Annotated in this window: 195 protein-coding genes, 6 tRNA genes, 4 rRNA genes and 2 pseudogenes (2 of these 207 only partly in view); 172 read left to right on the forward strand and 35 right to left on the reverse strand. The window is 51.6% G+C overall.

The annotated features are described in order from the left end of the window. The 4 genes from AB1I67_RS09395 to AB1I67_RS09410 all read left to right on the forward strand — a co-directional run. Positions 1-204: ribosomal RNA gene (locus AB1I67_RS09395) — 23S ribosomal RNA — on the forward strand; it begins 2685 nt to the left of the window's first position. 165 nt (positions 205-369) lie between these two features. Next, a tRNA-Gly gene (locus AB1I67_RS09400) sits at positions 370-442 on the forward strand. 23 nt (positions 443-465) lie between these two features. Beyond that, a tRNA-Thr gene (locus AB1I67_RS09405) sits at positions 466-538 on the forward strand. A 150-nt stretch (positions 539-688) separates the two neighbouring features. Further along, on the forward strand, positions 689-2026 hold the full coding sequence (locus tag AB1I67_RS09410) for a hemolysin family protein (RefSeq protein WP_367029617.1): 1338 nt from the start codon (positions 689-691) through the stop codon (positions 2024-2026). A gap of 142 nt (positions 2027-2168) precedes the next feature. Here AB1I67_RS09410 and AB1I67_RS09415 read toward each other — a convergent pair whose 3' ends face one another. Together AB1I67_RS09415 and AB1I67_RS09420 are read right to left on the reverse strand one after the other, a co-directional pair. Further along, entirely contained in the window at positions 2169-2930 is a 762-nt protein-coding gene (locus tag AB1I67_RS09415; RefSeq protein WP_367032593.1) for a sulfite exporter TauE/SafE family protein, read from the reverse strand. After that, on the reverse strand, positions 2927-3400 hold the full coding sequence (locus AB1I67_RS09420) for a MarR family winged helix-turn-helix transcriptional regulator (RefSeq protein WP_367029618.1): 474 nt from the start codon (positions 3398-3400) through the stop codon (positions 2927-2929). The genes AB1I67_RS09415 and AB1I67_RS09420 overlap by 4 nt, the downstream gene beginning before the upstream one ends. Before the next feature lie 131 nt (positions 3401-3531). On the opposite strand from AB1I67_RS09420, the gene AB1I67_RS09425 reads away from it, so the two are divergent. The 7 genes from AB1I67_RS09425 to AB1I67_RS09455 all read left to right on the forward strand — a co-directional run bounded on the left by AB1I67_RS09425 (position 3532) and on the right by AB1I67_RS09455 (position 10424). After that, the gene (locus AB1I67_RS09425; RefSeq protein WP_367029619.1) at positions 3532-4050 is read left to right on the forward strand and encodes a GNAT family N-acetyltransferase; all 519 of its coding nucleotides are present in this window, start codon (positions 3532-3534) and stop codon (positions 4048-4050) included. Between the two features lie 12 nt (positions 4051-4062). Continuing rightward, positions 4063-4665: a YdcF family protein gene (locus tag AB1I67_RS09430; protein ID WP_367029620.1), complete on the forward strand. Its 603-nt coding sequence runs from the start codon at positions 4063-4065 to the stop codon at positions 4663-4665. 432 nt (positions 4666-5097) lie between these two features. Next, positions 5098-6629: ribosomal RNA gene (locus AB1I67_RS09435) — 16S ribosomal RNA — on the forward strand. 60 nt (positions 6630-6689) lie between these two features. Next, positions 6690-6807, forward strand: a 5S ribosomal RNA gene (gene rrf / locus AB1I67_RS09440). A gap of 5 nt (positions 6808-6812) precedes the next feature. After that, positions 6813-6885, forward strand: a tRNA-Ala gene (locus tag AB1I67_RS09445). A 389-nt stretch (positions 6886-7274) separates the two neighbouring features. Then, positions 7275-10163 (forward strand): 23S ribosomal RNA (locus tag AB1I67_RS09450). The 16S, 23S and 5S rRNA genes sit together here with 2 tRNA genes alongside, the layout of an rRNA operon. Positions 10164-10351: 188 nt before the next feature. Then, positions 10352-10424: transfer RNA gene (locus tag AB1I67_RS09455), tRNA-Gly, on the forward strand. Positions 10425-10706: 282 nt separating this feature from the next. Here AB1I67_RS09455 and msrB read toward each other — a convergent pair. Further along, positions 10707-11639: a peptide-methionine (R)-S-oxide reductase MsrB gene (gene msrB, locus AB1I67_RS09460; RefSeq protein WP_367029621.1), complete on the reverse strand. Its 933-nt coding sequence runs from the start codon at positions 11637-11639 to the stop codon at positions 10707-10709. Between the two features lie 1395 nt (positions 11640-13034). Next, on the reverse strand, positions 13035-14198 hold the full coding sequence (locus AB1I67_RS09465; protein WP_367029622.1) for a hypothetical protein: 1164 nt from the start codon (positions 14196-14198) through the stop codon (positions 13035-13037). Between the two features lie 490 nt (positions 14199-14688). Here AB1I67_RS09465 and AB1I67_RS09470 point away from each other — a divergent pair, with 490 nt between their 5' ends. The 3 genes from AB1I67_RS09470 to AB1I67_RS09480 all read left to right on the forward strand — a co-directional run bounded on the left by AB1I67_RS09470 (position 14689) and on the right by AB1I67_RS09480 (position 17124). Beyond that, the gene (locus tag AB1I67_RS09470) at positions 14689-15780 is read left to right on the forward strand and encodes an MBL fold metallo-hydrolase (protein WP_367029623.1); all 1092 of its coding nucleotides are present in this window, start codon (positions 14689-14691) and stop codon (positions 15778-15780) included. A gap of 105 nt (positions 15781-15885) precedes the next feature. Continuing rightward, positions 15886-16266 (forward strand): VOC family protein, encoded by a 381-nt coding sequence (locus AB1I67_RS09475; protein WP_367032594.1) that lies wholly within the window; start codon positions 15886-15888, stop codon positions 16264-16266. Between the two features lie 108 nt (positions 16267-16374). After that, a complete protein-coding gene (locus tag AB1I67_RS09480) occupies positions 16375-17124 on the forward strand; it encodes a CAP domain-containing protein (RefSeq protein WP_367029624.1) in 750 nt (249 codons plus the stop codon). A 144-nt stretch (positions 17125-17268) separates the two neighbouring features. Here AB1I67_RS09480 and AB1I67_RS09485 read toward each other — a convergent pair whose 3' ends face one another. Both AB1I67_RS09485 and AB1I67_RS09490 read right to left on the reverse strand, forming a co-directional pair. Further along, positions 17269-17979: a flotillin domain-containing protein gene (locus AB1I67_RS09485; protein WP_367029625.1), complete on the reverse strand. Its 711-nt coding sequence runs from the start codon at positions 17977-17979 to the stop codon at positions 17269-17271. After that, positions 17885-18808 (reverse strand): flotillin family protein, encoded by a 924-nt coding sequence (locus AB1I67_RS09490; RefSeq protein ID WP_367029626.1) that lies wholly within the window; start codon positions 18806-18808, stop codon positions 17885-17887. Before AB1I67_RS09490 ends, AB1I67_RS09485 begins: the two co-directional genes overlap by 95 nt. Positions 18809-19466: 658 nt before the next feature. On the opposite strand from AB1I67_RS09490, the gene AB1I67_RS09495 reads away from it, so the two are divergent. The 15 genes from AB1I67_RS09495 to AB1I67_RS09565 all read left to right on the forward strand — a co-directional run bounded on the left by AB1I67_RS09495 (position 19467) and on the right by AB1I67_RS09565 (position 35570). Next, positions 19467-20732: an L-serine ammonia-lyase, iron-sulfur-dependent, subunit alpha gene (locus AB1I67_RS09495; protein WP_367029627.1), complete on the forward strand. Its 1266-nt coding sequence runs from the start codon at positions 19467-19469 to the stop codon at positions 20730-20732. 40 nt (positions 20733-20772) lie between these two features. Then, positions 20773-21963 carry an ABC transporter substrate-binding protein gene (locus AB1I67_RS09500; protein WP_367029628.1) on the forward strand — a complete coding sequence of 397 codons (1191 nt, stop codon included), beginning with the start codon at positions 20773-20775 and terminating at the stop codon, positions 21961-21963. 57 nt (positions 21964-22020) lie between these two features. Next, on the forward strand, positions 22021-22896 hold the full coding sequence (locus tag AB1I67_RS09505) for a branched-chain amino acid ABC transporter permease (RefSeq protein WP_367029629.1): 876 nt from the start codon (positions 22021-22023) through the stop codon (positions 22894-22896). Positions 22897-22899: 3 nt separating this feature from the next. Beyond that, a complete protein-coding gene (locus AB1I67_RS09510) occupies positions 22900-23949 on the forward strand; it encodes a branched-chain amino acid ABC transporter permease (protein WP_367029630.1) in 1050 nt (349 codons plus the stop codon). Next, the gene (locus AB1I67_RS09515) at positions 23942-24727 is read left to right on the forward strand and encodes an ABC transporter ATP-binding protein (RefSeq protein ID WP_367029631.1); all 786 of its coding nucleotides are present in this window, start codon (positions 23942-23944) and stop codon (positions 24725-24727) included. The genes AB1I67_RS09510 and AB1I67_RS09515 overlap by 8 nt, the downstream gene beginning before the upstream one ends. After that, positions 24714-25421, forward strand: coding sequence for an ABC transporter ATP-binding protein (locus AB1I67_RS09520; protein WP_367029632.1), 708 nt, complete (start codon positions 24714-24716; stop codon positions 25419-25421). The genes AB1I67_RS09515 and AB1I67_RS09520 overlap by 14 nt, the downstream gene beginning before the upstream one ends. Positions 25422-25435: 14 nt before the next feature. Then, positions 25436-26422 (forward strand): dihydroxyacetone kinase subunit DhaK, encoded by a 987-nt coding sequence (gene dhaK / locus AB1I67_RS09525; protein ID WP_367029633.1) that lies wholly within the window; start codon positions 25436-25438, stop codon positions 26420-26422. Between the two features lie 12 nt (positions 26423-26434). After that, complete coding sequence (gene dhaL, locus AB1I67_RS09530) at positions 26435-27079, forward strand: dihydroxyacetone kinase subunit DhaL (RefSeq protein ID WP_367029634.1); 645 nt, start codon at positions 26435-26437, stop codon at positions 27077-27079. Positions 27080-27106: 27 nt separating this feature from the next. Then, positions 27107-27586 carry an L-2-amino-thiazoline-4-carboxylic acid hydrolase gene (locus AB1I67_RS09535; protein WP_367029635.1) on the forward strand — a complete coding sequence of 160 codons (480 nt, stop codon included), beginning with the start codon at positions 27107-27109 and terminating at the stop codon, positions 27584-27586. Between the two features lie 84 nt (positions 27587-27670). Next, the gene (locus AB1I67_RS09540) at positions 27671-29407 is read left to right on the forward strand and encodes a GAF domain-containing protein (RefSeq protein WP_367029636.1); all 1737 of its coding nucleotides are present in this window, start codon (positions 27671-27673) and stop codon (positions 29405-29407) included. 36 nt (positions 29408-29443) lie between these two features. Continuing rightward, positions 29444-30307, forward strand: coding sequence for a peroxide stress protein YaaA (yaaA, locus tag AB1I67_RS09545; protein WP_367029637.1), 864 nt, complete (start codon positions 29444-29446; stop codon positions 30305-30307). Between the two features lie 227 nt (positions 30308-30534). After that, the gene (locus AB1I67_RS09550) at positions 30535-31896 is read left to right on the forward strand and encodes a sodium-dependent transporter (RefSeq protein WP_367029638.1); all 1362 of its coding nucleotides are present in this window, start codon (positions 30535-30537) and stop codon (positions 31894-31896) included. A 45-nt stretch (positions 31897-31941) separates the two neighbouring features. Further along, positions 31942-32772 carry a purine-nucleoside phosphorylase gene (locus AB1I67_RS09555; protein WP_367029639.1) on the forward strand — a complete coding sequence of 277 codons (831 nt, stop codon included), beginning with the start codon at positions 31942-31944 and terminating at the stop codon, positions 32770-32772. Positions 32773-32849: 77 nt separating this feature from the next. After that, on the forward strand, positions 32850-34226 hold the full coding sequence (locus tag AB1I67_RS09560; protein ID WP_367029640.1) for a sodium-dependent transporter: 1377 nt from the start codon (positions 32850-32852) through the stop codon (positions 34224-34226). 66 nt (positions 34227-34292) lie between these two features. Further along, the gene (locus AB1I67_RS09565; protein ID WP_367029641.1) at positions 34293-35570 is read left to right on the forward strand and encodes an alkyl/aryl-sulfatase; all 1278 of its coding nucleotides are present in this window, start codon (positions 34293-34295) and stop codon (positions 35568-35570) included. Positions 35571-35830: 260 nt separating this feature from the next. Here the strand turns inward: AB1I67_RS09565 and AB1I67_RS09570 are convergent, their stop codons facing one another. Both AB1I67_RS09570 and AB1I67_RS09575 read right to left on the reverse strand, forming a co-directional pair. Further along, positions 35831-36517, reverse strand: a complete 687-nt coding sequence (locus tag AB1I67_RS09570) for a flavodoxin (protein ID WP_367029642.1) — start codon at positions 36515-36517, stop codon at positions 35831-35833. A gap of 45 nt (positions 36518-36562) precedes the next feature. Further along, on the reverse strand, positions 36563-37039 hold the full coding sequence (locus AB1I67_RS09575; RefSeq protein WP_367029643.1) for a flavodoxin: 477 nt from the start codon (positions 37037-37039) through the stop codon (positions 36563-36565). 142 nt (positions 37040-37181) lie between these two features. Between AB1I67_RS09575 and AB1I67_RS09580 the strand changes: the two genes are divergently transcribed. The 21 genes from AB1I67_RS09580 to AB1I67_RS09680 all read left to right on the forward strand — a co-directional run bounded on the left by AB1I67_RS09580 (position 37182) and on the right by AB1I67_RS09680 (position 64456). After that, complete coding sequence (locus tag AB1I67_RS09580) at positions 37182-37646, forward strand: MerR family transcriptional regulator (RefSeq protein WP_367029644.1); 465 nt, start codon at positions 37182-37184, stop codon at positions 37644-37646. A gap of 48 nt (positions 37647-37694) precedes the next feature. Further along, positions 37695-39644, forward strand: coding sequence for a sigma 54-interacting transcriptional regulator (locus AB1I67_RS09585; protein WP_367029645.1), 1950 nt, complete (start codon positions 37695-37697; stop codon positions 39642-39644). Between the two features lie 261 nt (positions 39645-39905). Next, on the forward strand, positions 39906-40877 hold the full coding sequence (locus AB1I67_RS09590; protein ID WP_367029646.1) for a glycyl-radical enzyme activating protein: 972 nt from the start codon (positions 39906-39908) through the stop codon (positions 40875-40877). 36 nt (positions 40878-40913) lie between these two features. Further along, entirely contained in the window at positions 40914-43439 is a 2526-nt protein-coding gene (locus AB1I67_RS09595) for a pyruvate formate lyase family protein (RefSeq protein WP_367029647.1), read from the forward strand. A gap of 26 nt (positions 43440-43465) precedes the next feature. Further along, positions 43466-44623, forward strand: coding sequence for an iron-containing alcohol dehydrogenase (locus AB1I67_RS09600; RefSeq protein WP_367029648.1), 1158 nt, complete (start codon positions 43466-43468; stop codon positions 44621-44623). 352 nt (positions 44624-44975) lie between these two features. After that, a complete protein-coding gene (gene pfkB / locus AB1I67_RS09605) occupies positions 44976-45878 on the forward strand; it encodes a 1-phosphofructokinase (protein WP_367029649.1) in 903 nt (300 codons plus the stop codon). Positions 45879-45890: 12 nt separating this feature from the next. Then, positions 45891-47975 (forward strand): fructose-specific PTS transporter subunit EIIC, encoded by a 2085-nt coding sequence (locus tag AB1I67_RS09610; protein ID WP_367029650.1) that lies wholly within the window; start codon positions 45891-45893, stop codon positions 47973-47975. 9 nt (positions 47976-47984) lie between these two features. Then, positions 47985-48638, forward strand: a complete 654-nt coding sequence (locus AB1I67_RS09615; protein ID WP_367029651.1) for an HAD family hydrolase — start codon at positions 47985-47987, stop codon at positions 48636-48638. Between the two features lie 1035 nt (positions 48639-49673). Further along, positions 49674-50279, forward strand: coding sequence for a helix-turn-helix transcriptional regulator (locus AB1I67_RS09620; protein WP_367029652.1), 606 nt, complete (start codon positions 49674-49676; stop codon positions 50277-50279). 109 nt (positions 50280-50388) lie between these two features. Then, positions 50389-51060 carry a phosphatase PAP2 family protein gene (locus AB1I67_RS09625; protein ID WP_367029653.1) on the forward strand — a complete coding sequence of 224 codons (672 nt, stop codon included), beginning with the start codon at positions 50389-50391 and terminating at the stop codon, positions 51058-51060. Between the two features lie 388 nt (positions 51061-51448). Then, a complete protein-coding gene (locus AB1I67_RS09630; protein ID WP_367029654.1) occupies positions 51449-52393 on the forward strand; it encodes a transporter substrate-binding domain-containing protein in 945 nt (314 codons plus the stop codon). Between the two features lie 37 nt (positions 52394-52430). Beyond that, positions 52431-53216: an amino acid ABC transporter permease gene (locus AB1I67_RS09635; RefSeq protein WP_367029655.1), complete on the forward strand. Its 786-nt coding sequence runs from the start codon at positions 52431-52433 to the stop codon at positions 53214-53216. Between the two features lies 1 nt (position 53217). Then, on the forward strand, positions 53218-53976 hold the full coding sequence (locus tag AB1I67_RS09640) for an amino acid ABC transporter ATP-binding protein (protein WP_367032595.1): 759 nt from the start codon (positions 53218-53220) through the stop codon (positions 53974-53976). Between the two features lie 213 nt (positions 53977-54189). Continuing rightward, on the forward strand, positions 54190-55632 hold the full coding sequence (locus tag AB1I67_RS09645) for an amidohydrolase (protein WP_367029656.1): 1443 nt from the start codon (positions 54190-54192) through the stop codon (positions 55630-55632). 177 nt (positions 55633-55809) lie between these two features. Then, positions 55810-57744, forward strand: a complete 1935-nt coding sequence (gene ftsH / locus AB1I67_RS09650; RefSeq protein WP_367029657.1) for an ATP-dependent zinc metalloprotease FtsH — start codon at positions 55810-55812, stop codon at positions 57742-57744. A 159-nt stretch (positions 57745-57903) separates the two neighbouring features. Continuing rightward, positions 57904-58293 carry a transcriptional repressor gene (locus tag AB1I67_RS09655; protein WP_367029658.1) on the forward strand — a complete coding sequence of 130 codons (390 nt, stop codon included), beginning with the start codon at positions 57904-57906 and terminating at the stop codon, positions 58291-58293. A gap of 84 nt (positions 58294-58377) precedes the next feature. Then, positions 58378-58941 (forward strand): 6-carboxytetrahydropterin synthase, encoded by a 564-nt coding sequence (locus tag AB1I67_RS09660; RefSeq protein ID WP_367029659.1) that lies wholly within the window; start codon positions 58378-58380, stop codon positions 58939-58941. Between the two features lie 209 nt (positions 58942-59150). Further along, complete coding sequence (locus tag AB1I67_RS09665) at positions 59151-60536, forward strand: sodium-dependent transporter (RefSeq protein WP_367029660.1); 1386 nt, start codon at positions 59151-59153, stop codon at positions 60534-60536. Positions 60537-60688: 152 nt separating this feature from the next. Further along, complete coding sequence (gene uvrA / locus AB1I67_RS09670; protein WP_367029661.1) at positions 60689-63520, forward strand: excinuclease ABC subunit UvrA; 2832 nt, start codon at positions 60689-60691, stop codon at positions 63518-63520. Positions 63521-63809: 289 nt separating this feature from the next. Next, complete coding sequence (locus AB1I67_RS09675; protein ID WP_367029662.1) at positions 63810-64163, forward strand: type II toxin-antitoxin system RelE/ParE family toxin; 354 nt, start codon at positions 63810-63812, stop codon at positions 64161-64163. Beyond that, positions 64160-64456: a helix-turn-helix transcriptional regulator gene (locus AB1I67_RS09680; RefSeq protein WP_367029663.1), complete on the forward strand. Its 297-nt coding sequence runs from the start codon at positions 64160-64162 to the stop codon at positions 64454-64456. Before AB1I67_RS09675 ends, AB1I67_RS09680 begins: the two co-directional genes overlap by 4 nt. A gap of 56 nt (positions 64457-64512) precedes the next feature. Here AB1I67_RS09680 and AB1I67_RS09685 read toward each other — a convergent pair whose 3' ends face one another. Both AB1I67_RS09685 and AB1I67_RS09690 read right to left on the reverse strand, forming a co-directional pair. Beyond that, the gene (locus AB1I67_RS09685; protein ID WP_367029664.1) at positions 64513-65166 is read right to left on the reverse strand and encodes an HAD family phosphatase; all 654 of its coding nucleotides are present in this window, start codon (positions 65164-65166) and stop codon (positions 64513-64515) included. Positions 65167-65309: 143 nt separating this feature from the next. Next, positions 65310-65381: transfer RNA gene (locus tag AB1I67_RS09690), tRNA-Arg, on the reverse strand. A gap of 109 nt (positions 65382-65490) precedes the next feature. Here AB1I67_RS09690 and AB1I67_RS09695 point away from each other — a divergent pair. The 10 genes from AB1I67_RS09695 (at position 65491) to AB1I67_RS09740 (ending at position 77314) form a co-directional block, all read left to right on the forward strand. Next, positions 65491-66510 (forward strand): hypothetical protein, encoded by a 1020-nt coding sequence (locus AB1I67_RS09695; RefSeq protein WP_367029665.1) that lies wholly within the window; start codon positions 65491-65493, stop codon positions 66508-66510. A gap of 31 nt (positions 66511-66541) precedes the next feature. Continuing rightward, positions 66542-67618, forward strand: a complete 1077-nt coding sequence (gene queA / locus AB1I67_RS09700; protein WP_367032597.1) for a tRNA preQ1(34) S-adenosylmethionine ribosyltransferase-isomerase QueA — start codon at positions 66542-66544, stop codon at positions 67616-67618. Between the two features lie 31 nt (positions 67619-67649). Next, positions 67650-68393 carry a hypothetical protein gene (locus AB1I67_RS09705; RefSeq protein WP_367029666.1) on the forward strand — a complete coding sequence of 248 codons (744 nt, stop codon included), beginning with the start codon at positions 67650-67652 and terminating at the stop codon, positions 68391-68393. 18 nt (positions 68394-68411) lie between these two features. Then, positions 68412-69182 (forward strand): pseudouridine synthase, encoded by a 771-nt coding sequence (locus AB1I67_RS09710; protein WP_367029667.1) that lies wholly within the window; start codon positions 68412-68414, stop codon positions 69180-69182. Positions 69183-69260: 78 nt separating this feature from the next. Further along, entirely contained in the window at positions 69261-71246 is a 1986-nt protein-coding gene (gene ligA / locus AB1I67_RS09715) for an NAD-dependent DNA ligase LigA (RefSeq protein ID WP_367029668.1), read from the forward strand. Then, on the forward strand, positions 71236-72153 hold the full coding sequence (gene metA / locus AB1I67_RS09720; RefSeq protein ID WP_367029669.1) for a homoserine O-succinyltransferase: 918 nt from the start codon (positions 71236-71238) through the stop codon (positions 72151-72153). Before ligA ends, metA begins: the two co-directional genes overlap by 11 nt. 154 nt (positions 72154-72307) lie before the next feature. Then, positions 72308-72952 carry a TetR/AcrR family transcriptional regulator gene (locus tag AB1I67_RS09725; protein ID WP_367029670.1) on the forward strand — a complete coding sequence of 215 codons (645 nt, stop codon included), beginning with the start codon at positions 72308-72310 and terminating at the stop codon, positions 72950-72952. Further along, on the forward strand, positions 72949-74244 hold the full coding sequence (locus tag AB1I67_RS09730) for an MFS transporter (protein WP_367029671.1): 1296 nt from the start codon (positions 72949-72951) through the stop codon (positions 74242-74244). The genes AB1I67_RS09725 and AB1I67_RS09730 overlap by 4 nt, the downstream gene beginning before the upstream one ends. Further along, entirely contained in the window at positions 74234-76552 is a 2319-nt protein-coding gene (locus AB1I67_RS09735) for an FtsX-like permease family protein (RefSeq protein WP_367029672.1), read from the forward strand. Before AB1I67_RS09730 ends, AB1I67_RS09735 begins: the two co-directional genes overlap by 11 nt. 3 nt (positions 76553-76555) lie before the next feature. Beyond that, on the forward strand, positions 76556-77314 hold the full coding sequence (locus tag AB1I67_RS09740; protein ID WP_367029673.1) for an ABC transporter ATP-binding protein: 759 nt from the start codon (positions 76556-76558) through the stop codon (positions 77312-77314). Here the strand turns inward: AB1I67_RS09740 and AB1I67_RS09745 are convergent. The 5 genes from AB1I67_RS09745 to AB1I67_RS09765 all read right to left on the reverse strand — a co-directional run bounded on the left by AB1I67_RS09745 (position 77311) and on the right by AB1I67_RS09765 (position 81936). Next, positions 77311-77868, reverse strand: coding sequence for a DUF1062 domain-containing protein (locus AB1I67_RS09745; RefSeq protein ID WP_367029674.1), 558 nt, complete (start codon positions 77866-77868; stop codon positions 77311-77313). The two genes, AB1I67_RS09740 and AB1I67_RS09745, sit on opposite strands and share 4 nt — an antisense overlap. Before the next feature lie 127 nt (positions 77869-77995). After that, on the reverse strand, positions 77996-78319 hold the full coding sequence (locus tag AB1I67_RS09750; protein ID WP_367029675.1) for a CD3324 family protein: 324 nt from the start codon (positions 78317-78319) through the stop codon (positions 77996-77998). 282 nt (positions 78320-78601) lie between these two features. After that, positions 78602-79477 carry a DUF4397 domain-containing protein gene (locus AB1I67_RS09755; RefSeq protein WP_367029676.1) on the reverse strand — a complete coding sequence of 292 codons (876 nt, stop codon included), beginning with the start codon at positions 79475-79477 and terminating at the stop codon, positions 78602-78604. A 78-nt stretch (positions 79478-79555) separates the two neighbouring features. Then, entirely contained in the window at positions 79556-80764 is a 1209-nt protein-coding gene (locus AB1I67_RS09760) for a GGDEF domain-containing protein (protein ID WP_367029677.1), read from the reverse strand. Further along, complete coding sequence (locus AB1I67_RS09765; RefSeq protein WP_367029678.1) at positions 80761-81936, reverse strand: GGDEF domain-containing protein; 1176 nt, start codon at positions 81934-81936, stop codon at positions 80761-80763. The genes AB1I67_RS09760 and AB1I67_RS09765 overlap by 4 nt, the downstream gene beginning before the upstream one ends. A gap of 177 nt (positions 81937-82113) precedes the next feature. On the opposite strand from AB1I67_RS09765, the gene AB1I67_RS09770 reads away from it, so the two are divergent. The 10 genes from AB1I67_RS09770 to AB1I67_RS09815 all read left to right on the forward strand — a co-directional run bounded on the left by AB1I67_RS09770 (position 82114) and on the right by AB1I67_RS09815 (position 92054). Continuing rightward, positions 82114-82794 (forward strand): GntR family transcriptional regulator, encoded by a 681-nt coding sequence (locus AB1I67_RS09770; RefSeq protein WP_367029679.1) that lies wholly within the window; start codon positions 82114-82116, stop codon positions 82792-82794. Positions 82795-82823: 29 nt separating this feature from the next. Then, entirely contained in the window at positions 82824-84005 is a 1182-nt protein-coding gene (locus tag AB1I67_RS09775; protein ID WP_367029680.1) for a mandelate racemase/muconate lactonizing enzyme family protein, read from the forward strand. Positions 84006-84017: 12 nt separating this feature from the next. Next, positions 84018-85361, forward strand: coding sequence for an APC family permease (locus AB1I67_RS09780; RefSeq protein ID WP_367029681.1), 1344 nt, complete (start codon positions 84018-84020; stop codon positions 85359-85361). A 176-nt stretch (positions 85362-85537) separates the two neighbouring features. Beyond that, the gene (locus tag AB1I67_RS09785) at positions 85538-86149 is read left to right on the forward strand and encodes a Maf family protein (RefSeq protein ID WP_367029682.1); all 612 of its coding nucleotides are present in this window, start codon (positions 85538-85540) and stop codon (positions 86147-86149) included. Further along, complete coding sequence (locus tag AB1I67_RS09790) at positions 86136-86588, forward strand: DUF2975 domain-containing protein (protein ID WP_367029683.1); 453 nt, start codon at positions 86136-86138, stop codon at positions 86586-86588. Before AB1I67_RS09785 ends, AB1I67_RS09790 begins: the two co-directional genes overlap by 14 nt. A 12-nt stretch (positions 86589-86600) precedes the next feature. Further along, a complete protein-coding gene (locus tag AB1I67_RS09795; RefSeq protein ID WP_367029684.1) occupies positions 86601-86816 on the forward strand; it encodes a helix-turn-helix transcriptional regulator in 216 nt (71 codons plus the stop codon). A gap of 147 nt (positions 86817-86963) precedes the next feature. Then, entirely contained in the window at positions 86964-88265 is a 1302-nt protein-coding gene (locus tag AB1I67_RS09800) for a DUF6688 family protein (protein ID WP_367029685.1), read from the forward strand. A 72-nt stretch (positions 88266-88337) separates the two neighbouring features. Then, the gene (locus tag AB1I67_RS09805; RefSeq protein WP_367029686.1) at positions 88338-90173 is read left to right on the forward strand and encodes a DUF4173 domain-containing protein; all 1836 of its coding nucleotides are present in this window, start codon (positions 88338-88340) and stop codon (positions 90171-90173) included. A 96-nt stretch (positions 90174-90269) separates the two neighbouring features. Further along, positions 90270-91433: a cyclopropane-fatty-acyl-phospholipid synthase family protein gene (locus AB1I67_RS09810; protein WP_367029687.1), complete on the forward strand. Its 1164-nt coding sequence runs from the start codon at positions 90270-90272 to the stop codon at positions 91431-91433. A gap of 114 nt (positions 91434-91547) precedes the next feature. Next, positions 91548-92054 carry a hypothetical protein gene (locus AB1I67_RS09815; RefSeq protein WP_367029688.1) on the forward strand — a complete coding sequence of 169 codons (507 nt, stop codon included), beginning with the start codon at positions 91548-91550 and terminating at the stop codon, positions 92052-92054. Here AB1I67_RS09815 and AB1I67_RS09820 read toward each other — a convergent pair. Beyond that, positions 92048-93475 (reverse strand): GntR family transcriptional regulator, encoded by a 1428-nt coding sequence (locus AB1I67_RS09820; RefSeq protein ID WP_367029689.1) that lies wholly within the window; start codon positions 93473-93475, stop codon positions 92048-92050. The genes AB1I67_RS09815 and AB1I67_RS09820 overlap by 7 nt on opposite strands. A 164-nt stretch (positions 93476-93639) precedes the next feature. Between AB1I67_RS09820 and AB1I67_RS09825 the strand changes: the two genes are divergently transcribed. After that, entirely contained in the window at positions 93640-95685 is a 2046-nt protein-coding gene (locus tag AB1I67_RS09825; protein ID WP_367029690.1) for a response regulator, read from the forward strand. Positions 95686-95708: 23 nt separating this feature from the next. Here AB1I67_RS09825 and AB1I67_RS09830 read toward each other — a convergent pair whose 3' ends face one another. Then, positions 95709-97304, reverse strand: coding sequence for a polysaccharide biosynthesis protein (locus AB1I67_RS09830; protein WP_367029691.1), 1596 nt, complete (start codon positions 97302-97304; stop codon positions 95709-95711). A gap of 352 nt (positions 97305-97656) precedes the next feature. Here AB1I67_RS09830 and AB1I67_RS09835 point away from each other — a divergent pair, with 352 nt between their 5' ends. The 26 genes from AB1I67_RS09835 to AB1I67_RS09960 all read left to right on the forward strand — a co-directional run bounded on the left by AB1I67_RS09835 (position 97657) and on the right by AB1I67_RS09960 (position 125091). Then, the gene (locus AB1I67_RS09835; protein ID WP_367029692.1) at positions 97657-98178 is read left to right on the forward strand and encodes a TRAP transporter small permease; all 522 of its coding nucleotides are present in this window, start codon (positions 97657-97659) and stop codon (positions 98176-98178) included. 3 nt (positions 98179-98181) lie between these two features. Further along, positions 98182-99474 (forward strand): TRAP transporter large permease, encoded by a 1293-nt coding sequence (locus AB1I67_RS09840; RefSeq protein ID WP_367029693.1) that lies wholly within the window; start codon positions 98182-98184, stop codon positions 99472-99474. 90 nt (positions 99475-99564) lie between these two features. Then, positions 99565-100278 carry a FadR/GntR family transcriptional regulator gene (locus AB1I67_RS09845; RefSeq protein WP_367029694.1) on the forward strand — a complete coding sequence of 238 codons (714 nt, stop codon included), beginning with the start codon at positions 99565-99567 and terminating at the stop codon, positions 100276-100278. 316 nt (positions 100279-100594) lie between these two features. Then, positions 100595-101743, forward strand: a complete 1149-nt coding sequence (gene dgoD, locus AB1I67_RS09850; protein ID WP_367029695.1) for a galactonate dehydratase — start codon at positions 100595-100597, stop codon at positions 101741-101743. Between the two features lie 30 nt (positions 101744-101773). Then, positions 101774-102271: a TRAP transporter small permease gene (locus tag AB1I67_RS09855; RefSeq protein WP_367029696.1), complete on the forward strand. Its 498-nt coding sequence runs from the start codon at positions 101774-101776 to the stop codon at positions 102269-102271. Next, positions 102268-103542, forward strand: a complete 1275-nt coding sequence (locus tag AB1I67_RS09860) for a TRAP transporter large permease (RefSeq protein WP_367029697.1) — start codon at positions 102268-102270, stop codon at positions 103540-103542. Before AB1I67_RS09855 ends, AB1I67_RS09860 begins: the two co-directional genes overlap by 4 nt. 42 nt (positions 103543-103584) lie before the next feature. After that, a complete protein-coding gene (locus AB1I67_RS09865) occupies positions 103585-104688 on the forward strand; it encodes a DctP family TRAP transporter solute-binding subunit (protein ID WP_367029698.1) in 1104 nt (367 codons plus the stop codon). Between the two features lie 16 nt (positions 104689-104704). Beyond that, the gene (locus tag AB1I67_RS09870) at positions 104705-105487 is read left to right on the forward strand and encodes an aldolase/citrate lyase family protein (RefSeq protein ID WP_367029699.1); all 783 of its coding nucleotides are present in this window, start codon (positions 104705-104707) and stop codon (positions 105485-105487) included. 215 nt (positions 105488-105702) lie between these two features. Beyond that, a complete protein-coding gene (gene nifS, locus AB1I67_RS09875) occupies positions 105703-106890 on the forward strand; it encodes a cysteine desulfurase NifS (RefSeq protein ID WP_367029700.1) in 1188 nt (395 codons plus the stop codon). A gap of 117 nt (positions 106891-107007) precedes the next feature. Then, positions 107008-107451 (forward strand): Fe-S cluster assembly scaffold protein NifU, encoded by a 444-nt coding sequence (nifU, locus tag AB1I67_RS09880; RefSeq protein ID WP_367029701.1) that lies wholly within the window; start codon positions 107008-107010, stop codon positions 107449-107451. Next, a complete protein-coding gene (mnmA, locus tag AB1I67_RS09885; protein ID WP_367032598.1) occupies positions 107445-108530 on the forward strand; it encodes a tRNA 2-thiouridine(34) synthase MnmA in 1086 nt (361 codons plus the stop codon). The genes nifU and mnmA overlap by 7 nt, the downstream gene beginning before the upstream one ends. Further along, positions 108527-109789, forward strand: coding sequence for an N-acetylmuramoyl-L-alanine amidase (locus AB1I67_RS09890; RefSeq protein WP_367029702.1), 1263 nt, complete (start codon positions 108527-108529; stop codon positions 109787-109789). The genes mnmA and AB1I67_RS09890 overlap by 4 nt, the downstream gene beginning before the upstream one ends. Before the next feature lie 460 nt (positions 109790-110249). Next, a tRNA-Ser gene (locus tag AB1I67_RS09895) sits at positions 110250-110339 on the forward strand. Positions 110340-110788: 449 nt separating this feature from the next. Then, complete coding sequence (locus tag AB1I67_RS09900) at positions 110789-111910, forward strand: C45 family peptidase (RefSeq protein ID WP_367029703.1); 1122 nt, start codon at positions 110789-110791, stop codon at positions 111908-111910. A gap of 17 nt (positions 111911-111927) precedes the next feature. After that, positions 111928-112803, forward strand: a complete 876-nt coding sequence (locus AB1I67_RS09905) for an AraC family transcriptional regulator (RefSeq protein WP_367029704.1) — start codon at positions 111928-111930, stop codon at positions 112801-112803. A gap of 193 nt (positions 112804-112996) precedes the next feature. Next, positions 112997-113983, forward strand: a complete 987-nt coding sequence (locus tag AB1I67_RS09910) for a diaminopimelate dehydrogenase (RefSeq protein ID WP_367029705.1) — start codon at positions 112997-112999, stop codon at positions 113981-113983. A 24-nt stretch (positions 113984-114007) separates the two neighbouring features. Then, positions 114008-114790 carry an HAD family hydrolase gene (locus tag AB1I67_RS09915; RefSeq protein WP_367029706.1) on the forward strand — a complete coding sequence of 261 codons (783 nt, stop codon included), beginning with the start codon at positions 114008-114010 and terminating at the stop codon, positions 114788-114790. A gap of 45 nt (positions 114791-114835) precedes the next feature. Next, entirely contained in the window at positions 114836-114991 is a 156-nt protein-coding gene (locus AB1I67_RS09920; protein ID WP_367029707.1) for a hypothetical protein, read from the forward strand. A 25-nt stretch (positions 114992-115016) separates the two neighbouring features. Next, on the forward strand, positions 115017-116216 hold the full coding sequence (locus AB1I67_RS09925) for an exonuclease SbcCD subunit D (RefSeq protein ID WP_367029708.1): 1200 nt from the start codon (positions 115017-115019) through the stop codon (positions 116214-116216). After that, positions 116213-118576, forward strand: coding sequence for an SMC family ATPase (locus tag AB1I67_RS09930; protein WP_367029709.1), 2364 nt, complete (start codon positions 116213-116215; stop codon positions 118574-118576). The genes AB1I67_RS09925 and AB1I67_RS09930 overlap by 4 nt, the downstream gene beginning before the upstream one ends. Before the next feature lie 47 nt (positions 118577-118623). After that, a complete protein-coding gene (locus AB1I67_RS09935) occupies positions 118624-119475 on the forward strand; it encodes a peptidylprolyl isomerase (RefSeq protein ID WP_367029710.1) in 852 nt (283 codons plus the stop codon). A 1-nt stretch (position 119476) separates the two neighbouring features. Next, on the forward strand, positions 119477-119602 hold the full coding sequence (locus tag AB1I67_RS09940; RefSeq protein WP_367029711.1) for a hypothetical protein: 126 nt from the start codon (positions 119477-119479) through the stop codon (positions 119600-119602). Between the two features lie 26 nt (positions 119603-119628). Beyond that, positions 119629-120126, forward strand: a complete 498-nt coding sequence (locus tag AB1I67_RS09945) for a DUF5721 family protein (RefSeq protein ID WP_367029712.1) — start codon at positions 119629-119631, stop codon at positions 120124-120126. Positions 120127-120306: 180 nt separating this feature from the next. Beyond that, on the forward strand, positions 120307-122307 hold the full coding sequence (gene htpG, locus AB1I67_RS09950; RefSeq protein ID WP_367029713.1) for a molecular chaperone HtpG: 2001 nt from the start codon (positions 120307-120309) through the stop codon (positions 122305-122307). Between the two features lie 473 nt (positions 122308-122780). Beyond that, on the forward strand, positions 122781-123626 hold the full coding sequence (locus tag AB1I67_RS09955) for a DegV family protein (RefSeq protein WP_367029714.1): 846 nt from the start codon (positions 122781-122783) through the stop codon (positions 123624-123626). Positions 123627-123798: 172 nt separating this feature from the next. Next, a complete protein-coding gene (locus tag AB1I67_RS09960; protein ID WP_367029715.1) occupies positions 123799-125091 on the forward strand; it encodes a CapA family protein in 1293 nt (430 codons plus the stop codon). Between the two features lie 13 nt (positions 125092-125104). On the opposite strand, the gene AB1I67_RS09965 is transcribed toward AB1I67_RS09960, so the two are convergent. Then, positions 125105-126070 (reverse strand): TIGR01212 family radical SAM protein, encoded by a 966-nt coding sequence (locus tag AB1I67_RS09965; protein ID WP_367029716.1) that lies wholly within the window; start codon positions 126068-126070, stop codon positions 125105-125107. Between the two features lie 489 nt (positions 126071-126559). On the opposite strand from AB1I67_RS09965, the gene AB1I67_RS09970 reads away from it, so the two are divergent. From AB1I67_RS09970 to AB1I67_RS09990, 5 genes are all read left to right on the forward strand, one after another. Further along, positions 126560-127849 carry a galactokinase family protein gene (locus AB1I67_RS09970; protein WP_367029717.1) on the forward strand — a complete coding sequence of 430 codons (1290 nt, stop codon included), beginning with the start codon at positions 126560-126562 and terminating at the stop codon, positions 127847-127849. A gap of 59 nt (positions 127850-127908) precedes the next feature. Then, positions 127909-129537 carry a metallophosphoesterase gene (locus tag AB1I67_RS09975; protein ID WP_367029718.1) on the forward strand — a complete coding sequence of 543 codons (1629 nt, stop codon included), beginning with the start codon at positions 127909-127911 and terminating at the stop codon, positions 129535-129537. A gap of 4 nt (positions 129538-129541) precedes the next feature. Continuing rightward, the gene (locus AB1I67_RS09980) at positions 129542-130258 is read left to right on the forward strand and encodes a gamma-glutamyl-gamma-aminobutyrate hydrolase family protein (protein ID WP_367029719.1); all 717 of its coding nucleotides are present in this window, start codon (positions 129542-129544) and stop codon (positions 130256-130258) included. Between the two features lie 188 nt (positions 130259-130446). Then, entirely contained in the window at positions 130447-132702 is a 2256-nt protein-coding gene (locus AB1I67_RS09985) for a glycogen/starch/alpha-glucan phosphorylase (RefSeq protein ID WP_367029720.1), read from the forward strand. Between the two features lie 322 nt (positions 132703-133024). Continuing rightward, positions 133025-134038, forward strand: a complete 1014-nt coding sequence (locus tag AB1I67_RS09990; RefSeq protein ID WP_367029721.1) for a hypothetical protein — start codon at positions 133025-133027, stop codon at positions 134036-134038. 113 nt (positions 134039-134151) lie between these two features. Here the strand turns inward: AB1I67_RS09990 and AB1I67_RS09995 are convergent, their stop codons facing one another. Continuing rightward, the gene (locus tag AB1I67_RS09995; protein WP_367029722.1) at positions 134152-135603 is read right to left on the reverse strand and encodes a permease prefix domain 1-containing protein; all 1452 of its coding nucleotides are present in this window, start codon (positions 135601-135603) and stop codon (positions 134152-134154) included. Continuing rightward, on the reverse strand, positions 135596-135928 hold the full coding sequence (locus AB1I67_RS10000; RefSeq protein WP_367029723.1) for a helix-turn-helix transcriptional regulator: 333 nt from the start codon (positions 135926-135928) through the stop codon (positions 135596-135598). Before AB1I67_RS10000 ends, AB1I67_RS09995 begins: the two co-directional genes overlap by 8 nt. A gap of 249 nt (positions 135929-136177) precedes the next feature. Here AB1I67_RS10000 and AB1I67_RS10005 point away from each other — a divergent pair, with 249 nt between their 5' ends. From AB1I67_RS10005 to AB1I67_RS10025, 5 genes are all read left to right on the forward strand, one after another. Next, positions 136178-137071, forward strand: coding sequence for a CPBP family intramembrane glutamic endopeptidase (locus AB1I67_RS10005; protein WP_367029724.1), 894 nt, complete (start codon positions 136178-136180; stop codon positions 137069-137071). 65 nt (positions 137072-137136) lie between these two features. Further along, complete coding sequence (locus AB1I67_RS10010; protein WP_367029725.1) at positions 137137-137661, forward strand: sigma-70 family RNA polymerase sigma factor; 525 nt, start codon at positions 137137-137139, stop codon at positions 137659-137661. Then, entirely contained in the window at positions 137661-138725 is a 1065-nt protein-coding gene (locus AB1I67_RS10015; protein ID WP_367029726.1) for a hypothetical protein, read from the forward strand. The genes AB1I67_RS10010 and AB1I67_RS10015 overlap by 1 nt, the downstream gene beginning before the upstream one ends. Positions 138726-138727: 2 nt before the next feature. Then, positions 138728-140416 carry a von Willebrand factor type A domain-containing protein gene (locus tag AB1I67_RS10020; RefSeq protein WP_367029727.1) on the forward strand — a complete coding sequence of 563 codons (1689 nt, stop codon included), beginning with the start codon at positions 138728-138730 and terminating at the stop codon, positions 140414-140416. A 346-nt stretch (positions 140417-140762) separates the two neighbouring features. After that, positions 140763-141632 carry a YitT family protein gene (locus tag AB1I67_RS10025; protein ID WP_367029728.1) on the forward strand — a complete coding sequence of 290 codons (870 nt, stop codon included), beginning with the start codon at positions 140763-140765 and terminating at the stop codon, positions 141630-141632. Here AB1I67_RS10025 and AB1I67_RS10030 read toward each other — a convergent pair. After that, on the reverse strand, positions 141629-142873 hold the full coding sequence (locus tag AB1I67_RS10030; RefSeq protein ID WP_367029729.1) for an AraC family transcriptional regulator: 1245 nt from the start codon (positions 142871-142873) through the stop codon (positions 141629-141631). The two genes, AB1I67_RS10025 and AB1I67_RS10030, sit on opposite strands and share 4 nt — an antisense overlap. A gap of 158 nt (positions 142874-143031) precedes the next feature. Next, positions 143032-144987 carry a flavocytochrome c gene (locus AB1I67_RS10035; RefSeq protein WP_367029730.1) on the reverse strand — a complete coding sequence of 652 codons (1956 nt, stop codon included), beginning with the start codon at positions 144985-144987 and terminating at the stop codon, positions 143032-143034. Positions 144988-145185: 198 nt separating this feature from the next. On the opposite strand from AB1I67_RS10035, the gene AB1I67_RS10040 reads away from it, so the two are divergent. Then, complete coding sequence (locus tag AB1I67_RS10040) at positions 145186-146019, forward strand: ABC transporter permease (RefSeq protein WP_367029731.1); 834 nt, start codon at positions 145186-145188, stop codon at positions 146017-146019. Between the two features lie 129 nt (positions 146020-146148). Beyond that, positions 146149-147678, forward strand: a complete 1530-nt coding sequence (locus AB1I67_RS10045; RefSeq protein WP_367029732.1) for a phage tail tip lysozyme — start codon at positions 146149-146151, stop codon at positions 147676-147678. Between the two features lie 8 nt (positions 147679-147686). Here the strand turns inward: AB1I67_RS10045 and AB1I67_RS10050 are convergent, their stop codons facing one another. Next, positions 147687-148988 carry an FAD-dependent oxidoreductase gene (locus AB1I67_RS10050; protein ID WP_367029733.1) on the reverse strand — a complete coding sequence of 434 codons (1302 nt, stop codon included), beginning with the start codon at positions 148986-148988 and terminating at the stop codon, positions 147687-147689. Between the two features lie 326 nt (positions 148989-149314). On the opposite strand from AB1I67_RS10050, the gene AB1I67_RS10055 reads away from it, so the two are divergent. From AB1I67_RS10055 to AB1I67_RS10065, 3 genes are read left to right on the forward strand one after another with little or no spacing between them, the layout of a single operon-like run. Next, positions 149315-150421: an alanine racemase gene (locus tag AB1I67_RS10055; RefSeq protein ID WP_367029734.1), complete on the forward strand. Its 1107-nt coding sequence runs from the start codon at positions 149315-149317 to the stop codon at positions 150419-150421. 20 nt (positions 150422-150441) lie between these two features. Further along, a complete protein-coding gene (locus tag AB1I67_RS10060; protein WP_367029735.1) occupies positions 150442-151788 on the forward strand; it encodes an amidohydrolase in 1347 nt (448 codons plus the stop codon). A 9-nt stretch (positions 151789-151797) separates the two neighbouring features. Further along, positions 151798-152181: a RidA family protein gene (locus AB1I67_RS10065; protein ID WP_367029736.1), complete on the forward strand. Its 384-nt coding sequence runs from the start codon at positions 151798-151800 to the stop codon at positions 152179-152181. A 6-nt stretch (positions 152182-152187) separates the two neighbouring features. On the opposite strand, the gene AB1I67_RS10070 is transcribed toward AB1I67_RS10065, so the two are convergent. Then, complete coding sequence (locus AB1I67_RS10070) at positions 152188-153120, reverse strand: LysR family transcriptional regulator (RefSeq protein ID WP_367029737.1); 933 nt, start codon at positions 153118-153120, stop codon at positions 152188-152190. A gap of 204 nt (positions 153121-153324) precedes the next feature. On the opposite strand from AB1I67_RS10070, the gene AB1I67_RS10075 reads away from it, so the two are divergent. The 5 genes from AB1I67_RS10075 (at position 153325) to AB1I67_RS10095 (ending at position 161007) form a co-directional block, all read left to right on the forward strand. Beyond that, positions 153325-154404, forward strand: coding sequence for a mandelate racemase/muconate lactonizing enzyme family protein (locus AB1I67_RS10075; protein ID WP_367029738.1), 1080 nt, complete (start codon positions 153325-153327; stop codon positions 154402-154404). A gap of 29 nt (positions 154405-154433) precedes the next feature. After that, positions 154434-155831, forward strand: coding sequence for a Na+/H+ antiporter NhaC family protein (locus AB1I67_RS10080; protein WP_367029739.1), 1398 nt, complete (start codon positions 154434-154436; stop codon positions 155829-155831). A gap of 87 nt (positions 155832-155918) precedes the next feature. Next, a complete protein-coding gene (locus AB1I67_RS10085) occupies positions 155919-156569 on the forward strand; it encodes a PAS domain-containing protein (RefSeq protein WP_367029740.1) in 651 nt (216 codons plus the stop codon). A 173-nt stretch (positions 156570-156742) separates the two neighbouring features. Continuing rightward, the gene (locus AB1I67_RS10090; protein WP_367029741.1) at positions 156743-158479 is read left to right on the forward strand and encodes a bifunctional diguanylate cyclase/phosphodiesterase; all 1737 of its coding nucleotides are present in this window, start codon (positions 156743-156745) and stop codon (positions 158477-158479) included. Next, positions 158476-161007, forward strand: coding sequence for a PAS domain-containing protein (locus tag AB1I67_RS10095; protein WP_367029742.1), 2532 nt, complete (start codon positions 158476-158478; stop codon positions 161005-161007). Before AB1I67_RS10090 ends, AB1I67_RS10095 begins: the two co-directional genes overlap by 4 nt. A gap of 63 nt (positions 161008-161070) precedes the next feature. Here the strand turns inward: AB1I67_RS10095 and AB1I67_RS10100 are convergent, their stop codons facing one another. After that, positions 161071-161832 (reverse strand): ATP-binding cassette domain-containing protein, encoded by a 762-nt coding sequence (locus tag AB1I67_RS10100; RefSeq protein WP_367029743.1) that lies wholly within the window; start codon positions 161830-161832, stop codon positions 161071-161073. Positions 161833-162006: 174 nt separating this feature from the next. Here AB1I67_RS10100 and AB1I67_RS10105 point away from each other — a divergent pair, with 174 nt between their 5' ends. Continuing rightward, positions 162007-163014: an MBL fold metallo-hydrolase gene (locus tag AB1I67_RS10105; RefSeq protein WP_367029744.1), complete on the forward strand. Its 1008-nt coding sequence runs from the start codon at positions 162007-162009 to the stop codon at positions 163012-163014. A 39-nt stretch (positions 163015-163053) separates the two neighbouring features. On the opposite strand, the gene AB1I67_RS10110 is transcribed toward AB1I67_RS10105, so the two are convergent. After that, a complete protein-coding gene (locus AB1I67_RS10110) occupies positions 163054-164001 on the reverse strand; it encodes a LysR family transcriptional regulator (RefSeq protein ID WP_367029745.1) in 948 nt (315 codons plus the stop codon). Between the two features lie 249 nt (positions 164002-164250). Between AB1I67_RS10110 and AB1I67_RS10115 the strand changes: the two genes are divergently transcribed. The 18 genes from AB1I67_RS10115 to AB1I67_RS10200 all read left to right on the forward strand — a co-directional run bounded on the left by AB1I67_RS10115 (position 164251) and on the right by AB1I67_RS10200 (position 182827). After that, the gene (locus AB1I67_RS10115; RefSeq protein ID WP_367029746.1) at positions 164251-165699 is read left to right on the forward strand and encodes an MmgE/PrpD family protein; all 1449 of its coding nucleotides are present in this window, start codon (positions 164251-164253) and stop codon (positions 165697-165699) included. Next, positions 165665-166921: an aconitase/3-isopropylmalate dehydratase large subunit family protein gene (locus AB1I67_RS10120; protein WP_367029747.1), complete on the forward strand. Its 1257-nt coding sequence runs from the start codon at positions 165665-165667 to the stop codon at positions 166919-166921. The genes AB1I67_RS10115 and AB1I67_RS10120 overlap by 35 nt, the downstream gene beginning before the upstream one ends. Before the next feature lie 22 nt (positions 166922-166943). Then, complete coding sequence (locus AB1I67_RS10125; protein WP_367029748.1) at positions 166944-167450, forward strand: 3-isopropylmalate dehydratase; 507 nt, start codon at positions 166944-166946, stop codon at positions 167448-167450. 56 nt (positions 167451-167506) lie between these two features. Then, positions 167507-168889, forward strand: a complete 1383-nt coding sequence (locus AB1I67_RS10130) for an MmgE/PrpD family protein (RefSeq protein WP_367029749.1) — start codon at positions 167507-167509, stop codon at positions 168887-168889. A gap of 33 nt (positions 168890-168922) precedes the next feature. Then, positions 168923-170098, forward strand: a complete 1176-nt coding sequence (locus tag AB1I67_RS10135; RefSeq protein WP_367029750.1) for a MalY/PatB family protein — start codon at positions 168923-168925, stop codon at positions 170096-170098. Between the two features lie 14 nt (positions 170099-170112). Beyond that, positions 170113-171201: a tripartite tricarboxylate transporter substrate binding protein gene (locus AB1I67_RS10140; RefSeq protein WP_367029751.1), complete on the forward strand. Its 1089-nt coding sequence runs from the start codon at positions 170113-170115 to the stop codon at positions 171199-171201. 17 nt (positions 171202-171218) lie between these two features. Continuing rightward, on the forward strand, positions 171219-171650 hold the full coding sequence (locus tag AB1I67_RS10145; protein WP_367029752.1) for a tripartite tricarboxylate transporter TctB family protein: 432 nt from the start codon (positions 171219-171221) through the stop codon (positions 171648-171650). A 16-nt stretch (positions 171651-171666) separates the two neighbouring features. Beyond that, positions 171667-173205: a tripartite tricarboxylate transporter permease gene (locus tag AB1I67_RS10150; RefSeq protein WP_367029753.1), complete on the forward strand. Its 1539-nt coding sequence runs from the start codon at positions 171667-171669 to the stop codon at positions 173203-173205. A 189-nt stretch (positions 173206-173394) separates the two neighbouring features. Continuing rightward, a complete protein-coding gene (gene rimP / locus AB1I67_RS10155) occupies positions 173395-173862 on the forward strand; it encodes a ribosome maturation factor RimP (RefSeq protein WP_367029754.1) in 468 nt (155 codons plus the stop codon). A 44-nt stretch (positions 173863-173906) separates the two neighbouring features. Next, on the forward strand, positions 173907-175058 hold the full coding sequence (gene nusA, locus AB1I67_RS10160) for a transcription termination factor NusA (RefSeq protein ID WP_367029755.1): 1152 nt from the start codon (positions 173907-173909) through the stop codon (positions 175056-175058). 43 nt (positions 175059-175101) lie between these two features. Beyond that, entirely contained in the window at positions 175102-175377 is a 276-nt protein-coding gene (locus AB1I67_RS10165; RefSeq protein ID WP_367029756.1) for a YlxR family protein, read from the forward strand. Next, positions 175367-175702, forward strand: a complete 336-nt coding sequence (locus AB1I67_RS10170) for a ribosomal L7Ae/L30e/S12e/Gadd45 family protein (RefSeq protein ID WP_367029757.1) — start codon at positions 175367-175369, stop codon at positions 175700-175702. Before AB1I67_RS10165 ends, AB1I67_RS10170 begins: the two co-directional genes overlap by 11 nt. Further along, positions 175683-178931 (forward strand): translation initiation factor IF-2, encoded by a 3249-nt coding sequence (infB, locus tag AB1I67_RS10175; RefSeq protein ID WP_367029758.1) that lies wholly within the window; start codon positions 175683-175685, stop codon positions 178929-178931. Before AB1I67_RS10170 ends, infB begins: the two co-directional genes overlap by 20 nt. A 70-nt stretch (positions 178932-179001) precedes the next feature. Continuing rightward, positions 179002-179367, forward strand: a complete 366-nt coding sequence (rbfA, locus tag AB1I67_RS10180) for a 30S ribosome-binding factor RbfA (RefSeq protein WP_367029759.1) — start codon at positions 179002-179004, stop codon at positions 179365-179367. A 27-nt stretch (positions 179368-179394) separates the two neighbouring features. Beyond that, positions 179395-180357, forward strand: coding sequence for a bifunctional oligoribonuclease/PAP phosphatase NrnA (locus AB1I67_RS10185; RefSeq protein ID WP_367029760.1), 963 nt, complete (start codon positions 179395-179397; stop codon positions 180355-180357). Then, a complete protein-coding gene (gene truB, locus AB1I67_RS10190) occupies positions 180357-181361 on the forward strand; it encodes a tRNA pseudouridine(55) synthase TruB (RefSeq protein WP_367032600.1) in 1005 nt (334 codons plus the stop codon). The genes AB1I67_RS10185 and truB overlap by 1 nt, the downstream gene beginning before the upstream one ends. 2 nt (positions 181362-181363) lie before the next feature. Beyond that, the gene (gene ribF / locus AB1I67_RS10195; protein ID WP_367029761.1) at positions 181364-182299 is read left to right on the forward strand and encodes a riboflavin biosynthesis protein RibF; all 936 of its coding nucleotides are present in this window, start codon (positions 181364-181366) and stop codon (positions 182297-182299) included. Positions 182300-182347: 48 nt separating this feature from the next. After that, positions 182348-182827 (forward strand): YbaK/EbsC family protein, encoded by a 480-nt coding sequence (locus AB1I67_RS10200; protein ID WP_367029762.1) that lies wholly within the window; start codon positions 182348-182350, stop codon positions 182825-182827. A gap of 75 nt (positions 182828-182902) precedes the next feature. Here AB1I67_RS10200 and AB1I67_RS10205 read toward each other — a convergent pair whose 3' ends face one another. Then, on the reverse strand, positions 182903-183610 hold the full coding sequence (locus AB1I67_RS10205) for a LysR family transcriptional regulator substrate-binding protein (protein ID WP_367029763.1): 708 nt from the start codon (positions 183608-183610) through the stop codon (positions 182903-182905). 166 nt (positions 183611-183776) lie between these two features. Beyond that, positions 183777-185255 carry a DUF1846 domain-containing protein gene (locus AB1I67_RS10210; protein WP_367029764.1) on the reverse strand — a complete coding sequence of 493 codons (1479 nt, stop codon included), beginning with the start codon at positions 185253-185255 and terminating at the stop codon, positions 183777-183779. Between the two features lie 256 nt (positions 185256-185511). Here AB1I67_RS10210 and AB1I67_RS10215 point away from each other — a divergent pair, with 256 nt between their 5' ends. After that, complete coding sequence (locus AB1I67_RS10215) at positions 185512-186882, forward strand: putative glycoside hydrolase (RefSeq protein ID WP_367029765.1); 1371 nt, start codon at positions 185512-185514, stop codon at positions 186880-186882. A gap of 105 nt (positions 186883-186987) precedes the next feature. Here the strand turns inward: AB1I67_RS10215 and AB1I67_RS10220 are convergent, their stop codons facing one another. Continuing rightward, the gene (locus tag AB1I67_RS10220; RefSeq protein ID WP_367032683.1) at positions 186988-187563 is read right to left on the reverse strand and encodes a hypothetical protein; all 576 of its coding nucleotides are present in this window, start codon (positions 187561-187563) and stop codon (positions 186988-186990) included. Next, on the reverse strand, positions 187490-188449 hold the full coding sequence (locus tag AB1I67_RS10225) for an SLC13 family permease (protein ID WP_367029766.1): 960 nt from the start codon (positions 188447-188449) through the stop codon (positions 187490-187492). The genes AB1I67_RS10220 and AB1I67_RS10225 overlap by 74 nt, the downstream gene beginning before the upstream one ends. Before the next feature lie 180 nt (positions 188450-188629). On the opposite strand from AB1I67_RS10225, the gene AB1I67_RS10230 reads away from it, so the two are divergent. The 17 genes and pseudogenes from AB1I67_RS10230 to AB1I67_RS10310 all read left to right on the forward strand — a co-directional run bounded on the left by AB1I67_RS10230 (position 188630) and on the right by AB1I67_RS10310 (position 207884). Then, a complete protein-coding gene (locus tag AB1I67_RS10230; RefSeq protein ID WP_367029767.1) occupies positions 188630-189310 on the forward strand; it encodes a Crp/Fnr family transcriptional regulator in 681 nt (226 codons plus the stop codon). 90 nt (positions 189311-189400) lie between these two features. Next, positions 189401-190000 (forward strand): DUF1653 domain-containing protein, encoded by a 600-nt coding sequence (locus tag AB1I67_RS10235; protein ID WP_367029768.1) that lies wholly within the window; start codon positions 189401-189403, stop codon positions 189998-190000. Positions 190001-190010: 10 nt separating this feature from the next. After that, positions 190011-191930: an excinuclease ABC subunit UvrC gene (gene uvrC / locus AB1I67_RS10240; RefSeq protein ID WP_367029769.1), complete on the forward strand. Its 1920-nt coding sequence runs from the start codon at positions 190011-190013 to the stop codon at positions 191928-191930. 339 nt (positions 191931-192269) lie between these two features. Continuing rightward, positions 192270-193199: an HPr(Ser) kinase/phosphatase gene (hprK, locus tag AB1I67_RS10245; protein WP_367032601.1), complete on the forward strand. Its 930-nt coding sequence runs from the start codon at positions 192270-192272 to the stop codon at positions 193197-193199. A gap of 71 nt (positions 193200-193270) precedes the next feature. Continuing rightward, complete coding sequence (gene murB, locus AB1I67_RS10250) at positions 193271-194179, forward strand: UDP-N-acetylmuramate dehydrogenase (protein ID WP_367029770.1); 909 nt, start codon at positions 193271-193273, stop codon at positions 194177-194179. Between the two features lie 31 nt (positions 194180-194210). Then, entirely contained in the window at positions 194211-195089 is an 879-nt protein-coding gene (rapZ, locus tag AB1I67_RS10255; protein WP_367029771.1) for an RNase adapter RapZ, read from the forward strand. A gap of 1 nt (position 195090) precedes the next feature. Further along, entirely contained in the window at positions 195091-196056 is a 966-nt protein-coding gene (whiA, locus tag AB1I67_RS10260; protein ID WP_367029772.1) for a DNA-binding protein WhiA, read from the forward strand. A 30-nt stretch (positions 196057-196086) separates the two neighbouring features. Continuing rightward, the gene (locus AB1I67_RS10265) at positions 196087-196344 is read left to right on the forward strand and encodes an HPr family phosphocarrier protein (protein ID WP_367029773.1); all 258 of its coding nucleotides are present in this window, start codon (positions 196087-196089) and stop codon (positions 196342-196344) included. A gap of 200 nt (positions 196345-196544) precedes the next feature. Further along, entirely contained in the window at positions 196545-200012 is a 3468-nt protein-coding gene (locus AB1I67_RS10270; protein ID WP_367029774.1) for a DNA polymerase III subunit alpha, read from the forward strand. A 91-nt stretch (positions 200013-200103) separates the two neighbouring features. Beyond that, positions 200104-201078 (forward strand): 6-phosphofructokinase, encoded by a 975-nt coding sequence (gene pfkA, locus AB1I67_RS10275; protein WP_367029775.1) that lies wholly within the window; start codon positions 200104-200106, stop codon positions 201076-201078. A gap of 147 nt (positions 201079-201225) precedes the next feature. Continuing rightward, on the forward strand, positions 201226-201576 hold the full coding sequence (locus AB1I67_RS10280; RefSeq protein WP_367029776.1) for a DUF6145 family protein: 351 nt from the start codon (positions 201226-201228) through the stop codon (positions 201574-201576). Continuing rightward, a pseudogene (gene dusB, locus AB1I67_RS10285) lies at positions 201573-202564 on the forward strand (tRNA dihydrouridine synthase DusB). The gene AB1I67_RS10280 and the pseudogene dusB overlap by 4 nt, the downstream one beginning before the upstream one ends. 227 nt (positions 202565-202791) lie before the next feature. After that, entirely contained in the window at positions 202792-203274 is a 483-nt protein-coding gene (greA, locus tag AB1I67_RS10290; RefSeq protein ID WP_367029777.1) for a transcription elongation factor GreA, read from the forward strand. A gap of 55 nt (positions 203275-203329) precedes the next feature. Continuing rightward, positions 203330-205303 carry a lysine--tRNA ligase gene (gene lysS / locus AB1I67_RS10295; RefSeq protein ID WP_367029778.1) on the forward strand — a complete coding sequence of 658 codons (1974 nt, stop codon included), beginning with the start codon at positions 203330-203332 and terminating at the stop codon, positions 205301-205303. A 109-nt stretch (positions 205304-205412) separates the two neighbouring features. Further along, the gene (locus AB1I67_RS10300; protein ID WP_367029779.1) at positions 205413-206537 is read left to right on the forward strand and encodes an ATP-grasp domain-containing protein; all 1125 of its coding nucleotides are present in this window, start codon (positions 205413-205415) and stop codon (positions 206535-206537) included. A gap of 63 nt (positions 206538-206600) precedes the next feature. Then, entirely contained in the window at positions 206601-207179 is a 579-nt protein-coding gene (locus AB1I67_RS10305) for a TetR/AcrR family transcriptional regulator (protein ID WP_367029780.1), read from the forward strand. 69 nt (positions 207180-207248) lie between these two features. Next, entirely contained in the window at positions 207249-207884 is a 636-nt protein-coding gene (locus AB1I67_RS10310; protein WP_367029781.1) for an L-2-amino-thiazoline-4-carboxylic acid hydrolase, read from the forward strand. 87 nt (positions 207885-207971) lie between these two features. Here AB1I67_RS10310 and AB1I67_RS10315 read toward each other — a convergent pair whose 3' ends face one another. Together AB1I67_RS10315 and AB1I67_RS10320 are read right to left on the reverse strand one after the other, a co-directional pair. Next, positions 207972-208931 carry a DUF305 domain-containing protein gene (locus AB1I67_RS10315; RefSeq protein ID WP_367029782.1) on the reverse strand — a complete coding sequence of 320 codons (960 nt, stop codon included), beginning with the start codon at positions 208929-208931 and terminating at the stop codon, positions 207972-207974. A gap of 324 nt (positions 208932-209255) precedes the next feature. Continuing rightward, positions 209256-209804: a helix-turn-helix domain-containing protein gene (locus tag AB1I67_RS10320; RefSeq protein ID WP_367029783.1), complete on the reverse strand. Its 549-nt coding sequence runs from the start codon at positions 209802-209804 to the stop codon at positions 209256-209258. Between the two features lie 367 nt (positions 209805-210171). On the opposite strand from AB1I67_RS10320, the gene AB1I67_RS10325 reads away from it, so the two are divergent. From AB1I67_RS10325 to AB1I67_RS10340, 4 genes are all read left to right on the forward strand, one after another. Continuing rightward, positions 210172-211365 (forward strand): MalY/PatB family protein, encoded by a 1194-nt coding sequence (locus AB1I67_RS10325; protein ID WP_367029784.1) that lies wholly within the window; start codon positions 210172-210174, stop codon positions 211363-211365. Between the two features lie 25 nt (positions 211366-211390). After that, entirely contained in the window at positions 211391-212635 is a 1245-nt protein-coding gene (locus AB1I67_RS10330; protein WP_367029785.1) for a dicarboxylate/amino acid:cation symporter, read from the forward strand. A 189-nt stretch (positions 212636-212824) separates the two neighbouring features. Next, positions 212825-214153 carry a Na+/H+ antiporter NhaC family protein gene (locus AB1I67_RS10335; RefSeq protein ID WP_367029786.1) on the forward strand — a complete coding sequence of 443 codons (1329 nt, stop codon included), beginning with the start codon at positions 212825-212827 and terminating at the stop codon, positions 214151-214153. Between the two features lie 30 nt (positions 214154-214183). Continuing rightward, entirely contained in the window at positions 214184-215293 is a 1110-nt protein-coding gene (locus tag AB1I67_RS10340) for an acyltransferase family protein (RefSeq protein ID WP_367029787.1), read from the forward strand. Here the strand turns inward: AB1I67_RS10340 and AB1I67_RS10345 are convergent. Further along, a complete protein-coding gene (locus AB1I67_RS10345; RefSeq protein ID WP_367029788.1) occupies positions 215283-216158 on the reverse strand; it encodes a LysR family transcriptional regulator in 876 nt (291 codons plus the stop codon). The two genes, AB1I67_RS10340 and AB1I67_RS10345, sit on opposite strands and share 11 nt — an antisense overlap. A 186-nt stretch (positions 216159-216344) precedes the next feature. Between AB1I67_RS10345 and AB1I67_RS10350 the strand changes: the two genes are divergently transcribed. Continuing rightward, positions 216345-217403, forward strand: a complete 1059-nt coding sequence (locus AB1I67_RS10350; protein WP_367029789.1) for an NCS2 family permease — start codon at positions 216345-216347, stop codon at positions 217401-217403. A gap of 14 nt (positions 217404-217417) precedes the next feature. After that, a complete protein-coding gene (locus AB1I67_RS10355) occupies positions 217418-217984 on the forward strand; it encodes a phosphoribosyltransferase family protein (RefSeq protein WP_367029790.1) in 567 nt (188 codons plus the stop codon). Here the strand turns inward: AB1I67_RS10355 and AB1I67_RS10360 are convergent. Together AB1I67_RS10360 and AB1I67_RS10365 are read right to left on the reverse strand one after the other, a co-directional pair. Further along, complete coding sequence (locus AB1I67_RS10360) at positions 217979-219310, reverse strand: HAMP domain-containing sensor histidine kinase (protein ID WP_367029791.1); 1332 nt, start codon at positions 219308-219310, stop codon at positions 217979-217981. The two genes, AB1I67_RS10355 and AB1I67_RS10360, sit on opposite strands and share 6 nt — an antisense overlap. A gap of 4 nt (positions 219311-219314) precedes the next feature. Then, a complete protein-coding gene (locus AB1I67_RS10365; RefSeq protein ID WP_367029792.1) occupies positions 219315-220004 on the reverse strand; it encodes a response regulator transcription factor in 690 nt (229 codons plus the stop codon). Between the two features lie 156 nt (positions 220005-220160). On the opposite strand from AB1I67_RS10365, the gene AB1I67_RS10370 reads away from it, so the two are divergent. From AB1I67_RS10370 to AB1I67_RS10425, 12 genes and pseudogenes are all read left to right on the forward strand, one after another. Continuing rightward, positions 220161-222413, forward strand: coding sequence for a hypothetical protein (locus AB1I67_RS10370; RefSeq protein ID WP_367029793.1), 2253 nt, complete (start codon positions 220161-220163; stop codon positions 222411-222413). Between the two features lie 28 nt (positions 222414-222441). Then, positions 222442-223242, forward strand: a complete 801-nt coding sequence (locus AB1I67_RS10375; protein WP_367032603.1) for a sugar ABC transporter permease — start codon at positions 222442-222444, stop codon at positions 223240-223242. After that, positions 223239-224084 carry a carbohydrate ABC transporter permease gene (locus AB1I67_RS10380; protein ID WP_367029794.1) on the forward strand — a complete coding sequence of 282 codons (846 nt, stop codon included), beginning with the start codon at positions 223239-223241 and terminating at the stop codon, positions 224082-224084. The genes AB1I67_RS10375 and AB1I67_RS10380 overlap by 4 nt, the downstream gene beginning before the upstream one ends. Then, a complete protein-coding gene (locus AB1I67_RS10385) occupies positions 224085-225806 on the forward strand; it encodes a hypothetical protein (RefSeq protein WP_367029795.1) in 1722 nt (573 codons plus the stop codon). It begins immediately after the preceding gene. A gap of 2 nt (positions 225807-225808) precedes the next feature. Further along, positions 225809-226450, forward strand: a complete 642-nt coding sequence (locus AB1I67_RS10390; protein WP_367029796.1) for a hypothetical protein — start codon at positions 225809-225811, stop codon at positions 226448-226450. A 76-nt stretch (positions 226451-226526) separates the two neighbouring features. Then, a pseudogene (locus AB1I67_RS10395) lies at positions 226527-226655 on the forward strand (LacI family DNA-binding transcriptional regulator); the annotation flags it as partial. A 12-nt stretch (positions 226656-226667) separates the two neighbouring features. Further along, positions 226668-227498, forward strand: a complete 831-nt coding sequence (locus tag AB1I67_RS10400) for a trehalose repressor (RefSeq protein ID WP_367032604.1) — start codon at positions 226668-226670, stop codon at positions 227496-227498. 308 nt (positions 227499-227806) lie between these two features. Further along, a complete protein-coding gene (locus AB1I67_RS10405) occupies positions 227807-228238 on the forward strand; it encodes a TetR/AcrR family transcriptional regulator (protein WP_367029797.1) in 432 nt (143 codons plus the stop codon). 24 nt (positions 228239-228262) lie between these two features. Then, positions 228263-229054 (forward strand): class I SAM-dependent methyltransferase, encoded by a 792-nt coding sequence (locus AB1I67_RS10410; protein ID WP_367029798.1) that lies wholly within the window; start codon positions 228263-228265, stop codon positions 229052-229054. A 96-nt stretch (positions 229055-229150) separates the two neighbouring features. Continuing rightward, positions 229151-229504, forward strand: coding sequence for a hypothetical protein (locus AB1I67_RS10415; RefSeq protein WP_367029799.1), 354 nt, complete (start codon positions 229151-229153; stop codon positions 229502-229504). A 108-nt stretch (positions 229505-229612) separates the two neighbouring features. Beyond that, positions 229613-230107, forward strand: a complete 495-nt coding sequence (locus tag AB1I67_RS10420; protein ID WP_367029800.1) for a sigma-70 family RNA polymerase sigma factor — start codon at positions 229613-229615, stop codon at positions 230105-230107. After that, a protein-coding gene (locus AB1I67_RS10425) for a hypothetical protein (RefSeq protein ID WP_367029801.1) crosses the window boundary here: on the forward strand, positions 230088-230686 show its 5' portion. 286 nt of this gene lie beyond the right edge of the window; the window shows 599 of its 885 coding nt (coding positions 1-599); its start codon is at positions 230088-230090; the stop codon falls past the right edge of the window. The genes AB1I67_RS10420 and AB1I67_RS10425 overlap by 20 nt, the downstream gene beginning before the upstream one ends.

Here is a 230686-nt window from a genome sequence, read left to right on the forward strand (position 1 = left end):
GGTTGGGTATCAAACCCATGGCCGGGTAGCCAAGTCGGGAAGGGATAAACGCTGAAGGCATCTAAGCGTGAAGCCCCCCTCAAGATGAGATATCCCATACGCAAGTAGTAAGACCCCTTGAAGACGACGAGGTAGATAGGGCAGAGGTGGAAGTGCAGTAATGTATGGAGCTGACTGTCACTAATAGGTCGAGGGCTTGACCAAGTTGGTTTAGGAGAGAAACAGAAAACGGATGGATTCAATATGTGGTTTTGAAGGTATATGCAGGCATTGAGTACTTAGTGAGGTATGCCGAACTTAGTGTGAAAGCCCACCTGCGAAACGAGCGCGTTCTATGCGCGACATTGAGCATGGTGTTACCTTATATAAGCGCGAGTGGCTCAGTTGGTGGAGTACGACCTTGCCAAGGTCGGGGTCGCGGGTTCGAGTCCCGTCTCGCGCTCTCTACAACAAAATATTGTATATGCTGCTGTGGCTCAGTCGGTAGAGCGTCGCATTGGTAGTGCGGAGGTCACGGGTCCGATTCCCGTCAGCAGCTCTGAAGAATTCCTTGAGAAATCAAGGGATTTTTTAGTTTATAAAGAACAGTTTATAATCTTTATGAAAAATTCACCTGACATTCTGGTGATCTATATGTATAATATCTATCAAAGCCAAAAATAAAAACATAATGGAGGAATCAAACACTATGGAATCTGACCCAGAAGCGGCCAATATAATATTCCAGATCACAATTTTAATTATCTTAACACTTATCAATGCATTCTTTGCAGGCTCAGAGATGGCAGTTGTATCGGTCAATAAAAACAAGATACATCGTCTCGCAGAGCAGGGCAATAAAAACGCAGCGCTTATTGAGCGGCTGATGGAGGATTCTACAGTCTTTCTGTCAACCATTCAGGTTGCGATCACACTGGCAGGATTTTTTTCCAGTGCATCGGCAGCAACCGGGATTGCCCAGGTATTGGCAGTCCGAATGGCTGAGTGGAAAGTGCCATATAGCCAGACACTGGCAGGTATTGTGGTAACGCTGATCCTGGCGTACTTTAATCTGGTATTCGGCGAGCTGATACCAAAGCGTATAGCGCTTCAGAAAGCACAGAGCTTCAGCCTGTTCTGTGTACGCCCTATTTATTATATCTCCCGTATTATGAATCCATTTATAAAATTGCTGTCCTTATCTACCAGTGGAGTTTTAAAGCTCATTGGAATGCACAATGAGAACCTGGAGACCGATGTGTCCGAGGAAGAGATCAAATCTATGCTGGAAACAGGGAGTGAGACAGGCGTATTTAACGACATTGAAAAAAAGATGATCACATCCATTTTTTCTTTTGATGATAAACGGGCTAAGGAAGTGATGGTACCGCGGCAGGATATGGTTGCGATTGATATCAACGACCCATTAGAAGATTATATCGATGATATTTTACAGACCATGCATTCTAAAATACCTGTGTATGAGGGCGATATTGATAATATCATTGGCATCCTGTCGGTAAAAGCCCTGACTATTGAGGCGAGAAAGCAGTCTTTTGACAATCTGGATATCCGTTCGCTTTTAATGCCGCCTTATTTTGTGCCGGAAAACAGAAGGACGGATGGTCTGTTTAAAGAAATGCAGAAGAATAAGATCAAACTGGCTGTGCTGATCGATGAATATGGCGGTGTTTCAGGCATGGTGACTTTGGAGGATCTGATCGAGGAAATTGTAGGTGATATTCATGAGGAGTATGAGGTGGTAGAACCTGAGATCCTGGAGCTGGAGCCTCATAAGGTATATCGTGTGTCCGGCAGCATTTCCCGATACGATCTGAAGGAGGAAATGCATCTGCGCCTGGACAGCTCCTGTGATACATTGTCCGGTTATCTTGTGGAACGGCTGGGACATATTCCTGTCCAGGATGAGCTGCCTCTCACGATTACAACGGAGGAGGCGGATTATGAGATTGAGAGCATGGATGAGCGTGTGATCCGTCATGTAAAGATGACATTGAAGGAAACGCGGAAAGAAAATACGGAATAAAAATTCTTATTTTGTTTCATTTCATTTGATGGTATAATGAATACCGGAAGAGAAAGGCGTTTTATGAAATATAAAAGCAGGGGAAGTATCCATGTTGGACTTCCCCTGTTTGTGATATGCTGGCTTGATCCTGTTTTCAAGGTTAATGCACGCACAGGATTGCGATGCCAAGGATACTTAAAACAGTACCGGTGGCGCGGTTCAATACGATGGGAGCGGCTTTGTTGGCGAAAAGAGCAGCGATCTGTGCCCACAAGAGCGTACTGCCGACGCAGTAGACGAGGGCAGTCATATCTGGCATTCCACCGATGAAAAAGTGGCTCAGAGCTCCGGTGAGGGCGGTAAAGGTCATGATAAATACGCTGGTTCCTACGGCTGTTTTTAGTTCATATCCCAATATGCTGGTCAGCAGAAGAAGCATCATCATACCGCCGCCTGCGCCGACAAAACCGCATATAAATCCAACTGCAGTGCCGCAGAGGATGGACTGGAGCACGCGTTTTTTCATTGGAATGGCTTCCATATTGCTCTTGGTTGTCATGACAGGCCGCACAATAAACTTGATGCCCAGGAGCAGAGTCATGAATGTGGAGAAACCGCCCATGGTGCTTCCCGGAAGCAGGCTGGAGACATAGCTTCCCACTAAAGTAAATAAAAGTACAAAGGCCATCATCACAAGTCCATTTTTAATATCAAGATTGTCGTTCTTTTTGTAGGTGTAAGCGGAAGCTGCACTGGCAAGCACATCACTGGCAAGAGCAATACCGATTGCCTGATAAGGTTCCATATGAAGAAAAGCGATCAGCATGGGACTGATAACTGCGGCAGCGCTCATGCCGGCAAAGCCGGTTCCCAGCCCTGCGCCAATACCGGCTACGAAACAAACAAGAAATTTATACATTATTTCATCCCTCCATTCGATATTGGATCGATTCCTTTTTTATACTGATGGATCGCAGTGATGACATTGGTATCCATCTGTTCTAAAAGACTGCGCAGCAGCTGGTACTCATCTTTAGAAATATTGCGCAACATCAGGGAAAATTCCCTTTTTTGACACTGACGAAGGAGTGAGACAGCATCTGCTTTTTCAGCGGTGAGACTCAGCCTCTGGACTTTCCGGCTATCGGGATCCGTCAATACGGAAAGATAACCTTTTTGCCTTAAAGAATCTATTGCTGTGGAGACATTAGACTTGGCAAAGCCCCTGTAGGCGACAATGTCGCGTGCGGTATTACATTCCGGTGAATTGTACAGGAAAAGTAAAATATCAATCTCCAACTGCGAAAGCTTCAGTTCTGCGGCTACATCCTCGTAAACAAGTCCGTGGAATTGCCGATAATGATTGATCCATGCAAGGATTGGATAATTCATAATAATTGCCCTTTCATTAAAGTTATAAATAGAACGGTTATAATTATAACAATATTTAAGAAAAAAAACAAGTAAAATATTGTTTGCTTTAATGGATGTGTATTTTTTTAACAAATATCAGGAGGAAGAAAATGATCTTAGAAACAGAACGGCTGTACTTACGGGAACTGGAACAGTCTGATTATGAGGCGCTCTGCAAGATTTTGCAGGATGAAGAAGTAATGTATGCCTATGAGCATGCTTTTGATGCAGGAGAAGTCCAGGCATGGTTGGACAGGCAGATAAAACGGTATCATGATTATGGTTATGGATTGTGGGCCGTGATCCTGAAAGATCGTGGTGAATTGATCGGTCAGTGTGGCCTTACCATGCAGGAGTGCAACAATGGAGAAATCCTGGAGGTGGGTTATCTTTTTCAAAAGGCATACTGGCATAAGGGATATGCCACGGAAGCGGCCATTGCCTGTAAAGAATACGCGTTCCAGACATTGAAAGCGGATGTGGTTGCGTCGATCATACGGGATAATAATATCCCTTCGCAGAAGGTAGCCAGGAGAAATGGGATGAGCCTGGTGGATCAGTTTGTAAAGCATTATTACGGTATGGATATGCTCCATTATGTTTTTGTGGTGAGGCGGAGCCAGGAGTGAGGCAGTGCATAAATGAGAGAGAAAAAGGATAGCCATATAAAGTATACAATAAGGGTGATATTTGCTACAGTTTTGCTTGATATACTGATAAATGCAATCAGTATCTGGAATTATGCAATGGTAGATGAAAAACGTGAAGCAGATGTTTGTATTGTTCTTGGAGCAGGTACTTCTGCGGGTAAAGTTTCTCCTGTATTTGAGGAACGTCTCCGCCATGGAATCTGGCTGTATCAGAATGGATATGTCAGAAAATTGATTTTGACGGGTGGTTATGGCGCAGGCAATTCCTATTCGGATTCGTATACGGCAAAATTGTATGTAAAAGCGCAGGGAGTGCCCGAGGCGGATATTTTGATTGAAGAAAAATCGTCCATTACGCAGGAGAACATTTATTATGCGAAGGAGATAATGGAGCAAATAAATGCAGAGACTGCAATATTGGTAAGTGATCCGTTGCATATGAAACGAGCTATGCTGATGGCAAAAGACTTCGGGCTAGAAGTGTTCAGTTCGCCAACTCCTACAAGCCGATATGTCGGAATGAAAAGTAAATTCAAATTTTTAAAGAGAGAAATATTTTTTTACATTGGTTATAAAATATATCGGTTATTGTAGCTGTTAAAGTGATTTAAATATAAGAAAGCTGGATAAAATGATGGTACAAGGAACTTCTGCAGAATTATGTTTTAAAATAAAAAATAAAAAACAGTTGACAATTCTGCGCAGGTTTGGTATTATAAATCTCGCCGCTGAAAACGGTGAAGAAAAACCTTGAAAAAGGTTGAAAAAAATAAAAAAAGTTGTTGACAGATTCGACACGATATGATATCCTTTAGAGGTTGTCGCCGAAAACGGAAACAACGAAAACGAACCTTGAAAATAGAAGATTGAACAGTGTTTAAAACCCTGAAAATTCTAATGAAAAGCGTCCTGGTTGGACAGCTTTGAAATGAGATTTCAGAACAAAAACAAACCAAACAACAGTAGAACGGTTTAATGATTAGCTAGCAAGTTAATCTTGAAACCTGGACACAAACGAACAAACTAAAATTTGAGAGTTTGATCCTGGCTCAGGATGAACGCTGGCGGCGTGCTTAACACATGCAAGTCGAGCGAAGCGATCAAGATGAAGTTTTCGGATGGATTCTCGATTGACTGAGCGGCGGACGGGTGAGTAACGCGTGGGTAACCTGCCTCATACAGGGGGATAACAGTTAGAAATGACTGCTAATACCGCATAAGCGCACAGTGCCGCATGGTACGGTGTGAAAAACTCCGGTGGTATGAGATGGACCCGCGTCTGATTAGCTGGTTGGTGGGGTAACGGCCTACCAAGGCGACGATCAGTAGCCGACCTGAGAGGGTGACCGGCCACATTGGGACTGAGACACGGCCCAAACTCCTACGGGAGGCAGCAGTGGGGAATATTGCACAATGGGGGAAACCCTGATGCAGCAACGCCGCGTGAGTGAAGAAGTATTTCGGTATGTAAAGCTCTATCAGCAGGGAAGAAAATGACGGTACCTGACTAAGAAGCCCCGGCTAACTACGTGCCAGCAGCCGCGGTAATACGTAGGGGGCAAGCGTTATCCGGATTTACTGGGTGTAAAGGGAGCGTAGACGGCGAGACAAGTCTGAAGTGAAAGCCCGGGGCTCAACCCCGCGGACTGCTTTGGAAACTGCCTTGCTGGAGTGTCGGAGAGGTAAGTGGAATTCCTAGTGTAGCGGTGAAATGCGTAGATATTAGGAGGAACACCAGTGGCGAAGGCGGCTTACTGGACGATAACTGACGTTGAGGCTCGAAAGCGTGGGGAGCAAACAGGATTAGATACCCTGGTAGTCCACGCCGTAAACGATGAATGCTAGGTGTTGGGGAGCAAAGCTCCTCGGTGCCGCCGCAAACGCATTAAGCATTCCACCTGGGGAGTACGTTCGCAAGAATGAAACTCAAAGGAATTGACGGGGACCCGCACAAGCGGTGGAGCATGTGGTTTAATTCGAAGCAACGCGAAGAACCTTACCAAGTCTTGACATCCTCTTGACCGACGAGTAACGTCGTCTTCCCTTCGGGGCAAGAGAGACAGGTGGTGCATGGTTGTCGTCAGCTCGTGTCGTGAGATGTTGGGTTAAGTCCCGCAACGAGCGCAACCCTTATCCTTAGTAGCCATCATTAAGTTGGGCACTCTAGGGAGACTGCCAGGGATAACCTGGAGGAAGGTGGGGATGACGTCAAATCATCATGCCCCTTATGATTTGGGCTACACACGTGCTACAATGGCGTAAACAAAGAGAAGCGAGACCGCGAGGTGGAGCAAATCTCAGAAATAACGTCTCAGTTCGGATTGTAGTCTGCAACTCGACTACATGAAGCTGGAATCGCTAGTAATCGCGAATCAGAATGTCGCGGTGAATACGTTCCCGGGTCTTGTACACACCGCCCGTCACACCATGGGAGTCGATAACGCCCGAAGTCAGTGACCCAACCTTATAGGAGGGAGCTGCCGAAGGCGGGATTGATAACTGGGGTGAAGTCGTAACAAGGTAGCCGTATCGGAAGGTGCGGCTGGATCACCTCCTTTCTAAGGAAGAAGAAGTAAGGGTTTTACACACTGTTGAGTCTTTTATAAGGTTCAGATATTTCCGGTGCTGATGCGCCCGGGGGTCACACTCGTTCCCATCCCGAACACGACAGTTAAGCCCCAGGCGGCCGATGGTACTATATTGGAAACGATATGGGAGAGTAGGTGGGTGCCGGATTATGTGGGGGTGTAGCTCAGTTGGGAGAGCACCTGCCTTGCAAGCAGGGGGTCAAGAGTTCGAATCTCTCCATCTCCACTCGCGTAAGCTACGAAGCGCACCTTAAGCCCGTTGGGCTTTCGGTCACGGCGTTTCACGCCTATGCAGCCAGCTGAAAAACTGCTTATGGAAGCAAGCTTCCAACACAGTTTCCCATCTGTCTGCGCACGCTTCTGATTGCTGCGCGCATGTACCTTGAAAACTGCATATTGAATTATATCTAGATAATGAGTTTGAAGGATCAGTAATGATCTGGAGGACGAAATATCAAGACATCCGAGGTGTTACATCGCGAGATGTAACCAATAAAAAAACTGTAACTCGTTGGGAGATGACACTTTTGGTGGAATCGAACAACAACCTAAGACCAGAGATTCAACGCTATGAATCTTAGACAGATACCCGCACCCGCAGGTAGAAGTCGAATTGGTCAAGCTATAAAGAGCGCAGGGTGGATGCCTTGGCACTAAGAGCCGATGAAAGACGTGATAAGCTGCGATAAGTTTCGGGGAGGAGCAAATATCCTTTGATCCGGAAATTTCTGAATGGGGAAACCTGGCTGAGCAAACCTCAGTCGTCGTATGGTGAATACATAGCCATACGTCGGGAACCGCCTGAACTGAAACATCTAAGTAGGGCGAGGAAAAGAAAGAAAACTCGATTTCCAGAGTAGCGGCGAGCGAAATGGAAGGAGCCTAAACCAGAGCGCGTGCGTTCTGGGGTTATGGACTGCAATAAGTGAGCTGATTTGTTAGTGGAATGGTCTGGGAAGTCCAACCACAGGGGGTGAAAGTCCCGTACACGAAAGCAATAGGCAGCGAGCAGGATCCAAAGTACCGCGAGACACGAGAAACCTTGCGGGAAGTCGGGGGGACCACCCCCCAAGGCTAAATACTCCTTAGTGACCGATAGCGCATAGTACTGTGAAGGAAAGGTGAAAAGGACCCCGGGAGGGGAGTGAAAGAGAACCTGAAACCCTGTGTTTACAAGCTGTGGAACCACGTTAAAGGTGGAACCGCGTACTTTTTGTAGAACGGTCCGGCGAGTTACCTGTACTGGCAAGGTTAAGCACTAAAGGTGCGGAGCCGAAGGGAAACCAAGTCTTAATAGGGCCAAAGTCAGTATGGGTAGACCCGAAACCGGGTGATCTATCCATGTCCAGGTTGAAGTCACCGTAAAAGGTGATGGAGGACCGAACGCACATCCGTTGAAAAGGGTGGCGATGAGGTGTGGATAGGGGAGAAATTCCAATCGAACCCGGAGATAGCTGGTTCTCCTCGAAATAGCTTTAGGGCTAGCCTCGTATTAGTCTGCTGGAGGTAGAGCACTGAATTTCCTAGGGGGCGTCAAAGCTTACCAAAGAATATCAAACTCCGAATGCCAGCCAGATGATGTACGGGAGTCAGACGGCACGAGATAAGTTGGGTCGTCAAAAGGGAAAGAGCCCAGACCTACAGCTAAGGTCCCAAAGTGTGTGTTAAGTGGAAAAGGATGTGGGATTTCAAAGACAACTAGGATGTTGGCTCAGAAGCAGCCACACATTCAAAGAGTGCGTAATAGCTCACTAGTCGAGAGGTCCTGCGCCGAAAATGTCCGGGGCTGAAACACAACACCGAAGCTTAGGATTCATACTTAGTATGAGTGGTAGAGGAGCATTCTTAGAGGAATGAAGCAGTACCGTAAGGAGCTGTGGACTTTTAAGAAGAGAGAATGCCGGAATGAGTAGCGAGATGGAGGTGGGAATCCTCCAGGCCGAATATCTAAGGTTTCCAGAGTAAAGCTGATCTGCTCTGGGTAAGTCGGGGCCTAAGGCGAGGTCGAAAGACGTAGTCGATGGACAACAGGTTGAGATTCCTGTACCGCATATCATCAGAACTGTGGGGACACAGAACCGAATCCAAACCCGGGAATGAAAAGACCGGGGCAAGCACAGGACCAGTATGGCTGGCAAAACCGCCATGCAATGGGAGGGTGTGATGCGTACCGAACAAAAGTAGGGAAGTTGGAGTAGGGGCTGTCAAGAAAAGCCGCTATTGTGTGATATGTGCCCGTACCGTAAACCGACACAGGTGGATGAGGAGAGAATCCTAAGGCCGGCGGGAGAAGCATTGTTAAGGAACTCGGCAAAATGACCCCGTAACTTCGGGAGAAGGGGTGCCAGAGAGATCTGGCCGCAGAGAATAGGCTCAAGCAACTGTTTAGCAAAAACACAGGTCTATGCAAAACCGAAAGGTGAGGTATATGGGCTGACGCCTGCCCGGTGCTGGAAGGTTAAGAGGAGAGGTTAGCGCAAGCGAAGCTTTGAATTTAAGCCCCAGTAAACGGCGGCCGTAACTATAACGGTCCTAAGGTAGCGAAATTCCTTGTCGGGTAAGTTCCGACCCGCACGAAAGGCGTAATGATTTGAGCGCTGTCTCGACAATGCACCCGGTGAAATTGAAATACCAGTGAAGATGCTGGTTACCTGCGCCAGGACGGAAAGACCCCATGGAGCTTTACTCCAGCTTGATACTGGGATTCGGTCATGCATGTACAGGATAGGTGGGAGGCAATGAAGGAAGGACGCCAGTCTTTCCAGAGCCGCTGTTGGGATACCACCCTTGTGTGACTGGGTTTCTAACCTGCACCCGTGACCCGGGTGGGGGACAATGTCAGGTGGGGAGTTTGACTGGGGCGGTCGCCTCCGAAAGGGTATCGGAGGCGCTCAAAGGTTCCCTCAGAATGGTTGGAAACCATTCGCAGAGTGCAAAGGCATAAGGGAGCTTGACTGCGAGACCGACGGGTCGAGCAGGTAGGAAACTAGGACTTAGTGATCCGGTGGTATAAAGTGGGATTGCCATCGCTCAACGGATAAAAGCTACCCTGGGGATAACAGGCTTATCACTCCCAAGAGTTCACATCGACGGAGTGGTTTGGCACCTCGATGTCGGCTCATCGCATCCTGGGGCTGAAGTAGGTCCCAAGGGTTGGGCTGTTCGCCCATTAAAGCGGTACGCGAGCTGGGTTCAGAACGTCGTGAGACAGTTCGGTCCCTATCCGGCGTGGGCGTAGGATATTTGAGAGGAGCTGTCCTTAGTACGAGAGGACCGGGATGGACTGACCTCTGGTGTACCGGTTGGGTATCAAACCCATGGCCGGGTAGCCAAGTCGGGAAGGGATAAACGCTGAAGGCATCTAAGCGTGAAGCCCCCCTCAAGATGAGATATCCCATACGCAAGTAGTAAGACCCCTTGAAGACGACGAGGTAGATAGGGCAGAGGTGGAAGTGCGGTAACGTATGGAGCTGACTGTCACTAATAGGTCGAGGGCTTGACCAAGTTGGTTTAGGAAAGAGAAACAGAAAACGGATGATTCAATATGTGGTTTTGAAGGTATATGCAGGCATTGAGCATGGTGTTGCCTGGCATTGAACACTTAGTGAGGTATGCCGAACTTAGTGTGAAAGCCCACCTGCGAAACGAGCGCGTTCTATGCGCGACATTGAGCATGGTGTTACCTTATATAAGCGCGAGTGGCTCAGTTGGTGGAGTACGACCTTGCCAAGGTCGGGGTCGCGGGTTCGAGTCCCGTCTCGCGCTCTTATTAATGGCTGGAATTTCCTTGATTTTCAAGGGGTTTCAGCCTTTTGTATTTTCTATAAATTGAAGACAGTTGAAGACAGTGTTTCTTTTGCATATTTTAAGAAATGCTGGGAGAGTTCACCTCCTGCCTCATGCCCTTTATTTTTTAAGTCGTGCGGGTTTCCTATTTTGAAAGCCCGCTATTTGTTTACATAACTATAACTGCCGGAAGTACGCTATTATCCAGTTATTTAGGGGGAAGAGCGGGGGTTGGTAATGCTTGAGCATTTGACTTTTGGGTCAAAGCAGATGCAAATAGTTCTCATATCCTTCTGCGGGCATCTGATTCTTTGGAATAAATCTCAGAGCAGCGCTGTTAATACAATAGCGGAGTCCGCCTCTGTCAGAAGGGCCATCCTCAAACACATGTCCCAGGTGAGCATTGCTTTTACTGCCTCTTACCTCAGTCCGATGCATCCCATAACTAGTATCGGTTTTTTCTTTGATAGAGTCAGAGTTTATAGGTCTGGAAAAACTTGGCCACCCACAGCCGGATTCAAACTTGTCCGTAGATACAAACAAAGGCTCGCCAGATATGATATCCACATAAATACCTTCTCTGAATTCTTTATAATATTCATTCTGGAATGGCGGCTCGGTAGCATTTTCCTGAGTCACCCTGAACTGTATATCGGTTAACTGATCCTTTAATGGATTGTGTGCTTTTTCAGAAAAGGGTCTTCTAGCCCGCTCAAATGATATGGTAGGGATATGGCAATATCCGTCGGGATGATGGTCCAGATAGCGTTGATGATATTCCTCTGCAGTGGAATAATTATGGAGCGGCAGTGATTCTATCACAACCTTCTTATTATACCGTTCCTGTAATTCTTCAAGAGCCTCCTGTATCACTTCTAAATCTTCCGACTGTGTATAATAGATCCCTGTACGATATTGTTCTCCTCTATCATTTCCCTGCCTGTTGAGTGAAGTGGGGTCGATGACTTCAAAAAATCTTTCGAGCAATTGTTTTAATGTGATCAGGTCATTATCGTATACAACTTTAACTGCCTCTGCATGTCCGGTATTGTCGCGGCATACCTGTTCATAGGATGGATTTTTTGTTTTACCATTTGCGTAGCCTGTCTCTGTTTCCAGAACACCGGGGATCAGGGACAGATATTTTTCCACGCCCCAGAAGCATCCACCAGCAAGAACTATTGTATTGCTCATATGTGTTACCTCCTTAAATGGTTTTATTTTAATAGCATTGCATTGATAATCTGTATTTATTCCACATAAATTATAGTATTCAAGCAGCTAAATCGCAGTTAATATGTTATCATCATTAGAGATAACATTTTTAGCGGCGATTCCATGGCCTTGCCAAGTCCTTCCACAAAATGATTTAGTATACCTCTATTGGATGAAAAGAGCTGTCATTTCTTCCATATTCCACCTCCTGTGTTTTAAGTATAAACCACGACACGGTGTCAAAGTCAAGCAGAAAATCTATGCCCTGTTGTTGAATTTTTGATAAGCAGTAATGATAAAGTAGTGGTTTGAACACTTCAACACTGATATTTATATGGAATTTCTCAATGACATAAGTCAATACCATTTTCACTGACTGTAAACATTTCTGCAAAAGCCACATTCAAAGCAATCAAAAATGAGGTGAGAGGGCCGAAAATGAACTCTCCAATCGCTATAAGAATGTCTTTCGGATTGTACTTCAAAGTCTTGTTTTACTATACATTGTAATACCTACTAAAAAAATTAACACCTGAAAGCATCGAAATGCCATTCAGGTATTAATTATTCAGGTATATTGAAAATGTCAACAGCGTGGATTGGCAAATTGACAGAAAAAGAGTATACGTAGTCAAAATAAATTTTTGACGGCTTTAATACACCTTCTTCTAATCCAGACGATACTGTCGGTTTTGGAGTTTCACTAAATCAGCACTTTTGCGCCCACGGACTTTATCGCTGCTCGGGAATTGCACCCTGTCTTGAAGACATTTTTGATATTCAGTTGTTATTTCTTGTCAATTACGAAAAAACTATGTCGCAACCTCCTCAGATATGGTTAAAATTCAGGGTGGGATGAGTTCGCCACTCTGAATAATTAGAGTATTTAAAATGTTGCATTCGTGTAAAACCACTGAATGCAGACAGAAGTTCTTGCGCCGCCCTGTGAAGCAAATGTGTTTATCTGGCACATCGACCATAGGTTAGTAGCTGGGTCACGCTGCCTGATACGCATCCAATGCATTTCCTGAGAGTTACTGTAGACTGTGTCATCCACCACAACTGCTGTGGAAATGGTGGTATTGTTAAACGTCTGTGATTCGATGGATGCTCCATCATAAATACTGGTGCGTCTTATATCTGCCAGGACCGGTGCGGAGGTATCTGCTGCACGTACAGAGAGCCGTATCGATGCGGCAGATGTATACTGCGCTACTAAAATAAGTTTTCCGACAGGTACATTCACGGAGCTGCCTGACGTAGAGAGGTTTGCATTATAGTACTCAATATTGCCTTTCAAATTGGGACTGACTATTTCCTGGTCATGTGTTTTAAAGCTAATTTTATAGCTGGTTGGCGTGTTTTCTGTTTCAGTTATAGTCGGAGCAGGCCCGGTAACTCCTTGTGCGCCAGTAGGTCCGGTAGGCCCGATCTCTCCCTGAGCGCCAGTAGGCCCAGTAGGTCCGATCTCTCCCTGAGCACCAGTAGGCCCAGTAGGTCCGATCTCTCCCTGAGAGCCGGTAGACCCGGCAGGTCCGATCTCTCCCTGAGCGCCAGTAGGCCCAGTAGGTCCGATCTCTCCTTGAGCGCCGATAGGCCCGGTAGGCCCAATTTCCCCCTGAGCGCCAGTGGGTCCGGTAGGCCCGATTTCTCCCTGAGCACCAGTAGGTCCGACAGCACCAACATCTCCCTGAGCGCCGGTGGGTCCGGTAGGCCCGATCTCTCCCTGAGCGCCAGTGGGTCCGGTAGGCCCGATCTCTCCCTGAGAGCCAGTAGGCCCGGTAGGTCCGCTCTCTCCCTGAGCGCCAGTGGGTCCGGTAGGCCCGATCTCCCCCTGAGAGCCAGTAGACCCGGTAGGTCCGATCTCCCCCTGAGAGCCGGTAGACCCGGCAGGTCCGATCTCTCCCTGAGAGCCGGTAGACCCGGCAGGTCCGATCTCTCCCTGAGCACCAGTAGGCCCAGTAGGTCCGATCTCTCCTTGAGCGCCGATAGGCCCGGTAGGCCCAATTTCCCCCTGAGCGCCAGTGGGTCCGGTAGGCCCGATTTCCCCCTGAGCGCCAGTAGGCCCGGTAGGTCCGGAGGCACCAACATCTCCCTGAGCGCCGGTAGGCCCGGTAGGTCCGATCTCTCCCTGAGCACCGGTAGGCCCGGTAGGTCCGGCTTCTCCTTGTTCCCCGGTTGCTCCCATTGGTCCGATAGCGCCTTCCGGTCCAGGCTCGCCCCGGCATCCTTTTTCTCCCTGTGCTCCTTGTGGCCCTGTAACACCCTGAATCCCCTGTTCGCCGGCGGGTCCCTGTTCACCGATCGGTCCCCGCTCGCCCATATCACCCATATCGCCTTTTGGACCGGCAGGTCCCTGCAGCCCCATGTCTCCTTTGGGGCCGATCGGGCCGCGGTCCCCTTTAGGTCCAACTGGTCCCGGATTTCCCCGGACACCCTGAGTCCCTGGATCTCCAGGATCGCCTTTTGGACCTGCATCGCCCCGAATTCCCTGAAGGCCTCTTGGCCCGGCGGGACCAGCCATTCCTCTGGGGCCAATCGGACCAGGGCATCCCGGATCTCCTTTCGGTCCCTGAGGCCCGGCTATGCCCCGCTCTCCTCTGGGGCCTTGCGGCCCGATCGGACCAGGCGGACCTTCATAGCCTATAACATTTCCGTAGTCACCATAGCATGCGTCACATGCGTCTCCACAATTATTTCCTCTGTTAATGGAATTATATCTGCATCCGTTCACTGTCATATTCCTCCTGATTGACATGGCAATTGATAGTATTGCCATGCTACTAATCTTATTCAATATCAAAAACATTGAATCGCCTCACGATGTTATAGGTTATTGTATTCCCTGTCCAAGAGCAATGTTACCTTGTACGATTATTGATGCAAATCAAGGATGCAATGCTCTGTTTAGAGCAGTCATGATTTGTAACACGCTGTTCTTGGGAAGCTTGACAAGATTCCGGAAAAACAGTAAGGTTAAAGGTATACGGCAGCAAGCCAAGACATGGTTGACGGGATTGGAGATAAGATGATAAACAGGACATTATGTGCGGGACGGATTATTGAGGTTCTACCGGGAATCTATCGGATTCCGGTGCCGCTGGCCGGCAATCCGCTTAAGGAGCTGAACAGCTATGTGATAAAGGGAAACGGGAAGGGAGGCGGAGCCAAAAATCTTCTGATCGATACCGGGTTTCGTACAGAGGAATGTAGGACTACCATATTGGACGGGCTTAAAGAACTCGGAATTCATATGGAGGAGACGGATATCCTTCTGACCCATCTCCACGCGGATCATTCGGGAAATGCTGCCGATCTGATCTGTGACGGGAACCGGGTGTACATGGGAGAGACCGATATAAAATGCCTGTTAGGCAGTCGGCTGGAAGGGAGTGGGCGGAAGCCACACGCGGGTCAGTGGGAAGTGACGGACAGCCATAGTTTCGGTACACTTCACCGCCTGCGTATGGAACGTTACAGGCAGAACGGCATATCAAATGCGATGTTGGAAGAGATGAGCAGATCCACGCCTTCCCGAACCATGGCCGCGGATCCGATGTTTTCAGATTATACGCCGCTCAAGGAAGGGGATCGGATCCATGTGGGAGATTATCAGCTCAATACGATCTCTGTGCCCGGACATACTCCTGGTCAGCTGTGCTTTGAAATTGAGGGGACGGGAGCTATGATCCTGGGAGATCATGTACTGTTCGATATTACGCCGAATATTACGGATTGGGCCGGTGTGGAGGACTCCCTGGGCGATTATCTGGATAGCTTAAAAAAGATAGACAAATATGATGTAATGATCCCGCTGCCGGGACACAGGGCAGCAGGGGATTTTCACGGCAGGATCAAGGCGATATCAGAACATCACCAGAGGAGGCTTGACGAGTGCAGACAGATCATCCGGGAACTGGGACGGGAGAAGGGAAAGGCACGGCTTTATGATATCACCGGGCGGATGAAGTGGAAGATCCGGGCTGACGGCTGGGACAACTTTCCGCCTGCCCAGCGCTGGTTTGCGCTGGGGGAATGCCTTGCGCACATTGATTATTTGAAGCGGCAGGGACAGATTGGGGAGCACTGGGACGGAGGATCTGTCTGGTATGAGGCCTGATTGTGGAGTTGGAGCATGGCCTGAGTATGAGGCTGGATTATGGAGCTGGGGCATGGGGCTGAATAACGGCCCTAAAAATAGGAACAAGAAAGGCGGTGCGTTATAATTAAACTTGATAAAATTCATCATATTGCGATCATCGTGTCTGACTATGAGCGGTCCAGGGATTTTTATGTGAATAAACTGGGCTTTGAGGTCATTCGGGAAAATTACCGGGCGGATCGGGATGATTACAAATTGGATCTTAAGCTGGGAGACTGCGAGCTTGAGATATTTGGTATGAAAAACAGCCCGGCCAGGCCCAGTTATCCGGAGGCTTGCGGCCTGCGCCACCTGGCGTTTCGGGTGGACCGTATAGAGGACACAGTAAGGGAACTAAAGCTGCTGGGGATTGAGGTTGAGCCAATACGGATCGATGAATTTACCGGTCGGAAAATGACCTTTTTCGGGGACCCGGACGGGCTTCCATTAGAGCTGCACGAGTAACGCCGGAATAGGATTTCCAGTCCTTTCCTGTAGAATTTCCTGTATTTGTATGATATTATACTTTTGTAACAGAAATGTAATATTTGCGTAACAAAAGGAGGCAATACCATGAAGAAAACTATGATACAGGGACTTACAGCAGCGGCGGCTTTTGCCATGCTGGCGGCACAGCCAATGACGGCAATGGCGGCTACTTTGGGATATACGAGTGCGGGAAATGGTCAGTATAAGATCATTACCGGCGGAAAGCAGAATGTTGATATCAAAGAGCTGCTGGGGAATCTGAACGCAGACTGCGATATTCCGGGCGTTATCATTTCCGGAGGCAGCATTCAGGGCGGCAATTTCCCGGGGATCAATATTCCGGGCAGCAATGTACCGGACAACAGCCTGCCGACCCCGGAGTTCCCGACCCCGGATGGACCGGAAACCCCGGACCAGCCCAATCTTCCGGATGACGGTAATCAGGGCGGTACAAGCCAGGATGCATGGCTTAGCCAGATTGTTGACCTGGTGAATGCAGAGCGTGCCAAAGCAGGAGTGGCAGCCCTCTCTGTACATAATGGAGCAGCGAAGGCGGCTAAGGTGCGTGCGGAGGAGACCTCCCGCTCTTTCTCCCATACGAGACCGAACGGAAAAGACTTTTCCACCGCGCTGAAAGAGGCAGGGGTATCCTACAGCAGCGCAGGCGAGAACATCGCTTATGGGCAGAGATCTCCGCAGGCGGTTATGGATCAGTGGATGAACAGCGCGGGACATCGTGCAAACATTCTGAATCCTAACTTTACTGCAATTGGTGTCGGTCATTATGAGAGTTCCAATGGGACAAACTACTGGACACAGTTGTTTATCCGGTAATGAACTACTGAGAGTGTGTGATAATTGGGCTGGAAATGCGGATAAGTGCTTTACCAGCGTGAAAAGCTAAGAAAAAATGGCCGGTTGCAGGTTTTGATTCTGCAGCCGGTCATTTTATGTACCGGAATATCAGGTTTCGGAATATCAGGTTCTGGCGTTGTCGGCCGACTCGGGTTTACCGCCGGGAAGGCCGGTGATGTTGAGATTGTGATTTACTTTTGCGTCATAGGTCTGGGCTTTTAAGATCTCACGGAAGTCAATGCCGGTAGCTTCGGACATGGTGTCAAAGACCTGGTGCATGACCGTTGCGGTGTTGCCGGAGATCTGGCTGATGCCGGAGCCGTCCGCGCCGCTTCCTCCGCCGTAGATGTTCACCTTATCAATGGTGGACAGCGGTTTTGCGATCTCGGCAGCCATCTGCGGCATGATGTCAACCAGCATTTCCATGATGGCAGCATTGTTGTACTTGGCGTAAGCATCCGCTTTCTTCTCCATACCTTCCGCTTCTGCAAGGGCTTTCGCCTGGATGGCGGCTGCCTCAGCTTCACCTTTTGCCTGGATACCGGCTGCCTCCTGCTCTGCAGCATAGCGGCTGGCCTCCGCTCTGGCTTTCATGGCAGCTGCCTCAGCTTCAGCTTTCGCTCTCATGGCCTCTGCCTCTTTCTCCTGTTCATATTTCTTTGCCTCTGCTTCTCTCTGGCGTTTGGCCAGGGTAGCGGCGGCTTCCTGCTCAACCTTGTAACGCTCAGCATCAGCCTTCTTATTGATCTCTGCTTCCAGGGCCTGCTGCTGGATGGCAACTTCCTGCTTGCGCAGTTCGGCCTCGCGCTCCGCCTTGGCGATCTGGGCGTTCACGGTCGTGATCTGGATGGTCTTCTGCTGTTCCTGCTTCTGGATCTCGTAAGCGGCGTCTGCTTCTGCCCGCTTGGTATCGGCAGTTTTCTGCAGCTTCTGACTTCTTGATGGCAAGCTCATTGTTCCTTAGGGCGATCTCCGTCTCTGAAATGACGCGGGCATCGTTGGAGGATTTGTCTGCCTCCGCCTGTGCGATGGCGATATCCCGGTCCGCCTGGGCCTTGGCGATGGCGGCGTCCTTTTTGATCCGGGAGGTATTGTCCGCACCTAAGTCCTTGATCAGGCCGTTCTCATCGGTCACGTTCTGGATGTTGCAGGACAGGATCTCGATTCCCAGTTTATCCATGTCCTTGGAGGCTTTGGACATCACCTGGTCGGAGAAGGAATCCCGGTCGGTATTGATCTCTTTTAAGGAGAGGGTACCGATGATCTCACGCATGTTACCCTGCAGGGAATCCTGAAGATCCATAGTGATGTCGATGGCTTTCTTGTTTAAGAAGTTCTTTGCCGCCAGCTTGATCCCTTCCGGAGTCGGGGAGATCCTGACCTTTGCGACAGCGTCCACATTGACGTTGATAAAGTCATTGGTGGGCACGGATTGTTCTGTCTTGATATCCACCGTCATCTGCCCCAGATACAGGCGGTCCATACGCTCGAAGAACGGCACCCGGATCCCGGCGCGTCCGATAAGGATCTTGGAGTCCTTCTTCAGGCCGGAAATGATATAAGCCTGATCCGGCGGGGCTTTTACATACCCGCAGGCGAAGATCAGGATGATAAATAATACAACAGCAGCTATGCCAATGGTAGGAAATAAAAAGTCAAGCATAATGACTCCTTTCGTGATAAATATTCTGAATATAATATATTTTACAACGAATTGTATTACTTTGCAATCTCTTTTGTTAAAAAGTAAACAGCTTTAAGAGAAGCGTAAGAGAACGGAAAGAATTGTTAAATTTCCGATAGTACGCTTTTTGCTGTGGACCAGATTGTAATCTGATATATTGAAAAAATACGGTAAAAGAAAACTTTGGAGAAAGTCGATGCAGATATCCTGTACGCAGAAACTATCTCAAAATGCAGTGTGTTTTGGGCATTATGAGGATGTCAATGGAATCGATTACTGTGCCCAGTTGTCTGTCCGGTAAGAAGGATACGTAAAAAGAAAGTACAACGAACAGCAGTCGTCACGAAGGCGGATCAAAGATCTGCCGGAGGGCGGCTCTTTTTTGAATAAAATGTGAAAACAAGATTTTGTGATGGAAAAATAGAGAGTGTATCAAAATGAGACGTTGTCCTGTAAAAAATATCTAAAATAGATAAAATAATGTTAATAATGTACAAAATATATAATAAATACGACTAAAAATGAATAAAATAGGACATATTGCACAAAAACAAATTGCGTAGCACCATATTTGATGGTATACTATGTTCATGAGAAATTTAAGAATCTTAGCAGTAATTTAGCGGACAGGAGGAATATGCAGAATACGACAGAAACGCAGTTTATAAAAATTCTGGAGGCTGAACTTGTGAAAGCGCTTGGATGTACAGAGCCGATCGCGATTGCCTATGCGGGAGCGGTGGCGCGGGATTGCCTGGGTTCGGTACCGGAGGAGATGACGGTAAGCTGCAGCGGCAACATAATAAAGAATGCGAAAGCGGTTGTGGTTCCCATGACCCGTGGATTGAAAGGAATCGAAGCTGCCGCTATAGCGGGGGCGGTTGGCGGGGATGCCCGGAAAGGGCTGGAGGTTTTGACCGGAGTGACCGACGAGAATGTTTGCCAGATGACCCGGCTTCTGGAAAAGAAAATGTGCAGGGTGCAGCTTCTGGATACAGAGGAAAAACTCCACATCATCCTGGTGGCGAAGCAAGGAGATGACAGGGTGGAAGTAGAATTGATGAGGACCCATCTTGGAGTTATCCGGATTGAAAAAAACAGACAGGTTCTCTGGTCAGAAAAACCCAAAGAGGATGCAGGCGGGGTGGATTATTCCTGTTTAAATATGGATTCCATTTTTACATTTGCAACGGAAGTTCCCATTGGACAGGTTGAAGACCTGATGCGGGAACAGATATTATGTAATACCAGCATTGCACAGGCGGGGCTTTCCGGACATTACGGCGCAGAGGTGGGAAAGACGCTTTTGGAAGTATATGGAACGGATGTCTGGGTGAGGGCGAAGGCGGTGACGGCTGCCGGATCGGATGCGAGGATGAATGGCTGCGAGCTTCCTGTGGTGATCAATTCAGGCAGCGGCAACCAGGGGATGACGGTATCGCTGCCGGTGATCGAATATGCCGCCAGTTTAAAATGCAGCGAAGAACAGCTCTGCCGGGCGCTGGTGATGAGCAATCTCATTGCCATCTATCTGAAGTACCAGATCGGAAGGCTGTCTGCCTACTGCGGAGTGGTGACGGCGGCAGCCGGAGCAGGCGCCGGGATCACATATCTGATGGGTGGCAGCCGGCAGCAGATCGAGAAGACAGTTTTAAATACGCTTGCGGACACATCGGGGATTGTCTGTGACGGCGCCAGCGCATCCTGTGCGGCAAAGATAGCGACCAGTGTGGACGCGGCGGTTATGTCCAGCTATCTGTCCATGAATGGACATGCATTTTTACCGGGAGAGGGAATTGTAAAAGACAACCTTCAGAAAACGGTGGATGGAGTAATAACACTTGCAAAGGAGGGTATGAAGAAAACGGATGAAGTGATATTGGAAATCATGATACAGGATTAAAGGGTTTACTGAACAAAAACGGAAAGGATGGAAACGAAAGATGAAGAAAAGAATGATGAGTTGTGTATTGGCGGCGGTTATGGCGGCAGGATGTTTGGCAGGCTGCGGATCAGGCGGCGGACAGGCTGCGGAGACCGGAACAAAAACAGAACAGACGGCAGAGAAAGAGTCAGGCTCGAAAGAGGGGGCCGTGAAGATCGCAGTTGCCGGACCCATGACCGGAGACAACTCCGAATACGGGATCGGGTTCTACAATGCGGCAGAGCTGATGGCATCTCAGTGGAATGAAAAAGGCGGAGTGCTGGGAAGACAGATCGAGATCGTACAGTATGATGACAAGAATACCTCGGAGGAGGCCACAACCATCGCGCAGAAGATCGTATCGGACGGTGATATCAGCGGTGTGATCGGACATTTTGCATCGGGTGTCTGTATGACGGCGGCTCCGATTTACGAGGAAAACAAGATTGTTGAGATTTCTCCCTCATCTTCCCATCCGGACTACTCCCAGATCGGCGAGTATATTTTCCGGAACAATACAATTATCTCCAAAGAAGGAGCAGCTTCTGTGGACATTGCGGTCAACGATCTGGGAAAGAAAAACATCGGGATCATTTCAATCATGACGGACTGGGGAACCAATACTTCGGTTATCATCAAGGACCTGATTGAGGGCCTGGACGACCCGGATGTGAAGGTGGTTGCCCATGAGGAAGTGATGGAAGGCTCGGATGACTACACTCCGGCTATCACAAAGCTGAATGAAGCGGGCGCGGACGTTGTGATCTGCTGCGGAATGTACAATCTGGTGGCTCCGGTAGCAAAACAGTATAAAAATATTAACCCGGATATTGCCATCGTAGGTTTTTCAAATGCATACAGCCAGCAGCTGATTGAGCTTGGCGGCGAGGCGGTAGAGGATGTCTGCTTCCCGGTTATCTTTTTCTCTGAGTCAGATGATCCGGATGTAAAGGCTTATGTTGATAAGTTTACCGAGGTATACGGAAGTTCACCGTCGGCTCTGACTTCTCAGGCATATGATTCTGTTGGAATGCTCCTGACTGCGATCAAGGAAGCGGGCTCCACGGATTCTACGGCGATCAAGGACAAGCTGTATGAGATTGAATACAAAGGTGTTACAGGAGATACCAAGTTCGATTCACAGGGAGATGTGGATAAAGAGTTTACGAAAGTTACCATCAAGGACGGTAAATTCGTAAAAATGAACTAGTATAACAGACAGGGCGGCGGGGGAACTTCCCCCTCTGCTCTGCGGAAAGGTGACTACATGATTGCTCAACAGATATTTAATGGCCTTGCATTGGGAATGAGCTATGCGCTCATTGCAGTAGGGTATTCCCTCGTGTTTGGAATCCTGAGGCTGGTCAATTTTTCACACGGCGCTGTTTACGCGTTTGGTGCACAGATGGCGCTTGTATTTATCAGCATTAAATTTGGCATCATACCGAGTCTGCTGCTGAGTATCCTGCTGACAGGCGTGCTGGGAGTCGTGATAGACAAGATGGCTCTGGAACCTCTCAGAAAAAAGAAATCCATTCCGATTGCCTCTCTGATCACAACGATCGGAATCTCCAATATTGTGACCAATCTTCTTATTGCAATATTCGGAAGTGAGAAGCGTGCGTTCCCCTCCCTGTTTCATTTTGGAAATGTGCAGATCGGGAATATCGTGATCTCCTCTACACAGATTGGAATGTGCGTGGTTTCTCTGGTATTGATGCTGGTCCTGGTCGGGATTGTATTCTGCACGAAGACGGGGCTTGCAATGAGGGCATCAGAGCAAAATCCCAAAGCTGCAAATTTAATGGGAATCAATGTGAACCTTGTTATTTCCATCACGTTTTTCCTGAGCGGCGTCTCGGCGGCGATCGCCGGTTCCCTTGTGGGCAGCTACTATCAGATCGTATATCCCAATATGGGATTTATGGCGGGACTTAAAGCCTTTGCGGCGGCAGTTCTGGGCGGAATCGGAAGCCTGCCGGGGGCGATCGTCGGGGGACTTATCGTGGGGATCTCCGAGTCGATGGCGGCCACCATGCTGGGGTCAACCTATCGGGACTCGATGGCTTTTATCATCCTGATTCTTGTTTTGATTGTAAGACCAAACGGGCTATTCGGAAAGAAAGGGATTACAAAGGTATAGAATATGGCAGATAGACAGAATGAAAAACACAGCTATTTATATCAGTTTGAATATTTTATGGTAAAAAACCGGAAGTTTTTGCTGATTGCCCTTGCGCTTATTGTGTGCCTGCTTCCGAAGCTCAATAATAACCAGTATTTTCTGACGGTGCTGGTGAAGATGGCGGTGTATGCCATGTTCGGATTGGGACTGAATATCCTGACGGGCTATACGGGGCTTGTTTCGCTTGGACATGCCGGGTTTGTGGCGGTTGGCGCTTATACGGCTTCTCTCTGTGCGGTCAAGCTGGGATGGGGATTTTTCCCTTCCTTTCTTTTAGGTATGCTGGTGGCCGGTGTGGTTGGCATACTTTTGGGGCTGCCAACCCTGAGACTTACGGGAACGTATCTTTCGATCGTCACACTGGGCTTTGGCGAGATCATCAAGATGATCACCATGAACTGGTCCTCCGTGACCAACGGGACCCTGGGAGTAAAAAACATTCCCAAACCGGAGTTGTTTGGAATAAAACTCACAATCGCAAACCACGGACTGTATTACCTGGTTGCGGTGATGCTGTTGGTTTGTACGCTGTTCTGCATCGTACTGGTGAAATCCAGGACGGGAAGGGCTCTGCAGGCGATCAAGGGAGATGAGCTGGCCAGCGTGATGATGGGGATCAACACGACCTATTATAAAATCCTGGCGTTTGTTATCTCCGCCTGTATCTGCGCGGCTGCAGGAGCCTTATATGCCACACTGATCGGATACATAGATCCCAACACCTTTAACTTCGATGTATCCACCATGATCCTGTCGATCGTGATACTTGGAGGAATGGGGACGATCCGGGGCATGTTCCTCGGCGCGGTGATCCTGATTGGATTGCCGGAGGTTTCCCGGTTCCTGATGTCATACCGGTTTGTACTTTACGGAGTGATCCTGGTGGTAATGATGCGGTTCCGTCCCCAGGGACTCCTGGGCTGGAAATCCCAGATGCCCTACAAGCTGTCCAGGAATGTTGAGATGCAGCTGAAAACGATGAGTACAGAGGAGGCAGGAATCAATGGCTGAGAAAGGATATTTATCTGTACGTGGAATACGCAAACAGTTTGGCGGTATCGTGGCGGTTGACCAGGTCAGCTTTGATGTCAACCGGGGTGAGGTTGTTTCTATCATCGGGCCCAACGGAGCGGGGAAGACAACAGTGTTTAATATGCTGACCGGTGTTTACCAGGTGGATGAAGGAACCATTACGTTTAACGGAGCGGAGATCCAGAACCAGAGGCCGCAGAACATTGTCAAGGCGGGAATGTCCAGGACATTCCAGAATATCCGCCTGTTCCCGGATATGCGGGTGATCGAAAATGTGCTTGTGGGCGCACATATAAAGACCTCCTACTCCCTGGTCGATTCTATTTTCCGAACCGGCAGGTTCCGGAAGGAGGAGGACGAAAAGGTCCTGCAGGCGATCCGGCTTCTGAGGTCTGTGGGACTGGAGGAGAGAAAGGATGACTATGCGTCCAACCTGCCCTACGGCGACCAGAGAAAGCTGGAGATTGCCAGGGCCATAGCCACGGGCGCCCAGTTGATCCTGCTGGACGAACCGGCTGCCGGCATGAATCCAAAAGAGTCGGAGGAGCTGATGCTGTTTATCCGCTCGTTAAAGCAGCAGGGATACACAATCCTGCTGATCGAGCACGATATGAGCGTTGTCATGAACATTTCGGACCGCATCTATGTGCTGGATCATGGAAAACCGATCGCGCAGGGCGTTCCGTCTGAAATCGCGAACAATGAACGGGTTATTGAGGCTTATCTGGGAGGTGTGCATACGGATGCTGAAGATTAACAATTTGAATACATACTATGGTCCGATACACGCGCTCAAAGGTGTGAATCTGGAGATCAAACAGGGCGAGATCGTTTCCCTCATAGGCAGCAACGGAGCAGGCAAGTCAACGCTGTTAAACACCATCGTCGGTTTGGCGAGATCCTCGGAGGGAAGCGTGGAGTTTATGGGAAAGGATATTACGAACCCGTACTCCCATATGATGACCAGAATGGGAATCAGCATTTCACCAGAGGGGCGGGAGGTTTTTCCGGCGCTGACTGTGGAGGAGAACTTAAGGCTTGGTGCATATACGGTGAGCGACAAACAGCAGATCGCGGACAGCTACGAGCGCGTTTACCACATTTTCCCCAGGCTGAAAGAGCGTGTGAAGCAGACGGCCGGCACACTTTCCGGCGGGGAGCAGCAGATGCTGGCGATCGGCAGGGCGCTTATGTGCAATCCGAAATTACTCCTGTTGGACGAGCCGTCCCTGGGACTGGCGCCCAACTTTGTATTGATGATTTTTGATTTGATACAGGCCATAAACCTGCAGGGCGTGACCATTCTTTTGATCGAGCAGAATGCCAATATGGCTTTGAAAACCTCCAACCGCGCTTATGTGCTGGAAAACGGCAGGATTGCCATGTCCGGCAATGCAGAAGAGATTGCAAATGACCCGAGAGTTAAGAAAGCATATCTGGGTCTGGGATAGAAAAGGAGAGCAGAATGAAGAAGATAATCAACAAACCGATGGATGTGGTGTCGGAATCCCTTCAGGGGATGGAGCTGGCGCATCCGGAACTGGAGTATACGCCGGGAGCGGAGGTGATCTCCAGAAGAGAAAAGGGAGACAAGGTAGCGGTCATTTCCGGAGGAGGCGCCGGGCATGAGCCTGCACACGCGGGCTATGTGGGAAAAGGAATGCTGGATGCCGCCGTGGCAGGCAATGTATTCTCATCTCCAAGTCCGGACCGGATCGGCGCGGCCATCGAGAAAATGGATGCAGGGAAAGGCGTGCTGCTGGTTATTAAGAACTATTCGGGGGATATCATGAATTTCGGCATGGCTGCCGACCTGGCGGAAGCGGAAGATGTTGAGGTGGAGAGCGTTGTGGTGAAAGACGATGTGGCTGTCCCGGACAGCACCTATTCCACAGGGAGACGCGGGATCGCAGGAACGGTGTTCGTACATAAGATCGCCGGAGCGATGGCTGAGCGGGGCGGAAGCCTTAAGGAGGTCAAAGCGGCGGCAGAGAAAGCCATAGCCAATATCCGCAGCATGGGGATGGCGATGACCCCGTGCACACTACCGGCAGTGGGAAAGCCGGGATTTGTCTTGGGCGATGATGAGATCGAGATCGGAATGGGCATCCATGGGGAGCCGGGAGTAGAGCGGACCAATATCAAGAGCGCAAAAGAAGTGGCGGAGATTCTTCTGGAAAAAATATTAGCCGATTATGATTACAGCGGATCAGAGGCGGCTGTCCTGGTCAATGGCCTTGGCGGTACGCCGCTGATGGAACTGTACATCCTGAATATGGAGATACAGAAATTATTGAAAGAAAAAAATATCTGCGCCTACAAGACACTGGTGGGCAACTATATGACAGCAATCGATATGACGGGGTGTTCCCTCACATTGATGAAGCTGGATGACGAATTGAAGACATTGTTAGATGAACCGTGCGATACCCCGGCATGGAAAATGAACTGAGGAGGCCATACGATGGGATTTGAACTTACGAGCAGAGATTATGCGGAATATATCCGCCGTGCATACAGCCTGATTCACGAAAATGGGGAATATGTCACAGAACTGGATTCGGCAACCGGTGACGGAGACCACTGGTCCAATATCAATATGGGATTTGAAAAGCTGGTGGAGCGGTCGGAGGAGCTGGCAAAACTGCCGGTAAGTGATGCGCTGAAAGAGATTGGAAAAACCATGATGGCAGTGATCGGGGGTTCCTCCGGAGTCCTGTACGGCTCTGCGTATCTGGCGGCGGCAAAGGCGGTTAAGGGCAGGGAGACACTGGACGGGCAGGGCGTCTGCGATGTTCTGGAAGCCATGCTGAACGCGATCATGTCCCGGGGACAGGCCCAGGAAGGGTGGAAAACCATGATCGACAGCCTTGCACCGGCGGTCAAGGCGTATAAGGCGGCGCTTGCGGAGGGAAAAGACGAAAAAGAGATCTGCGGGTTAGTAAAGCGTGCAGCCATCGACGGAGCTGAAAACACAAAAAATATGGAAGCGGTCAGGGGAAGGGCGACTTACCAGGCCAATAAAGGCCTGGGTCACTTAGACCCGGGGGCAGTGACCATGTCTTACCAGATCAGCACGCTGATGGATTGTATAGAAGAAAAATTATAATTATTTCATTTAAAGGAGGTACAGGGAATGTACAGCAACACACCAGAGGACAGAGGGCAGCATATCAAAGATTTGAGGGATGCGATCGAACACCGCGCAACATGGTTCTACTACATGTTTACGGAGGCAAAGAAACGGGGGCTGGACAGTGAGTTTGCACATGAGGCGATTAAAAAATGCGGCAATTTCCACGGGGAGACAAAGTACACGCAGACCAGCGATTTAAAGGCGTTTGAAAAAGAGTTTGCCACTGAGAATGTGAAGAACATCTTCCAGATGGATACCTGCTGCACGGACAGCCAGATGGATGTCACCTTCCATTACTGCCCGCTGGTAGCGGCATGGAGAAAGCTGACTGATGATGAGGAACTGATCGCTGAGATGTGTGAGATCGCGATGGACGGTGACAGAGGAATCTGCGCACAGTTTAAGGATTTCAATTTCCACCTGGGAAAGACAATCGCAAAGGGCGATGACATCTGCGAAGTGACATTTAAGAAAAATTAAGCAGCTTTGAATCTTAGCCAAAGAGGGACACTGTCAATGTGCAGTATCCCTTTTTGGCGTATCTGCTGTGGAAGGAGCGGGATTATGGATACCAGTCTGCTTGGATTGATCAGGAATTACACCAACCATCTGGCAAAGATACTGTCGGATACTCTGGATACGGACATTCTTATCATAGATACAAATATGCACATTGTGGGAAGTGCGTTTAAATATCTGAACCTCTATACGGATATTCATTTTGGGACGCTGATCTCCACGATCATCCTGGAGAACCGGAATCTGATCGTAGAGGATAAAAGCAGGATGCAGGGCTGCCGCAAATGCAGCCAGTTCAGGGAGTGCAAAATGAGCAGCTTTGTCGGTGTGCCCATACGATATGAGAATCAGGTGATTGGCGCGCTGGCGCTGATCCTGACGCGGCACCGGGCCAGGTTTATGTTTGAGAGTCTGGATTCTACGGTTTCATTCCTGGAGAATTTTGCGGATTTGCTTGCCAACAAAATTGAAAATGAGACGAGGACCATAGGTCTGGAGAACCGGCTGAAGGAAGTCGAAAATATTATGGACAAGATGCTGGAAGCGGTGGTTTATACGGATTATTACGGGAATATCGTCCATGTAAACCAGAGGTTCTGCGATGTTCTGCACTATGACAGAAGGCTGGATAGTGGAAATATACGTGAAATATTTCCGTATCAGATTATCCAGGACTATTTTTTGAACTATAAGGATCTCAGCAATGAGCGCCTGACGTTTGAGCAGGACGGACAATTTTTCCATGGGGTAGTATCCAGCGCCAAAATCTATCTCAGTGCGGCGGAGTTCGGAACGCTGTTCTATTTCCGGCCCCAGTCAGACTTTGTCAAGCGCATTAATATATCGGAGCAGGGCTCTCTGGTGACATTTGAGTGGATGCAGCAGTATTTTCCACAGGAGGAATTAAAACGAATCGAGGAGAAAGCCGGGGAGAGCAAAAATCTGCTGATCCAGGGTATGGATGTGGAGCTGGGCCTGCTGCTTGCAAAGGCGATCTTTAACAGCTCGGAGCGGAACCTGCATGACCTGTATGTGATCTATGCAGACAACCTGTACCGGGAGCTGCTGCGCATCTACATGCTGGATGAATACGGCATTCTGCGGAACGCAGACAATTCAACAGTGGTGGTCGTGCAGCCGGAACGGCTTCCGCTCTATATCCAGCGGAAGCTGGCTGAGTTTATGAAGACCGGAAAAGTAAAATTTGCCAAATATACCGTGCGGTCCAATGTGCGTTTTCTGTTCTGCACGGACGCGGAGTTGGAGCCGCTGGTGGAAAGCCATATGTTTTCCATGGAGCTGTACTGTCAGCTTGGAGGAAACCGAATCAGTTTTGAACGCTTCTCCCAGGACAGCGCTCTTTTTCACAAATATGTGCTGTCTGGATTTGATTTTTACAAAAAGATCTACCGGAATAAAAATGTGGAGTTCTCCGGGGAGGCGGTAAAGTATCTGCGGCAGAGATATGAGGAGCTGGGGATGCATTTTGTGGAGACGCTTCTGGAAAAAACGGCGGCAGAGTGCACCGGGAAAGTGACGTGCAGAGAACTGGAACCGATTGTGAGCCACTGCCGGGAGGGGAAAGACTTCTGTGATCTGGAACAGACTGCGAAGGGACAGATACAGGAAATGCTGAGAAAGGGATACCCGAAAAGCCAGATAGCCGATACGCTGGGGATCTCACGGGCCACCCTGTACAGGAGAATCCGGGAATACAGCGAGGACAGCCATAAGGAAGACAGCGGCAAAGCCGGTTGCGGTCAGGACGGGATTTCGATATAATGGTAGACAGTACAGTGGAGAAAAGAGGAGGAGACTATGCTGCGTATTATCATTTCCCCGGCTAAAAAAATGAATGTGGCTGACGATTATCCGGTGGAGGCATCTGTGCCGCGTTTTTTGGAGATGTCAGAGGCGCTTAGGGATTATCTGCGCGGGTTGGATTATGGGACGCTGAAGGAGATCTGGAAATGCAATGACAAGATTGCCGGACTGAACTGGGAGCGCCTCCGGGATATGGACCTGCAAAGGAGGCTGACGCCGGCTGTGTTCGCTTATGAGGGAATCCAGTACCAGAGCATGGCGCCGGGAGTACTGGAACGGAGTGCGCTTGACTATATTGGAGAACATCTCTATATTTTGTCGGGATTTTACGGGATTCTGCGGGCATTTGACGGTGTGGTGCCATACCGTCTGGAGATGCAGGCCCGGCTGGCCTGGGAGCAGGAGAGCGGAGCTGTGAGCAGTCTGTATGATTACTGGGGTGACAGATTGTACCGGGCGCTTGCAGCGTGTCCGGAGATGGACGGAAGCGGGGCGGCGGGGCAGCAGGCAGGCGGAAACGGGATCACTGTTGTGAACCTGGCTTCAAAGGAATATAGCCGGGCGGTGGAGCCGTGGCTGACGCCGGAGGTGCGGTACATAACCTGTGTGTTTGGCGAGATTGAGGCTGGGAAAGGGATTGTGCGCGGGAGCGAAGCGGAACAACAGGGCGGAGCCGGGGATATGCAGAGGGTAAAGGTCAAGGCGACCGCGGCGAAGATGGCACGCGGCGCCATGGTGCGGTTCATGGCGGAAAACCAGGTGCGTGAGCCGGAGCAGCTGAAGGCCTTTGACCGGATGGGATACCGGTATCTGGAGCATTTGTCCGATGACAAAACCTATGTATTCGGGACGGAATAAAATGGGGGATGACAGGGGCGGCAGCCCGCCGTCTGACCGTCTGCCGGCTCCGGAGAATTTCAGGAGAAATTCGCCATTTGCTTGACGGAACAGCGGAATAACGGTTATACTAAAAAATACGGCAATTGCACGGGGCGGAAGCCGCAGTCTGCGGTCTCCGCCCTGTGTTGCGGCGGATATAAAACAGAGCTAATACATTACAGAAAGAAATTTGGGGGAAACCATTTATGGAAGTACGAGAGCAATTCAAATCACGGCTGGGATTTATCCTGATCTCCGCAGGCTGTGCCATCGGCATCGGCAATGTGTGGAGATTTCCCTATGTGGTGGGCAACTACGGCGGAGGGATCTTTGTATTTTTTTACCTGATCTTTCTGATAACGATGGGCGTGCCCATACTGTCCATGGAATTTGCGGTAGGACGGGCCAGCAAAAAGAGCACGATCCTGTCCTATAAGGTGCTGGAGAAGCCGGGGCAGAAGTGGCATATCCACGGCTATGTGGCCTGGGCGGGCAATTTCCTTTTAATGATGTTTTATACCACGGTGGCAGGCTGGATGCTCGCCTATCTGGTGAAGTTTGCGAAAGGTGATTTTGCGGGACTTGACCAGGCGGCCATTGAAGGGGCGTTTGACGGTCTTTTGGCGAGACCGGCGGAGCTTGGCATATGGATGGTGATCGTGGTGGTCACCGGCTTTATCGTCTGCTCGGTGGGCCTTCAGAAAGGCGTGGAGAGACTGACCAAGGGTATGATGATCGGGCTATTGGGTCTGATCCTGGTGTTGGCGGTCAACAGCTTGCTGCTTCCGGGCGGCATGGAGGGGGTCAGATTCTACCTGCTGCCGGACTTTGGGAAGATGAAGGAGATCGGCGTTGCCAATGTGATCGTGGCGGCGATGAACCAGGCGTTCTTTACCCTGAGCGTGGGTCAGGGCTCCATGGAGATATTCGGGAGCTATATGGACCGGAAGCATTCTCTGATGGGCGAGTCTCTTCAGATCGCCATGCTGGATACTTTTGTGGCGGTGGTCGCAGGGTTGATCATTTTCCCGGCCTGCTTTTCCTTCGGGGTGAATCCGGGCAGCGGGCCGAAGCTGATCTTTATCACTCTGCCCAACGTATTCCGGGAGATGGCTGGGGGACGGATCTGGGGGACCCTGTTCTTCCTGTTTATGACGTTTGCGGCCTTTTCCACGATCCTGGCGGTGTTTGAGAACCTGATGGCCTGCTGTATGGAGCAGCTTGGATGGAACCGGAAACGGACGGCGCTTGTCAATGGCATCCTGATGATCCTTGCATCTCTTCCCTGTGTCCTGGGCTTCAGCCTGCTTTCCGGGTTCCAGCCTCTGGGGGCGGGGAGCACGGTGCTGGATCTGGAGGATTATATTGTCAGCAACCTGCTGCTGCCGGGCGGATCTCTGGTGTATCTGCTGTTCTGTGTGAGCCGTTATGGCTGGGGATTCAAGTCTTACCAGCAGGAGGCAAACTTCGGCGCGGGCGTGAAGGTGGCAAACTGGATGCGGGGATATTTCACTTACGTCCTTCCGGTGCTGGTGGCGTTTATCTTAATCTGGGGATTGATAAAATAGAGTTTAGCAGGTAATATAGAGGTATTGCTGAAAGGAGAAAGCTGTATGACAAAAGCATATGAGAGATTGATGGACTGTTATCAGTGTTTTAAAGAGAAGATCGACTTTACGCCGAAGGTGGCGCTGATCCTTGGCTCGGGGCTGGGGGATTATGCGGATAGTATCCGGATCGAGGCTACACTGGATTATCATGATATCAAAGGATTTCCGGTATCTACGGTCAGCGGTCACAAGGGCCGTTTTGTGTTCGGGTACGTGAATGACGTGCCGGTGGTCATCATGCAGGGAAGAGTGCATTATTATGAGGGGTACGCCATGGAGGACGTGGTGCTGCCGACCCGGCTGATGAAGATGATGGGGGCGGAGATTCTGTTCCTGACCAATGCGGCAGGTGGAGTGAATTTTGATTTCCAGGCAGGTGATTTTATGATGATCACGGACCAGATATCGAACTTTGTGCCGTCACCGCTCATCGGGCCGAATATTGAAGAGCTGGGCGAACGGTTCTGTGACATGAGTGAGATCTATAATAAGGAGCTGTGCGGTATTCTGCGCGGGACTGCGGCGGATCTGGGGATCTCCCTTAAGGAGGGAACTTATATCCAGCTCACCGGGCCGAATTTTGAGTCTCCAAAGGAAGTGAAGATGTGCCGGATCCTGGGAGCGGATGCGGTTGGCATGAGTACGGCCTGCGAGGCGATCGCGGCAAATCATATGGGCATGAAGATCTGCGGTATTTCCTGTATCTCCAATCTGGGCTGCGGGATGACCGACCAGCCTCTGAGCCACGAAGAAGTGAAGGAGACGGCGGACCGGGTTGCACCGCTGTTTAAGAAATTGATCACGGAGGCTGTGACCCGGATGGGAAGCTGCTGAGGAGTGAGAGGCTGACCGGATATGAGAAAGCTAAGCCGGCGGAAATGCCGGAAATAATTATGTGGGGGTAGGTACCAATGAAACAAAGAGAAACTTTTAAATCAAGGCTGGGCTTTTTGCTGCTTTCGGCGGGCTGCGCCATCGGCATCGGCAATGTCTGGAGGTTCCCGTATGTGGTGGGAGCCAATGGCGGCGGGTTCTTCGTGCTGTTCTATCTGCTGTTCCTTGCCATTATGGGCGTGCCGGTGCTTTCCATGGAATTTGCTGTGGGGCGCGCCAGCAAAAAGAGCCCGGTAAAGGCATACCAGGAACTGGAGCGTCCGGGACAGAAATGGCATCTGCACGGATATGTGGCGCTGTTTGGAAACTATATGCTGATGATGTTCTATACTACGGTGGCGGGCTGGATGCTGTACTATTTTTACAGCTTTTTTACCGGAAGATTTACCGGACAGACGACGGAAGGCGTGGCGGCTGCGTTCGGTGAGATGTTAGCCAGCCCGGGAATCAATGTGTTCTGGATGGTGCTTGTGGTCATAGTGGGTATCTTTATCTGCTCTATGGGACTCCAGAAAGGTGTGGAGCGGATCACCAAATGGATGATGATCGGCCTGTTGTCCCTGATGGTGATCCTGGCAGTCCACGGAGCGTTCCTGGAGGGCGGCACCGAGGGCCTGAAGTTCTATCTGCTGCCGGACATCGGCAAGATGAAAGAAGTGGGCATAGGAAATGTGATCGTGGCGGCCATGAACCAGTCCTTCTTTACCTTAAGCCTGGGTATCGGAGCCATGGCGATCTTTGGCAGCTATCTGGGCAGGGACAATACCCTGCTGGGTGAGGCGGTCAATGTGGCGGTACTGGATACGTTTGTGGCGATCACCGCGGGACTTATCATCTTCCCGGCGTGTTTTGCATTTGGGGTGAGCCCGGACAGCGGGCCGAGCCTGATCTTTATCACCCTGCCGAACGTATTTATCTCCATGCCGGGCGGAAGAGTATGGGGAAGCCTGTTCTTCCTGTTCATGTCTTTTGCGGCTTTCTCCACAGTGATCGCGGTGTTTGAGAATATCCTGGCCTGTGATATGGAGCTGTTTGAGATCGACCGGAAAAAGTCGGCGTGGCTGAATCTGGGGCTGATCATCCTGCTGTCCCTGCCCTGTGCTCTGGGCTTTAATCTTCTTGCGGGCTTTGAGCCGCTGGGAGCGGGAAGCGCGGTGCTGGATCTGGAAGATTTTATCGTCAGCAACCTGCTGCTGCCGTTGGGATCTTTGATCTATCTGCTGTTTGCTACCTGGAAGAGCGGCTGGGGCTTTGAAAAGTATCAGGCGGAGGCCAATCAGGGGGCAGGCCTTAAGGTGCCGTCCTGGATCCGTTTTTATGTGAAATACATTCTTCCGATCATGATCCTTGGATTGTTCCTGGAAGGGATCTGGTCAAAGTTTTTTGCGCATTGATGATCTGGAAATGATGGGAGAGCAGTCGTTTTAGGAAATTATTATGTAGGATTGGGAGGTTTAACAATGCTGGTTCAAGGTGGGGGAAGGATTCTAAAAGAGTTTACGGAGCGGAATTATCAGGAGAATTTTCTGGAGGTGGTTCCCGGGATCTGGCATATTGCCAGTGTGGGGCACAGCAATGTGATCGTGATCGAGGGGGAGAACGGGGTGATCCTGGTGGATACCCTGGATACGTTGGAGCGCGGTCAGCGGGTGCTTGATTTTATCCGGGAGAGGATTGGAAAAGAGGTTAAGACCATTATCTATACCCATGGACACCCGGATCACAGGGGCGGCGCGGGGGCATTTACCGGCAGCGAGCCGGAGATCATTGCCTTTGAGCCGAAGACGCCGGTGCTTGCGCGGACAAGGGAGCTGATGGATGTCCAGAACCTGCGGGGAGCCCGCCAGTTTGGTTACGGGCTTACGGATGAGGAGAATATCTCCCAGGGGATCGGGCGCAGGGAGGGCATGGTGTATGGAGAGCACCGGGCCTTTGTACCGCCCACTACCCTCTATGCCCAGGACCGGGTGGAGCGGGTGATCGACGGCGTGGCTCTGGAACTGGTGCGCGTGCCGGGTGAGACGGACGACCAGATCCTGGTGTGGCTGCCGGAGAAGAAGGTGCTCTGCTGCGGGGACAATTATTATGGATGTTTCCCGAACCTCTATGCGATCCGGGGAAGCCAGTACCGTGATATTGCCATGTGGCTGGACAGCCTGGAGACCCTTCGGTCCTATCCGGCGGAGTATCTGCTGCCGGGACATACGGCTCCGATCTATGGCAATGAAAAGATCCGGGAAGTCCTGGGGAATTTTAAGGACGCTATTGAGTACATATTGTCTGAGACGTTAAAGGGCATGAATGAAGGGAAGAGCTGTGACCGGCTGGCAGCGGAAATCCGGCTTCCGAAGCAGTATGCGGACCTGCCTTATCTGGGGGAGCATTACGGCTGTGTGGAGTGGACGGTGCGGGCGATCTATATGGCTTATCTTGGATGGTTTGACGGGAATCCTACGAGCCTGCATCCTCTTGAACCGAAGGTGCGGGCAGAGAAAGAGATCGGTCTGATGGGCGGAGCGGCAGCGGTTTTGGAGGCTGCGGGAAAGGCATTTGCAGGGGAAGAGTACCAGTGGTGCCTGGAGCTTTGTGATATGCTGATGGAATGCGGCGGAGAAATTGGTAAGGAGGCCGGACGTTTGAAGGCGGACGGGATGATGAAGCTGGCGGAGTATGAGACCAGTGCCAATGGGCGGCATTATTATATCTGCTGCGCGAAGGAACTGCTGGCCGGGGAGTAAGGCTGTGGAGGGCTAAGGATCCCCCGGTACGGCAGTAAAAAGTTTCTGTGTCTTCCTGTCTTCGACAGAACAGGGCCGGAGTCATGTGGCTATCGGACAGCGCATAGTGCGCGCAGTCCGCTATCCGCACGACTCCGGCCCTGCTCTGTCTGCGAACGGAAGGACACTTGGAAAGCTTTTTACTGCCGTACCGGGGGATTCTTAGCCCGGCGACGGTACTGGCGGGAGCAGAGAGGGGGATGTGATTTAATTTATTTGATTTATTGGTGCTCGGCGAGCCAGGAGGTTATCTCGTCGTCTGATGTGCTGCCGCTGAATCTTTGGCCGGGAAGCCAGGTGCCGCTGCCTGCCTGTTTGGCAAGGTGATCGCTGCTTTGTCCGATTCCGCTGCCGCCGGAGGTGCAGAAGGGGATGATGGTTATGCCGTTAAAATCATGGGTTTCTACAAAGGTGCTCATGATGCGCGGCGCGTCTCCCCACCAGATCGGATATCCGAGATAGAGGGTTGTGTATCCCTCCAGGGACAGGGGATCACTGCTGATCTGCGGGCGGGAATCCGGGTCGTTCATCTCGCTTGTGGCACGGCTCTGACTGTCGCTGTAGTTTAAATCTGCTTTGGAATAATGCTCTGCGGGGAGGATCTCATATTGATCGGCTCCGGTAAGGGCAGCGATCTTTTCCGCAATGCTTTTGGTTGTGCCGGTCGCGGAGAAGTATGCAACTAAGGTATCTTTTTTGGCGGGTTCCGTGCTTATGGGTTGTGTTGTTTCAGGCACCGCTGTTGCTTGTGCTGCCCAAGACGGCTCTACGGCGTTTGCTGAAGCGGCTTGTGTCTGCTGTGCGGAAGGGCCTTCGCCTGCTAAGGCTTTGGCGTTCTGACAGGCTGTGGCTCCCAGGGTGATGCAGGCGGCAGTGATTAAGACCACGATCTTACTGATATGTTTCATGGTGTTTCCTCCAGTCATGGTTTGTGTTAATGGGGGATATGGTGGTTACAGCCACTTGGAGGCCCAGGCTGCAAGTTCTTTGCCGGATGGGTTGGCACCAAACCGTTTGCCGTCGGCTACGTCTGCGCCGGGCGCCAGCGACTGCATGTTCCTGCCGGAACTGCCGATGGGGCTGCCGCCGGAGGTGGCGAAAGGCACGACGGTCTTTTGGCTTAGATCATATGCTTCCATAAAGGTGTCGATGATGGAAGGCTCTCTGTACCACCACACCGGGAAGCCTACAAACACCACATCGTACTGGTCCATATCCTCCACCCTGGTACGGATACCTGGACGGCAGCTTTTGTCATTCATCTCTACGGAACTGCGGCTTTTGCTGTCCTGCCAGTCAAGGTCGGCGTCTGTATAGGGAATCTCCGGCTCAATCTCAAATAAATCTGCGCCGATCTCTGCGGCCAGTGTTTTCGCCAGCTTTCGGGTCACTCCACTTGCACTGAAATACGTGACTAATGCTTTTTTCATTGAAAAATCCTCCTTATGTTTTCATTGACTTTCATAGTTCTGTCTACTACAATGAGTGTAAGTTGATAATACTACTTAAAGTTAACTTTAAGTCAATAGGTGTTTGTGAAAATTTTGGAAATTATTTTGGGAGGAGATTATTATGCTGTATACAGTTGGCGAGATGGCAAAGGTCATGGGGCTTCCGGCCTCTACGCTCCGTTATTACGATCAGGAAGGCATCCTTCCTTTTGTGGAGCGTTCCAATGGAGGAATCCGCATGTTTGCTGATAAGGATTATGAATGGCTGAAGGTGATTGAATGTCTGAAGAAATCTGGCCTGTCGATTAAAGAGATCAGGGCTTATATGGATATGGTAAGCCGCGGCGACGATTCTCTTGGGGAACGGCTGGAGTTGTTCCGATCCCGTAGAGAAGCAGTGCAGAGACAGATGGAGGAGATGATGGCGACGCTTAAGATCCTGGAATTTAAATGCTGGTATTATGAGGAGGCCATAAAGGATGGGACCGAGGCGCGGGTCAGCTCGCTGCCGATCGAGGGGCTTCCGGAGCAATTTCAGGGTGTCAGGAAAGAGATGAGGATTGCCTGCAAAAATGAAACCGCATAGGCGGGGTGCTTATGATAAGAATAAAACATACGAAAGGACCATTCCATTATGATAGCCTGTGTCGATGACAAAAAATATCAGGAAATGAAAAATTACCGCAGGACTTTTTTAGAATCCGGAAATATTGATCCTCATGTCAGGTCTTTTGTGGCTGAGTCCTGGAAACGCTGCCAGCAGTATGACGTCTCAGAATCCTACACAGTCCAAAAGCTTTCGGGTGGGGAGCGTGACAGGCTTTTAAAAGAAAACCATGCTTTTATCAAAGCGGCTCATCCGGTTATGCAGAAACTCGTCAGCCTGACCGAAGGGACGCAGTATGTCATCACGCTCCACAACCGGGAGGGATGGATCCTGGATTATCTTTTTGCCGGGGATAATCCGGTGTTTTCCGCGCGCGGGTTCGACGTCGGCACCCTATGGTCCGACGCGACCATCGGCACCTGCAGTTCCTACTTAAGTACGCTTCACGATACGGAGATCCAGTTGATCGGGCATGAGCATTACAATGAGCGGATGCAGGAAATGGTCGGCACCGCCGCCCCGATCCACGGCTGCGACGGAATTGTGATCGGCTGTATCAACATGTGCGGGCATTACTCCAACGGGAATATCCACACGCTGGGGCTGGTCAAGATGGCAGCCCTGCTGATCGAATCAACCGCTGCATATACCCGTTTGTCCCATGTGGCAAGTGATACATTCGACATTCTTCCGGAAGGTATCGTGGTGCTGGATGAGAGCTTCCGCGTGCAGCAGGTTACCCTTCAGGCTGCCGCCGTCTTAAAGATGTCCCAGAAGGCTGTCCGCTCCCTGGATTTTAGAAGGCTGTTTCCAAAAGAAGATTTTTCAGCCCCTTTTTCTTATCCGGAATATGAGCTTTCCCTGCCTGATGGACATCAGCTCACCTGCAATGTCCAGGTAACGCCGGTCTTCTCTGAATTGCACCTGCGTGAAACCGTCATCATTTTCCGCGAGAGCAGGCGGGTCAACCGCTATACCAGCCGGATGAGCGGCAACCGGGCAAGCTATCATTTTGAAGATATTATCACGCAGGATGACAGGATGCTGGCGCAGATCGATATGATGCGGGATATTGCTGATACGGACTGCTGCGTTTTGATCGAGGGAGAGAGCGGTACCGGAAAGGAACTGTTTGCCCATTCCCTGCACAATGAGAGCAGCCGCAGAAACGGCCCCTTTATCGCTGTGAACTGTGCGTCTCTGCCGCGGAGCCTTGTGGAGAGTGAATTGTTCGGTTATGAAAAAGGGGCGTTTACAGGGGCGCGCAGCGAGGGGAGCCCTGGAAAGTTTGAACTGGCAGACGGCGGAACTATTTTTTTGGACGAGGTGGGCGAGCTGCCGTTGGAGATCCAGGCTACTCTGCTGCGGGTGCTGGACAATCACAAGGTGATCCGGATCGGGGGAAGGACGGAGAAGAACCTGGATGTAAGGGTGATCGCGGCCACCAACCGCAATCTCTATCAGGAAGTGCAAAACGGCAACTTCCGAAGCGACCTTTTCTTCCGCATCAATGTACTCCAATTTGACATCCCGCCCCTGCGGGAGCGCGGGGCCGACATCCCGCTTCTGGCACATACATTTTTAGACCAGATCAATGAAAAGGGGGATTCCAGGAGAAAGGAACTGTCTTTGCAGTTTCTTGACCGTATCGCCCGTTACCAATGGCCCGGCAATGTCAGGGAACTTCAAAATACGGTGGTACGCGCATATTATGCATGCAAAGGGACCGTGATCACGGATGATGAGCTGCCGGGCAATATTAAGGACGCTGTATTTATAAATCCCGCGGCGCGGGAGGAGCGGGCTGTCCGTTCTGCACCGGATTTCACCGGGATCCTGGCGGATGCTGAAAAACAGGCGGTGACGGATGCCTTAAAAAGCAGCGGCGGTGATGTCGCGAAAGCGGGAGAACTTTTAGGGATCAGCAAAGCAACCGTCTATCGCCGTATGAAGAAATACGGGATTAGCCTGAGATAGATTTTCTCATATTTGATAAATACTGATACAAATATATCGTTAATGATTCTATAACGTTCTGCAAATGCGGCCGGGGGGATTTTTTTCTCCAGCCGCATTTGTTTTCTTACAAATATTTTTATTACTTCTCACCAAACACTTCCCGGATAATCTGGTACTTTTTTATAAAAAGACAGCTCCTGCCTTTATTGTGAAAATTTTGGCACAGAACTTGCTCTTATTTTTAGTGTGCGATAACACAAAAGGAATAGGAGGTTTGATATGGTTTTGAATGACGATACCGGACTGGTCATCAACGTCCAGCGGTTCACGATCCATGACGGACCGGGGATCCGCACGGAAATTTTCCTGAAAGGCTGTCCCCTGCGATGCCGCTGGTGCAGCAATCCGGAAAGCTATGAAAAATTCCCTCAGGTCGGAATCTATGAAAACCAGTGCATCGGCGTCACAAAATGCGGCCTGTGCCTGCAGGCATGTCCTTTGGCTGATCAGGGGGCGCTGGTGGTGGAGGACGACCGGGTCATACGGATCGACCGCTCTGTCTGCACCAATTGCCTGAAATGCCAGGATGCCTGTCCCGGCAGGGCCATGAAGCTCTGGGGGGATGTCATGACTGTAGATGACTGCATGAAGATCATCCTGGGCGACCGGATCTATTACGAGCGATCCGGGGGCGGGGTGACCTTGTCCGGAGGCGAGCCTTTGCTGCAAAAAGAGTTCTGTAAAAATGTACTGGGAAGATGCCGGGAGGAAGGTATCCATACCTGTCTGGAGACCGCCTTATATGTGGATCCCGGGACGGTTGACGAAATACTGCCTTTTACAGATCTGATCCTGACGGATTTAAAACATGTGGACAGCCGCGTTCACAGGGAACATACCGGTGTGGGCAATGAAAGGATACTTGGGAATTTAAAAAAGCTGTCGGTTTCCCGCGTCCCTTATATTCTCCGCATACCAGTCATTCCCGGTTTCAATGACAGCACAGGCGACATGGATGCCATGGGGGATTTTATCCTGCATGAGCTGAACAATACCGCCCTTCAGGTCCAGATCCTCCGGTTCCGCCCGATGGGCGATGAGAAGCGGGCGTCACTGGGAATGGACAATCCCATGGACGGGGTTCAGCCGGACCGTGCGGAGTTTGAGGCAAGGATCAAAGCTTATGTGTCCCATTTTACAGAGCGGGGTATCCCGGCGGCAGCCGGAAGCACTACGAAGACGAAGCAGTAAATTTATAAAAATTATTATATAAGGAGGAACCATCATATGCAAAAGTACACAACAACAGCCTGCGGATGCGATGCCGTCGACGAGCATTACGGCGTTGGCTACACAGAGAACAGAAAGGAATTATCTCCGTATCCGAGAATCAACCGGCTGCGCAAGGAGCATTTCAGCCAGAAGACAAGGCTGGATTCCCAAAGAATCCTGTATTACACAGAAATGTTCAAAAAATATGAAGGCGCATCTGCGCTGATCAAAAACGCCCGGGCGTTGGAGCACTGCCTGCTGAACTTCTCCCTGCAGTACTGCGAGGATGAGCTTCTGCTCGGCGATACCGGAGGCGGAAACTGGACGGCTCAGGTCTATCCGGAATTCTCCCTGGAATGGTTGTGTGATGAGCTGCGTGAACACAATCTGGGGGACCGGGTGAACTGCAAGGCCTATCACTCCGACCAGGTCAAGGAGGATATCTTGAGCTGCGAATCCTTCTGGAAAGGCCGGAATGTGAGAGACAAAGTAGAGGCAAGGCTTTCTGCCGAAGAGCTGAAGGGCAGCCAGCTGGGGAAGGGCGTTTTCTTCACAACGCTGTATCTGAGCCAGGGAATCGGGCACCATACGCCGGACTTCAACTACGCGCTCTGCTGCGGCTTCGGAGGCATCAAGAAAAACGTCCGCAGACAGCTTGACAAACTGGATCTGACCACGAGAGAGGGCCTGGAAAAGAGAGAGTTTTATAACGCGCAGCTGATCGTTTTGGAGGCGGCCTCCCGGTACTGCCAAAGATATGCTCAGTATGCAAAGGGACTGGCGGAACAACAGGCTGATCCTCGGCTTAAATCGGAGCTGCTCCGGATGAGCGCCAACTGTGAGCATATTGCCGAGGAGCCTCCCCGCGACCTGTGGGAAGCCCTCCAGCTGTTCCATTTCATCCATCAGATCGTGCTGATCGAATCCAGCGGGCATTCCGTTTCCTTCGGGCGGGTTGATCAGGTATTCCACCCGTTCTACAAGCGGGATTTAGACAGCGGAAGATTCACGAAGGAATTTATGCAGGAGCTGCTGGAGGCATTCTGGATCAAATCCTGCAAGATGGTAAAGATCACCGACACCATCCGGATCCCGGAAATGAAGGCTTCCGAGCGCACCTGGGGAGGCACCGCCCTGGTCCTTGGGGGCGTGGACCAGTTTGGAAATGATGCCACCAACGATCTGACGTTCATGTTTTTAGACTGCATTGCCCACACCAGGCTTGACGCGCCCTGGCCAATGCTCCGCTGGCACGATAAGATGCCGGAGGAGTTAAAGATCAAGGCAGCGGAAGTGATCCGGAGCGGAAACGGACACCCGAAGCTTTTTAACGACCGGGTTGCCATCGAAACCATGCGCAATAAAGGAAGATCGCTGGCGGAGGCGCGGGATTACACCATCGTTGGGTGTGTGGAGCCGGATTCTGCCGGATATGAATACGGCTGGCATGATTCCAGCTATTTCAATCTGGTAAAGGTGTTTGAACTGGCGATCAATAACGGCAGATGTATAAACTGCTCTGAGCGCTGCCCCAGATATAAGGTCTGTGGGGGCGCGGGAAAACAGCTTGGAATTCCAACGGGGACCCTGGCTGATTTTAAGACCTTTGATGAACTGAAACAGGCATTCCGCAGGCAGTTGAAGTACTGGGTTGACCAGATGGTGATGAACCTTGAAACCATCGACCTGGCACATCAGGAGGTCAAGCCGCTTCCCTATCTTTCCTGTTTTATCAATGACTGCACGCAAAAAGGCCAGGATGTAAGCTGCGGCGGAGCGCGGTACAACGGTTCCGGCCCTCAGGGCGTGGGGATCGGCACGGTCGGCGACAGCTTGAGCGTACTGAAACAGTTGATCTTTGAGGAAAACAAGGCGACAGGCGAGGAATTCCTTGACGCGCTCAAAGCCAACTGGGAAGGGCATGAGGTTCTCTATACGCTTGTCAACAGTGAAAAAGTCCATCACTACGGCAATGATGACGATTATGCAGATGAAATGGCTCAGTTTGTGTTCAACTCCTATTGTGAGGAAGTGGAGGACCGGATCACCGCCCACGGCGGCACCTATACGCCCGGCGTTTACTCGGTAACCCTGAACATTCCGTTTGGGATGATGACCGGAGCAACTCCTGACGGACGGAAGGCGACCGAGCCGGTTTCCGACAATATCGGGCCGGTACATACGGTTTCCGGTTCTCATGACAGGCTTGGCCCCACCGCCCTGACCAATTCGGTCGCCAAGTTTGACCATGCCAGAGCTACCAACGGCACATTGCTGAACATCAAGTTTGGGACAGAGACCATGTCCGGGGAAACCGGGCGGCAGAATTTTATTGATTTCATTGATTCTTATATGGCAGGCAATACCATGCATGTCCAGGTCATGACCATTGACCGGGAGACGATGATAGAGGCTCAGAAAAACCCGCAGGATTACGCGGACCTTCTGGTCCGGGTATCCGGGTACAGCGCCTACTTTGTGGATCTGGGCGTCAACCTGCAGAATGACCTGATTGCCAGGACGGAACAGTCTTTTGAATAACTATTTAAATGAAAGGAAGAAAACTTATGCAATTTCAATTTACCGCACCGAAGATCGTCTGCGCACCGGGCGCTTCCCGGAATATAGCCGGCCTGCTGCAGGCGGCAGGATGCAGCCGTATCCTCTGCATCTATGATAAAGGGGTCAAGTCAGCCGGTATTGTGGCGCCGGTTATTGAGGCAATAAAGGAAAAAGGAATCGAGGTCTGGGAATTTGATGAAGTGATGCCGGATCCGCCTGTGGCGGTCGTTGAAAAGGCAGTTCAGGCGGCGCGCGGTTCCGGCGCAGATGGGATCGTGTCCATCGGAGGAGGAAGCACGCTGGACACCGCAAAGCTGGCGGCGGCCCTGGCGGCCAATCCCGGTCCGGTCTCGGATTATTATGTCAGGGATTCCATTGTTAATCCGCCCCTGCCGCATTTTGCCATTCCGACCACATCAGGGACCGGGAGCGAAGTGACTCCCGCTGCGGTGGTGAGCGACCCGGAGCTGGGACGCAAAGTCACCCTGGTCGATTCTAAGCTCGTGCCGCTTTACGCCATTCTGGATCCATTGCTTACGCTTGGCCTGCCGGGGCATATTACGGCGGCAACCGGAATGGACGCCTTATCTCATGCGGTGGAGAGCATGACCAGCATCCGCCACAATCCCATGACCGATGGGATCGCGCTCGCGGCGATCCGTCTGATCGCCAGATATCTGCCGGACTGCGTAAAGAACGGAGAGGATGAATATGCACGGGCCCAGATGATGACCGCCTCTACTATGGCGGGCATGGCCTTTGGCAATACCTGCGCCCATGTGGGCCATGCGTTTGCCCATGCTATGGGGGCAAAATGGCATATTCCTCATGGAACGGCCTGTGCGCTGGCCCTTCCCTTTGCGGTCCAAAACTGTAAGGAGATCGCCTGTGGGCAGATCGCTGATATCAGCAGGGCAGTGGGGCTGGAAGGCGGAGGCAGTTCCCCGCAGGAACAGGCAGACAAACTGGCAGGCTGGATTATGGGATTCTCATCCTCCATCGGTATTCCCAGTTTGAAGAAGTTGGGAATCAACCCTGAAGATCTCGAGGATATCACTCGGATGACGCTGGAAGAAAAACCGCTGATCCTGCTCTCCGGCGTTTTAGTCACCCCGGAAGACTGCCGGGCTTACTATCAGACTCTTTTTATGCAGGAGGGCTGACCGGCGGCCCGATCCTGTTTGGCGGGGCCATGATCCATAGACTTATGCATAGACTTATGACAGGCAGATGCTTTTACGCACCTGCCTGTTTTTTTGTGCTGCCATACAGGATCACCAGGACGGATGCTTATATTTGAATCCGGAAAATCATAATTTGGGGACAATTGGGAATGCTAGGAGCAGAAGGAAGCTGACATTTTGACCAAAAACAGGTGCGCTTTCTTAGATGATATGCTGAAAATGAGCATGAAACGGAATTTTATGGAAAATGATATTGACGAAATGATGGAATCATATTATGATATAGCCATAACATGAAATTAAATTTCACAACAACAAGGAGAGATGAAGTATGATTTACACAGTAACATTTAATCCGGCGTTGGATTATGTAGTGAGAGTAGATCAATTCACTCTGGGAGCGGTGAACCGGACGGTGCAGGAACATATCTTCTATGGGGGCAAAGGCATCAACGTATCGGCAGTTCTCGCGAATCTTGGATTTGCAAACACGGCGCTCGGGTTTGTGGCAGGATTCACCGGGGAAGAGATTGAGCGGGGGGCAAAGACCCTGGGATTCGACAGTGATTTCATTCACGTGAAAAAGGGCATGTCCCGGATCAATGTGAAGCTGAAGGCGGAGGATGAGACGGAGATCAACGGCATCGGGCCGGAGATCCTGGCGGAGGATGTACAGGAGCTGTTTGGAAAGCTGGACCGGCTGGAGCAGGGGGATGTGCTGGTGCTGTCGGGAAGTATCCCCTCCTCTATAAGCGATACCATTTATGAGGAGATCATGGAACGGCTGGACGGCAGAGGGATCCGCATCGTGGTGGACGCCACAAAGGAGCTGCTTTTAAATGTGCTCCAGTACCATCCGTTTCTGATCAAGCCCAACAACCATGAGTTGGGGGAAATGTTTGGTACCGTGTTAAAGACGGAGGAGGAGATCGTGCATTATGCGAAGGTCCTCCAGGAGCGGGGAGCGGTCAACGTACTGATCTCCATGGCGGGAGACGGGGCGATCCTGATCGCTGAAAACGGTGAGATCTATAAGAGAAAACCGCCGAAGGGCGTTGTGAAGAATTCTGTGGGAGCCGGTGATTCCATGGTTGCGGGATTTGTCGCAGGATATTTAAAGTCCGGGGACTATGAGGAAGCCCTGAAGCTGGGAACAGCGGCAGGAAGCGCCAGCGCTTTTTCCGACGGGCTGGCATCGGGCGAAGCGATCACGGCATTGTATGAAAAAATCTGATGGAGGGCTGAGATGAAGATAACAGAGCTTTTGAAAAAGGAAAGTATTGAGCTTGGCGTGAAGGCGGCGGATAAGGAAGCCGCCATAGACCGTCTGGTGTCCCTGATGGAAAAGGGCGGCAGGCTGAATGACCGGGCAGGCTATAAGGAGGGAATCCTGGCAAGGGAGAGCCTTGGCAGTACGGCGGTCGGGGACGGCATCGCCATACCCCATGCAAAGGTAGCGGCTGTGAAGGAGCCGGGGCTTGCGGCCATCACCGTGCCGGACGGCGTGGATTATGAGGCTTTTGACGGTTCTGCGGCAAACTTGATCTTCATGATCGCTGCGCCGGACGGGGAGGCGGACACCCATTTGGAGGCCCTTGCAAAGCTGTCCACCCTGCTGATGAATCCGGGATTTAAGGATGCGCTGGTCGCTGCGAAGTCAAAAGAGGAATTTATGAAGATCATCGACGACGCGGAGCGGGCACGTTACGAGAAGAAGGAAGCTGCGGATGGCGCGGGCAGCAATGCAGCAGATGCAGCAGGCGCAGGCAGCAGCGCGGCGGGAGCAGGCAGCACTACAGCGAGCGCAGGCGGCAGTGCGGCAGGTGCAGGCGGCAGTGCGGCAGGAGCAGGCGGCAGCGCAGCAACAGCAGCAGGCGGTGCATCGGGTTACCGGGTGCTGGCAGTGACAGCCTGTCCCACAGGGATTGCACATACCTTCATGGCCGCGGAGAATCTGGAGAATACAGGGAAGAAGCTGAACGTTCCTTTAAAGGCAGAGACCAACGGTTCCGCCGGAGCGGACAATGTATTGACGGCAGCGGAGATCGAAGCTGCGGAGTGCATTATCATTGCGGCGGATAAGAATGTGGAGATGGCCCGGTTTAACGGCAAGCCGGTCATCCAGGTTCCGGTCTCCGAGGGGATCCACCACGCGGAGGATCTGATCAAACGCGCTGTGAGCGGTGAAGTCCCGGTCTATCATCATGCAGGTTCCGGCGATGGGGCGGGAAGCAGCTCAAGGAGCGGTGCCGCAGGTGGCAGCGGTGCGGGCGCTTCCGATGGGATTGGAAGGACCATTTACAAACATCTGATGAACGGTGTTTCCCATATGCTGCCGTTTGTGATCGGCGGCGGTATCCTGATCGCGCTGGCATTTTTATTTGATAATTATGAGATCGATCCGTCCAACTTTGGTAAGAACACGCCGCTGGCAGCGTATTTAAAGACCATCGGTGAGCAGGCGTTCGGAATGATGCTCCCGGTATTGGCCGGATATATTGCCATGAGCATTGCGGACCGTCCCGGTCTGGCGGCTGGTTTCGTAGGCGGCCTGATCGCGAAGATGGGCGCGACCTTTGCAAACCCGGCGGGCGGCGATGTGAACGCCGGATTCCTGGGGGCTCTGTTTGCAGGCTTTGTAGGCGGTTATATTATCCTGGGCTTGAAGCGGTTGTTCAGCAAGCTGCCCAAATCCTTGGAAGGCATCAAGCCGGTGCTTCTATATCCGGTGATCGGTATCTTCCTGACAGCTGTGGTAACGACCTTTATCAATCCTTATATGGGTATGATCAACGACGGTCTGACCGGTCTGTTAAACAGCATGGGCGGCACCAGCCGCGTAGTGCTTGGCATGGTAGTGGCAGGAATGATGTCCGTGGATATGGGCGGCCCGGTGAACAAGGCGGCTTATGTGTTTGGTACGGCGCAGCTTGCAGAGGGCAACTTCGAGGTGATGGCTGCCGTTATGGCGGGCGGCATGGTCCCGCCGCTGGCGATCGCGCTGTGCTCCACCTTCTTTAAAAAGAAATTCACGGAGAAAGAGCGCCAGTCCGGCCTTGTAAACTATATCATGGGATTTTCCTTTATCTCCGAAGGAGCAATCCCCTTTGCAGCTCAGGACCCGCTGCGTGTGATCCCTTCCTGCGTTGTCGGTTCCGCTCTGGCGGGCGGCCTGTCCATGTTCCTGGGCTGCACCCTGCGGGCGCCTCACGGCGGTATCTTCGTGCTGCCGACGATTGGAAATCCGCTTGGATATCTGGCTGCTGTCTTGATTGGTTCGGCAGTTGGTTGTATAATATTAGCAGCACTTAAGAAAAACGTGGAAGAATAGGAGATTATTATGATACGATGCTGCATATTTGATCTGGACGGGACCCTTTTAAATACGCTGGAGGCCCTGAACTACACTGTGAACCTGGTCATGGAACATTTCGGCTACGGCCCGGTGGACGAGGCCCATATGAAAAAGTTTGTGGGAGACGGTTACAAGATGCTCCTGGAACGGGCGCTGAAGTTCAGCGGCGACGAGGATCTGGTACATTTCGAGGAGAGCCAGGGCGTGTACATGGAGCAGTTCGCAAAGCATTCCATGCACAACGTAAGGCCCTATGACGGGATTCCGGAGCTTTTAAAAGGGTTAAAGGATCGCGGGATCAAAATTGCAGTATTGTCCAACAAGCCTCATAAGCAGACGGTAGAGAATATTGATACAGTTTTTGGCAAAGGTTATTTTGATTTTGTGGCCGGGGAGCGGCCGGATATCCCGAGAAAACCGGACCCGGCGGGCGTGCATCAGATCCTTGAGGAGTTTGGAGCCAAGCCGGAGGAATGCCTGTACTTCGGAGACACCAACACCGACATGAAGACCGGTCTTGGCGCAGGCGTGACCACGGTCGGCGTGACCTGGGGCTTCCGGGACCGGGAGGAACTGGAGAGCTATCATCCGCAGTATGTGATCGATGAGGCGAGGGAAGTATTTGAAAAGATAATCTAAATTGATTTTATGTATTTCAAGAAAAAAGAGGGGAGTCGGACAGACATTTAAAGAATGTTTGTCCGGCTCTGCTTTTTGGGTCAGTCATAGAGAATAGAAGGAAAAAAGCGTTGTTTTGCGCTGCATGATAGATGTACGAAAAGATTAAATAACTTTGATATGGTTTGATGCAGATATCCAGATTATTTATGGTATAACCGGTCTTTTCGTAGGCAGTAGGAAAATACTCCAGTGACTTTAACGCTTTTTTGATTTTGTTTGAAAAATTGTCTACATAGACATGATACTTAAAAGTAGTCAGAATGTAGTGATGGTTTTCATTAATGTCCAGAAGGGCATTTTTAGATATGAGAACCATGTATTTTTTTGGATTGTTCATAAATATTATATATTGTCAATCTCCTTCCATGCTTCTTCGATGGTATAAACCTCGCCACGTTGTATACTTCTGAAGCCTTTTTCCAGCTCTTCACACAAAGAAAGGGCTTCGTCACGTTCCCAGCCTTTTTATTGATTTGAAAGACGGAAATCTTCTTATAAGCCCTCATAAGTGTTTAAGGCACCATGAGAAAATGGCATAAAATCAAGGTTTTCCGCATATCGTCATGTATCTTGCTGTATCTCCGTACCAGGTGGTTTTGTAAGACCGGGCACCATTTGGGCACCTAGAACCTGTGTAGGATATTGTTTGAAAATCTCTTCCTTTCCATTCCGTTCCCATTTTTCAGAATGATTTTTAGATTAGCAAGCATAGGAAGAGGGTACCCTTTTCCTAAATTCTTTTTGCTGGGAAGTATCCCAAACCCTGCTTGTGTTTTCGCAAATGGTTATCCACTGTGAGACTTATCAAGAGAAGAGGAAAAGCAGAGGGGAATGTGGTGCGATAGAAGCCATAAAGCAATGCTCATGTGCGGTAAAGTAACACACAAGAATTTTATAGACAGCAACCCCTAGTCCCTAATTTGAGAGACCAGCTATAAAAAGTTGTATCCATATGGTAAAATAAAAACAAAAACATCAAGGTGGTAAACGCTTATGGAAATTCATGAAAAGCTGCAAGAACTTAGGAAACAAAAAAAATTAACACAAGAAGAACTTTCTGAAATACTGTTTGTTTCACGAACAGCCATTTCAAAATGGGAATCAGGGCGTGGTTATCCAAGTATTGACTCCTTAAAAGCAATTGCAGAATTTTTCGGGGTAACAATAGATGAACTGTTATCCAATAGAGAACTGATTTGTATTGCAGAAAAAGATAGTCACGAAAAAACACAGCATATGCGTGATTTAGTATTTGGCTTGATTGATTGCTCTGTTGGAATGTTGTTTTTTATCCCTCTTTATGGACAGCAAGGGGGCGAGATAATTCGTCAAGTATCTTTGCTATCGTTACAGGAAACATCATTGTTCATAAAAGCCACATATTTTGCAATCATTTTATTAACAGTTGCTTGTGGCATTGCTACATTAGCTTTGCAAAATTATTCCAGCATTATTTGGATAAAAACAAAGACTGTCTTATCTATGATATTGACTACCATTAGCGTTGTTATCTTTATTGCAAGCCTTCAACCTTATGTAGCCTTTTTTACATTTGTTTTGTTGATTATCAAGGGAGCTTTGCTGCTAAAACGCCCATGACACCAACCGTACCAATGATGTGACGATCAAATTATTACGTTTTTTTCACTCCAAAGTTAAAGTGTGATTAGGCAAGAGCCAAATACATTAATAACAAAGGAGCAAAGAAATGAAAGAAGAAAAGAAAAAAATTCAGAACAATTTTATTGTAGCTGCCGGACTGTTGGTTTTGTTCATTCTCTACACAGTGGCGATTATGTTTGTTGATGTGCAACCAATCGGCCCACAGGGTTCATCTGTCGGTTTTGCGGAAGTCAATCAATATTTTCATACGCTGTTTGGTGTGAATATGCTGCTATATAGTATAACGGACTGGTTGAGCATTGCTGTACTGTTTATCATGTTCGGATTTGCAATGTTAGGTCTTGTGCAACTTATAAAAAGAAAAAGTCTGTTTCGTGTAGATAGCAGTATTTTGGTATTAGGCGGTTTTTATGTGCTTGTATTTTTGGCATATCTCTTTTTTGAGTTTTTTGTTGTAAATTACAGGCCTGTTTTGATTGAAGGTGTTTTGGAATCCTCTTATCCGTCCTCTACAACAATGCTTATGATGTGCATTATGCCTACGGCTATTATGCAATTTCATTACTTGATTTCAAGCAAAAAATTAAGGAATATAGTAAATGCTTTTTGCGGTATCTATGCAAGTTTTATGGTCATTGGGCGGGTTTTATCTGGTGTGCATTGGTTTACTGATATTGTAGGTGGAATATTGCTTAGTGCAACACTTGTTATGTTGTACTATTCCACAAATCAGTTAGTAAATAGTAAAGCCAGCTGAGCAGGTCAACGGTCAAAATGAACGGGCTGCGCTCGCAGTTGACAGCCCCACCTGTCCTTACTGGTAGGCAATCAAGGGGCGACAGCAAGGACTGCTGCCGCCCTCTATATATCATAGAAAAACGTTACGCAGTAGAAGTTGATTAAGTTGCTATCTGCAAGGTTTTGCAGACACAGAACAGGGGGATAAGGGTTTTATACTCATCCCCCTCGCCAGTTACTTTTTGCCTGCCCCCAATGTTTTTTTATGCATTTCCTGCTTTTTTCTAAACTTTCCACTTGATTAATTCCGAAAAACGTTTATAATGTATATTTGTCAACAGAGTTTTTTATATTTATGCATAATATTCATTTTTAATGAATAAATGCAGTATGAGGAGGATTCAATTATGAAGAAGAAATTTTTAGCACTGACCCTGTCAGCATGTATGGTAGCTTCCCTGGCAGCCTGTGGCGGAAGCAAACCGGCGGAGACCACCGCTGCAACTGAGAAAGCAACCGAGGCAACTACCGCAGCAGGCGCTGAGGCAGGAAGCGAAGCAGAGAGCACAGAAGCGGCTGAGGCAGCGGCTGAGATCACCACAGTGGAAGCAGGCAAGCTGACTGTAGCCACCAGCCCGGACTTTGCTCCCTATGAGTTCTACGCGATCGGCGAGGACGGGACTCCGCAGCTGGCAGGTTTTGATATGGCTCTGGCCCAGTATATCGCAGATTATCTGAATCTGGAGCTGGAGGTTGTTACTGTAGATTTCGACGGCGTTCTGACCGAGCTGCAGACCAAGTCTGTGGATCTGGGCATGGCAGGCCTTTCCCCGGACCCGAAGCGTGAGGGGATCATGGACTTCTCCGACATCTATTACATGGGCGGACAGTCTCTGGTGACTGTAAAGGCAAACGCAGACAAATATAAATCTTTTGACGATACCAACAAACCGGAAGTTTCCGTGGGCGCTCAGACCGGTTCTATCCAGCTTGACCTGGCAAACACCAACAGCCCGGATGCAGATATCATTTCCCTGCCGAAGGTGACCGATATCATCTCTGAACTGCTGGCTGGCAAGATGGAAGTAGCTTACATCGAGACCGATGTGGCCAAGAGCTACCAGAAGAATTACCCGGAGCTGGAGATCATCATGGACGTACCGTATGAGCAGGAAGGTTCCTCCATCGGCGTATGCAAGGACAATGCAGGACTGCTGGCAGGCGTCAATGAGGCGATCGCTGCTGCAAAGGCAGACGGCAGCCTGGAGAAATTCATTGCCGACGCCAATGAGCAGGCATCCGGTGAGAAGTATGAAGGTCTGTTAGATGAGCAGGGAAATGTGCAGCAGTAAGACCCTGCGCTGAGTTTCCCTACGAAAGGAGCACCCTATGAGTCAATTCATTCAAATGGACAATTTTTCCAAGATCGCGCCCTACGCCAAGCTGTTCCAGCAGGGCATGATCGTTACGGTGCTGCTTGCGCTGTTCACGGTCCTGATCGGATTCTGTCTGGCGCTGGCGCTGGCGCTGATGCGGATGTCTAACGTCCGCCCGTTCCGCGCCCTTGGCATCGACAAGGACGGACACCTGAGGGAAAAAGGATTCCTGGCGCTGGTCAGCCGTTTTAACCCGCTGTCGTTTCTGGCAACGGCATATGTGGAGATCCTGCGGTCCACGCCTGTGATCGTGCAGGTATTCATCATATATTACGGCGTGTTCAGCATCGTACAGCTTCCGAATTTTCAGATGTTCGGCTTTATCAAGTTCAACCGCTTCTTCCCTGGCGTGGTGGCCCTGGGTATGAACTCCGGCGCGTATCTCTGTGAGATCATCCGCTCCGGTATCCAGTCCATCGACGGCGGGCAGACGGAGGCGGCGCGCTCCCTGGGACTTTCCCAGTGGCAGAACCTGCGCTATATCATTCTGCCGCAGGCGCTGAAGAACATCCTGCCGGCCATTGCCAATGAATTTGTGGTCATTATCAAGGAATCCGCTATCACCTACACCATTGGTGTGCAGGACATCATGTCTGCGGTGAATGCGGTCAAGGGTGCAACTTTCGTTATCATTGAACCTTTGCTGGTGGCAACGGCGATCTATTTCTGCCTGTGCTTCCCGACTTCCAAGATCATCGCATATTTTGAGAGGAGGATGAGCCGTGGCGACAAACGATAGCATGATCCAGGTAAGGGATCTTAAAAAGCATTATAAGTCAGGTACCATCAAGGCTTTGGACGGTGTGACCGTGGATATCAACAAAGGGGATGTGATGGCGGTCATCGGGCCGTCCGGTTCCGGCAAGTCCACGTTCCTGCGCAGCTTAAACCTGTTGGAGGAGCCTACGGGAGGCGCTATTATTTTCAACGGTGTGGACATCACGAAAATGAAATACACCGATGAAAACGGGCGCGTTGTGAAGGTGGATATCGACAGCCTGCGCCAGAAGATGGGCATGGTGTTCCAGCACTTTAACCTGTTCCCCCATATGACGATCCTGGATAATATGACTCTTGCGCCGATCAAGGTAAAGGGCATGGACCGGGCCGCGGCGGAGAAAAAAGCCCTGGAGCTTTTGGACCGTGTGGGTCTTAAGGACCGCGCGGGCGCATATCCGATCCAGCTTTCCGGCGGACAGAAGCAGCGTGTTGCGATCGTGCGCGCGCTTGCCATGGAGCCGGAGGTGATGCTGTTTGACGAGCCGACGTCCGCTCTGGATCCGGAGATGGTCGGCGAGGTTTTAGATGTTATGAAGGAGCTTGCCTTAGAAGGCATGACCATGGTGGTAGTCACCCACGAGATGGGCTTTGCCCGCGAGGTAGGCAACCGGGTGCTGTTTATGGCGGATGGGATGCTTGTGGAGGAAGGGACTCCCGAGGATATCTTTGACCATCCGAAGAACCCGAGACTGCAGGATTTCCTGGCAAAGGTTCTGTAAGCTGGCGCAAATGACGAAGCCTGAAGATGATTTCAGCCGATATCAAAGGGGACAAAAGACTTTTTGCCCCCAACATTATAAAATATGCAGGAGCGGAACTTGTTTTCCGGTCCTGCATTGTAATATCTGCCCGGTTTGTTATGGGTTGGAGGGCGGAGCGATGCCGGTGACGGACATTCACCGGCAAGAAGCAGAAAAGGAGGAAGGTAAGATATGAAACAGGAAAAACAGCGTGCGGTGGAGGCCATTAACGCGAAGGCCGGATTGATCCATGATGTGGCGGACCAGGTGTGGGACTTTGCGGAGCTTTCCCTTCAGGAAGAGAAATCTGCGGCACTGTATTGTGAGGTTCTGGAAAAAGAGGGATTTACGGTGGAGCGCGGGATCTGCAATATTGACACCGCATTTTCGGGAAGCTTCGGAAGCGGACGCCCGGTGATCGGCATTCTGGCGGAGTATGACGCGCTGTCAGGGCTGTCTCAGGAGGGCGGCCTCCTGGAACAGAAGGAGCGTGTTGCGGGCGGCTGCGGTCATGGCTGCGGTCACAATCTGCTGGGAGCAGGCGCATTTGCGGCGGCGCTTGGTATCAAGGCGTATCTGGAGGAGACCGGGCGGCAGGGGACCGTGGTGCTGTACGGATGTCCGGGAGAGGAAGGCGGAGCAGCCAAGGCATTTATGGCAAGAGAAGGCTTATGGAAGGGTCTGGATGCCGCACTGACCTGGCATCCGGAGGATGTAAATGAGGTGGCCACCGGTTCCACAAATTCTTGTATCCAGGTGCAGTATAAGTTTTCCGGGATTGCCTCCCATGCGGCGGGGGCGCCGGAGAAGGGGCGCAGCGCGCTGGATGCGGTGGAGCTGATGAATATCGGCGTGCAGTTCCTGCGGGAGCATATGAGCGATAAGGCCAGGGTCCACTATGCTATCACCGATGCGGGCGGGCGCAGCGCAAACGTGGTGCAGCCAAGGGCCAGCGTGCTCTATATGGTCCGTTCCAACCATGTGGCGGAGGCGGTGGAGCTTCAGGCACGGGTAGACCGGATCGCGGAGGGCGCGGCGCTGATGACCGACACCACTTTTGAGCGGCAGTTTATCGACGGCCTGTCGGATACGGTCAGCAACTTTGCCCTGGAGCAGATCCTGTATGACAATTATAAAGAGCTGGGCGTCCCGTCCTACACGGAGGCGGAGCATACATACGCGGATCAGCTGGCGGCAACCTATGCGGGCAGCGACAAGGTCCCGGGGGTTGCGGCTGCCAACGATGATAAGCTGCGGGATGAAGTCATCCGGATGCGTGAGGAAAATGGACATGCGATGAATGCGTTTCTGGCTCCGCTGTATCAGGGAGAGGCATTTACGGCTGGTTCCACGGATGTGGGCGATGTGAGCTGGCAGACGCCGACAGCGCAGATCCATGTGGCGGCATGGCCCAACGGCTGTCCGGGACACAGCTGGCAGAATGTTTCCTGCGACCGCACGGACATCGGTCACAAGGCGGCTGTCCATGCAGGTAAGGTGCTGGCGGCGGCGGCGATCGACCTGATCGACCAGCCGGAGCTGCTTTTAAAGGCGCGTGCGGAGTTTGATAAACGGACGGCGGCAGGGTATGTCTGCCCGATCCCGGCGGATGCGGTGCCGGTGGTCCCGGATTGATTTTCTTGAATTCAGAATATTCGGGAATTTAAGGAATTTATAAAATTTAGAAAGATTTTAGGAGGGCGAGGGTTTAAAAACCTTCGCTCTTGTTGTATACTTAAAGTTATCTGAAACTGGGTATATTTGAAATAAGAACATTTCTGATACTGAAGAAAAGATAGAAGGAGATTAAATATGGGTGTGAAAGACGAAGAACCAAAACGACCGCCGAAAAAGCTGTTGTATTATTATGGAATTATTTTATTGATCACAGTGCTGCTCAATGCACTGGTGCTGCCGAAGATTGCGGAGAAAGCGGTTGTGAAGGTTTCTTATGACAGCTTTTTAGAGATGGTGGACCAGGGCAAAGTGGAAGGCGTGGTGCGCGGGGATGACCAGATGCAGTTCTGGCTGAAGGGTTCCCTGACGGAGGAAGGAAGGCTGAAGCCGGGCGAGGTCATCTATAAGACCGGTCTGTGGCCAGATGAGAAGCTGACAGACCGTCTTCTGGAGCGCGGCGTGACTTTCGAGAGCCAGATCCCTACAAAGGCGACGCCTTTGCAGAATTTCATTTTTAACTGGGTGCTGCCGATCATCATGTTTGTGGTGTTGGGCCAGCTCCTCAGCCGAATGATGATGAAGCGGATGGGCGGCGCAGGCAATGCCATGACCTTTGGCAAGTCCAATGCGAAGATCTATGCAGAATCGGAGACCGGGAAGACCTTTGCTGATGTGGCAGGCCAGGAGGAAGCCAAGGAAGCGCTGAAAGAGATTGTGGACTTCCTGCACAACCCTCAGAAATATGCCGATATCGGGGCGACCCTGCCGAAGGGCGCGCTCCTTGTGGGACCTCCTGGTACCGGTAAGACCCTGCTGGCAAAAGCAGTGGCGGGTGAGGCGCATGTGCCGTTTTTCTCTATTTCCGGCTCGGAATTTGTGGAGATGTTCGTGGGCATGGGCGCGGCGAAGGTGCGCGATTTATTTAAGCAGGCCAATGAGAAGGCGCCGTGTATTGTCTTTATCGATGAGATTGATACGATCGGTAAGAAGCGTGACGGCAGCGGTTTCTCCGGCAATGACGAGCGGGAACAGACATTGAACCAGCTCCTGGCTGAGATGGATGGATTTGACGGCAAGAAGGGTGTTGTGATCCTGGCAGCCACCAACCGTCCCGATTCTCTGGATAAAGCTCTGTTACGTCCAGGCCGATTTGACCGCCGTATCCCGGTGGAGCTTCCGGATCTGAAGGGGCGTATTGCAATCCTGAAGGTACATGCCAAAATGGTAAAGCTTTCTGATGATGTGGATTTTGATGCGCTTGGACGCGCTACTTCAGGAGCGAGCGGCGCAGAACTGGCAAATATCATCAATGAGGGCGCGCTGCGTGCGGTGCGCCAGGGCCGTGTCACGGTAACGCAGGCGGATCTGGAGGAGAGTGTTGAGGTAGTTATCGCCGGATACCAGAGGAAGGATGCAGGCGTTTCCGTCAATGAGAAGCGGATCGTCGCATTCCATGAGGTGGGCCATGCGCTGGTGGCAGCATGCCAGACGGACAGCGCTCCGGTGCATAAGATCACGATCATCCCGCGTACCTCCGGCGCTTTGGGTTATACCATGCAGGTGGAGGAAGGGGAACGCTTCCTGATGAGCAAGGAGGAAGCCCTCAACAAGATCGCCACCTTTACCGGCGGGCGGGCTGCGGAGGAGTTCATGTTTGGCTCTATTACCACAGGCGCGGCCAATGACATCGAGCAGGCGACCAAGATTGCCAGGGCCATGGTGACCCGGTACGGCATGTCCGACCAGTTCGGCATGGTGGCGCTTGAGACAGTGACCAACCAATATCTGGGCGGCGACACTTCTATGGTGTGTTCTCCGGAGACGGCGCGGCTGGTGGATGAGGAAGTCATCCGCATCGTGAAGGAGCAGTATGCGAAAGCCATGAAGATCCTGAAGGCGAATGCCGGGAAGCTCAATGAGATTTCTGCGTATCTGCTGGAGCGGGAGACTATCACGGGAGAAGAATTTATGGAGATCCTGAAGCAGGGGACGGAAGCTGGAGCGGAGCAGGAGGACCCGGAGGAAGACCACCGGACAGTTCAAGTGCAGGAAACAGGGCAGGAACAGTAGGAAACGTATCGCAATTATTATGGAGAGCCTCGCCACCTTCGTGGTATGAGGCTCTTTTTTTGAACAGAATTTTATTGCGCAGGATTATCTGTTGACAAAGTGCACAATGTGTGATAAAGTCTTAAATAGGACATAGTACTAATAAGGAGATGTTTCAAAATGAAGCGAAACACCATTCAGTCCTCTCTGGTTTTAGAGACCGTGAGGAAATTACAGTGCCATGCCACTGCGGACGAGGTATACAGTGAGATCATCAAAACATACCCGACCATCAGCAGGGGGACCGTTTACCGGAATCTCCAGCGGCTGTGTGAGACGGGAGAGATACGGAAAAGGGAGATCCCTGACGGGGCTGACCGTTTCGATCATCTCTGCGACGATCATTATCACATTCGATGTGTGAAGTGTGGACGCGTGTTTGATGTAGACATGGAATACATACCGAATCTGGAGCAGTCGGTCAGAGATGCCCACGGATTTTCATTTACCGGACATGATATTGTTTTTAAAGGCATTTGCCCGGAATGTAAAAGAAACATGCAGGTTTAAGGACTGCGAGCCGGAGGACATGATCAGGTGCGCATACGGGAGCATAGAAACACCCCGTAAATATAAATACGAAGGAGAACAGGTATGAGAAGTATTACAACATTGGATCTGCAATATGCACACAGATTTTTCGGCTTCAAGGGTGAGGCTCAGTATTTGCACGGACATACAGGGATATTGACGATTGAAGTGGAGGATTCTGTGGAACCCGGCGTCAATATGGTATTTCCCTGCAACGAGATTCAGAAGACTGCATGGGAGGTACTGAAAAATTTTGACCATGCGCTGATTCTGAGGGAAGACGACCCGCTGCTGCCGGCGATCCTCGATGTGTACGAGAAGCAGGGGATCAAGGACGGAGCGCCGCACAACCAGATGAAGGGACCGGCTTTTAAAACTGAGCTTGCTACCGCATATCCCGACTGCCGGCTGGTGGTGACAAAAGAAACGATGACAGTGGAAGGCATGATCAAGATTGTTTATGATCTGCTCAAGGACAAGCTGAACATCGCGAAGATTACCTTTTCAAGCGGGGTCAACGCTGCGTCAGCAGAGTTTGAGACCAGAAACAACATCGACCGCTGCCCGTTATGCGGGATCGCGTTAAATGAAAATGGCGTTTGCCCGAAATGCGGATATAAGAAGTAAAACGGACTGGCTGTCACAGGCGCTGGATTTATCAGCCTGTGGCAGCTTTTTTGCTGCCTTTTATTTGGAGAAACTCTTTACTTTAAATCCTTTCTACGGTAATATAGACAAGGCCGGAAAATGTGTTCCGGGCCAATACTGCGATGTTGGGGCCAAAGGTCTTTTGGCCCGGGTATCATACTATATTTAACAGGAAAAGGAAGACTGACATGAAACATAACAGAGGACAGTGGATCAGCAATCTGGGGTTTGTCCTGGCGACGGCAGGCTCCGCCATCGGACTGGGGAATATCTGGAAGTTCCCGGGGAAGGTTGGGCTTTATGGCGGAGGAGCTTTTATATTAACTTATATTCTGATCGTGATCCTGATCGGCCTGCCGATCATGCTTGCAGAGTTTGCGATCGGGCGTGCCGCCCAGAGGAATGTGGTAGGTGCGTTTCACGTGCTGAACCGGAAATGGTCGTTTGTGGGAGGGATTGGGATCCTGAATCTGTTTGTCATCATGTCCTACTACTGCGTAGTGGGCGGATGGGTGCTGAAATATGTGATCGCTTATCTGACAGATGCAGATTTTTATACGGGAACCGTCACGTATCAGGAATATTTTTCGGGATTTATATCAAAGCCGGTGGAGCCGCTCGTTTGGGGACTGGTTTTTCTGATCCTCTGTATCGTAATTATCGTAAAAGGGGTGTCGGATGGGATTGAGAAGGTCAGTAAAAAGCTGATGCCGCTGTTCTTTGTGCTTCTGATCGCCTGTGTGGTGCGGTCTTTTACACTCCCGGGTGCAAAGGAAGGCATTTCTTTTATGTTCCGGGTGGACTGGAGCAGTTTTAATACGGATACGCTGGTAGGCGCGCTGGGACAGGCGTTTTTCTCGATCTCAGTGGGTATGGGGATCCTGGTGACGTATGGTTCCTATGCGGCGAAGGAAGGCGGTATGATAAAAAGCGCCATGTGGATCTGCGGGTTGGATACCCTGGCAGCCCTGCTGTCCGCTTCCGCCATTATCCCAATGGTGATCCTGACGCTGGGACAGGATGGGCTGACTATGGGCGGCGGCTTTGCATTCATGGCTCTGCCCAATGTTTTTGACAGCCTGCCAGGAGGCCGCATCTTCGGGCTGATCTTTTTTATCCTGCTGTTTTTGGCAGCTCTGACCAGTGCGCTGAGCGTGCTGGAGACTTGTGTGGCGTTTATGATCGAGGAATGGAATATGTCCCGGCGCAGGGCTACGGTGATCTTTTCCATTCCCATGGCGGTTTTGAGCATCGGGTATTCCCTGTCTCAGAGCGCGGCCAGGAATATCAACCTGCCCTGGTTTGACTTATCCTCGGGTATCCAGATGCTGCCCATGAATGCGGTCATGGAGAAATTCACGGATAATCTGATGATCCCGCTGGGGGCCTTGGGATTCTGCCTTTTTGTGGGCTGGTCCTGGGGGACGGAAAAAGCATGGAAAGAGATCTGCCCGGATGGGAACGTACCGGCTTTTTTCCGTCATGCATGGTCCTTTATCATACGGTTCCTGGCTCCGGCTGTGATCCTGATGATCCTTTATTTCACTCTGGGTAAGGGACAGGGGCTTTCATAGAGGGAATAATTATAGGAATAATTATATCGAACAAATGTTTGCAAAAGCTGCCGGATTGTGATAGAATATACCTGTCTATCATAAAAGGAATAAGGCAGCCTGTTTTCAGGCACCTTATGGACAGGACGGATTTACAGAAAGGTTTGGGAACCATGGCGAAGCAATATATTAAGATACGAGGTGCCAATGAGCACAATTTAAAGGATATTTCCCTGGATATCCCGCGCAACGAGCTGGTCGTACTGACGGGCTTAAGCGGGTCGGGCAAATCCTCGCTGGCGTTTGATACGATTTATGCTGAAGGACAGAGGCGGTATATGGAATCCCTCTCCTCCTATGCGAGACAGTTCCTGGGTCAGATGGAGAAGCCGGATGTGGAGAGCATCGAAGGGCTGTCTCCTGCGATCTCCATTGACCAGAAGTCTACCAACCGGAACCCCCGTTCCACCGTGGGGACCGTGACGGAGATCTATGACTATATGCGTCTTCTCTATGCGCGTATCGGTATTCCCCATTGCCCCAAGTGCGGCAGGGAGATCAAGAAGCAGACCATCGATCAGATGGTGGATCAGATCATGTCGCTGCCGGAGCGGACGAAGCTGCAGCTTCTGGCTCCCGTAGTACGCGGGCGCAAGGGCGAGCATGTGAAGCTTTTGGATCAGGCCCGGCGCAGCGGCTATGTGCGGGTGCGGATCGACGGGAATCTATACGAGCTCTCTGAGGAGATCAAGCTGGAGAAGAATATCAAGCACAATATTGAGATCGTTGTAGACCGGCTTGTGGTGAAGGAGGGCATTGAAAAGCGCCTGACCGATTCTATCGAGACGGTGATGAGCTTATCCGATGGGCTGATGATCGTGGATGTGATCGACGGGGAGCCGATCAATTTCAGCATGAGTTTTGCCTGTCCGGACTGTGGGATCAGTATCGAGGAGGTGGAGCCGAGAAGCTTCTCCTTCAACAATCCGTTTGGAGCCTGCCCGGAGTGCTTCGGCCTGGGTTATAAGATGGAATTTGACGAGGATCTTATGATACCGGACAAGTCCTTAAGCATCTCAAAGGGAGCCATTACCGTGATGGGGTGGCAGTCCTGTGCAGACAAGGGGAGCTTTACCAATGCGATCCTGGTGGCTTTGGCGAAGGAGTACCATTTTGATCTGGACACACCGTTTGAGGACTATCCCCAGGAGGTCCACGATGTCCTGATCCATGGGACCAATGGGAAGGAGATCAAGGTACACTATAAGGGGCAGCGCGGCGAAGGCGTGTACGATGTGGCGTTTGAGGGGCTTCTTAAAAATGTGGAGCGGCGTTACCGGGAGACCTTCTCGGAGGCGTCCAAGGCAGAGTATGAGACCTTTATGCGTATCACTCCCTGTAAGGTATGTAAGGGGCAGCGGCTGAAGCCCAGTTCCCTGGCGGTGACCGTGGGCGGTATCAATATCTATGAAGCTACGGAGATGTCCATCGTAAAGTTCCGGGAGTTCCTGGAGCATATGGAACTGACCCCGATGCAGCTTTCTATAGGCGCGCAGATCTTGAAGGAGATCAAGGCGCGGCTGGATTTCCTGCTGAACGTGGGATTGGAATACTTATCCCTGTCCCGGGCGACGGGAACCCTGTCAGGCGGAGAGGCGCAGCGTATCCGCCTTGCAACCCAGATCGGTTCCGGTCTGGTGGGCGTGGCTTATATTCTGGATGAACCCAGCATCGGCCTGCACCAGAGAGACAACGACAAACTGCTGGCGACCCTGACCCATCTGAGGGATCTTGGGAACACAGTGCTGGTGGTGGAGCATGATGAGGATACCATGCGTGCCGCAGACTGTATCGTAGATATCGGGCCTGGAGCCGGGGAACACGGCGGAGAGGTGGTTGCAGTCGGCACCGCAGAGGAGATCATGAAGTGTGAGAAGTCCATCACAGGGGCTTATTTGAGCGGTCGGATCCAGATCCCGGTTCCGAAGGAGCGCCGCAAGGCCACCGGTTATCTGACTGTGCGCGGTGCGGCGGAGAACAACTTAAAGAATCTTGACGTGTCATTTCCTCTGGGAGTGATGACCTGTGTGACGGGGGTTTCCGGCTCCGGCAAAAGCTCCCTGGTGAACGAGATCCTTTACAAGTCCCTGGCGCGGAAGCTGAACCGTGCACGGACGATCCCCGGCAAGTATAAGAAGCTGGAAGGGGTAGAGCAGCTTGACAAGGTGATCGACATCGACCAGTCGCCGATCGGGCGGACGCCAAGGTCCAATCCTGCAACCTATACCGGCGTGTTTGATATGATCCGTGATTTATTCGCGTCCACAGCGGATGCCAAGGCCAAGGGCTACAATAAAGGCCGCTTCAGCTTTAACGTAAAGGGCGGACGCTGCGAGGCGTGCAGCGGAGACGGTATCATCAAGATCGAGATGCACTTTTTGCCGGATGTATATGTGCCCTGTGAGGTCTGCGGCGGAAAGCGGTACAACCGGGAGACGCTGGAGGTCAAGTACAAGGGCAAGAGCATATACGACGTGCTGAATATGACGGTGGAGGAAGCGCTCAAGTTCTTTGAGAACATTCCGTCGATTTACCGGAAGATAGCTACGCTTTATGATGTGGGACTTTCCTATATCCGTCTGGGTCAGCCATCCACGGAGCTGTCCGGCGGTGAGGCACAGAGGATCAAGCTGGCGACGGAGCTGAGCCGTCGTGGGACTGGCAAGACCATCTATATCCTGGATGAGCCGACCACGGGACTGCATTTTGCGGATGTGCACAAGCTGGTGGAGATCCTGCGGAGGCTTTCCGACGGAGGCAATACGGTGGTGGTGATCGAACACAACCTGGATGTGATCAAGTCAGCCGATTATATTATTGATATTGGACCGGAAGGCGGAGACCGGGGCGGTACAGTGATTGCCCAGGGTACGCCGGAGGAAGTGGCAGAGAATCCTGCGTCCTATACGGGACAGTATATCAAGCGGTATCTGAAGCAGCAGTGAGAAATAAGGGAATATTAGTAAGATAAAAATCGCCCGCAGGCTCTCATCATCAGACTGAGAGCTTGCGGGCGATTTTTATCTTGTACTTACTGTTTATTTGTGTTATCCTGTGTTCACAGCGGTTTTCTTAACCGTTATTTATCTTTGTGTGATCAGAATTCTGGTGTTTCACCGGTATTCAAGAGAGTGTATGTGCAGGAGTGTATGTGCAGCAGAAAATATAATTGACAATATGGAGTATATTACATATAATCAATATAGGATATATTCCATGTCGGAGGGAGGTATTATGCAGTTTGATGTGGAATTTTACCGAAAACAGAATGGGGAATGTCCTATTCAGGATTTTTTGGATCACCTTAGCCATAAAATCCGGGCAAAAGTATTGAGGGATTTGGAACTGTTGGAAATGCGGGGGAACGAACTCAGGGAACCACAGTCAAAACAGCTGGGGTGTGGGATTTTTGAGCTGAGGAGCATATATGGTACCGATATTTCGAGAGTGTTATATTTTTTTGCGGAAGGAAGAAAAATAGTACTTACGAATGGATTTATAAAAAAGACCATAAAAATTCCAGGAAAAGAACTAAAGCTGGCAAAAGAATATCGTAAGGACTATCTAAAAAGAGGGGGAGGCAAATGAGCGATTTTAGAGAATATCTGAACGAACAGTTAAAAGATCCGGAGTTTCAGCGAGAGTATGAAGCATTAGAACCGGAGTATCAACTGATCAATGCGATTCTAGATGCAAGGAAAAGCCGGAATATGACTCAGAAGCAGCTGGCAGAGCGGACAGGGCTTTCGCAAGGAGATATCAGCAAGCTTGAGAATGGTAATACAAACCCTACGATCAAGCTTTTACACCGCATTGCAGAGGGTTTGGAAATGACACTGCATTTTGAATTTGTGCCAAAGGAAGTGATGAAAAGAAAGTAGAATCTTGAATTTCTGCATTTTGCAGTGGGAACCGGATCGCCCGCAGGCTCTCATCATCAGACTGAGAGCTTGCGGGCGATTTCAAGTACTTCGTTTAAGCTTTCCATGCGGTAGTCAGCCAGGGACTGATCGAAATGGAACCGATGGTCGATGAGTGCGGCGATCTTCATGCCTGCGCGGGATGCGGCAGTTACACCGAAGGTGGAATCCTCAATGGCAAGACACTGGTCTTCCGGAATTCCCAACTGCGCGGCTGTATAGTGATAGATCTCCGGATCCGGCTTACTGCGCTTGAACTGTGCGCCGGTGACTACGACTTCAAAGCAGGAGCGGATCTCATTCTCCCGCAGCACACGTTCAATGATATCGATGCCGGTGGAGGAGGCCAGGGCAAGACGCAGCCCCATTTTCTTAAGTTCTTCCAGGAGTCCTGGAATCTCAGGCCGGAAGATCTTTCTGTAGTCCATCTCGGAATACACGTCGCGGCTGTCGCGGAATTCGTCCCGGAGCTCCTCCCAGGTCTGTCCGTTGTGGATCGCGCGCGCCATACAGCTCCATGCGTCCTTTCTGGAGGACCCGACCATGCCGTATAAGTCCTTCAATACCACGTCCGGATTCTTTGTCCGGGCAAATTCCAGGTCCTTTTCCAAATATACCGGTTCGCTGTCAATGATGACGCCGTCCATATCAAAAATTACTGCTTTTATCATATAAGGGATTCTCCTTTGTTTTCTCGTGCTGTTCTAAGCAGGGACAAACTCTATTCTAATATAAGTGGTGGGGAGTTGGCAAGAACAATTCAGCGGGATGCTGTGAAAAAGAAGGGAAAATGCTTTTCAGGGCAATAAAAGAATGCGTCTGAGAGGAATCGAACCTCCGCACGCGGCTCCGGAGGCCACTGCTCTATCCACTGAGCTACAGACGCATCTTCATTATCATACTATATTTTTTTTGAATTTGCAAGGGGTATTTATTGCTTTTTTGGTTATGTTTTGTTATGATTAGATGCAGATGGTTTCAGGGAGGACAAAATCATGAAACAGAACAGAAGACCACAGCGCAAGGGACGGATGAACGAGGAGCAGAGAAGACTCCTTCCAGTCGTCATCATTCCGCTGATCGTAATTATACTTATGATCATTATCGTGGTTGCAGACCACAGTAAAGATAAGAAGGCTACAGAGCCATCCGCTCCGACCGGGACAGTTTCTGAGAATCCGGAGCAGGAGACCATGGAGACTGCGGAGGGAGAGAACTCTGGGAATGAGGAAACGTCTCCAGAGGAAACTACCGTTCCGGCAGAGTCCGAACCGACGGATGAGTTTGAGACCGATACGTTAAAGCGTGACAGTGTGCCGGAGATCCGGGATCTGATGAAGACTTACTTTAAAGCCCGTTCAGACGCAGATGCGGAGACCATGAACCAGCTGTATGGCATTGGCGAGGTGTCGGAGACAGATCTTGAGGCACAGAAGACCCGGATGCGCAGCAATTCCAAGTATGTGGAAGGGTTTGAGAACATTGCTACTTACGTAATGAACGGTACCACGGGGGATGCGTGGCTGGTATATGCCATTGCAGACATCCGGTTCCACTCCGTCAAGACCACGGCCCCCATGATCATGTGGTGTTATGTGAAGAAAGATGCAGAAGGCAATTACCAGATCCTGGACAATGCCTCCCTTTCGGAAAATGTACAGCAGTTTATCGACGTGGCAAACCACTCTGAGGGCGTGCGCCGCCTTGCTTCCAATATCAATGTGAAGCTGAAAGAGGCGCTGGCTGCGGATGCGGACTTAAACTCCGTCTATGGCGTGCTGAGGGACGGTTCTCCAGTATGGCAGGATGGCGATGAGGAGCCGGAGGTCATTATCGACGGAGGTTCCGGTTCTTCCGGGGAGACGGCGGCAGACGGAGAAACAGCAGGGAATGAATCCTCAGCAGATGGGGGAAATGCTGCGGGCAGTGAAGCGGCGCCGGAAGCCGGGACTTTAGCGAGTCCGGAGACAGCTGCTGCAAATGCCGGCGAAGCGCAGGTACAGATAGTGCAATAACATGGAAAGCAGGAAGTAACAGATGGAAACCATGAATGTAAAGGATTTTTATTTTGATCTGCCCCAGGAGCTGATCGCCCAGGACCCGCTGGAGGACCGCTCAGCGTCAAGGCTGCTGGTACTGGATAAAAAGACTGGAGAGATTGAGCACAGGGGTTTTAAGGATATCATGGAGTATTTAAGGCCGGGAGACTGCCTGGTGATCAATGACACCAAGGTGATCCCTGCGCGGCTGTTTGGCGTGAAGGAAGATACCCAGGCCAAGATCGAGGTGCTTCTACTGAAGCGGAAAGAGAATGATATTTGGGAGACTCTGGTAAAGCCAGGAAAGAAGTGCAGACCGGGGACGGTCATCGTCTTCGGAGAGGGGCTTTTGAAGGGGACTGTCCTGGATGTGGTGGACGAGGGAAACCGTCTGATCCAGTTTTCCTATGAGGGGATTTTTGAGGAGATCTTAGATCAGCTGGGGCAGATGCCTCTGCCGCCCTACATTACCCATCAGCTGAAGGACAAGAACCGTTACCAGACTGTCTATGCAAAGCATGAGGGATCGGCGGCGGCGCCCACGGCAGGTCTGCATTTTACGAAGGAGCTGCTGGCACAGATCGAGGATATGGGAGTGAAGATCGCCCATGTGACCCTGCATGTGGGACTTGGGACCTTCCGCCCGGTCAAGGTGGAGAACGTGCTGGACCATCACATGCATTCGGAGTTTTATATTGTTGAGGAGTCCGAGGCAAAGAAGGTAAATGACACAAAGGCGGCGGGCGGCCGTGTGGTCTGTGTCGGGACAACCAGCTGCAGGACTATTGAGTCTGCGGCGGGGGAGGACGGCAGGCTGAAGGCGGGAAGCGGATGGACGGAGATCTTTATTTATCCAGGATATCAGTTCAAGCTGCTGGACTGCCTGATCACCAACTTCCATCTGCCGGAATCCACGCTGGTGATGCTGGTATCAGCGCTGGCGGGACGGGAGCATGTGCTTCACGCTTATGAAGAAGCGATCAAAGAGCGTTACCGTTTTTTCAGTTTTGGGGATGCATGTTTCATTACGGACCTGGCCGGTGATGTGCCGGAAAATGTCGGCCGCTGCGGGGAAACACGATAGGATATCGTTTGCATAAGCCGGAGGTCAGTATATGAAGACTGTAAGTATTATATTATGGGTTCTGCTAGCTATCCTGGTTGCCGGCGGGCTGATTCTGGCGGTTTGGATCCGTCGGGCAGCCCGCCGGTTTTCAAGAGCTGCTTTTGGCGTGGATTCTTTGAAAGAGGGGCTGGAGAGCCAGAAGGAACTGTTGGAATCCACACCCAAATCAGTTTCAGGCATGACCAGGATCTATCTTCCTCAGATACAGGAGGATTTTCCGGAATTTTCTTTCCCGGAATTTGTGAGCCGGTCGGAGAACCAGCTGAAGGCCTGTCTGATGGCGGTAGATCAACAGAGACTTATGCTGCCGGACGAATGCTCCGGGGATTTGAGAAAACAGATTGCACTCTGGATTGAGGATAACAGACAGCAGGGGATTCGGGAGCAGTTTCAGAACATCATCATTCATCAGACCGAGATCACCACTTACAAAAAGACAGAAGGAAGCTGTCTGCTGGTGCTGCAGTCGGCGCTGGAATACCGTCACGCCATATTGAAAACCGGCGAGAATCCCCCGGAACTGGAGCGGGTACAGACACGCTATAACCAGGAGTGGATGTATGTGCAGGATGTGGACAAGCTGGAGGAGAATACCACGGCCGTCGGCGTTTGTTGTCCAAATTGCGGTGCGCCGGTAAAAACACTTGGACAGAAGGCATGCGAATATTGCCATGCGGCATTGGAACCGGTCAATATACGGGTGTGGGCGTTGAACCGGATTCGGGAAGTATAGGAAAGAGAGGGACAGGCCATGGAGCCGATGCGTTTGAATAAATATCTCAGTGAACAGGGCGTATGCTCCCGGCGGGAGGCGGATCGTCTGATCGAGGCAGGGAAGGTTACCATAGATGGGAGAAAGGCAGAGATGGGCGAGAAGGTCACAGGCCAGGAGCGGATTGTTTGTGATGGAAAGCCGGTGGGCCGGTCTGCGGGAGGTAAGAAGGCCAGGCCGGTGCTTCTGGCAGTCAACAAGCCCCGGGGCATCGTCTGTACCACCTCGGACAAGGATCGGGCGCCCAACGTGGTGGATTTGATCCAGTATCCAGCCAGGGTCTATCCGGTTGGCAGGCTTGACAAGGATTCAGAAGGACTGCTCTTGATGACCAATCAGGGGGAGCTTGCCAATGAGATCATGCATGCGGGCAATCTTCATGAGAAAGAGTATCTTGTGACGGTAGACCAGCCGTTCAACGCCGCATTTATCAAAAAAATGCAGGAGGGTGTGGAACTCAAGGAGCTGGGCGTGACCACCAGGCCATGCAGGGTGGAAGCGACAGGCCCAAAATCCTTCCGCATTATCCTGACACAGGGTTTGAACCGTCAGATCCGCAGAATGTGCGAGGAACTGGGATACCATGTGGTGACATTGAAACGGGTCCGTATTATGAACATCCTTCTGGGCAAACTGAATACAGGAGATTTCCGGCGTGTGACGCCGAAGGAACTGGAGGAACTGGAATATCAGCTGGCCTGTGCCCGGGAGCTTCGGGAGGAAGCACGTGAGTCGGACTTGGAAGATTAGGACGGCCCCGGAAGAGTGAGGCCGGGCGCGGGCGCACCGGCGGGAGTTTGGGAAATAAGACGGAGAGGTACAAAAAATATGGAACGAAATCAGGATGCAAAGCTTCAGCGGATGAAGGAACTGACGGCAGTACTCCTGGCGGCTGCAAAGACCTACTATCAGGAGAGCCGGGAGATCATGAGCAATTTCGAGTATGACCGGCTGTACGATGAACTGCTGGAACTGGAGAAGGAGACCGGCGTGGTGCTGGCAGGCAGCCCCACCCAGAAGGTTGGCTATGAGATATTGAGCGAGCTTCCCAAGGAAGCCCACGAGACGCCCATGCTGTCCCTGGACAAGACAAAGGATGTGGCTGCGCTGCAGGAATGGCTGGGCGGCCAGAAAGCGATCCTGTCCTGGAAGCTGGACGGTCTGACGATCGTACTGACCTATGAAAACGGGGAGCTGACGAAGGCAGTTACACGGGGCAACGGCGAGATCGGCGAGGTTATCACCAATAACGCCAGGGTGTTTGCCAACATTCCGTTAAAGATCGCTTACCAGGGGCAGCTGATCCTGCGGGGCGAGGCAGTGATCAAATACTCCGATTTCAAGCGCATCAATGAAGAGATCGAGGATGTGGATGCCAAGTATAAGAATCCCAGGAACCTGTGCAGCGGCTCGGTGCGCCAGCTCAACAACCAGATCACAGCTCAGCGAAATGTCAATTTTGAAGCGTTTATGCTGGTGAAAGCAGATGACGTGGATTTCCACAATTCGCGCAGGGAGCAGTTTGAGTGGCTAAAGTCACAGGGCTTTGACACGGTAGATTACCGGATGGTGGATCAAGATACCCTGCCCCAGGCGGTGGAGGAATTTGCACGGGAGATCGGGGATTACGATATCCCGTCGGACGGGCTGGTGCTCTTACTGGAGGACATTGCTTACGGGGAATCCCTGGGCCGGACGGCCAAATTCCCGCGCAATTCGATTGCGTTTAAATGGGCGGATGAGATACGTGAGACCCACCTCCAGGAGATTGAATGGAGTGCGTCGAGGACCGGCCTGATCAATCCGGTGGCGATCTTTGAACCGGTGGAGCTGGAGGGTACGACCGTGAGCCGTGCCAGCGTCCACAATTTGAGTATTATGGAGGCGCTGGAGCTGGGAGAAGGGGATGCCATCACAGTCTATAAGGCCAACATGATCATCCCGCAGATTGCGGAGAACTTAACCAGGAGCGGAACCATCAGGATCCCGAAGATCTGCCCGGTGTGCGGCGGAGAGACGGAGATCCGTCAGGTGAATGATGTAAGGTCATTGTACTGTACAAATCCCGATTGCCAGGCGAAGAAGATCAAGAGCTTTGCCCTGCTGGTGAGCCGGGACGCGCTGAACATAGACGGTTTGTCTGAGGCGACTCTGGAAAAGTTTATCGCTGCGGGGTTTATCCACAGCTATGCGGATATCTTTCATCTGGACCGACACCAGGAAGCCATCATCAGTATGGAGGGCTTTGGGCAGAAATCCTATGATAATCTGATCGCGGCGGTGGAGAAGGCGTCCCAGACCACGATGCCACGCTTTGTCTATGGACTTGGCATCACTGGGATCGGTCTTGCCAACGCCAAGATGCTGTGCAGGAAATTCCATTCGGATTTTGAGCGCATGAGGAGTGCACCGAAGGAAGAGCTGATCGAGGTGGACGGGATCGGGGAAGTGCTTGCGGATGCATGGACTGCATATTTCAACTCGGATACCAATAACAGGATTGTGGATGAACTGCTGGCAGAGCTTACCTTTGCCCAGGAGCCGGAAGCCGCGGAGGTCGCAGTATTTGAAGGGATGACTTTTGTGATCACCGGGTCTGTGGAGCATTTTGCCAACAGGAAGGCGCTGCAGGAAGCCATTGAGAGCCGGGGCGGCAAGGCGACCGGGTCCGTGACCTCAAAGACCACCTATCTGATCAACAACGATACTACGTCCAATTCGTCTAAAAATAAAAAAGCAAAAGAACTGGGGATCCCGATCATTTCGGAGCTGGATTTCCTGGATATGATGGGAGAGAGCGAACATGCCGATTAAAGTACAAAACGATCTGCCCGCAAGGGCCATCCTGGAGTCGGAGAATATATTTGTGATGGACGAGAACCGGGCTATGAGCCAGGATATCCGTCCGCTGCAGATCCTGATCCTGAATCTGATGCCGATCAAGGAGGACACGGAGACGCAGCTTCTGCGGGCGCTCTCCAATACCCCTCTTCAGGTGGACTGTACCTTTTTGATGCTTTCCACCCATACGTCCAAGAATACGTCGGCAAGCCATCTGAACAAATTTTATGTGACCTTTGAGGAGATCCGCAGGCAGAAGTTCGATGGAATGATCATCACCGGTGCGCCGGTGGAGAATCTGGAATATGAGGACGTGAATTACTGGGATGAGTTAAAGACGATCATGGAATGGAGCAAAAAGCATGTCCATTCCACCTTACATATCTGCTGGGGAGCGCAGGCGGGGCTTTATTATCACTATGGGATACCCAAATATCAGCGGAAAACCAAGCTTTCCGGTATCTACCAGCACAGGGTCCTGGACAGGAAGGTCCCACTGGTGCGAAGCATGGACGACTATATCATGGCGCCCCATTCCCGCTACACAGAGGTGCGCAGGGAAGATATCGAAAAGCACCCGGAGCTGATGATCGTGGCGGAGTCAAAAGAGGCGGGCGTGTTCCTGGTCCTCAACCGGGATGGCAGCCAGGTGTTTGTCCAGGGACATCCGGAGTACGACCGGATGACGCTGAACAATGAGTACCACCGAGATGTGAACAAGGGCCTTCACCCGGAGCTGCCGTGCAATTATTATGAGGACAATGATCCGTTCAACGTGCCGGTGCTCTCCTGGAGGAATATGTCCAACACGCTGTATGCAAACTGGCTCAATTTCTACGTATACCAGACTACGCCTTACCAGTGGGACGATGAGGCCTGAAAGTTCTGACTATTAATTAAGAGAAATGTGTACTAAAGGTGTTATAGGCCAAATATGGCTTATAATACCTTTATTTTTATTCTCTTGACAGATAAGAAAATAAGTGGTATCCTAAATAATAGACCGACGGTCGGTCTATGAAAGGAGCCTTACTATGAGGATCGTAAAGGAAGCAGATGTCCGGAAGAATGAAATATTAGATGCAGCGGGGATTTTGTTTGCGGAAAAAGGATATGACAATACAAGCGTCGCAGATATTATGAATGCTGTGGGTATCGCAAAGGGGACCCTCTATCATCATTTCAAGTCAAAAGAAGATATTATGGATGCGATGATCAAACGTCAAACCGATGACATTTTTTCAAATGCGAAAAAAGCAGCAGAGGATAAAAGTATTCCTGTGAAGGAGAGGATCATCCAGACCATTTTAGCGCTTCGTGTAGACCGGGCGCAGGTGGAAGGACAAAGGATGATGGAGCAGCTGCACAGGCCCCAGAATACACTTATGCATGAGAAGACAAAAAAGATTATTTTTGAGGGCGTTCCGCCAATCCTGTCCGGCATCGTAATGGAAGGGGTTGAACAGGGGATTTTTCAAACAAGGTATCCTCTGGAGTGCATGGAGATGGCATTGTGTTATTTGGATGTGATGCTGGATGACGACATATTCGAGCTGACCCGGGAGCAGGGGCAGCATAAGATCCAGGCTTTTATTTATCATCTGGAAAGGCTTCTCGGGGTAGAGGAAGGGGAATTTGCTTCTTTTGAAAAAGCATTTGCAGGAAGGCAGGGGGAATGAACGATCATACAGAAAAATCTTTTGGGAAATTTATGCTGCTCTGGTCCGGCGATTTGATCTCAGCGATCGGAAGCGGCCTGACTTCCTTTGGCCTGGGCGTTTATATCTTTCAGCAGACAGGAAAGGTTTCGTTTATGGCGCTTGTAACATTGCTTGCTTTTCTGCCTTCCCTTCTGCTGGGACCCATAGCGGGAGTGCTGGCTGACCGGTATGACCGCAGGCTTTTGATGGTCTTGGGGGACAGTCTTTCCGCGGTGGGCCTGCTCTTCATTCTGGCGGGCCTGATGCAGAGGAGCGCGCAGCTGTGGCAGATCTGCGTGGGTGTGGCCATCAGCTCTGTGTTCGCGTCGCTTTTAGAGCCAGCTTATAAAGCTACCATTACAGATCTGCTGGATCCGGAACAGTACAGCAGGGCCAGCGGCCTTGTACAGATCGCCGGTTCCGCCAAATATCTGATCTCACCCGTTCTGGCAGGCTTTCTGCTCACCATTTCCGATATCCGGCTCCTGCTCCTCCTTGATATCTGCACTTTCTTTGTAACGGTTGCTACAACGCTGGTTGTGAAAAAAGGTCTTCAGAGCAGGAAAGTGGAAAAAGGACATTCTCTTTTTGCCGATCTGAAGATTGGCTGGGATGCTTTGACCGGTAAAAAGGGAATTCTCACTCTGGTGGTCATGGGCGCACTTATCACCTTTTGCCTGGGGGTGATACAGACGCTTGCCTCCCCGATGGTCTTAAGCTTTTCGGACAGCGCCACCCTGGGGACGCTGATGACGGTTATGACCCTGGGAATGCTGCTGTCCAGTATCATACTCGGCGGGACCGGCATCAAAAAAGGTTATGCCGGGCTTCTCTCCCTCTCCCTTTTCGGGGCCGGCGTATTCATGGCTTTATTCGGACTGCGGGAGGATGTTGTATTTATCGGCGCATCCGGCTTTCTTTTTTTCGCTATGCTGCCGATTGCCAATGCCAGTCTTGATTATCTGCTCCGTACCAATATTGAAAACCGCTTACAGGGACGCGCCTGGGGCCTGATCGGCCTGATCTCACAGCTTGGATATGTGGCGGCCTATGCGGTCTCCGGTCTGTTGGCGGATTATGTGTTCACACCTCTGCTTCTCGAGGGCGGCGCGCTTTCAGAAAGCGCAGGAGAGATCCTTGGCACAGGACCGGGGCGGGGCATCGGCCTGTTGGTTATCCTGGCGGGACTGCTGCTCTGCGCCACTTCGGGTATTTTGCTCTGTATGAAGTCCATCCGCAATCTGGAAAACGGAGGCGTATATGAATCGTAAATTGATATGGAAAGATCTTGTAAGGAGCAAAGCAGTTTCGTTGATCACAATCCTTTTCATTTCCGTGGCAGCGATGCTTCTGTCACTTGCGGCTATCCTCACTGTAAACCTGTTTGGTGCGGTTGAGCGGCTCATGACAGATGCAAAAACACCTCATTTTATGCAGATGCATACAGGGGCGATCGACATGGCCAGTCTTGAAGCATTTGCAGACGGCAACAGCAATGTGGAGGATTTCCAGGTGCTTTCTTTTCTGAATCTGGAAAATACGGATATCATTCTTGGCGGGAATATGCTAACGGACAGCGTGCAGGACAATGGTGTCTGCACCCAAAGCGAAACGTTCGACCTTCTGCTTGATTTGGAGTATCAGCCTGTGAAACCACAACGCGGCGAGGTATATGTACCCGTCTGCTATTGGAAGGATGGGATCGTAAATATGGGCGATCAGGCTTCCCTGTGCGGCAGAACCTTTCTTGTGGCAGGATTTTTTCTGGATTCTCAAATGAATTCCACCCTTGCATCTTCCAAACGGTTTGTGATAAGTGAAGAAGATTATTCCATGCTTGCACCTCTCGGAAATGTGGAATACTTAATTGAATTTCGTTTGCATGACTTGTCGGGGCTGAGCGCTTTCGAGACTGATTACAGCGCTGCCGGCCTGCCTGCAAACGGTCCTGTACTCACATGGCCGTTGTTTCGGATGATCAGCGCGATTTCAGATGGCGTTATGATTGCAATCCTTATCTTAATGGGACTTCTTGTGATCCTTGTTGCGCTGCTCTGTGTCCGCTTTACGCTCCTGGCGAAAATTGAGGATGATTACCGTGAGATCGGAGTTATGAAGGCGATCGGAATGCGAAGCTCTGATATCCGGAGGATATATCTGGCAATCTATGCAGCCACGGCTGCTGTTGGAAGCGTCGTCGGATTTCTCCTTTCACTTCTGTTAAAGGACGCGCTGCTGGAGGATATCCGGCTGAATTTAGGCGTCGGCGGGAATCGTGTCCCGGCCTTGCTGCTGGGAGGCGCTTTCGCAGGGATCGTATTTTTACTGGTGGTGCTGTGTGTGAATGGGAGCCTGCGGCGCTTTCGCAGTATATCTGCTGTGCAGGCAATCCAGTTTGGCGCGCAGGCAGACTCCGCACACAGCTCCAGGATAGTCAGGCTGGCTGGGAACCGTGTCTTTTCTACCAATTTTATTCTTGGGCTGAAAGATGTCCTGGCGAGAAAGCGCCTCTATATTACGATGCTGGCGGTGGTTATCCTGGCAAGTTTTATAATGATTGTGCCGCAGAATCTGTACTATACCATTTCCGGAGATGATTTTGTCACATACATTGGAGTTGGCAAATGCGATCTTCGTATGGACATCCAGCAGACCGGACAAATCGGCGAAAAAACAGCGGATATTGGCCGCTACATGGAGAAGGACCCTGAGATCGCCAACTATGTCCTGCTTGTTTCAAAGATCTTCCCGGTCAGACTGGACGATGGCAAAATCGAAAACCTCAAGGTGGAGCTTGGCGATCATACGGTATTTCCACTGCAATATGCAGAAGGCCGCCTGCCTCTTGGGGAAGATGAGATCGCCTTATCAGCCATCTATGCGGGCGAAGTGGAAAAGAGTGTGGGGGAACAGATCACGCTTCTGACCTCCACAGGGGAAAAACAGATGACAGTATGCGGGATTTATTCTGACATCACCAATGGAGGAAAGACAGCCAAAGCAGTTTTTACGGATACCGCTGCAGAGCCGGTATGGAGTCTGGTATGCGCGGACCTGACGGGCGAGGGCAGGTTGTCTGACAAAATTGATGAGTATACAACTCATTTTTCCTACGCAAAAGTTTCGAGTATAGACGAGTACATGGCGCAAACCTTTGGGGGAACACTTGGAACGGTTCTGGCAGCGTCACGGATTGCAGGCTTCGTTTCAGCAGTCATTGTATTATTGGTAACATCATTGTTTGTGAAGCTGCTGACGGCAAAAGACCAGTATTCCATTGCTGTGCTGCGGGCCGTTGGATTTACCGCCGCGGACATTCAGAGGCAGTATGCATGGCGTGTGTTTTTGATACTGTCAGCAGGGATATTTTTGGGAACGATACTGGCTGGGACCCTGGGAGAGACACTGTCCGCTGCCGCTGTCTCCTCATTGGGAGCAGCCACATTCCGCTTTACGGTCAATCCACGATCCACTTATTTATTTTCCCCGCTGATCCTGGTGTGCGTAGGCCTGCTTGCGGCCATATGGGGGACCCTTCATGCAGGCGACGTGAAATTATGCCAATCCATAAAGGAGTAAACGATGAAACAATTATTATCCGGTAAGAAGATCATAAAATCCTTCGGTGTGGGAGAAGAAAAACACAGGGTTTTAAATGAGGTGTCCGTCACAATTGGATGTGGTGAGTTTGTATCTGTCATGGGGCCGTCCGGTTCAGGAAAGTCCACGCTGCTTTATGCCCTTAGCGGTATGGACGATATTGACAGCGGGGAGGTGATTTTTGAGGGCCGGAATCTGTCTGATCTGTCAGACGATGCCTTGTCAGATCTTCGCAGAAGCAGAATGGGTTTTGTTTTCCAACAGCCAACCCTGTTAAAAAACCTCAATATTTTAGACAATATTATTTTGCCGCAGACACGGGACCACCACAAAAACGTAAAGCAGCTGGCTCAGAAAGCCAGGCTGCTGATGCGGCAGATGGGGATTGAGGATCTGGAGGAGCGGGATATCACCCAGGTTTCCGGCGGACAGCTCCAGCGGGCGGGTATCTGCCGCGCCTTAATGAGTGAACCGGAGATTGTGTTTGGCGATGAGCCCACCGGGGCGTTGAATACAAAAACTGCAAAAGAGATTATGGAACTTTTTACAAGGATCAACGAAGATGGTATCGCAATTCTTCTGGTCACACACGATCCCAATATAGCCGCCAGGACAGAGCGGGTATTGTTTTTGTGTGATGGGGAGATCGTTGACGAGTGCAGATTATCAAAGCTTACGGGAGGAGATTTTGATAAAAGAGTAAGCGAAATTACAAAAAGAATGCAGAATATCGGTATTTAATTTGAAAAAACAAGGGTTATTCCGTTTTTAAGTCTGCATTTGCGCAGATCGGCTTCCGGGATACTCTTGATTTTTCTATCATCGATCAGACGCGAATAGTCTTTTTGTGATAACTGCAGTTTTTCTCTTACAATAGAAGCCACTTTCAAATTAGAAAAATATCTGCTTTTTATTTCAAGTGTCACAGCCTCGTTGAGAGAAAAGTCTTCTCCAGTGATCGTATAATGAGGAAGGCCTGTTTCTGCACCGTTTTTCTGCAGCAGATCAGAATCCATCGCAAATTGTTCAATTAGAGCCTCGTCATTTTTATGAAAAGCCTCTAACACTTCGGGCTTTAAGGATTGAGGTGAAATGCGCGAATATAAAGCTGCATTCCAGGTAGTATTACAGCACGAACATTTGTATATCAGCCAAATATCCAGCGCCTTCTTTTGTGCATTGATACGGAATTGTCCCGAGCAGATAAATTCTCTTTTTTCTCTGCATTTTTTGCAGTAACGGAACACAGGCAATTCGGAAAGGTATTGTACCTCCCACACGATTTTTTTCAGCATACGGTTGCTCCTTTCTTTTACAGGAGAATTGTAACATCATAATATGAGGAGCCCAACCTAATACTCTTTTCATAAACAAACATAAGAAATGAGCTGGTATAGTCTTGCCAACCATACCAGCTCACCGCTACTTATTATGTTCTTTTTTTAACTGCCCGATAATCCGCTGAATACTTTTCAAAGACAGAAAATATTGATCAGCCAAAGATTCCATACGTTGCCCGGCGAGGTATTCTGCATAGATACACTCATTCCGGATACGCAATTCTTGACGTGTTGAAGTGGTTGCTCCCCAGTTTTTTTTGTTATCTGCAACCCTGGGAATATATAAGAACTCCCCGTCAATATATTCCTGAACCTTTAATAATAATTCTTGAGGCAGAACTTGTGTTGCTTTTTTATAGCCCATTTTGCGCTCCTTAGTTGTTTTTACAGGAACAGCAAGGCTCATTCACAACACTTATTTAATTTTGAAAGTTGCGACAGCCTTGCTTACGCAACAATAACGATGGGATTAAGCATAAAATCAAAGCCTCCTTCTTTTGGTTTCATGTCTTTTTTATTATAGTTGCCCTTCCCGGTATTGTCAATTTTAGAAAATGAGAATAAATATCAGCAGTAAATGCTCCTGTTGGCTGTGTCAAAAAGTTGGCGCCCGGCAGAGATATTCTAAAATATTTCTGCCGGGCGCCATACTTTGTATTGCAGGGAAATAGAAGCTTTGCCAATTATATTAGTTTCTCCGGTCCTCAACCAGTAACGTCTGGATCGTATCAGGGGAAGGATTCCAGTTCAGCACATAAGCCGTATAGATACGACCGCGATTGAGTGTTACCGGGGTTGTGACGAGTGTGGTTTCCGGCCGGGCGGACCGGGAGACGTTCAGTGTGTATCTGCCTGCCACGAAAGGACTGAAGCTGGTTGCATTTTTAAAATTAACAGCATTAAAGTACACATTTCCTATGGAGGCATTGACCGGACCGCTGTAATAGGCCAGGTTGCATACGCGGAAGCAGGATGAGTTAAAGCTGGTAGGACATGCGGTGTCTTCGATCATAGTCAGATCCAGGCCGCTTGGGGCATTGATGATTGCCACGGTAGCCATGCCGTCGCCGACATACATGGATTTGCGGAGATAAGTATATCCGTTGGCGCCTCTCACTGTAAATACATGGTAGCCCTGAGAGATCTGACGGTACCGGGTGATCTCAGGGAACCGGAGCCCCATGCTGACCGTCTGGCCGTCGATGAGTACGGTAAATGCGTTATAGCCGGTAGCTGCATTCAGCAGCCGGATCCCGCCGCGGACCCACTGGTTGTTGTTGCAGAACAGGCAGGGGACCACTGGAGAAGGCGTAGGGATAAACGGAGGTATGATCGGATATACCGGAGGCATAACGGAAAAGTCCGGATCGACCGGATAGTCCGGAGGCATAACGGAAAAGTCCGGATCAACCGGCTCCGACGGAGGCATGACGGAAAAATCAGGATCGATCATGTCACCGGTTGGGGGGATAATAATATCCATATCTGGTACGGAAAAGTCCGGGTCAACCGGCTCATCTGGTATCTGGGCAGCAGTCAGCGGTAAAGCAGAAAATTCATTCATTAAGATAGCCTCATACTGGGTTCTTTATAAATGATATATGCGCCGAAACTGACCGGTGTGTAGGAAAATTCACACTTTTTAAGACCGGGCCATGGTTTCATAATGTTTTAGTTTATGCTGATACATCCGGCTGTCGGCTGTTTCAATCAGGCTCTTATAATCTGTGCAGTCCCCATGAACGACACCATAGCTGATCGACCGGCTGCCCGGCGCCGGTTCAGCCTGGAGCAGTTCATTGGCGCGGATGAGCAGGTCCGTAAGCTCTTTTTCATTTAAGGTGTTGCTCAGCAGGACAAATTCATCTCCCCCATAACGGAACAGGTCTATTTTAAGCCCGTTAGAGAGGTTGGTAAGGATCCGGGATACGTCGATCAGGTAATGATCCCCCTGTAAATGGCCATATTGGTCGTTTGTAGTCTTTAATCCGTTCACATCGATAAAGGCGAGCGTAATATGGCTTCCGTAACCGGCATATTCCTTCAGACGTTTTTCCAACAGCTGGCGGTTCTTTAAGCCGGTCAGCATGTCGGTATAGGCCAGCTCCCACAGCTTGTTGATGTCCTGTTTGTCCTGGATCAGCTTATTGCGGATCTCATACTGCTTATCCATATAATATTGGAGGGATGCAACACGGAATGAATAAACAATCGTGATGATCAGGACAATAATGGAAAACAGGGCAGATTTAATCCCCCACATCTTGATCCCGGTCTCGTTGCCGGACTGGGAGTAAGCCAGGAGCTGGATCATCAGGAACAGGTATATGAAAACTTCCGTCCATGTATAGAAAAGAAGGCTTTTCCGGTAGTGGAGCAGCCGTCCCAGCTTTGCGGATAAGTGGATATACCGCAGGACATACAGAAGCAGGGCCATGACCAGGAACCCTATAAGGATCGGATACATTTTTAAAGAGGGCCTGACATTGTCAAAAGCCCGAAGCGGCATGTTGAGTATCAGCGAAGCAAGGCTGCGGAAAAACACATTGACTGCCAGCCCCATGATGATGCAGAACAGGGATAATGCATAGGATACAAGGTAATCAAAAGAGAAAACAAGGCGGATCTCCAGCCCAAGGAGGATTAAAAATACAAACCAGTTGACCACAAGGGGCAGTTCTAAATAACTGGCGGTCACGAACCAGAAATATACAATAAAAAAGCATGCAAACCGGGATTTGTAAGATATGGCGCCTGTTTTTATTTCAGCTGAAAATTTGAAAAATTCATTGCTGAACAAATAATAGGAAACCCCTGTCAAAATGATCTGCATCAGACTTGTTCTGTTCATCTGTTATCACACCGCTTTCTGTTCTTGTCAGCATACATCCGCTGATCTGCCGTAATGATGTAGTTGTCAACTGATTCTTCGCCGTGGGAGATCCCGTAACTGAAGGAGATCTTTTCCTTGTCATCTTCAGGTTCCAGCAGCTTCAGCTGTAGATCCTTGATCCAGGTATCGATATGGCTTATCTCGCCATCCTGGAAAACCAGCAGGAATTCATCGCCTCCTAACCTTGCCAGCCGTCCTTTCCCCGCCATGGCATGCACACAGGTATCGGCAAAGCGTTTCAGCATCAGGTCGCCGAAGGTATGGCCGTAGTGGTCGTTGATCCGTTTCAGTCCGTCAAGATCTATAAATACACAGGTCATCTGATGGCCCTGCTGGATATTTTCAGCCATTATGGAGCAGATTTCCCTCCGGTTATATGTATTGGTGAGGGAGTCGAAGCCGCTCAGTTTTTCCAGCGAAATCTTTTCAAAATACTGCTGTGCGATCAGGACCTGGCTTTCTTCATATTCCCGCCGCATATCCTGGCTTTTGGCAAAGACATGGTTGTAATTCAGAAAGTTAAACATCAGGATCAGAATGAGGAGATCCCCGCTTACCAGGAGCAGGTAACTGATCATGGAAGGCTGGTACAGATGCAGGATCGCGGCATCCAATACGTGATAGATGGAGCAGATAAAAAGAAAGCATGTGTAGATCATCACTTTGGATTTATCATAATCCACTCTCCACAAAGATTCCGGATAGTAGTACAGGATCAGGGCGCCTACAGCATTGAACAGGGTGAAAACGGCTGTCAGGATAATACACAGCATGGTTCTGTCCTGGATCAAATTGCTCATGTCAAACCCTAAAAGCCCCAGGATGCCGGTTATCGTCATCAGCATCGACGTGTAGAAGAGAAAGATGATCATTGTAAAATTATTCATCATCAGCCGGTGGCTGGGGTAGGGGATTACCATGAGAAGCAGCAATAGAAACAGACCCAACAGAAACAGCGGCATCGGGACCGCAGACCATACGCCGAAAAGGATCCATGCATTGCGGAGTATGGCGCACACCGCATGATAAAAAGTGTACTTTTTATCCAGTACACTCAGTGTCAGAATCATCTTATTTAACAAATATTCCGCAAAGCAGCACATAATCAGAAGCAGGGCAAATAATACCATGGATGCTACCTCCGTATAGAAATCACATGTTGCTTATATTCTAGCACGCTTTGGGGGAAAGGACAAATGGATTTGTGGGATGTCAGAAATTACAGAAATTGAGGATTGACAAAAGAGTAGATCTGTCGTATAGTTTAGTTGTCATACAACTGACATATAACAAAAGGAGGTGCAGACATGGCATTAAAAGCATTGGATAAGCAGAGTGTACCAGAACAGATTTTTGAAATGTTAAAGAATGAGATCATCGTCGGCGAATATACAGTCGGAGATAAGCTCCCGTCTGAGACGGAGTTATGCAGGACATTGAATGCGAGCCGTGTGTCTGTGCGCACTGCGCTCCACAAGCTGTCGGTCCTGGGCGTGATCGAAACACGGCTTGGGGATGGAAACTATGTAAAAGAGTTTGATTTTAAGGAATACATTGACAATGTGGGGGAATTGATCATAGAGGACAGCGATGTCACTGATATGGCTGAGTACCGCACGGAGACTGAGTATATATGCGCTTTGCTGGCTATGGAGCGGGCGTCTGCAGAGGAGCTTAAAGAGCTCTATGAGCTCGGGGCCCATGTGGATCAGACATTCCAGCACAAGAACCTTTCGGAGAACATCGCGTCAGATCTGAAGTTTCATTATAAGCTGTGCAGGCTGTCCGGGAACAAGATCTTCCGGCTGGGCTATCAGGCCTTCGGCGCCCGTATGTATTCAGGCGCAGCGCTGCACTTGAGGAGAAAACACCAGATGGAACAGGAGCTTTTCACAGGCCAGTCCCATACGAAGATTGTCCAGTCGATCATGGACAAGGATAAAGTTTTATGCAGGCAGCTGATCGAGGAGCATTTCCGCGTATCCTGAGGTGTGAAAAAAACAAAAGGAGGAAGGTAATGAAAGTAACTGGTATTGAGATTTTGAAACTGAGGATCCCGGAAGGGACCCAGATCCGTCCTGTGATATGCAGGATCCATACGGATGCGGGGATCTACGGACTGGGTGAGGCGTCTGTGGCGATTGTCACAGGAGCATACGCGGCAGCAGAGATGATAAAAGATCTGTCCAGATTTATCATCGGTGCGGACCCACTGCAGCATGATCTGCTGTGGGAGCGGATGTTCAAGCAGTCGTTCTGGGGAAAAGGAAACGGAGCGGTGGTGATGGCGGCGATCAGCGCGATTGATACTGCCCTATGGGATATCAAAGGCAAGTATTACCAGGCGCCCGTTTATGAGCTTTTGGGAGGCAGGCACCGGGACAAGCTGCGGGCATATGCCAGCCAGCTGCAGTTCGGATGGGGACGCCAGGAGATGGAGTCCCTGGGAAAACCGGAGGATTATGCGGAGTCCTGCAAAAGGGCGGTGGAGGAAGGCTATACTGCGGTGAAGGCAGATGTCCTCCAGTTTGATGAAGATGGACGAAGGATGCCGTACTCAGAGCTTGTAGGAAGCCTGTCCAGGAAAACCATGGTCCTGGCAGAAAAACGGCTGGCGGCCATACGGGATGCGGCAGGAGATGATGTGGACATCATTTTGGAGAACCATGCCAATACGGATGCCAGCACGGCGATCCAGCTGGGACGGCTGGCAGAGGCTTACGATGTCCTGTTTTATGAGGAACCCACCCTTCCGCTCAATCCATCGGTTTCTAAAAAAGTGGCGGAGAAGGTCTCGATCCCGCTGGCAACAGGAGAGCGTACATATACCCGCTGGGGTTTCCTTCCGCTTCTGGAATCCGGAGTCATTTCCGTCATACAGCCGGATATCGGCAACTGCGGAGGCGTGACAGAGTGCAGGAAGATCTGTGATATGGCGCATATTTATGATGTGAGTGTGCAGACCCATGTCTGCTCCAGTCCGCTGAACCTGGCAGTATCCCTGCATCTGGAAGCGGCGATCCCGAACTTTATGATCCACGAGCATCATATGACCAGCACTTTAAAATCCGTTGCGGACCAGTTTGTACATGATTATCAGCCAGTGAACGGTTATTTTGAGATTCCGGACGCCCCTGGGTTTGGGCAGGACCTCTCAGAACAGGCGGAGGCAGAGGCACAGATTGAAGTGATAAAATAATTGGGGGGAATTATGGAACAGAAGAAAGGTTTGGGATTGTGGGCGCTGGTGGCTCTGGCGCTCGGTACAGTCGTAGGAGCTGGAGTGGTCACACTGACAGGACAGGCGATCGCAGTTACAGGTAAATCCGCATGGCTTGCTTATCTGGTTGCGACGGCAGCAGGATTTTTGATGATCGTACCTTACGCGCTGCTGGGAAACTGCATGATCCCCAAAGGCGGGAATTATACGATCACGGCGACACTGCTGGGCGACCGGTGGGGTGGTTTCATCGGGATCTCCGCAGTGCTGATCATTTTTAATATGGGGTTGTTCGGCAGTGGTTTCGGACAGTATGTCAATGTGCTGTTTCCTGCTGTCTCCGTAAAGACGGCGGCGCTGGCGGGCATTACATTTTTCTTTCTGCTGAACCTTACGGGCGTGCAGAAAATGGCAAAGGTGCAGAATCTGCTCTCTGTAATCCTGTTTGTGGGGCTGGGGCTTTTTATCCTGCTGGGGATCACCAAGACATCCGGTAAACCGATGGACTTTGCAGCGCCGGATTTTTTTACAAATGGAGCCGGCGGGTTTGGGGCGGCAGTGATGCTGCTGGTCGCTTCCACGGTAGGGCATAAGAACATCATCAATTTTACCAGTGAAGCACAAAATCCCAAGAGGGATGTACCGAAGGCGCTGGCAATCACATCCGCGATCATTTTGGTACTGTATATCGGGATCGCGTTTGTCAACAGCGGAGTGCTTCCGGTAGAGCAGGTTGCAGGCAAGCCGCTGACAGAGGTGGCAAAGGTGATCATGCCGGGAGCGCTGTACTATCTTTTCATCATCGGCGGCCCGCTGGCGTCCTTGAGCACCACCATAAACAGCGCATTTGCGATCATGTCCACGCCGATCAAGCAGGCGGCCCGCGACGGGTGGTTTCCGGAAAAGATCGCGGCGGTCAACAAAAACGGTATTCCCTATATTATCTATATCCTGGTTTACCTTGTGGGAATCCTGCCGATCCTGTTAAATCTCAGCATTAAGGTGATCACCAGCAATGTTGTGCTGATCGTCTCCATCAATGAGCTGATCGTGTTCCTGGCGATCTGCCGTCTGCCGAAGATGTTGCCGGAGGCATGGGAAAAACGTTATTATAAGGTGAAGGAGCCGGTATTCTACATTGGTGTGGGGCTGGCAATCCTGCTGCGCGGGGTGTTTATCGCGCTGTCCCTTAAGAATCTGACACCGGTGCTGGCGGCGACTACACTTGGACTGTTTGTGATATTCTTTATCTATGCGACGGCTCTTGTGAAAGCAAAGAAAGTGAATGTTAAAAAAAGCTATGAAATAGAATCGAATTCAAACCTTGGCGGGTGATCTTCCGAATATCCTGCGGCATATGCCGCAGGATTTCCTATTTCATAGCAAGATTATTATAGCAGATTAATCACACTGCAACAAGAGCATAAAATAAGAGAAAAATCTGCTCATGGATTGAAATGCGGGGAATTGTAGGGTAGAATGGAACAAATAACGGAAGTGAGGAATAGATCATGTTTGAAAACGGCGGGATTATCCTGGCATCGGCTTCTCCGCGCAGGAAGGAGCTGCTGCGCCAGGTAGGGATTGTGGCGGTTGTAGAGCCAAGCCATGTGGAGGAGAAGATCACCAGCACAGCGCCGGACCAGGTTGTGATGGAGCTGTCGAGGCAGAAGGCGGAGGATGTGGCTGCCCGGCATAAGGGAGAACCGGTGGTAGTGATCGGCTCCGATACGGTGGTGGCAGTGGACGGTCAGATCCTTGGGAAGCCGAAGGATGCGGCGGATGCGGTACACATGATCAGCATGTTAGCGGGCAGGAGCCACCAGGTATATACCGGAGTGACGCTGATCGCCTGCGGAGCCAATGGGCAGCCTGTGTGGGAATCTCGCCGGGTCACGTTTGCGGAAAAGACGGATGTCTACGTCTATCCCATGACCCTGCGGCAGATCGAAGCCTATGTGTCAACCGGAGAGCCGATGGACAAGGCCGGGGCTTATGGCATCCAGGGGATGTTTGCCGCTTATGTAAAAGGGATTTCCGGGGATTATAATAATGTGGTGGGCCTGCCGGTGGGGCGGGTGTGCCGGGAGCTGATGGAGGGATTTGGCTATGAAATGGAGTAAGGACAACAGTATTCTTTTATCCAAGATCTGCGTCTGGGTATTTGCGGCAGGGGCATTACTGTGTGCGGCAATGCTGCCGTCAGCACTGGATGGGATCGTGATGCGCCGGGGGATGGAAGTACGGACAGGGAGCACCCTTGCCATGGCGAGCTTTTATTCTCTGATGGTCCCAACCGCCGTTGCGCTCTGGAGCCTGTACCGGCTTCTGCGCAATATCAGCCGCGAGCAGGTGTTCGTAGAGGCCAATGTCCGCTGTCTCCGAGTGCTGTCCTGGGCCTGTTATCTGGCGGCGTCCATCTGCCTTCTGTCGGCCGCTTACTATATTCCGTTTCTGTTTGTAGCCCTTATGGCCGGGTTCATGGGGCTGATTCTCCGCGTGGTGAAGAACGTGTTTGCCGAGGCGGTGGCGCTGAAGCAGGAGAATGACTACACCATATAAGGAGGGACTGCCATGATAATGGTCAATCTGGATGTGATGATGGCAAAGCGCAAGATCGGAGCCGGGGAACTGGCGGAGCGCGTGGGGATCACCCCTGCCAATTTATCCATCCTGAAGAATAATAAGGCAAAGGCCATCCGGTTTTCCACGCTGGAGGCAATCTGCCGGGAGCTGGACTGCCAGCCATCGGATATATTGGAGTACAGGGCCGAGGAACGTCAGTTGTAAATATTACGAAATTCTGAATATCAACATAAATATATCGAAAAACAATAAAAACATATTGCAAAACAGATGCCTCCGTGGTATTCTGAGAAAAAGGCGGCGCAGGGGGCCTGCACGCCGGATCTTCAGAATATGCAGGAGGTTTTTTGTATGAAAAAAATGTGGGGCAGGATGAAAAAGTACCCGAACCTGTGGGCTTTTGCAGGATGCATTATGTTGGGAGTCCTGACGGCAATGGTATGGATCGTACTGACGGAGTGTTGGAGGATCATGGTTTCGTATGGAGCGCGGGAGGCGATCAGAATGGCCGATTTCTGGTTATATATGGGAGCGGCAGGGTTCTGGGGAGCATTTGCAGGAATTTTCCTGATCCATCCCCTGTCGCTGACCATTTTCAATATGGCGCTCCTGTTTCGGAAGGGAACGCCGTCTCTCCGAAAGAAAGAACGGAATACAGAGATCATCACGATCCTGCTGGGGGTATGCTATACCTTCCTCTACGACGCGGCCTTTAACGGCTATACGAGCGGCATCCAGTTCCGTTCTGACTGGCAGGAGGTTCTGTACAGGGGACAGCTGCATACCCCGGTCTGGACGGAGGCGGCCCTGACTGTGATCGTGCTCTCCTGCGTGGGTATCGCGGGATACCTGCTGCTGAAGCTTAAGGATATCAACCGGATGCCTCCGCTTTTGACGGTCCTTGGGATCTCATCGGTCTATATCGGAATCCTGATGTGTGTGCTGTGGACGGTGCAGGTGTCAGGAGAAGAGTGGCTGTTTGGGCTCTTCCCACTAAACTGCATTCTGATCGGTGCTAAGACAGTGCGGCGCACGGTGGAGACGTGGCGGGAACATGCAGAGAATCGGGAAAATGTATATCAGAACGGTTTTTTAGGAGAGATCAATCGCTGGCTCCTGGACTCAGCCCACTGGCCCGCAGCGGCCTTTGTCCTGATGCTCCCGCTCCTGGGGACGATGATCGGGATCCTGGTATTGTTTGGGCAGCGGCCGGACAGCGTGATTCGTGCCTGGACGGAAACCAGCGACTGGAGCCTGTCACAGCGCACTGCGCCGCCCAGTGTTTCCTATGATGAGCATTATCTCTGTACAGTAGCGGCACAGGGACATCCCGGCGTTGTGAAACCGATCCGATCCGGCATACGGCATGGACATCAGGTGACAGTCAACCGTCAGCTCTGTATCGCCAATGCCTTTGAGCAGGTGCTTGAGGAGCGGGCTGCGTGGCTGCATGGCCCTGTACGCCGGTTCTATGACCGGTATGGATTCCCGGTGGCGAGGCTGATCCGATCAGAGTATGCGGCTGATATTGTCTATTATGTGATGAAACCATTAGAGTGGCTGTTCCTGGCAGTCCTTTACCTGGTGGATGAAAAGCCGGAGAACCGGATCGCAGTCCAGTATCCCCATGCGCCTGTGCCGGTAGGAAGATGAGAGATGGGGCTGGAAAAATGGAAGTGAACCTGCAGGAATTTGCAGGAATAAAAAATGCAGGAGGAGCAGGAAATGACGGAAACAGGATCAGGTATGCATAATGCTACAGGAAATGAAGGAGGAGCTTCGGGTAGCGGATACTGGCTGCCGGCTGAAACAGAAGGGGGTGGAGAAATAGACGGCGGCATGAACGCTGTCGGGCCGGAGATAACCGGAGCAGGAGGGCCTGCGGAAGATACCGCTGTGGCGGATGCCGGACCGGAATGTATCGCAGTCCAGGTGCAGAAGGACAGACAGAAAAAGCCGCCGCTTCCAGCAGGAAGGGCAGACAAATGGGCGGCAGTCTGGATGTTTTTAGTGGCATATATGGCAGTGGAATGGTTCTGGATCGGAACCAATCATGCTTATTACGGACTGGGTGTATTTCTCTATACCATGGTTTATGGGCTGACCGTGCTGACGTATGTGGTGAAGTCGGGGCACAGGCTGAAAGCGGAAGGGATCTTCTGGTTTGCGGTGATGGGATTGTGCGGGTTTTCCTATGTGTGGGTTTACAATCACTCCCTGATGATGTTTTTGGCGCTGTTTCTCAGGCTGGTGAGCCTTTATTTTACAGCGGTCGTACTGGAAGTGCTGATTGGTGGTAAAACGGGTGATTATTTCATTGTTGATTCGTACCTGTTTCTGGTGCTGGTACCTTTTAAGAACTTTTCGGCGCAGATGCAGGTCATCAGGCAGAGACTGAAAAAACTCACGCTGGCAAAGGAGATCCTGTATGGCCTGACCGGGTGTCTGGCGGCGATTCCCCTGCTGGCGGTGATCATTGGACTGCTCAGCGGTGCGGATGATAATTTTGCCGATATCCTTTCAAATGGTTTCTGGTATCTGCTGGAGCGGTGGGGGCATTTTTTGTGGACAGGCGTCCTGGCGGTCCCGGTCAGCGCCTATCTCTATGGACAGATGTACGGCTGTGCGAAAAAGCGGGGAACAGATGCAGTGACGGCTGAGAAGGTGAAGAAAGATTTAAAGACTCTGGCGGTTGTGCCGATGGCAGGAATGATACCGGCGCTGGTCAGTGCAGTGATCCTGTACCTGCTCTTTATCGGGCTTCAGGGCAGTTATTATCTGGATGCGCTGCGCGGGGTGCTGCCGGAAGGGTTTACTTACTCGGAGTATGCGAGACAGGGATTTTTTGAGCTGGTGGCGTTAAGCGTCCTCAATCTGGGCATCATCTGCCTGGCGTATCTTCTGTACCGGCGGAAAGCGGCAGGGAAAAAGGCGGATTTAGCCGGCGGCTTTTTAAAATATTACACGGTGGTGATCAGCGTCCTCACGCTGTTTTTGATCGCCACGGCAATGACGAAAATGTACCTGTATATCCAGGCCTACGGCCTTACGCCGCTGCGGGTGATTCCCAGTGTGTTCATGGCATTCCTGGCGATGGTCTTCCTTTTGACGGCGGCGTCCCGGTTTGTGCGGGTCCCGGTCATGCGGATCAGCGTATGTGTGTTTGCGGCGGGCTTTACGGTCATGGCGCTGTGCGGAATGGATGGGAGGATCGCTTCCTATAATCTGAACCGCTGGCAGAAAGGGACCCTGGATGCAGTCCCGGAAGAAACCCTGGTGCGCGGACACCTTGCCAGCGTGCCTCCGGTCTATGAGGTCTGGAAAAACGGCGATGACATGACGAAGCTCCGGATGGAACTGGTCGCAGACTCGATCTACTGCGATTATATTTCCATCTATGATGGAACCGGCGGGTTCTTTTATCTGAACCGGGAACGGAGCGGGGCGGTGGCGGCACTGCGGGAGATGGAAGAAAGCTTCCGGCAGCGGGGACTGGATATGGAAGCGCGCTGGAAGGTGCGGATGGAGTTTGAGACACTGGAGAATCCGAGCCGGCGGTAGATGGTTTCAGGCTGGTTTAAGACGGATAAAAACCGTCAATACTGTCATGGAAGATCATGAGTGAAATGATCATATCTAAGAAATGAGGATGACAGTATGAGCGGAAAACCATTTATCAGTGAATATTTAAAGGACTTGATCCCGGTCGCATTTGAACTGGAAACAGCGGATGAATTTCATGTGGTCGGGACGGGACCGGTTCAGTTCCGGGTAAAACTGAACCGGGAACTGCCCAAGCGGGAGCTGATGCGCAGCACTTCCCTGGCGCTGGGAGAAGCATATATGCGCGGGGATATAGAACTGGACAAAGACCTGTTTGAGGTCCTGGATCTGTTTATGGGAGAGATGGGGAAGTTTAAGACCAACCGGCGGGCGCTCCACAGCCTGCTCCACACATCCATGAGTATCCGGAACCAGAAGAAGGAAGTGACCTCCCACTATGATATCGGCAACGATTTTTATAAGCTGTGGCTGGATGAGACCATGAGCTATTCCTGCGGGTATTTCAAAAATGAGGAAAGTACGCTGTTTGAGGCCCAGGTGGGGAAGGTGGATCATATTTTAGACAAATTATGCCTGGAAAAGGACATGACACTGCTTGATATTGGATGTGGGTGGGGATTTTTGCTCAAACGGGCAGTGAAGCGCTACGGTGTAAAAGGGGTGGGGATCACCCTGAGCGAGGAGCAGTACAAGAAGGTTTGTGAGGAGATCAAAGAGGAGCATCTGGAAGATAAGATGGAGGTGCGCCTGATGGACTACCGGGAACTGGAAAAGAGCGGATACCAGTTTGACCGGGTGGTCAGTGTCGGGATGCTGGAGCACGTAGGGAGGGGGAACTATGAATGTTTCCTGGAAAACGCCGAGAGCGTTATGAAGCCGGGAGGGCTGTTCCTTCTGCATTATATCAGTGCACAGCAGGAGCACTCGGGAGATCCCTGGATCCGCCGCTATATCTTCCCGGGCGGAGTGATCCCCAGCCTGCGGGAGATCATCGAGCTTCTGCCGGAATACGGATTCTATACGCTGGATGTGGAAAGCCTGCGCAGGCATTACACGAAGACCCTGCTGTGCTGGAGGAAGAATTTTCTCCGCAGCAGGGAGGAGATCGCAAAGACCTATGGCGAGGAGTTTACACGTATGTGGGAGTTGTACCTGGCATCCTGTGCGGCAACCTTCCACAATGGGATCATCGACCTGCATCAGATCCTGATGTCAAAAGGGATCAACAACAGCCTGCCGATGACGCGGGTAGTGTGACTGAATGTGGCTATGGGGCCGGGACTTTTGGTCTTCACAGAATTTTTAGAAAATATCCATTGATTTCACAGGGCCAGGTGCCTATAATAACTGTATCGGACAGTTGGAAAATATATGGAAAGTGAGATTGAGGATATGAAGGATACAGCAGATAACTGCAGGAGAAAACGGAGGTTCGCGGGAGCAGTGCTTGCTTTAATCCTGGCGGCTGCCGGGGCGCAGACGGCCTTTGCCGGACAGTGGGAAGCCCAGGAGGATGGAGGCTTTAAGTATCAGGAAGACGGCGCCTATCTGACAGAGTGGCACCAGATCGACGGGATCTGGTACTATTTTGACCCGGATACAGGAGCCTGGGCGGAGCAGCCGGAGCTGACCCAGACTGCCGCCTGCCATCTGCTGGAAAACGCCGTGAACCGGGCCGGATGGTATCAGAACGAAGCCTTTCCTGTGCATTACCGGGTAGACAGCACGGCAGCGCGAAAGATGACCATATCCGTGCTGCTGGAGACAGCGCCCGATCAGGTCACCAGCACACTGGGGACCTTTGAGATCGACCGGAGGAATGGGACGGCGAAGGAGCTGTCCACGAAGATCATTCTGGATCTTTATGCTTATCAGTGACCGTCAAAAGGGCCGGGGCCAGAGGGGAGGAACAGCATTGCTGCTTCCTCGATCCCAATGGAAACGGCTTTTTTTTGTGAGGACAGGAAGGTGGTGGTTAAAGCCTGTTCCAGAGCAGCGCCAAACTGCAGAGAATCTCCCCGGTCCAGGCTGTTTGCCAGCAGGTCTGCATGATGACCAAGGTTGAGCGGTGGTTCAATGCAGGACAATGTCTGGCCCCAGATAAGCAGATCCAGCAGTTTTTCATAGATTCTTCTGAGGGCGGACAGACCGGCAGCGCTGATCAGTGTCATCAGGCAGACACCGATCGCCACGCCATACTGTCCTGTGCTCTGCGCGACGCGGATTTCTTCGATGGCGTGTTCTCTGCTTTCCTGACTGATGATCGGAAAGGCAGTACTGATCAGGGGGCGGCAGATGACAGTCAGGATATGAAGCGACTCCAGATACAGCATAATATTTTTTCTGACAGCAGGATTTTCCCATTTGATCACCTTAAAGGACTGTTCCGGTGAGAGCACCTTTGTCCCGACTCCGTTGACAGACTCTGTAACGCCAAGATCATTGAGCAGGGCAATGGAACGCCTCATAGTGATCGTCGGTATGGAGAACTCTTCTGCCAGGGCCCGGGCGGACGGCAGGAATGTATGGCTGGTGTATTCCCCTGTATAGATCCGGCGGATGATCTTATTGGCAGCAGCATGGCAGATCTGGATCTTTCCCCAGTGATATGTGTCAGTGTGAATATCTGCCTGTGCATTTGAATATTGAACGCCGAATTCCGGGTAAGTTTTCTGTATCAGGTCCCACAGGGCATCCATATGTCCGCTTTCTCTCAGGGTCAGCAGATCTTTAAATTTCTCATGCAGTTTTTGATATTCCAATTCCCAAAAAACAGGATCCCGAGCAATCTTGGACAGATGAGAAGGGTAGGTAAATAACATAACATCATAGTAAAGGTCCAGCAGAAGAGGATTGTGAAGGGCTTCTGTGATCTTTGCAAGGAATACGACCGTGGGGGCGTCCCAGGAATTGGTGGGCTGGTCCAGGATCAGGTGAAGTTCCTGCAGCATGGAAGGGTCACATGCGGACAGCCCATAATAAAAAACCTGCGGAAAGATCAGGTCAAAGCTTTGATGGATGGTTTTCAGCTCCTGGTCGGAGAGGAAAACGCTGTCCGGCAGCGCTCTCTGCGGATCATGGGCGTCATAAATGACGATGGTCCGCCGATTCCCCGTAGTGGTAATATAACCTTTCTGTTCCAGCAATTGAACTGCTTTGCGCACAGCCATGGTGGAAACGCCGAACAGATGGCTTAGCTTATGGATGGAGGGGAGATGTTCTCCTTTGGGATAAAATCCGTAACGGATGCGGGTGAGCAGATATCCGTAGATCAAAATGTACAGTCTTTTTTCTTCCATCTTCGGTACCTCCGTAAATTCTTTCAACATTATAACATAGTATGTAAAAAAACTCTACGCCCTGCGGCGCCATAGACTTTTGAACAGAAATGTGATATGATGATAAAGGTTATGAAAGACAGGTACTGAAGGTATGTGATCCGGATGGGCAGAAGGGAAAAAGTATGGATACGGATAAGGAAAGCGCGTTTGACGCAACGGCCAATCCCCGGTTAAATACGATTGACGAATATGATACATTGATGAATTCCATAGGCGTCAGTGTGAGCAAACACAGGCTGGATGAAGATTTCACTGTTCTGTGGGCCAATGACAGCTATTATTCCAGTACGGGATACTCCAAGGAGGAATATCACAGGCTGTTCAAGAGCGTTGGGAAATATTATGAAGGCTATGAGAAGGAATACGAAAAGATCGCTGCTGCCCTGAGAACGGCACTTGAGAACGGGGAGCAGAGGTATTATGCAACCTGCAGGATGCCGGTGAAGGGCGGTTCCTGCCACTGGATCCAGATCGTCGGCACCTTAACGGATGATTATATTGACGGGTGCAGAGTGATCTACAGCACCTTCCAGGATATCACCAGCCTGATGGTGCATGTAGAGCAGGAGCATGCTAAGATCCAGGGGGATCTGGAGGAAGCGCTGCGCCGGGAGAAGCAGGCGAATATGGCAAAATCAGATTTCCTTTCCCGTATGTCCCACGATATCCGCACTCCGATGAATGCTATTGCCGGGATGACAGAGATTGCTGCCGCTCATCTGGATAATCAGGTGAGGATGAAGGACTGCTTGAAAAAGATATCCCTTTCCAGCCAGCATCTTCTAAGCCTGATCAATGATGTTTTGGACATGTCAAAGATTGAGAGCGGAAAAATGGCTGTTTCCATGAGCCCTTTGTACCTTCCGGAGCTGACGGAAGATATCGTGACGATCATGCGGCCGGAATATGAGGAAAAGGGTCTGGACTTTTCTGTACGTCTCCATAACGTGCAGCACGAGTACTTTTACAGCGATTCCCTGCGCATCCGGCAGGTGTTTATCAATATCCTGTCCAACGCCTGCAAGTTCACTCCCAGGGGTGGTTCGGTGACTATGGATGTGGAGGAAAAGCCGGGGGCCGGCACGGAGACAGCCCGGTTTATATTCAAGTTTACAGATACAGGGATCGGTATTGAACCTGAATTCCTAAACCATATCTTTGAGGTGTTCACCCGGGAGGAGGACAGCCGTGTGGACAAGACGGAGGGATCTGGACTGGGGATGGCGATTGCGAAGAAGATCGTGGAACTGCTGGGCGGAACGATTTCTGTCACCAGTGAACAGAACAAAGGGTCAGTCTTTACGGTTGATCTGCCTTTAAAGATCGATATCTCCAAAACGGATGATATAAAGCTTTCAAAAGCCAGGGTCCTGGTGGCGGATGACGACCGGTGCGCTGCAGAGTATGCGCTCCATGTGCTGAGGGAATGCGGAGCGTCTGCTGACAGTGCATTTACCGGATATGATGCAGTATCCAAAGTGGAGGAAGCATACCTGCGGGGAGAGGGATACGACGCTGTGATCCTTGACTGGAAGATGCCGGGCATGGATGGGAAACAGACGGCAGCCCTGATCCGCGAAAAGATGGGGGAGGCGCTGCCGATCATGATGATCTCGGCTTATGACTGGTCGGATATTGAGGAAGAAGTACTGAAGATGGGAGTCAGCGGTTTTTTGCAGAAGCCGCTCTACCGCTCTACACTGACCCGCAGCCTGGAACGCTGTTTGAGGGGAGAGACTGCCATTGGGGGAAGCGAGCGGCCTGTGTATGATTTTTCAGGGAAAACATTTCTGGTGGTGGAGGATAACGAACTGAATCTGGAGATCGCCCAGGAATTCCTTGTATCTGCCGGGGCAGCGGTAGAATATGCCCAAAATGGGGAACTGGGCGTGGGGATGTTCGCGGCATCACCAGAATTTTATTATGATCTTATCCTGATGGATGTCCAGATGCCGGTAATGAATGGATATACGGCGACGCGGAGAATCCGGGCGCTTGACAGGAAGGATGCGGCCGGGGTCCCCGTCCTGGCAATGACCGCAGATGCATTTACTGAAGATGTGGAAATGTCCAGGGAAGCCGGGATGAATGGTCATTTGGCAAAGCCTCTCAATATGGAGTGGCTGTACCAGGTGATTGACGGTTTCATGAAAAACAGTGGGGAGTAATGAAGCAGGCAGGGAGCGCGGGATCAACCGGCGTCCCTGCCGTTTTTTGCAAAATGGAATACCAGCAGCAGGCCGCCGTAGCAGAAACATAAAAACAGGATACGGACGGCAGTTTCGGCGAACAGAGGCAGCTTCCCGGAAAAAGGATGGATGCCGGCAGTGAAAAAATGGATGCCTACTGAGATCATCAAAAGAACAGATGGCTTGACGATCATCTCCCATGCATTCCAGGTGAAAGGCACAAGCTTTTTTAAAGAGTACAGGTGCATCAGCGCCAGGAAGATCTCACTGGCAAGCATTCCGCACAGGTAACCCTGGATCCCCAACAGAGGGATTCCAAAAAGAACAAAAGCAATGCGCAGGAGCAGGGCCGCGGTGTTCTGCAAAAAGGTGGTGCGGGTCCGGCCAAGACCGTTTAGGATACTGCCCATAGTGGTGGCAAGATACAGAAAAGGGCAGAGCCATGCCAGGATCTCAATATAAAAACCGGCGGATTTATCGTGAAATACGCTGGTGCCCAAAGGCATCCCGAACAGCACGAAGATGCCGATGCAAAGGATTCCCATATAGAGGCTGTACCGCAGGGACAGGGAAATGCTTGCTGCGATGCTGCCCTTTTTTCCTTCTGCCTGCGCCTGCGCTACGCTTGGAAGCAGCAGGACCGCCATGGAATTAGTGATGGCGGAGGGAAATAAAATGAATGGGAGCGCCATACCGGTCAGTACGCCGTAGACGGAAAAGGCATCGGAGCTGCTTAGGCCCGACATCTGCAGACGGCTGGGAATCCAGATGGCCTCCGCGCTGGCAAGGATGTTGAGCACCAGCCGGTTGCCCATCAGGGGAAGGGCCAGGGCCATCAGCGGGGCTGCGGAAGCGATCAGGCGGGTGTAGAATGTGTCGGAATCACCACCCCCGGCGGCGCCTGACAGGCCGTTTGAGCCTCCGGCGGCAGCGGATGCATTCCCTGACCGGGGCTGCGGCGGACAGAAGCACATACACAGAAAGGTGTAGACTGCTGAAGCGATCTCACCGATCAAATGTCCCATGACTGCAAGATGTACGGTGATGACGCCGCCTTTTTCTATCCAGGCTCCGGCGATCCAAAAGACCACAGCCATACGTATGACCTGTTCAACGACCTGGGAAAATGCCGGGACTTTTGCTTTTTGCATCCCATAATAGTAACCGTTGATGCAGGCGTGGAAGGCTGCAAACGGCACTGAGATCCCCATGAGTGGGAGGTAGGGCGCGCACTGAGGCTCCATCAGGATGTAGGTGGCGAGAAATACAGAGTGGCGGCAGATCAGGTAGGCCAGCACAAAGGACATGATCATGGACAGAACAAGCCCGGTACGGAATACCGAGCGCCCTTTTTCCATGTGGGAGGCTATGTACTGGGACAGCGCCGTCTGGATGGAACCGGCGCACAGCGCGAAGCAGATGCCGAATACCGGATGGATCATGTTGTAGATGCCAAGCCCTTCCGCGCCGATGGTGCGGGAGAGGAAAATGCGGTAAAAGAAGCCAAGGACACGGCAGGCAAATCCGGTGCAGGTCAGAAGGAGTGTGCCTGCCAGGAAAGCACGCTTTTTTTCGGTCAGATGAAACTTTGGGTTCATGTGGGACTCCGTAGGGTGGGAGTATTGTTACAGTGTATGGCTGTAAAGAATGGTTTATGAAAATACAATGTGAAAGCAAGACAAATCTTTAGAAAGATTTAAGGAGCATTACGGAAAGCAGATTTGATGCATTTTAGTGAAATGCGCTAAGATGTTGTTAAAATTGCCTGTTAAGAAATCTTAACAGGCATTATTTTTGTGCAAAATACATAAAAATAGTTAAGATTTTACTAGGATTCGCAAAATGTTACGATATTATTTTGAAGTTTCATCCGATATAATATGGCTATAAAAGTGCGGTCGCTGTAACTGCCTGGAGCGACAGCCGTTTATCATGAAAAGGGGGAATATTATGGTATCTGTATTTCAAAGGATTGACCGGTTTAAACCGGTGTATGACAGAGTGTATCAATTTGTCATGTTTCTCTGCAAAATGCTGTTGGTGACAGACATCCTGATCACCTGTATGTCAGTGTTGGGGCGTTATGCCCCGTTCATTCCGGATCCGGCATGGACGGAGGAGGTAGTCCTTACCTGTATGTGCTATATGGCGGTACTGTCTGCTGCCCTTGCGATCCGCAGGGGAGCCCATATCCGGATGACGGCATTTGATAACTATCTGCCCAAAATGGCGGTGAAAGGCCTGGATATCCTTTCTGATCTCTGCGTCCTGATCCTTGCAATGATCATGATCGTGGTGGGCTGGAAATATGCGGTCCAGATTGGTGGGAAAGGTTCTTACGTGAGTATGCCGTCCGTTTCCCGTTTCTGGATGTATTTCCCGGTTCCTCTTGCAGGTATCGCTATGGTGATATTTGAATTGGAGGCGTTATATAACCATGTCAAAGAGATTGTTCTTGGAAAGGAGGATTAACAGATGAGCGGAGATACCTTAGCTATTTTTATATTGCTTGCCAGTTTCTTTTTAATGATTTTCCTGCGGTTTCCCATCGCATATGCGGTGGCGCTCTCTGCGGTTTTGTGCCTCTTGAGCCAGGGACTGCCGCTGACCACCATCTGCCAGCAGATGGTAAAGGGCATCAGCTCCTTCAGCCTGATGGCGGTGCCGTTCTTTATCGTTATGGGCTGCCTGATGGGAACGGGCGGCATTTCAGAAAAACTGATCGCGCTCGCCAACGCCTGTGTGGGCTGGATGCGGGGCGGTATGGCGATGGTAAATATTGTTGCATCTTACTTTTTCGGCGGGATTTCCGGCTCGGCGGCAGCGGATACGGCGTCTCTTGGCTCCCTTCTGATCCCGATGATGGTGGATCAGGGATACGATGCGGATTTCTCAACGGCTGTTACGATCACCTCTTCCTGTGAAGGGCTGCTGGTGCCTCCCAGCCACAACATGGTAATCTATGCGACCACTGCAGGCGGTATTTCCGTAGGAAGCCTGTTCCTGGCCGGATATATCCCGGGTGCTCTGCTGGCGGCGTCCCTTATGGTTGGATCTTATATTATTTCAGTGAAGCGGAACTACCCGAAGGGTGATAAGTTCAGCATGAAAAACCTGCTCAAACAGCTCAGCGTTTCCTTCTGGGCGCTGGCAGCAGTTCTGATCGTAGTGGTCGGAGTAGTCGGCGGCCTGTTCACGGCAACGGAGTCTGCAGCCATTGCCGTTATCTACAGCCTGATCGTCAGTGTGTACATATACAAAGGCCTGAATTGGAAAGGCGTATGGCGGGTGCTGGGGGACTGCGTGGAAACCCTGTCCATCGTACTGATCCTGATCGCCACTTCCAGCATCTTCGGTTACTGCCTGACCCGTCTGCATGTGCCGGACCTGGCAGCCAATGCGATCACCGGACTGACCACCAATCCGATCCTGCTGGCCCTGCTCTTAAACCTGATCCTGCTGGTTCTGGGCTGCATTATGGATATGGCGCCCATCATCCTGATCGCAACGCCGATCCTGCTTCCGATCGCGACCTCCATCGGGATCGATCCGATCCAGTTTGGTATCATTGTAGTGCTCAACTGCGGTATCGGCCTTCTGACGCCTCCAGTTGGAGCAGTCCTGTTCATCGGTTCCGCGGTGGCGAAGCTGCCCATGGAGAAGGTGGTAAAGGCGACCCTGCCATTCTACCTGTGCATGATCGTAACCCTGCTTTTGATCACCTTTGTGCCGGCTATCAGCCTTTGGCTGCCGCAGGTGCTGGGATAAGCAATAGTTAAAGTTGCATTATTGCTGCCGGCATGATATAAACTAAGTATATGCTTTAAAGGGTATGTATGGCGTGTACGGAGGAATGGAATGAGGCAGGATTTTGATAACAAAAGGCCATTAGCAGATACGGTGGCAGATGAAATAAAAGAATATATCATACAGCAGAATTTAAAAGGCGGAGATAAGATCCCACCAGCGCCGGAGCTGGCAGAGCTGTTTGGCGTGGGAAGGAGCACAATCCGGGAAGCTGTGAAGTCGTTGGCATTTTCTAATATATTGGAGGTCCGGCATGGGGCAGGTACCTTTGTTTCGCCCAGGATGGGGGTGTCCAACGATCCGTTAGGGATGGATTTTATCAAGGATAAACAGAAGCTGGCGCATGATCTGATGGAGATCCGTCTGATCATTGAGCCGCCCATCGCAGCTATGGCGGCTAAGAATGCCACGGAAAAAGGGATTGAGGAGTTGTCACAGATACATGATATCCTGAAAAAAAAGGTGGAACTGGAAGAGGAGTATATTGAGGATGATATTGCTTTCCATAAAAAAATTGCTGAACTGAGCAACAATATTGTGGTGCCGAACCTTACACCCCTTATTGCGGAAGCGGTCAATTATTTTACAATACGCACCAAGCGCCAGCTGAAAAAAGAGACCATTCAAATGCACATGGAACTCATGGAGGCGATCAGAACGCATGATTCCCTGTGGGCGGAGGACGCCATGCGGCTGCATTTGATCTATAATCGTGAATATTTTAGAAATCTGGAGATGGATGAGAATTATAGTGTGAACGAATAAAGGCTGCATAACTGAAAACAGACTGCATCGGAAACGAAGATCCGATGCAGTCTGTTTTTTTGTGCTCTTAAAAGTTGTGTAAAATCATCTGAACAATTTTTGCAAAATAAAATATAAACATCTGAAGATATGGCTGGAAGATCTGAAGAGAGTGATGCCGTATTATATAATGTATATAAAAAATAATGAAATATTTGTACACTTTTTACCTTAAAAACAGAGATAAATTGGTTGAAATGTCGAAAAACCTGTGCTATAATCGAGAACAGACGTCTGAAGACTTTATAAAAAATAAAAGGTGGTTTAAAAGAGACATATGAAGATTATGGAGGTAAACACTTATTATGTCAGGCCCAGATGGGGGTTTGTAGAGGTTATTACAGATGAAGGCATAAGCGGCTGGGGGGAAGGGGTACTGGAAGGCCATGCGGATGCAGTTCTCTCCTGCGTCCGGGAGATGAGGTCCTATTTGATCGGCAGCGATCCGTCCAGAATCGAGGATATCTGGAATGTGCTGTACCGGGCGGGATTCTATCGCGGCGGCGGCGTGCTGATGAGTGCGATATCTGGAATCGACCAGGCTCTGTGGGATATCAAAGGCAAGGTTTTTAATGCCCCGGTCTATGAGCTGATGGGCGGGAAATGCCGTGACCGGATAAAAGTATATTCCTGGGTTGGCGGAGACAGGCCGCATGATGTCGGCGCAGCAGCGAAGGAAAAAATGGACCAGGGATTTACGGCAGTCAAGATGAATGCTACAGAGGAGCTGCAGTTCATCGATACATATGAAAAGCTTGACGAGGTGCTGGAGCGGGTGGCTGCGATCAGGCAGTCCTGCGGTAAATATTTTGGTATTGCGGTGGATTTCCATGGACGGGTACACAAGCCGATGGCGAAGATCCTTGCTAAAAAACTGGAAGAGTTTGATCCTATGTTTATTGAAGAACCGGTGCTTTGTGAAAATATGGAGGAGTTCCCGGAGATAGCGAGAGCCTGTAATATACCGATTGCAACCGGGGAACGGCTGTTTTCCAGGTATGATTTTAAACGTCTTTTAAAGATTGGCGGCGTGGATATCATCCAGCCGGACTTATCACATGCAGGAGGCATCACGGAAGTGAAAAAGATAGCCAGTATGGCGGAGGCTTATGATGTGGCGCTGGCGCCCCATTGCCCGCTCGGGCCGATCGCGCTGGGGGCATGTCTGCAGGTGGATGCAACCTCCTACAATGCGGTGATCCAGGAGCAGAGTATGGGGATTCACTATAATGTAGGCAAGACGGTGCTTGATTATGTCACAAATAAGGATGACTTTGCATTTGAAAACGGTTTTGTAAAAATGCCATGTAAACCAGGGATTGGAGTGGAGATGAATAAGGCGCTTGTGATAGAAGAGAACAGGACGCCTCATTCCTGGAAGAACCCGGTGTGGAGACACAGCGATGGTTCTGTTGCAGAGTGGTGATGATTGTTTGTTGTATTGGAGGGCAGGAGATTGAAAACATTTGAACGTATCAATTCAGTGATCATCAATATCATTGAAAAATTCCTTATTATGATAGGGAGCATACTTACCATCACCGTCCTGGTGAACGTGTTTATGAGATATTTTTTTCGTTCGACGATTCCGTGGGCGGAGGAGCTGTCCAGGTTTTTGTTCATTTGGGTGACGTTTGTCGGAGTGGTGATCGCAAATGACCGGTCGGAGCATATGAGGCTGGATTTCATTGTGCACATGCTGCCGGAAAAAGTCAGAAAGCTGGTGGAACTCCTTGCGTATGCGATTTCCATATTCCTGCTGGCAATGCTGGTTCAGGGCGGGATCAAATACTCAATGACGCAGTGGGACTGGAGATCGTCGGCTCTGGGCGTACGGCATGGCCTGGTTTATGCCATAGCTCCCATCAGCCTGTGCTATATGATGCTGCAGTTTTTATCACGGTTTATAAGCGGTGTGCAGGAAATGCTGGGAAAGGATGGTGAGAGATCGTGATTTGGATATTTTTATTCAGCTTATTTACATTGATTTTGATCGGGGTTCCGGTTGCGCTGTCCCTTATCGGCACGGCTGTATGCATGATGCTGGCACAGGGGAATATGACGACGTTAAAACTGGCCCAGAGCTTTATTATCGGTTGTGACAGTGTTCCGCTTCTGGCGATCCCGTTTTTCATGCTTGCGGGAGAGATCATGAACGAAGGCGGGATATCCAAGCGGATCGTCGGCTTTGCCAATGCGCTTCTTGGGCATTTTAAAGGCGGCCTGGGTTATGTGGGGATTCTGGCCAGCATGGTATTTGCCGGAATATCCGGCAGTGCAGTAGCAGACACCACGGCTGTCGGCAGCGTGGTGCTTCCGATCATGGAACAGAGTGGGTATAACAAGGAGAAAAGCACGAGCGTAATATGTGCGGCAGGCTGTATCGGACCGATCATCCCACCCAGCACGCAGATGATCATCTATGCTGTGATCGGAGAGGTCTCCGTTGTCAAGATGTTCCTCGGCGGTATGGTTCCAGGCATCCTCATCGGGCTTGGCCTTATGGTTGCATGGTTTATCAATATGAGAAAAGCGGATTATCCGGTGGGGAGGAGATCTACGGCCAAAGAAGTTGCGGTTGCATTTAAAAATGCTATTTGGGCAGTGCTGCTGCCGGTATTTATTGTGGGCTGCATTATCACTGGTGTGGCGACCGCCACGGAGACTGCGGCGCTTGCAGTGCTGTATGCGCTGATTGTAGCGCTGTTTGTCTATCGGGAGATGAAGCCCGGTTCTCTGCCCCGGATCATAGCGAAAGCATGCAGGGGCACGGCGGTGATGATGATGGTGGTCGGCGCGGCCAATGTTGCGGCATATCTGATCACAACAGCCAATATCCCGCAGCTTTTGGCGGATCTTATCCTGTCCTTTACGGATAACGCCTATGTCTTTATGCTGCTGGTCAATGTTCTCCTGATCCTTGTGGGCTGTGTGATGGACAGCGGTCCGGCGATTATGATCCTGGCCCCGATCCTGATCCCGATCGCCAAGTCCTTTGGGCTTGATCCGATCTATCTTGGCGTGGTGATGGTCTGCAACCTTTGCATCGGTCTGGCAACTCCGCCGGTAGGCAATGTTCTGTATGTGGGAGTAGGGCTTGGAAAAGTGAAATTGGTGGATTTGATTAAAAACATCTGGCCGTTTTTGGCAGTTATGTTTGCGATCTTGTTTATGATCACCTATATGCCGGCTCTGATCATGTATGTGCCGACACACTTTGGATGATGGAACTGAAATTTAAAATAAATTATAAAGGAGAAACAGGATATGAAAAAAAGAGTATTGGGAGTTTCAATGGCAGTGATGGTGGCAGCTCAGATGTTGGCGGGCTGTGGAATGGACAGCGCAAAGACGCAGGCTCCGGCTGCTTCTGATGCGGCAGGCACGACCGCGGCGGCACAGGGACCGGCGGCTGGCGAGGCGGGGGTTGACACTTCAAATGCAGAACTGGTGATCAAGCTGTCCAACGGTTCGAATGAGAGCGCGCCTACAGTACAGGCAGCGATCAATGTATTTAAGCCTATGGTGGAGGAAAAAACCAATGGACGGGTAAAGGTCGAGGTATATTACGGCGCACAGATCGGCGATGATACCAAGGCGACGGAGGCATGCCGTGCAGGGGAGCTTGAGATGGTAAACACCTCTACTGCGCCGCTTGTGGGCCTGGTGCCGGAGCTGGCAATATTTGATATCCCGTTTCTGTTTAACGGACCTGCAGAGGCGGATGCGGTCATTGACGGGGAGATCGGACAGCTGCTGACGCAGAAACTGGATGAAAAGGGCCTGGTGAATCTTGCATGGAACGAAAATGGATTCAGGGATCTGACAAACTCAAAGCATACCGTGACAAAGCCGGATGATCTGAAGGGGCTCAAGATCCGAACCATGGAGAATCAGTTTCATATTGAGGCGTGGGAGGATATGGGGGCAAGCCCGACACCGATGAGCTGGTCAGAGGTATTTACCGCTTTGCAGCAGGGGACGATAGACGGCCAGGAAAACCCGATCCCGAATTTTTACTCTGCGCGGATCCAGGAAGTCAATAAGTTTATCACCTGCACCAACCATATCTATTCCCCGCAGCTGATGCTCTATTCTAAAGCGATGTTTGAGGAGCTTGACCCGGAGATCCAGAAGGTGCTGCGCGAAGCTGGTGAGGCATATACCATTGCGGAACGGGAGCTGAACCGCCAGCAGGTAGAGGAGCTTAAGAAAGCGCTGATAGACGAGGGGTGCGAAGTGACGGAGCTGACGGATGAGCAGAAGCAGGTGTTCCGTGACAAGACGGCCTCTGTGTGGGACGGTGTTGAGAAAAAAGTGGGCGCTGAGATCATTGCAACTTTAAAATCAGAGCTGGAAGCGATCAGATAGGGAGGGGCAAGGCACTATGAATGCAAATCTGCTTCAGGAATTTAGAAAAAAGATAAATTCAGGCCAGCCGGTATTTGGTCCTTTCATGAAGACCTGTGACCCTGCATTTGTTGAGGCAGCGGGCTGGGCCGGAATGGATTTTGCGATCCTGGATATGGAGCATGGGCCGGTCAGCATAGAAAGTATGCAAAACAATATCCGGGGCGCGCAGGTGGCGGGAATCCTGCCGGTGGTCAGGGTACCGGCTATCACGGAGGAGGCGATTGGAAAAGCACTTGACATTGGAGCGGCAGCAGTGGAGATCCCGCAGATCACAAATGCATCCCAGGCCCGTGAAGCCGTAAAGATCGCAAAATTTTACCCGGCAGGGGAGAGGGGCGTGTGCAGGTTTGTGCGCGCTGCCAGATATTCTACCATGTCCGGCCAGGATTATTTTACCGATGCCAATGATACGCTCGTTATTGCGCAGTTAGAAGGGACGGAGGCTATCGCAAACATGAAAGAGATCCTTGCGGTGGAAGGGATTGATATTGTGTTCATAGGACCTTATGACCTGTCCCAAAGCCTGGGGATCCCAGGGCAGACCACCCACCCGAGAGTTGTGGAGGCCATGAAGGAGATGATTGCGGCAGCAAAGGAAAACGGTGTGGTAATTGGCACGTTTACCGATTCGGAGGAGACGATGAAGATGTGGATTGACGCGGGTGTCCAGTATATTTCCTATTCTGTGGATGTAGGGATCTTCGCGGATTCATGCAGAAAGCTGACGGATGTGTTTCGGGGATATGTGAATAGATAGAAGTGAGTAGATAAGAGCTGTTGCAAAGGCGGATGGGTGATCTGCCGGAGCAGCAGCTCTGTTTTCTGCCCTAAAACTTTTTCATTGATTTGCATAGAATATAACTATACCGCTAAAAATATTGATAAAAATAGTTAATTCATATTGAAATACTAGGAAATAAAGAGTATAATACAGTTGTGGGTAAAATATTCCGGAAAGGTGGAGTTTTATATATGGATAAGAAAATGATATATCTTGATAATGCGGCGACGACCAAGACAAGGCCGGAGGTTGTGGAAGCCATGCTTCCGTATTTTACGGAGCTTTACGGCAACCCGTCTTCCGTATACGATTTTGCATCCCCGTCGAAAGAGGCGGTGACGCGGGCGCGGGAGATCATCGCCGGGTCCATTGGTGCAAAGACCAATGAGATCTATTTCACGGCAGGCGGTTCCGAGTCGGACAACTGGGCGATCAAGGCGGCTGCCGATGCGTACCAGGCGAAAGGCAATCACATCATTACCAGTAAGGTTGAACACCATGCGGTATTGCACACCTGCCATTACCTGGAGCAGCACGGATTTGAGGTGACGTATCTGGACGTGGATGAGAATGGTGTGGTAAAGTTAGAAGAGCTTAAGAAGGCGATCCGGCCGACCACGATCCTGATCACCATCATGTTTGCCAACAATGAGATCGGGACGATCCAGCCGGTGAAGGAGATCGGCGAGATCGCAAAGGAGCACGGCATCCTGTTCCACACCGACGCGGTACAGGCATACGGACATGTGCCGGTGAATGTGGACGAGTACCATATTGATATGATGAGTGCCAGCGGCCACAAGATAAGCGGGCCGAAGGGCATTGGGTTCTTATATATCCGCACTGGAGTGAAGATCCGCTCCTTTGTCCACGGCGGCGCCCAGGAGCGCAAGCGCCGCGCAGGCACGGAGAATGTGCCGGGCATCGTGGGTCTTGGGAAGGCGGCGGAGATCGCCATGGAGACCTTAGAGGAGCGGGCGGAGAAAGAGGCGCAGCTTCGTGATTACCTGATGGACCGGGTGATGGCTGAGATCCCTTACACCCGTATCAATGGGCAGCGTGTCAACCGTCTGCCGAACAATGTAAATTTTTCGTTCCAGTTTGTGGAAGGGGAATCGCTGCTGATCCTGTTGGACAGCAAGGGCATCTGCGGTTCCAGCGGTTCTGCATGTACTTCCGGGTCTTTAGATCCCTCCCATGTGCTGCTGGCGATCGGCCTGCCTCATGAGATTGCACACGGGTCTCTGCGGCTGACCTTAAGCGAGGAGAACACACAGGAGGAGATGGACTATGTGGTTGACAGCCTTAAGGCGATCCTTGAGCGGCTGCGTGGAATGTCCCCGCTCTATGAGGATTTTATGAAGAAACAGGCGAAATAAGCCTGCATAAATGAAGCGGTAAAGTGATTGCAGGTATTACTGCCGGGGCGGTGGGAAATATGACGCACGGCCTGGAACAGACAGATTAAAATGATAAGATAAAGGAGAAAAATAATTATGTATACAGAAAAAGTGATGGATCATTTTGAGCATCCAAGAAACGTAGGAGAACTTGAAAACCCCAGCGGCGTTGGCACCGTAGGAAACGCCAAGTGCGGCGATATCATGAGGATGTATCTGGACATTGACGAGAACCAGGTCATCCGCGACGTGAAGTTTAAGACCTTCGGCTGTGGGGCGGCTGTGGCTACCAGCAGCATGGCGACTGAGCTGGTAAAAGGCAAGACCGTCCAGGAAGCCCTGACCATTACCAACAAAGCGGTGATGGAAGCACTTGACGGATTGCCGCCAGTTAAGGTACACTGTTCTTTGTTGGCAGAGGAAGCGATCCATGCGGCGCTGTGGGATTATGCACAGAAGAACGGGATCCAGATCGATGGCCTGAAAAAGCCGGTCAGCGATATCAGTGAACATGAAGATGATGGGGATGAGGAATATTGAATCAGAATAAAAAGGTAGTGGTAGGTATGTCAGGCGGCGTCGATTCTTCGGTGGCCGCCTGGCTTTTGACGCAGCAGGGGTATGAGGTGATCGGAGTCACCATGCAGATCTGGCAGGACGAGGAAGAGACCGTGCAGCAGGAGAACGGCGGATGCTGTGGCCTCAGCGCCGTGGACGATGCGAGACGGGTGGCCTGGCAGCTTGGTATCCCCTATTATGTGATGAACTTCAAGCGGGAGTTTAAGGCCAGTGTGATGGATTATTTTGTGGAGGAGTATCTGCGCGGGCGGACCCCCAATCCCTGTATTGCCTGCAACCGTTATGTAAAATGGGAGTCGCTGTTAAAGCGCAGCATGGACATTGGCGCGGATTATATCGCCACGGGCCATTACGCCCGGGTGGAGCAGCTTCCAGGCGGCAGATATGCTCTGAAAAAGTCGGCGACGGCGGCGAAGGACCAGACCTACGCCCTCTATAACCTGACTCAGGACCAGCTTGCCCACACGCTGATGCCGGTGGGGGAATACACCAAGGATGAGATTCGGAAGATGGCGGAGGAGCTTGGGCTTAACGTGGCCCACAAGGCCGACAGCCAAGAGATCTGCTTTATCCCGGATCATGACTACGCGAAATTCATCGAGGAGAATTCGGACGCGGTCCCGGGACCGGGGAATTTTGTGGACATGGACGGCAATGTGCTGGGCCGTCATGAGGGCATCACCCACTACACGGTGGGGCAGAGGAAAGGCCTGAACCTGTCCATGGGCCGGCCGGTATTCGTGGTGGAGATCCGCCCTGAGACAAACGAAGTGGTCATCGGGGATTCAGAAGATGTGTTTACGGATTCCCTGATCTGTGATAAACTCAACTGGATGGCAGTCGACGGCCTGCATGGAAAGGAAATGCAGGTCATGGCAAAGATCCGTTACAGCCACAAGGGCGCGCCCTGCGTGATCCGGGAAGCCGGGGAAGGGCTGGTGGAGTGCCGGTTCCTGGAAAAGGTGCGTGCGGTGACGCCGGGACAGGCTGTCGTGTTCTATGACGGAGATTATGTAGTAGGCGGAGGAACGATACGATGAAAAAGAATCTGGTTGTGCTTGGTATGCTGGCTGCGGCAGCTCTGACGGTGAGCGGCTGCGGAGCAGGGAAATATGAGAAGGTGGCGATTCCGCAGGTGCAGACGGTTGAAGGACCGTCGGAAGCAGGTGCGCCGGACGGTGATAAGGCTGGCGCGGGTCAGGCAGACAGCGGACTCTCTGGCAGCGCGCCGGTAGCGGAGAGCAGTTCGGTGGAGGCGGCGTTGACCACGGAGACTGCACCTGCCATGGAAGCGCGGGATGAGATGGTGTATGTGAATGCCACAGATCTCAACGTGCGCGTGGCTCCCCAGCCAGGAGCAGAGGTTGTGGCGGTTGTAAATACCGGGGCGGAGCTTAAACGTACCGGATACAGCGATTCCTGGAGCCGTGTGGAATACCAGGGAAGAGAGTGCTATGTGGCTTCCCAGTATCTGGTTTCTGAAAAACCCCAGGTCCCGGAGAACACTGCGGCAGCAGAGGCGGGAGCAGCGGGGGCAGGCGTATCAGAAGACGGCCTGGTGTCATTGAATCCAGACTGGAAGTACGCGGGATTTTCAAAGATCAATTCCGGTCAGGCGGTTTTGTACCGCGCACAGTCCAACCGGAAAAATAAAGTGGTCTGCGTCAATGCGGGACATGGGACCAAAGGCGGCTCCAGCGTAAAGACCCAGTGTCATCCGGACGGCACGCCCAAGGTGACCGGAGGTACCACCGGGGCGGGGGCCACCACGGCAGTGGCGGTTTCCAGCGGAATGCAGTTTTCGGATGGCACAGCTGAGGCGAAAGTAACGCTGGCGATGGCAAAGGTGCTGAAGGATAAGCTGCTTGCCAGGGGATATGATGTGCTGATGATCCGCGAGAGCGATGATGTGCAGCTTGACAATGTGGCCCGCACCGTGATAGCCAATAATATGGCGGACTGCCATATTGCACTGCACTGGGATTCTACCACCAGCAACAAGGGCGCTTTTTATATGAGCGTGCCGAATGTGGCATCCTACCGCGCCATGGAGCCGGTGGCTTCCCATTGGCAGGAGCATCACGCGTTGGGCGACAGCCTGATATCCGGGTTAAAGGGTGCGGGCGTTAAGATCTTTTCCAACGGGAAGATGGAGATGGATCTGACCCAGACCTCATTTTCGACGGTCCCGTCCATTGATATTGAGCTGGGGGATAAGGCTTCGGATCATTCTGCTTCAACGTTGGATACGCTGGGGACGGGGCTGGCGGATGGAGTGGATCAGTTTTTTGGGAGATAATGTTTTGTGGATTCAGTCGAGGGGTACGTCCGGGAACGGGCGCCGGGGTTTTGGATGCGGGGTGAGGCTGCTGGTTTGCCGTCGGCAGCAAGCACTAAGCTCCTGGCAATGAAAAAAGCAGGGCACCAGGGACAGTCGAGCCGAATTCTTGATGAATTCGCCTCTCCGGTCCCTTCGCCCCCTGACGTTGTGCGTCAGGAGGCGGCCCTGCTTTTTTCATTGCCAGGAACTAAGTGCTTACAGGCCTCCGCAAGATGCAGTCTCACCCCGCATCCAAAACCCCGGCGCCCGTTCCCGGACTGTGTATCTCTGGAGCTGGAATGTTTATTGGTAGTTATATATGCAGTAGAGCGGTGTTTTGATTAAAATGGGAAGATGTGTGAAAAAGCTAAATTGAAATTAAAACTCGCCATTTACAAGACAGAAAATATTGTGTATAATACTATAGTTGTATATTATTGGAGACGTAGCGAAGCGGCCGTAACGCGGCGCACTCGAAATGCGTTTATCGGTTCATCCCGGTACGAGGGTTCGAATCCCTCCGTCTCCGCTTAAAACTGAAAGCCGGAGTTCCAGGCAGTTGTCTGGGATTCCGGCTTTTTGGCAAAAGAGGGTATTATATTTTTATCGTTATTTGTTGTTTTTAGTTTGAGCCAGCAGGGAATGCACAAGAAACCCCGCCGACTTAGCTGTATATGAAACATAGCTCTGACTTTTTTCAATATCCAGATGTATCGTATTCCATAAAAAAACCGCATCCAGCAGTAAATCATTAGAAGCTTTGATCTACACCGATGCGAATCAAAATTTATCTAAAATACTTGATGAGTATAACATGGAAATACAAGGAAGTCAAGCCTTGAGTTTCCGATCCCCCGCCGGACGCCGCAGCAAAATGCGGAAATTCGGGAAACGGAAACCGAAGAATCCGCAGGAAATATCATGAGCACCAGTTTCTGCTGTGGTAAACTGAAGGAAATGAAAACAGGAGGACAGAGCATGAAACAGAATATACAGACACACACTATGGAGCTTGCAGGCAGCAGTTATGAGATTGGGTACAGGATGGGGCAGATGGTGGAAGGGATTCCGCCGCTCTTAGCGCACCATACTTCAGGTATGAAGGGATTTGATGCAGAAAAGGCCAGGGAGGCGATGGTGTTGTTTGACCGTTGGTGTCCGGGAATGGTGGAAGAGCTGAAGGGATTTGCTGATGCTCTTAAAGTCAGTGCGGAACAGGTCACATATTATGGGATGACATACCTGGTGCCCAGATGCAGCCAGATGGCGCTGCTGCCGTCGGTCACGGTGGATGGGAAGCCGCTTCTGGCGCGCAATTATGAGTTCAATCATGAGTTTGAGGATTTCTGCCTGATGAAGACCTCCGTGACGGGGAAATATACCCATATGGCAACCAGCGTGCTGCATTTTGGGCGGGAAGACGGCTTTAACGAGCACGGCCTGGCTGTGACCATGAGTTCCTGCGGATTCCCGGTGGGAGCGATGCCCTATATGAGAGTGCCGAAGCTGAAAGGCCTCCAGTACTGGGCCGTCATCCGCGCACTTTTGGAAAACTGCAGGGATGTGGAGGAAGGACTTGCGTATCTGAAAGAGATGCCGATCTCGTTCAATATCAATTTGATCCTGCTGGACCGGGCGGGGCGCGCAGCTTTGGTGGAGACGATGGACGGGCAGACAGCCGTAAAACGGATCGGCCCTGATTCTCAGGAACAGATGCTCTGTGCAGCCAACCATGCGGTGCTGCCGGAGCTTGCAGGGCTGGAGCCGGAAGTGATGAAGCATTCTGTAAGGCGGTACGCATATATTCAGGAACAGCTTGCGGGACGGAGCGGGATAACCAGGACGCAGCTTAAGAATATGCTGCTGTCAAGATACCCGGAGGGGCTTTGCTGCCACTATTACGAGGAATTCTTTGGCACCACCAAGAGCATGGTGATCTCTCCCGCAGATGGAACGGTAGAGCTGTGCTGGGGCGGCAGGGAGGAAAACGGATGGAAGCTTTATGATATCGCCCAGCCGTTTTCAAGCGGTGCGGATATGGCCCAGATCAGTCTGGAGAAAGCTGCGCCCGGCACATTTGACTGGGAAAAAGCAAAATAAACTGGAGGGAACAGGCGGTGGATTACCAGAAGGCATTGGAACAGGCGGTGATCTATATTGAGAACCATCTGGGAGAAGACATTAAGGTAGAGGAAGTGGCTATGGCCGCAGGTTATTCCTATTATCACTTAAACAGACAGTTTTCTGCGGTTCTGGGTGAGAGCGTGGGCAGTTATATTAAAAAAAGGCGGCTGGCAGACGCGGCAAAAAAACTGCTTTATTCGGATCAGAAGATCATCCATATCGCCATGGATCATGGGTTTGAATCACCGGAAGCGTTCAGCCGCGCTTTTAAGGCAGTGTACAGGGTCAGCCCGCAGGCATACCGGAAAAACAGGCTGGATGCGTTTATAGGGGCGAAGGACCGTCTGGACGAAGGGCTTTTAAACCATCTGGCCTGTAATGTGACAGTACATCCGCGGATCGTGGAGCTGCCGGAAATCCTGGTTGCCGGGCTGCGGGGGGAGACCACCCTGCGGGACAACCGGCTTAAGGAGCTGTGGGAGAGGGCGTTTGCATCCTTCCCGCAGATACCGGGCCGTATTCCGGGAGGCAGGGGATTTGGCATTTGTGAGGCGTGCAAGGACAATGTGATCTATACCATGAATGCGGATGTTACCTTCACGGAGGTTGCCGGGATTGAAGTGTCTTCCTTTGACGGTGTGCCGGAAGGAGTGGTCACAAAGGTGCTGAAGGCGGGGCGGTATGCCGTGTTTACGCACCGGGGTTCTCTTAGTATGCTGCGACGGACGTTTGATTATATATGGGGGACCTGGTTTTTGACAACAAGGGAGGAAGTGGACGGGAGAGAAGATTTTGAACTGTATGATGAGAGATTTTTAGGTTATGACCATCCGGATTCAGAGGTGGACTTATATATCCCTGTAAAATGAGGAGCTGTTGCAAACGCAGAGAAATGATCTGCGGGAGCGGCAGCTCTGTTTTGTACGGGGAAGGAACTTTGGCTGCTGTCTGAAAAATGCCCTGTAAATTTATTTTCTCCATCATCTCTCTATACCATTTTTGGCTCATTCATGTTATACTGACTACCAAAGAAAAACAGACGATAAACGGGAGGACTAAAATATGACGATCAGGATTGGAATCTTAGGTTACGGAAACCTTGGCAAGGGTGTGGAGAGCGCTGTTACCCAGAACCAGGATATGGAGCTGGTGGGGGTGTTCACACGGCGAAGCCCGGAGACTGTCAAGGTCAGGACGCCGGGAGTGAAAGCGCTTCATGTGGATGAGCTGGAACATATGAGAGGGGACATCGATGTGCTGATCCTGTGCGGCGGAAGCGCAACAGACCTGCCGGTGCAGACTCCGCAGTATGCTTCCATGTTCAATGTGGTGGACAGCTATGACACTCATGCGAAGATCCCGGAGCATTTTGCGGCGGTGGACGCTGCGGCAAAAAAAGCAGGAAGGATCGGGATCATTTCCTGCGGATGGGACCCGGGGATGTTCTCGCTGAACCGGCTGTATGCCAACTGCGTTCTGCCGGAGGGACATGATTATACGTTCTGGGGCAAGGGCGTGAGCCAGGGGCATTCGGATGCCATACGCAGGATCGCAGGAGTGAAGGACGCCAGACAGTATACGGTGCCGGTACCGGAGGCTCTTCGTGCCGTCAGGAATGGGGAGAACCCGGAGCTTGCCACCAGGGATAAGCATACCCGAGAGTGTTTTGTGGTTGCGGAGGAAGGCGCGGATCTTGTGCGGATCGAGCAGGAGATCGTCACGATGCCCAACTATTTTGCGGATTATAATACGACGGTACATTTTATTACGGAGGACGAGCTGAGAAGGGATCACAGCGGGCTGCCCCATGGAGGCTGTGTGATCCGCACCGGGGTGACCGGCATGGAGCGGGAGCATCAGCATGTGATCGAGTACAGCTTAAAGCTGGATTCCAATCCGGAGTTTACCGGTTCCGTGATCGCGGCTTATGCCCGCGCGGCATACCGCATGAACCGGGAGGGGATGAGCGGGTGCAAGACTGTTTTTGATATCGCTCCTGCGTATTTATCAGACAAGAGCGGAGAGGAGCTGCGGGCGCATCTGCTTTGATGGCCTGCTGTGAGGTGGAACGGGATGATCAGATTAATCGTATCGGATATTGACGGAACCCTGTTGGAGGACGGCGGACATGAGATCAATCCGGAAGTATTGGATGTGATCCTTAAGCTGAGGGCAAAAGGGATGCAGTTTGCCGCTGCCAGCGGCAGGCAGTGGTCAAGCATTGAGCAGGTGTTTGATCCCATTAAGGAGAAGATCTTTTATCTTTCCGACAACGGCGCTTACGTGGGATGTTATGGGAGGAATCTCTTTCTGCACACCATTGAACGGGAGCTGATCCGTGAGATGATCCGGGATATCCGCGCAGAGGGATTGACGGTAGTTTTAAGCGGTCCGGATGTGGCCTACGTGGACAGACAGGATTCTGAGATCTATGACTGGCTGGTGAACGGGTACAAGTTCCGTGTGGAGCAGGTGGATGATCTTCTGGATGTGGAGGACCAGTTCATCAAGATATCTGCATATCAGAAGACAGATATTGAGGAAGCCACCAGACCACTCCGGGAGAAATATGGAGACCGGCTGAAGATCACGATCTCAGGAGATATGTGGATGGACTGCATGGCAGTGGGCGTGAACAAGGGCGAGGCAGTGAAGCTTCTGCAGGAGAGCCTGGATATCAGTCCGGAAGAGACTATGGCCTTTGGCGACCAGTTAAATGATCTGGAGATGTTAAAACAGGCCTATTACAGCTTTGCCATCGGCAACGCCAGACAGGAAGTGAAGGATATCTGCCGTTTCCAGGCGGACACCAATGTGAGGGACGGGGTGCTGAAGGTGCTGAAGCTGCTTTTGTAGGCGAACGTTTCCTGGGACCAGGTTGAGATCAGTTGGAGACAGGATATGAATGGAACGGGGATTAGACAACAGGTGATTAATGTGACGCATTCCTATAACCAGAAGATTGCGCTTGAAATCGTCGTACAGGCAAAAAGAGATTTTTATGATATGTTCTGCGCTCTGAAAGAAGAAGTGGAAGAAAACTGGCTGTCATATTGAGGGATAAGAGAACAGGAGATCTTACATGAAATTTTTGCACACATCCGACCTGCATATCGGCAAGACGGTCTGCGGGTTTTCCATGCTGGAGGAACAGAAGGCGGCGCTCTCGCAGATCCTTGAGCTTGTGAAGTCAGAACAGGTGGACATGGTCTTTTTAAGTGGTGACTTATACGACCGGGCGCTGCCGCCGTCCCAGGCGGTGACGGTGCTGGATGAATTCCTGACCAGTCTTGTGGATCTGGATGTGGTGGTGTGCGCCATTGCGGGAAATCATGACAGCGGGGAGCGGATCGGCTTTGCCAGCCGGATTCTGGAGCATAAGGGGCTTTACATGGAAGGGATGCTGAAGGAGACGATCCGTTTTGTTGACTGGATGCCGAAACGGGGAGTGGAATCTCCGGCAGCAGATACGGCCCCGGCTATAGATGCAGCTCAGGTTCCGGTGCGGGTGCATCTGCTGCCTTATGCCAGACCGGCCCAGGTGCGCGACGTGTTCCATGTGGAGACGTCATCCTACGAGGATTCCATGCAGGAGATCTTAAAGCATATGGATTTCCTGGAGGATGGGAAAAATGTGCTGCTGACCCATCAGTTTGTGGTGAACCATGGCGTGGCGCCGGAGCTTTCTGATTCGGAGACCCGGGTGAGCGTAGGCGGGGCGGATCAGGTGGAGGCGGCGGATTTTGAGAGGTTTGATTACGTGGCGCTGGGGCATATCCATGGACCGCAGCAGATCGGCGGCGGTCCTGTGTACTACAGCGGTTCGCCGGTAAAATATTCCTTTTCGGAAGTCCATCACAACAAATCAGTGATCATAGGGGAGTTTCATGAGGATGGGCGGCTGACGGTAAAGCGGGCGCCCTTAAAACCGGTCCACGATATGAGAAAGATCCGCGGGCGGCTTCAGGACCTGATAGATCCTGAAATGGTGTCGGCTGCGGACGCGGAGGATTATCTGTTGGCGGTGCTGACCAATGAGGAGGAGCTGGCAGATCCGATGGGGACTCTGCGCAGCGTCTACCCCAACGTGATGCAGCTTCAGCTTGAGCGGGTGCAGCAGGAGCGGGAGCTTTTGGAGGAACGGGGCGCGGACTGGAAGGAGAAGTCCCCCTTTGAGCTGTTTGAGCAGTTTTTTGGATATGTGATGGGGCAGGACCTGACGGAGGAACAGGCTGCCCTGGTGCAGGATGTGATCCGGGAAGCAAAGGAGGAGAACGCATGAAGCTCCTGAAATTGAAGGTAGGCGGCTGGGGACCGTATAAGGACAACCAGCAGATTGATTTTTCGTCCTTAGCGGACGGTGGTCTGTTCCTCATCACCGGGCCTACGGGCGCGGGAAAAACGACGGTTTTTGATGCGGTCACCTTTGCCCTCTATGGGGAGGTCAGCGGTTCAGTGCGGGAAAAAGACAGCCTGCGGAGCGACTTTGCGGCGGCGGACTTTGCGACGCAGGTGGAGCTTACCTTCCTTCACAGAGGGGAGGTCTACCGGATCCTGCGCAATCCACGATATGACCGGGCAAAGCTTCGGGGGGAGGGTACGACCACGGAGAATGAGAACGCCCAGATGCACCGCCTTGGGCACTGCGGCGGGGACAATTCTGGTGGGAACATATCCGATGGAGACAGGACAGCGCAGCCGGAGCTTATGGCGGTGGGAAGCCAGCAGGTGACGGAGGCCGTGAATGGGCTTTTAGGTCTGGATTACAGGCAGTTTAAACAGATATCCATGATCGCCCAGGGTGAATTTACAAAGCTTCTTATGGCAAGCTCGAAGGAGCGGACTCTGATCTTCCGGGATATTTTCCAGACCAGGCTCTATGATGGGATCACTCAGATCCTGGGGAGACGGGCCCATGCGCTGAATGCCAGGCTGGACGAGATAAAACACCGGATGGATGAGACTGCCGGGGCCTTCCGCATGGAATCAGAAGCGTGGGAGAAGGCCTGGAACCAGAAAAGCCGGAACTACGGAAAGCTGGCAGCGCTTGTAGAGTCGGATGCCGAGGCGAAGAAAGTCGAGCGCAGCAGTCTGGCGGAAAAGCAGGAAAAGTTTGAGAAGGAATATAAGGCCCTGGTGCGGAAAGCGGAGCAGGCGCGGCAGAACAACCGGGCGATCGATCTGTACTTGGCGGATCTTGCGTCTCTGGAACAGATGAAGCAGGCGCTGGAGGAGACAAAAGCCCGGAAAAAGGAGCATCAGAAAGAAGAAAAGAAACTGCCGGGACTGGAAAAGGAGCTTTCAGAGCTTAGGGAATCCCAGAGAAGCTTAAGAGAGCAGTACGGCAGGGTGGAGGAATGGAAACGGGCGAGTGCGCGGCTGACCCGGCTGCAGGAGCAGTATCTCTTGCTGGACCAGCAGGCGAAACAGAAAAAAGCTGAATTCGAGGCGCAGGACGACCGCTGCCGGAAGGCCTCGGCGGGGATACTGGCTCAGGGACTGAAAGCCGGACTGCCCTGCCCGGTGTGCGGTTCCAAAGAGCATCCGGCGCCGGCTCTTTTGACGGATGAGATACCGGATGAGAAGAAGCTGGAGCAGTTAAAGCAGGCGGCAAAGCGGCAGACCAGCCTGGCAAACCAGGCCCAGGCAGAGGCTGCAGGAGCCTTTGGAGCGCTGAAGCAGGTGGAGCAGAACCTGGAAAATGCGCTGACAGCAGAATGGACAGGAGGGCTGACAGGGGAGCTTGCAGATACACTTCTCAAGGAGCTGAACAGCCGGTTGGAGCAGACGGAGCGGCGCAGCCGGGAGACCGAGAACGCCATCCGGACCATCCAAAAATCCTGCCAGGATATCCAGATCCTTCTGGAAAAGCAGAAATCCGCCGTGGCCCAGAAAAAGGAGAGTATAAAGAAGCCTGCAAGCATGGAGCGGGAGGAGCTGGCGGACTTAGCGAAGCAGGAGCAGGAGCAGGAAAGCTTAAGGAAACAGCTTGCAAAAGAAAAAGAGAAGCTGCAGACGATATTAAATATCAACCAGTCCTGCCTGCGGCAGCTGAAGGAACATATGGAGCAGCGGCAGAGGCTGGAAGAAGAATATGGAGTCATCCAGAAGGTATCCCGGGCGGCAAGCGGCAGCAACATGCGGAAACTGGTCCTGGAGCAGTATGTGCTTTCGGTTTATTTTGATGATATCCTGCGGGCGGCGAACCAGCGCCTCAGGACTATGACGGGGGACCGGTATGAGCTGTACCGTCTGGAGGAAGGGAAGGACCGGCGTATGAAAGAGGGGATGGAGCTGGAGGTACTGGACCAGTACACCGGCAAAAAACGTTCCGTAAAGACGCTGTCCGGCGGGGAATCCTTCAAGGCCGCGCTTGCCCTTGCGCTGGGGACTTCCGACGTGGTGCAGAGCTACGCAGGCGGCATCCAGGTAGATACCATGTTTGTGGATGAGGGCTTTGGGGCGTTGGACAGCGAGTCCTTGTCCCAGGCAGTGGATATTTTGGCGTCCCTCGGGGACAGCAGGCGGATGATCGGGATCATTTCTCATGTGGAGGAACTGAAGGAACGGATCGAGAACCAGATTATTGTAGAGAAAAGTAATAATGGAAGTAGTATAAAGACTAATTTTGTGGTATCATAAAGGCACCAATTTTAACATAGTTCACTCAATACAGGAGTTTAATATAGATGGCAGATATCAAATATATATGGAAGGCGCTGGCACTGACGGCGGCGCTGACCCTGGGCCTTGGCGCAACGGGCTGTTCAAGCGGCATCCCGATCGTTTCTGAGGTGAGGGAGACGGAAGGCTATACCGATCCGCAGACCATGCTGGTCGTGGCTACGGAGCGGAACCGTTACCGTCAGATTTACACCGATCAGATCTGGAATGTGCAGGTCGACGATGACGGGACCACATTTCAGCACTATCTTCTGGGAGAGATCCAGGATTTCCTGCGGGAGATGAAGACCATGAACCTTCTGGCGGACCAGGAGGAGATCAGCCTGACCAGCCAGGAGAAGGAGCGTCTCAGGGAGCTTTCTGAGCAGTACTATGAGTCCCTGTCGGAGGAGGACCGGGCTTATACCGGGGCAGGAAAGGATGATATCTATACGATGTATGAGGCATATCACCGGGCCAACAAGCTGGTGGATGAGCTGACGAAGGATGTGAACCTGGAGATCAGCGACAGTGAGGCAAAGGTCATCACGGTCCAGGAGATCAGGCTGGGGGACGCCGCCCGGGCGCAGGAGATCTACGGCCAGGTCACTGTAGAGAACGCTGATTTCTCATCCATAGCCCGCACTGTTTCTGAGGATGACAGTATCGAAAAGTCTGTGGGGCGCAGCGAGCGGGCGAAGGCGTATGAGGACGTGGTATTTGCTCTGGAATCAGGGCAGATCAGTTCCGTCATCGAGGACGGCGGAGCATGGTACATTGTGAAATGCATCAACGATTACGATGAGGAGGCCACCCTGGAGCGGAAGCAGAAGCTGGCGCTGCAGACGGAAGAACCAGGCGTTCCGGGAGATCTATGACGTGTTTGCGGCGGAACATCCGGTGGAGATCCGGGGAAGCATCTGGGATGATATTTCCCTGACAGACGGGGCGGCTTCCACGACCACGGGATTTTTTGAGATGTACCAGGATTTTATGAATCCATAAGGGAGAAGATACGGGGGGAGACACATATGGTTGCACTGAAGATGGAGGATCTTAAAAACTTTACAGTACAGTTGTTTGTGGGGGATACTTTTGACGACTGGCTGGTGCGGGAAGCGAGCATCATCACTTTTAATGCCTTTACGATCGACGGGCATATCCGCCAGGGGTATTATTCGGAGCGGGAGCTGGAGGAGAACCGGATCGAGGAGCTGTCCTACTGGAAGGTGCTAAAGCCCATCTGCTATTCGCTGATCAAGGGAAAAGAGCTGCCGGAGAGCTTTCAGATCACTCTGCAGCTCAAGCCGACCGAGGTGGAGGAGTTCCTTAGGAATGCCCAGCTGGATTTTACAGTAGATCAGATCAACGGACTTTATATGAATATTCGTTATGAGAACAATGCGATTCACTGCATCAGTGGTACCTCTCTCAATATCTTTACCCTTGACAGGCAGATCGAGATCGAGTGGGATGAGGCCGCGAGGCTGTTTTTCAAGGACAGGAAGATCCCGTTTATCGAGGAATAAGGCATTTTATTAAAAAAGAATAAAATATTTCAAATTACTAGCACTCAACACGATTGAGTGCTGATTTTTTGTTGACATTTGCCCACAGGCGTATTAAAATAATCCTCAGGGCTTCCTGTAAACGGCAGGGGCGGAGAAAAAAGAAGATTCTAAAATAACCACAAAAAGGAGTGCATGATCATGAGCGAAAGAACAGGCAATTTATCCATTAACAGTGAAAACATATTTCCGATCATTAAAAAGTGGCTGTATTCCGACCACGACATTTTCTACCGTGAGCTGGTTTCCAACGGCTGCGACGCTATCACCAAGCTTAAGAAGCTGGAGCTGATGGGCGAGTATACGAAGCCGGAGGGGATGGAATACAAGATTCAGGTGACCGTGAACCCGGAGGATAAGACTATCCGCGTGACGGACAATGGTATCGGCATGACCGAAGCTGAGGTGGAGGAGTATATCAACCAGATCGCATTCTCCGGCGCTCAGGATTTCCTGGAGAAATATAAGGATAAGGCAAACGAGGACCAGATCATCGGACATTTCGGCCTGGGCTTCTATTCTTCCTTCATGGTGGCGGACAAGGTGACGATCGACACGTTGTCCTATCAGGAAGGCAGCGCACCGGTGCACTGGGAGTCTGACGGCGGACTGACCTTTGAGATGAAGGACGGGGACAAGACGGAGCCGGGGACCACCATTACCCTGTATCTCAATGAGGACAGCTATGAGTTCTCCAACGAGTACCGCGCCCGCGAGGTGCTGGAGAAGTACTGCTCCTTCATGCCGGTGCCGATCTATCTGGACAATGCCAAAGGGGAGCCGCAGTATGAGACGATTGATAAAGAGGAGCTGACCGACAAAGACACCATCGTGGAGACCGTGGTGGAGGAAGCGAAAACCGAGGAGAAGGAGAATGAGAACGGCGAGAAGGAGACCGTTGAGATCGAGCCTGCAAAGGAGCGTTACAAGATCTTAAAACGCCCGGTAGCGTTAAATGACACGACCCCGCTGTGGAGCAAGCATCCCAACGAGTGTACCGAGGAGGAATACCGGGCATTTTACCGCAGGGTATTTATGGATTATAAAGAGCCGCTGTTCTGGATCCATTTGAATATGGACTATCCGTTCAACTTAAAGGGAATCCTGTATTTCCCGAAGATCAACACGGAGTATGATTCCATTGAAGGGACCATCAAGCTGTACAATAACCAGGTATTTATCGCCGACAATATCAAAGAGGTGATTCCGGAATTCCTGATGCTGTTAAAGGGCGCCATCGACTGTCCGGACCTGCCGCTCAACGTTTCCCGGAGCGCGCTGCAGAATGACGGATTTGTGAAAAAGATCTCCGACTACATCACCAAGAAGGTGGCGGACAAGTTAAGCGGAATGTGCAAGACAGACCGTGAGACCTATGAGAAATACTGGGACGATATCGCTCCGTTCATCAAATTCGGCTGCTTAAAGGATGAGAAGTTTGCGGAGAAGATGAATGATTACATCCTGTTCAAGAACCTGGAGGGCAAATATTTAACGCTGAAGGACTGCCTGGAGGAGAACAAGGAAAAGCATGAGAATACCATTTTCTATGTGACCGATGAGAAGGAGCAGAGCCAGTATATCAACATGTTTAGGGCTGAGGGCCTGGATGCGGTGATCCTGCCCCACAACATCGACAGCCCGTTCATCGGACATCTGGAGCAGAAGAACGAGGGGCTGAAGTTCCTGCGGATCGATGCGGAGCTTAATGATACCTTCAAGGAGGAAGTGAAGGAGGACGACGAGGAGTTTAAGACCAATGCGGAGACCTTGACCGGCATCTTCAAGAAAGCCTTAAACAACGACAAGCTGGAGGTCAAGGTTGAAAAGCTGAAAAACGAGAATATTTCTTCCATGCTGACCGTGGCGGAGGAGAGCCGCCGGATGCAGGATATGATGAAGATGTACAACATGTACGGGATGGATCCGGCTATGTTTGGCGGTATGGGAGAGACGCTGGTGCTCAACGCCAACAATAAGCTGGTACAGTATGTGTTAGGACACGGCGAGGATGAGAATACGCCGAAGATCTGTGAGCAGCTCTATGATCTGGCGCTTCTTTCTCACGGAACCCTGTCACCGGAGAGAATGACCAATTTTATCAGCCGCAGCAATGAGATCATGCTGATGATGGCGGAGTAAATTGGCGGAGAATAAGGGCGGGAGCGGGGGCGATGGCAGGGAGTGAGGGCGGCAGGTTTTTGTTCCGGTTTCGGCCATAAGAAACTGTAAGCATCCGGGATTTTCTTAAAAGCCTGACAGGGAAAGGGGCAACTCGCTGTCGCTCAGACAACCCCTTTCCCTGTCAGAACAGAAAATCCCGGATGCTAACAGTTTCTAATGGCCTGCAAAGTCACAAAAACCATGCCGCCCTCACTCCCTGCCATCGCCCCCGCTCCCGCTTTTCTGCCGCTGGGAAAAGGCGGCTGGGGAGTTTGGCGGTAAATGGTTGTAGCATTTGGAAATCTGATTTTTCTGCTGTATGAAACGTTATTATGAAAATTCAGGATATTGAAGCTCGGGAGTTATTAAGTATTGAAATCCTCTGAATATATGTTATAATAAGTAGTAATGAAAACTACGTTATGTGGAGAAAATATTTCAGGAGGAACAATATGAGCTATAAGATCATTGGTGATAGCTGCCTGGATTTAACTGATATGATGAAAAAGGACCCGCGGTTTCAGATGATTCCTCTGACACTGCAGGTGGATGACCATATGGTGATCGATGACGAGACCTTTGACCAGAAGGCGTTTCTGGCGCTGGTGAAGGCGAGTCCTAACTGCCCGAAGACGGCGTGTCCGTCACCGGAGGCGTTCAAGGAGGCTTTTGAGTGTGAGGCGCAGGATATCTATGTGATCACTCTGTCCAGCCATTTGAGCGGTACTTATAACAGTGCGGTGGTCGGGAAGAATCTGTATGAGGAGGAGCACGGGGCGGATGATAAGAATATCCTGATCATCGACTCGGAGTCTGCATCTTCAGGGGAATTGAATCTTGCGTTGAATATCCGGGATATGTATGATGCCGGGATGGAGTTTGCGGAGATCTCCGCCAGGATCCTGGAGATCCGGGACAGGCAGAAGACTTATTTTGTGATCGATTCTCTGGAACCGCTGCGCAAGAATGGAAGGCTGACCGGCCTGCAGGCATTTTTTGCGACAGCACTCAATATTAAGCCGGTGATGGGCGCGGACCATGGGGTGATCATCAAGCTCGACCAGGCCAGGGGCATCGGTAAAGCCTTTGCGCGGATGAGTGAGATCGCAGTGCGTGAGGCGGAGGATCCGTCGAAGCGGCGTGTTGTGATCGCTCACTGCAACTGTCCGGACCGGGCGGAGCAGGTGAAGGCGGAGCTTGAGAAGCGCGGCACATTCCGGGAGGTCGTGGTTACTGAGACCGCAGGTGTGGCGACGGTCTATGCCGGGGACGGCGGGATCATTCTGGGCGTGGTTTAGGCGTGATGCGGGCGGAGAGGTATTCGGTCGCGGACTATCAAATTGACTATCAGATTATTTGGATGCAGCATATATGGTAACAGGTGCAGTCAGGTTGGTTTCGATCAGCCTGGCTGTTTTGTTTGACAATTGATAGCTGGTAAGGTACCATAGTGAAAAGCAGACCTGAGATATGGATAGGCGGGAAAGGATTGATTGGTTCATGAGGAAGGGCAGAAGACGGGGGCATAGGAACAGCATGGTTTTTGGCGTATGCATGATAATATTGGCATCGACCGTGCTGACTGGCTGTCAGGCGCATAAATATGACCGGATTGAACTGGAAACCTCAGTTCAGGAGGAGATACACATCAATATAGAAGACGGTTCTGGGGATGAGGACGCCGGAATTGTGATTGATCAGGAACCGGTTGGTAAGGAATCCAGCAGCCAGGATATCATCGGTAAGGCTCCCTCTGGTCAGGAAAACGTTGACGGCGATGTGCCGGGCCAGGATGCAGCCCGCAGTGGGAATCAGGATGCTGCGACACTCCTTTTTGGCGGTGACGTACTGTTGTCCAGCCATGTTTTAAACGCCTATCAGAGTGCCGGAGGAATCCACGGTGTACTGGATGAAGGTTACCGGAAGGTGATCCGGGACGCAGGCTTTTTCATGGTAAATGAGGAGTTTCCATTCAGCAGCCGGGGCGTGCAGGCGGAGGATAAAGAATACACCTTCCGGCTGGAGCCGGAGCGAGTTTCCATGTTTCAGGAGATGGGGATCGATGCGGTGACACTGGCCAATAACCATGCGCTGGATTTTGGACAGGAAGCGCTTTTGGATTCGGTTGCTGTGTTGGATGGAGCAGGGATCCTGCATACCGGGGCGGGAGCCAATCTTACGGAAGCGAGAAAGCCGGTGGAGATTGTGATTGACGGACAGAGGATCGCAGTGATCGGCGCTACGCGGGTCATACCGGAATCGTCCTGGGCGGCAGGGAAGAACCATCCGGGGATGCTGTCCTCCTATGACGCCACAGAGCTTCTTAAAGAGATCCGGGCGCAAAAGGATGAGGGAAAGCTTGTGATCGTGTATGTGCACTGGGGAATCGAGCGGGATGAAAACCCCCAGGAGTACCAGCGGACTCTGGGGCAGCAGTACATTGATGCAGGCGCGGATCTGGTCATCGGTTCCCATCCCCATGTGCTTCAGGGCATTGAATATTATAAAGGGAAACCGATCGTCTACAGTTTAGGGAATTTTGTGTTTGGCAGCTCCATACCAAAGACTATGCTGCTGGAAGTAAAGCTGCCGGAAGAGGACGCCCCACTGCGCCTTCGTCTGATCCCCGGAACCTCCGGCGCGGGCTATACCAGGATGCTCAATGACGCTGGAAAGATTCAGGAATTTTATCAATATATAGAAAGTATTTCTTTTGGCATCAGCATTGGGGCCGATGGGACGGTGATCCCGCAGAATCAGTAGATCCCGGCAAAGCTCAGCAAATGCCGCAGCCCTGAAAGATACCACGTTCTTTGAAGCGTCTGGTCAGTGTGTTAAGGACCAGGCGCTTATTTGCGCTCCATAAAGGAGCCAGGAGCAGGCTCTTAGGCCCGTCCCCGGTAATCCGGTGGACCACCAGGTCAGGGGGCAGCAGGGCGATGCAGTCCAGGACCAGATCGATATACTCCTCCATAGACATGACCGGAAATGGGGATCTGGCATACAGCTCCGCCAGATCCGTGCCCTTTAAGACATGAAGAAGCTGAAGCTTGATCCCCTGGATGTCCTGACCGGACAGCCAGGATACGGTCTTTAACATCCGCTCCCGGTCTTCACCCGGAAGCCCCAGGATCACGTGGACGATTGTTTCCAGTCCCCGCTTGCGGAGGCGAAAAAGAGCGTCCTCAAAACACTCCAGTCCATATCCCCGCCGGATCAGTACAGCCGTGTCCTCATGAATAGTCTGCAGTCCCAACTCAAGCCAAACTGGTTTAATGGCATTTAACTCCGCGCACAGGTCAAGCACTTCATCCGGAAGGCAGTCCGGCCGGGTAGCGATGGACAGGACCCTCACCTCCGGGCGGCTTATAGCCGCAGTAAAAAGCTCACGAAGATAAGATACAGGTGCATAAGTATTGGTATAAGACTGAAAATACGCAATATAAGCGCCAGGCCGGTCCCCCAGCTTGTTGCTGACCCGCCCGGCAGCCAGGTCGATCTGCCTGTCCACACACTGCGCCAGCTGCAAGCCAGAGAAAAATGGCGCCGCAAAATCCCCGGAACCGCCCTCACTGCAAAACACACATCCCCGCGTCCCCAGTCTCCCATCCCGGTTCGGACAAGTCATTCCTCCATCCAGCGCGATCTTATAAACCTTCGCACCAAACCGTTTTTTCATCTCAAAATCCAAAGAATGCCAGGGCCGTCCACCCCATTCAGTTATAATATCAGATGTCCCCATATGCCAGCTTCCATACCCTTTCCTCTGCAACTTTTCCTTTCTATGAATTATACCGGACTTTCTTCACATCAGCAACCGAAATAACCTTAGCGTTTCCGCGATTTGCAGCGGCGGCGGTGGGGGGACCCGGCAGCAGGGGTTTTGTGACTTTGCAGACCATTAGATGATGTTAGCGTTCGGGATTTTCTGTTCTGTCAGGGGAAGGGGTTGTCTGAGCGACAGCGAGTTGCCCCTTCCCCTGACAGGCTTTTAAGAAAAGCCCGAACGCTTACATCATCTTATGGTCGAAACCGGAACAAAACCCCTGCTGCCGGGTCCCCCCACCGCCGCCGCTGCAAATCGCGGAAACTTCCCGCACATTCCTTGCGAAAAAATATAGAAAGAGCGAAGAATATTGTATTGTTCCCCCAACCACAGATATGATATACTTGAGTCAACATCCCGGATGCTAATCCCGGGTAATTTTGAAGAATTCTGGAGGGGTGCAAGATGAAAGCAGTTGAGACATTGCAGTTACTGAAGTCAGGGCAGGCAGATGCGCTTATGGGGCAGTTGTACGGATCAGACAAGGCCGGCGAGAATAAGGAGCGTTACTGTGACCTGGTCGCCAAGTTTAAGGATACCTTTGGAGATGAGGATATCCTGATGTTCAGTTCACCGGGCCGGACCGAGATCAGCGGGAACCATACGGACCACAACCACGGCAAGGTACTGGCCGGCAGCATCAATCTGGACTGCGTAGGGATCGCGGCAAAGAACAATTCTTCCAAAGTGAACATTGTCAGCGAGACATTTAACCAGAAGTTCAGCATTGATTTAAATAAGCTGGAGCCCAGCGAGAAGAAGGCGGGGACGATCGATCTGGTGAAGGGGCTTCTGAAAGGATTTACGGAGTCCGGCTATGAGATCGGCGGATTTGACGCCTATATCACCAGCAACGTGATCAGCTCCGCAGGCGTAAGCTCTTCCGCGTCCTTTGAGATGCTTCTATGCTCCATGATCAACAAGTTCTTTAATGAGGGACGCATGGATACGGTAGCCTACGCCCACATTGGGAAATATTCCGAAAACGTGTACTGGGACAAGGCGTCCGGGCTTTTAGACCAGATGGCCTGCGCGGTGGGCGGCCTGATCACCATCGACTTTTTGGAGCCGACCGCTCCGGTGGTGGAGAAGATCGATTTTGATTTTGCTTCCCAGAACCATAGCCTGATCATTGTTCAGACAGGAAAAGGCCACGCAGATCTGAGCGCTGACTATTCCTCTGTGCCCAATGAGATGAAGAAGGTGGCGGAGTACTTTGGCAGGGAAGTGTGTGCGGAGATTACCGAGAAGCAGGTGATCGATAACTTAAAGGAAGTACGCGCCTATGCGGGCGACCGTTCCGTGATGCGCGCCCTGCATTTCTTTGAAGAGAACAAGCGGGTGGAGGCGGAGGTTGCAGCCCTGAAGGAAGGACGTTTCCAGGACTTTTTAAACAATATCACCGCGTCCGGCAACTCCTCCTGGAAATGGCTCCAGAACTGCTACACCAATTCCAGTTACCAGGAGCAGGGGATTTCCGTGGCCCTGGCCCTCACGGAGCTGTTCATCGCTGAGAAGCAGAAGGGGGCATGCCGGATCCATGGCGGCGGTTTTGCCGGCGTGATCATGGCGATGCTGCCCAATGAGCTGGTGGATGAGTACGTGTCTTACATAGAAAAGGCCCTGGGCGAAGGCAGTGCATACCGCATGAGCATCCGTCCTTATGGCGCGATCTGTGTGAATGATCAAATCTAAGTCTTTCTTTTTGACCGTAAATATGATATGATGACGGTCGAACATAAGGAAGACTAATCATGAGACAGAAAAAATACTTACTTGTACTACTAGATGTTTTAATGCTTCTGGGCTGCATTGGGATCGTATGGCTGATAGGATATCTGGCAGACCCGCAGGACCGCCGCAAAAGTACGCCGCCGGACACTGCGATGGAGCCGGGGGCTGGAGGCGGCAGGGCGACGCCGTCTGATGCCGGGCTGCCCGATGGCTTAAAGCCGGGTGAGACGGATCAGGGCCATGAGACGGGCTATGGATACGAAACAATCCCGGGACAGGCGGAAGCAGAGGAAAGAGAACGACAGAGACAAGCATGGTTGGATGCAGAGAGGAACCGGAGGATCAGGCAGCAAAGACGCTGGGCCGGGGAGACGAACGCAGCGGAAGGACCGGCAGAGCCGGAGGAAGAGCCTTACGTTCCGCCTACCATCATGCTTGCCTCTGATTTGCATTTTATGAGCAAAACCACTCATGACGGGGGATCGGCTTTTTGGAAGATGACAGCCGGAGACGACGGCAAGGTGAACCAGTACAGCGAGGAAATGACGGATGCGCTGCTTGAAACCGCCATAAGGAACCGGCCAGCCGCCCTTGTGCTGAGCGGGGACATTACCTTAAACGGGGAGCGGGAAAATCATGAACAGCTTGCCCGGAAGCTGCGGCGGGTGCAGGAGGCCGGTGTGCCGGTTGTGGTCATCCCTGGGAATCACGATATCAATAACAGGAATGCGGCAACCTATTTCGGCGATAAAAGGGAAAAGGCAGAGTATCTGGAGACCGGTGAGGATTTTCTTGAGATCTACCACGAGTTCGGTTACGACCAGTCCCCCAACCGGGATCCTAATTCCTTAAGCTATGTGTACCCGGTGGATGCGTCCCACTGGCTATTGATGCTTGACACCTGCCAATACGAAAACGGCAGCCATGTAAACGGCAGGCTGAAACAGGAGACCTTAGACTGGCTGAAGGTACATCTTGAGGTGGCAGAGGAGAACCAGATCCAGGTGCTCCCGGTGGCTCATCACAACCTGTTGTCAGAGAGCCGCCTGTACACCACGGACTGTACCCTGGAAAATCACGGTCAGGTGGTGGAGCTTTTAGAGCAGTTTGAAACGCCGCTCTATATCAGCGGCCATCTCCACGCGCAGCGCATCAAGAAGCATAAAGAGGAGCCGGGAGCGCCTGAGGATACCTATGGGATCACGGAGATCGTGCTCAGCCCCTATTCCATTGCGCCCAACCAGTACGGCGAGCTGTACTGGAATACGCCGGAGGATATGGCGTTTACCACAAGACAGGTGGATGTGGCGGTTTTTGCTGCGGAAGATGGTTCTGAAAATATGGAGCTTTTAAGATTTGGGGAATATGCCGCAGAATATTTAAAGCAGGTGATCACGGCGCAGGTGATGGAGAAGATCACCCTGGTGCCGGATGATTTAAAAGAGCGGATGGCCCGTCTGTATGCGGAACTGTACTATGATTACTGCGCAGGCAACCGGACGTCCTGGGATGAAGTGGAGGCCACGGCCGGATACCGGCTGTGGCAGCGGGTGGACCCGGATGGGAGATATACCGCCGAGATCGGTCAGATGATCGAAGACACGCGGGAAGATCTGCATGAGTGGAAGACCCATAAGACAGGAGAGTGATACCATGGGAAAAACAGGAGGGAGGCCAGTCATCGGCCTCATACCTCTCTACGATGAAAAGAAAGAGAGTTATTGGATGCTGCCCGGTTATATGACGGGCCTTGAGGCCGCGGGAGCGGTCCCGGTGATGCTGCCGCTTACGCAGGATGAAGCAGTCATAGGACAGCTGGTGGAACAGTTTGACGGTTTCCTTCTGACCGGAGGCCATGATGTGGATCCGGCCCTTTACGGGGAAATGCCAACGGACAGATGCGGGACGCTCTGCGCCCGGCGGGATGGGATGGAACGGCTACTGTTTGAAAAAGCGCTCGGGGCCGATAAACCGGTTTTGGGGATCTGCCGTGGAATCCAGTTTATCAATGCATATCTGGGCGGCTCCCTGTACCAGGATCTGCCGTCCCAGTATCCGAGCGATGTGGACCATCACATGACGCCGCCTTATCACCTGCCGGCCCACGAGGTTTTTGTAGAAAAGACCTCCCCGCTGTACCGGCTTTTGGGGAAAGAGACACTGGAAGTAAACAGCTATCATCACCAGGCCATCAAAGAGCTGGCTCCGGGGCTGCAGGCGATGGCCTTTTCCCGGGATGGCCTGGTGGAGGCCGTATGGATGCCGGACAGACGGTTTGTGGCGGCGGTCCAGTGGCATCCGGAATTTTCTTATGAAGTGAATGAAGACAGCCGCAGACTGTTTGCGGCCTTTGCAGATGCCTGTCGCTAGTGCGGTGGGCATTGTTTTTGGTGGCATTGTTTGTGTGAAACTGGGCGAAAACGGCGGAAATCTGTGCAATTCCCATATTGACGGATTCCATGGAAAACATTTACAATAGTACGGAATCTACATTTACGAGTACATCATGGGATCTGACATTTAAATATAGAACGATTGAGATTAAAAGGAGTGGTAATATGAATCTATCTGAAAAGATTGCTGCAGCATGTGGGAAGCCGATTGCACAGAGCTCGGAGCGGGAGCTTTACGAGGCGCTTCTGACTTTGGTGCAGGAGGAGGCAGCGAAGCGTGAGACGAACGATGGGAAAAAGAAGGTTTACTATATTTCGGCGGAGTTTTTGATCGGAAAGCTTCTGTCCAACAACTTGATCAACCTGGGCTGGTATGATGAAGTGCGCCGGGTCCTTGCGGAAAATGGAAAGGACCTCTGCAAGGTAGAGGAAGTGGAGCCGGAGCCGTCCCTGGGAAATGGCGGCCTGGGCCGTCTGGCTGCCTGTTTCCTGGACTCTATGGCAAGCCTGGGCTTAAATGGCGACGGGATCGGCCTGAACTATCATTTCGGGCTGTTCAAGCAGGGATTTTCAAAGGAGCTTCAGCAGGAGACGCCCAATCCATGGATCGAGCCGAAGAGCTGGCTGATAAAACGGGAAGTCAGCTATCCCGTATCCTTTGGCGGTCTGACTGTGCATTCCAGGCTCTACGACATTGCGGTGACCGGATACCAGAACCGGACCAATCTGCTGCATCTGTTTGACATTGAGAGCATAGACGAGACCATGGTCAAGGATGGGATCAGCTTTGACAAGACGGAGATCGCCAGGAACCTGACCCTGTTCCTGTATCCGGATGACAGCGACGAGGCGGGGCGGAAGCTGCGCATCTATCAGCAGTATTTTATGGTCAGCAACGGCGCGCGGTATATCCTGGATGAGTGCGTGAAAAAAGGCTGCACTCTCCATGACCTGCCGGATTACGCGGTGATCCAGATCAACGACACCCATCCGTCCATGGTCATCCCGGAGCTGATCCGGCTTTTGACCGAGCGGGGGATCGACTTTGATGAAGCTGTGGAGATCGTTAAAAAGACCTGCGCTTACACCAACCATACGATCCTGGCGGAGGCCCTGGAGAAATGGCCCATCGCCTATTTAAAAGAGGTGGTGCCGCAGCTTGTGCCGATCATCGAGATCCTGGACGACCGCATCCGCAGGAAATTTGCCGACGGGGAAGTGGCGGTCATCGACTCCAATGACCTGGTGCACATGGCCCACATGGATATCCATTACGGCTTCAGCGTCAACGGCGTGGCTTACCTGCATACAGAGATCTTGAAAAAGAGCGAACTGAAGAAATTTTACGATCTCTATCCGGAGAAGTTCAACAACAAGACCAACGGCATCACCTTCCGGCGCTGGCTTCTGCACTGCAACCATCCGCTGGCGGATTTCATTACGGAAAAGATTGGTAATGGTTACAAAAAAGATGCTTCACAGCTGAAGAAGCTGGAGGCGTTTGATGATAAAGTGACTCTTGAGCGGCTGCTTGCGATCAAGCAGCAGAACAAGACGGCGCTTAAGCAGTATCTGAAAGAGTACCAGGGGGTCGATATTGATGAGACTTCCATCTATGATATCCAGGTGAAGCGGCTGCATGAGTACAAGCGGCAGCAGATGAATGCCCTGTATGTGATCCACAAATATCTGGAGATCAAGAGCGGTAAGGCGCCGACCACGCCGATCACGGTGATCTTCGGCGCGAAGGCGGCCCCGGCTTATGTGATTGCCAAGGACATTATCCATCTGATCCTTTGCCTGCAGAAGCTGGTGAACAGTGATCCGGAGGTAAGCCCTTATTTAAAAGTGGTTATGGTGGAGAACTACAACGTGACCATGGCGGAGAAGCTGATCCCGGCCTGCGATATTTCCGAGCAGATATCCCTGGCCTCCAAGGAAGCCAGCGGCACCGGCAACATGAAGTTTATGTTAAACGGCGCGGTGACCTTAGGTACCATGGACGGCGCTAATGTGGAGATTGCCCAGCTGGTGGGCGAGGATAATATCTACATCTTCGGCGAGTCCAGCGAGACCGTTATCGAGCATTATGAAAAGGCCGATTATGTGTCCAAAGAGTACTATGAGGAAGACGAGGACATCAAGGCGGCGGTGGACTTCATCGTGGGCGATGAGCTGCTCTCAATCGGCCAGGAGGAGAATCTGGAGCGGCTTTACAAGGAACTGCTTAACAAGGACTGGTTCATGACCCTGCTTGATTTTAAGAGCTATGTGAAGGCCAGGGAGCAGGCGTACAAGGACTACGAGGACCGGGAAGCCTGGGCGAAAAAGATGCTTGTGAATATCAGCCAGGCGGGCTTTTTCTCCTCCGACCGGACGATTGCCGAGTATAACCGGGATATCTGGAAGCTGGAGAAGTAGGGGAAGAGAATTGCTGTTTCGGTATGCAGGACAGCAAAGAGAAAAGAACGGCGGGGCCGGCATTTGTCATAAGGACGAGCCGGCTCCTTTGCCGTCGCTGCTGCAAAAGCTATTGCAAAGGCGGAAATTCAAGATAAAATCCGATTGACAAATACCGGCAATGAAGCTATACTCAGTTCATAATCTTCGCCGGAGGTTCACTCCGACAGGGTTCTTTATTCATTAGTGTTATTCATTTGTGGTCTCCACAAAGAAAATCCGGGTATTAAGTTTTACTCAGTTTACTTATAGTTCTGATTATCGTATAATAAGGGGGAGAAGGATGGGAAAACAGACATCCATTGCTGACAACATCGATGTAACGGAGATGCATGCCAGATATGATGAGGCCTGTAAGACATTGCTCAGTAATAAGGAGATATTAGCCTGGATTTTAAGATCCACGGTGAAAGAATATGCGCAGTGCAGCGTCAGGGATATTGCCGGGAAGTATATAGAAGGAATGCCCCAGGTATCGAAGATCCTGGTGAATCCCGGTGAGAGCAATGCAAAGATTTCAGGGATGAATAATGAGGACACCGTTCATGGGGAGGGAAAGATTACCTATGATATCCGGTTCCACAGCTTTTACCCGCGGGGAAGGCGCCGTATCAAGATTTTTATAAATGTAGAGGCGCAGAAGGATTTTTATCCCGGCTATGCGATTTCCAAGAGAGGTCTGTTCTATTGCTGCCGGATGATTTCCGCCCAGTACAATACGGAATTTAAAGAGCCGCATTACGACGAGATTAAGAAAGTTTATTCCATCTGGATCTGTTTAAATCCAGCCAGGAAAGCGCGGAATACCATCACCCAGTATTATGTGTCAAGGAAGGACCTGGTGGGTGAGACGGAAGATATACCGGAAAATTATGATGTCATGTCGGTTATTATGATCTGCCTCGGCACAGAAGACGAGGCGAACTATGACGGCATCATTAAGCTTTTGAGCGTGCTTCTGTCCGACGAGAAGTCGGCGGAAACGAAAAAACAGATATTGGAACAGGAGTTTCAGATACCGATGAGCAGCAAGTTAGAGAAGGAGGTGCGTGTCGTGTGCAATCTAAGTGAGGGAGTTGCTGAGCGGGCAGAGAAGCGAGGTTTGGAGCAGGGCTTGGAGCAGGGCTTGGAGCAGGGCCTCGAGCAGGGGATACAGGCTTTTATCCTTGATCATCTGGAGGATCATGTTGAGAAGACGCGGATCCTGGAGAAGCTGGAAAAGCGGTTTTCTTTATCCAGAGAAAAGGCTGAGGGGTATTTTGACCGGTTCGCGGAGGATGAGCGGGATCAGGAATAGACAGGGATATTTACTATTAATTATAAAAGATCTTGTGCCGAGTGTGAAAACCCGGCACGGGATCTTTTTAGATATAATGATCCGGCAAGTCCCTGCCAGCCGGGAAACGCATCTTATCCGGCGGAAGATGCTTTAAAGTTCTCCGGCTCTTCCACGACGCAGTCGAACCGGTATGCGGAAAATACCAGGCCCAAAAGCAGCATATTAAAGAGGATGCTTAATCGCCCTTCGGAGACCAGCGGCAGGTTGGGAAACCTGGAAAACTGATAACCGAAATTGCCGAGCACGTAGAATATGGCTTGCCAGAGCAGGCACAGGCCGCAGCTAAAGGCAACGGAGGATGCCAGTTTTCCGTGGATCTTTCTGATACAGGAAAATAAAAGCCAGTAAAACAGCAGGAGTCCCCCTACCATCGCCAGTCCCGGCAGCCAGCCGAACAGGAAAATGCACACGGCGATCAGGTAGTTGTTGTGATAGTGCTGAGGGAGGATATTCCACAGGGTTATATTCGTTTCATCATAAAACTGAAAAAAATCGTAACGCCAGAGGTTGGAATCTTTCTTAGTGAAATACCAGGAGCCGCGTCCATAATCAAGCATTTCCTCCGGTGTCAGTTCGAGGCCATGGGTCAGAGGCGTCCGTTCCAGCAGCTCCTGGATCAGAACCCCATTGTAGGCATCGTCCCAGGTGTCCTGGATTGCGGACTGGGGCGTGAGAAATGCCTGGATATCGTATCTGCCGGACGGGAAAGCCCAGATCGAGCTGCCCAGAACCGTTAAGCAGATCAGGGAGCCACCGTAGAGCCACAGCTTTCTCCCAGGAAGGATCCCTCTGTAGATCATAAAGCAGACGGTGCCAAATGCTGTCAGGAGCAGGATGGCGGTGGCGGTATTGTTAGCAAAATACATGCTCCGGGTCAGGACGACCCAACCGATTATGAAACATATGACAGTCAGCAATGCCAGTTTTAAATGATGGCTGTTCCTGTAGATGGATATAGCAACTACAGGCCCCAGACTCAGGGTGGCAAAGTAGGCCAGTCCGGTCAGACTGAAAACAGCCGGGGGAATGTTCCTGCCAATTGACAGATACAGGGATAAGACGATCAGGGTCAGGTACAAAAGCGCGGTAAGCGCCGCCAGCTTTTTCCAGTGACGGACAAACAGCGGAAAACCGGCTAGGCTGGTAAAGAGTAACAGGGCCATGCCCGGCAGGTAGTAAAGATACCCGTTGGCGTTCTGTTCCGGCGACCACTGCATATAGGCAGCAGCGGCAAACCCGGTCAGGAGCAGCAGGAGGTAGGCCACTGCCAGCGCCGGAGCCTTCCGAAGCTGATGGGCCGCGTTTAACTCTGTTCCGATCATAACGGCGTCTCCCATATCATCAAGGGCCTTCCGCTCCGCGTCATGATGTAAAATCCCACACTCCTCGTAATCCTGGATCCGATCTTCTAAATGGTCCTCTAACTCCTGACGGATGGAGGGGCGCAGCGGTTTGTAGGAAATCTGTTCTGTCACCTGGTCCAGAAAATGTGACATATTGTTTTCGTCTAAATGCTTATCCAAACAACACACCTCCCAACACCTGGTTGACTGCGGATTGATACACGTCCCACTCTTCGGATTTTTCCGCCAACAGCTTTTTCCCGTTTGCAGTGATCGAATAATACTTGCGGATGCGCCCGCTTTCAGCGGCCTTCTGGAAACAGGTCACCGCACCCTGCTGTTCTAAGGTGTGAAGGATCGGATAGAGCGTGCCCTCTTTAAGCCGGAATACATTTTGACTTCTCTGTTCCAGCTCTCTAATGATCTGATAGCCGTACATGGGTTCCTGTTCCAGAAGCTTCAGCACCAGCATGGATGTGCCAAGCGCCATATAACGTTTGTCCATAAAAGACCCTCCTTTTTGATTGTCGATTGATCTATCATCATACAGGATTTCTATACATAGATAATCAAGGTATGTGATTATTATACTTAGATTATCTATGCATGTCAAGAATTATGTCAATATTGGCATTTTATTGTATTTTCTATTGCTCTTCTATTGCAGGACTTATATTGCTTATACGCAGTACAAGGGCAGGATGGACGGAATGGGATGGTTATGGTAGAATGGGGGAATAAGGGGGGAAATGGAATGGATAAGAAAATCAGCATACAGTTTACGACGCTTACATTTCTCATTGCCTATAGTGTGGCAGGTATCCTGGTTATTGCAGGGAAGTTTGGCTATTCAGTTTTCGGTTGGGTCAGTACATTTCAACAGTTCCTTATAAATGTCCCTTTTTCCATTTATATTTTATTACCTGCGATTGCTTCATATTTTGTTTTGAAGAAGAATAGCAGGGTAACAGGTATGAAAGAATGGCTCAAAACCGTTTTTTATGTAAAAAACAATGTCTCTGTTTACCTGATCGTAACAGCAGGCCTTGCGCTGTATTTTGGTATGCATATGGCTGTATCTGATCGCGCGGAGATGACGCTTCCATTTTATACGTTCTTTCTCTTTCTGCCGGGAGGGCTGATGATCGGCGGTATGGAGGAAGCGGGATGGATGTATGTGCTGCAGCCAGAGCTGGACAAAAAATATGGTTTTGTTTTAGCATCTTTGTTTGCTGGAGTAATCTGGATCTTTTGGCACATACCTCTTTTCTTTATCCCCGGAACAGGTCATTATGAGGGATCCATTCATTTTTGGATGTTTCAGGTCCAGGTAATGGCAATCAGCTTTTTCAGAGGGGCAGTCTACAAAATATCAGGAAAAGGCTATGTGTTTGTATTTGTGCTTTTTCATACTATGTTCAATGCAATGGCTCCCATATTCAGCACAGCGACTATGACCTGGGCGGGAACGGCTGCGGCCAATGCTGCATTGATCCTTCTTTCAGTGGCTGCCGTTTTGGTCTATCCTTTATCGCGCACAGTTCGCCTGCCAGGTAAGGGCCTGCGTTGTGGGATGCATTCAGGGTATGACAAAAAGGGCGGGGAAATGAAGCGAACCCCAAAAGCAAAAAAGAATTTTCCAGAATAACCATAAATCTGCCTTGCAGAAACGTATCGTTAATACAAGGCTGAACAGACAGAGAGGATAAGAGTATGAATGACCGGCAGTTTGAGGACAACATCGGCCGGATCTGCAGAAACGACAGGGAGGGGCTTAAGAACATCTATGAAGATTACTGCCCCCTGATCTATTCTGTAGTTCTGGAGCTTGTGCAAAACCGGGAGGATGCGGAGGATGTGGCTTCGGAGTTTTTCATCCGGCTGTGGGATATCGCACCCGGTTACCGTCCCGGAAACGGGCACCGGGCATGGCTTTTGACCATAGCCCGGAACATGGCTATTGATCATCTGCGAAAGCGCAGGAAAGAGGACCTGACTGCGGAAATTCCGGATTATCTGCAGGCGGGCGAGGACTTCCCGGAGGACCGTCTCTGTCATAAGCTCAGCCTTGAGCAGGCATTAAAGACACTGAAGGAGGAAGAAAGGGAAATTGTCAATCTAAAGATCATGGGCGAGCTGACGTTCAAAGAGATCGCAGGTCTTTTGAAAAAGCCGCAGGGCACCGTAGCCTGGTGTTACCGGACGGCGATCCAGAAGTTAAAGGAGGTGCAGCTTTAATGGACGAGAAAATGTTAGAGCAGGAATATAAAAAATTAAAGCAGCAGGCTGCACCGGACCTTTGGAGCAGGATCGAGATGAATCTGGCAGAGCACCCGGAGCGGGAAGCGAAGGCAGTGCAGACGCAGGAAAAAGGGCAGACTGGATCAGCAGAGCCGATGACCGTGACAAAGGCGGCAGAACATGTGGAGTATGGAAGGCGGGGAAAGACCCTGCGGCGGATCCCGGCGTGGAGACCGGCTTACGGAGTGGCAGCGGCGGCAGCATTGGTGGTTGTGTCGGTTTTTGCCAATCGTCAGGCGGGCAATAAAAGCATGGCACCCGAGATGATGATGCAGGAGACCATGGCAGCGGCAGAAGCTGCACCGATGCTCCCTGAGCAGGAAGAAGCAGGTGCAGCGGATGAGATAGCCGCCGGCGCAGGCAGCAAAGCATTTGCGGAGAATGGATTTTTTGCAGGCAGCGCAGACGGCGTGCTCTCCTATGCGGATCTGGAGCTGGCGGCATACCAGCCTCTTACTGTACCGGATGAGGCCGTGACTGTGCCGGAGGACTCCTCGTATTTCTCGGAGGCGATCCTGGGTGATACCGGACTATTGTGCGGCGGCACAGTGACGGATGTGGACCTGGAGCGGGATGAGGCCGGAAGGGCAGTGAAGGTGGTCTATGAGATCAGCCTGGACCGGGTGTATTATTCGGAGGATTATACCACCGGCATGGAGAACCTTACGGTAAAAAGCCCGATCGTAAAGACGCAGGGGGATGAGGCGTACATCCTGTACCAGCTCCAGAAGGGCGGCACTTATCTGCTGCCGCTGGAGAATAAGGACGGCGTGTGGGAGCTTTTATACCCCTTTGCCCCGCAGATCCAGGTGACCGGGGATGGGGCTTATCTGTTCCATTCCGGCTATGCAAGCCTTGTAAGCAGCGAGGCGTCCGTGGTGATCGGCAGCCAGGAGGGCGAAAGCGATTATTACTATGACCGGATGCTTTTAAGAGATGATGACAATTTCCTTTCCGACCTGATTTCACTTGTTGAGCGCGAGGCGCAAGGGAGGAAGTAATTATGAAAAGAAAAAATAACCGGATTTACAAAGGGACCTGTTTTTTGACAGCGGCAGCTCTGCTTTGCGGATGTGCAGGCGCTCCCTCGCATGTGGCGGAAGGGACCAGGGCGGCATCGCCAACCATGGCAGCTGCCACAACAGCGGCGGCGGCGGCCGGAGCTGCTGCGGATGAAGCCTGGCCCATGGAAGGCGCTTCGGAGACCTGGGAAGCGGACCCGGAGGGGACTGGCCGGAGGGGGAATCCTTCCCTGTCCATGAAATACCAGGAAGCTTACAAAAATGAGGATTTTAACACAGAGGAGTACAGCTATATTTCCGAAAACGGATATAAAAATGTGATGGAGGAACCATTGTCCACGTTTTCCATCGATGTGGATACGGCTGCCTACAGTAACGTCCGCCGTATGATCCGCAATGGGGAAAACATCCCGGCGGACGCGGTCCGGATTGAAGAAATGATCAATTATTTTGACTATGATTATCCGGAGCCGGAGAGTGACGACCCGTTCTCCGTCACGACCGAGTATTCAGAATGCCCGTGGAATCCGGAAAACCGTCTTTTGATGATCGGGCTGCAGGCCAAAGAGATCGATTTTGACAATCGTCCGGCCTTTAATTTCGTTTTCCTGCTGGATGTGTCCGGATCCATGTATTCGGACGATAAACTGCCGCTGGTGCAGAAGGCATTTTCCATGCTGGCGGAAAATCTGACGGAAAAGGACCGGGTTTCCATTGTGACCTATGCGGGCTATGAATCGGTGGTCTTAAATGGAGTCCGGGGCAGTGAGACCCCGGTGATCATTGACGCGCTGGAGAGTCTGGAGGCAGGCGGTTCCACTGCCGGAGCGGCAGGCATCCAGAAGGCATATGAGCTGGCACAGGAATATTTTATACCGGGAGGGAACAACCGGGTGATCCTGGCTACGGATGGGGATCTGAATGTGGGGCTCACCAGTGAGGGAGAGCTGACCCGGCTGATCAAAGAAAAAAAGAAAAGCGGGGTGCATTTGTCTGTCATTGGCGTGGGCACCGGCAATTTAAAGGATAACAAGATGGAAGCCCTGGCGGACAACGGCGACGGCAATTATAATTATATCGACAGCGTTTTTGAGGCAAAGAAGGTGTTGGTGGATGAGATGGGCGGAACCCTGATCACCGTTGCGAAGGACGTCAAGATCCAGGTGGAGTTCAATCCTGAGAAGGTGGCGGGTTACCGGCTGGTGGGTTATGAAAACCGGCTCCTGAACCAGGAGGATTTTAACAATGACAAGGTGGACGCGGGGGAGATCGGCTCCGGGCATACGATGACCGCCCTGTATGAGATCGTACCGGCAAAAGGAGCGGGAGCACAGAGCACACAGCTTAAATACCAGACGTCCGGGGAGACCGCGGGCAGCAGTGAGCTTCTGACAGTCAGCCTGCGGTACAAAGCGCCAAACGGTGACAAGAGCAGGCTGATCAGTCATCCGGTGGAGGCGGACAGCTATGCGCAAACCATGTCTGAGAACCTGGCCTTTGCCTCTGCGGTAGCAGAGTTCGGCATGGTACTCAGAGACAGTGAGAACCGGGGAAATGCCACCTTTGACAGCGTGATGGCCCTGGCAGAACCGTGTGTCCACGCGGATTCGGACAGCTACAGAAAGGAATTTTTAGAGCTGGTGCAGATGGCAGAAAAGCGGTACCGGTGAGGGGACGTGAACCAGGAGAGTGAATCCGGTGAGTATATCAGCAGCGTGAACCAGGGGAGTGAGCCGGGTATGCGGATCATGTGGGCAGGCTGAGCGTGTACAGTATTCTGACTGTAAGGCGACCAACTATAATAGTGTTTGTGTTTTTATATGGAAAGAGGTATATTCTGACTGGCGGGAGCGATTCCTGCCGGTCAGTTTTTTTTAACAGCTATGTCGGGACAAAAGCTGGCCGGACAAAATACAATAGTAAAAGAGGAGTAACAAAGGCGTTACGAAATCTACACAGACGGCCGGGAAGGACCCCGCAGTTTGTGCTTTTTCTGTGCCTTTAAGGGGAACGATAATGGCTACACGGCAGATAGAGAATCCGGCTTTGCGAAAGGCTGCGGAGTATGGGCTGATCACGGTCAGCATTTTGATCATGGTGGTGGGAATTTATTTTTTCAAATTCCCGAACAATTTTGCGTTTGGAGGCGTGACCGGTTTTTCAACGGTGGTCAGCCAGTTAACCCGGTGGTCAGCCGGTGATTTTACGTTTATTGTGAGCAATGGTTTGCTGGTGCTGGGCTTTCTGTTTTTGGGGAAGGATGTTGGGATCAAGACGGTTTATGCCAGCATGCTCATGTCCTTTGGACTGTCGGCGCTGGAGCGGATCTGCCCGATGCCGGTTCCGCTGACCACGGAGCCGATGCTGGAGCTGGTTTTTGCAATCTTTCTTCCGGCTATAGGATCTGCGATCCTGTTTAATATCGGCGCTTCCAGCGGAGGGACGGATATCATCGCCATGATCTTGAAAAAGCACACCAGCATGAATATTGGAACGGCACTGTTGTTTGTGGATATACTGCCGGTGGCGATGGCGTTTTTTGTATTCGGGGTGACCACGGGGCTTTATTCTTCCCTGGGCCTTATGGTAAAATCCCTGGTGATCGACGGTGTGATCGAGAACATCAACATGTGCAAATGCTTCAATATCATCTGTGACGACCCGGATCCGATCTGTGATTTTATTATCAACGGGCTGCACCGGAGCGCGACCGTATATGAGGCGAAGGGAGCATTTTCCCATCACAGCAAGACGGTCATCATGACGACCATGAAGCGCAGCCAGGCGGTAAAGCTGCGCAATTATATCAAGAGAGTGGAGCCGGAGGCATTTATCCTGATCTCCAACTCCAGTGAGATCATTGGGAAGGGTTTTTTGACCAACTAGACGTTTTTGTGGAAGGATTCACGATAGGCGGTAGGTGTCATGCCGTATTTCTTTTTAAAAATGCGGGTAAAGTGATGGGGATCCGAGAATCCTGCCTGGAAGGCCACATCTGAAATCCGCAGTCCGTCGTCCTGAAGCAGCCGGGCGGCATTTTCAATCCGGACATGGTTTGTGTAGACGGGAATGCTCATGCCCATATCCTGATTGAATACCCGGCTGAGGTAGTTTGGCGCCACGTGGACTTTTTTTGCCAGCAGCGGAAGCGTAATGTCTTCCCGATAATGGATCTGGATGTAGCCGATGACCTTCTGGGTCAGGGGATTTAATCTGGGATGTTTTTTTGCTTCCAGGAGCAGGCGTTCCATCTGGCTGCACAGGGCGTCAGCCAGGGCGTGAAGGGTGGGGGACTTCTCAAGCTGGCAGCTGCTGCGGATTCCAGCCTCACTGCACTGATAGGTTTTGGCGACTTTGAACATCAGGCTTTTGATCTCATGCAGGATATCCTGCAGGTAATCCTGATTCAGGGAAAGGCGGATCTTGTCAAATAACTGACGGATGCAGAGTCCGGCCTGGCTCTCATCCCGGTCCATGACTGCATGCTTTAACAGGTCCAGGATCAGCAGCAGATCATTATAAGGGACCGGATTCTGATGAAAACGGGGATCATCCACAGAGATCACCCACGGTTCATTGACAAAAAAATTCAGGGCATGTATCTGCAGCATGCGGTCATAGGTTCTGGAAATATCCTCGAAATCCGTGATCTTCTCTGAATAAACAGTAAAGGGCTGGAGCTGTTCCTGATCTTCATAGAGCTGCTTTTTATAGGCTGCAAGGATCTGTCCGCTGAACTGCCTGGCGATTTCATGGTGATCAGGTGTATCGCCTCCAGATGGAGAGTAGAGGAGCACTATCTGTTTTTGCCCATAGTTGAACAGAAAGAGCTCTCCATGACACCGGTGCTTATGCAGGATAGAGGCCATCTCCTGCTTTACGGCATTTATGATATTCATGTAGCGGCTTGCATTGCATCCATAGAAGGTCCGGTATATGGCGCGGGGCAGTCCGCCGATGCATAGATAAAGATTGTCCAGCTGTACCGGAAGCGTTTTAGCGTGGCTTGCCCATATCCCCTGGATCTGTGCTTTGTCCTGGCCTATGAGCAGTTCATTTAAGTGCGCTATTTTAAAATAGTGGTCGCTGTCAACCTCGTAATAGTAAAAAGGTCCATACTTTTCCATTTTATAGGTTCTCCATATGCAGCCTGTGTTTACGGGTGTTTCCATACTAGCAAAAAAACAGGATAAAATCAACCGGCGCCTGTCTTCTAAGGAATAGCCTGAAAATAACTTAGAGACAGCGCCGGTTTAAGTATGTTGTTTTTGACTGATAAAAAAGTTTATTTCATAACATTGATCCCGGCAAGCCGTCCAAAGACGATCGCGTCGGAGATGGCGTTTCCGCCCAGCCGGTTGGAACCGTGGATTCCTCCGGTCACCTCACCGGCTGCAAACAGTCCTTCGATCACATTTCCATCTTTATCGATGACCTGGGTGTCTGCATTGATCTCCACTCCGCCCATGGTGTGATGGACCTTCGTCAGCCCTACAAGGGCATAGTATGGCGCTTTGTCTATCTTCTGGTCAAACAGCGTTCTGCCGGTGGGATCTCCCTTTCCGTTGCTTTCCACAAATCCGTTAAACTCATCGACGGTATTCTGAAGCTCATCCGCCGGGACGCCGATCATGTCTGCCAGCTCCGCCAGGGAGTCAGCCTTAAATACCCCTTTGTTGTCCACCATTTCGTCAATCACTTCCCCGGTATAGGCAACTCCGTTTAACATATCTTCCGTCACATGGGCGTCTACGATCCGCCAGTATTTGGTTTCCGGCTGCTCCAGGGTGGCCTTGGAGATCTCGTCGCGGCGTCCGTCCTCTTTGACGAAGCGTTTGCCCTCTTTATTGACCAGGATCGTGCTGTCAATGGCAGGGGTAAAGCTCTTCATTGTGGTGGGAAGCATCTGGATCCATTCCATTCCTACCAGGTTGGCGCCGATGGCTTCTGCCATGATGATCCCGTCGCCGGTTGCCTGGGGACCGTTGCTGGTGGGGATGGATTCGTCCAGGGTTGCCCAGTGGGTATTGTATTTTTCCCGCATTTCCACGTTGGCGCTGAAACCGCCGGTTGCCAGGATCACGCCTTTTTCAGCCTTGAAAATAAACTCGGAGCCGTCGGCAGTGACGCCTTTTACTCCGACGACACGCCCGTTTTCGGTGAGCAGTTCCTGAGCCGTATGCTCCAGAAGGATCTCGCCGCCCAGTTTCTCTACCTCCTGAAGCTGCGGAAGAACAAATCCCGCGCCCTTGGACCCGAAGGTCTGCAGCGGGGTATGGGACCGCGTCCAGGTGGCCCCTACGGCTGCCGTGATCGTGTCGGACCACTCGGTCCCCAGCTCTGTCAGCCAGTGGATTCCTTCAAGAGCGTTGTCGCCGAAAACCTCAACCAGCTCCGGATTAGCAACATAATCGCCGTCCACGTAGGTTTGAAGCTTGTGGAGCGCCGGCGAATCGTAGAGGCAGGTATCATTTTCAGCCCGGTATGTTTCGATATCACTGCGGATCGCATCCTGCCATGCCTTCATGTGATCATTTTTAGCAGGAAGCTCCAGCAGGCTGTCGATGGTATCTAACTGGGCAGAGGTCATTTCCTGTTTTTTTTGCTGCTCCGGATCAGCTGCGTTCATGGCGCTTCCGGCAAGGATCGTGTTGCCTCCGGCGGAAGCCATTTTTTCGATGACGATCACGTTGCCGCCGGCTTTGATGGCTTCTAAAGCAGCGCTCATCCCCGCGCCGCCGGAACCGATGATGACCACGTCCGCAGTGCGTTCTATGGTCCCGGAAGCCTGGGTTTTCTTTTCAACCGCTTTACTGATCGCATCCTCGGCGGCGCCGGCATCTAAAAGCGCGGTCTTTACCGCAGCCAGGATGGCACCGCTTGTTATGGTGGCTCCGGAAACCGTATCAACGGCGATGCTCTGGCCGTCAACAATCGCCTGCGGCATACGCTCGATGGCCGGATCAGAAATACCTTTGGTCTCAGCATGGTCCAGGATCTTTACGGACAGGATGCTTTCTGCATCCACAGTGACTTCTACCTTGACCGGGCCGTTCATGCCGTTGGCTTCGGCCTGGTAGGTACCGGGCTTAAATAAACCTGCGGCGGCGCCTGGCTGCTCGTCGCCGGTCTGGACCGCATCCGCGGTCGTCTGGTTTGCAGTCGGCTGGCTTTGAGTGCATCCGGTCATGGAAGCCAGCATGGATGCCCCTAACAATAAGGCCAGGAATCGTTTTTTCATAGTATGTTTCTCCTCCTTTGACAAAGTGTCTAATGAAATCAGTATAACATTGATAATTATTTGTCGAAAGGTGAGGGGATTAACATAAGGGGGCTTTTTTTAACATTTCTGTTTGCAGGGCAGTTTCCCGTCATTGGCGGGACGTTCCCCGCCTGATTTGCATATAGTAAAGGTATCAGTAAAGCAGCATTCTGCTGTATGAGGAGGAACGCTATGGAACCGAGCACTCAGATGCCCTCTACCAGGCTTCAGGAGGAATATATTGAAAGAGAACGACTGCATAAGAAAAGGGTAGCGACCTGCCGCGTCATGCTGCTGGTACTGCTGCTTGCGATCTGGGAACTCTGTGCAAGACTGGGGATCATCGATGATTTCATCTTCAGCTCTCCGTCCAGAGTTTTCTTCTGTTTCCGGGATATGGTGCTGGACGGCAGTATCTTCGGGCATATCGGTATCACTTTGTTTGAGACGCTTATCAGCTTCTTTCTGGTGGTGGTGATCGGGGTAGCCATGGCTGTGCTTTTATGGTCCAGCCGCAGCGCTTCGGAGATATTAGAACCCTATCTGGTCATGTTAAACAGCCTGCCCAAGTCGGCCCTGGCCCCGATCCTGATCGTCTGGCTGGGGAACCATGTGCATACCATTGTGGTGGCGGCGGTGTCTGTGGCAGTTTTCGGATCTATACTTACGTTGCATAATGGGTTTATCAATATGGATCCGGATAAGATCAAGCTGATCTATTCGCTGGGCGGTAAAAATAAGGATGTGCTGACCAAGGTACTGCTGCCAGGATCGCTACCGCTCATTATCAGCAATATGAAGGTCAATATCGGGCTTTGCCTGGTGGGGGTCATCATTGGGGAATTTCTGGCTGCGCAGAAGGGGCTGGGGTATTTGATCATTTATGGGTCGCAGGTGTTTAAGCTGGATATGGTCATGATGAGCATCGTCATCCTGTGTATCCTGTCTGCTGCGCTGTACCAGGTGATCGCCCTGGTGGAGAAACGGTTGGGATCGCATTTAGGGAATTAAACAGGCGTGTCACTACATGGCGGGCAACTTGCCTGCGCAATTCAGGAATGGCTGGGCGACAGAATATAGGAAGCCAAAATGAAAGAGATGTGGTAAAATATCCCATAGTACACGATGGGAGAAACATCTATGGATTGGAAAATAATAAGATCAAAAAAAGTCTGGCTGTCTGTCGCTGCTGCCATTGTCATGTCCGCGTTCTGTTTCCTGGCTGATATGCAGCAGGAAGGAGTGGCCGCTGCTGCTGCTGTTGAAATGCAGGCGGGCAGCTCTGAGGCGGTAAGAGGAGCAGAAGCGGGGACCGGGGAGGACCAGACAGGGGCGCCCTCCTCTTTAAGGCCCCTGGACGGTAGCGCAGCCGCGCAGGGCGGGCAGCCGCGCACCGGCTGGGCGGTCCGTTTTGGTGTGCAGGTCTATTATGACCGTGGGCGCGCAGTCACGGACCGATGGGTCGGCGATTATTATCTGGGCGAGAACGGCGTGCTGGTGAAGGATTCTTTTCTTGTTTACAAGGGGTTGATTTATCATGTTGGAGAGGGAGGGGCCTGCGACCGGGGGCGTTTTTATGCAGGAGACCGGGAGTATTATGCCAATGAGGACGGCGTGGTTTATTCCTCCGACTGGGTGATGGACGGTGAAGACTGGGTCTATGTGGATGAGGGCGGCCTTGTGATGAAGAATGACATCACACCGGACGGTTATCTCATGGATGAGAATGGGCATATCATAGACGACGGTTACAGCGGGTATGAGGGCTTCCGGTATTCCGACAAAAACTTAAGGCTGAATACCGGAGCGGCAGATCTTATCTGGACATATTTAAAGAAGAAAGGCTGGACGGATACGGCCATAGCGGGAATGCTTGGGAATTTCCAGCAGGAAAGCCATCTGAGCCCGAGCCTGGTGGAGAGCAACGGGATTGGTTTTGGACTGGGGCAGTGGAGCTTTGAGAGGCGGACAGGCCTGGAGGCCTATGCAAAAGGCCTGGATAAGCCGGTCAATGATCTGTATATGCAGTTGGACTATCTGACGGTGGAACCGGTGGAGGGGGCTTATGTAAGGACCTATATGAAAACTGATTTTTCTTCACCGGCGGAGGCGGCGATCGCATGGTGCAATAACTGGGAGCGTCCAAACAAGGCCAAAGCCCGGCTGGGTACGGTGCGGATCCCATATGCAATGGCATACTATGAGCATTACGTCAATGGCGTGGATTATCTGACGGAGGCTTATGTTTATGAGGAGCCGCTTTACCTGGAGGACGGCAGCCTGGAAGGAGAGCAGGGATCAGAGGCTGCAAAACTGGAATATACGCCGCTGACGGATGAATATGGCAATCCGACCCTGGGCTGGATCTACGATGCGGGAGGCTGGTGGTACCGATATCCCGGCGGCGGTTATGCGAAGGATGAATGGAAGAAGATTGACGGCGAGTGGTATTATTTCGGACCGGACGGTTATATGGAGAGCGGCAGGTGGATCACAGATCAGGAGGGCCGCAGCTACCAGTTGGATGACAAGGGGCATATCATACCGCAGGAAGGGGAGACGTATGCGGAGACTGCCCCGGTCATAGTGGCAGGCGGGACCGCCACAGGGTCGGATGCGGTTGCCGGGCAGGATGAGCCGTTATCCTCTGGAACGCAGGAAGGCCAATAGCCTGCGTGTTATCGGCGTTTCAGGCTGTGGAGGGAAGGATTGTCAATCAGCCCGCCATCTTCAGCAAAACGGGAACCGTGGCACGGGCAGTCCCAGGAATGCTCCTGCGGGTTCCATTTTAGTGCACAGCCCATATGTGGGCAGCGGGGTACTGTGGGGGTCAGTATGTTTGCGGTCGCCTGGATGGCGTTTGCGGCAAGCTGGGGCTTTAACATGCTCCGGGATGGGGAAAAGACGGAGCTGTAGGCGGGCGTATCTCCCATGACCAGGCTGGTCAGAAGCCGTGCAGAGACCATGGACCCGGTCATCCCCCATTTGTTGAAGCCGGTAGCCACATAGAGGCCGGGAGTATTTTTGGAATACTGTCCGACATAAGGAACGCTGTCTAAGGTCATGCAGTCCTGGGCGGCCCAGTGGTACAGCTCCTTTGCGTTGGGATAGTATTCGCCCGCAAGTTTTCGCAGCTCATCCCAGCCGCCGCCTGTTTTGCCGGTACGGTGTCCTCCGCCGCCAAAGAGCAGCAGTCCGCCGCAGTTACGAAACGACAGGCCGCCTGACGCCGCGTCCACGTACATACCGTTCACATCTGCGGCGTGTTCCAGCGCAAGCACATAGGAGCGCTGCTGGTACATTTTTAAAAAGTAGCTGCCATGCCGGTTGATAAACGGAAAGTGGGTGGCTACAATGATCTTGTCCGCGGTAATATCACCGTAGTCGGTGACCGCCCTGTGCGGCGCGACGTCTTTTATCATGGTATTTTCATAAATATTCAGATCCTCTGCAATCCCTCCCAGAAACTTTAATGGATGGAACTGGGCCTGCCCTGGAAAGCGGACTGCGCCGGTGACCGGAAACGGCAGTGGGATATCCCGGACCAGTTCAGCAGGAAACCCCAGTTTAAGAAGTGTTTGGACCTCTTTTTCCAGTGCTTCGTTTCCTGTTGTGGAGTAGACATAGGAGTCCATCTCCTTAAAATCGCAGGGATAATCCCCACACAGTTTTTTGTAGACGGCTACGGCTTCCTGATTGGCACGCAGATAGAGGGCAGCGTTCTGTGCGCCTGCGCTTTTTGCAAGTTTATGGTAGATCAGCCCGTGCTGGGAGGTGATCTTTGCGGTGGTATTTTTGGTGATGCCGCTGCCTATGGTTTTTGCTTCCGCCAGGATGTAGTTGACACCGGCATCCTTTAACATATAGGCGCAGAGGATTCCTGCCAGCCCTCCGCCGATGATCAGCACATCTGTGCGGACGTCTTTTTCCAGGTGTGGGAAACGGGGTAATGTAACAGAATCAGACCATTTGGAAATCATATTATCACGACCATTCTTTTTAGTTTTTCAGGTATTGTAAATGCGGTTGTCTTTAGTGTGCGGATATTTGGGGAGAAATATTCCGGATCAGACAGAGATATTATCAGGAGAGTTCCATTGGGGACTCTTTTTGCTTTTATAAAAAAATATATAAATATATAAAAAAATAAAAATCGTGTATTGACATTTGAAGTAGTACCGTATATGATTGTATTATAAAAAAATATATAAATTTATAAAAATAATTAAGATGAATATCTGCCAATATTGGTGGTAAGGACGCCATTTCCAATGGCAGGCAGTGTTCCGGAGGGGAGGATTTCACAATGATACATTTTGAGAAGTTGGATACACCTTCGCTGCTGATTGATATAGAGCAGGCCAGGAAGAATATTTTGGAAATGCAGAAGCTGGCGGATGAACTGGGGGTAACATTACGTCCACATACAAAAACCCATAAAATGCCTTATTTTGCGAAGCTGCAGATGGAGGCAGGCGCCTGCGGGATCGCGGTCGCGAAGATCGGAGAAGCGGAGGTTATGGCTGAGAATGGGATCGGAGATATATTTATTGCCAATGAGATTGTGGGGATTCAGAAATATGAGAGGCTTTTAAGGCTTCATGAGAAGATAACCATTCGATGCGGTGTGGACAGCCCTTTCCAGATTGACCAGATCGAGGAGGTTTTTTCCGGAGCGGAAAAACCGTTAGAAGTCCTGATCGAACTGGAGGTGGGAGAAAACAGGAGCGGGGTCATTACAGACAGCCATTTGACGGAACTTGTAGAACACATTAAGAAAAAAGAACATGTCATATTAAAAGGGATATTTTCCCATGAGGGCCATACCTATAAAGCACCGGATGCTGGAGCCTGCAGACATCTTGCAGAGGAGAGCTATCACCGCACATTACGGGCGGCAGACTTGATCCGCAGCCACGGGGTTGAACCAGAGATCATCAGTATTGGTGCAACGCCCAGCATTATGAACCATGCATTTTTGGAGGGGATCACAGAACTGCGTCTGGGAACCTATATTTTCATGGATATGGGGCAGAGCAGGGCGGTCGGTGATTACAGCAGATGTGCAGCCACCATTCTGGCAACCGTGATCAGCAAGCCGACAGATACCCGGGTTGTGCTGGATACAGGGGCGAAGGCGCTGGTGCCTCAAAACAGGAGTGAAGGAATCTGTGCCACCGGAGGATTTGGATGTGTGCTGGGGGAGGAAGATGTAGTGATCAGTAATATGTTCGACGAACATGGGCTGATAGAAAATAAGGATTTCCACGACCGGGTTTCCCTGGGGGATAAAGTCCGGATCATACCCAGCCATATTTGTCCGACAGTCAATCTTTACGATGAAGCGGCTCTGATCTCGGACGGATTGGTCGTTGGGACCGTGCCGATACTCTGCAGGGGAAAAACACAGTAGAAAAAGGAAGGAGGGCCTATATGGCGGACACACGGGAAATACAAAGGATCATCATGGAAGAACGGGAAGCTTTTGAACAGATCAGTGACCAGATCTGGGAATTTGCGGAGATGCGGTACCAGGAATTTGAGTCGGCAAAGCTGCTCTGCAGGACCCTGGATGCATGCGGTTTTCAGGTCACAAGGCCGATCGCCGGGATCGAGACGGCATTCATGGGGGAGTATGGGACCGGCAGGCCAGTCATTGCGTTTTTGGGGGAGTATGACGCTTTGCCGGAGATGAGCCAGAAAGCGGATTCGACCGTTCAGGAACCTCTTGTACCGGGAGCCTGTGGACATGGATGTGGACATCATCTGCTGGGGACCGGAAGCCTGGAAGCGGCATATGCGGTAAAAAAACTGATAGAGGGCGGAGCCTTAAAGGGAACAGTGCGGTATTATGGCTGTCCGGCGGAGGAAGGCGGGGCAGGAAAAGGCTTTATGGTCCGCGCCGGAGTGTTCCGGGATGCCGATATCTGCCTGACCTGGCATCCTATGGACGCCAACGGGGTTATGAACCATACGCTGGCAAACATGAGATTTTTCTTCAGGTTCCATGGGGTCAGCGCCCATGCCAGCGCCAACCCCCATATGGGACGGAGCGCCCTTGATGCGTTAGAGCTTACCAATGTGGGCTGCAATTATCTCAGGGAACATATTATCCCGGAGGCGAGGCTTCATTATGCAGTGACCAATACAGGAGGAGCAGCGCCGAATGTGGTACAGGCCTATGCGGAAGAAATATATTGTATCCGTGCGCCAGGGCAGGACCAGCTTGAGGAGATATTTGAAAGGGTCTGCAATGTGGCGCGGGGAGCTGCACTGATGACAGATACCAGGGTGGATATCCAGGTGGTATCGGCGTATGCCAATATCATTCCCAACCGTACGCTGCGGGAGTTGGCTTTGGAAAAAATGCGGGAGTTCTGTCCTCTGTACTATACGGAGGAGGAACTGGCATACGCAGCAGCGTATCAGGAAGGAGGTGCGGTTGAGCCGATCAACAAGAGGGTGGTTGAGGAAAATGCGCCGTTCAGTGGTTCTACAGATGTAGGTGATGTGAGCTGGAATGTGCCAACACTCTCTCTGGGTATTACTGCTTATGCGGCGGGTACAGCGCTCCATTCCTGGCGCAGCACGGCCCAGGGGAAATCTTCTGTCGCTAAGAAGGGGATGCACCTGGCGGCCTGTGTCATGGCGGCAGTGGCGGCGGAGCTGTTTGAAAACAGTGGGCTGAGAGAACAGGTAAGGGAAGACTTTAAGAAAGAAACGGGCAGCGGAGGTTACCGGAGTCTGCTCCCTGGGGATGCAGCTCCGGGAGATTTTTAAAGAGAGGTAATGGATAATATGGAAACTGTCGCACAGGTATGCAATATACAGCCTAATGGACACTATGTCCAGGCAACTGTACATAATGGAACGATCTATGTATCCGGCCAATTTTCCGTGGATGCAGATACGGGGGAACGGAAATTCGGTACGGTGCGGGAGGAGGCAAAACAGGCACTGGATAATATTGAGCTGATACTGAAAGCATTGGGCTCCGACCGCAGTAAAATATTGAAGACTACAGCTTATGTATGCAGTATGGACGACTGGGGGGAGGTAAATGAAGCCTATGCCGGGTTCTTTAAAGAACACCGGCCGGCCCGTACCATTGTCAATGCAAAGGAACTGCACTTTGGGTTTAAAGTTGAGATTGAGGCGATTGCGGCATTGTAGGTCAGGTTAAAGCCGGGCTCGTCCCATGATCTCTGTGATTTTAGCCATTGCCGCCTGGATCATGCTGTCGTCTTTGCGGGAGGCCTTACAGACGAGAGAGATGTTGCGTTTCAAAGGTGTGTTTTCAATGGAACAGAGAACAGGGCGCTCCAGTCCTTCCATGGAAGATGAGTTCTGATGGTAAACAGAGAGCGTAAAAGCAATCCCCATGCCGGCGCCTGCAAGCCAGTAAGATGTTTCGCTGTTGTTGATATTTAATGTGTATCCCGGTTTGATATGGTAACGTGAAAAAATGAAATTGCTGAACCGGGATAGTCCATACCCCGGCTGCCCCAGGATGAATCTCTGGCCATTTAAGCATTCAGGAGTGAGGATACAGGGGTTTTCCGTACTATTTCCGGATAGGTCGCGGCCTTTTAGGACAGGGTGGTTCCTGGGGACTGCCAGGAAGACATCTTCTGTCGACAGTGCAGCGGCATAAAGTTCTTGGGACACGGTTGCTGTGGCGAGAATGCCAAGGTCCACAGATCCATTTTTTATCAGGGCCTCTGTCTCGCTGTCAGGACCTTCCTGTGTCTGGATGGAAAGCTGGGGATGGATTCTGCATAGCTCTGGAAGCAATAAGGGAAGCCAGAAACGTCCTCGGTTGATCCCGATTCCCAGAACCAGGTTCCGTGGAGATGTGTGCCTGTAGCTAAGAAGGGTATAGAACAATTTCTCTTCCATAGCCCTGATCTTTTTCATCTCAGTCAGATAGAGCTCTCCTTCGGGAGTGATCTCAAGCGGGATCTTCGATCGGTCAAAGATCCTGATCCCAAGCTCCTCCTCCAGGCGTTTGATACGCAGAGTCATAGCTGGCTGACTGATGAACATCCGCTCTGCCGCTTTTGTCAGATTCCGTTCTTCTGCGACAGCAAGGATATAGTCGAACTGGTCCATAAAATTCCTCCGTGGCAAGTTATAATTATTTGCTTTTATTATATATGAACAAACTCTAATTAATCAAGAACTATTTTTATAGATATAATATTTTTATTATAACTCACTGACGAATTACAAATTGGACACGGAAGGATTCTTTCTTTAAAATAAAAAACAGATAAAGCGGAGCGCGCCCGCTTGTCAATTCTAAGGAGGGGTTATATGAAGATTACTGATGTGTATTCCCAGAGCTACCGATGGCCGAAGGAAAAACCAATTCAGAATGGAAAGCATATTTTCACACACAATGAGCTGAACCTGGCGGTGATTGAGACCGATGAGGGGATCACTGGTTATGGGACCAGCTACAGTGTGGATTATGTGGAATATCTGAAAAAATTCCTGATCGGTGAAAATCCATTCTGTGTGGAGCGGTTATGGGACAAGATGTGGGAGACAAAGGTTTTGGGGAGGAGGAGCATTTCAACCAGAAGCATCTCGGCTCTGGATATTGCGTTGTGGGATATCAGGAGCAAAGCGGCCAATATCCCGTTATACCAGCTCTTGGGCGGGTACCGGGAGGAGATCCCCTGCTATATCGCCGGGGGGTATTATGCGAAGGATAAAGGGATCCTCGAGCTTCAGAAAGAGATGGAGGAGTATTTAAGCTGGGGCGTAAAAAATGTAAAAATGAAGGTCGGTGTCCTGAGTATGAAGGAGGATGCAGCCCGCGTCAGGGCGGTCCGCGAGGTGATCGGGGACGATGTGCGCCTGATGGTGGATGCAAATTGTGCATACCGCGGATATGAGGCGGTGGAGTTTGCGAATATGATCGCAGAGTACCGGCCTTACTGGTTTGAGGAGCCGGTGATGCCGGACGACTATGACGGGATGCGCATGTTTTCAGAAAAGAGCCCGATCCCCCTGGCTACAGGTGAAAATGAATACACCTGCTATGGGTTTAGGGATCTGATCGGGCGTGGGAAGCCGGCGATCCTGAATCCGGATGCGGGCAGTCTGGGAGGGATCACAGAGTTTCTGAAAATAGCGGCCCTTTCCCGCGCCGACAATGTGGCTCTGAGCCCCCATGGACAGCAGCAGATCCACATTCAGCTGGACTGTGCTGTACCAGATGTGGTAATGGCAGAATTCTATCCACCGCAGTATGATGCAAAGATTTATGAATCATTTAAGAATCCGATCCGTTTCGATCCCAAAACAGGGATGGTGGCGCCAAACAGGGAGCCGGGAACCGGACTGGATATCAACTATGAGGTACTGAAGGACTATCGTGTGAAATAAACGGGGAAATTACTATGGGGGAAAATACTATGGAGAAACAGCAGTTATCAAAAAAGAAACTTGCGATACCGGATTCTCTGGTGATCATTGTGGTCGTTATGCTGTTGGCAGCAGTGCTTACCTATCTGATCCCGGCGGGGGAATATGTCAGGACGACCAATGAAGCGGGGCAGACCGTGGTGGATGCGGAAAGCTTTCATTATATCGAATCATCTCCGGTTAATCCGATCACAGTACTGAATTATGTGACGGATGGTCTTAATAATGCCAGAAATGTTATTTTTGTACTTTTATGCAGCGGCGGCGGTCTCGGTATCGTCTTGAGTACCGGCATGTTCCAGGGGCTGGCATCCTCCTTAAGCCAGAAGGCGTCGGGAAAGGAATGGATGGTCATTGCGCTGGTGACTGCAGTATTTGCGGTCCTGTGTGTGCCGGTCAACTTGAATACGTTTATCCCGCTGGCTCCGCTGGGGCTTTTGATCGCAGCGTCCATGGGGATGGACGCTATTGTGGGAGTATCCATCATCATGCTGGGAGGCGCGGTCGGATTTTCCTGCGGCGCGATGAACTTATCCAATACCGGAACCGCCCAGCAGGTGGCAGAACTGGCGACCTTCTCCGGAATGGGGTACCGGCTGTTTTGTATGATACCGTTTTACGCGGTGACGGTGGTGTACATCATCCGTTATGCTTACAAGGTGAAGGCAGATCCCACAAAGAGCTATATGTATGGGGTGGATACGTCAGGGGTGATGAGTTTTGACCTGTCAAAGGCTCCCAAGCTGGAGAAAAAGCATCTGCTTCCAGGCCTTGTGACGCTGGTGAGTTTGCTGTACATGATTTATGTTGCTGTTCAGGGGAAGCTGACCAATCCGATGGCGTCGGCAATCTTCATGTATATGGGGCTTCTGGCAGGGATCACCTACCGCATGACGCCCAACGAGATATGCAGGGAGTTTATGAAGGGCGTCAAGAGCATGTGCGGTACGGCGATGATGATCGGGTTCGCTTATGTGATCTCGCTGATCCTGACGCAGGGGAATGTGCTGGATACCATCGTACATTTTCTGGCGGGACAGCTGATCCAGGTGCCAAAGCTTCTTCAGGCGCCATTGATGTTCCTCGCTCATATCATCATCAATTTCTTTGTGACATCCGGTTCCGGACAGGCGGCGACCACCATGCCGATCTTTGTACCGGTGGCTGATCTGATCGGTATTTCGAGACAGACCGCAGTACTTGCATTTAACTTTGGCGACGGGTTCTGTAACTTTATCCTTCCCCACGCTGCGGCAACCATGGGATTTGTGGGAGCTCTGGGAGTACCGTTCGGCAAATGGTTTCAGTATGCAATTAAGTTGTTCGGTCTGTGGTGTGTGATCGGCAGTGTGCTGTTAGTCATTGCAACAGTCATGGGATATGCCTGAGAAATAGAATAGAAGAGAATGGATTCCTGTTGCACATTTTTATAAAATGGTATACGATTAATATATAAAATTATAAGCAGGTGGAATATGAATCCAATCTTAAAATCTTATTTTGTAATAGCGGATACAATTGCAGGAACGTTTGGGGAACAGTGTGAGGTGGTGGTACATGATCTGTCCAGGCCTGAAAGCTCTGTTGTGCATGTGGCGAACGGAGCGGTCACGGGGAGGCAGGTAGGCCAGACATTTGATCATCTGGTCAAACAGGTACTGCTGAACAAGAATTTTAAGGACGATCGGATGATCAATTACCGGGTCGAGACTTCCGACGGCAGGAAGATCAAGTCCTCTTCCGCCCTGATCCGGGACGGGGAGGGCGAGGTGATCGGCATGCTGTGTATCAATTTTGATATCACGGCGGCCCAGGTGATGCAGTCCCAGCTGGGGGCGTTTCTGTGTACGGCAGAGGAGACTGTGGAAGCGGAACAGGATGTGGACCAGAATGTGATGGCGGTCATTGATGAACTGATCCTTAAGATCATAGGCACTGTGGATGTAAAGAACCTGTCCCGGAAAAAGAGTGTTGAGATCGTGGGATTTATGGATGAAAAGGGGATATTCCTGGTGAAAGGAGCTATGGACAAGGTGGCGTCCATGATGGGGGTCTCCAAGGTTACGATTTACAGTTATCTTGATGAAGTGAAAGGGAAGCGTAAGGTAACCGAAAAGGATGATTGAGTGGGGCAGCAGGCGGGAGCAGTGGAGCTTTTGCCTGCTGTTCCTTTTTTGTCCGCACTCTTTTTCTTCATTGAATATGCCGCATCGAATATGCAGTTGCGAAACCCCTCATATAATATTATAATAAGAACAGGAATTAGGAGGCGTTCATCCGAGGGGGAAGAGGTGAGTGTATGGCAGCAATATCAGGGAACAAAAATACCAGCATCTATGTGATTGATGATGAGTACCGTCTGGTATATTTCAATCAGGTGCTGCAGGAGAAGTATCCGCAGGCAAAGACAGGCGATTTTTGTTATGAGCGGCTTTGTGGGGAGAAACAGCCCTGTCAGGTCTGTCCGCTTGCCAGAAAAAGCGGCAGCGAGACCCTGTATTATAACCGGCTGATGAAATGCTGGATCAACATTGGGACGGGAGATCTCGCCTGGCCGGGGAAGGACAGGTGCCATATTATTCTTGCCACCTCGATCCACGAAGATGACGCTCTGTACGAGGAGCTGCTGAATCCGCTGACAGGGCTGTACAAGCGCGGCGCATTTTTCCAGAAGGGCGAAGAGTTTTTGGATGAGGCTTCAGAAGGGCGCTACTGCCTGGTTGCCATAGATATTGAACATTTCAAGCTGTTCAATGACTGGTATGGACAGAAGGAGGGGGATAAGCTCCTTGTGGATATCGGCAGGCGTCTTCTGCAGCTCCAGCAGGAGGGAAAGGGCGTCGCCGGTTATATTGGCGGAGATGATTTTGCTATATTGATGCCGGATGATGCAGAGGAGATCTGCAGGATTCAGGCGAGCCTCACAGAATATGTGAAGGCGTATGGAGAGAATGCGGGATTTCTGCCCACCTTTGGCGTCTACGAGATAGAGGAGCGGGAGCATTCCCTCAGCGCCATGTATGACAGGGCGGTCATTGCCGCCAATTCCATCAAGGGCAATTATGCGCAGCGGATCTGTTATTATGACCGCCGTATGAAGCAGCGGATGGAGGAGGACCACCTGCTTTTGTCAGAAGTGCAGCGGGGGATGGAGAACGGGGAATTTGTATTTTATACCCAGCCCAAGTGTGATTTAAGCACAGGCAGGATCGTGGGGCTGGAGGCGCTGGTTCGATGGAACCACTCTGTCCGCGGGGTGATCTCTCCCGGGACGTTTCTGCCCTTATTGGAGAGCAACGGACTGATCACCAACCTGGATATATTTATCTGGGAATCCGTGTGCAAAAAGGTCCGCAGCTGGATCGACCAGGGAAGGCAGCCGATCCCGATTTCAGTCAATGTCTCCTGCGTAGATATTTTTGCGATCGATGTGGTGGAGACGTTCCGGCAGCTGGTGAAACGCTATGATCTGGAGCCGCGGCTGATCGAGATCGAGATAACCGAGAGCGCGTATGTGGAGCGTTTTGATGAGGTCATCCGTATTGTGGAGGCCCTGCGGTCTGCCGGGTTTACTGTTCTGATGGACGATTTCGGCAGCGGGTACTCATCCCTCAACATGCTGAAGGATGTGAGCGTGGATATCCTGAAGATCGATATGAAGTTCCTGGACCTGAACGAGAACAGCCTTGGACGTGGCGTCAGCATCCTGGAGGCGATCGCCAAGATGGCGCATATCATGGGTCTGAAGCTGATCGCTGAGGGTGTGGAGACAAAGGAACAGGTGGAGTTTTTGCTGAATGTGGGCTGCAGTTATGGACAAGGATACTATTTCTACCGTCCGATGCCGCCGATGGATATGGAGGATCTGATCGTCCATGAGGAAAATGTAGACTACCGGGGTATCACTCTGCAGAAGATGGAGCCGGTGCGGATGCGGGATCTGTTCAATGAGGATGTGCTCAGCGATACCATGGCAGGAAACATTCTGGGAGCAGCAGCTTTTACGATGTCCATGGTGACAGGCTGGAGCTTGTGAGAGCCAATGAAAAATATTGTGTTGTTACCCGTACCAGCATGGTGGAGCTGGAAGAACAGCGTATGGAAATCCTGCAGGAGATCTATCCGGAGGACCGGGGGACCCTGCACGGCCTGTTCCTGAGGGCGCGTGAAAACCAGACAAAGGGCGCTGAAGGAGAGGTGCGCCGCAGGACAGGAGACGGGATCTATCTCTGGATCAGGATACGGCTCTTTTATCTGAGAGAGCAGGATGGACACCGGATCTACTATGGTTCATTGAGCGATGTGACTGGTCAGAAGCAGAAAGAGGATCAGCTGGAATCCTTCCAGCGGGCTCTGGCATCTGTGGTGAATATTTCCAATGACGACCAGTCTTTTATGAGGCTGACGGAGGAGAACCGCCGGGCTGCAGCCACGATCGCAGCACAGATGTCGCCGGGCGGGATGATTGGCGGTTACTGTGAACCGGGATTTCCACTGTATTTTGCCAATTATGAGATGGTCCGGCTTCTGGGTTACGATACTTATGAGGAATTGGCAGAGGCGATCGGCCAGAAGGTGGAAAACACCATTCATCCAGATGACCGGGCAAGAGTGGCAGCAGATATCGGACCGGAATATTATCTGGGACTGGAGTATATGACCAGCTACCGGATGCCAAAGAAGGACGGCACCTGGTTCTGGACGCTGGACAAGGGAAAAGTTATCCGCGCAGAGGACGGGCGTCTGGCGATCGTCAGCGCCTGCACGGACATTTCGGAAGCGATGGCAGCACAGCAGCAGCTTTTGGAACGGAATGCACTGTTGATGCGGAAGAATGAAGAATTGTTTTATATCAATAAAGTCATGCCTGGCGGCTACCATCGGTGTGCCAATACGCCGGATTACGATTTTATTTATATCAGCGAGCGGTTCCTTGAGGTATTTGGCTATACCAGGGAAGAGATCCAGGAAAAATTCGGCAGCAAGTTTATCAATATGATCCATCCGGACGACCGTGAACGTGTGGTATCTGGTGTAAAGGAGCTGGTGGAGTATGACAAAGCCGGCAGTCTGGAATACCGTATGCTCAGCAGCAGGGGATACATCTGGGTGATGGACCAGAGCCGTTATACCGAGTTTGAAGGCAGGGGATTTATCCAGGGAGTTGTTCTGAATGTTACAGAGTCAGTTATTCTCCGCAACAGGATGAAAATGCTGGTGGAATATATGCCGGACAGCATGATCCTGCTACGGTGGAAGCAGGACAGAGCCAGCTATGAAGTCATAGCCAATGGGCTGATGCAGAAATATGGATACGCGGCGGAGTACATAGAAAAGATATTAAATGACGGCAATTACCAGGAGTTCCTGTATGAAGGGGATGCCGGTAGGGTCCGCGAGAATTTACAAAAGGCGATCAGGCTTGGCGAGGATTATCAGGATGTGGTGAGGTTCCGGCTGCGGGATGAAAGGATCATCTGGGCGAATTTTCTTGCCAGAAAGGTTTTGCTGGACCAGGACGGCGTAACCTATCTCTGTGTATACAGCGATATTTCCAATATCAAACAGAAAGAGCATGAGCTGATGCTGACAGGCCTGAAGCTGGAGAGCATCCTGCGGCAGGCGGGAATCAACAGCTGGGATTGGGATTTTAAGAAAAATACTCTGAGGATATCTGGTTCGGCAGCGCTGTTTCCTGCATTCAGCCGCGGATGGTTTAAGGAGGAAAACGGCCAGATGGTGCTTGAGGATTTTTCGGAAGTGATCATGGAAGACGGGTATATGCCGGAGAGATACAGAGAGAATGTGAAGGAATATCTGGAAAGTGTGAGAAATAATGTGCCGGGCACCAGTATACACTGTGAGTTTCCGATCGAGATAGAGAGCGGAAAGCATGTCTGGCTTACGGCGGCCTGTGAGACGCTCCGGGATGAGAACGGGATACCGGTCAAAGCGGTGGGATACTACCGGAATATCAGCGAGGAACGCAGGCAGGTACTGCACTTGACCCAGATGGCGGAAACAGATGCCATGACAGGGCTGTTCAACCGTCAGGCGGCTATTCCGCGGATCGAGGAGTATATCCAGAACATTGGTGACAGCTCGGCAGCCATGGTGATGTTTGACCTGGACAATTTTAAACAGGCCAACGATGTGTTCGGCCACTCCTTTGGGGATACAATGATCGTGGAGAATGCCAGGAAGCTGAAACAGTTTTTCCGGAAGGATGATATCATCTGCAGGATCGGCGGGGATGAATTTATGATCCTCTGTAAAAATATCAGGGAGAAGGATCTGCTCCGGAAGCTGGCGAAGGTGATAAACGCCATGACCATCATGCATGAAAAGGAGGGGCAGTCCATCCGTTTCTCTTCCTCTGCCGGGTATGTGATGATACCGGAGCAGGGTACGGAGTTTGATGACCTTTACGGCAAGACGGACGTCGCTCTGTTTGCCGCCAAACTGAAGGGGAAAGGCGCCTTCTGCAAATATAGTCCTGAGATGAAGTCCGTGCGGTATGAACTGGCGGAGAAGAATACGGCAGAGAACGAGTCGGAAGTGTAAAGAAAACAGCTAACGTACAGTCTGGGGCTGCCGCACTGATCATCCATGCGGCAGCCCCAACGGTCACTGCTCTAGTTCTTTCCATACCTGATTAAAGTACTGTGAGAATTCCGGAGCATTCCGGCGTTTTAACGGACTGTCATATTCTTCGCCGAATGTGATGGGGAAAATGGCTTTGACCTGTCCCGGCCGTGCAGACAGGATGACGACCCGGTCAGCAACACTGATAGCCTCCGCAAGATCGTGGGTGATCAGGATCGCCGTTTTCCCGGTGCTTCGGATGATGCTGCTGATATCGTCGCAGACGGAGAGCCTTGTCTGATAATCCAGAGCGGAAAAAGGCTCGTCAAGAAGCAGCAGGTCTGGTTTTAGTGCCAGAGTCCGGATCAGGGCGGCGCGCTGGCGCATCCCTCCGGACAGCTCGGATGGATGAGCGGTCTCAAAGCCGCTTAAGCCATAAGCGCCCAGCATTTCTGATAAGTGGGTGCGTGACGCTTCATTCAATTTTTTTTGGATCTCCAATCCGAGTGAAACATTGCCGTAGATGGTGCGCCATTCAAACAGATGGTCTTTCTGCAGCATGTAGCCGATACTCGCACCGGACTGGCGGATGGGAGTGCCGTCAATCAGCACTGCGCCCTCCTCAGGCTCTAAAAGACCGCTGAGCAGGGATAAAAGGGTGGACTTGCCGCAGCCGGACGGACCGACTACCGCAAGAAATTCTCCGGTTGTAACAGTAAATGATATATTGGAAAGGGCCGGGGTCTCGCCTTCCAGCGAATGATAAGAATAACTGACCCCGCATGCCTCCAGCTTGGGTTTCATGGACTGACCTCCTAAATGGATAATGTGGTGGATTGCCTTGCTCTGTAAGGATAAGGGGCATATAATAACGTATGTTCCGATCGGGGATGATGTACCTGCCGGGATTTTTCAACTTCAGAAATTCGTTTGACATTTCCGTCAGGAGTTCTTACAATAGAACAGGGAGAATATGACATGAAAGAACTCTATCACAATATATTTGAAGAAACGATCCTTTATCCGGGGCAGCACATCATTCCGAGGAATCTACTGGTGGTGAAGCAGCCGGGGCGCAGCCTGATGGTGGATACCGCCATGTGTCTGCCCCAGGACCGGCAGTTTGTCCATGAAATGCTGAAGACCTTAGAGATTGACTATAAAGATCTGGATATTTTTATTACCCACGACCATCCCGACCACACAGGGCTGGTGCCGGAGCTGGAAGCGCTGGGCGCTAAAGTGTTCATGAACCCGGATGAGACCCGGCGGCGGGCGGATCTGCTGCACTGCTATCTGTCGGATGACCGTACACGGAAGGAGAGCCTGCGGACGGTGGGGGTCACGAAGGAGGATACGCCGGAGGTGTACGAGGCTATTATGGACTACACCGACCGGGCGCACAAAGAGTGGCGCAGGGACGGAGACTTCCCGTTTATTCCGGCGCCGCCCGGGACGGTCCTCGCTTATGGAGAATACCGGTTTGAAGTGGTTTCCATGAAAGGGCATACCTACGGTCAGTGCGGGCTGTACGAGCCTGAGCACCGCCTCTTGTTCTGCGGCGACCAGATCATGACCAATATCGTGCCCAATGTGGGGAGCCAGCAGAAGGACCTGGGCCTTTTAAAGAGCTACCTTGCCTCTATGGAGGAGATGAAGCACAAGTATGCAGACTGCCTGTATCTGACAGCTCACTATGGCCCCATTGAGGATATCGGCAGAGAGGTGGACCGGATCGTGCTTGGTTACATGGACAAATGTGCGATAATGAAAAGGGTTTTGGAGGAAGAAGGAAGGCCGCTGACCACCCGGGACGTGGGGGTGCGCGCCTATGGGCGGAGCCAGGGGCCGCCGGACTACCGGCATTTCCTGTCCTGTACCCAGATCTGGATCAAAACCTTCTCCTGCCTGGAGTATATGTACGGGGAGGGATTTGTGGAGCGGACGGAACGGGATGGGATCTTGTACTGGCAATCCTGTACGTAAAAGCGGCAGAGGTGCAATCAATCAGCGCCTCTGCCGTTTTTATGTGCTGCTGTCAAGGATGGAATCCTTGTAATACTCATCTGTAATATCTAAAAAATGTTTCATGGCTGTGGAGATATGGCTCTTGTCATAATAGGCGATCACAACCTTCCACTCATAGTCTACATCTGGTTCCAGATAGTAGCAGTCCAGGTAATCAAAAGAACCGAATATTTCCAGATAATGTTCAGGAATGAAGGTATAGCCGATATTGTTGGAAACCATACGCTTGATGGTTTCCTGGTTGCGGCTGGTCATGACTATGCGGGGAGAAATTTTTGCTTTTTTAAAAATAGTTTCGTTGATGGTCCGGATCCGCTGACCCTGATGTCCGATGATGAACGGGGCGTTGTTCAGTTGTGTGATATCGACATAAGGAAAGCGGTCTTTCTTGTCCTTCCAGTAGCAGTAATCTTTTATCCCACTTGTTTTAGCAGCAAGAAAAACCATTCTGCTCTTTAGGAACATATGGTATGGAAACTCGTTGAATTTAAAGGGGAGGGGCATGACGCTGATATCGATGGCCCCTTCCATGAGGAGCTGTTCCAGCTCAGTAGAAGAGGATTCCACCAGTTGTATGTCAATACGGGGAAAACGTTTCCTGTACAAGGGGATGATGTAGGTCGCCACCAGTGTGCCCAACAGGTAAGGGACTCCAACTACCAGTTTCCCGCCGGTCACATTGGACAGACAGGAAAAATTGGTGTCCAATTCCCGGGTGATATCGATAATACGGTTTCCTGCATTGATAAAAAATTCTCCTTCCGGGGTCAGCTTTAGCCGGCCCTTCACACGTGTAAACAATGTTACGCCCAGTTCGGCTTCTACCTTTTTGAGGGTCTGGCTCAGGGAGGGCTGGGCGATGTAAAGTTTTTGGGAGGCTTTGGTCACACTTCCTTCATTTGCGATCGCCAGGATATATTCAATATCACGTATATTTAAATTCATGTAGATTTCCTCTTAGCCGGTTCGGCAGCTCCAACAGTTCCAATCATATTACGCAACAGGATAAGTGTAAAATATTGAACGAGAAATGTCAAGTTTTGATAATTGAGTCAGCATATAATATAGATATATCAGAAATTGCCGAAATATTCCAATAGGAATTTTGAATAAAATGTATATTATCTGTGTATTAGCTTTCGCCCTTTTATGCATTTATAATAAAACTACAAAATAACTGATGAGGAGAGAAAAATGAAGACGGTTTCTGAAAAAATAGCGGAGTTTGCGCTGAGGCAGAAAATGGATCAGATTCCTCCCGATGTGATCGGATACGGAAAACTTTTGCTGATGGACACCTTCGGGGTGGCCATGGCAAATATGGAGCAGGAACATGCTCAGGCAATCCGCAGGGTTGTGATGGGGATGGAGGAAAAACCGGTATCCACCTTGTGGGGGACCGGGGACCGGGTTCAGGTTTCTGATGCCGCTTTATACAATGGGGGCTTGATCCACGGCTCAGATTATGATGACACTCATGTGGCGGGGATTGTCCATCCCAGCGCGTCGGTGTTAAGTACGGCCGTGGCTGTGGGGGAATCCGTAGGAGCTTCCGGCAGAGAGATCTATGAGGCTGTGATTGTTGGCTGGGAGATCATCGTAAGGCTGGCGCTGGCGGCAAGAGGAAAGTTCCATGATACAGGGTATCACGGCACGGCAGTCGTGGCTCCGTTTGCCGCGGCCTGCGTAGCGGGAAAGCTTTGGAAGGTGACAGAGGATGTCCTGGTGAATGCGTTGGGAATATGCGGAAGCCAGGCGGCTGGGATCCAGGAATTTCTGCGGGATGGAAGCTGGGTGAAAAAACTGCATCCTGGTTGGGGCGCCCACAGCGCGGTCTATGCGGTCCGTCTTGCGCAGGCTGGTTTTACAGGACCCAGAAAGGTATTTGAAGGGGAATTTGGAGTCTGGAAGACTCATTTGGGCACAACGGAAGGTCTCGATGAGTTTGATGACTTGGGCAGGGTCTGGCATACACCGGAGATCACCTTTAAAATGTATCCTGTCTGCCATATGACCCATTCCTTTATCGACTGTATGTTCCGGGCTAAAAATGAGTTTCAGGTATGTACAGAGGATATTGATCGGATCGAGTGCCGGATCGAGGAACGTTGTTACCATATCGTATGTGAACCGGAAGCGGCAAAAAAGAATCCGGAGACCGATTATATGATGCGGTTCAGCCTGCCCTACGTGGTGGCGGTCAGTATATTAAAGGGAAAGGTAAGTCCATGGGAGATCGACATGCGGCTGGCGCAGGATCCGAAAGTGCGGGAGCTGATGTCAAAAGTGGTCTGCATCGCAGATGACAGCAAAAGCAATCCGGGATATTTTCCTGGATGGATCAAGCTGTTTTTAAAGGATGGGACGGAACAGGTATACGACCAGAGGTGGGAGATCGGGACTCCGGAAAATCCGGCGGACATGGATGCGGTCATGGAAAAGTTCCGAAATAATCTGGAGCATTTTTATACGGATGAGCAGATCGGGCAGATTGCGGATACCATTCAGCGGATTGACAGGCTAAATCAGATCGGGGAGCTTTTAAAATGCCTTCAGGTGACAAAAAACCGGAACGATGCAGAGAATGAAAAACAGGAGGAAGAGATCAATGGGAGAAACACTGGTAGAAAAGATTTTAAGTGAGAAGATGGGAAGAACGGTCCGCGCAGGGGAAACCGTCGTGGTGGACGTGGATTTTGCGGCGCTTCATGACGGCTCAGGCCCTTTGCTTGTGAGACTGATGAAAGAGCGTGGATATGAGGGAGCACCGGTGTTTGATCCGGAACGGGTTTTGTTTGCCAATGAATTCGGGCCAGTCCCCACCCGGGAGATCGCCAATGAACATGCTCTTACCCGGGAATATGCATGCAGCCATAGCTGCCACTGGGAAGAAGGCGGCACCGGGCATGTACATGCTCATGTGTATGAGGAATATTTAAAATGCGGCTCCATCTGTATTGTGGGAGATTCCCACACCACGGTCCACGGGGCGTTCGGAAGCTTTGCCACCGGCTGCGGTTCTACCGATATGGTGGCGGTGGTCCGCTACGGAAAAACCTGGATCAAGGTCCCGGAGACCTTCCGCATCAATGTAAATGGGGAGCTTCCCAAAGGGGTATACTCCAAGGACATCATGCTGAAGCTGGCAAGTATCATTAAATCGGACCAGGCGATCTACAGGTCCCTTGAATTCCGCGGGGATACGATCCATTCACTGAGCATGGACGCGCGTTTGACCATTACCAGCATGGGTGTGGATGTGGGAGCGAAAAACGCGATCATGGAGACCGATGAGAAAACCAGGGCGTTTCTCGCACAATTTGGCAGGGAAGACGATTACAGGGAAATCAGGGGGGATGAGGAAGCGTCCTATGAGCGCGTGATCGACATTGACGCCGCGTCCTTAGAACCGCTGGTATCCAGACCTCATTATGTAGAAAATGTGGATCTCGCACGCAACTGTTCTGATCAGAAGGTCAATATGGTATTTATCGGAAGCTGCACCAACGGGAGGACAGAGGACCTTCATATTGCGGCGGAGATATTGAAAGGGAAGAAGATTGCAAAGGGGCTGCGGCTCCTGGTGATCCCCAATTCTACCCATGTGTATAAAGAGTGCATGAAGGATGGCACACTGCTTGCCCTCGCGGAGGCGGGAGCCGTTGTGGAGGCCCCCAACTGCGGACCATGTATGGGCGTCCATCAGGGGATACCGGGTGATAATGAGGTGGTCGTGGCTACCCAGAACCGGAACTTTAAAGGAAGAATGGGCAACCCCACGGCAAGCATCTATCTTTCCAGCCCTGCGACGGCTGCGGCGACGGCACTCAGAGGCTATATCACGGACCCAAGGGAGGTCATGTAAAGAAACAGAGGAGGAGAACAAAATGATAAGACAAAGCATTAAAGGAAGGGCATGGAAGTTTGGCAGTAATGTGAGCACAGATTCTATCGCTCCGGGGCGATTGATCTCACTGAGGGCGAATCCAAAGGAATATGCCAGGCATGTGCTGGAGGATGCCAGACCGGAATTTGCGGGAAATGTGAAACAGGATGATTTTATTGTGGCCGACCGCAATTTTGGCTGCGGCTCCAGCAGGGAGATCGCGCCTTTGATCATCAAGGAGGCCGGAGTGGGTGCAGTGCTCTCAAAAACCTTCGGAAGGATTTTTTACAGAAACGCGATCAATAACGGGATGCTGCTTATCGAGTGTGACACGGACCGGATCGAGGAGGGGGACGAACTGCTCATAGACATAGAAAACCGGGTGATCCGGAAAGAAAATGACTCTTCTTTTGAGATGGAGTTTCAATTATCGGACAAAGAGATTAAGATTGTCAGTGAGGGCGGACTCCTGAATTATATCGAAAAATATAATTCACTGGATATCTGATTCGGCGGCAGTGAGACGCCGGTACTATGCAGCAAGATAATAATAGGAGGAGATCAATGAAGGAGTTAAGGCAGCTTGCACAGTTTGCGTCCGGGTTTCGTCTGGAACAGGCTCCGGAGCACGTCCTCAAGGCGGCAAGATCCTGCGTGCTGGACAGTATCGGGGCGGCCCTGGGAGCGGTAGGCTGTGATGAGATCCCCCGGGTGTGCCGGGAAATCAAAATGTGGGCAAAGAGCAGTTCCGGTCTGCAGGCCCAGGTATGGGGGCAGGGATTTGAACTGGACGTATTTCAGGCTTTGCTGCTCAACGGTATGATGGGACATGCACTGGAACTGGACGATGTACATACCGGTTCAAAATCCCATATTGGAGCGGTGGTGGTCACCACGGCATGGACACTGGCGGACGGGCAGGGTGGAAATGGAAAAGATTTCCTGGAAGCAGTGATCGTCGGATATGAGATAATGGCAAGAGTTGGTATGGCGATGGATGTAGTCAGCAACCGCAAGCGGGGATGGCATACCACTGGTGTGATCGGGACCTTTGGCGCGGCTGCCGCTGCCGGACATCTCCTGGGGCTTGACGAGGAGGAGATGGTATCCGCATTTGGGATGGCGGGAACCCAGTCTTCCGGACTTTGGGCATTTCTGGCGGAAGGGGCGACCTGCAAGAAGCTGCATCCGGCCAGGGCCGCAGTGAACGGGCTGACAGCTGCGATCCTTGCAAAGGCGGGGATGACAGGGCCGGAACATATCCTGGATGCACAGGACGGCGGACTTTACCGGGCGGTGTCAGATTCCTGGGATTTAAGCGTGCTGGCGGACGGGCTGGGAAGGAGATTTGAGATACTGAGGATTGACAAAAAGCCGTATCCCTGCTGCCGTACCACCCATCATGCCATCGACGCTGCTCTTGCCTTGAGAAAAGAGCTGGGTCAGAAGGGGCGGGAGAAGATTGTTGATATCCGGATCGACACCTATGAAGTCGGAGTCCTGCAATGTGGTTTTACACGATACCCGGAAAGCCCTGTGGAAGCGAAATTCAGCATACCCTACACAGTGGCCGCTGCACTTGTGGCAGGAAAAGTAACACAGGCGGAATTTACGGAGGAAGTGGTGAAGAATGCCAGAATAGAAGCTCTGGCAAAAAAAGTATCTGTCGTCAGCGACCCCATGTTCAGCGGGCGTTATCCGAATCGCTGGGGATGCCGCATGACGATCCGGCTGGCTGATGGAAGGACCCTGGTAAAACAGATTGATGATATTTCCGGCAGTGTCCTCTGCCCGCTCACACAGGAGCAGGAGATCATGAAATTCAGGGACCTGGCGGGGGTGGCAATGCCTGATTGTGAGGCAGAGCGTCTGATCCAGGCTATTGGAAGGATCGAAGAGGCTTTCCGGCTTCCTAAAATCTGGTTCTGCAGCTGCAGAGAAGAATGACACAAGATGTTTCTAAAAAAGGAGGATTGGCTGGTGGTTTACAATTTTGATGAAGTAATCGGGCGAAAAGGAACGCAGAGTTCCAAATGGGATAATGTGGGGGCGCGCGTAGGCAATCCGGACGCGCTGCCCATGTGGGTTGCAGATACAGATTTCAGGTGCCCGGACCCGGTTGTGGAGAGTACTGTGGAGCGTGCGCGCCATCCCATCTATGGGTACAGCTTTGTGGTACCGGAATTCTATGATGCGACGATCCGGTGGATCAGGAAACAGCATGGCTGGGAACTGAAAAAGGATTGGCTGGTATTTGCCACGGGGATCGTCCCGGTTATGAATACCATGATCCAGGAATACACAGAGGAGGGGGATGAGATCATCGTCCAGCAGCCGGTATATCACCCGTTTGGATTTGCCATCCATGACAATAACCGGGTGCTCAGCAACAATCAGCTGATTTACCGGGATGGGAGATATACCATCGATTTTGAAGACCTGGAACAGAGGGCGGAAAGCCCCAGGGCGAAGCTCATGATCATCTGCAATCCTCATAATCCGGTAGGAAGAGTATGGCAGGAGGACGAACTGAGAAGGATGGGAGATATCTGTATCAGGAACCATGTGATCATGGTGATCGATGAGATCCACTCAGATCTGATCTTCCAGGGGAATCATCATATCCCACTGGCATCTCTGGATGAGGCTTACGCAAGAAACAGCGTTACCTGCTATGCGCCTTCCAAGACATTTAACTGTGCCGGGTTAAGGGGGTCAGGGCTGGTGGTTCCTGATCCGGAAATGAAAGACAGGCTGGAGCAGCGGTTTAAGAAAAACAGGAGTATCCAACAGAGTATATTTGCATTGCCGGCATACATCGCAGCTTACACACAGTGCGATGATTATTTGGAACAGCTGGTACCTTATTTGGAAGGGAATGTGGCATATTTAGATGAGTTCCTCAAAACGTATATGCCAAAGATAAAACTGGTAAGACCGGAAGGGACTTTCTTGATGTGGCTGGATTGCACCGAACTTCATAAGACTCCGGATGAGCTGGCGGATTTCTTTGTCAACCAGTGTCTGGTCGCGATCAGCCGGGGTGACGGATTCGGGCCTTCCGGCGGACAGTTTGTCAGGATGAATGTAGGGTGCCCAAGGTCCACCATAGAGACGGCTTTAAACAGGATCAAAAAACAATATGAATGTCTATAAGGGAGGAAAAAAACATGAAAAAACAATTACGGAAAGCAGTTGGGGCAGCAGTGGCGGTGGCGATGATAATGTCCATGACGGCGTGTTCTGGAAAAGCTGAGCAGGGAGCAGCAGGGGCGCAGACAGAGGCCTCGGGGAAAGAAGCCGGAGCGGCAGAGAAAGGCTCTGGGACAGCGCAGGCGGAGCTGTCCTTCCCGGAAAAGGATATCACGATCATCGTACCCTTTGACGCAGGCGGCGGAAATGATATTGTGGCCCGTCTGATCGCCAAGGTCGCCATGGACGGAGGGTATTTTGGCGGGAAGAACGTGATTATTGAAAACCAGCCGGGAGGCGGAGGGGCGATCGGACAGGCATACGTCGCAAACACGGCAGAGCCGGACGGATATACGCTTTTGACCTTTACCGCATCCGGCGTTACAAACCCGATTCTTAAGGATGTACCGTTTTCAGTTGATGACTTCAAGACGATCGTCTGCTGTAATGCGGATCCTGCGATATTGATCGCCAGGGCTGATGCGCCGTTTGATGATGTGAAAGGGCTATTAGAGTACGCAAAGACCAATAAACTGATCATCAATGATTCCGGGTTTGGGACATCCAGCCATATCCGTACTCTGGACTGGACAGGCAAGCTTGAGAAGGCTGCCGGAGTGACCATAGAGTACCAGAGCATTCATGCAGATTCCGGCAATATGCAGATCTCAGAGCTGATGGGAGGCCATGCGGATGTGACCTGCCTTACGGCAGGGGAGTGTTCTGAGGCTATTTTAGAGGGAAATGTAAAAGCCATCGCGATCATGACAGAAGAAAGGTTCGAGGGCCTGCCGGACGTTCCCACCTTCAAGGAACTGGGTTATGAAGGCTTTATTGACGGTGCAGACCGTGCGATCTCCTGCTCCTCTAAGGTGCCGGACGACGTCTATCAATACCTGGTTGGGGAATTCACCAGACTGTGCAGCAGTGAAGAGTTCATAAAGGCCATGACGGATGCGAACCTGGTCCCTGCATGCAGGTCGGCGGAGGAATATCAGAAATTTATTGATTTTAAGACGGAACTGGTCACCAGTTTAAAAGACTATCTGCTGGCCGGTGAGGAATAAGAGATACGGAGGGGCTTATGAATAAGAACAAACTGATCGCCTTGTCGTCCCCGCTTGTTTTTCTGGTATTCGGGATATGGATCCGGGTTTCGACCATGTCTATGACAAAACGGGATTCCGTTTTTCCAAATCTTGTGGCTTACATGGTGATCGTGGTCAGTATCATCGACCTGATCTTTGTGTACCGCAAAACGGAGCACAAGAACCGGTTTCAGGGTGTGAACACCCTGAAACTGTTTCAGAGCCTGGCAGCTATGTTTCTGTATGTGATCCTTTTAAAGAAAATAGGGTTTATCATCGATACCCTTCTCTTATCGGCGTTCACCATGTGGACTTTGGACTACAGGAACTATAAGCTGCTCCCTCTGATATCGGTACTGATAACCGCAGTGGTGTTTTTTATCTTCTATTATCTTTTGAAGGTGCCGCTGCCCACGATTTGGCTGTAGGGAGGCGGTTGAGCATATGATTGAAAATATTATTATGGGCTTTGGACAGTTTGCGGATCCTCTGGTATTACTGACGCTGTTCTGCGGCGTGGCACTGGGGCTTACGGTAGGCGCTCTGCCGGGACTTAACGACAGTATTACGATCGCGGTTTTAATCCCGGTGACCTTTGGCATGAAGCCAACCATTGCCATGGCACTTTTGGTGGGGATCTATGTGGCGTCCGCCTGCGGCGGTTCCATCCCGGCGGTCCTGCTGGAGATACCTGGTACGGCGTCTGCCGTGGTAACTTCCTATGACGGGTTTCCGCTCCGGCAAAAAGGGCATGGCCTGCAGGCCCTGAGTGTATGTATGACAAGCTCGGTATTCGGTGGGATCACAAGCGCTCTGGTGCTGATGTTCCTGTCGCCGGTCCTGGCAACCTTTGCTTTGAAATTCGGTCCGCCGGAGTACTGTATGCTGGGGATGCTTGGTATTGCAACAGTCATTGGAATGGCGGGTAAGGATTGCTGGAAACATTATCTTTCCATGGGATTCGGGTTATGGCTGTCCTGCATCGGGGTCAGCGCATCTACAGGCATGTCGAGGTTTACCTTTGGCAGCATGAGCCTGATGGACGGAATTCCCCTGGTCCCGCGTATGATTGGCCTGTTTGGGATTCTCTCTGTCTTAAAAATTGCAGAGAAGGTCGGGCAGAAGGACGGCTGGGATGCCAGTATGGTAAAAAAGGCGGAGATGGATGTGCATAAGAATGCAAAAGACAGGGTGGCTTTTCCCTCTCTTTCCATGTGCAAACGTCTGCTTCCCACCTGGCTGAGGGCATCGGCGATCGGCAATTTCCTGGGCTGTATGCCGGGCGCAGGCATGACCATGGCGATCTTTACGGCTTATGATGTAGAGAAACGGATGCATCCGGAAAAGGAATTCGGGACAGGGGTGTGGGAAGGGGTTGCCGCCCCGGAGGCAGCCAATAACGCGGTTGTTGCCAGCTCCATGGTGCCGCTTCTGTCGCTGGGTATTCCCGGAAACTCGACAGCGGCCCTGTTTATCGGCGCTCTGACCATCCATGGGATGGTTGCGGGACCGACACTGTTTACCAAAAGCCCACAGATGGCGTATCTGATCATTGTCGGATTCCTTTTAGGAAATATCATCATGCTGCCGCTGGCGCTTTTATACTGCAAGTATCTTGCGGCCCAGATCCTAAAGATCAACCCGAAGATCCTGTCAGCGGCGATCCTGGCTCTGTGCGTTACGGGTTCCTTTGCTTATAAGAACAATATTTTCCACATTGGCGTTGCGATCGCCTTCGGTATCGTGGGATATATCTTTTATAAATTCAGTATCCCGACAGCACCGTTTATCCTGGCGAGCATCCTCGGCGGTATGATCGAGTCCAATTACATCAACAGCCTGGCATATACAGGATCGCCTCTGATATTTTTACAGCGCCCGATCAGCCTGGTCCTGGTGATCATTTCGGTTTTGTTTATCGTATGGCCGTGGCTGGGGCAATGGTTGAAGAACCTGATCGGAAAAAGTAAAGCTGCGTCATAGTAGAGCGATACTCGGGCTTTTTGCCATGTACAGGTAAAAAACGCTTGCAATTAACATAATCCTGTGGTAGAATACATATGATAACATGATAGAATGACTAATAAAGAGTGGGCATACGTCCACTCTTACTTTTATGCATCCGGGAGTTTTTGGCAGCATATGGCATTGAGAATGAAAAGAGGTGATTGGATGACAAGGAGAGAAGAATATGAATCAAAGACAGAGCAGTTTCTGCTTCCGATTCTGGCGGAGCATCAGTTTGAGCTGGTGGACGTGGAATATGTGAAGGAAGCCGGGAACTGGTATCTGCGGTCTTATATTGATAAGGAGGGCGGCATCACTGTGGATGACTGCGAGGTCATCAGCAGGATCTTGAGCGACTGGCTTGACAAGACGGATTTTATCCAGGACAGCTACATCATGGAGGTCAGTTCCCCGGGACTGGGACGGCCGCTTAAGAAAGATAAGGACTTTGAGCGCAGTTTGGGCGATGAGGTTGAGATCCGGCTTTACAAGCCCCGCAACAAGCAGAAGGAGTTTACCGGAATGCTCAAGGCTTATGACAAAGAGACTGTGACGATCGTGCTTGAGGATGGGAGCGAGGAAGTGTTTGCCCGTACGGAGCTGGCGCTCATCCGGCTGGCGTTTGATTTTTAACGCGCTCTTTTACAATATGGAAATGATTTTAGGAGGATAAAACCATGAATAAAGAATTGATCGAGGCACTGGACCTGCTGGAGAAGGAAAAGAATATCAGCAAGGCAACCCTGCTGGAGGCGATTGAGAACTCTCTGCTGACCGCATGTAAAAACCATTTTGGAAAGGCAGACAATGTAAAGGTAGTGATCAATCCGGACACCGGCGATTTTTCCGTCTATGCGGAGAAAGAGGTTGTGGAAGAGGTCGAGGACCCGATTACCCAGGTGAGCCTGGCGGAAGCAAAGATGAAGGATCCCAAGTATGACCTGGGGGATACAGTGCAGTTCCCGATCGAGTCCAAATCCTTTGGACGTATCGCGACCCAGAATGCAAAGAACGTTATCCTTCAGAAGATCCGTGAGGAAGAGCGCAACATGCAGTTTAACGAGTGGTACCGGAAGGAAAAGGATGTGGTCACCGGTATCGTGCAGCGCTACCTGGGCAGGAATGTCAGCATCAACTTAGGTAAGGTGGACGCCATTTTAAATGAGGCGGAGCAGGTGAAGGGCGAGGTGTTTAAGGCTACCGAGCGTATCAAGGTGTACGTGCTGGAGGTGAAGGATACCCCGAAGGGACCGCGTATTTCCGTATCCAGGACACACCCGGACCTGGTGAAACGCCTGTTTGAGGAGGAAGTCACGGAGGTCAAGGACGGCACCGTTGAGATCAAGGCGATCGCAAGGGAAGCCGGTTCCAGAACCAAGATCGCGGTATGGTCCAACGAACCCAACGTAGATCCGGTAGGCGCCTGCGTAGGTATGAACGGCGCCCGTGTCAATTCCATTGTAAATGAGCTGCGCGGAGAGAAGATCGACATTATCACCTGGGATGAGAACCCGGCATTCCTGATCGAAAATGCGTTAAGTCCGGCAAAGGTCATCTGTGTTGTGGCAGACGAGGAAGCAAGGGAGGCGCAGGTCATTGTGCCGGATTACCAGCTGTCCCTCGCCATCGGCAAGGAAGGACAGAATGCAAGGCTGGCAGCAAGGCTGACCGGATATAAGATTGATATCAAGAGCGAGACCCAGGCAAGAGAGCTGGGGCTGTTTGAAGAGATGGGGATCGATTATCAGGAGGAAGGGGTGTATGACAACCTGGAAACAGATTTTGAGATTTCCGCTACCGAGGATTATTCGGCCGATTTTTCAGAGTAAGCAATAACAGGCAGTCAATGAAAAGCAGATAGGAAGTGAACGATTGGTGAGTACAAAGAAGTTTCCGCAGAGACAGTGTATCGGCTGCGGAGAGATGAAAAACAAAAAAGAGATGATTCGTATTTTAAAAACTCCGGAAGGGGAATTTGTCCTGGACGCGACCGGGAGAAAGAATGGACGCGGAGCATATCTGTGTCTGTCCATGGAGTGTTTAAAGAAGGCGATCAGGACGAAGGGGCTGGAACGCTCGTTTAAGATGGCCATTCCGAAGGAAGTGTACGAAGCGCTGGAAAAGGAGATGGAACAGCTTGGACAATAGGCAGAGGATCCTTAACCTGATCGGTCTTGCGACGAAGGCGGGGAAGACGGCGAGCGGTGAGTTTTCCACGGAGAAAGCGGTGAAGGGCGGCATGGCCCACTTAGTCATCGTGTCGGAGGAAGCGTCGGGCAATACGAAGAAGATGTTTACCAATATGTGTACTTACTATAAGGTTCCAATCTGTTACTTTGGCAGTAAGGATGAGCTTGGCCATGCCATGGGAAAAGAGATGCGGGCATCTCTGGCCGTCGTGGATGAAGGGCTTGCAAAGGCAATCGTGAAACAAATGAATATAATCGGAGGTAGTGAGTATGAGAGTAAATGAACTGGCGAAAGAGTTAGGAAAGACAAGTAAAGAGGTATTGGACATATTGCAAAAGAAAAATCAGGATGTAAAGACGCATTCCTCAAGTGTAAATGATGAGCAGATCAATATAGTAAAGCGCGCCATGGGCGGACAGGGTGCAGGTTCCGCGGGCCGCACTGCTCCGGCGGCGAATCACGCAGCTCCGGCGGCAGGCCATACGGCGCCGGCACAGAAGCCGGCAGCGCAGGCTCCGGCGGCACAGGCAGCAGGCCAGGGAGGTTCCGCACAGAAGCCGGCGGGCGCAGCAGAGGGAGAAGCTCCAAAGAAGAAGATCGCGGCGGTATACCGTCCGCAGAATTCCCAGCAGAGGCCGCCTCAGCGTCCCCAGAATCCGGCTGCAAGGCCGCAGGGCGCAGGACGCCCGCAGGGTCAGGTCCAGGCTCAGGAGACCCCGGGAACAGCGGCGCGTGCACCTCAGCAGGCACAGGGCAGCGCTCCGGCAGGAGCTGAGGCCAGCCGTCCGCAGGGCCAGACCAGCCAGAGCGGACAAAATACCGGCAGTGCACCGGCAAACCGCGAGGCAAGACCGCAGGGCCAGGGAGGCTATCAGGGCAACCGTGAGGCAAGACCGCAGGGCCAGGGCGGCTACCAGGGCAACCGTGAGGCAAGACCACAGGGCCAGGGCGGCTACCAGGGCAACCGTGAGGCAAGACCGCAGGGCCAGGGTTATCAGGGCAACCGTGACGGAAGACCGCAGGGCCAGGGCGGCTATCAGGGTAACCGCGACGGAAGACCACAGGGCCAGGGCTATCAGGGCAACCGCGATGGAAGACCGCAGGGCCAGGGCGGTTATCAGGGCGACAGACCGCAGGGTCAGGGCGGCTACCAGGGTAACAGACCGCAGGGCCAGGGCGGCTACCAGGGCAACAGACCGCAGGGCCAGGGTGGCTATCAGGGCAACCGTCCGCAGGGTCAGGGCGGCTACCAGGGCAACCGTCCGCAGGGCCAGGGCGGCTACCAGGGCAACCGTCCGCAGGGCCAGGGGGGCTACCAGGGCAACAGACCGCAGGGCCAGGGCGGCTATCAGGGCAACCGTCCGCAGGGCCAGGGCGGCTACCAGGGTAACAGACCGCAGGGCCAGGGCGGCTATCAGGGCAATCGTCCGCAGGGCCAGGGCGGTTATCAGGGCAACCGTCCGCAGGGCCAGGGCGGCTATCAGGGCAACCGCGACGGACGTCCGCAGGGCCAGGGTGGTTTCGGTGGAAACCGCACCGGCGCAGGCAGACCGGGTCAGAGAGATGGAGCGCCGAGAAGCTTCGATACCCCGATTCAGACCAAACCGAGCAGTAACCGCCAGGTAAAAGGCGCGTATAAGAACGATAAGTACGATAAGAATAAGAGGGTGGAGGACGGCCCAAGAAGCAGAAATACAAAGATATCCAAGCATCCGTTCATCATGCCGCAGAAGACTGCGGAGGAGAAGGTGGAGGAAGTTGTAAAAGTAATCACTCTTCCCGAGGTGCTGACCATCAAGGAACTGGCTGAGAAGATGAAGCTCCAGCCGTCCGCGATCGTGAAGAAACTGTTTTTACAGGGACAGATCGTGACCCTGAACTCAGAGATCGATTATGAGAAGGCAGAAGAGATCGCCATGGAGTACGATGTACTCTGCGAGAAGGAAGTAAAGGTCGACGTGATCGCTGAGCTTCTGAAGGAAGATGATGAGAATGAGGGCGATATGGTTTCCAGACCGCCGGTAGTCTGCGTCATGGGACACGTTGACCATGGTAAAACTTCCCTTCTGGATGCGATCCGTGAGACCAATGTGACCTCCAGGGAGGCAGGCGGCATCACCCAGCATATCGGTGCATATACCGTAGAGGTGAAGAACCAGCTGATCACATTCCTTGACACTCCGGGACATGAGGCATTCACCGCCATGCGTATGCGCGGCGCCCAGTCTACGGATATTGCGATCCTGGTGGTTGCTGCGGACGACGGCGTGATGCCGCAGACCGTTGAGGCGATCAACCATGCGAAGGCCGCGGAAGTAGAGATCATTGTAGCGATCAACAAGATCGATAAGCCGAGCGCCAACATTGACAGGGTAAAACAGGAGCTTGCCGAGTATGAGCTGGTTCCGGAGGACTGGGGCGGAAGCACCATTTTCGTGCCGGTATCCGCACATTCTAAGGAGGGCATCCCGGAGCTTCTGGAGATGATCCTTTTGGCAGCGGAGGTAAGGGAGCTTAAGGCCAACCCGAACCGCCGGGCAAGAGGCCTTGTCATCGAGGCTGAGCTGGACAAAGGAAAAGGACCGGTGGCTACGATCCTGGTACAGAAGGGCACCCTGCGCGTAGGCGACAATGTGACCGCAGGTCCGTGCTACGGTAAAGTACGCGCCATGATGGACGATAAGGGCCGCAGAGTAAAAGAGGCAGGTCCGTCCATGCCGGTTGAGATCCTGGGACTCAATGACGTTCCGGGCGCAGGCGATGTCCTGATGGCAACAGAGAATGAGAAAGAAGCAAGAAGCTACGCAGAGACGTTCATTGCAGAGAGCAAGAACAAGCTGCTTGAGGATACCAAGGCGAAGCTGTCCCTGGATGATCTGTTCACCCAGATAAAGGCAGGCAACGTTAAGGAGCTGCCGATCATCGTGAAGGCAAACGTGCAGGGTTCTGTGGAGGCAGTGAAGCAGAGTCTTGTGAAGCTGTCCAACGAGGAGGTCGTGGTCAAGGTGATCCATGGCGGCGTCGGCGCGATCAACGAGTCCGATGTATCCCTGGCATCCGCGTCCAACGCGATCATCATCGGCTTCAACGTGCGCCCGGATGTGACTGCCAAGTCCATCGCAGAGCGGGAGAAGGTTGATCTTCGCCTGTACCGCGTGATCTACCAGGCCATTGAGGATGTGGAAGCGGCCATGAAGGGCATGCTTGATCCGGTATTTGAGGAGCAGGTGATCGGCCACGCGGTCGTGCGCCAGACCTTCAAGGCTTCTGGCGTAGGTACTATTGCCGGTTCCTACGTGATGGACGGTAAGTTCCAGAGAGGCTGTTCCTGCCGCATTACCCGCGGCGGCGACCAGATATTCGAGGGCGCCCTTGCATCTCTCAAGCGTTTTAAAGATGATGTGAAGGAAGTGGCAACCGGGTACGAGTGCGGACTTGTCTTTGAGAAGTTCAATGATCTTCAGGAGGACGACATGGTAGAGGCATATATCATGGTCGAGGTGCCGCGCTAGGCCGGAAGCTTCCCCTAAGCTGCAGCCGCATTCCGTGCGGCTGGCAGAACGATCAGGAAGGAAATAAAATATGCGCAAAAACAGCATTAAGAATACAAGGATCAACATGGAGGTACAGCGGGAGTTAAGCGAGATCATCCGTACGGAGATCAAGGACCCGCGGGTGTCAGGAGCCATGACCACGGTTGTGGCGGTGGAAGTGACGCCGGACCTCAAGTACTGCAAGGCCTATGTGAGCATCCTGGGTGATGCGGAGCAGGCAAAAGATGCAATTGTGGGATTAAAGAGCGCGGTGGGCTATATCCGCCGCGAGCTGGCCCATCGGATCAATCTGAGAAATACACCGGAGATCACATTTGTTCTGGACCAGTCCATCGAGTATGGTGTGAACATGTCCAAACTGATCGATGACGTTACCAGGGATTTAAAGGATTGATCGTTTTAGAAAAAGAGGTGAGTGCAGATGAGCAGATTGACGGAGATGATACAGGAAGCGGCGACGATCGTAATTTTAGGGCATGTGCGCCCGGATGGAGACTGCGTAGGTTCCTGCCTTGCTGTCTGTAACTATGTGAGGGAGCAGTATCCGGAGAAGACAGTTAATGTCTATCTGGAGAAGCCCCCGGTAAAATTCAGCTATCTGAACGGCTTTGACGAGATCAGCCAGGATGCGGTTTCCGGCAGGACATATGATCTGTGTATCTGTCTGGACAGCGGCGATAAGGGGCGTCTGGGAGATTTTGCGGTGTATCTGGATACGGCTGCAAAGAGTATCTGCCTGGACCATCACATCACCAATGCAGGCTATGCACAGGAGAATTTTGTGCTGGCGGGAGTCAGCTCTACCTGCGAGGTGCTCTGTGGTTTCCTGGATCTGGAGAAGATCAGCCGGGCGACGGCGGAGTGTATCTATACGGGTATCATCCATGATACCAATGTGTTCAAAAACAGCAATACCACGGCAAAGACCATGGAGATGGCTGGCGCCATGATGGAAAAAGGGATAAACTTTTCCCGGATCATTGATGACAGTTTTTACAGAAAAACCTATGTACAGAACCAGATCCTGGGGCGTGCGCTGTTGGAGAGCGTGACTTTCCAGAGCGGGAAATGCATTTTCAGCGTTGTGCGCCGGAAGGATATGGACTTTTACGGTGTGGAAAGCTCTGACCTGGATGGGATCGTGGATCAGCTTAGGATCACCGAAGGCGTGGAGGTGGCAATCTTCCTGCATGAGACGGAAAACCATGTGTACAAGGTCAGCATGCGGTCCAACAACATTGTGGACGTGAGCAAGGTTGCTGCGTATTTTGGCGGCGGCGGACATATCCGCGCGGCTGGATGTACCATGAGCGGAAGCGTGCATGACGTCATCAACAACCTGTCCGGACACATTGAGAAGCAGATGAAGGAATATGAGGCATGATGGACGGCATCATTAACGTATATAAAGAAAAAGGCTATACCTCTCATGACGTTGTCGCGAAAATGAGAGGTATTTTGCGAATGAAAAAGATAGGCCATACAGGGACCTTAGACCCGGCGGCGGAGGGCGTGCTCCCGGTCTGCCTGGGGCGCGGCACCAAGCTGTGCGACATGCTGACAGACCGGACCAAGACCTACCGGGCGGTGCTTCTGCTGGGGCAGGAAACGGATACCCAGGACACCACAGGAATTGTGACAGCCGAGTATCCTGTCTCTGTGACAGAAGAGCAGGTGAGAGAGGCTGTGATGAGCTTTTTGGGCGTCTATATGCAGGTGCCTCCCATGTATTCCGCGCTCAAGGTCAATGGAAAAAAGCTTTACGAGCTTGCCCGTGCAGGGAAAGAGGTGGAGCGCCAGGCGAGGCAGGTGGAGATACTGGATATCTGTGTGGAGCGCGTGGACCTGCCCCGAGTGACCATGAGCGTCACCTGCACCAAAGGCACCTATATCCGCACCCTCTGTTATGACATCGGCAGGAAGCTGGGCTGCGGAGGATGTATGGAGAGCCTGCTGCGGACCAGGGTGGACCGGTTTGTACTGGAGGACAGCCTGACGCTTTCTGAGATTGAAGCGCTTCGGGACAAAGGCGAGGTAGAGCGGCATGTGATGCCGGTTGACGCGGTTTTCCTGGATCTGCCAAAGCTTACCATGATGCCCGGCGACGGGGACAAGCTGGTACATAATGGAAATCCGTTTGTGCCGGAGCTGGCGGCATTAAGTGGCTATGACGAAGAGACCGAGAAGACGGAAGCCGGTTCTGCGCGGTCAGATGCAGGTCCGGGCTCAGGACCTGGTGCGGCAGACATCGCCGTGGAAATCGCCGCCAGGCACAGGCTTCCTCAGGCGAGGGTGTATGACAGCGCCGGTCAGTTTATCGGGATATATGGTTACCATGAGGAGAAGAAGCGGTATCAGCCGCAGAAAGTATTTCTGGGAGGCAGCTGAGGATGGAGATAATCACAGGAACCAGAGATTTTCAGATTCAAGAGCCGACAGTAGTGACCATCGGCAAGTTTGACGGGCGCCATAAAGGACATCAAAAGCTGCTGCGGGAGCTTTTGCGGCAGAAGGAGCAGAAAGGTCTCAAGACAGCGGTGTTTACCTTTGCCATGGCTCCGTCCGGCATTGTGTCGGGGCGTCGGCAGACCGTGATCACCACCAACCAGGAGCGCCGCAGCAACATGGCGAAAATGGGGATGGATTATCTGGTGGAATACCCGTTCAACCAGGAGGTCGCCCATATGACGCCGGAGGATTTTGTAGCTGAGGTGCTGGTGAGGCAGATGAGCGCAAGAGCTGTGATCGCCGGACCGGACTGCAGCTTTGGCTACAAGGGCGCAGGAAATGCGGTACTTTTGCAGGAGCTGTCCGCAAAATACGGCTTTGAAGCCATTATCATTGAAAAGGAAAAGGATGAGCAGAGGGACATCAGCAGCACCTATGTCCGGGAAGAGCTGGACCGCGGGAACATTGAGAAAGCCAATGCCCTGCTGGGCGAACCGTATACGATCCATGGTACCGTAGTCCATGGAAACCATATCGGCGGCACGCTCTTGGGATTCCCCACCGCCAATATCCTGCCTCCGCCGGAGAAGCATCTGCCCTGTTTCGGGGTTTATGTATCCCGGGTGCTGGTAGATGGAAAATGGTATGGCGGGGTCAGCAATATAGGACGCAAGCCCACGATCCAGGGCGAAAACCCGGTTGGAGTGGAGACCTTTATCATGGGTCTGGATGAAGATCTGTATGGGAAAAATATAGAGGTGCAGCTTCTGAACTTTGAGCGTCCGGAGCAGCGGTTTGGGACGCTTGAGGAGCTGAAGGCAAGGATTGAAAAGGATAAGGAGTATGCGGCAGAATATTTACGGACGCATACATTTTGATGGACTTATTATATGAAAATGCAGCGCAGAAAACGGGAGGTGCGGAATATGTCGGTGGCTCAGGTAAAAAAGTATCTGGAGCAGTGGGATCTGCAGGACAAAGTAAAAGAATTTGAGGTTTCCAGCGCAACGGTGGAGCTGGCGGCCCAGGCGGTCGGCTGTGAACCTGCGAGGATCGCAAAGACCATGTCGTTTTTGGTGGACGGCAAAGCTGTGCTGATCCTGCTGGCTGGGGATGTGAAGATCGATAACCACAAGTACAAGGAACAATTCCATACAAAGGCAGTGATGCTGAAACCGGACCAGCTTCAGGAGCTGATCGGACATCCCATCGGCGGTGTCTGCCCGTTTGATGTGAAGGACACGGTGGATGTGTATCTGGATGAATCCCTGAAGCGCTTTGAGGTAGTCTACCCGGCCGCAGGAAGCGCCAGCAGTGCGGTGGAGCTGACGCTTAAGGAGCTTGAGAAGGCTTCTAAGGCGAAGGGATGGGTGGATGTGAGTAAGATGATAGAAGGAATTGGGTAAGGTGGTTTTTGTGGCCGGTCAGATGCGTTGGCGTCTGACCGGCTGTTTTTGTTGTGCACCCGACGGCACACGTTTCTAAAGTTCAATGGAATTATAGTAATCTCTTATCATTTCAATAAAACATTTCTCGGCTTCTCCAAATACGGTACCCCTGCGGAATGCAAGGCTCTGGGTCCAGATCTCTTTGGGAGTAAGAGAGTAGCAGGTAACGCCGTCATTTTCTTTCGGCATACAGTTGCTCATCAGGATTGAGGGAGCTACCCCTGCCTGGACCATATGATATGCCATCTGCCGTTGGGAAAATTCCACAAGCGTAATGGGAGTAAAACCTGCTGCGTTAAAATGCTGGTCCGCAATGGTACGGATGCCGGTGTTCTTTTCCATGAGGACGAAGGGGGAGTCCTTAAGCAGCCTTAGATCCAAAACCCCATGCGGCGTGCGGCAGTTCTGGTCCCCGAATGCCAGAGGATGGTCCGGAGGGAGCATCAATACGACTTCACAGGGATGGATGGGGATATGTTCAAGCTCAGGTGGGCTGATGACAGCGTGTCCAATGACTGCAATATCGGTCTTTCCCGAGAGCAGAGAGGACTCAAGCGTATGTACGCTCCCTTCTACAAGATTGATGGTAAACTGTGGATACCGCTCATGGAACAGGGGAAACACGTGACAGAACATCTCTGCGCAGCCGTGGGTGATCCCAAGATTGATCCGGCCCTTCTGGCTTCCGGCAATCTCTGCAAGCGTCTTTTGGGTCTGTTTCTGGATATTTAGTATCTGCATTGCAGATTCAACATAGGACAATCAGAAGGAGGCTATGGCAGGAGCCAGGCTGCATCCAGGTGCAGAAAAATATTATAAAGAAATCGGTTTGATTGATTGACAAAAGATCAAAATAGAAAAGTCCTCCGGGTTTTGCCTGGAGGACTTTTCTATATGCAGCGATATATTAGTGATACAGCTTCTTACTCTCATAGATCGGTTCCGAAGTCAGCTCCAATCCCAGCTTTTTAAACATCTTAATATCCACGGTAGACAGCATCACCGAGGTATGCACCTGGCATCCGCGCAGCCTCGGGAGCTGCTCTAAGGCAAGCCTGGCGTTGGGATCGGTGGCAGCGCACATGGAGAGGGCGATCAGCACCTCGTCGGTGTGCAGCCGCGGGTTCTTGCTGCCCAAGTAGCCTGTTTTCAGCCCCTGGATCGGTTCAATGAAGGTGGGGGAGATCAGGTGTACATCGTCGGCGATCCCGCCTAATTCCTTTACGGCATTTAGCAGGACAGCGGCGGAAGCACCCAGGAGCGCGGTGGTCTTGCCGGTGACAATGCGGCCGTCAGGAAGCTCCAAAGCCGCCGCCGGAGAGTTGTTCTTCTCTGCCAGGCTGTTGGCGGCAGGGACGACTGTGCGCATATCGGCGGCGATCTTTGCCTGCTTCATCAGAAGCTCGATCTTGTAGACCTCATCGCTGTTACCTTCGTCCATAGCCAGGCGGTTTAAGGCCTGGTAATACCGGCGGATGATCTCCTGGCGGGACGCCTCTTTGCAGGCCTCGTCATCGATGATGCAGTTGCCGGCCATATTCACGCCCATGTCGGTGGGCGACTTATACGGGCAGTAGCCGTAAATGCCCTCAAACATGGCTGCAAGCACCGGATAGATCTCCACGTCACGGTTGTAGTTGACGGTGGTGACTCCGTAGGCTTCTAAATGGAACGGGTCGATCATATTCACATCGTTTAAATCCGCAGTGGCGGCCTCGTATGCCAGGTTCACCGGGTGCTTCAGCGGAATGTTCCAGATGGGGAAGGTCTCGAACTTGGCGTAGCCGGCCTTGATCCCCCGCTTGTTCTCATGATAGAGCTGGGAGAGACAGGTGGCCATCTTGCCGCTGCCCGGCCCCGGCGCAGTGATGATCACCAGTGGACGGGTGGTCTCAATATAATCGTTCTTGCCGTAGCCCTCATCGCTGACGATATGGGAAATGTTATTCGGATACCCCTCGATCGGGTAGTGGCGGTAGACCCTGATCCCCAGGTTTTCCAGCTTGCTCTTGAACAGATCGGCGGAGGGCTGTCCGGTATAGCGGGTGATGACCACGCTTCCCACGTAAAGCCCCTTGTCCCGGAATTCCTGGATCAGCCGCAGCACATCCACATCATAGGTGATGCCAAGGTCGTGGCGGATCTTGTTCTTCTCGATGTCTGAGGCATTGATGACGATGACGATCTCCGCCTGGTCGGCAAGCTGGAGAAGCATCTTTAACTTGCTGTCCGGTGCGAATCCCGGAAGGACCCTGGATGCGTGGAAGTCGTCAAACAGCTTCCCGCCGAACTCCAGATATAATTTATCTCCGAACTGGCTGATCCTCTCGCGGATGTGTTCGGACTGCATAGACAGATATTTTTGATTGTCGAATCCAATTTTCATGATTGTGATACCCCTTTCCCTGTTAATGATTGTATCACAGGAACAGTTAAATTGCACCAGGATTTGACAAAATTTGAGGAAAATGGCGCAGAGAAAATGACGCACGAGAACGAAAATGTCAAAAAAACAGCTTTTTTTACTCAAAAGTGGGGGATGGGGACCTAAAATTTTGCTAAATTTGGGAATATGTGGTATACTAAAGTTTATAGGTAACTACGAAACAAGCAGAAACAAAGGATAAAAGGACAGGAAAATTATGAAAAGAAGATATGTATGGCTTTTCCTGAGCATCCTTCTTCTGGCCGGTATGCTGTCCGGGTGTGGCAAGCTCAAGGATGTAAAGGATCTTGCTACCACACCGGAGCCTGTAGTAGTGGAACGTGGACAGGCAGTGACGGAGGCGCCAAAGGAGAGCGGGGAAGAGGAAACAGAACCAGAATTACAGACAGAAGAGATCATCATCAATACGGCGCCGGAACGGATTCCCGTGAAGGTGAAGGGGATCTATATTTCCGCATATGTGGCGGGAACTTCCAGCATGGTGGACAAGCTCATTGAAGAGATCGACCGGACCGAGGTGAACGCTCTGGTCATCGACTTAAAGGACGATTTCGGGCGCGTGGCCTGTGAGATGGATTCTCCTCTGGTGCAGGAGCTTGGCTCCACGAAGGTTTATATCAGGGATATAGAAGGTCTGATGCAGAAGCTGGACGAGCACGGGATCTACGCGATTGCCCGTATCCCGGCATTCCGCGATGCATGGCTGGGAGACGTGAGGCCCGACTGGTGCATCAAGAAGGCGGACGGTACGGTATTTAAGGACCGGGACGGCAACGCCTGGGTGAATCCATACAAGCAGGAGGCATGGGATTACCTGATTGAGATCGCGATCCAGGCAAAGAAGCTGGGGTTTGAGGAAGTGCAGTTTGACTATGTAAGGTTCTGCACGGAAAAAGGCATGAAGGAAGCTGTTTTTGACGAGGCGGATGTGCAGGGGCGTTCCCGCACGGATATTATCCTGGAATTCATGTCTTATGCATATGAGAAGCTGAAAGCAGAAGGTCTGTTTGTCTCGGCTGATGTATTTGGCGCCATCATCAACAGCAGTGTCAATGCGGATTCTGTAGGGCAGATCTACGGCGAGATGGCGAAGCATCTGGATTATATCAGCCCCATGATCTATCCGTCCCACTATGCGGACGGCAACTATGGGATAGACCATCCGGATATCCATCCCTATGAGACGATCACAGCGGCGCTTCAGGATTCCAAAAAAGAACTGTATTTTGCAGGCCTGGGTGAGGAGCATATCGCGGATGTGCGCCCGTGGCTTCAGGACTTCACGGCCACCTGGCTGGCCAATCACATCCCCTACGGCGGAGCCCAGGTGCGCCAGCAGATCCAGGCGACCTATGACTGCGGCTACGACGAGTGGCTTTTGTGGGATGCGGCCTGTACCTACGACTGGGACGGCCTTTTGACCCCGGAAGCGGCCGAGGCCGAGGCAAAGCGGATCGAGGAGTCCCGTGCGGCTCTGCCTGAGACCACCTATGCGCCTGAGACGACGGCGCCTCCGGCGGCGGCAGACACGGCTCCCGCGGAGGTAACTTCAGAAGGTGCCGCTTAAGTATGGTTAAGTATGGATGAGCAAAATAAATGCTGGCATCGTTTGATGTCAGCATTTATTTTGTTAAAATCTCTATAGCTCTGGGCAGGTGAGCCTGTTAAAAGGCTAGTGAATCAGTGCATTGGCGAGCGGAAGTCCGATCAGCAGCGCAACGATCAGCTCCAGTCCTGCGAACATGACAGAATAGTGGTAAATATGTTTCGTTTTCAGCCACTGCTTGTTACTGAACATCAGGGCAGCGAACGGAGATGCCGCCGGAGTTGCAATGGCGCAGGACAGAACAAAGATCCCCATGATGGAAACAAGCGGAGCGGAGTTGATCCCGGCCTGCAGGCAGTAGGCGGCTATCACAGGCTGCAGAATCATGCCGACCACCAGCGAGTTACAGATATTGGTCAGGAAGCAGGCGATCACCAGCAGCGCCACTCCAAATACGAACGGACTCATATTCGTGAAAACAGGAGAAAGGATCGTATTTAAAAATGCGGTTACCCCGGTACTTTCATTTGTGAGAACACCGCCTAAGAGAATCGCGGTTGTCACAAGAAAATAGGTGCCCCATGCAAAGACTTTGATATTATCTTCCAGAACAACAATCGGTTCCCCATCAATTTTTACAGCAAAGATAATGACAAAAAACAGCAGCGACATGCCTATGCCGTTGGCGCGGAGCCATGCCATGCCTGGAAACGTCGGAAAGATGCTGGGCAAAAGCATACTCAGGAGAAAGCCGGCACAGATTGCCGAAACGGCTTTCTGCTGTTTGCTCATGGGCGGCAGAGGATTTTTGTTTAACTGCTCCAGCGTCAGATTCTTTAGCTTGCTCACATCTGGACACAGGACGTATTTGATGAACAGGATGACGGCGCCGCAAGCTGCAGAACCCATAGATCAGAGCCACCGCCAGCCATTCTGCATTGTTGATGATCACACTCGTTCCCAATAAGTTTTGGGATACCGTGGCATAGTTGGAGATCATGGCCAGGCCATTGTTCATGTAAGGAGGCACCGGGAAGCCGAGGGTGCAGGCTACAACGATCAGGATGATCATGATCGTGGGATATGCCTCGTGCCGTTCCATTCCGACTTCCTCAAACACATCATAGAGAATCGGCCAGAACAGGAAGATCGGAGCGTAGCAGCCGACAAATGCGGCGATCAGCATGGAACCCACAAACAGGACCGCGGTGAAGGCCCACGGACGGCCGATTATGAATTTTCTGGTCAGAAAAAAGCGGCCGATATAAAGACTGATCCGTCTGGTCTGAAGGCTGCTCATCAGGATCATCAGAAAGAACAGCTGGACAACAGTAGGATTGCCAAAGGCACTGCTCAGCACTGCAGGCATAGGTGCATAAGCAGTTGCGCCGATCATGAAAATGCAGATAACACTGGACCAGACCAGATCCACTGTAGTCCACAGATACAGTGTTCCGACAAAAATACCAAGTATCTGCTTTCCCAGATCGGTGATCTTTGGCATGTCAAACGGCAGCCACCGGAACAGGAGCATGATCGAGATACCGATCAGACAGTGAATCAGGTACATGTTTCTCTTTTGTTTCATGGTTATTCCCCCTAATTGATTATTATTGTTACAATATTAACATGCTGATATGGGCTCTTCAAATAGCAGGCGCTAAGAATACGCCGGATATGGGAATTAAATTAATTGTGGTTGCCATATAAATGAGGTATAATATAAAGACGCTTATTTCGATAAAATATACGGCCCGGGAGGAATCATATGGAACCATATCAGATCAGGGAAGATTTTATTCGCTATGGTATCCGAAAGACAATAAAAAAGAATCATTATCTTTTAGACCCCACGGTAGACGACAGCAGCCTTGTCTATTTTTTAGACCAGGGAATCGCAGCGCTGACACACATCAACGAAGAGGGTGTTGAGAATATCTATCTGTATTTCTGTGAAAAACGGCTGATCGGATTTGTGAAGGCCCTGCTTCATTATTTCCCTTATGATTGGGAAAAGAACATTGCGCCTGCCCCGTTCTGGATTCTTGCAAAAACAGACTGTGTTTATTACGCGATGCATGAAAAGCAGTTTGACGAATTGATGAATTCGTCTCACGGTTTTACACAGGGTGTGCTTGGCGCTACCGCTTTAAATTATCTGGAGCTGGTGGACAAGCTTCAATGTATGCTGTCCAGCGATAAGACAACCCAGTTCTGCCAGTGTCTGTTGGACTATCATGTCAAAAAGTACAAAAATCATATGTTTTCCGTTGATTTTTCTTTCGTTGACGCGGCAAATTACCTTGGCATGCATCCTGTTACAGCCAGCCGTATTGCTTCCAGGCTGAGAGAACTGGGGATAATAGGGCGTGAGAACGGAGAACTGGTGATCAAAGATGAAGAGCGGCTCCGGGCGATGGCGGTTCCAAGGCCGGATACCTTCCATTAATAAAAGCCGGTCTTGAAAATCTATGACAATCCATGTATGATATGAAAAGAACAATATACAGGCAGAAGAAAAGAAGTGAGGGCAGTCAAGATGGAAAGAACGGTGTATCCGGGCGAATTTTACCGCCATTTTAAGAATAGATTGTACCAGATTATCACTGTGGCGTCCCATTCGGAGACGGGCGAAGCCATGGTGGTGTATCAGGCGCTTTATGGGGATTATAAGACCTATGTGCGTCCTTATGATATGTTTGTCAGTGAAGTAGACCATGAAAAGTATCCGGAGGTGATGCAGAAGTACCGTTTTGAGCGGGTTGAGCTGCCGCCGGCGGACAGTCCAAAGAATGCGGGGAACGAATCAGGAGAGGCCAGGCTGGAAGCCGCCGTTCTTCAGGATGGGGACGGTGCAGGGAGCGGCTTTAGAGGAACGGCCGGGAGCTGTGGCGCGGCCGGCACGGCGGTCCATCGTGATCCCAGTCCGGCGTTTCTGCGTTTTCTTGAGGTGGACTGCTATGAGCTGCGCCTTGAGTGCCTGAAATATCTGGAACAGAGCGGTACCCAGACGGAGCTTGACAGTATCTATCTGGTGCTGGATATGAAGCCGGAGTCAGGGACGGTGAAGGAGCAGGTGGAGGCCATCCGGCGTTTCTTGACCATGCAGAATCATTTTGACGGGAACCGTCTGCGGTAAGGAGGCAGCATTGTTTAACATCGAGGAAGAACTGAAGAAGCTCCCGGCCCAGCCGGGAGTTTATATCATGCATGATGAAAAGGATGAGATCATCTATGTGGGCAAGGCCATCAGCTTAAAGAACCGGGTGCGCCAATATTTCCAGAGCAGCAGGAACAAGACCGCAAAGATCGAGCAGATGGTGTCCCGGATCGCGCGGTTTGAATATATTGTCACCGATTCGGAGCTGGAAGCGCTGGTTCTGGAGTGCAACCTGATCAAGGAGCATCAGCCCCGCTACAATACCATGCTGAAGGATGACAAGGCATATCCTTATATCAGGGTGACGGTCGGAGAGGAGTTTCCAAGGGTCATGTTCGCCAGGACCATGAAGAAGGATAAGAGCAAATATTTTGGCCCCTATACCAGCGCCGGGGCAGTAAAAGACACGATAGACCTGATCCACAAGTTGTACAAGATCCGTACCTGCAACCGCAGCCTGCCCAAAGATATCGGGAAGGACCGTCCCTGCTTGAACTATCATATCAAGCAGTGCGACGCTCCCTGCCAGGGCTATATCGATCAGGCGGCTTACGCGGAGAATGTGAACCAGGCTCTGGAATTTTTAAACGGACGATATGATAATCTCCTGCGGACTCTGGAGGACCGGATGAAGGCCGCTTCAGACGCTATGGATTTTGAGAAGGCCATCGAGTACCGGGAGCTTTTGACCAGTGTGAAAAAGGTGGCGCAGAAGCAGAAGATCACCAGCAGCAGTATGGAGGACCGGGATATCATCGCCCTGGCGAAGGATGACCGGGACGCGGTGGTGCAGGTGTTTTTTGTGCGGGAGGGCAAGCTGATCGGAAGGGATCATTTCCGGGTGACTATTGCCACCGCGGAGAATACCGGACAGATCCTCACCAGCTTTGTAAAGCAGTTTTATGCCGGCACCCCGTTCCTTCCCAAGGAGTTGTGGGTGCAGGAAGAACTGGAGGACAGCGAGGTCATCGGCCAGTGGCTCAGTGCAAGAAAGGGGCAGAAGGTCCGGATCGTGGTGCCGAAAAAAGGCGAGAAGGAACGGCTGGTGGAACTGGCGGAGAAGAATGCGGCTTTGGTGCTGGCCCAGGACAATGAGCGGATCAAGCGGGAAGAACTGCGCACCATCGGCGCCATGAACCAGGTGGCGGGATGGCTGGGACTTGATTCCGTGCGGCGTATGGAGGCGTTTGATATTTCCAACATTTCCGGCTACGAATCGGTAGGCTCCATGGTGGTATTTGAAAACGGCAAGCCCAAGCGCAGCGATTACCGCAAATTCCGGATCAAGACCGTGATAGGACCCAATGATTATGCTTCCATGAAGGAGGTGCTGACCAGAAGATTTACCCACGGCCTGGAGGAGATCGACCAGATAAAGGAAAAGGGTGTGGATGAGAAATTCGGCAGCTTTACCCGTTTCCCGGATCTGCTCATGATGGACGGTGGAAGAGGACAGGTCAATATCGCCCTGGAAGTGCTTCATGAACTGAACCTGGACATCCCGGTCTGCGGCATGGTAAAAGACGACAACCACCGTACAAGAGGACTGTATTACCAGAATGTGGAGATCCCCATTGACCGGCATTCAGAAGGGTTCCGGCTGATCACACGGATCCAGGATGAGGCTCACCGGTTTGCGATCGAATATCACCGGAGCCTGCGCAGCAAGAGCCAGGTGCGCTCTATCCTGGATGATATCCCGGGGATTGGGGATACCAGAAGGAAGGCGCTGATGCGGCAGTTTAAGTCTTTGGATGCGGTGAAGGAGGCGACCGTAGAAGAGCTTTCCCAGGCGCCGGGGATGAACCGGCGTGCGGCGGAGAGTGTCTGGGGATTCTTCCACGGGCAGCACCAGGCGGACGCGGTGATCGTGGAGGAGCAGGGAGCGATGATGACGGAGCAGGCATAAACTTTGCGTTTCCGCATTTTGCGGCGGCGCCGGCTCAGAACCAGAACCGCACGGTTTTGTTCCGGTTTCGGCCATAAGAAGCTGCAGGTATCCAAAATTTTCTTAAAAACCTGCCAGGGTAAGGGGCAACTCGCTAACGCTCAGACAACCCCTTACCCTGACAGAACAGAAAATTCCGGATACCAGCAGCTTCTAATGGCCTGCAAAGTCGCAAAACCGTGCGGTTCTGGTTCTGAGCCGGCGCCGCCGCAAAATGCGGAAACACAAGGCATAAACCGGATGACAATCCACGCAGGATATGATAGTATGAAAAAAACGGAATATAAAGGAGCGGAAGCCATGTATGGTGTAACGATTACAGAATTAATTGAGAAAATGAACTTAAAGAATATCCTTCCCGATATCGATACGGACAAGGTTGTGCTGTCCCATCCGGATGTGAACCGTCCGGCGCTTCAGCTGGCAGGATTCTTTGACCACTTTGACCGGGAGCGGGTGCAGATCATCGGCTACGTGGAGCAGGAGTATATCAAGACCCTGCAAAGGGAGCGCAAGGTGGAGGTTTATGAGAAGCTTCTCTCCAGCGAGATTCCCTGTGTGCTGTACAGCCGCGGGCAGATGCCGGATGAGGATATGCAGGATCTGTGCGCCCATTACCAGGTTCCGTGCCTGGTGTCGGAAAAGAGCACTTCGGATCTGATGGCAGAAGTGATCCGCTGGCTGAAGGTGAAGCTCGCGCCCTGTATCAGCATTCATGGAGTGCTGGTGGATGTATTCGGCGAGGGCGTCCTGATCATGGGTGAGAGCGGGATCGGCAAGAGCGAGGCGGCTCTGGAGCTGATCAAGCGCGGGCACCGCCTGGTTACCGATGACGTGGTGGAGATCCGAAAGGTCAGCGATGAGACCCTGGTGGGGAGCGCGCCGGATATCACCAAACATTTTATCGAGCTGCGCGGCATAGGTATTATCGATGTGAAGGCGCTGTTCGGTGTTGAGAGTGTGAAAGACACCCAGAACATTGACATGGTGATCAAACTGGAGGACTGGGATAAAGACAAAGAGTATGACCGCCTTGGTTTGGAGGATCAGTATACGGAGTTTTTGGGCAACCGGGTGGTATGCCACAATATCCCGATCCGTCCGGGACGGAACCTGGCTATCATCGTAGAGTCCGCATCGGTCAACTACCGTCAGAAGAAGATGGGCTACAATGCGGCCCAGGAGCTGTACAACCGCGTCCAGGCCAATATCAGCAAGAATTCAGATTGAGGCAGTGATGAACATGGCTGTCAGACAGCAGTGAATGAAACGTGATTGAAATAGGAAGCAAAGAGGATTTTATGGAAAATATAGGAAATAAGCTGACCCAGATACTTGCGCCGGAGCGCGTGAAAGCAGAGGAACCCATGAGCCGCCACACCACCTTCCGGGTAGGCGGACCGGCAGACTACTTTGTGGAGCCGGAGACCGCAGAAGAGCTGAGATCAGTCCTGCAGCTCTGTAAAGAGGAAGGGATTCCTTTCTATATTCTTGGAAACGGCAGCAATCTGTTGGTGGGAGACAGAGGATACCGCGGCGTGATGGTGTCGCTTGGCAGATCCTGGAGCCAGATTGTTGTGGAGGGGAGCATCCTCCGGGCGGGAGCCGGCGCGCTTCTGTCAGCAGCCGCGCGGCAGGCCCTGAACCATGCTCTGACCGGGCTGGAGTTCGCAGCGGGGATCCCGGGGACTGTGGGCGGCGCCGTAGTGATGAATGCCGGCGCCTATGGATCGGAAATGTGCTGCGTCCTTACTTCTGCAACGGTTTTGACGGAGGATGGCACGGTGCGGACGCTCCCGCTTTCAGAGCTGGAGCTTGGTTACCGGACCAGCTGCATTTTGAGAAACGGTTACGTGGTGCTGGAGGCAGAGATGAAGCTGGAGCCGGGGGATGAATCTGCCATCCGGGCCAGGATGGAAGAACTGGCGGGCCAGCGCAGGAGCAAGCAGCCTCTGGAATTCCCAAGTGCAGGCAGCACCTTTAAACGCCCACAGGGGTATTTTGCCGGGAAGCTGATCCAGGATGCAGGGCTGCGGGGATTTTCCGTGGGCGGCGCCCAGGTATCAGAGAAGCACTGCGGATTTGTCATAAACAGAGGGGATGCGACGGCGGCGGATATCTTAAACCTGTGCCGGGAGGTACAGGCGCGGGTGAAGGCGCAGTCCGGCGTGAACCTGGAGATGGAAGTGAAGCTGCTGGGAGAGTTTTGATCTCCGGCAGGGGAGACGAAAGGAGCAACTGTTGAAATTAGTCATTGTGACAGGCATGTCCGGGGCGGGCAAGACCAGCGCCCTCAAAATGCTTGAGGATATCGGGTTTTATTGTGTGGATAATCTGCCGATCCCGCTGATGGAGCCATTTGCGGAGCTGGCGCTGCAGAAGCCGGCGCCTCATGAGCTGGTTGCGTTGGGCATCGATATCCGCAGCGGTGAGGATCTGCCTCAGCTTAAAAATGTGTTAGACAACTGGAAGCAGCATTCCCTGCCCTGCGAGATCCTGTTTTTGGATTCCAGTGACGACACCCTGGTGAAACGTTATAAAGAGACCAGGCGTTCTCATCCTCTGGCAGGCAAGGGCCGTGTGGACAGCGGGATCCGCGCGGAACGGAAGCGTCTGGAGTTTATCAAGGAGAGAGCAGATTATATCATAGATACGAGCCAGCTTCTGACCAGGGAGCTGCGCCAGGAACTGGAAAAGATATTTCTGGAGAACCGGGAATACCAGAACCTGTTTATTACCATACTTTCCTTTGGATTTAAATATGGGATCCCGGCGGATGCAGATCTGGTGTTTGACGTGCGTTTCCTGCCCAATCCTTTTTATGTGGAGGCCCTGCGCAGCCACACGGGGGAGGAGGCTAAGGTGCAGGCCTTTGTGAAAAAGGGCGGCACGGCAGACGCTTTTTTGGTGAAGCTTTACGATATGCTGGAATTTCTGATCCCGAACTATGTCCAGGAGGGGAAGAACCAGCTGGTGATCGGAGTGGGGTGTACCGGAGGGAAGCACCGCTCTGTGACCATAGCGAACGACCTGTACCAGCATTTGAGCAGGCACGAGGAGTTCGGCTTGAAGCTTGAGCACCGCGATATCAGAAAGGACCGGAAGGAAAAAGAGGTGTGAGATGTCATTTTCTTCAAAGGTAAAGGATGAGCTGTCCCATCAGCTGAGCCCGGCCAGACACTGTCAGATCGCGGAGATTGCAGCGATCATCAGCCTGTGCGGACGGATTCAGATATCCGAAAATGAACGATACTGCGTAAAAATACACACAGAAAATGCGGCAGTTGCAAGAAAGTACTTTACATTATTGAAAAAAACATTTAATATAAGAATTGATGTCTCCATCCGTCAAGGGGTGGAAAACCATCGAAACCGTACCTATACGGTCGGTGTCTGCAGGCATGAGGATGCGCTCCGGGTGCTGCAGGCATCCAAACTGATCGACCGGTACGGCGAGATTGAGGAGAATCTGTCACTGGCACAAAACGTAGTGATCATGCAGAACTGCTGCAAGCGCGCGTTTATCCGCGGCGCATTTTTGGCGGCAGGCTCCATCAGTGATCCGGAAAAGTTTTATCATTTCGAGATTGCCTGTGCTACGGAAGGCAAGGCGGTCCAGCTTCAGGGGCTGATTCTTGCGTTCGGACTGGATGCCAAGATCGTGCAGCGGAAGAAATATTATGTGGTGTACATCAAGGAAGGCAGTCAGATCGTAGATATCCTGAATGTGATGGAGGCCCCGGTAGCTCTTATGGAGCTGGAGAATATCCGGATTTTAAAGGAGATGCGCGGAAGCGTGAACCGGCAGGTCAACTGTGAGACGGCCAATATCAATAAGACGGTATCGGCGGCGGTCAAGCAGATGGAGGACATCACCTACATCAGGGATACGGTTGGTTTTGGCAGGCTGCCGGAGAATCTCCAGGAGATTGCGCAGCTTCGGCTGTCAAGACCGGAAGCAACACTAAAAGAGCTTGGAGAGGCGCTCGACCCGCCGGTAGGCAAATCCGGCGTCAACCATCGTCTCAGGAAACTGGGAAGTATGGCGGAGAAGTTACGGGAACAGCGTTCAGGCACAGGAGCGTAGGTTGCGCTCGCGAAAATGAGGAGGATAATTATGTTAAAGAAGACAATCACAATCGGACTTGCATCTGGGCTTGAGGCCAGACCGGTAGCGATGCTGGTACAGATTGCCAGCCAGTTTGACAGTGTCATTTATGTGGAAAAGTCAAGCGGCCGGGTAAATGTCAAAAGTATTATGGGCATGATGACCCTGGGCATGGGCGGCGGCGAAGAGATCACCGTATCTGCCGACGGCTCCGACGAGGCTACGGCGTTAGAAGAGATCGAGAACTATTTGATTGGGAAGAATTAAGGTGTTGTTCCGGATATGACGAACCGGTATGGCGCTTTACACATAGACATATGGTATAGATTATGGGCAGGCCAGAAGGAGAGATCCGGGGCCTGCTTTTTGCGTTCCTGCGAAAGACCTGGAAAGATAAAACTAAATTGCAGAACCCCGGTTGTTTGTGCTATACTGGTATCAGTACTTAGAAAAGAAGGAGAACCAAGTTGGCATTTACACATTTACACGTCCATACAGAGTACAGTCTGTTGGACGGTTCCTGTAAGATAAAAGAACTGGCGGTCCGGGCAAAAGAGCTGGGGATGGACAGCATGGCGGTTACGGATCACGGCGTCATGTACGGTGTGATCGATTTTTACCGGGCGGCGAAGGAAGCCGGGATCAAGCCGATCATCGGCTGTGAGGTATATGTTGCCCCAGGTTCCCGGTTTGACCGGGAGACGGTGAGCGGTGAGGACCGGTATTATCATCTGGTCCTGCTGGCGGAGAATGACACGGGCTATCACAATCTGATGAAGATCGTGTCCAAGGGATTTGTTGACGGCTTCTATTACAAGCCCCGTGTGGATTATGAGGTGCTTGAGACATACCATGAGGGGATCATCGCCCTGTCCGCCTGTCTGGCGGGCGAGGTGCAGCGGTATCTGGCGCGTGGGATGTATGAGGAGGCGGGGAAGTCCGCCCTCCATTATCAGGAGATCTTCGGGAAGGGCAATTTCTTTCTGGAGCTTCAGGACCATGGGATCCCCACCCAGAAGACCGTGAACCAGGGGCTTCTGCGGCTCAGCCGGGATCTGGAGATGGATCTGGTCGCCACCAACGATATCCATTATATCCTGGCGGAGGATGCCAAGCCCCACGATATCCTTTTGTGCATCCAGACCGGCAAGAAGGTCAGCGACGAGAACCGGATGCGCTATGAGGGCGGTCAGTATTACTGCAAGTCTGAGGAGGAGATGCGGGCGCTGTTTCCCTATGCCCAGGAGGCCATTGACAATACCCACAAGATTGCGGAGCGCTGCAACGTGGAGATTGAGTTCGGCGTGACTAAGCTGCCCAAATACGAGGTGCCCGAGGGATATGATTCCTGGGGCTATCTGAACAAGCTGTGTCAGGACGGCATGGCGAAGCGTTACCCTGATGATGACGGCACGCTCCAGAAGCGCCTGGAATATGAACTGGGCGTTATCCATGACATGGGATATGTAGACTACTTCCTGATCGTGTGGGATTTCATCAACTACGCCAAGTCCAATCAGATCATGGTTGGCCCGGGGCGGGGGTCTGCGGCGGGAAGTATTGTCTCCTATTGCCTGGAGATCACGGATATCGATCCGATCCGCTATGACCTGCTGTTTGAGCGGTTCCTGAACCCGGAACGTGTCTCCATGCCGGATATCGATATCGACTTCTGCTTCGAACGGAGGCAGGAGGTCATTGATTATGTGGTGGAGAAGTACGGCAAGGACCAGGTGGTGCAGATCGTCACCTTTGGTACTTTGGCAGCGAAGGGTGTCGTGAGGGATGTGGGGCGTGTTCTGGACCTGCCCTATGCCCGCTGTGACGCCATCGCCAAGATGATCCCGGGAGATCTGGGGATGACCCTTGATAAGGCATTAAAGCAAAGCCCCGACCTGCGGGAAGCATACCAGCAGGATGAGGAGGTCAAGTACCTGATCGATATGGCAAAGCGCCTGGAGGGGCTGCCGAGGCATACCTCCATGCATGCGGCCGGCGTAGTGATCGGCCAGCGGGCCATGGACGAGTTTGTTCCCTTGTCCAGGTCCTCGGATGGTACGATCACGACCCAGTTCACCATGACGACCCTGGAGGAGCTGGGGCTGTTAAAGATGGATTTCCTGGGGCTTCGGACTCTGACGGTGATCCAGGATGCGGTGGAGCAGGTGGAGCGCGGTCATGGGATCCGTCTGGATATGGATCACATTGATTACAATGACAAGGATGTTTTGGCAGCGATCGGCACAGGCAAGTGCGACGGCGTGTTCCAGCTGGAAAGTTCCGGGATGAAGAGCTTTATGAAGGAGATGCGGCCGGAGAATTTTGAGGATATCATAGCAGGCATCTCCCTGTACCGCCCGGGTCCGATGGATTTTATTCCCAGATATTTAAAAGGGAAGAATGAAAGGACCTCCATCACGTACGAATGCCCGCAGCTGGAGCCGATCCTGGCGCCTACCTACGGCTGTATCGTATACCAGGAGCAGGTTATGCAGATCGTGCGTGACCTGGCCGGATATACCATGGGCCGGAGCGACCTGGTGCGCCGCGCCATGTCCAAGAAGAAAACTTCTGTCATGGAGAAAGAGCGTCAGAATTTTGTCTACGGCAATGAAGCGGAGGGCGTAAAGGGCTGCGTTAACAACGGGATTGATGAAAAGACGGCGAACCATATCTATGACGAGATGACGGATTTCGCAAAATATGCGTTCAACAAGTCCCATGCTGCATGTTATGCGGTCGTTGCATATCAGACCGCTTATCTGAAATACTATTACCCGAGGGAGTTCATGGCGGCGCTGATGACTTCAGTCATGGATAATATCACGAAGGTGTCCGAGTACATCCTGACCTGCCGCCAGATGGGCATCAATATCCTGCCTCCGGATATCAATGAAGGGCAGAGCGGTTTTTCCGTTTCCGGCAATGCCATCCGCTACGGTCTGTCAGCCATCAAGAGCGTGGGCCGCAGCGTGGTGGATGCCATCATAAAAGAACGGGAGAACAACGGGCTTTATGTGTCCATGGATGATTTTGTGGAGCGGATGGGCGGCAAGGAGGTCAACAAGCGGACGCTTGAGAACTTTATCAAGTCCGGCGCCCTGGACTGCCTTCCGGGCAACCGCAGGCAGAAGACGATGATCGCCCCGGAGATGATGGACCAGAAGAACAAAGAAAAGAAAAATGCCCTGGACGGCCAGCTGAGCCTGTTTGATTTTGCAGGCGAGGAGGAGAAGGAGCAGTTTCAGATCACTATGCCGGATGTGCCGGAGTTCCCGAAGGAGGAGCTGCTTGCATTTGAAAAGGAGATCCTGGGGATCTATATCAGCGGACATCCCATGGAGGAGTATCTGGAGACCTGGAAAAACAGCATTACGGCGAAGACCACTGATTTTATGGTGGATGAGGAGACCGGACGCGCAGTTGTGGAGGACGGCGCCCGTGTGACGATCGGAGGTATGATAACCGGCAAGGTGGTGAAAACTACAAAGACCGGCAAAATGATGGCGTTCGTCACGGTGGAGGATATGGTAGGCTCTGTGGAGGTCCTGGTATTTCCGAAGGATTATGAGAACAAGCGGAATCTGCTGATCGAGGACGCCAAGGTATTCATCCAGGGAAGGACGTCCATTGGCGACGACCCGGTGGGCAAGCTGATCTGTGAGCAGGTCGTCCCGTTTGATGCGGTCCCGAAGGAGCTGTGGCTGAAGTTTAAAGACAAGGCGGAGTATGATGAGAAGCAGCAGCAGGTGTTTGATACCCTGAGAATGGATGAGGGGAATAACACGGTGATCATATATCTGGAACAGGAGCGGGCCAAAAAAGTCCTTCCGGCCAACTGGAAAGTGGGGGCTGGTAAACCGATGATCCTGGCGCTGGAACAGATACTTGGTGAAAAAAATATCAAACTTGTGGAAAAGGGATTGAAAAGATAGGGAAAATGTTTTAGAATAACCTTTGTATTTAAAAAAGAACGTAATGATACCCAAAGGGGAAAAGTCGATAGAGTGACAGGAGGAAACGGCTATGGCAAAGAAGGTTAAAACGATTGGTGTCCTGACGAGCGGCGGAGATGCACCAGGCATGAATGCTGCGATCCGTGCGGTGGTCCGCACTGCAATCAACAAGGGCATGAATGTCAAAGGCATTATGCGTGGATATGCAGGGCTTCTGCAGGAGGAGATTGTGGATATGACCAGCACCAGCGTATCCAATATCATTTACCGTGGCGGAACGATCCTGTATACGGCAAGATGTACAGAGTTCACAACCCCTGAGGGCCAGCAGGCTGGTGCGGAGATCTGCCGGAAGCACGGCATTGACGGCATCGTGGTGATCGGCGGCGACGGATCCTTCCGTGGAGCCGGGAAGCTGGCGGCGCTGGGGATCAACACCATCGGCGTGCCGGGTACCATCGATCTGGATATTGCCTGTACGGAATATACCATTGGCTTTGATACGGCAGTCAACACGGCGATGGAAGCCATTGACCGTGTCCGTGATACTTCCACATCCCATGAGCGGTGCAGTATCATCGAGGTAATGGGCCGCAATGCAGGCTATATTGCATTGTGGTGCGGAATTGCCAACGGCGCGGAGGATATTCTGCTGCCGGAGCGCTATGACGGCGATGAGCAGGCATTGATCAACCGGATCATCCAGAACCGGAAGGGCGGAAAGAAGCACAATATCATCATCAATGCAGAGGGGATCGGACATTCCACCTCCATGGCACGCCGGATCGAGGCGGCTACAGGGATTGAGACCAGGGCGACGATCCTGGGACACATGCAGCGCGGCGGTACGCCGACCTGTAAGGACCGTGTCTATGCATCCATCATGGGCGCCAAGGCAGCGGAGCTTCTGTGTGACGGCAAGAGCAACCGCCTGGTAGCATACAAGCACGGCGAATACGTGGATTTCGATATCCAGGAAGCCCTGCAGATGAAGAAGGATATCCCGGAAGACCAGTACGAGATCGCCAAAATGCTGGTGTGCTAAGAGAAGCTCCCAAAGACGTCGGCACAGCATGACAGAGATTATATACAACGCCCGGTGGCACAACCCGCCGGGCATTCTTAAGTCTGTGGAAGAATCTTTAAGCAGCGGGCAAAGGCAGAGCTGCGAATTTATAAAGAGGGAAAAAGAATGACAGGAAATGAAGGAAACATGGTGCTTTGCGGTTCTAATGGCTATGAACGGAAGTACTATTTTAATGAAGAGTTTGACAATCTGCCGGAGGATGTGAAGCGGCAGCTAAAGGTCATGTGCGTCTGGTTCACAGAGGAGTGCGGAGGCATCCTGACACTGGAATTTACGGAGGACGGCACACTGGAGTTTAAACATGCCACTTCAGAATATGACGGATACTATGACGAGATCGGGGCGGATCTAAAGATCAAGCAGTTCCGCCAGGAAGGGCAGGAGTTTTTGGAGGCGCTGGAGCTGTACTACAGGACGTTTTATCTCGGAGAGACAGTTGGAGACGGGGCAGAATGAGATTACGTATAGGAAATGTGGAATTGGAGAACAATCTGATACTGGCGCCCATGGCAGGAGTAACTGACCTGCCATTTCGCATGCTGTGCAAGGAACAGGAATGCGGCCTTTTATATACAGAGATGGTGAGTGCAAAAGCGATCCTCTACAAAAACCGCAATACGAAGGAACTTCTCACGGTGCGGCAGGAGGAGCGCCCGATCGCGGTGCAGCTTTTGGCTCAGACCCGGAGATCGTCAGCAGCATGGCCCACCAGATCGAGGATGGCCCTTACGATATCATCGACCTGAATATGGGCTGCCCCGTGCCGAAGGTGGTGAACAACGGAGAAGGTTCCGCACTGATGAAGGATCCGAAGCTGGTGGAGGAGCTTTTGACGGCTTTGGTCAACCGTGTGAAGAAACCGGTGACGGTCAAATTCCGCAAAGGCTTTGATGATGCGAGCGTCAACGCGGTGGAGATAGCCAGGATCGCCGAGAGCTGCGGGGTGTCGGCAGTGGCTGTCCATGGAAGGACCAGGGAGCAGTACTATTCCGGCAGCGCCGACTGGGATATCATCCGTCAGGTCAAGGCTGCGGTCAAGATCCCGGTGATCGGAAACGGGGACATCTTCACACCGCAGGATGCAAAACGGATGATGGAAGAGACCGGCTGCGACGGCCTGATGGTGGCCAGAGGGGCCAGAGGGAATCCTTGGCTGTTTAGGCGGATCAACCGCTATCTGGATACCGGCGAGCTGCTTCCCGTACCTTCCGCACCCGAGATTGGCCGTATGATCATGCGCCATGCGCGGATGCAGGCAGAGTTAAAAGGGGAGGATCTGGGCATGAAGGAAATGCGCAAGCATATCGCCTGGTATACCGCCGGACTACCCCATTCAGCCGGCATCCGCAGGGCCTGCAACACCCTGGAAACCCTGGAGGAACTGGAAAAACTTCTCCAGGACAGCCAGATGTGGGAAGATTCATGCAGGAACGCGGAAAACTGACGTTTTCCGCTTCTTGACAACTACAATTCTTTAGGATATAATACTGTGAATGCAACGAGCCAAGGGCATGCTTGCATGTTCTTGGCGACTGCCCATAGCCCGGGGCGCAGGGCGCGCCGGGACTGTGAATGCAACGAGCCAAGGGCTTTGAATGCAACGGACCGGTATGTATGGGGGAAGGTCCGATTTTAGCAGAGGACCAGTAAAAAAGGAAGGAAATGAGCATCATGGCAGAGAAGAAACACATTTTAACCTACGCAGGACTGAAACAGTATGAGGATGAGCTGCAGGAGCTGAAGGTAAACCGCAGACGTGAGGTTGCTGAGAAGATCAAGGAAGCCAGGGAGCAGGGCGACTTATCCGAGAATGCGGAGTACGATGCAGCAAAGGATGAGCAGCGTGATATCGAGCTGCGTATCGAGGAGCTGGAAAAGCTTTTGAAGAATGCTGAAGTCATCGACGAGGATGAGATCGATCTGGATAAGATCAGCATCGGCTGCAAGGTAAAAGTTTATGATGTGGATTTTGACGAGGAGATGGAGTTCCGTATCGTAGGTTCCACTGAGGCGAACAGCCTGCAGAATAAGATTTCCAATGAGTCCCCGGTAGGCCATGCACTGCTTGGAAAAGGCGTGGGAGATATGGTCGATGTGGAGACCCAGGCCGGGATCATCCAGTATAAGGTCCTGGAGATCCAGAGAGTATCATAATTAAGGTTTTGCCCTGGACGGACAGATAAAAGAGGATAGAAGGAGTAATAGGAAAATGGCAGAGCAGCAGAATGCAAAGCAGCAGAATGCGAAGCAGAATCAGGAACCGGACTTGAACCAGCTTTTAAAGGTGCGCCGTGAGAAACTGGCGGAGCTGCAGTCAGCAGGCAAAGATCCGTTTCTCATTACCAAATACGACGTGACCGTGCACAGCATGGACGTGAAAGACAATTACAGCGAGTGGGAAGGAAAAGAGGTATCCATCGCAGGGCGTATGATGTCCAAACGCGTGATGGGTAAGGCGTCCTTCTGCAATGTCCAGGATTTAAACGGCAATATCCAGTGCTATGTGGCAAGGGATGACTTGGGCGAGGAAGCTTACAGGGAGTTCAAGCGCATGGATATCGGTGACATCGTGGGTGTTACCGGTATTGTGTTTACCACCAAGATGGGAGAAATCTCCATCCATGCCCATACTGTGACCCTGCTCTCCAAGAGCCTGCAGATCCTGCCGGAGAAGTACCATGGCCTGACCAATACCGATATGCGTTACCGTCAGAGATACACAGACCTGATCATGAATGAGGATGTGAAGAAGACATTTGTGATGCGTTCAAAGATCATCAGCTGCATCCGTCGTTATCTGGATGACCTGGGCTTTTTAGAGGTGGAGACGCCGATGCTGGTATCCAATGCAGGAGGCGCTGCCGCAAGACCCTTTGAGACCCATTACAATGCGCTTGATGAGGACGTGAAGCTGCGCATTTCCCTGGAGCTTTACTTAAAGCGCCTGATCGTAGGCGGAATGGAGCGTGTATACGAGATCGGCCGTGTGTTCCGTAACGAGGGACTGGATACCCGCCACAACCCGGAATTCACGCTGATGGAGCTGTATCAGGCCTATACGGATTACAACGGCATGATGGATCTGACTGAGAATATGTTCCGCCATATTGCGACGGAAGTCTGCGGTACTACCACGGTTCCTTATGCAGAGGTGGAGATTGACTTGGGCAAGCCGTTTGAGCGGCTGACCATGATCGATGCGATCCGGAAATATACCGGTATTGATTTTGATAAGATTGAGACTACTGAAGAAGCGAAGAAGCTTGCCGATGAAAAAGAGGTCCATTACGAGCAGCGCCACGTGCGCGGCGATATCATCAACCTGTTCTTTGAGGAGTTCGTGGAGGAGCATCTGATCCAGCCGACCTTTATTATGGACCATCCGGTGGAGGTATCCCCGCTGACCAAGAGAAAGCCGGATAAGCCGGAGCAGGTGGAGCGTTTCGAGCTGTTCATTTATGGACGCGAGATGTGCAACGCGTACTCAGAGCTGAATGACCCGATCGACCAGAGAGAGCGTTTCCGCGCCCAGGAAGCTGCGCTGGCAGCCGGGGATGAGGAAGCCAATACCACAGACGAGGATTTCTTAAATGCTCTGGAGATTGGTATGCCGCCGACAGGCGGAATCGGGTACGGGATTGACCGTCTGGTGATGCTGTTCACCAATTCACCGGCGATCAGAGACGTACTTTTGTTCCCGACGATGAAGAGCCTTGGCGGTTCCGGCGATTCCAAAAAGGCAGCTGCGGCTGCATCCAGAACTTCTGAGGCGGATGGAACTGCAGCAGAGAAGCCTGTGGAAACCATTGATTTTTCCAAGGTAAAGATTGAACCGCTGTTTGAAGAAATGGTAGATTTTGATACCTTTGCGAAGTCCGATTACCGCGCGGTGAAGGTCAAGGACTGTGTTGCTGTGCCGAAGAGCAAGAAGCTGCTCCAGTTCACTCTGGATGACGGTTCAGGTACAGACCGGACGATCTTAAGCGGGATCCATGAGTATTATGAGCCGGAAGAGCTGATCGGAAAGACGGCGATCGCAATCGTGAACCTGCCGCCCAGAAAGATGATGGGCATTGATTCCTGTGGGATGCTGATCTCTGCAGTCCATGAGGAGGATGGTAGAGAAGGCCTGAACCTTCTGATGGTAGACGACCGGATTCCGGCGGGGGCGAAGCTGTATTAAGATGTTATAAGCGGAAATAAGAGTAACAAAATGGAGATTCTGTGACGATGGTCATGGAGTCTCTTTTGTTTTTGTGATAGAATAAGAAGACAAAAGGTGGTGAATTGTTATGTCAGATATTTTTAGAATCACGGACCGGTTTAAGATAACTGGGAGAGGAATTATATATACAATAGAAAATGATAAGGACACCATAATCCGCCTGGGTGATATTTTGTATGATCTTCATGGCAGCCAGTTTAAGGTAAAAGGGATAGAGATGATTAGAAAACGATCAGATGCTATCCATATAACGGATGCAACCATAGGACTTTGCTTTGAATCGATATGTGGTGCGGAGGTGGGGGGAAGGATTCTGGTCAGAGATCTGGCAGCCATAAATTTCCTGTTTTGCAATCACCCTTTATACCAGCATGAAGTTGATGTGGATTATAGAGCTGAGTATCAGGCTGCTGGTTTGGAGCATGCCTGTGCATTGTTCAGCTATGAGGATTTACAGCAGGGTAAACTTTCTTTGTACGAAGAGAAGATTTCTGGCCTTACCATTTACCGCGGCTGGATGATGCATCCGGATATGTACAGAAGCTTCTACTCGCTTTTAGAGGAGCAGGGGATTATCCTGATCAATACACCGGACGAATATGAGAAATATCATCTTTTGCCGGGATGGTATAACGATTTTAAAACGGAAACGCCTGAAACTGTCTGGGAGCTGCAGGGGAAACTGGAAGCTGCTCTGCAGATTGCAAAACAGCTGGAAGGCCCTTATGTCGTAAAGGATTATGTGAAAAGCAGAAAGCACGAATGGTATGATGCCTGTTTTATCGAAAGCATAGATGATCGGGAAAATGCAGCCAGGGTGATCGGCAATTTTATTGATCGGCAGGGTATTGACCTGGTTGGAGGCATTGTCTTAAGGAAATTTGAAAAATTGAAGAAAATTGGGTATCATGAACGCAGTGGCATGCCCTTGTCAGAAGAATACAGGGTATTCATTTATGCAGGGAAAATTCTTGCAGTTGATGATTACTGGCTGGAAGACTCGGATGTAAATCTTTCAACTGAAGAATATCAGTGGATGGAGTCAATCGCCCAAAGAGTCAAGAGCAATTTTGTTACGGTTGACCTTGCAAGAAAAGAAGATGGTTCCTTGATCATTATGGAATTGGGCGATGGGCAGGTATCAGGATTACAGCAAATAGATGCAGAGGTATTTTATAAAACATTTAAATGAATTTCATTCATTGACAATTCTGGCTCAAAATGTTATGATACAGATCATAAGGAGGATCTGATTATGCGTGTAATAAAGAATCCGGAGGAACGCAGGCGGGAGATCCTTGAGGCAGCTATCCGTGTTTTTGCCAGAAAGGGGTATGAGAAGACAGCTATTTCTGATATAGCGGCGGAGAGCCGTATTTCTCAGGGACTTTGTTACCGGTATTATGCGTCCAAAGAAGAGATTTATGATGCAGCCATTGAGGAATATGCGGATTTTATAGTCCGGGAGAGTTTGAAACAGTATCATGTTCAGGGCAAGACCTTAAAGGAACTGATCTGTATAATGAGTGGTCAGGGGATGCCCGGCGAAGCGGCGGAAAAGGGGCAGTCCGATCTGTACCAGTTGTTCCATAAGCCGGAGAATAAAAAACTTCATGATCAGCTCTTTCTTTTGGTGGGGCAGAAGCTGGTTCCCGTGGTCACCAGTTTATTGGAGACGGCAAAAGAACGGGGCGAGATACAGTTATCCGATCTGAAAACAGCAGCGTACTTTATTGTATTTGGTCAGATTGGTATCCTTATGGACAGGAGTATGAGCAGCGGGGAACAGAAGCAGCGGATCCAGGATTTTTTGACAGAACTGTTGGGATTGTAAAAATTGTGAAATATGGACTGCGAACCATATTTCATATTTTTCCGGATAGAAGTTAGAAGGAGAATCAGCATGGACAGTAAAATAAAACGCACTGACCGAAAACGGCCACGGCTCTTTGACAGCAGATATGCCGTTTCCTACCGGGCGGAACTGGAAGCCCTGTTGGGGAGGTGCAGGTCTGAGGAGGCAGTGCGTACGGCAGAGCAGGTGTTTGATGCACTTCTTTCAAAATATCCGGATCTTTTGAAAGAGGAAAAAGCTCACGCCTACTCCAATATTTTTCCTGCAATTGCATTTTATCGGTCATTTCAGTGTCACAATATAGAACCAGCCATGGGGATACTGGAAAAAGGGGCCGCAGACATAGCGCGTAAGAAGGGGAGATTCTATGCGGCAGCAGTAAAATTCCCTGGAATGAAAAATATATTTTTAAAGATGTTTTTCGTTGGAGTAAATAAGTCATTTGGAGATTCGGCGAACTTTAGCCATGAAGTGATCACCAACAATAAAAATGCGTTTGAATTCAATATTACAAAATGTCCATATCAGAAGTATTGTGAGATGGAGGGCTGCCCGGAGTTGACCCATATTTTTTGCAAAAATGATGAGTATACTTACGGAAGCCTTCCGGGGATAAGCTTCATAAGGACGAAAACACTGGGAACGGGAGGGGATCTGTGCGATTTTAAATTCAGGCGTGAGTAATGAGCCGAAGGAAAAAACAGCCATTTCCGGCGTGCAGGAACCTGTGATAAGTGTTCTGTGCGCCGGGAGTGGCTGTTTCTGATCAAGTTACGACTCCTGCAGTACCTTCTCCATCAGGGAGATCTCTTCTTCCTGGGTGTCAATGATCTGGCGGGAAAGGGAAAGAACATCCTCTTCATCGGTGTTGTCAAGAATGGCTTTTGCCATATCTACAGCCATCTGATGATGCATGATCATCCCGGCAGCGAAGGCTGCGTCGATACTGTGGGTGGCGCCAGTACTATTGCTGTTGCCTGCATTGCTGCCGTCTGCACTGCCGTTGCCATTGTTGCTGCCGCCTGCACTGCCGTTGCCATTGTTGCTGCCGCCTGCACTGCCGTTGCCATTGTTGCTGCCGCCCGCATTACCGTTGCCTCCAGTACTGCCGTCATGCCCCATGCCATGCCCGTCATGGTGGCCTGCCATCATTCTCTCATACTCTGCCCGGTAGGCGTCTGCTTTTTCCTGGTCTTTTTTGCCGGAATCAGCGATGGATTTTCTCATGTCCTTCATCTGGGCGATCTCTGATTTCTGGGCTGTGATGATATCCTCGGCGAGCGGTTTAAGCTCTGCGTGGTCCCCTCCGTTGTTTAAATAGCTTTCCGCCATAGACACCGCTGCCTCGTGGTGGGGGATCATGCCGTCGATAAAGTCCAGAGCCGCGTTGCCGCTTTCCTCAGGCAGATTCATATCACGCATCATACGGTCCATGATGGCGGTCTCTTCCTCCATATACCGGGTATATCCGGGATCCGCACTGTCTGTGCCGGTTCCGGCGCCTGTACTTCCCGCTCCGTTGCCGGCTGATTCCTGGGCAGTTCCATGGTTCATTCCGGCGTGGGAATCTGATCCTGCGCTCATGCCGCTCTCTGCCTGGCTCCCAGACTGGGCAGATGTGGGATCCTGCGGATTGCCTGGTTTGTTCCGGCTTGCTCCCCAGAACATGAAGAGGACCAGCAGGACGATGACCACGCCAATCGCCCAATACAATGTTTTCTTATTATCCATAACAACCTCCATAATAATAATGACTGGTTACGGTATTAACATTGCGAAAAAGCTGAAAATTATACTTCAAAGGCCTGTTTACTGGCTTATCTTTGCCTGGAAAAAGGGATACTGTCATCGGAAGAACTTTTGTGTTTAAAGGAGTTTGCAAGCAATATGAAGAATGTTATGGAACCGCCTATACTGCAGGGATTGGATGCGTTGATCAAACGAAATCAAACATTTCAGAGAATGAGCGGCAGTAACATTTCTTTTCTGAAATAGACAGTGCCACGAATATCGGGAGTCACCTCTGAGACTTAGGGGTGACTCCCGATATTCGTATTATTCCGATTCTGACGTTTTTCCTTTTTCTTTTTTCCGGCTTTTGTTGATCTCAAAATCATTTTTGATGACCTTATTGTACACGCTGATCACTTTATAAAAAGCTTCAATTTCTTCGACGCTGCATTCCTTACGGAGTTCTCCCATGGTTTTAGCGATATCAACCGTGTCGTAAAGCTTGTGTGATTTGCTTAAGCGGGCGCCGATATCTGTAACATGGAGACGGATGTTTTTGGCGTTGTCGGCAGTTTTTGTTTTTTCTACCAGACCCTTATCTGTCAGGCGGGTTACAGTCTGAGAGAGGGCGCCTTTGGTTTTGCCCCAGTATTGGGCTAACTCTGTGACCGTGGTTCCCGGATGTTCCTCAATGTAGGTCAGGGTGTGTGCTTCGATCATGGTGATCGGGATTCCGACCCCGTAGTCGTGAACGGATACGATATAGTCGTTATAGTGGATAACAAACTGATAAATATTATTATGACGCTCATTCAGTGCATGGAATGTCTCGTCAATCATACCCAGATCAGATGGTTTAGTAGGTAAAGTCATAGTGATACCTCATTCATTTATTGTGTCAGGATGAATACTGATAACTATAAAATATCATATCTGCCGCAAAAGCACAAGGGTAAGATGCCGGTAAAAATGATGGTATGCAACGGAGGAGAGCACTGCATTTCAGGCCGTTTTTTTCTATATTGTTTAGCTAAAGTATAAAAAACATGTAAAAACACCACAAAAATAGTTTAATAATTAAACAAAAAATGGTTGACAAGTACAAAATATTGGTGTACTATAAAAACACAATAAAGTTTAACGGTTAAACAAAAACAAGAATCAAAGCAAGCGTTAAAGTAAGCGTCAAAGCAGGGATCACAACAGCAGTATAAATTAAGTAAAAGGAGAATGTAAGCAAATGGGTGGAACGTACAATTTTGACGAAAAGGTAGACCGGAGAGGGACAAGCTGTCTCAAGTATGATTTTGGGATGAAGCGTAAAGGGCGGGATGATCTGCTGCCGCTCTGGGTTGCAGATATGGATTTCAAGCTTCCGGACGAGATCCTGAAAGACCTGCATAAGCGGATCGATCACGGGATCTTTGGTTACACGGAGGCGGATGAAGAATACTTTGCGGCATTGGACCGCTGGTTCTTCAACCACCACGGCTACCATGTGGAGCCGGAGACCGTGACGGTCGGCTGCGGTGTAGTGTACGGACTTGCAACCGGGGTAAAGGCGTTTACAGAGGAAGGGGATGCGGTCCTGATCCAGCAGCCTGTATATTACCCATTCCGCGAGGTGATCGAGGATAACGGAAGACGGTTCATCAACAACCAGCTCCGTTATGAGGATGGAAGATACACCGTTGATTTTGAGGATTTTGAGAAAAAGATCGTGGAACATGACGTGAAGGTGTTTATCCTCTGCAACCCGCACAACCCGGTAGGCCGTGTGTGGACGAAGGAGGAGTTAGAGCAGATGGGAGATATCTGCCTGAGCCATGACGTGGTGATCATGGATGATGAGATCCATTGTGACTTTGTATTCCCGGGCTATCAGTTTACCAGTTTTATGAACCTGGATGAGAAATACCGGAAGAACCTGGTGCTCTATACCTCTCCCAGCAAGACCTTCAACGTTGCAGGAATGCAGCCCGCCAATATCATCATCCCGGATGAGACACTGCGCAGCGCATACCGCAGGGCGAATGCGGCAGCCGGCTACAGCCAGGGAAATGTGATGGGGATGGCGGCAGTGAAGGCCGTTTACACCAAAGGGGACGCCTGGGTAAAGGAACTGGTGGAGTATATTAACGGCAACAAAGAATATATGAAGGAATTTGTCAAAGAAAATTTCCCGAAAGCGTATTTTGTGGAACCGGAGGGAACCTATCTGATCTGGATCGATTTTTCCGGCTACGGCTTTACGGATGAAGAGCTGGAGCATGTGATGGTAGAGGAAGCGAAGCTGTGGCTTGACTGCGGCAAGGTGTTTGGTCCTGCGACGGCGCAGTTTGAGCGTTTCAATATCGCGTGTCCGCGGGCCACTGTGGTGCAGGCGATGGAGCAGCTTAAACAGGCGGTCGACAATCATCAGAAATGGGCTTGATCCATAATACGGAAGGAGATTACAGATGAAACAGATTTGGAATACATATAAGTCCTCGGTGATCCTTTTAGGATCCATGGTCCTGGGCGGAGTGATCGGATTTTTCTGGGGGCCGGGCGCTGAGATCCTTCAGCCGGTGGCCGATACGTTCCTGCATTTATTGTACTGCTGCGTGGTGCCGCTGATCTTCTGTTCGCTGACGGCGGCGATCGCGAAGATGACGGATCTGTCGAAGCTTAAAAAGATTCTGTTTATATTCTTGATCGGTACCATAGTGACAGGGATTATCGCCTGCCTGTTCATGGTAGTTCCCTGCCTGGTCATCGATCCGGCGCAGGGGGCCAATATCAACTTGAGCGAGGAAGTGGGCGACCTAAGCAGTTCCATCAACTTCCTGGCCATGTTTACGGTCGGCGATTTCCCGGAACTGTTTTCCAGGAATAACCTGATGGCCCTGATCGTGTTTACGGTCATCTTCTCCATTGCAACGATCTTTGCGGGGGAAAAGGGCAAGATCATTGTGACGGCTATGGAAGCCATGACGGAAGTGATCGTGAAGGTCATCGGCATCGTCATGAAGATCGCTCCCCTGGGATTGGGATGCTATTTTGCGATCCTGATCGGCAAGTACGGCAGCGAGGTGGTCGGGCCGCTTGGAAAAGCAATCGTCATGTACCTGTTTGCCATAGTGGCGTATTTTGTAGTGTCGCAGACCGTGGAAGCGTATATCGGCGCGGGAGCGGAGGGCGTCCGCAGATGGTGGAAGACCGCGGTAACCCCGACCCTGACTGCCCTTGGCACCTGTTCTTCCGCAGCGACCCTGCCGGCGAACTTGATCCAGGCAAAACAGATCGGGATCCCCAGCGAGATCTCAGATCTTGTGATCCCTCTGGGAGCCAATCTTCACAAGGATGGAGCCTGCGTGATCCAGATCATCAAGATCGCGTTCCTCTGTTCCGTATTCAACGTACCGTATGTTACGCCGAAAAATATCATCCTGTCGATCGTGATCGCGGTGATCGCATCCGTGGTCATGGGAGGAATCCCCGCAGGCGGTTATGTGGCTGAGATCTTTATTATCTCCGCATTTGGTTTCCCGACCGTGGCGATCCCGATCATGGTACTGATCGGAACCATCACCGATGCGCCGGCTACCGCGGTGAACGTTACAGGAGACACCGGACTGGCTATGGTGATCGCACGATTTGTCGAGGGGAAAGACTGGCTGAAGCGGAGCGATGAGCGCAGGGCGGCAGGCCTGGAGGCATAAAACAGTATTTCTTATGATGGAAAGGCAGATGGAGTGATTCGTCTGCCTTTTTGGGTAAAAATGGGTGAAATGAAAAAAGTTTTACCATTGAATGAAATAAAAACGAAATAAAATTGACAAATGACCAAAAATACATGAAAATAATAGAGATGAAAAAAGACTTCAAGAAAAATAAATGGAGGGACAATCATGGGGGAACATGGAGGTAAACGGGGAGCAGTCCGGCTTGGAGGTATGGCATTTTTGCCTTTGATCGTATTTCTTGTGTTATATGTAGGCTGTGGTCTGGCATTCACTGCATTGGGAGCGGAGGATGCCTTTTCAAAGTTTCCGAGGCACGTTGCGCTGCTGGCCGGCATAGCGACTGCGCTGGCGCTGGCGCCGTCCGTGAAGCTCAGTGAAAAGATGGATGTGTTCTGTCAGGGCATGGGCAACTCCGGCGTCATGATGATGATCATGATCTATCTGATGGCAGGCGGGTTTCAGGGAGCGGCGGCAGCCATGGGCGGCAAAGATTCGGTTGTGAATCTCAGCCTTCACTTTATCCCGGTCCAGTTCTTGGTCCCGGGCGTATTTCTGCTCTGTTGTTTTATTTCCACGTCCATTGGCACGTCCATGGGCACGATCGCGGCCCTGGCTCCCGTTGCTATCGGTGTGGCGCGGGGAGCGGGACTGGATCTGGCGCTGACAGGTGCGGCTGTGATCGGCGGGGCGTATTTCGGAGACAACTTATCTATGATCTCAGATACGACCATATCTGCGGCTCAGGGCTGCGGCTCAGAGATGAAGGATAAGTTTCGCATGAACTTTTTTATCGCTGCGCCTGCGGCCCTGGCAGCGATCCTTGTTTACGGATTTATGGGAGGACAGGGGAACGGAGCCATCGAGGCGGGAGCCTACAACCTGTTCCAGATCCTTCCATACATTGTGGTTCTGGGGGCTGCGCTGGCCGGGGTTCCGGTGGTTCTTGTGCTGTTTATCGGGATCACTATGACCGGCGTGATCGGCTTGGCCCAGGGAACTGTTGGGATCTTTGAATGGGTTCAGGCCATCGGCGGCGGCATGAGTGATATGTTCAGTATCAGCATCGTGGCAGCCCTGATCTCTGGTATCATCGGACTGGTACGCTATTATGGAGGCGTGGACTGGCTGGTAGGCGTGCTCACCTCCCGGATCAAGGACAGGAAAGGGGCGGAGTATGGGATTGGGCTGATGTCCGGTGTGCTATCGGCGGCGTTGGTCAACAATACCATCGGCATCATCGTGACCTGCCCGATGGCGAAGGAGATCGGTGCCAAGTATAAGATCGCGCCGAAGAGGCTGGCAAGCCTTGTGGATATTTTCGCCTGTGCGTTCCTGGCGCTGACGCCCCATGACGGCGGAATGCTGATGATCACAGCTATGGCGGAGGTTTCCCCGATCGCGGTGCTCAAGAATTCATTTTATATGTTTTTCCTGATCATCGCAGCCTGTGTGACGATCCAGTTTGGACTTTTGAGGACGAAGGAAGAAAAGTAAGAAGAAAAGCAGATATAAAGGCGGTGCTTTATGGGAAAACGGGATGGACAGATTGATGCGGTCAGGGCGGCGGCGATCTCCCTGGTGGTTCTCTCGCATATTTTTGGGGCTATGGACCTGGGATTCAATCCGGTCTGGAACTGGTTTGCCCCGTTTATGGTCCCGCTGTTCTTTTTGGTGAGCGGATATCTGGCCTGGAAACGGGAACCCTGGAAGCGCTATGCGTTTTCTGCTTATGTAAAGAAACGCGCAGGCTCCCTTCTGATCCCCTATGTGGGGTTCAGTCTGGCAGCATCTGTGGTCCGGATGGGGGTCACGTACCTGACAGACGGACCGGTGCGGGAGAACCTGGGATATCTGGCGCGGGAATTTGTCACGTGCCTGGGGACCGGGACCCTTTGGTTTCTTCCGGTTATGTTTCTTTCAGATATGATGGCGTTTCTGCTTCTTAAAAGAAGCCTGCTGGTTCAGGCTACCGCCTTTTTACTGTCGGTCCTGCTGGTCAGCACCAATTTCCTGGTGGACAATTTCTACAGGGATCTGTGGATCTGCGACCTTCTTATCGTGTTCAGCAGAAGTGCGGCGGCAGCGGGCATCGTCCTGCTGGGGTATCACGTGCTGCCTGAGCTTAACCGGAAAAAGAGCCGCCCCGCCAGTGCGGTGATGGCGGCAGGCTCCTTTGCTGTGACCGTGATGATCTCCCGGTTTATCAGTGTTGATTTCCGCACCCTGCAGTTCGGCAGGTATCCACTGCTGTTTTATGTGGACGCGGTGGCGGCGGGAGTGTTTTTGCTGGAGGGATACCGCCTGCTTGCAGGCTCTCACCGATGTCCGGTACTGTCTTACATAGGCCAGAATACCCTTGTGATCATGGGGACCCATACAGAATGGTTCTTGTTGAATATCGTGCAGCTCGGCCTGGCAGGAGTGCTGGGGCCCTGCCAGGTGATCGGCACCCGTTATTATGGGGAGTGCGGGATCATCTTCGTGCTGCTCATGCTGATGGAATACGGGATTGCGGAAGGGATCAACCGGTATGTCCCGTGGCTGGCGGGAAAACCGGGGAAGATGGGGGAGCCGGGAAAAACAGGTGACGACCGTCCGGGGGCGGGGGATATCCCCGGAGCCATCAGGTCTTAATCCCATGGAATTTGAGGAAATTCTGTGCGGCATGGGATAAGGGATATTCCTTGTTGACAATAAATGCGCTTGTGATAAACAGGTTGTCATCTGAAAAATGTTTTAGGTTCAAGTCGCGGATGTGCTGAAAGTCGGCTGCTGTCAGGGATGCCAGCGCAACGGTGCCGAAGGATCTTGCCCACTCGATGGCGGTGGCGTTGGAGGAGGTAATGATCGAAATATTTGGCGTCAGCAGGTGGTGTCCGAAGGAGGCGCGGATCAGGTCAAGGCAGTCGAAGGGGACCGACAGAGGGTAATCCGCCAGTTCAGAGATGTCCAGAAGACTGCTTTTTTGTGCGAGGGGATGGTGAGGGTCACAGACCGCCACAATCTCCTCTTTTTCATATGGATAGACCGCCAGAGCGGCGTGTCCAGGCAGATTGGACCGCACCAGCCCGATCTCCGTCACATGGTTTAAGACGTTGGGGATCGCAAAATCGCTTGGGATCTCATAGAAGTCAAAACTGACATTGGGGTATTCTGCCCGGAAGCCGTCGAACAGATGGTGCAGGAAATAGGCAGAGTTACCCGCTGGGATGGACAGTTTCAATAGCTCGGAAAAGGCGGTCTTCTTATTGTGGATTTCGTCGTGGAGCTTTTCTTCCGCCCGGCAGATCTCTTTGGCGCGCAGGTAGAACACACGCCCCGCATCGGTCAGTTCCAGCTTGTGCCGGCTGCGCACAAGCAGCCTGGCCCCATAATAGTTTTCTATATTCTTCAGTTGGTTGCTCAGTGAAGGCTGGGCGATCAGCAATTTGTTGGAAGCGGCCAGGATGCTTCCACATTCTACGATCGTCACAAAGTTCCGGTATGATTCCAGGGTCATGATAAAACTCCTTAGTATAATAAAAATATTATATAAACTATGTAATAGTGATAGTTTTATTATATATAAAAGTGTGATACAATTCAAATTGTTTTTTATGAATGATGCTTATAAAAGACGCATTATTTATAAGATTAATTTATAAATATTTATGAGTATGAACGAAGTAGGAGGAAAAGATTTACGATGAATGCTTTGCTGACAGATTTACTTGCTGTATTTGGCGTGGTGCTGAACGCGCTTCCGCAGGGACTTTTAGCGCTTTCCTTTGGATTCGCCGCAGTCCCGACCGCCATGGCTTTTTTTATCGGGGCTTTTGGAAATGCAGTCACCGGGAATGTGGCACCGATCTCGTTCCAGGCTGAGACCATAACCTATGCGGGGACCAGCGGAAGGAACCGTTCCGAGCGGTGTACCATGATCTTTATCGGCGCGGCGATCCTGGCAGTGGTCGGCGCCTGCGGAATGCTCACCAGGATTGTGGAGTTTATCGGTACGGATATTGCAAACGGCATGATGGCGGGCGTCGGGCTGATCCTGACAAAGGCCGCGGTCAACATGGTGAAAGAGGACCATATTGCCGGGGGCGTCTCCATGGCGGCGGCGCTTATCACCTATCTTGTGACCAGCCAGAGTCCCAATACCCTGGTGTATACGATCGTAGTTTCCGTGATCGCATCCAGCGCAGTATCAGCAATATTTAATAAAGAGAAGAAAAATATCGTTGTGGCAGATGACAAATTCACCCGTCAGAAATTCACCATAAACGGGACTGTGATCTTTGGGGCGTTGGGAATGGTCTGCTTAAATATCGGCTCCAACATATCCTTTGGGGCGATCACGGCAAGCATGGCAGGCACGGATGCCTTTAATGTGGACCATCTGACTCTGATCTCTTCTCTGGCGGATATGGGTTCCTCCTTCTTTGGGGGAGCACCGGTAGAGTCGATCATCTCTGCAACAGCCAATGCGCCTCATCCGGTATGGGCGGGGATTGCCATGATGGTGGTGGTAGGCGTGATTCTTTTGAGCGGCCTCCTGCCAAAGATCGGAAACTACGTTCCGGCTTCCTCCATCGCAGGATTTCTGTTTGTGCTGGGACTCTTTAAGACCTTTGTGCTTGACGCTCCTGCGGCGCTGGCGGTGAATCCGGCGGTAGGGGGGACAGCGCTTGTGGTCACTGCCATATCCAATCCGTTTTTGGGGATGGTTGCGGGAATATTAGCTAGAATTTTGGGATTGTAAAGGAAGAAAAACTTATGAAGACATATGAACTTAATCTTTGTGGAGTAAAGAGAGAGCTACCGTTTGTGGATCTGGAAGACAATATGGCATTCGCCAGCTTTGTGATCATGGGGGATACGGAGTTAGTTATGGCCTGCGCGCCCAGGCTGGCGGAGAAGATCGGGGACGTGGACGTTATCATCACAGCGGAGGCCAAGGGGATCGCCCTGGCCTACGAGATCAGCAGGATTCTTGGAAAAAAAGAATTCATTGTGGCCCGCAAGAGCATCAAATCTTATATGCATGGGGTGGTTTCGGTTTCGGTCCATTCCATCACCACCTCCGGGGAACAGCACCTTTTCCTGGACGGGTATGATGCAGAGAAGATCCGGGGGAAATCCGTCTGCATTGTGGACGACGTGATCTCCACCGGAGAATCCCTCTACGCTCTGGAGGCCCTGGTTGGAAGCGCTGAGGGCAAGGTCTTAAAAAAGGCGGCAGTGCTGGCGGAGGGCAATGCGGCAGACCGTGACGACATTATCTTTCTGCAGAAGCTTCCGTTGTTTCAGAGATCCGAAAACGGAGAGTACGAATTTCTATAACTGAACGATAAAACGGCTTCCGCCCCCTGGATTGTCAAGGACCGTGATCGTGCCGCCGTGAAGCTCCACCAGTTCTTTGGCAATGCTTAAGCCCAGGCCGAAATGTTTTTTATCATTTCTGGAGGCGTCGCCCCGGTAGAACCGGTCAAAGATATGCTGCTTCAATTCGTCGGGGATACCCCTGCCGCGATCCTGGACTTCGAAGACAGTCCTCTCGCAGTCGGTGCTTAAGCGTCGGGTGCCGTGTTTTAGGTAAGCCTTTATGGTGATCTCCCCGCCCTCCGGCGAGTAGGAGACGGCGTTGTCCAACAGGATGGAAAGCACCTGTTCCAAACGCTGTCTGTCCGCTGTGATCCGGGGGAGCGGCTCCTCCGGGAGCGTCAGGGACAGCTTTAAATGTTTTTCCCGGCATAGGGGAAGAAAGGACTCATAGGCTTCGATCAGCAGAGTGTCGGTCTCGACACTCTGTTTTTTTAAGGTCCAGTTCCCGGCGTCGGAGGAGGCAAGGAGCAGCATATCGCTGACCAGGCGGGCCATGCGGCTGCATTCCTTGTCGATGTTTGTAAGGAGGGCCGGTGCATCCTGCGTTTCATCCGCTGCGTGAGGGATGTCCGCTGCAGGGCTGTCCTTTAGCACTGATACGGCGGACCGGATGACTGCCAGGGGAGAACGCAGTTCATGGGATGCGGCGGCAATGAATTCAACCTGCTTTTTTACACCGTCCCTGGCGGGTTTTAATGCGCGGCCAGTGAGATGCCAGCTCACAAAGAAGATGCAGATGATCCCTGTCACGTTCAGCAGCAGAAAAATGGGAAGGCTTTTCAAAATCAGTGTGGAGCGGGGCGTGATATAGGTTAAAAGCAGCAGGCTTTTGGAGGAAGCCATCACGCACATCCGTCCGTAGTAGGAATCGCCGCTGTCTCCTTTTATCTGGAAGACGGAGGACTGCTCTATGGAGGAGGATACGGGAGGATGGGAGGCCTCTATATTTTCCTCCGCTGCTTTTTGAAGTCCCAGTTCGATGAGGCGGCCTCTGGCTGTCGGGGGCGTCCAGGAGCCAGAGTACATGAGCGGAGAACCGTTTTCCTCCACATGGATGACGGCGCGGTTGGCAGCTTCCGTCTGAGCCAGGAATGCATCGCTTATGATGGGATCCGTCTGAAGATGGGAGCTGACTGACAGCCACAGATTCTGAAAGGCGGCAGTTTCGCCGTGTTCCCTGGAGGTGATATTCCACATAAAAATACAGGTCAGAAGGATTATCAGGATCAGCCCGGTCAGAACCGTATAATGTATGGCAAGTTTTTTCTGAACATCTTTAAACATCCTTTCATTCCTCCTGCCTGTTACAGGCTTCCAGCCGGTATCCGACGCCATGTACCGTGGACAGCTTCACAGGTGCATCCAGTGCTTTGAGCCTGCGCCTGAGAAAGTAGATATAGTTGTCCAGGTTTCCGTCCTCCACTTCACTTGAGGAGCCCCAGATATAAGATAAGAGTGCTTCCCTGGTTAACGTGCGACCGGGATTTTTCATAAAATACCCGAGCAGGGCCGTTTCCTTTTTTGACAGTGTGAGCACGGTCCCCTCATAGCGCAGCTCATGCTGTCCGGGGGAAAGGGACATGCCCTCCACGGTCAGGCAGCCGTCCTCTTCCATACGTCCCTGCCGTCTGGTGACTGCGCGGATGCGGGCCAGCAGTTCTTCCACGGCAAACGGCTTTACAATATAGTCGTCAGCCCCTGCATCCAGGCCATGGATCCGGTCGTTAAGCCCGTCTAAGGCTGTGGAGAAGATCGCGGGGGTGTGGATGTTCCGGCGGCGCAGGGCCTGCAGAAGCGTCAGGCCGTCCATCTCCGGCAGCATCCGGTCTATGATCAGGCAGTCGTAGACCTGGGAACAGCCGTAGAGCAGCCCGTCTGTGCCGGTATGGCACAGATCTGTCTCATACCCCGCCTTTTTCAGAGAGATCATCAGCGTCTCACATAACGCCCTGTCGTCTTCTACCAGTAAGATTTTCATGCTTTTTCTCCATATTCTATCCTGTGTTTCACATTTACAGTGTATCATATAAATCTCTAAAATATCTAAAAAAATAGAGAAGTTATTTCCAGTTTTTTTAGAGATGCGTCTGGTAAGATGAATGTAAGCTGCCAAAAAGAGGAGGAAAAAGATATTATGACGAAATTATTTAAAAAGACATGGCGCAGGGGGCTGGCGATTGCTTCTGCCGTTTTGCTTGCGGCGGGAACGCTGGCCGGATGCGGCGCGGGGACATCTGCGGGAGGAACCGGAAGTGATGTATCGCAGCCTGGCGCAGATTCTTCTCAGACAGGAACTGCCAAAGGACGTTTTATGGAAACGGAGATTGCCCTGCCGGAGGAGATGGAGGATATGCATCTGCTCACAGCTGTTTGGCAGGAAGATAAAAGTATTGAAGTCTATTTTTATGACGGGAAGTCATCTTACTACAGCTACACCTATGATGGCTCTGGCTGGACAGAGAATCAGGACGTCCCCGTGCTGCCGGATGGCATCCGGATGAGCCGGATCTTCCGGGGCGGGGATGGAAAATTGTATGCAGGAGGACATGGGGCCGGGTATATGTTTCATCTGTTTGAGATCTCAGAAACCGGGGAGGCGGCGGAGGTGTTTGCAGACGTCTTTAAAATCCCGGAAGGAAAAGATTATGGGCCGATCCCGGATTATATGAACGTGCTGGAAAACGGGAACCTGCTCATGTCCCAGGTAGCGGGAGCCGGGGTCTATGATCCGGAGGGGAAAAAGCTGTTTTCCCTGCCGCAGGAGTTTATCGGCATGGATATGCGTCTGCCGGCCTATGCGGGAGCAGACTACTATCTGACTCTGGATGACGGCGGCGGACGGCTGGCGCTCTATGATACCAATACAGGAGTGGAGAGCGGAAGCTTTGAGATACCGGAAAAAACCATGGAAAGCAGGATGGGCATGCTGCTGACCGGAGACGGGGAAGGCGGTTTCTACGCGGCAGGGCCAAGCGGCCTCTATCACACGGGAAGGAACGGGACGGTCTGGGAACAGCTCATTGACGGGAGCCTCAATTCCATGGGCCGCCAGGACCTGACCATCCGCGGTTTTTTCACGGGAAGCGATGGAAGCTATTATGGAATCTATACGACAACCGGAGAAGAAAAGGTGCTGTTCCTGCACTATGTATATAACAGTACCGTGGACACGGTGCCTCCGGAGACGGTGAGTGTTTACTCGCTGCGGGATAATAAAGCGGTGCGCCAGGCAGCCGCCATCCTGCAGAAGAATAACCCGCAGGTGCGGGTGGATTTCCGGGTTGCAGTGGAGGATGAAGAGGAGGCTGTGACAGAGGATGTGATCCGTGCACTGAACACGGAGCTTTTAAACGGAAAGGGCGCGGATGTGCTGATCCTGGATGGCCTTCCGGCAAAAAGCTACCGGGAAAAGGGAATCCTGGCAGATATGACGACGTTTGCAGACAGCCTGAAACCGCAGCTGCTGCCCAATGTGGCGGATGCGTTTGACACAGAGGACGGTAAAGTCTACTATCTTCCCGCCAGACTGATGCTGCCTGTGATCTATGGAAAACAGGAGGCGGTGGAAGCTCACCAGTCCTTAGACAAGATGAAGGCTTACCAGGGCCAGACACCGCTGTTTTCCGCTGATCTCTATGAAAATATGCTGCGTCAGACTGCTTACACCTGTTACCAGGAAATATTCAATGAGGACGGTTCCGCCGACGCGGAGGCCTTGCGGAAGTTCCTGGAATCCGTTAAGACCGCCGGAGAGCAGTCGAATGCCAGGTCAGAGTACACGGAAACAGAGATGAAGCGGTTTAACGTGAACAATACCGTGCTGCCGGATGGCTTTGGACGTCAGGATGCGTTCAGTCTGACAATCGGCGAATGCGCCGCTGCAGTGGAAATCCTAAGCTCCTTAGACAGCGCCATGCTGCCATTCTCAGCCGCGGGCAAGGGCGGATACACGATCCAGGATGTGAATGGGAGCTACAAACCCGACACTCTGGTGGGGATCAACGCTTCCGCCGCCAATCCGGCGGGGGCCGAGGAATTTATGAGAGTCCTGTTTGGGAATGAGGTGCAGGATCAGTCTCTCTGGAACGGGTTTCCGGTGAGGAGTGACAGTCTGGAGAGCTGGAAGAATATGGAGAAGGAAAATACGGTCAGCGTCAGCAGCAATGCGACCGGTATGTCCTTAGAAGGAGAGTGGCCTACGGCGCCACAGCGGGCGGCGATCGTGGAGCTGGTGAAAAAGGCCCATACGCCGGTGCTGGTAGACCCGTCCGTGATGCAGATGATCGTGGATGGCTCGAAGGATTATATGGATGGGAAAGAGAGTGTGGAAGGAGCGGTATCGGCCATTGAGAATAAGATCAGGATCTACATGGCGGAACGGGAATAAGAAGAGCAGGAGGAGGGAGCCGGTGTGGATGTTTCTGGCTCCCAGCCTGATTGGCATCCTGGTCTTTGTGCTGATTCCTTTTCTGGACGCGGTGCGAAGGTCGTTTTTTGACAGCACAGGGAAAGCGTTCCAGGGGCTTTCTGTGTACCGGGGTATCTGTACAAATAGCGCGTTCCGTCTGGCGGCGGCCAATACCCTGCGGTTCATGGCTGTTGCGCTGCCGCTTCTTATGGTATTGTCCTTTGCGCTTTCCCTGCTGGTCTACAGCTTCAACCGGGAGGCCGGCTTTTTTAAGACCGTGCTGGTGCTGCCGGTGGCGGTCCCGGCAGCCAGCGTTATCCTGTTATGGCGGATGGTGTTCTGTGCTGACGGGATCGTCAACGGGATATTCCGCCTGGAGGTGGACTGGATCTATGGGGACAGTTCCTTCTGGGTGCTGGTGTTGGCTTATCTGTGGAAAAATACAGGTTATCAGATGCTTTTATGGCTGGCTGCCCTTTCCGGGATACCAGACAGCCTCTATGAAGCCGCGGAAGTGGACGGGGCGGGGGCGGTTACGAAACTGCGCTACATCACGCTGCCCCAGGTAAAAAGCGCCACGGGCATGATCCTGTTTCTGGCGGTGGTCAATTCCTTTAAGGTGTTCCGGGAAGCATACGTGGTGGCAGGTTCCTATCCCAACGACAGGATCTATATGCTGCAGCATTTGTTCAACCACTGGTTCTTAAATCTGGATGTGCAGAAAATGAGCGGCGGAGCAGTGCTCCTTACGATCGTGATCGCCGTGCCGGTGGTCATTGGAACTATGAAAAAGGAGAGAGAGGTATGAGAAAAAAATATCTGACAGGGGGTATTTTACTGTTCTGCTCCCTGATTTTTGTTATTTTGCCCCTGCTTCTTTTGTTTGCCGCTTCCTTCATGCCGGAGGATGAGCTGCTGTACCGGTACCTTCCGGTTCTGGAACTGGGGAAACAGTCTGTTAAGCCGGCTATCCTGCCGTCATACCCATCCCTTAAGCCCTATACAGAACTGCTTTTTCATTCCCCGGGCTTTTTTGTAATGTTCTGGAATTCCATGCTTCAGGTGTTTGCGGTCCTTGCAGGCCAGCTTCTTGTGGGGCTGCCGGCGGCGTGGGCATTTGCCCGGTTTCGGTTTAAGGGCAGGAAAACGCTGTTTCTTCTATATCTGGTCCTGATGATCATGCCGTTTCAGGTTACGATGGTGCCTTCCTATCTGGTGCTTGACAGGCTGCACCTTCTGGACACGCATCTGTCCGTGATCCTGCCGGGCATATTTGCAGCGTTTCCAGTGTTTGTTATGGAGAAATTCTTTGAGTCCATCCCGCAGTCGTTCATCGAGGCGGTATACATAGACGGAGGCGGCTGCTGGGATGCTTTTTTCCGGGTGGGCGTGCCTCTGGGCCTGCCGGGGATCATGACGGCGATGCTGCTGGGCTTTTTTGAGTATTTCAATGCGCTTGAACCACCGCTGACGTTTATCAAAAATAAGGAGCTGTGGCCCCTGTCCCTGTATCTGCCGAATGTGACGGCGGACAATGCGTCCCTGGCGTTTACAGCCGGGTTTGTGGCGCTTTTGCCGCCGGTTCTTTTATACTTGAACGGGCAGGCATATCTGGAGCAGGGGATTGCAGCATCAGGAGTGAAGGAATAGATGGAGAATAAAAAGGCGGAAAGACAAAAACGGATATACCGGCGTCTTTTGCTGGGATTTTTTTGCTGTATGCTCTTTTTTACGGTCATGTCCAGGATCGTGGATTCCTACCGGGTAGCAAAGGTGGAGACGTCCCTTCCGGAAAAGAGGATCGTGGTAAAGACCGTGAAGGGGACCGGGACCGTGGAAGCGGGGGAATTGACCGGCATCCAGGTCACGGAGGGGCTTCTGGCCGGAAAGGTCGAAGCGGGGCCGGGGGCAAAGGTAAAAGAGGGCGAGCCGTTATTTTACTATGACAGCCTTTCCATGGCTGATAAGCAGAAGATGCTGTTGACAGAGATCAGCAGCCTGGAGCTTAAACTGGAGCAGGAGCGGCTGGGGGCGGAGCGCTATGACGGAGTTTCCGATACAGAGCTGGCCCGGCAGTCCCTGGCAGCGGCGGAGAAAAACCTGGCCCGTCAGCGGGAGAAGACTAGAAAGGCAGCGGCGGAGCATGATGCAGAGCTGACCCGGTTAAGGGAGTACTACGACAAGCGGCTGGAGCTGTCGGATGAAGAGCTGATCAGCCAGAGCCGTGAGGATTACAACCGGAGCCAGAACGAGTATGATACGGCGCAGCTTGATCAGGAGGCAGAGATCAGGCGGATCAAGCGGAAGCTTGAGGATACACGAAGGAAACTGGAACGGCTGGAGGCGAAGGAGGACGCCGACCAGTCAGAGATCGAGGAGCTTTACGATCTCCTGGATGAGTACGAGGAGGAGCTGGACCTGGCGGAGGAAAAATGGGATCTTACGATCATTCAGGCAGAAGACGACATGGACAGAAAGGAAGAGATCTACAACCGTTCCCAACGGGAGATCACAAGCGCCCGGCTTGCTTTGCAGGAAACTTATGAAAACGCGGTCAGTGCAGCAGATAAAAGCCTGGAGACAGCCCTGGAAGAAGAGCAGGGTGCCGCGGATGCGGTCAATGCGGCTGCCCTTGCGGTCGATAATGCAAAGAAAAATGACCACGCCCAAAAGCTGACAGCGGAGCAGGCGGTGCAGCTTGCAGAGCTTCGATGCCGTGAGACAGAGCTTGCGCTTACGGAGCAGAGGGAGCTTCTGTGGGAGCTGGAGGAGTTGATCGCGGCAGGCGGTATGGTGGCGGCTCCCTGTGACGGCACCGTCACTCTCGCCGAGGTGGAGCAGGGTAAAAAGCTGACCGGGGAGGAGCGTTTCTTTTTGTCGTCGGGCGACCTTGTTTTTGAGGGAAGCTTTGACCGGGACGAGGATGGGAATGTGAGTGAGGGGGATGAAGTGAATGTGCATTTTGATGGGGAGCAGCGTTCTGTCGCCCTTACAGCCAGCCAGGTGGATTTAGTCACCAGCGGTGAAACCGGAACTTTCCTGGCAAAGGTACCAGAGGGCGGTGCGTCGCTTGGTTCGAGAGGAAGTTTTGAGTGTATAAAAAGGACGGATGTCTACAATATCGTCATCCCGTTAAATAGCTTGAGAAAGGATATGTCAGGCTACTTCTGCCTGGTGCTGCAGAACCGCAACACCATACTGGGAGAGGAATACCGGGCGGCCCGGGTGGATGTGGAGCTCTTGTTTTCCGGGGATACCGTGGCGGCGGTGCAGGGGACCTTTACAAGTGAGGACAGGATCATAAGCGGCAGCGACCGGGTTGTAAATGTGGGAGACCGGGTAAGGCCTCTTTCATCTGCGGGAGGAAATTGAGGATGGATTGGAATCGTGAGTGGAAAAACAGATGGGATGACAGGTGGAGAAGCATATGGAGAGCCAGAAAGCAGGATATGATCAGTGCAGGGGTCGCGGCTGCCCTGTGCGTGCTGACCATCGCCCTTCTCTGGCCGGCAGCCCTGTCATTCTTTCACGGGTTCTGCCGTGTGGAGGTGGACTGCCGTATGAAAAATGTGACGGTGGAGGACCTAAAAGGTCTGGCAAAACAGGAGAAAGACGGCATGGCGGGGCTTTCCGACCTGGCCGGGTGGCGTTACGGGGAGAAGGGGGAGGCATCCGATCCGGTCACATCCCGCAGGGCAGGTACAGGAGTGGTATACGCCTATGGGACCATGTCCTTAGTATGGCCTGCCAAAGTCCTGGACGGCTCTTACAGCCAGGCTATGGGGGCGCGGGACTGTGTGGTGACGGAGGGACTTTCCTTTGCGCTGTACGGCGCGGTGGAGACCTGCGGGAACCTGTTGGAATTCGAGGACAAGACCTACCGGGTGGCTGCGGTCATCGATGAGAAGGAGGAACTTCTGCTCCTTCCTGCCGACGAAGGACGTGTGGAGCAGGCGGCTTTTCTGTTCGAGGGCAGGGAGCGGGTGAAGGAGAGGCTTGAGGGGCTGGGGTTTTAACTGATCAATATGTTATTGTTTAAACGTCTGCTTTCCGCTATAATGAAGGTTAGAGAATGAAAAGGAAGGCGCAGGAGCAATGACGATCAATGAAATCGCAGCTATGGCAGGAGTATCCAGGGCCACGGTGTCCAGGTATCTGAACGATGGGTATGTCAGTGAGGAGAAGCGGGAGAAGATCCGCAAGGTGATCGAGGAGACCGGGTATGAACCGTCGGTGCAGGCCCAGCAGCTTCGGCTGAAGCGGACCAATATTATCGGGGTCATCATCCCCAAGATCAATTCAGAGTCGGTCAGCCGCATGGTGGCGGGCATCAGTGTGGTCCTGGCAAAGGAAGGCTACCAGATGCTCCTTGCCAATACGGACAACGATGAGAAGGAAGAGCTGAAATACTTAAATCTGTTTAAATACAACCAGGTGGACGGGGTGATCCTGATCGGGACGATCCTTACAAAAGCCCACAAGGAGCGGCTGAAGGAGATGCAGGTCCCGGTGGTCCTTTTGGGACAGGTCCTGCCCGGATACAGCTGCGTGTATCATGATGATTACCATGCGGCGAAGGAGATGACGGAGCGTTTGGCAAAGCATGCCGGTACTCTTGGATATATCGGCGTGACACAGCGGGATGTGGCGGCGGGAAAAGAGCGCAGGAGAGGATTTCAGGCTGGAGCAGGCGACCGTGTGAGGACCTGTGCCGTGGAGGGGGATTTCTCCATGGATGCAGGTTATAAGGGCTGCAAAAAGCTTTTGGATCAGGAGCCTGGGCTGGACGGGATCTTTTGCGCCACAGATTCCATTGCGGTGGGAGCGAAGATGTGTCTGGAGGATGCGGGAAAACGGGTCCCGGAGGATGTAGCTCTTGCCGGGGTGGGCGATTCCATGATAGCGAAGGTGACAAGGCCATCCATTGCGACCGTACATTTTTACTATAAGACCAGCGGCATGGAGGCCGCCAGGCTTTTGTTTGACCGGATACAGAATCCCGGGGAGGCTGTGCGGGAAGTGAAGATGGGCTATGAGATCGTGGAGGGCGGCAGCCTGCGGTGACGGGCAACGGGCATTAACCGGATATCGATGGTCGAAAAGAGAGGGGATTGCGGACCTTCTCTTTTTAATGTCTTGACATAATCGGATTTATATGCAACAATAGTTGCATAACATTTGTTGCAAAAAAGAACGATCATGGAGAGGAATCATATGCCGCCTAAAGCCAGAATCACAAAAGAAATGATCTTGAATACAGTCCTGGAAATCACAAGAGAAACAGGTTTTGAGACTGTCAACGCAAGGAGTATCGCAGGAAAGCTTAGTGTTCTACGCGGCCGGTCTTTACCTGCTATAAAAACATGGAGGAGTTGAAAACAGACTTTCTGGCCTTTGCCTATGACTGCTATGAGCGCTATGTATCTGATTATGGCGCTGTTTCAGGCGCCAGTCCTTACCTGATCCTGCCTCTTTCCTATATTGGATTCGCCCGGGAGGAGCCGCAGCTGTTTAAGCTGTTGTTTATCAATGAGATGGATCTGGATATGAGGAAGGCAAAAGATTTCTACAGGGAAAGCGACAATGTGAAAAGAGCCGGGATCTTTTCGGAGACCATAGGGATAGAGACAGAACGGGCAAAAGGGATCTTTTTGGATCTGTTCCTCTATACCCATGGTATCGCAGTTTTAACAGCCACAAAGAAATTATCATTAAGCAGAACCGATGCGGAAAATATGGTGACAGATGTGCTGTCGGCTTTTATCAGGCAGGAAAAGCCTGACTGGAATCCAGATGTTTCATGAAATGGGGCGCAGAAGGGAGGCCATATGAAAACAAACCAGTATTTAATTGATTTTTATAATCATTATGATGAGGACAGCAGGCTGTCTTTTCAACATGGTTCCGTAGAGTTTTTAACTACCATGCATTATATTGACAAATTTTTAAGGCAAGGCAGCCGTGTGCTCGAGGTCGGTGCGGGAACCGGCCGGTATTCCCACGCGCTGGCGCGTCAGGGCTATGCCGTTGACGCGGTGGAGCTGGTAGAGCACAATATAGAGATCTTCCGCCGGAATACTCAGCCGGATGAAAGGATATCGGTCACACAGGGAAACGCCATGGACTTATCCGGCATCATGGATGATCAATACGATATAACACTGCTGCTGGGCCCTTTGTACCATCTCTACAGCACAGAGGACAAACGGCAGGCACTGAGTGAGGCGGTCCGCGTGACTAAGAAAGGCGGAGTTATTTTCGCTGCCTATGTTATTTCGGATGGGTGCCTCCTTGACGAGGGGTTCCACCGGGGCAATATCAATGTTTCTGAGTATATTCAAAATGGTCTGCTCGATCCAGAGACCTTTGCCGCCAGGTCAGAACCAAAGGATCTGTTTGAGCTGGTACGGAAGGAGGATATCGATGAGCTGATGTCTCCATTTCCTGTAACACGGCTGCATTATGTGGCTGCTGACGGCTGTGCACTGTTTATGCGGGAAGCCGTGGACGCTATGGATGACGACGCGTTTGCATTATATCTGAAATACCATTTGGCTGTTTGCGAGCGCGAAGACATGGTGGGGATCACCAGCCATGCGGTAGATATATTTAAAAAATAATTTGTAATGAATGCAAGGTTCCTGATTTCCCTGTCGTATTATATGTGAAGTCCCAAAACAGGGAGAACAACAAACCGTAATATAAAGGAGATAAAAATGAGAAAATTAATATTGGCAGGCAGTACAGTTGTGATGATGGCAGCGATGGGGATGACGGCGTTTGCAGCGAATACGGTGAGCGCCCCGTCGGCAGGTCCGGGAAGTTATGCTTATTGCGCTTATCTTGATGATGACGGGGACGGCATCTGTGACAATTGCGCCAATGAGCAGGCCCACTGCGGGCATGAAGGGCATGTGGGAGCATGCAGCGATGTGGATGGAAGAGGAGGATATTATAGAGATGACTGTAATGGGACGCACAGGGACGGATGCGGACACAGCCGTTCTGTAAACAGCAGTTCCAGACGTACCGGTTCCGGGCGCAGAGGCCATCACGGCGGGTGCCACTAAAGCCTGAAAGGTGATGCCAAGCCCAGTACAGGCGGCAGCATAACCGGCAGACAAAGACCGACGATAGGGGCAGAGTAGAGCAGAGAGAGGCAAAGGAGGGGCACCCGGATGCAGAGTGAAAACGAAATAAATCGGGTTGTCAGAGATTATGCGGATATGGTGAGACGTATCTGCTTTTACCGCCTGAAAAATCATGCCGACACAGAGGATGTTTTCCAGAATGTGTTCCTCAAATACCTGCTGTATGAGGGTCGGTTTGAGAGCGCGGAGCATGAGAAGGCGTGGTTTGTCCGGGTGTCCATCAATGCCTGTAAGGATTATCTGAAAATGATGTTTCGTCACAAAACGGTCCCGCTGGAGGTCCTGACGGAGGAGTCCTCGGGAATGGATGCGGAGCAGTACGGTGTGCTGGAGGCGCTTTTGGAGCTTCCGGTAAAATATAAGGACGTTTTATATCTTTACTATTTTGAAGGCTATTCCGCCCTGGAGATCGGCGGGAGCTTAAAGAAGAAAGAAAACACAGTCTACTCCCTTTTGTCCCGCGGACGGGGGATGCTGAAAGAACGATTAGGAGGTGAGGAACTTGGCGAACCGGGTGTATGATGCGCTTGCATCTGTAAAGGCCAGCGAAGAGCTGAAGTCTTCTACTCTCCAGTATCTGAAAGAGGAGCGGGAGCGCCGCAATAGACGTCCTGGCGTGTTTTTTGGGTTGACGGTTTCCATGAAGAGCCTTTCGGCGGCAGTCTGCCTGGCGCTTCTTGTGACAGCCGGGACCGTCGGTTACTCGGTGGTCCGCACACCGGTCTCCTATATCAGTATCGATGTAAATCCTTCCATCGAGCTGGCGCTCAACCGGCTGGACCGGGTGGTGTCGGCGGCGGCTTACAATGAGGACGGTGAGATTGTCTTAGACGGGATATCCGTGAAGGGGAAACCTTATGTGGAGGCCATTGACACGATCGTGGAGAGTGACGCCATGTCCGGATATCTGACACAGGATGCGGTGCTGACCTTTACGGTTGCATCCCAGGTGGACAAAAAGGAGCAGAGTCTGCAGGCCGGCGTAGAACAGAGCCATGGCTGCAAGGGCCACGGCGGGCAGAGCGTGAATGTGGATGCCAGCCTGGTTACGGAAGCCCATGGACATGGAGTGTCGTTTGGAAAATATGCGGCTTATCTGGA

This window comes from Clostridium sp. AN503 (genome assembly GCF_040719375.1).
Classification (GTDB): Bacteria; Bacillota; Clostridia; order Lachnospirales; family Lachnospiraceae; genus Brotaphodocola.

Coding starts and splice junctions, on each gene's coding strand:
- metA (WP_367029669.1), top strand. CDS start 71,236: ATGCCGATTAAAGTACAAAACGATCTGCCCGCAAGGGCCATCCTGGAG.
- AB1I67_RS10010 (WP_367029725.1), top strand. CDS start 137,137: ATGAATGACCGGCAGTTTGAGGACAACATCGGCCGGATCTGCAGAAAC.
- AB1I67_RS10330 (WP_367029785.1), top strand. CDS start 211,391: ATGAAACAGATTTGGAATACATATAAGTCCTCGGTGATCCTTTTAGGA.
- yaaA (WP_367029637.1), top strand. CDS start 29,444: ATGCTGCGTATTATCATTTCCCCGGCTAAAAAAATGAATGTGGCTGAC.
- AB1I67_RS09800 (WP_367029685.1), top strand. CDS start 86,964: ATGAAAAAAATGTGGGGCAGGATGAAAAAGTACCCGAACCTGTGGGCT.
- AB1I67_RS09695 (WP_367029665.1), top strand. CDS start 65,491: ATGAAACAGAACAGAAGACCACAGCGCAAGGGACGGATGAACGAGGAG.
- AB1I67_RS10310 (WP_367029781.1), top strand. CDS start 207,249: ATGGACAGTAAAATAAAACGCACTGACCGAAAACGGCCACGGCTCTTT.
- AB1I67_RS09470 (WP_367029623.1), top strand. CDS start 14,689: ATGATAAACAGGACATTATGTGCGGGACGGATTATTGAGGTTCTACCG.
- AB1I67_RS10020 (WP_367029727.1), top strand. CDS start 138,728: ATGAAAAGAAAAAATAACCGGATTTACAAAGGGACCTGTTTTTTGACA.
- AB1I67_RS10125 (WP_367029748.1), top strand. CDS start 166,944: ATGATAAGACAAAGCATTAAAGGAAGGGCATGGAAGTTTGGCAGTAAT.
- AB1I67_RS10385 (WP_367029795.1), top strand. CDS start 224,085: ATGGAGAATAAAAAGGCGGAAAGACAAAAACGGATATACCGGCGTCTT.
- AB1I67_RS10415 (WP_367029799.1), top strand. CDS start 229,151: ATGAGAAAATTAATATTGGCAGGCAGTACAGTTGTGATGATGGCAGCG.
- AB1I67_RS09600 (WP_367029648.1), top strand. CDS start 43,466: ATGCAATTTCAATTTACCGCACCGAAGATCGTCTGCGCACCGGGCGCT.
- AB1I67_RS09925 (WP_367029708.1), top strand. CDS start 115,017: ATGAAATTTTTGCACACATCCGACCTGCATATCGGCAAGACGGTCTGC.
- AB1I67_RS09625 (WP_367029653.1), top strand. CDS start 50,389: ATGAAAGAAGAAAAGAAAAAAATTCAGAACAATTTTATTGTAGCTGCC.
- AB1I67_RS09630 (WP_367029654.1), top strand. CDS start 51,449: ATGAAGAAGAAATTTTTAGCACTGACCCTGTCAGCATGTATGGTAGCT.
- AB1I67_RS10120 (WP_367029747.1), top strand. CDS start 165,665: ATGGGAGAAACACTGGTAGAAAAGATTTTAAGTGAGAAGATGGGAAGA.
- AB1I67_RS09785 (WP_367029682.1), top strand. CDS start 85,538: ATGTTTGAAAACGGCGGGATTATCCTGGCATCGGCTTCTCCGCGCAGG.
- AB1I67_RS09805 (WP_367029686.1), top strand. CDS start 88,338: ATGACGGAAACAGGATCAGGTATGCATAATGCTACAGGAAATGAAGGA.
- AB1I67_RS10140 (WP_367029751.1), top strand. CDS start 170,113: ATGAAAAAACAATTACGGAAAGCAGTTGGGGCAGCAGTGGCGGTGGCG.
- pfkB (WP_367029649.1), top strand. CDS start 44,976: ATGATTTACACAGTAACATTTAATCCGGCGTTGGATTATGTAGTGAGA.
- whiA (WP_367029772.1), top strand. CDS start 195,091: ATGTCATTTTCTTCAAAGGTAAAGGATGAGCTGTCCCATCAGCTGAGC.
- ligA (WP_367029668.1), top strand. CDS start 69,261: ATGGAACGAAATCAGGATGCAAAGCTTCAGCGGATGAAGGAACTGACG.
- AB1I67_RS10045 (WP_367029732.1), top strand. CDS start 146,149: ATGGATTGGAAAATAATAAGATCAAAAAAAGTCTGGCTGTCTGTCGCT.
- AB1I67_RS09615 (WP_367029651.1), top strand. CDS start 47,985: ATGATACGATGCTGCATATTTGATCTGGACGGGACCCTTTTAAATACG.
- AB1I67_RS10365 (WP_367029792.1), bottom strand. CDS start 220,004: ATGAAAATCTTACTGGTAGAAGACGACAGGGCGTTATGTGAGACGCTG.
- AB1I67_RS10030 (WP_367029729.1), bottom strand. CDS start 142,873: ATGGAAAAGTATGGACCTTTTTACTATTACGAGGTTGACAGCGACCAC.
- AB1I67_RS09425 (WP_367029619.1), top strand. CDS start 3,532: ATGATCTTAGAAACAGAACGGCTGTACTTACGGGAACTGGAACAGTCT.
- AB1I67_RS09945 (WP_367029712.1), top strand. CDS start 119,629: ATGGTTGCACTGAAGATGGAGGATCTTAAAAACTTTACAGTACAGTTG.
- AB1I67_RS10325 (WP_367029784.1), top strand. CDS start 210,172: ATGGGTGGAACGTACAATTTTGACGAAAAGGTAGACCGGAGAGGGACA.
- murB (WP_367029770.1), top strand. CDS start 193,271: ATGGAAAATATAGGAAATAAGCTGACCCAGATACTTGCGCCGGAGCGC.
- AB1I67_RS09825 (WP_367029690.1), top strand. CDS start 93,640: ATGGATACGGATAAGGAAAGCGCGTTTGACGCAACGGCCAATCCCCGG.
- dhaL (WP_367029634.1), top strand. CDS start 26,435: ATGGGATTTGAACTTACGAGCAGAGATTATGCGGAATATATCCGCCGT.
- AB1I67_RS10420 (WP_367029800.1), top strand. CDS start 229,613: ATGCAGAGTGAAAACGAAATAAATCGGGTTGTCAGAGATTATGCGGAT.
- AB1I67_RS09765 (WP_367029678.1), bottom strand. CDS start 81,936: ATGGTATTATTTGCCCTGCTTCTGATTATGTGCTGCTTTGCGGAATAT.
- AB1I67_RS09420 (WP_367029618.1), bottom strand. CDS start 3,400: ATGAATTATCCAATCCTTGCATGGATCAATCATTATCGGCAATTCCAC.
- AB1I67_RS09775 (WP_367029680.1), top strand. CDS start 82,824: ATGAAAGTAACTGGTATTGAGATTTTGAAACTGAGGATCCCGGAAGGG.
- dhaK (WP_367029633.1), top strand. CDS start 25,436: ATGAAGAAGATAATCAACAAACCGATGGATGTGGTGTCGGAATCCCTT.
- rbfA (WP_367029759.1), top strand. CDS start 179,002: ATGCGCAAAAACAGCATTAAGAATACAAGGATCAACATGGAGGTACAG.
- AB1I67_RS10215 (WP_367029765.1), top strand. CDS start 185,512: ATGAAAAGAAGATATGTATGGCTTTTCCTGAGCATCCTTCTTCTGGCC.
- AB1I67_RS10005 (WP_367029724.1), top strand. CDS start 136,178: ATGGATAAGAAAATCAGCATACAGTTTACGACGCTTACATTTCTCATT.
- AB1I67_RS10305 (WP_367029780.1), top strand. CDS start 206,601: ATGCGTGTAATAAAGAATCCGGAGGAACGCAGGCGGGAGATCCTTGAG.
- AB1I67_RS10390 (WP_367029796.1), top strand. CDS start 225,809: ATGGATTGGAATCGTGAGTGGAAAAACAGATGGGATGACAGGTGGAGA.
- AB1I67_RS09780 (WP_367029681.1), top strand. CDS start 84,018: ATGGAACAGAAGAAAGGTTTGGGATTGTGGGCGCTGGTGGCTCTGGCG.
- AB1I67_RS10085 (WP_367029740.1), top strand. CDS start 155,919: ATGAATCCAATCTTAAAATCTTATTTTGTAATAGCGGATACAATTGCA.
- AB1I67_RS10355 (WP_367029790.1), top strand. CDS start 217,418: ATGAAGACATATGAACTTAATCTTTGTGGAGTAAAGAGAGAGCTACCG.
- AB1I67_RS09980 (WP_367029719.1), top strand. CDS start 129,542: ATGGGAAAAACAGGAGGGAGGCCAGTCATCGGCCTCATACCTCTCTAC.
- AB1I67_RS09935 (WP_367029710.1), top strand. CDS start 118,624: ATGGCAGATATCAAATATATATGGAAGGCGCTGGCACTGACGGCGGCG.
- AB1I67_RS09515 (WP_367029631.1), top strand. CDS start 23,942: ATGGCTGAGAAAGGATATTTATCTGTACGTGGAATACGCAAACAGTTT.
- AB1I67_RS09620 (WP_367029652.1), top strand. CDS start 49,674: ATGGAAATTCATGAAAAGCTGCAAGAACTTAGGAAACAAAAAAAATTA.
- AB1I67_RS09730 (WP_367029671.1), top strand. CDS start 72,949: ATGAACGATCATACAGAAAAATCTTTTGGGAAATTTATGCTGCTCTGG.
- AB1I67_RS09655 (WP_367029658.1), top strand. CDS start 57,904: ATGAAGCGAAACACCATTCAGTCCTCTCTGGTTTTAGAGACCGTGAGG.
- AB1I67_RS10230 (WP_367029767.1), top strand. CDS start 188,630: ATGGAACCATATCAGATCAGGGAAGATTTTATTCGCTATGGTATCCGA.
- AB1I67_RS09660 (WP_367029659.1), top strand. CDS start 58,378: ATGAGAAGTATTACAACATTGGATCTGCAATATGCACACAGATTTTTC.
- AB1I67_RS09735 (WP_367029672.1), top strand. CDS start 74,234: ATGAATCGTAAATTGATATGGAAAGATCTTGTAAGGAGCAAAGCAGTT.
- dgoD (WP_367029695.1), top strand. CDS start 100,595: ATGAAGATTATGGAGGTAAACACTTATTATGTCAGGCCCAGATGGGGG.
- AB1I67_RS09540 (WP_367029636.1), top strand. CDS start 27,671: ATGGATACCAGTCTGCTTGGATTGATCAGGAATTACACCAACCATCTG.
- AB1I67_RS09505 (WP_367029629.1), top strand. CDS start 22,021: ATGATTGCTCAACAGATATTTAATGGCCTTGCATTGGGAATGAGCTAT.
- AB1I67_RS10090 (WP_367029741.1), top strand. CDS start 156,743: ATGGCAGCAATATCAGGGAACAAAAATACCAGCATCTATGTGATTGAT.
- AB1I67_RS09750 (WP_367029675.1), bottom strand. CDS start 78,319: ATGAGCCTTGCTGTTCCTGTAAAAACAACTAAGGAGCGCAAAATGGGC.
- AB1I67_RS09915 (WP_367029706.1), top strand. CDS start 114,008: ATGATCAGATTAATCGTATCGGATATTGACGGAACCCTGTTGGAGGAC.
- AB1I67_RS09840 (WP_367029693.1), top strand. CDS start 98,182: ATGAGCGGAGATACCTTAGCTATTTTTATATTGCTTGCCAGTTTCTTT.
- AB1I67_RS09900 (WP_367029703.1), top strand. CDS start 110,789: ATGAAACAGAATATACAGACACACACTATGGAGCTTGCAGGCAGCAGT.
- AB1I67_RS09590 (WP_367029646.1), top strand. CDS start 39,906: ATGGTTTTGAATGACGATACCGGACTGGTCATCAACGTCCAGCGGTTC.
- AB1I67_RS10070 (WP_367029737.1), bottom strand. CDS start 153,120: ATGGACCAGTTCGACTATATCCTTGCTGTCGCAGAAGAACGGAATCTG.
- AB1I67_RS09710 (WP_367029667.1), top strand. CDS start 68,412: ATGGAGCCGATGCGTTTGAATAAATATCTCAGTGAACAGGGCGTATGC.
- AB1I67_RS09990 (WP_367029721.1), top strand. CDS start 133,025: ATGGGAAAACAGACATCCATTGCTGACAACATCGATGTAACGGAGATG.
- AB1I67_RS09480 (WP_367029624.1), top strand. CDS start 16,375: ATGAAGAAAACTATGATACAGGGACTTACAGCAGCGGCGGCTTTTGCC.
- AB1I67_RS09610 (WP_367029650.1), top strand. CDS start 45,891: ATGAAGATAACAGAGCTTTTGAAAAAGGAAAGTATTGAGCTTGGCGTG.
- AB1I67_RS10080 (WP_367029739.1), top strand. CDS start 154,434: ATGGAGAAACAGCAGTTATCAAAAAAGAAACTTGCGATACCGGATTCT.
- AB1I67_RS09955 (WP_367029714.1), top strand. CDS start 122,781: ATGAGCTATAAGATCATTGGTGATAGCTGCCTGGATTTAACTGATATG.
- AB1I67_RS09835 (WP_367029692.1), top strand. CDS start 97,657: ATGGTATCTGTATTTCAAAGGATTGACCGGTTTAAACCGGTGTATGAC.
- AB1I67_RS10375 (WP_367032603.1), top strand. CDS start 222,442: ATGTTTCTGGCTCCCAGCCTGATTGGCATCCTGGTCTTTGTGCTGATT.
- hprK (WP_367032601.1), top strand. CDS start 192,270: ATGTATGGTGTAACGATTACAGAATTAATTGAGAAAATGAACTTAAAG.
- AB1I67_RS09960 (WP_367029715.1), top strand. CDS start 123,799: ATGGATAGGCGGGAAAGGATTGATTGGTTCATGAGGAAGGGCAGAAGA.
- AB1I67_RS09770 (WP_367029679.1), top strand. CDS start 82,114: ATGGCATTAAAAGCATTGGATAAGCAGAGTGTACCAGAACAGATTTTT.
- AB1I67_RS09790 (WP_367029683.1), top strand. CDS start 86,136: ATGAAATGGAGTAAGGACAACAGTATTCTTTTATCCAAGATCTGCGTC.
- AB1I67_RS10015 (WP_367029726.1), top strand. CDS start 137,661: ATGGACGAGAAAATGTTAGAGCAGGAATATAAAAAATTAAAGCAGCAG.
- AB1I67_RS10025 (WP_367029728.1), top strand. CDS start 140,763: ATGGCTACACGGCAGATAGAGAATCCGGCTTTGCGAAAGGCTGCGGAG.
- AB1I67_RS09970 (WP_367029717.1), top strand. CDS start 126,560: ATGAAAGCAGTTGAGACATTGCAGTTACTGAAGTCAGGGCAGGCAGAT.
- AB1I67_RS09520 (WP_367029632.1), top strand. CDS start 24,714: ATGCTGAAGATTAACAATTTGAATACATACTATGGTCCGATACACGCG.
- AB1I67_RS09565 (WP_367029641.1), top strand. CDS start 34,293: ATGCTGGTTCAAGGTGGGGGAAGGATTCTAAAAGAGTTTACGGAGCGG.
- greA (WP_367029777.1), top strand. CDS start 202,792: ATGGCAGAGAAGAAACACATTTTAACCTACGCAGGACTGAAACAGTAT.
- AB1I67_RS09645 (WP_367029656.1), top strand. CDS start 54,190: ATGAAACAGGAAAAACAGCGTGCGGTGGAGGCCATTAACGCGAAGGCC.
- AB1I67_RS09535 (WP_367029635.1), top strand. CDS start 27,107: ATGTACAGCAACACACCAGAGGACAGAGGGCAGCATATCAAAGATTTG.
- AB1I67_RS09890 (WP_367029702.1), top strand. CDS start 108,527: ATGAAAAAGAATCTGGTTGTGCTTGGTATGCTGGCTGCGGCAGCTCTG.
- AB1I67_RS10320 (WP_367029783.1), bottom strand. CDS start 209,804: ATGACTTTACCTACTAAACCATCTGATCTGGGTATGATTGACGAGACA.
- AB1I67_RS09815 (WP_367029688.1), top strand. CDS start 91,548: ATGGAAAGTGAGATTGAGGATATGAAGGATACAGCAGATAACTGCAGG.
- nifU (WP_367029701.1), top strand. CDS start 107,008: ATGTATACAGAAAAAGTGATGGATCATTTTGAGCATCCAAGAAACGTA.
- AB1I67_RS10220 (WP_367032683.1), bottom strand. CDS start 187,563: ATGGCATGGCTCCGCGCCAACGGCATAGGCATGTCGCTGCTGTTTTTT.
- AB1I67_RS09430 (WP_367029620.1), top strand. CDS start 4,063: ATGAGAGAGAAAAAGGATAGCCATATAAAGTATACAATAAGGGTGATA.
- AB1I67_RS09500 (WP_367029628.1), top strand. CDS start 20,773: ATGAAGAAAAGAATGATGAGTTGTGTATTGGCGGCGGTTATGGCGGCA.
- AB1I67_RS10150 (WP_367029753.1), top strand. CDS start 171,667: ATGATTGAAAATATTATTATGGGCTTTGGACAGTTTGCGGATCCTCTG.
- AB1I67_RS09930 (WP_367029709.1), top strand. CDS start 116,213: ATGAAGCTCCTGAAATTGAAGGTAGGCGGCTGGGGACCGTATAAGGAC.
- AB1I67_RS10040 (WP_367029731.1), top strand. CDS start 145,186: ATGAGGAGGAACGCTATGGAACCGAGCACTCAGATGCCCTCTACCAGG.
- AB1I67_RS10055 (WP_367029734.1), top strand. CDS start 149,315: ATGATACATTTTGAGAAGTTGGATACACCTTCGCTGCTGATTGATATA.
- AB1I67_RS10315 (WP_367029782.1), bottom strand. CDS start 208,931: ATGGATAATAAGAAAACATTGTATTGGGCGATTGGCGTGGTCATCGTC.
- ftsH (WP_367029657.1), top strand. CDS start 55,810: ATGGGTGTGAAAGACGAAGAACCAAAACGACCGCCGAAAAAGCTGTTG.
- AB1I67_RS10340 (WP_367029787.1), top strand. CDS start 214,184: ATGGGAAAACGGGATGGACAGATTGATGCGGTCAGGGCGGCGGCGATC.
- AB1I67_RS10360 (WP_367029791.1), bottom strand. CDS start 219,310: ATGTTTAAAGATGTTCAGAAAAAACTTGCCATACATTATACGGTTCTG.
- AB1I67_RS10235 (WP_367029768.1), top strand. CDS start 189,401: ATGGAAAGAACGGTGTATCCGGGCGAATTTTACCGCCATTTTAAGAAT.
- pfkA (WP_367029775.1), top strand. CDS start 200,104: ATGGCAAAGAAGGTTAAAACGATTGGTGTCCTGACGAGCGGCGGAGAT.
- AB1I67_RS09820 (WP_367029689.1), bottom strand. CDS start 93,475: ATGGAAGAAAAAAGACTGTACATTTTGATCTACGGATATCTGCTCACC.
- queA (WP_367032597.1), top strand. CDS start 66,542: ATGAATGTAAAGGATTTTTATTTTGATCTGCCCCAGGAGCTGATCGCC.
- ribF (WP_367029761.1), top strand. CDS start 181,364: ATGGAGATAATCACAGGAACCAGAGATTTTCAGATTCAAGAGCCGACA.
- AB1I67_RS09680 (WP_367029663.1), top strand. CDS start 64,160: ATGAGCGATTTTAGAGAATATCTGAACGAACAGTTAAAAGATCCGGAG.
- AB1I67_RS09575 (WP_367029643.1), bottom strand. CDS start 37,039: ATGAAAAAAGCATTAGTCACGTATTTCAGTGCAAGTGGAGTGACCCGA.
- AB1I67_RS10280 (WP_367029776.1), top strand. CDS start 201,226: ATGACAGGAAATGAAGGAAACATGGTGCTTTGCGGTTCTAATGGCTAT.
- AB1I67_RS09555 (WP_367029639.1), top strand. CDS start 31,942: ATGACAAAAGCATATGAGAGATTGATGGACTGTTATCAGTGTTTTAAA.
- AB1I67_RS09495 (WP_367029627.1), top strand. CDS start 19,467: ATGCAGAATACGACAGAAACGCAGTTTATAAAAATTCTGGAGGCTGAA.
- msrB (WP_367029621.1), bottom strand. CDS start 11,639: ATGAGCAATACAATAGTTCTTGCTGGTGGATGCTTCTGGGGCGTGGAA.
- AB1I67_RS10130 (WP_367029749.1), top strand. CDS start 167,507: ATGAAGGAGTTAAGGCAGCTTGCACAGTTTGCGTCCGGGTTTCGTCTG.
- AB1I67_RS10065 (WP_367029736.1), top strand. CDS start 151,798: ATGGATAATATGGAAACTGTCGCACAGGTATGCAATATACAGCCTAAT.
- AB1I67_RS09410 (WP_367029617.1), top strand. CDS start 689: ATGGAATCTGACCCAGAAGCGGCCAATATAATATTCCAGATCACAATT.
- htpG (WP_367029713.1), top strand. CDS start 120,307: ATGAGCGAAAGAACAGGCAATTTATCCATTAACAGTGAAAACATATTT.
- AB1I67_RS10110 (WP_367029745.1), bottom strand. CDS start 164,001: ATGAATTTAAATATACGTGATATTGAATATATCCTGGCGATCGCAAAT.
- AB1I67_RS09665 (WP_367029660.1), top strand. CDS start 59,151: ATGAAACATAACAGAGGACAGTGGATCAGCAATCTGGGGTTTGTCCTG.
- AB1I67_RS10050 (WP_367029733.1), bottom strand. CDS start 148,988: ATGATTTCCAAATGGTCTGATTCTGTTACATTACCCCGTTTCCCACAC.
- AB1I67_RS10035 (WP_367029730.1), bottom strand. CDS start 144,987: ATGAAAAAACGATTCCTGGCCTTATTGTTAGGGGCATCCATGCTGGCT.
- AB1I67_RS09570 (WP_367029642.1), bottom strand. CDS start 36,517: ATGAAACATATCAGTAAGATCGTGGTCTTAATCACTGCCGCCTGCATC.
- AB1I67_RS09705 (WP_367029666.1), top strand. CDS start 67,650: ATGAAGACTGTAAGTATTATATTATGGGTTCTGCTAGCTATCCTGGTT.
- AB1I67_RS09910 (WP_367029705.1), top strand. CDS start 112,997: ATGACGATCAGGATTGGAATCTTAGGTTACGGAAACCTTGGCAAGGGT.
- nusA (WP_367029755.1), top strand. CDS start 173,907: ATGAATAAAGAATTGATCGAGGCACTGGACCTGCTGGAGAAGGAAAAG.
- AB1I67_RS10410 (WP_367029798.1), top strand. CDS start 228,263: ATGAAAACAAACCAGTATTTAATTGATTTTTATAATCATTATGATGAG.
- AB1I67_RS09685 (WP_367029664.1), bottom strand. CDS start 65,166: ATGATAAAAGCAGTAATTTTTGATATGGACGGCGTCATCATTGACAGC.
- AB1I67_RS09510 (WP_367029630.1), top strand. CDS start 22,900: ATGGCAGATAGACAGAATGAAAAACACAGCTATTTATATCAGTTTGAA.
- AB1I67_RS10205 (WP_367029763.1), bottom strand. CDS start 183,610: ATGCAGATACTAAATATCCAGAAACAGACCCAAAAGACGCTTGCAGAG.
- AB1I67_RS09870 (WP_367029699.1), top strand. CDS start 104,705: ATGAATGCAAATCTGCTTCAGGAATTTAGAAAAAAGATAAATTCAGGC.
- AB1I67_RS09965 (WP_367029716.1), bottom strand. CDS start 126,070: ATGGGGACATCTGATATTATAACTGAATGGGGTGGACGGCCCTGGCAT.
- nifS (WP_367029700.1), top strand. CDS start 105,703: ATGGATAAGAAAATGATATATCTTGATAATGCGGCGACGACCAAGACA.
- uvrA (WP_367029661.1), top strand. CDS start 60,689: ATGGCGAAGCAATATATTAAGATACGAGGTGCCAATGAGCACAATTTA.
- AB1I67_RS09920 (WP_367029707.1), top strand. CDS start 114,836: ATGAATGGAACGGGGATTAGACAACAGGTGATTAATGTGACGCATTCC.
- AB1I67_RS09760 (WP_367029677.1), bottom strand. CDS start 80,764: ATGAACAGAACAAGTCTGATGCAGATCATTTTGACAGGGGTTTCCTAT.
- AB1I67_RS09595 (WP_367029647.1), top strand. CDS start 40,914: ATGCAAAAGTACACAACAACAGCCTGCGGATGCGATGCCGTCGACGAG.
- AB1I67_RS10200 (WP_367029762.1), top strand. CDS start 182,348: ATGTCGGTGGCTCAGGTAAAAAAGTATCTGGAGCAGTGGGATCTGCAG.
- AB1I67_RS09585 (WP_367029645.1), top strand. CDS start 37,695: ATGATAGCCTGTGTCGATGACAAAAAATATCAGGAAATGAAAAATTAC.
- AB1I67_RS09865 (WP_367029698.1), top strand. CDS start 103,585: ATGAAAAAAAGAGTATTGGGAGTTTCAATGGCAGTGATGGTGGCAGCT.
- AB1I67_RS10115 (WP_367029746.1), top strand. CDS start 164,251: ATGAAGACGGTTTCTGAAAAAATAGCGGAGTTTGCGCTGAGGCAGAAA.
- AB1I67_RS10370 (WP_367029793.1), top strand. CDS start 220,161: ATGACGAAATTATTTAAAAAGACATGGCGCAGGGGGCTGGCGATTGCT.
- AB1I67_RS10145 (WP_367029752.1), top strand. CDS start 171,219: ATGAATAAGAACAAACTGATCGCCTTGTCGTCCCCGCTTGTTTTTCTG.
- AB1I67_RS10300 (WP_367029779.1), top strand. CDS start 205,413: ATGTCAGATATTTTTAGAATCACGGACCGGTTTAAGATAACTGGGAGA.
- AB1I67_RS09755 (WP_367029676.1), bottom strand. CDS start 79,477: ATGAATGAATTTTCTGCTTTACCGCTGACTGCTGCCCAGATACCAGAT.
- AB1I67_RS09560 (WP_367029640.1), top strand. CDS start 32,850: ATGAAACAAAGAGAAACTTTTAAATCAAGGCTGGGCTTTTTGCTGCTT.
- AB1I67_RS09635 (WP_367029655.1), top strand. CDS start 52,431: ATGAGTCAATTCATTCAAATGGACAATTTTTCCAAGATCGCGCCCTAC.
- AB1I67_RS10335 (WP_367029786.1), top strand. CDS start 212,825: ATGGGGGAACATGGAGGTAAACGGGGAGCAGTCCGGCTTGGAGGTATG.
- AB1I67_RS10075 (WP_367029738.1), top strand. CDS start 153,325: ATGAAGATTACTGATGTGTATTCCCAGAGCTACCGATGGCCGAAGGAA.
- AB1I67_RS09550 (WP_367029638.1), top strand. CDS start 30,535: ATGGAAGTACGAGAGCAATTCAAATCACGGCTGGGATTTATCCTGATC.
- AB1I67_RS10350 (WP_367029789.1), top strand. CDS start 216,345: ATGAATGCTTTGCTGACAGATTTACTTGCTGTATTTGGCGTGGTGCTG.
- AB1I67_RS10265 (WP_367029773.1), top strand. CDS start 196,087: ATGTTAAAGAAGACAATCACAATCGGACTTGCATCTGGGCTTGAGGCC.
- AB1I67_RS10380 (WP_367029794.1), top strand. CDS start 223,239: ATGAGAAAAAAATATCTGACAGGGGGTATTTTACTGTTCTGCTCCCTG.
- lysS (WP_367029778.1), top strand. CDS start 203,330: ATGGCAGAGCAGCAGAATGCAAAGCAGCAGAATGCGAAGCAGAATCAG.
- AB1I67_RS10105 (WP_367029744.1), top strand. CDS start 162,007: ATGAAAGAACTCTATCACAATATATTTGAAGAAACGATCCTTTATCCG.
- AB1I67_RS09845 (WP_367029694.1), top strand. CDS start 99,565: ATGAGGCAGGATTTTGATAACAAAAGGCCATTAGCAGATACGGTGGCA.
- AB1I67_RS09675 (WP_367029662.1), top strand. CDS start 63,810: ATGCAGTTTGATGTGGAATTTTACCGAAAACAGAATGGGGAATGTCCT.
- AB1I67_RS09985 (WP_367029720.1), top strand. CDS start 130,447: ATGAATCTATCTGAAAAGATTGCTGCAGCATGTGGGAAGCCGATTGCA.
- AB1I67_RS10060 (WP_367029735.1), top strand. CDS start 150,442: ATGGCGGACACACGGGAAATACAAAGGATCATCATGGAAGAACGGGAA.
- AB1I67_RS10185 (WP_367029760.1), top strand. CDS start 179,395: ATGAGCAGATTGACGGAGATGATACAGGAAGCGGCGACGATCGTAATT.
- AB1I67_RS10210 (WP_367029764.1), bottom strand. CDS start 185,255: ATGAAAATTGGATTCGACAATCAAAAATATCTGTCTATGCAGTCCGAA.
- AB1I67_RS10225 (WP_367029766.1), bottom strand. CDS start 188,449: ATGAAACAAAAGAGAAACATGTACCTGATTCACTGTCTGATCGGTATC.
- AB1I67_RS09975 (WP_367029718.1), top strand. CDS start 127,909: ATGAGACAGAAAAAATACTTACTTGTACTACTAGATGTTTTAATGCTT.
- AB1I67_RS09740 (WP_367029673.1), top strand. CDS start 76,556: ATGAAACAATTATTATCCGGTAAGAAGATCATAAAATCCTTCGGTGTG.
- AB1I67_RS10000 (WP_367029723.1), bottom strand. CDS start 135,928: ATGGACAAACGTTATATGGCGCTTGGCACATCCATGCTGGTGCTGAAG.
- AB1I67_RS09810 (WP_367029687.1), top strand. CDS start 90,270: ATGAGCGGAAAACCATTTATCAGTGAATATTTAAAGGACTTGATCCCG.
- AB1I67_RS10345 (WP_367029788.1), bottom strand. CDS start 216,158: ATGACCCTGGAATCATACCGGAACTTTGTGACGATCGTAGAATGTGGA.
- AB1I67_RS10100 (WP_367029743.1), bottom strand. CDS start 161,832: ATGAAACCCAAGCTGGAGGCATGCGGGGTCAGTTATTCTTATCATTCG.
- AB1I67_RS09640 (WP_367032595.1), top strand. CDS start 53,218: ATGATCCAGGTAAGGGATCTTAAAAAGCATTATAAGTCAGGTACCATC.
- AB1I67_RS09745 (WP_367029674.1), bottom strand. CDS start 77,868: ATGCTGAAAAAAATCGTGTGGGAGGTACAATACCTTTCCGAATTGCCT.
- AB1I67_RS09580 (WP_367029644.1), top strand. CDS start 37,182: ATGCTGTATACAGTTGGCGAGATGGCAAAGGTCATGGGGCTTCCGGCC.
- AB1I67_RS09830 (WP_367029691.1), bottom strand. CDS start 97,304: ATGAACCCAAAGTTTCATCTGACCGAAAAAAAGCGTGCTTTCCTGGCA.
- AB1I67_RS09725 (WP_367029670.1), top strand. CDS start 72,308: ATGAGGATCGTAAAGGAAGCAGATGTCCGGAAGAATGAAATATTAGAT.
- AB1I67_RS09795 (WP_367029684.1), top strand. CDS start 86,601: ATGATAATGGTCAATCTGGATGTGATGATGGCAAAGCGCAAGATCGGA.
- rimP (WP_367029754.1), top strand. CDS start 173,395: ATGACAAGGAGAGAAGAATATGAATCAAAGACAGAGCAGTTTCTGCTT.
- AB1I67_RS09490 (WP_367029626.1), bottom strand. CDS start 18,808: ATGCTTGACTTTTTATTTCCTACCATTGGCATAGCTGCTGTTGTATTA.
- truB (WP_367032600.1), top strand. CDS start 180,357: ATGGACGGCATCATTAACGTATATAAAGAAAAAGGCTATACCTCTCAT.